We start from the raw sequence: 230686 nt of genomic DNA on the forward strand, positions 1-230686 counted from the left end.
TGGATCTGGAAAACGGCCGCATCGACGCTGTGATCGAAGATGTTGTTGTTCTGTCCGACTGGCTGGCAACCGACAACGGCGCTTGCTGTAAGGTTCTCAACACCTTGAAGTCTGATCCGGTTATCAACGGTGAAGGCGCTGGTATTGCGATCCGCAAGGGTGAAGGCGAATTGAAGGACATGTTCGACAATGCGATCAAAGCGATCCTTGCGAACGGTAAGTACAAAGAAATCAACGACAAGTACTTCTCCTTCGACGTTTACGGCGGTTAATTTGATCGTCTTATAAAAATGGAGCGTGGCGCGGTCACCGTGTCACGCTTTACTGTGAGTCCAATCTCACACGACGGCTGGCGGGGCAGCCGGACAAAGAAACAACAAAAACAGAAAGAAGCGCCGGCCGATGAATGAAGCTTTGACGCTGTTGTCCTTTGGGGATCAGGGCTGGGGAGACACGATCGCCTCAGGGGTGCTGATTACAATTTCCTTAGCATTGGCGACGCTGCCGTTCGGGCTTGTGCTCGGTTTTGTGATCGCGCTTGCCAAGAATTCTTCTGAGCCCAGCCTGAAACTTGCGGCCAACATTTACACCACGATTTTCCGCGGCCTTCCGGAACTTCTGACGCTGTTTCTGGTCTATTACGGTGCACAAATAGCCATTCAGGAAGGGCTCAAGCTCGCCGGTTTTGATGTCTATTTTGAGGTCAACTCCTTTGCGGCCGGCATGGTCGCCCTCGCACTCGTGTTTTCATCCTACGCGTCCGAAGCTTTCCTGGCGGCCTTCAACGGCATTCCGCAAGGCCAGTATGAAGGCGGTCATGCTTTAGGGTTGTCGCGCTTTCAAACCATGCGGCTGATCATCTTACCGCAACTGATCCGCCTTGCCCTACCCGCGCTTGGCAACCTGTGGCTCATACTCTTGAAAGAAACCTCACTGGTTTCGGTGATTGGGCTTGCCGATCTTGTGCGTGAAGCTGGCATTGCCGCCCGCGTCACCAAGGAACCTTTCCTATTCTTCGGGGTAGTTCTGCTGGTTTATTTGCTACTAGCCATGATCTCTTCGGCAGGACTGATGCGCATTGAACGCTGGTCCAAACGTGGGGAGGCCGCACGATGACCGCCGCAAACCCGACCACGGGGACACTCCGTCCGCCTGCCCCTCCGAAAAAGTGGACCAACACCCGGATTGTTGGTCACGTGCTGATGGCGCTATGGATCCTGTCCGGTGTCTATCTCGTCTATTTTTTGGGTTCCAACATCGCCAGTCCGTTTGTCCAAAAATACTGGCCGAAATATGTTGATGGGTTCATCCTAACCATCCAGATTGTTGGTGTGTCCCTCGTCCTAGGCGCACTGATATCCATCCCAATCGCAGCCGGGCGCGCCTCGCAGTGGAAACTGTTTTCCTGGCCCGCCTATGCCTATGTGAATTTCTTTCGCGGCACCCCGCTGCTCGCGCAGACCTTCATGGTCTACTATGGCTTTGGCGCCTTTAGCGCCGAACTGAAGTCGATCGGCCTGTGGTGGTTCTTCCGCGACGCTTGGTATTGCGTGATCTTCACCTTCTCTCTGAATACGGCCGCGTACCAGGCGGAAATTCTGCGTGGCGCAATTCAAAACGTCCCCAAGGGCCAATGGGAGGGCGCAGAAGCACTTGGTCTTTCCCAGCTGGTAACGTTCTTCAAAATCATCCTGCCGCAAGCGCTGATGGTTGCGTTGCGTCCATACGGCAATGAGATCATTTTGATGATCAAGGGATCGGCAATCGCATCCATCATCACGATCCTAGATCTGATGGGGGAAACCCGCCGGGCCTATTCCCGCTCCTATGACTTCCAGGCGTATATTTGGGCGGCTGTCGCGTATCTCTTGATCGTGGAAACACTGCGCCGGGTCTGGGACAAACTCGAAGCCCGCTTGACCCGCCATTTGAAACGGTGACACCAGTCACCGTTTCAGTGCTTTGGCACACTCTGACACGGTCCCTTTGCCCGGCCGCCTCCCCGCTGTCTTTGGAGAATTTCCATGTCCGCACACAAACCACCATTTCATGCTGACACGCTGCTTGCCCATGGCGGCGGTGGATTTGACCAGGCGACCGGAGCGGTCGTGCCACCGATCCCTGTGGCGACTACGTTTGTCCGCGATGAAGACTATGCGCTGGTCAGCGGCGATCATCTTTACAGCCGTGATGACAACGACCTCTTCCGGAAAACTGAATCGCTCCTGGCCACATTGGAAAACGGTGCAGACAGCCGCCTGTTTTCGTCCGGCATGGCAGCGATTGCCGCCGTCGCCCGGATAATCAAACCCGGCGGCACCTTGATGGCCCAATCAGGCATTTACTGGGGCACAACACTGTTCTTGCGCCAACATTGCGCCCGCAATGACATTGCCTTGGTCGAATGCGATGCCAGCGACATCGACACTTTCCGGGACGAACTTGCGATCACCAAACCGGACTTGGTCTGGCTGGAAGTCCCGAGCAATCCCTACTTGAAGGTTGCCGACATCGGCAAAGTCTCCGACCTGTGCAAATCCGCAGGCGCCTTGCTTGCCGTGGATGCAACAGCCGCAACGCCATTGATCATGAAGCCGCTCACACTGGGTGCGGATCTGGTGATGCATGCCGCCACCAAGGCTCTTAACGGGCATTCGGATCTTCTAGGCGGTGTCGTCACCACCAAAGATTCGTCCTCAGACGCCTGGGACTTCATCTGTACTGAACGCAGGATGGCCGGCGCCGTCATGGGGTCATTTGAGGCCTGGCTGCTGCTGCGTGGCCTCAGAACTCTAAGCCTGCGCGTGGAACGCATGAATGCCAATGCGATGGCGCTTGCCGAACATTTGGAGGCCCATCCCAAAATCGAAAAAGTTCTTTATCCCGGCCTTCCTAGCCACAAAGACTATGCGACTGCAAGAAATCAGATGACCGGTGGGTACGGGTCGCTGATGTCCGTACAAACACAGGGCGGCAAAGATGAAGCCTTGAAAGTCACGGGTGCGCTCAAGCTGTTCCAGCGCGCCACGTCTTTGGGCGGCACGGAGAGCCTGATTGAACACCGGCGGTCTATTGAAGGCGAAACCTCAGGCATTCCGGAAAATCTGCTGCGCCTATCCCTTGGCATTGAGCATATCGCTGATCTGATCGCGGATTTTGATCAAGCTCTCGCAAGAATTTAAGTGCCATCGGACTGTTCAGGCCGCAAAGACCGCATCCAGGAAACAAACGCCTTTAGCGCCGCGCGTTGAACGCCGGGCCGGGTGACGAGGTGGTAACCCGCGCCGGAATGGAACCGGTCCTCAAACAAAACCTGCAAATTGCCCGCTTCAATGTCCGGTTCGATAAAAGCCTTGGCTGTCGCAGAAATGCCGTCTCCCCGGCGCAGTCCTTCTAAAACCATGTAGCCAGGCAAATGAGTGACATTGAGCTTTGCCTGCGGAACCACACCTTGCCGTTCCAACCAGTGCGCCAATTCATTGGTCCCGTATTCCTGAAGCCAAGGGTAGTCCAGGATGTCTTCAGGATTCTCGATTTTGCGGTCACCAATGAGACATTTGGCGCCGACCACTACGAAATTCGTTTTCAAAAACGGTTCTGACTCAAGGCCGGGCCAAGTTCCGCGGCCAAACCGGACAGCAAGATCCGTCCCTCCGGGCGACAATTCCACAACTTCAGCGCTGGGATTTAACATCAATTCGATATCCGGGTGTTTGTGCCGGAAATCATTGATCCGCGGCATCAGCCAACTGACAGCAAAGGAAGGTGTCATGGTGATGTTCAGCGGACGGGCTGAAGCTTTCCGGCTGATCGCTTCGATGGCTTCCCCAATCGCATCGAACCCCTTGCGCAAACCTTCGTAGAGTTGCGCACCTTCTTCTGTCAGCTCAACGCCCCGCCCGGCCCGATTTGTAAGCTGCACGCCAAGGTGTTTTTCCAGTGCTCTCACCTGCTGGCTGATCGCGGCATGAGTCACATTCAAATCGCGCCCCGCTGCGGACAGACTTCTCGTTTCGGCAACGGCCGCAAATGCCCGTAGGCTGTTGAGTGACGGGATGGCGCGCCAGTCCATATGTAATTTTTCCTTACATTACAAAATTCTTCCTGACTCGCATTTAGAGGCAGAAACAAGCACATTATTCTCACACAACCAAGCATGAGGATGTAAGATCATGTTGAATATATATGCACAGAGCTTTATGGAAGCCAGCCGTTTTTCGTCAAACACCCGCCCCGACCCGCACACACATGCGGCTTTAGAAAAAATGACCGAACGCAAATCCTTCGCACCGTTTTTTTGGGCCAAGCGGACCCAGAAGCGCTAAGGAACAGGCCTGACAAGCGCAATAGAATGCCGTAGAACCTGATGCAGTTCGTTGATACCAAAGGCCCGGCCGCAGCCGGGCCTTCGTCTGCAGGGGAGCCTTAGTATGGCAAAGGTGGCATTTATCGGTCTTGGGGTTATGGGATATCCGATGGCAGGATACCTGAAGACCAAAGGCGGACACGACGTAACCGTCTACAATCGCACCACGGCCAAGGCCGAGAAATGGGCTGCTGAATATGGCGGCAGCTTTGCCAAGACCCCGCAAGAAGCCGCTGAAGGCTGTGATTTTGTTTTTGCCTGTGTCGGCAACGACGATGACCTGCGGTCCGTGACCACTGGACCAGACGGCGCGTTTCACGGCTTGAAAGAAGGCGCGATTGTTGTCGATAACACAACAGCGTCTGCGGAAGTTGCCCGGGAACTCTATTCAGCCGCCAAGGAAAAGGGCTGCGGCTTCATTGATGCGCCGGTGTCAGGCGGTCAAGCAGGAGCCGAAAACGGCGTTCTGACCGTCATGTGCGGCGGTGATCAGGATGTCTTCGACAAAGCCAAGCCGGTGATTGAGTGTTTTTCCAAGTTTGTCGGCCTGATGGGCGGCAGCGGCGCTGGTCAATTGACCAAGATGTGCAACCAGATCTGCATCGCCGGCCTGGTACAGGGTCTATCGGAGGCCATCCACTTTGCCGAAAAAGCCGACCTCGATGTCGAAGCCGTTATTTCAGCTATCCGCGGCGGCGCGGCCCAGTCCTGGCAGATGGAAAACCGCTGGGAGACTATGCGCGACGGTAAGTTTGACTATGGATTTGCCGTTGACTGGATGCGCAAGGATCTGGGTATTTGCCTGAAAACAGCCAATGACACCGGCGCCCGCCTGCCCGTCACCGCACTGGTCGATCAGTTTTATGCGGAAGTTCAAGCAATGGGCGGCAATCGCTGGGATACATCCAGCCTGATCGCTCGCCTGCGGAACGCTGACAAGGGCTAAAACACAATGAGCCGCAAACCTTCAGCTGATGATTGGCCACTCGTGGCAATTCTGGAGGCATTGAAGGAGCGTGGCTCAGAAGAAAACCGCGCCGGACTGGCGCGGTTTGGGATCGATGCATCCAATGCGTTTGGCGTTCCGATGGCTGTGCTGCGGCCCTTTGCGCGCCAGATTGGCCGGTCTGAGGACCGCGCATTGGAGTTATGGGCGAGCGGTTATCACGAAGCCCGCCTGCTTGCGATCCTGACGATCCCACCCAAGGCGCTCACAGACACTCAAGCCTGGGCCTGGCTGGCCGATATTCAATCCTGGGACTTGTGTGACCAGTTGACCAATATCCTGGCCAAACGCGCTGGTTCTGAGGCGATGGTCGGCCCGCTGGCTGAAGAAGAAGGCGAGTTTTTGCGCAGGGCGGCCTTTGCCCTGATTGCTTGGCGCGCCGTCCACGCCAAAACGTCACCGGATACCGAGTTTCTGGGTTATTTTCCGCTGATCAAATCAGGGGCAACCGACCCGCGCAATTTCGTCTGGAAAGCGGTTCATTGGGCGCTCCGGCAAATCGGCAAACGCTCCGCCAGCCTGCATGGACCCGCGTTGCAGTTGGCCAACGACCTTGTGTCCGCGCCAGATAAGCCCAGTCAACGCGTTGGACGCGAAGCCTTTCGCGAGTTGGACTCAGCAAAGGTCCGCGGGCGCCTCGGCCTTCCCGACGCGCCCTAACCTCAAGTTTGCCTATTCAGACACAGCTTCCTGCGCGATGGAGTCCAGAAGCGTGTTGACTTCGCCGATCGCAGCTTTTGAAGCTTCTGACCCGATTTCGCTCAACCGGCGGAACCCGACCGTGACACTGCCCTCGGCATCCGGTGTGTCATAAACAAAAAGCGTGTACGGGCAATAGGCGATGTTCGCCGGATTGGCTTCCATAGCCTTGCGGGAGAGGTCCGCCGAGCAAAAAAGCATGGCCTGGGCATTGGAAAAGATTTTCTTTGTTCCGCCGACATCTGCAGATGTCCGCTCCAGCATCTCGCCGATGTGCGACGTGTAATCGATCACCAGACCGCGATTGACGATCGCGTTTTCAAGGCCGAACCGCACATCCTCAAAGTCCGCCTGGACTGTGTAGGCAGTCACGCCTTCGGGTACAGATCCTTTTTCCGCTGCACTGGCTGACACAATTGGGGTGACCGCTGCAAATACTGCGGCCACGGTAATCGATTTCCAAAATTCTATCACGATGTCCTCCCGTAACTTGTTTCGGGAGGTTAGAGCACAATGGCGGTCACCGCCATTGACACATCTCAATTTTTGAATGTTTTCTCACCGACCGCCTCAGACCTCGACCTCCAGCGTGCCGATCGGGTTGGAACAACAAGCCAGGATGTAGCCGTTGTCCACATCCTCATCGCTGATACCGCCAGAGTGGACCATGTGAACGTCCCCTGCGACCTTCTTGACCTTACAGGTTCCGCAAACGCCAAAGGTACATCCGGACGGGATGTTCAGGCCCGCATCCTTTGCAACGGCCAGCACCGTATCGGTTTCCGAACACCAGGCCGAAACATTGGAGTTTGTGAAAACGATCTGTGCCTGGGTGTCTTCCTGCGGCACAACGTCGTCGAACTCCGTCAGTTCCTCTTTGGTTTCCGCTGGCGCCTGGAAACTCTCCTGATGATAGCGATCCATGTCGTAGCCGAGCGCGTTCAAGATCTCGCGCACCGATTCCATGAACCCCTCCGGCCCGCAGCAATAAACATCCCGGTCCAGATAATCGTTGCACATGAGACCCAGCATCAGCTGGTTGAAATGCCCCCTGTAGCCTGTCCACACTTCATAAGGATCGTTCTGATTAACGACAAAATGAAGCTGCAGTCCGTTGGTGCGGCACGCCATGTATTCCAGCCGTTTGCGGAAGATGAGATCCGCCGGACGGTTTGCGCACTGAATAAAGCAAATGTCCGGCTCTTCCCCGCGCTCAAACAATGTGGCCGCCATGGACATCATAGGTGTGACACCGGAGCCTGCGGAGATAAATAGGTATTTACCGTCAGGGCTCGTGGGCAAATGGAACAATCCAGCCGGTCCAAACGCCTTGATCTGCATCCCCTGCTCCAGGTGATCCAGCATCCAGCGTGTCCCGACACTGCCTTCCTGCGCCTTTACCGTGACCGACAGATAGGCTTGTGTCGCCGGAGACGATGAGATCGTGTAAGTCCGCTGCACATTGCCGCCCGGCACTGGCAGATCAAGCGTGATGAACTGGCCAGCCTTATAGACGAAGCGCTTGCCCGACGGCGGGCGGAACGTGAAGGTTTTCACATTCGGCGCTTCCGGCAGAACGTTCACGCATTCCAAAGGCTCGCTGTCACTCCAGACAGGCGTGTCCTTGTCCGGCATTGGAATCATGGCCATGACTTACTCCGCTGCTACGCGGAAACGGCCAATCAGACCGGCTTCCATTGTCCGTGTGTACCAGTCGATGAACTGGATCACGCCGCTCTCCTGCACGGGCGAATAGGGTCCGGGCTCATAGGCCGGCGAGTTGATACCGATTTGATTTTCTTCAACAATCTGACGATCTTCATCGTTGGTATGCTGCCAGACTTCCGTCAACCGCTTCAAATCATAGTCGACACCTTCTTCGGCATCCTTATGGACCAGCCAAGTGGTGCTGACCCGGGTTTCCTGCGGCCCCACCGGCAACACGCTGAACGTCAGAACGCTGTCAGACAGGAAATGGTTCCAGGTGTTCGGATAGTGGAAGAACAGGCAGGATCCGGCATTGTCGAACGGAACTGATCCGACACGGCGGGACACAGCGGCCTTGCCATCCATGGTGTAGCTGACCGCATCGCCAAGGAACGGGATGCGCACAAAGCGCCATTGTTCGCTGTCGTTGATAAAATACTTGGACGGCAGCCCGCCGTTCTCGCAGCGCGCGATATGCTCCTTACCAATATTGGATCCCGCAGCATCCGTGCCGCCAACGATATGCGGATCATCGGAAAACGTCCGGCAAAGCGAGGGGTGCGAACCGGAGCAGTGATAGCACTCGCGGTTGTTCTCCAGGACCAGTTTCCAGTTGCCTTTCTCAGTGATGGTCGACTGATGGGCAACTTTCAGGTTGGAAAGATCATGCGGGCCAAGATAGCGCGCCGCTTGTGCCTTAAGGTCCGAAATATCCGGCGCAACATCAGCTAAACAAATAAACACCATCCCGGAGATATCGGCGCAGTGAACCGGCTTCAAACCGTGGTTCTCCGGCTTGAAATCTTCCCCCATTTCGCGGGCCCAGAGCAGTTTGCCATCCAGCTCATAGGTCCATTGATGATAGGGGCAGACCAGCTTTGGAGAGCTGCCCTTGGATGCCGAGCAAATCCGGCTACCGCGGTGGCGGCAGGAGTTGTGGAAGCTCCGGATCTGGCCGTCTGCACCGCGCACGATAATGATCGAATAGGCGCCAATCTCCAGGGTCACATAGTTGCCGGTCTTGGGCAGCTCTGCAGCGGGAAGCGCGAAAACCCACTCTTTGTGCCAGATGTTTTTCATGTCTGCCTGAAAAACATCCTCATCAGTGTAGAACGCCTGCGGCAAGGAGTATCCGGGGCGGCGGGACATGAGTAGCGAAAGAATCTCTGCATCGCTGCGCATACTGCGTCATCCTTTGTGAGCCGAGTCTAACGGCCATTGATTTGGCAGAAAATTGCCGTGCCTTGCCGCATGGCCATAGCTCAAAACCGGCATCGGCTTATTCACAAAAGACGTGCCGCAAATTCGGTCAGCCCTGCCGCTTTTCTAGATATCCTTCACTATCCTCAAAGCGTCATAGATTGCCGCATGTGTGTTACGGGCAGAGACCGCATCACCAATCCGGTAGAGCGCAAAGGCCCCGCCGGGATTCGCGTCCATAGGCTGCGGGCGGCCGAAGATGAGCGCCTCCTGATTGACGCTGCCAAGGTTTTTGGATTTCGGCTTCAGGTCGAAATAGAGCTCATCCATCGGTACCGTGCCGTGATTGACGACGATCTGATCGAAGTCCCGCTCTTCAGTGAAGGCGGAATAGTCCGTGCCAATAACTGCCGACAGCATATTACCGGCCTTCCGGACCGCCTTCAGACGATACGTCACGGTAAAGCGAACGTCTTTGTCTTGCAGCGCCCTCATATAGGGCACCAGGTTCATGGCCATGACGTCCGGCGCAAACGACCGGTCGGGGGTCATGATTTCAACATGCGCGCCAGTGTTCGCAATTAACTCGGCTGCCTGCAACGCCGGATGGTCCCCGGCATCGTCATAGACCAGGACACGCTTGCCCGGCTTGACATCCCCGGCAATGATGTCCCAAGCGGAGACAACCAGGTCGTTGCCCTCGCTTAACACCTCCGTATGCGGCATCCCGCCCGTTGCGATAACAACAACGTCCGGACTTTCATTTTCAATATCATCAACTTCTGCAAATTTATTGAAGTGAAACTTCACTCCCTTTTTTGCGCATTGTTCCATGCGCCAATCAATAATGGAGATCATCTCCCGCCGCCGTTCCGACTGGGCAGTTAAGCGGATCTGTCCACCCGGGTCGGGAGCAGCTTCAAACACCGTGACATCGTGCCCCCGCACGCCCGCCACCCGGGCAGCTTCCATGCCCGCCGGCCCTGCCCCGACAACCACAATCTTCTTTTTCTCAGCAGCTTCTGGAATGTCATGCGGCATGGTCAATTCACGACCCGTTGCCGCATTGTGGATGCACAGCGCATCACCGGCCTGATAAATCCGGTCCAGGCAGTAGGTTGCCCCAACGCAGGGCCGAATGTCCTCTTCCCGTTTTTCGGCGATTTTGCGGACCAATTGCGGATCAGCCATATGGGCACGTGTCATCCCGACCATGTCGAGCAGCCCCTCTGCAATCGCATGGCGGGCCGTGGCCACATCCGGTATTTTCGCTGCGTGAAATGTCGGCAGACCGATTTCCTGTTTGATCCGACCGGCAAAGTCTAAGTGCGGCGCATTGCGCATGCCTTGCACAGGGATGACATCCGTCAATCCGGGGTCGGTGTCGATATGGCCACGGATCACATTGAGAAAATCGATATTTCCTGTTGCCTTCAAGCGCCGGGAGATTTCCAGCCCCTCATCTTCGGTGATCCCGCCCTCCAAATCCTCGTCGGCCGTGAACCGGATACCGAGAATGAAGTCCTCACCAACCCGCGCCCGTACCGCGTCGATCACTTCCGTGGAAAACCGCATGCGGTTTTCCAGCGATCCACCATAAGGACCTTCAAGCGTGTTGGTGACCGGAGACCAGAACTGATCCATTAAGTGGCCGTAGGCCTGGAGTTCAATGCCATCCATGCCGCCCGCTTTCATGCGTTCTGCGGCGTCGGCATAGTCCTGAACAATCCGTGCAATGTCCCAGTCTTCAACCTGTTTTGGAAACGCCCGGTGTGCAGCTTCGCGCTCATGGCATGAAGAGACGGCCGGCAGCCAATCACCCTTGTTCCAGTGCGTTCTCCGGCCCAGATGCGTCAGCTGGATCATCACGGCGCAGCCGTGGTCATGACAGGCATCTGTGAGCCGTTTAATCCACGGCACCACCTCGTCCTTATAAGCAAGGATATTGTTGAACACTGGAGGCGAATTGCGCGACACCGCCGCCGACCCGGCAGTCATGGTCAAGGCCACACCTGCCTTGGCGCGCGTCTCGTGATACGCCCGGTAGCGGTCTTTCGGCATGCCGTCTTCGGGATAGGCTGGCTCATGTGACGTGATCATGATCCGGTTTTTCAATGTCAAATGTTTCAGCTGATACGGCTGCAGCAACGGATCCTTAGACATGCCTCTCCCTCAATGCCTTTTCCTCACCTCATGAACGGAGATTTCAGAGTAAGAGCGATCCACCGGACTTGAAAAGCCGCAAAAACGACATTCATGTCGCTTTTGAAAACACATGTGTCAATTTTGCTTGTTTCCAGGGACCTGCGCTGCTACCGGACAAGAATGAAGAGCTCTTTGATCGACAAAACATCCGGATGGCGCGGATCGCGCGATGTCTGGGTACAAGCTGCTTATGAAGCCCTCATTGAAAGCGGAATAGACTCTGTAAAGGTCATGCCGCTGGCTGACCGGCTTGGCTTGTCCCGGACCAGCTTCTATGGCCATTTTTCAAGTAGGCAGGATCTACTGGATGCACTGATCACCCTGTGGCAGACCAAAAACACGGGCAACTTAGTCAAGCGGACAGAAGACTACGCCGAGACGGTCACAGAAGCGGTGTTGAACATTTTTGATCTCTGGCTGCTTCCCGACCAGTTCGACTCCCGCCTGGAATTTGCCGTTCGCAATTGGGCGCACACCGATCCGAAGCTGGCGCGATTGCTGGATGAGGCCGATCAGATCAGGGTCGAGGCCCTGGAAGCGATGTTCACCCGCTTTGGACATGAACAAGCTTTTGCCAACGTACGCGCCAATACGGTCTACCAAACCCAGATCGGCTATATCTCGATGAAAAAAGATGGCCCGTTTGAGCCGCTTGAGCCTCGATTGGCACGCATGCCGTTCTATGCCGAAATCTTCACCGGCCAGCCGGTCTCAGACGCAGAATTCGCCCGCTTCCGCGCCCGGCATCCTATCCCGGAATGACGCGTTTTGGGAACTTTGAGTATTTTTGAACACTACGGAGCCGCTTGATCCGCTTTTCGGGTCTGTTGACAAGGCGCGGCCGGTGCCGCGGCCCGGATGGCCACAAGCCGGGCGCACCTCAGTTCAACGGATTTGATCCATCAAGTGACTCTGTATTGTTCAAAAATACTCTAGACGTCTTTATTGGCCTTCGGTTTTTCCGCTGCGACATAGGCAAGAGGCAGAGCTGTGGTGTTTTTGATCTGCTCCATCGCAAATGTGGTCGAGACATCTGAAATATCGATCTTGGCGATCAGGCGCTTGTAGAACGAGTCATAGGCTTCAATGTCTGGAACAGCGACGCGCAACAGGTAATCCACTTGACCCGCCATCCGGTAGAACTCAACGACTTCCGGAAACTCCTGGATGACATCGGCGAATTTCTTCAGCCAATCTTCGGAGTGCTGGCTAGTGGTTATGGCAACAAAGGCTGTCACTTTCGCATTGACCTTTGCAGGGTCAAGCAGCGCCACCCGGCCGGTGATCACACCGTCTTCTTCCATCTTTTGAATGCGCCGCCAGCACGGTGTTGTCGACAGGCCAACACGCCGGCCGATTTCGGCAACCGGCACTGTGCAGTCTTCCTGCAGAATGGAAAGGATACGGCGGTCGATACGGTCAATCATCTGATTACCTGGAAAATCTTCGCGTTGAGATGCCTGTTAGCCGCCTTAGCAGCCAGGATTCGTTTTGCCCGTTGGGACCAGTTTCCGCAATATCGTCCTACGCGGCGGAAATGCAAGAGAAATTGAGATTTTTCTTCCAATTTTCAAGTCATTTTCCCTTGATAGAGACCAACCACGGTGCGATCTCAGGCAAAGAATAGAAAAAATTTCCGAAACCCTGCTCGGATTGGAGATGAAAATGTCCGGCCTGTCCCTCAGCCTCAAGACGCTCGCAGTCGTTGTTCTGGCCGCCCTGATCCAGTTGACAGGCCTGACAGGTGCGGCACGCGCTCTGGACGCTGCGCCTTTGGTCAATACCGGTTGGCTTCATGACAATTTGGAAGACGAAGACCTCCTTGTTCTGGACATTCGATCCCCGCTCGCCAAATCGGGCAAAGATGATTATCTCAAGGGCCACATTCCAGGCGCAGTGTGGAGTGAATACCCAGGCTACTGGCGGACATCCCGCGGCGACGTGACTGGTGTTTTGCCGTCCATTGAAAAACTTGAAGCCTCCCTGTCCGAACTCGGTGTCCATGAAGACCGGACCGTTATCTTGGTGCCAGCCGGCACGTCCGATCTCGATTTTGGTGCAGCAGCCCGTATCTACTGGACCTTCAAATATCTCGGACACGACAAGGTCACAATCCTGAATGGTGGCCATGCGGCATGGCTCGCGGCCGGACATGCCGTTGAAACAGGCGAGATTGTTCCCGAAGGCGATATGTTTGTCGCCGAACCACGGCCGGAACTGCTTGTTTCTACGGATGAGGTTGCATCCCTGGTCGGTGGGAATGCGCTGCTGCTCGACAGCCGCCCGCAAACTCAATTTAACGGTCTTGAAAAACATGACGATGCGACACGGTTCGGTCATCTTCCGGGCGCTACGCATTTCGATCAGGCCCAGTTTTACGACGGAGCCGCAAACACGCTAAAGCCATTGGATCAGTTGAAAACTCTCGCGGTCGAAGTTGCCGCTTCCTCGTCGGACCCGGTCATTGCTTACTGCAACACCGGCCATTGGGCGGCCACCAACTGGTTCGTGCTGACGGAACTACTCGGCTATGAAAATGTCGCGGTTTATGACGACAGCATGGTTGGCTGGAGCCGCCAAAGCGACCTTCCGATGATTTCTGCAAAGACGGCAACAAACTAGGCCGTTTGGACGAATTGGAGATGTCTTTCGCTGGGATTTGCTGCGTTTGGGATCAAGAAAATCTGCCGCAGGTGATGCTGGTGCATCATCAAGGCGGATTTGCACAGAGGATTGGGCGCAGCAGGCCCAGCCCTTAGGGTGAAAAAAGAGCAACAACCTGACGCGGACGCCCCCTTGACCGTATCAACCGATGCGCTCTGCAGGTCTTTCCACGTCATCTTTCGCCCTTTGTTTCACGAAAGGCGTCGCCAATTCGTCCACACGGCCTAGGAATACTCCCCTGGGGAACACGCTCACACGTGGGCGGGTCCCACGCCTTGCGCCCGGCCCAAAAGCCGGGCGATCTCTTTTTGCAGGACCGGCAGCAAGTCTGTTTCGAACCACGGATTTTTCCGAAGCCAGGCATTGTTGCGCCAAGACGGGTGCGGCAAGGGAATAACGCGTGGTTTGGCAGCAGTTCCGCTGTTTTCGAAATAGCTTTGCCAAGCCGCCACTGTGTTCGTCAGCGATCCCTTTCGAGCGTTACCTAAGTGATAGGCTTGCGCGTATTGGCCGATCACCAAGATCAATTCGATCTGCGGCATGGCTGCAAACACCCGGTCGTGCCAGGCCTTGCGGCACTCGCGCCGCGGCGGCAGGTCTCCGCCCTTGGTATCCAGCCCCGGAAAACAGAACCCCATCGGAACGATCGCAAGTTTGTCCGGGTCATAAAATACGTCTTCCCCAATCCCCATCCAGGTGCGTAACCGGTCTCCAGACGGATCAGTAAATGGCTTTCCGCTTTTATGGACACGAGTTCCGGGTGCCTGACCGCAAATACATATTCGCGCTTTTGACGATGTCTGCAGCACCGGTCTCGGCTGATGTGGCAGAGGCATTTTGTCCGGCGTCTCCACACAGATCCGGCAAGCCCGAATGTCATTAGACAGCGTTGCGATGCATTCCATTTTCCACATACCAATCAATGCTTTAATTTGATCAATCCGGTTAACTCTTTGCTTACCACAATTCTAGGCATGATCTTAAGGAATGGTGAGTCAGATTGAAGAAACAAGCATAATAGAAATAACCAATTGAACACCTTGGGCAGGCTAAATGGACACCGCCGCGTCACTCAAAGACGACGAAAGCCAGGCAATCGACCGCGAGCGCGCGCAACGCCGCCGGGAGATGGCGCGGTCGATCGGCACACCCCGCAGCCGGCTTGGCGCTCCTGACCGTCAGCATTCAACGTTTGAACTGGAACGCCAGCATCTTTTTGCCGACACCCGGATCAACGCCGCATTTGCGGTGCCCCTGCTTGTACTGATCGTCACTGCGATTTCTGTGATCTGGCTCAATCCGTTTTTCCTCGGTGCCTGGTTGGTCCTCACGCTGTGTACCCATCTGTTTATGGTGGTCACCAGCCACACCTATGAGCGTGCACCTTCAGATCAAAAAGCCCGGATTTATTGGCGGCGGCGGTTCACTCTAGGCGATCTGTTTTATGGCTGTTCCTGGGCATCGTTTTTCCTGTTGCCGCAATCGGAAAATGCCGGCGACGGCTTTGTGATTTTTCATTTCGCAACGCTGCTGATCGTCGTGGCCATGAACACGATGCAATCGGCAACCCTGCCCCGGTGCCTTTTGGTCAGCACATTGCCAATGACCTTGGTGGTTACGGCGACATTCCTGCAGCAAATCGACCCAATCCATTATACGTTGGCGGCGATGGCAATTGGCGCTCAAGGGTTCTTCTTTATTTTGGGCAATCAGCTCCTGAAAAACGCCAACACCATGCTGGAATACCGGGCGGAAAAAGATCATCTGATCGCGGAACTTGAAACCGCAAACGCCATGTCGGATGAAGCCCGGCGCCGCGCGGAAGCGGCCAATCTGGCCAAATCCCGATTCCTGGCCACCATGAGCCACGAGCTGCGCACCCCCCTCAACGCCATCCTCGGATTTTCCGAAATCATGAAGGATGAAGTTCTGGGAGAAATGAAGAACGACACCTACAAGAGTTATTCAGAGGACATTCACGGCTCGGGGCAGCATCTGCTCAATCTGATCAACGAAATCCTGGACCTATCGCGTATCGAGGCTGGCCGTCACGAACTGCAAGAAGAAGCGCTGTACCTTGATGACGTCGTGGAAGAATGCGGAACCATGATGAAGGTTCGCGCCAACGCCAAGGACATCATCCTGCATCACACGCATGAGCCGGATATGCCGCGGGTTTGGGCTGACGAGCGAGCCCTGCGCCAAGTGGTGCTGAACCTGATGTCCAATGCGGTCAAATTCACCCCTGTCGGCGGAGAAGTGCGCATCAAGGTCGGGCGGACCAGCGATGACGGCCAGTATGTGTCCATCACTGATACCGGTCCTGGCATTCCCGAAGACGAAATTCCGATAGTGCTGGAGGCCTTCGGCCAAGGCTCTCACGCCATCAAAAGCGCTGAGCCGGGCACCGGCCTCGGCCTATCCATTGTCCAGGCACTGGTGCATATGCACGACGGCAAATTTGTCATCAAATCAGAGCTTGGTGTTGGCACAGAGGCCATCATGACCTTGCCGCGCGCCCGGATAATGAATTACTCGCCAGACGTTGTCTGGGCAGATACGGAAAGCGGCACGTTCGACCTCGACAGCGCTCGCTCAGCCTAACTTCCAGGTAATTCTGCAGATTTCTAATCTGACTTTTCAGACACACCGGCATCGGCAAAGGTCGCCATGCCTGAATGGACTTCAGCGGCCGTCTTGACGATCCCGGCTGCGAGTGCGGCGCCAGATCCTTCACCAAGGCGCATTCCGAAATCAAACAGGGCTTCTTTGCCCATGTGGGTCAGCGCTTTGGCGTGCGCCTGCTCTGCGGAGACATGCGCAAAGAGGCAATGATCAAGCCCCTCCGGATCGAGCGCATAAACGACGGCCGCTGCCGCTGTTGCAACAAAACCATCCACGATCACCGGAACCCGCTGCAGCCGCGCTGCAATGATCAGGCCGGTCATGGCGGCAATTTCGCGCCCACCAGCCCTACGCAGCACTTCCAGCGGATCCTTTTCGCCCTTCAAACGGGCAACGGTTTGGTCAACTGCCTCGCGTTTGCGCGCAAGACCGCTGTCGTCAACACCCGTACCCCGGCCGACCCAATCAGCCGCGGTGCCGCCAAACAGGCCGTTCATGACGGCGGCTGCCACGGTTGTGTTGCCGATGCCCATTTCGCCAAGACAGATCAGATCTATGCCGCCAGCCAGAGCTTCCATGCCATAAGCCATGGTTGCCGCACAGTTGGCTTCATCGAGTGCATCTTCCTTAGTGATGCTCGGTGTCGGCATATCGACGGCGAGATCGAAAACCTTCAGGCCAATGTCGTTGACCCGGCAGATCTGATTGATGGCTGCGCCACCTGCTGCAAAGTTTTCGACCATCTGCCGGTTGACCGCGCTTGGGAACGCCGAAACACCTTCATCCGCAACGCCGTGGGCTGTTGCAAAAATCGCAACCATCGGCCGACTGACTTTTGGAGGGGCTTTGCCAGACCAGGCGGCCAGCCATTCGGCGATTTCTTCCAGACGCCCTAGAGACCCAGCCGGCTTTGTCAATTCCGCATCCCGCGCCTTGACCTTTTGCAACGCTTCTTCGTCGGGTCCCGGCATGGACTTTACAAGGTTGCGGATATCATCGAACGGCAGCGCGGTTTCGGACATGGACATGGTGTTCACGGTTCTGGTTGAGGAGCGGGAATTTTCACCTGCCCCTTGGTCTCATTCGGTTGCTGTTCTATAACCCGGTCTTGGCAAAACTCAAGTTCTGGACCGGTCACTATGCGGCCTGAAAACGACCAAAATACTGAAACTTCATCTAAATCAATGATGGAGTTTTCTTGGGATCAATCGAAGGTCTTCATCCCCTGGATGAGCGCGCTCTTCGCGGATATGGCCACATGTGTGCGATTCTTCTCCCGATTGCAGCTGCCTGCGGTCAATACAGTTGACACTCCGGCGGCACCGCCCGATTTTACCCGCATCTCCCGGGCCGCTCCTTTGGCTGGCGCATTTGTCGCACTGCCCGCAGCCGGTGCGGGCCTACTACTTGGCATGACGGACCTGCCGGCTTTGGTCATTGCAGTCGCAGTGGCTGCTGTCCTCACCATCGTCACCGGAGCCCTTCACGAAGATGGTTTGAGCGATGTTGCAGATGGCTTTTTCGGTGGAGCTACTGTCGAAAAACGTCTCGACATCATGAAAGACAGCCGGATCGGGGCCTTTGGCACCGTTGCGCTGGTCTTTGCTATCCTTCTGCGGGTCGCATTAATCGCGGCGCTGCTTGACCGTTTTTCTGTTGCCGATGCTGTTTTACTGGTTGTAACGGGCGAAGCCGTCAGCCGCTTTCTGCTGGTCTGGCAATGGAGCCGCCACCCGCTTGCCCGGCCCGATGGACTTGCCGCCCGGTTCGGGAAACCGGATAGAGACGCACTCCACCAAGCGCTGCTCGTTACTACGGTCCTGATCCTCCCGGCAGTTTTTTGCATATCGCTGACAGGTTTGGCGCTCGGCCTGATCACAGGGGCAATCGTCGCGCTGTTAGCGGGACAACTGGCCGTCAAAAAGATCAAGGGCACCACAGGGGATGTCCTTGGTGCAATTCAACAGTTAAGTGGACTTGGATTCCTGACCGGTTTGCTTATGGTGCCATAAAGCCACTGTTTGATCCTTCAACGTTCGGTCTGGCGGATTTTATGACTGTATTGAGTTCGTTTTCTAACCAGCTGCTGCGCCTTTCGACCTGTCTGATCCTACTTTGGGCAGTGGCGGCCTGCTCGTCCCGCCCGGAAACGGGTGCACTGACCGCCAATACGCAGCCAGCCAAAGGCGCTGAAGCGCACGATATTCTGATTGCCACAACCCGAGAACGCGACCCGAGGCCCGGCACTCTATTCAACGGCGAACGCTCTATTACATTGAATTTTGCCGAGGCCGTTGTATCGGTCCCGCCGTCACATAAGCCCGGAGCCGTTGAATGGCCTTCAGCAGCTCCTGGAAACCCAAAAACCGACTTTGTCACCCGCCGCGCAGACTACATTGATAGCGAACAGAAATTTGTCTCCGATCTCAACCGGAAACTGGCATCATTGCCCAAAGGCAAACGCGAAATTATGCTGTTCATCCATGGCTACAATACACATTTTGCTGAAGGGCTTTACCGTTATGTCCAGATCGTGCACGACGCCAATTCAACCACCGTTCCGGTCTTTTTCACCTGGGCTTCACGTGGCAAACTGCAAAACTATGTTTATGACTTAAACAGCGCAGCAATCGCCCGCGACGGTCTAGAAAAAACACTTATGCTGCTCGCCCGCAGCAACGCAGAAAAAATTTCAATCCTTGCTCACTCCATGGGCAACTATCTCTTGATGGAAACCGGACGCCAGATGTCTCGGGCCAGCCATAAGACACTAAACCGCAAACTCGACAGTGTTGTCATGGCAGCGCCGGATATTGATATCGACCTGTTCAAGGCAACCTTACGAAGGCTCGGCCGACCGCCAAAACCGTACATTGTTGTTGTCTCTCAAGACGACAGCGCGTTGCGGGCCTCCCGCGCGATAGCCGGCGGAATTGAACGGCTCGGCGCCTACTCTAACGATGAAGAACTTGCTGAACTCGGCGCGATCGTCTTCAACGTCACCGAACTAGAAACTGCCGAAACCTCCAATCACAGTAAATTTGCAGCTCTTGCTCAGTATTCAACCGAACTCCAGAAGGCGCTGCTCTCAAGCGGTCTTGCCGATGGATCAAGTATCAATGGCACCACGACTCTTGGTGACAATCTGGGAAGCCTTGTCGGAAACACGGCGCAATCGGCTGTAACATTGCCGATAAAGATCATCGCCGCCCCTTTCTCAGGCCAGCCCGCAGGCCTCTGATCCCTAATTATCTTTAACAAAGCTTGGCAAGACCGCAATTCAACGCCATATCGCACTCATGAAGTCACCCTGCATCAAAACCTGCCAGATTGATCACGCCAGCCAGCTCTGCATCGGCTGCTTTCGTACGCTGGACGAAATTGCCGGCTGGAGCGGGTTCTCAGATATCAAACGGCAGTCCGTTTTGGACGAACTCGACACCCGCCGGTCGAAGCTTGCCGTAAATACCGGGACAGGCCGATGAATGGCCGCAGTCAGATCCGCGGGTTTGTGCTCGTTGTCCTGATCACGGTCATAGCTGCTGCTCTGTTTTACTACATTTTCGGCGACCCAACCGATCCGGAAAACCTCAATTTTGATGACACCGGCCCCCGTGTTGTCGCCCTCTCCGCCCTCGCTTTTGTGTTTTTGGCAAGCTTCATCTTCGGTCAGCCAAAGGTGCGCGACATCCTTCAAGGCACGCTCTTTTGGGGCGGCCTCGGTCTCATTCTCGTGCTCGGCTACACCTACAAACATGATCTTGTGCAAGCCGGATATAGGGTTCTCGGCGCCCTGGCTCCCGGCATGGCCGTCACTCAACCAGACGGAACGATCTTGATTGTCCGCGATGCCGGCGGCCATTTTGTTGTTGATGGTGCAACCAATGGCAGCCGGACCCGGTTTCTGCTCGATACCGGGGCCAGTGCCGTTGTGCTGACCTACCGGGACGCTCAAAGGGCTGGGATCAAGGAACGGGACCTGTCTTTCTCCGTGCCCGTTTCAACCGCCAACGGCCGGACCTTGGTGGCCCCTGTTCGTATAGACACGCTCAGGATTGGCGATCACACCTTGCGCAACATCCGGGGTTTTGTCGCCCGTGACGGATCTTTGGATTCAAGCCTGCTCGGCATGACCGCGCTTGACCGCTTGAGAAGCTGGCGGATCGAAGGCGACCGCCTGGTCATGACGCCTTAGGATCTACAGCCCGGCTGACGAAAGTTGCGCGTTCCCGGACGACGCACCGCGAAGATCCGGGATCTTACCCGATAACAATCAACTTACGGATCAAGGTCACAAAAGTTGGTCCCGGATCAAGTCCGGGAGGGCACAATCGGCTGAAGGCTATTCTGCTGCATCCGCATCGAAATTGGCGGGACTAACGGCTGCCAAAGCCCGCTCGACAACTTCGAGCCCTGCGCCAGGTTTGATGGCTTCAACTGTCAGAATACGGCGCCAGGAGCGCGCACCAGGGCGGCCATGGAACAAACCCAGCATGTGCCGGGTCATATGGGCGAGTTTCACGCCCTTAGACAGCTGATCGTCCAGATAGGCCATATGACCGCGCACAGCCTCCCACGGCGAAACGTCATCGGTTTCAGCCCCATAGAGCCGCCGGTCAACTTCGCCCAAGATCTGCGGCGTGTGATAGGCTGCCCTACCGAACATCAAGCCGTCGAGCGTTTCCAGATACGGCTGTGCCTGGTCAAGTGTTTCGAGCCCACCATTCAGCCCAATGAATTTCTTCGGCAACCGCTGTTTCAAGCGGATCACACGATCATAGTCGAGGGGGGGAATATCCCGGTTTTCTTTCGGGCTCAGTCCTTTAAGCCAGGCTTTGCGGGCATGCACCCAGAGCGCGTCGGAACCGGCTGAAAAGGTTGCATCGGCCATAGCATCAAGGGCCGGTTCTGGGTCCTGATCATCGACACCGATCCGGCATTTGACAGTCACCGGGATATCAACGGCGTCTTTCATGGCGGCAACGCACTCGGCAACCAGTTGCGGTTCCTCCATCAGGCAGGCGCCAAAACGCCCGGATTGTACCCGGTCGGACGGACAGCCAACGTTGATATTGACCTCGTCATAACCAAAACCTGCCACGATTTTGGCCGCCTCCGCCATGGCTTTGGGGTCAGACCCACCAAGCTGACAGGCAATCGGGTGTTCCAGATCTGAAAAGCCGATGATGTGCTGCCGGTCGCCATGGATCACCGCACCCGTGGTGACCATTTCGGTATAGAGCAGCGCATGTTTTGACAGCTGCCGGTGAAAAGCCCGGCAATGGCGATCTGTCCACTCCATCATCGGCGCCACGGCGAAGCGAGGCTGATGGCTGGTGTAAAGGCGGTCATTGGTTGTCATGGCGCCTCCATATCATTTGGCACCCAAAGACGCAAAACCCGGATTTTTTGCAAGTCCAATGTGTGAACCTCCCGCCCGTTATCCTTCCCGGTGGAACTTAATGGCGGACAGACGAAAGCAAGATCGGAGGACACAATCCGGATCATCGTACTTGCCTCTCCCAAGTCTCAATGATTAATTGGCTCTCTTTTCGGAGTTTTCTTCCCTTGGCCCTGTCTTCTTCAAATGCCCCGTCCAATGCCCGGGCGGGTCTCTTCCTGATCTGTTTGGGCATCGGCAGCTTGTCGATCAGCGATGCGATCGCCAAAGAGCTCACAGGCGGGTATCCGGTCCTCGAAATCTTGTTTTTAAGAAACCTGATTGCCCTGCCGATCGTCGTTCTTTTGGTCTGGAAACTGGCTGGCCCATCGGCGCTGGTGTCCCGGCAACCGGTCGCTCACTTTTTGCGCGGAATTGTCTGGGTATTGGCCGCGACATGCTTTTTCACCGGCCTGAGATACCTCGGCCTCGCGGAAGCCACCACTTTGGTATTCATCGCGCCGGTGTTCATTACGGCCATCTCCGCTTTATTCTTAAAAGAACAGGTGGGCTGGCGGCGCTGGTCGGCCGTTCTGGCCGGGTTCATCGGCGTTGTTATTGTTGTGCGGCCAGGCGCTGGAACTTTTCAGACAGCCTCCGTACTGCCGCTTGTAACGGCCTTTCTTTATGCTGTTTTCATGTTGAGCGCCCGCTGGCTCGACAAGAGCGAAAGCGCCTGGACCTTGATGCTCTATCAGGTGATCACCGGCGGGGTTTTAACTGCGATCGCCATGCCCTTTGTCTGGGTGACACCAAACCTTGACGATATCGGCCTGTTCCTTGGAATTGCCGTCTTTGGAACTGCGGGCGTTACCATGATCACCCAAGCGTTCCGGCTGGCGCCAGCTGCAACAATCGCGCCCTTTGAATATACTGCGCTTCTTTGGGCCACACTGCTCGGCTGGCTGTTCTGGCGTGAAATTCCTGATATGGCGACTTACGCAGGTGCGGCGGTCATTGTCGCAAGCGGCATTTTCATCGTGTTGCGGGAAGGCAAAATCAAGGACGAATGAGCGGGTGCTGCGCTATTCAATCTGCAAAATATCCCCTCTTCCCTCAGGAGAGGGGTTACAAGCGGTCAAACCGCGTTTTTCTCCCCTCATCCGCCCTTCGGGTACCTTCTCCCAATGGGAGAAGGCACGCATACGTCGGCCAGATCTAAAGGCCAATCTTCCAGGAACCAGCTAAGCAATCAAACCCGCTGGGTGAAAGTCGTTTCCTTGACTAGGGACGCATAGTCCTTGGCGAGATCCAAAAATGCGTTGTAGCTTTTCTGGACTTCGGCAAAACGCGGGTTGGCTTCCGCATTTTCCGCCATGACTTCAGCAACAGCTGGTTTTAGCGCTGCAATCACATCGTCCGGGAACGCGCCGAACATAACGCCATCTTCCTTAAGGCTCTTCAGCGCAACGGCGTTGAAATAGTCGAACTGTGCAGTTGTCTCGACAGAGGCAGCGGCTGCAGCGTTTTCAATGACGGCCTGAAGATGTGCCGGAAGGCCGTCAAAGGCGTCTTTGTTGACGACAATTTCCAGAGCGGCAGATGGTTCATGGAAGGCCGGGACATAGCAGTGTTTAGCCACTTTTTGCAGGCCGAACGCCTGGTCCAGGAGCGGGCCAACCCATTCTGCAGCATCAATGGCGCCAGACTGGAAGGACGGGAAAATTTCCGGAGGCGGCAGCAGAACCGCATTGACGCCGAGCTTGCGCATGGCTTCGCCGCCGAGACCTGCGATCCGCATGTTCAAGCCAGCAAGATCTTGAAGGCTGTTGATCGGTTTTTTGAACCAGCCGGCCGCCTGAACACCGGAGTTGCCGGAATAAAACGGCTTCAAACCGCGTTCGGCATAGATTTCGTCCCAGAGCTTCTGGCCGCCGCCAAATTGGAGCCAGGCGGTCATTTCCACGGCGGTCATGCCGAAGGGAATGGCCGAGAAGAAATGCAAGGCAGAGTTCTTGGACGCAGCATAATACGGTGTTGAGTGGCCGATCTCGGCTGTGCCCTGTTCAACCGCATCTTCGACGCCAAACGGCGGCACCAACTCGCCGCCGGAAAAGACTTTCAGGGTCAACTGACCATCAGACATGGCGTTGACGCGCGCAGCAAAGGTGGTGGCATTGGTGCCGACGCCCGGCGCCTTGGCCGGAAACGATGTCGGCATTTTCCACTCGATCTTGCCCTGTGCAACGGCAGGCGCAGCGAGCATTGCCGCCGGTGCGGCAACGGCACCGGTTTTTAGAAAGTCGCGTCTTTTCATCGATAGTCTCCCTCGGATTTTATTTGAACAAGACGTCCGGCAGCCAAGTCGCCAACGCCGGAACGGCGGCAACAAGAGCCAGAGCGAACAATTGCAGGACCACAAACGGCAGAACCGAGACATAAATGTCCCGGGTCTTGATGGCATCCGGTGCAACCGATCTGAAATAGAACAAGGCAAAGCCAAACGGTGGCGTCAAGAAGGATGTCTGCAGGTTGAGTGCAATCAGGACGGCAAACCAGACCGGGCTGATGTCGCTTTGCAGAATGATTGGGCCGACAATCGGCACCACAATGAAGATGATTTCGACGAATTCCAGAATGAAGCCAAGCAGGAAGATCACCAGCATGGTTAGGAGCAGCATGCCGTAAGCACCGCCAGGCAGGGACTGCAGAAGTTCCGCAACATGTTCATCGCCGTTAAAACCGCGGAACACCAGCGACAGAATGCTTGCTGCAATGACAATGCCGAAGATCATCCCGGTGATGACGACCGTTTCACTCAGCGCGGAAACCAAAACCTCGCGGCGCGGCAGAGCCGCAATCACAGACACCAGCAATGCGCCAAGCAGGATGATCAACGTCAGCGAGATTACCGTTGCTCCCGTCCAGGCAATCTTTCCGCCGTCAAACTCCAGGCCGAAGATCCCGCTTTGACGCAGCCCCAGAAGAAGCACTGCCAAAACAGCGCACGCGGATGCGATTTGGGCTGCTTTCCGCCCCTGCGCGGCTGCTGCGATCACCAGGGCGCCGGCAACGCCAACACCTGCCGCTTCCGTCGGTGTTGCCACGCCGACCAGAATACTGCCAAGCACAGCAACGATCAGGCCGAGCGTCGGCGCAATGTTTTTGACAAGCTCCAGGATCGAAGCTTCTGATTTGGCCGGGGGGGCGTCGGTTTCAGAGGCCTTACCGCGCAGGCGCAAAAGCACATAACCTGCATAAAATGCAACCAGCAGAAATCCAGGAAGCAGAGCGCCGGCAAACAGATCGCCGACCGTCACCGGATCCGGCGCAAAATTGCCAGCCTCCTGCTGGGCTTCAAAATAGGCATTGGAGACCTGGTCACCGAGCAGGATCAAAACGATCGATGGCGGGATGATCTGGCCGAGTGTGCCGCTGGCGCAAATCAGGCCGCTGCTCATATGTTTGTTGATCCCGGCGTTCAAAAGTGCCGGAAACGTGATGGTGCCCAGCATAACAATGGTCGCACCGATGATGCCGGTGGAGGCCGCAATCAACGCACTGACCAGCACCACGGCCAATGCCAGGGCGGATTGATTTCCGCCGAGCGCCGCCGTCAGGCTTTTGAGCATCTTTTCGGCTTGCTGGGATTTTTCCAGCAGCAAACCCATGAGCACAAAAAGTGGCACGGCCAAAAGCAAGGGATTGCTCATCACGCCAAAGACACGCTGGGGGACGGCCTGAAAATACCCCATGTCGAATTGACCGGCACTTGCAGCAACCAACGCAACAAGCGTCGGAGCCCCTGCAATGGCCAGCATCACCGGTACACCCGACAAAATCCCGGCAAAAACGGCAAGCGCCAGAACAAAAAGCCACAAGATGTCAGGGGTCATGCAGAGCGTCCCCGCACAGCAGAGACCAGCCGTGTCAAAACCATGAGAACAATCAGCGCCGGCAGGATCACGAGACAGGTTTTGACAACAAAAAGCCCCGGCAGACCTCCAGTTTCGCGCGAGCCTTCCAGGATCACCCAAGAACTCTTCACAAGGGGAAAGGCGGTCCAGACCATCAGTCCGAAGACTGGCAAGGTCAATAGAAGATCCCCGGCCCAGTCAATTTTTTGGTTGATCCGGGAAGACCAATTTTGCCGGAAAACATCAACCCGCACATGGCGATCTGCGTCAAAGGTCACTGCAACGGACAAGGCGACAAGCGCCGCAAACGAGTAGCTGACGGCGTCTTGAAGTTCGACGAACCCGACACCGAGCAAATAACGCATCAGCACCATGGCCAGCTGGCACACGAAGACAATCGACGCGAGCCCGATGCATAACCAACGCACCGCAGACAAAACTTTCCGCATTCTTAATTCCGAAATCGATTATCCGATTAAACCGAACGGGTGTGCTCCGACACGCCGCCTGCACCTTAGTCAGCTCATTGATAGATGTACATATACTGCTGATTTATCCCGCCATTTTGAGCGCAGAAATTCAACCAGACAAAAAATCAACATCACATATTGCAAACGAACGTTCGTTCGCCGATATATCCATCGTGTGTTATGCGAAGGAGCTCAATTTGTCGCGCGGGAGATTTGCCCACGTTCAGGGATCACCCGTTGGCCAAAATCCAGCTCTTCTTCGAACACAGCCCAACTATTCAATTGTCAAAGGCAAAATTCATTATGGCATTCCCTCACCTTCCAGTTTGCAAAGCGCTGGCTGCTGTTGCGTTCCTGTTTTCCAGCGCATCAATAGCGGCGTCAGAAGCTCAGTTAAGATATGAAGTCCAGTTGGATGGAAAGCCGGTCGGAACGCTCGACCTTGACCAGCGAGCCAACGCCGACGGCGGCTATCGATACAAACTGACAACACGCATTCAGACCAAATTTTTCCTGAGCAAAATCGATATCCGCAGCAATCTGCAAGAAACCGTGACGAAGACAGGCCTTCTTCTGGAAGCTTCCAACAAGCTATCCGACGGCAAGAAAACCTATTGGACCAAAATTGAACATTCAGACGGAGAGTATCTTGCCTTTGCGGCACAAATGAAAAACCAACAGGAAATCGAAAACGAAGAGCTGATCGGCCTCGCCAAGGAAGTCGTTGCCTCCGTGGTACCGTACGCGGGAGAAACGATGGCAGTCGCTGAAATTCTTTTGTCTGATGAAAAGAACAATCCAAAGCACCAGCGATTGAAACCTGACCACTTCGATACAACCCTGATCAGCCTCCCTCTCTTTTGGCAACGGAACAACCGCCAGTTTCCATCATCGTTTCGTATACTCGACACGGAAAACATGTCGGTATTTGAGGCCAAAACGGAGTATTTGGGCGCAAAACACCTATCTTCCGGCGACCTCCAAATCCCAGTCCGTCATTATCGGTTACAGGCTGGGGACGGCAATCCTATGGACATCTGGTTCGCCACTGCGAACTCCGGCCTTGCCTATTTTGCCAAATTCAAAGGCAAAGAAGACGGCACTGCATTCAACATTCAAATTATTGGAAAAAACTAGTCAACTGATTGGATGCCAACGCCTCTTGGCTAGATGAATCAATTGCACTCAAAATCGTCTATGGCAATTTTCACCAATTGCAAAATTGACGCATTCTAGTTTGTAATCCTGTCTTGCCGCAACGCAGCAAATGCGCTAGGTCGGAGCCGGTTTTTTTCTTTCGGCCCGGTCCTGGCCAAATCCCTATTCCTCCACCTCAGGGCTTGTCAGCCTCCCGGCCGGCCGAAAGTCTGTTCCACGATCCGTATTGGAGATAAACAAATGCTCGGCAAAAAAGTTCCTTTTGTCACCTTCCGGACCCGCGTCCGCGACGAATCCATCGAAGGCCCGAATCCGTTCCGCTGGGAAGACAAAACCAGCGACGACTACTTCAAAGGCAAGAAGGTTGTTCTGTTCTCCTTACCGGGTGCATTCACACCAACTTGCTCCACATTCCAGCTGCCGGACTTTGAAAAGCTGTTCGATGAGTTCAAGGCTGAAGGTGTCGACGAGATCTACTGCATCTCCGTCAATGACGCCTTCGTCATGAACGCTTGGGCCAAAGCTCAGGGCGTCGACAAGGTCAAGGTCATTCCGGACGGCTCCGGCGAGTTCACCCGCAAGATGGGCATGCTGGTTGCCAAAGACAATCTGGGCTTCGGCATGCGCTCCTGGCGTTACGGCGCGATCGTCAATGACGGCACCGTGGACCAGTGGTTTGAAGAGGAAGGTTTCTCCGACAACTGCGAAACCGATCCGTATGGCGTCTCTTCCCCGCAAAACATCCTGGAGAAGCTGAAAGCTTCCAAGGTCGAAGCCGCCTAAGGTTTCTGCTTTTCCGTTTTAAAGCCCCGGGACGCCCGTTCCGGGGCTTTTGTTTTGCTGAAACTAAAGAACCTCAGCGCAACCGGAAACGCCATCAACTGGGTTAATTTCGATATCACCGTTGGCGAGTGCGGCAGTCACAGCGTCCACATCATCCACGATATCGGCAACAAGCTCCCGATTGTGGTCGTCTACTGCCCAGCCAATTCCATTGTCTTTTGCGGATAGAACTTTCAAACCGCCGGACCACGTGCCATCTGCAACAGACTTCCAACTGTCGTAGGCAGCCTCATTCACCCGTTTCAAAGCGCTGGTAAGAACTGTTCCTGGAATAAAGCCGTTCTGGTTGTCATCCACCATGATGACAAATGCACCCGCTGCTTTCGCAGCCTTTGCCACCCCTTCTGAGGCCAATCCGGCCGTTGCGAACACAACATCAGCGCCCTGGGCAAACATTTCTTTGCCAACCACCTTTCCCTGCTGAATATCGCGAAAAGATAAAATGTCTTGTCCGATGAATGCTGAAAGAACTTCCACATTGGAATCCGCATGTTTCGCACCAGCAGCAAACCCGCACATAAAACGCCGTACAGGCGGGATGTCCATTCCGCCGATTGTGCCAACGGTTCCGGTCTCAGTTTTGAGCCCGGCCACATAGCCGGCAAGAAATCCACTTTCATCATCTGCAAATAATACAGACCGCACATTGGGAAGGTCAGTAACGGCTGCATCAATGATCGTGAATTTGATCTCCGGATATTTCTGCGCCACGTCGCGAACAGCGTCGGAATTTTCAAAACCGAGGATCAAGACATGTGTCACGCCATCAGCCGCGAAGTTCAAGAGAACCTGGTGCGTTTCTTCTTTGCTTGTGCTGCTCCACTCGCGCAAGGAAAAACCGAATTCTCCGGCAGCCCGTTCAGACCCCTCGGCAGCCAGTTGATTAAAGGACCCATCGTTTTTGGTATTGGTGTAGATAACCACACCAACAGGTTCAGCAGGAGCGCTGTAAACGAATCCTGAGACAAGAAGAAAAAGCGCGAGCCCCGATGCCAGGTAAAACTGCTTCAGCATTCCGCACATCCAGCAGGTGGCGTTGACAATTTCAAAGCGCTTCGCCCACTCAGCTGCAACTGAGCAACAGAGAAACGTGCACTTAAGGCGTATTACCGAAACAATAAACAGCTACAATTCGGTAAATACGTCCAACACTGCAACACTAAAGCTGTTTGTTTTTGCTAGACAATTCGCAAATTTACCTAACATAAGCCGGTCTTTAGCTGCCATTTTCCATCCGGCGCTGTTCATCATCGGAACGCAACTCGAGCCACATGGCGTTCAAAATCGCCAGGCAGCACGCCAGTGGCATTCCAAGGACCCAGGCAAAATACCACATGGATGTCTCCTTTGTAGTGAGCCTCAATAGGCCGTGTGGTTGTCACGTTCGATGGTCTCTTCATCCACTTTGCCCCACAGCACCTTATAAACCCAGGCCGTGTAGAGGAGGATCATCGGCAGGAAGATGATGACGGCCACCAGCATGTTGAAGAGTGTGCGATGAGTAGACGATGCATCCCAGACGGTCAGGCTGGCTTCCGGTTGAACAGAAGACGGCAAGATGAAGGGGAACATCGACACACCGACAGTCGCAATGATGCCGAAAACAGCCATTTTGGAAAATACAAAGATCGGCATTTCAAGCCGGGTCTGTAGCAGGATCAAAGTGCCGGCCATGCCCACAAAACCGAAAACTGGCGCCAGCCAAAGAACCGGATGGGCGGCGTAGTTTCGGAGCCAGGCGCCCCCTTCGATCACCGCTTGTTTGGCAAGAGGGTTGGCCTGCATGTTTGGATCGACATCAGAAGTAATTCGGAACCCCTCAACGAAGCCGGTTGCAACCAGATAGCCGCCAACCCCGAACAGCAGAATGCCCAGCAAAGCGGCCAGTGTCCCGGTCCGGCGGGCCCGGACAGCAATTTCACCCGTAGTCCGCATCACCAGCCAGACCGCGCCATGCATCACGAGCATGGTGACGGATAACACACCGCACAGCAGCGGGAACGGTGTAAACAGCTCAAAAAACGCCCCCTCATAGGTCATGCGAAGGTCCGGATCGAGCCGGAACGGCACACCAAGCAAGACGTTGCCAACCGCCACTCCGAAAACCAGGGCCGGGACGAACGAGCCGGTAAAGAGCGCCCAGTCCCAGGCATTGCGCCAGCCAGGATCAGGCCGCTTGGAGCGGTATTTAAAAGCCACCGGCCTTAGAATCATTGCGGCGAGCACAATGAACATAGCGAGGTAAAACCCGGAAAAGCTGATCGCATAAAGCGGCGGCCAAGCGGCGAAAATCGCCCCACCCCCGAGAATAAACCAAACCTGATTGCCTTCCCATGTGGCGCCAATGGTGTTGATCACCACCCTGCGCTCAATGTCCGTTCCAGCAATGAAGGGCAGCAGCGTTCCGACCCCCATGTCGAAGCCGTCCGTGACAGCAAAACCTATCAGGAGAACACCTAGCAGCAGCCACCAAATCATTTTCAGGGTCGAATAATCGATGAATTCGTGAAGGATCATGACCGATTACTCCGCTGGTACTGGGGTTGCGTCTGACACAGCAGGCCGCACCGGTTTTTGGTGAGACGGGGCCGCCTCTCCATCGTCGGGACCAATTTTGATGTATTTGATCATGAGCGCGATTTCGATCACCAGAAGCACACTGTATAGCGCGATAAATCCGGCGAGCGTCAGCAGCACTTCGGTCACAGACAGGCTGGAAACCGCTGCCGAGGTGGGCAGCATGCTTTCGATGATCCAGGGCTGCCGGCCATATTCGGCGACGAACCAGCCCATTTCACAGGCAATCCAGGGCAGAGGGATTGACCAGACCGCGATATGCAGGATCCAGCGGCGCTTTTCTATCAACGTGTTGAGCCGGCCGGAGGAGGAGTAATAGAAAAACACCGCAGTCAGCAGGATGAAGAAGAAGCCACAGGCGACCATGATCCGGAATGCATAGAACATCGGCCAGACATTCGGCACAGTTGACCAGGCCGCAGCCTCAACCTGTTCGGTCGTCGCCTCCATCGGCGTGTCTGTAAATGGTAGCAGCAGATAGGCGTAGCCAAGCGAGTTGGCGTTTTGCTGGAATGTCTCCCGCAGATCCTCATCCGCCTCGGCCGGATTTGCCCGGATCTTTTGTAGGGCATCCCAGGCAACTGCCCCCTGCCGGATCCGGTCCTTGGACCGATCGACCAGCTCTTTGATCCCCGGAATGACCGTGTTCAGAGACCGTGTTGCGATCAGGCCCATGACATAAGGCACTTCGATGGCAAAAGCGTTTTCGCGTTTTTCCATATCCGGCCAGGCAACCACGTTGAACGCGGCAGGAGCCGGTTCGGTTTCCCACATCGCTTCAATGGTGGCGAGTTTCATCTTCTGGTTCAAATTGGCTTCGTAGCCGCTTTCATCACCCAGTACGACCACCGACAAGGCGGAAGCAAACCCAAAGGCCGAAGCAATCGCGACGGACCGCTTGGCGATCTGCATATGCCGGCCCTGAAGCAGGTACCAGGATGAGATCCCAATCACGAACATTGCTGCGGTGACATATCCGGCCGAAACCGTATGCACAAACTTGGCTTGCGCCACCGGGTTGAACAACACATCGAAAAAGCTCGTCACTTCCATCCGCATCGTGTCGGGATTGAACATCGCGCCGACCGGGTGTTGCATCCAGCCGTTGGCGATCAGGATCCAGAGTGCGGAGAAATTGGTGCCGAGCGCCACCGCCCAGGTGGCTGCCAAATGCTGGCGTTTCGACAACTTGTCCCAGCCAAAGAAGAATAGACCGACAAAGGTCGCCTCCATGAAGAAGGCCATCAGCCCTTCGATGGCGAGTGGCGCGCCAAAGACATCGCCGACATATTGGCTGAAATAAGCCCAGTTCATGCCGAACTGGAATTCCATGGTAAGCCCGGTCGCAACTCCGAGCACAAAATTGATGCCAAAGAGCGTGCCCCAGAATTTGACCATCCGCTTCCAGATCTCGCGGCCGGTCATGACATAGACCGTTTCCATCGTGGCCAGGAGGACAGACAGTCCAATGGTCAATGGCACAAACAAGAAGTGATAGAGAGCTGTCATGGCAAATTGCAGCCGCGACAGGTCGACGACACTGAGTTCCATCATTTCCCCCTTTTCAAGCCGGGACGGCCTGAGCACATAACGGGGATCGTGGCTTACGCTCGAGAAGAGGTCAATGCGGCAGTTTCGACGCAGGATTGCATAAGGTTACAAAAATGCAGGCGAATTTTATCCCAAAAGGGAAATAATAGCCGACTTATTCGGCCGCCAGATCCAGTTTGCGCTGGTTGAGGAACAATACACTGCCAGCCGATTCGAGCTCGATGCGCTTGTGGGCAATCATCAGGACGGCCGCCCGTCCGCGGAAGGAAAAAAACCGTTCCAGAACGTCAATTGTTGTGTCCGCGTCCAATCCTTCGGTCATCTCATCAAGGATGAACAAATCAGGACTGGTCAGGAAAGCGCGCGCCAAAGCAAGGCGCCTTTGCTCACCGCCCGACAGGCCGAGACCGCCCTCACCAAGCACCGTTTCCAGGCCGTCCGGGCTTTCTGAAATTCTCTGCGCAACGGCGGCTTGCGCCAATGCGATCCAAAGTTCCGTATCCGTTGCAGCCGGATTGGCGATACGCAGATTCGCTGCGACCGTATCATTGAAGAGATGCGGCCGCTGGCTGAGAACAGTCACTTTTGAGCGCAACTCTGTTTCTGGGATACCCGAAAGATCGCGGCCATTCAGCAGGATACGCCCCTGCCCGGCGCTGCGAAGCCGTGCCCCCAGCGCTGCCACCGTGCTTTTGCCACACCCGCTTCGTCCGGCAATCGCCAATGTTTCTTTTTCACCTATTTCGAACGACAGATTGTCCAAAACGTCCCGTTCTGCTCCGGGATAGCGGAATGAAACGGAATCGAATTTCAAAATCGCTTGGGACTGGTCGATTTCAGGTGCAAAACGCTCTTCAACCGGTGTCTTTCGTGGCGTCGCCACTGTGTCCTTCTCAAGAAGGTTGTTGGTCCGGTTTGCAGCCAACTCCATGCGCGGCAGTTTAATCAGGCCGGGAAGAATGGATCCAAAGACTTCGGGCACAGCGATGGCAGCAAGCACTAGACCGATGGCAAGGCCCGGAGAAAGGTCGGCGCTAGAAACGGCAGCAGCAACCGCGATCAACATAACGGCTACGAAGACTTGTCCGACCGCAGTGGAAAGACACGTCAGGCGAACAGACCGGCGCTCTTCAATGTCTTCAGCAGCGCCTTGCCGTGTGTCTGCGGTCACTATGGTCTCTGCCACGGGCGCCAATCCACCAAATACTGAAAGATCCCTGCGGCCGGAAACCATGTCTGTTGCGCGCAGCCGCATGGCTTCACTGGCAGCATCTGCGCGCCGGGCCGCTGTTACATCCGCAGTTCGCGCCGCAAAAACTGCAAGCCCGGCCCAGATTGCCAAGAACATCGTTCCGCTGATTGCAACGATCATCGGCATCGAAAGCCACACGGCAATCAACCCCACCGACACAACAGCAATCACCGCGAAGGGGACGACCAGCCGCAGATAGATCCCATCCAGGGCCGCAATATCGACGGTCAACCGGTTCAACAAAAGCCCGGAGCGTTGTCCCCTTGCGGACCGGTCAACCATCGCAGAGAACAGTTTGTTCCTCAGATCACTTAAGAAGCGGAAGGTCGCATCATGGGTCAGCAAGCGCTCGGCGTATCGGCCGGCTGTGCGGGAAATCGCCAACGCCCGGATCATGGCGCTCGGCACAAAGATATTCAAAAAGATGCCGGTCGCCCCGGCAATTCCGGCGACGGTGATAAACCAGCCAGCCACACCGAGGAGAAGCAGACCAGATATTGCCGGAATAAGTGCGGCCATGATGCCAAGGCAGAAGGATAGCCTGTTGTGCCGATATTGGCGGCAAATAAAGGTCCAGATGGCGGTCATATGACTACCTCCATCACCTTGGCCCCGGCATAGCGGGCCAAATCGATCTTTTGTCCAGGCAAAGCCAAAACCGCCGGATTGTGAGTGGCGATCACAGCTGTCCGGCCTTCGCAGAGTTTCTTCAAACCGGAAATAACATCCGCGGCAGTTTCATCATCAAGGCCGGCGGTTGGCTCATCTGCCAGTAACAGAGCAGCACTCTTGCGCACTGCTGCGCGGGCCAGCGCGATCCGGCGGATTTCCCCCACCGACAGACCGAAGCCATCTTCGCCAAGCGGTGTTGCCAAACCACGCGGCAATCCGCGGACAAGTGTTTCGGCCCCGGCCAAGTGCAATGCAGCCCAAAGGTCGTCGTCGCTGACCTTATTCTCCGGGTTGGCGCCCCGCAGCAAATTGGCTTTCAAAGAGCCGTGAAACAGCTTCGGTGCCTGACCGAGCCACATGGTGTTTTGGCGAAGCTGGTGGGCAAAATCTGGATCAAGTTTCTGACCGTTAATCCGAACCGCCCCACTGTTTGGTGCATGAAATCCGAGGATGCCATCGATCAACGTGGTTTTTCCGCTGCCGCTTGGACCAAACAAAAGCACCGTTTGGCCGGGCGCAATCTGAAGATCAAAGTCTTCATAAATCGGCCGCTCGCCATGGGAAATCGATACACTGTCAAAATGGATCGCTGGCGGTGACGAGTGGTCACCATCTTGTGTGGCAGAAGCATCCCCTGACGCCTGCCTCTCCGGCTGTGGCAAGTCTCGTGTCAGGGCCGTCAACTTTTCCTGTGCAGCCAGACCTGCCGCTCTGTCGTGATAGGCCGCAGCAAATCCGCGTAAGGGTGCAAAAAACTCAGGCGCCAGCAGCAACACAAACAAGCCGCCCCAATACGTTAGTGGTACGCCCCACGTTCCGAAGGAGATATCGCCGAGCAGCGAAAAGCCGATATAGACAGCGGCAAAGGCAATTCCGAGCGCTGAAAACAATTCCAAAACCGTCGAAGACAGAAAGGCGATTTTCAGTACATTCATCGTGCCCCGGCGAAAGCTGTCACCCGCTTTGCGCACGTTTTCTTGCGTGCGGTCCAAAGCACCAAACAACGTCAGGGTTTCCAAGCCGCGGATCCGATCCAGCAACGTACCGCTGAGCCGGGTCAATTCGTCCTGTTGATCCGCGCTCGCCTTTTTCGCCCGGATCCCAATCAGCGCCATGAACAACGGGATCAACGGGCCGCAGATCAATAGAATGATTGAGGCAATCCAGCTGATTGGCAGTACCGCCAGGACGATCACCAATGGCACGATTTTCACCCGCATCATCTGCGGCAGGTAGTTCCGGTAATAAGGCCCGAGCAGATCGACTTGTTCGGTCAAATGCGCGGCAAAGGCGCCAGAAGACGTGAACGGCGCCGATGGTGAGACTTTTGCAGCAGCGGCCAAAAGGCTGGTCCGGGCAACGCTTTGAACGGTGCGCGCGGCGCGGCGCGCCATATTCATAGCAAAAGACTGAAGACCAACGCGCAAAAGGGCGAGCATCACCACGCCAACCGCAGCTGCAAAAACAGGCATCAAAGCACCTGTTGAATCAAGCGGTTTGCTGCTGAGCAAAAATGGCTCAAGCATCGATGCAGCGGCATATGCGATCAGCGCGGCTTGTGGAATCCAAAAAAGATCCGCAATTGCCAGGAGCCGTCCGGCCCGGCGCAATTGAGATGCCTCGTCTGGCCCTGGAACTCCAATCGGCGCCTGCGCCCCCTCTTCCGGTCTATATTCAGCGCCGGACGCCGCGGTCCTTTTGGTATTACGTCGTTTCATCAAAAGCTAATTGCCGCGCTCCCACCGCGAAATTATTGAGGCGTTTTGTGTTCCGTCCTAGCCTCAATATCCGTCCACTTCAGTCTTACACCCGGTTTTTTTCGTTTTCCATCAACCACCGTTGTTTGCAACCGTTTTTTCAAAGGTGTTTCCGGTGAGTTCTACCCAAGAAAGACCGTCAAACTGGCTCCGATACGAAAACGGGAAAACCGTTAGAGTGTTTATCCAATCGATACGGACAAAAGAAAATGACCTTCGTCAATTCCCGGTCCGCGCCCAAAACAAATTTTGTTGGCTGTGTTGAAGGGCAAAATATTTCTCAAACACAAACGAAACGGGCGGACCAATCGGCCCGCCCGTTTAAAGTACTTTCCAGATGAAGGATTACTTCATCGTCGGAATGGAGAACTCCGCGCCCTGCCGGATGCCCGACGGCCAGCGCGACGTGACCGTTTTTGTCCGTGTGTAGAACTTGAACGCATCCGGGCCGTGCTGGTTCAGATCGCCGAAGCCGGATTTTTTCCAGCCGCCGAAGGTGTGATAGGCCAGCGGCACAGGGATCGGCACGTTGATGCCAACCATGCCGATGTTGATCCGGTTGGCAAAGTCACGTGCGGTATCACCGTCGCGGGTGAAGATCGCGGTGCCGTTGCCGTACTCGTGGTCCATGGCAAGGCCAATGGCTTCCTCGTAGGTCTTGGCGCGTACGGTTGAAAGAACCGGACCGAAAATCTCGGTCTTGTAGATGTCCATATCCTTGGTGACATGGTCAAACAGGTGCGGGCCAACGAAGAAACCGTTCTCATAACCCTGCAGTTTGAAGTCCCGGTTGTCGACAACCAGCTTCGCGCCCTGATCGACACCCGTGTTGATCAGGCGCAGGATGTTTTCTTGAGCCGCCTTGGTCACGACTGGGCCGAAGTCGACATCGTCGCCGGCAGTCCAAGGACCAACTTTGAGCGCTTCAACACGCGGAACCAGTTTTTCGACCAGGCGATCGGCAGTTTCTTCGCCAACCGGAACGGCAACGGAGATCGCCATGCAGCGCTCACCAGCTGCGCCGAAACCAGCGCCAACCAGCGCGTCTGCTGCCTGATCCAGGTCGGCATCCGGCATGATGATCATGTGGTTCTTCGCGCCGCCGAAGCACTGCGCCCGCTTCCCGTTCTCAGCAGCCCGGTGGTAGATGTAATGCGCGATCGGCGTGGAGCCGACAAAACCAACGGCCTGGATGGTGGGGTTGTCGAGGATCGCGTCGACGGATTCCTTGTCGCCGTTGACAACGTTCAGGACGCCGTCCGGCAGACCAGCTTCTTTCAAGAGTTCAGCCAGCATGAGCGGAACGGACGGATCACGCTCGGACGGTTTCATGATCATGGCGTTACCGGCAACAAGCGCCGGACCCATTTTCCAAAGCGGGATCATGGCCGGGAAGTTGAACGGCGTGATACCGGCAACAACACCAAGCGGCTGGCGCATGGAGTACATGTCGATGCCCGGGCCGGCACTGTCGGTGAATTCACCTTTGAGGAGATGCGGCGCACCAGTGCAAAATTCGATCACTTCCAGACCGCGCTGCACGTCGCCCTTGGCGTCAACAAAGGTCTTGCCGTGTTCGGACGACAGCTTTTCCGCCAGCTTGTCCATGTCGCGGTTGATGAGGTCGACGAACTTCATCATCACGCGGGCGCGCTTTTGCGGGTTCTGCGCAGCCCAGGCCGGCTGTGCGGCAGCAGCGTTTGCAACGGCAGCTTCCATCTCCGCAGTTGTTGCCAGTGCGACTTGCGCCTGCACTTCACCGGTGGCCGGGTTGAAGACGTCTGCGTAACGGCCGGAGGTGCCTTCGACACGCTTGCCGCCAATAAAATGACCGATCTTTTCCATTTGCGTTTCTCCCATGAAGTCCGATCGACTTGCCGCGCAGCTGAACGCCCCGCGTTGATCATGAACCTGTTGTCGCTTTTATTTTTGCAACATACAAGACGAGATAACCCGTATCCGTTGTGCGTTTTTTATAGTTATGTTACCCAATCCGACAACACATTATCATTTGTCATCCCGGACGCAGCAAAGCGAAGATCCGGGATCCAGTATGCCGCAGCCCCAGTCTACGTTCTGCAGACTCATTTGATTACTGGATCCCTGCATGCGCAGGGATGACAACAAACATGAGGTGGCGGAATTTGAATTGGGACGACATCCGCATCTTTCTAGCCATTGCTCGCACGGGACAGATCCTCGCTGCCGGCAAGAGGCTGGGATTGAACCATGCAACTGTTGCCCGGCGGTTGACAGCGCTTGAGGACAGCCTGGGCAAACGGCTGTTCGACCGCTCCACTTCCGGCTGCGTTTTGACCGATGCCGGCAGCCGGTTCTTCGAACGCGCGGAAGCAATCGAAGCTGAAGCGCTCGCTGCCGAAGCAGATCTTGGTGGCGACACCCCGGAAATCACTGGAACCGTGCGCATTGGTGCCCCAGACGGGTTTGGCGTTGCTTATCTCGCCCCCCGCCTTGGGCTTTTGACACACCAGCACCCAGGTTTGACGGCTCAGCTTGTGCCCGTCTCCCGCTCGTTTTCCCTCTCCCGGCGCGAAGCAGACATTGCAGTCACCATCGACCGGCCCGAAACCGGGCGGTTGATCGCGGGCAAACTGGTCGATTACGCGCTCGGTCTTTATGCGTCCAAGACCTACCTGACAGAGCGCGGCACGCCTAAAGTTCCAAGCGATTTAAGCGCGCACGACCTTATCGGCTATGTGGAAGACCTGCTCTATTCTGCATCCCTAAATTACGGAACGGAGTTTTTCAAAGGCTGGTCAGCCCGCTATGAGATTGCGTCGGCCCTTGGTCAAACTGAAGCCGTCCGGGCGGGAGCTGGGATCGGCATCCTGCACGATTTTATCGCGCGCGCGGACCCGAACCTGGTTCCCGTGTTGCCGGACATGAAATTGAAGCGAGCTTATTGGATGGTGACGCACGAAAGTTCCCGCCCCTTGCGGCACGTGGCTGCCGTTCAGGACTTTTTGCGTGATCAGGTTGCGCGAGACAGAGCAACTTTTGGGTAGGTCCGGTTTAAATTGATCTGAGCAGCGCCTGTGCCCGGAACACCAAATTATGATTCAGAAAGAGAACAGGAAATCCGGTAAGATTTGCCATTAACAGGGAGGAAGTATCATGCCGCTTGCCCGTTTATGCCGTGCTGTCATCCTTTGTTTGATCATGACCACAGCGCCCGCACTCGCGAGCGACCAATTGCCAGAGCCGGAACTCGGCGACAACGGACTGCACATTCAGCCCTGGTTTCACGAAGGTTTTCTGGAACTGGCCGATGACTTGGCTGAGGCGGCAGACAACGGAAAAGATCTTTTGATCCTCATCGAACAGGCAGGCTGCCCCTATTGCCGGGAGTTGCACGAAGTGAACCTGCGCATTCCGCGGATTACAGACTACTTGAATGAGAAGTTTCTGGTCGTCCAGCTCGATATGCGCGGCTCACGGGAAGTCGTCGATTTCGACGGAACAGCAATGGAAGAGCGGGCGCTGGTGCGCAAATGGGCCGTCAACTTCACCCCGACAATGATGTTCGTGCCGAAGGAAGCGCTGGACAGCACCGGAACCGCAAAAGACCGGACAGTGATGACGATGCCGGGCTATTTCAAGCCCTTCCACTTCGACACGATGTTGCATTTCATCGCATCCGATTCCTATGCCGGAGGCGATTTTCAGCGGTATCTGGATGAACGGGCACAGACACTCCGTGCAGCGGGGGAAAAGGTCGACATCTGGTAACCCCCGCTCCGTAATTTGACCTGAGTTACCGCCACGTCTCGGTCGCCGCGATCCACTCGCGTGTCCGGCCTTCCGGGTCAGCACTCAAGGTGATGTCGGTGACAACCGCGGCCATGTCAGCGCCATGCTCAAAGACGCCTGGAACGCGCTCCACATTCAGCCCGCCAATGGCAACCAGCGGCAGGTCGCCGACCTGTTTCTTCCAGCGTGTGATCTTCTCCAGCCCCTGCGGCCGCCATTTCATCTTCTTCAAAATGGTCGGATAGACCGGGCCCAGCGCGACATAATCAGGGTTCACCGAAAGCGCTGTGTCCAGTTCATCGCCGTCGTGGGTTGACACACCCAGTTTCAGCCCCGCCTTGCGGATTTCATTCACGTCGGCGTCCGCCAGATCTTCTTGCCCGAGGTGCACATAGTCACAGCCTTCGGAAATGGCGAGCTGCCAATAATCGTTCACGATCAATTGGCAGCCGTGTTTTTCACACACGGCCTTGGAGGCTTGGATCTGCCGGACAATGTCCGTCTCCGACTGATCCTTGATGCGCAGCTGCACCAGTTTCACGCCAACCGGCACCAGCCTTTCGATCCAATCTGAACTGTCAACGATGAGGTAAAAAGGGTCGAGCTTCATTCAAAAACCGCCATGCCTATGACTGGAGTGGAGGGAACCGCCATATCGCGCGGCGCTAAAGGTTGGGCCTTATAAGCTGTTCGCCCGGCAGAAACAGCCTCACCAAAGGCTTTTGCCATGGCCACCGGATCACCGGCCTTGGCAACGGCTGTGTTTAAAAGCACCGCGTCAAAGCCGTATTCCATGACCTCCATCGCATGCGACGGGCGCCCCAAACCAGCATCAACCACCAGCGGAACATCCGGGAAATGCGCCCTATACGCTTTCAGAGCTTCCGGATCGACAGGGCCGCGCGCAGAGCCAATCGGTGCGCACCAGGGCATCAGAACTTCACAGCCGGCGTCCAGCAACTTTTCTCCGACCATCAGATCCGCTGTTGTGTAGGGAAAGACCTTGAAACCATCTTCGCAGAGGATCTTTGCAGCTTCCACGAGCCCAAAGACATCCGGCTGCAGGCTGTCGTGATGACCGATCACTTCCAGCTTGACCCAATCGGTGCCGAACACTTCCCGGGCCATTTTTGCCGTGGTGACGGCTTCCTTGACCGTATGGCATCCGGCCGTATTCGGCAGTACTTTGACGTTCAATTCCCGGATCAGATCCCAGAACCCGCCCCTTCCAGCACCTGATGCCATTTCCCGCCGCAGAGAAACCGTCACGATCTCCGTGCCGGACGCTTTGACCGCGTCGGCAAGACATTGAGGAGATGGATATTGCGCAGTTCCCAAAAGAATCCGGGATTGCACTTCTTCGCCATAAAACGAAACCACCGGTCAGCCTCCTTGGCGCGGAGACAGGATCTCGATCTTGTCCCCCTCGTTTAAAACGCAGTCCGCCCGCTCTTCGGCCGGGACAAAATCGCTGTTGAGCGCTGTTGCCAAAAACTCCGGCTCAAAGCCAAGCTCGGCGAGCAGTGCATCCAGCGTTTTGGCGGAGACCGTCTGGTCTTCGCCGTTGACGGTGAGGTTCATGTCTTCGCCTCATTGCATGTTGAGAGAATTTGGTTTGCAGCCCTTTGAGCCATTGAAGGCGCCAGCAAAAAGCCATGCCGGTAAAAGCCATTGAGCGAAAGCCGGTTTCCGTCCTGCCGGACTTGCGGGAAATTGTCGGCATAGGCCGGGCGGACGCCCGTCCCGGTTTCGACAATTTGGGCTTCGGCAAAGGCCGGGTGAACGGCATAGGCGGCGTTCAAGAGCTCCATAAGCGAGCGGACTGTAACTGGCCCGCCCTGATCGCTTTCGATCATCGTCGCCCCGACCATAAAATGATGGTTGTCCCGCGGCACGATGTAAACGGGGATCCTTGGATGCAGCAGGCGGACCGGACGTGACAGGGTGACATCGGGGGCATGCAAAATCGCCATTTCGCCGCGCACACCGCGCAATCCCGTCTCCAAAGCTTTCATGCCCGTGCAATCAACTTCAATTTCCGCCCCAGCCTGCACCTCCGCCGGCGCCTGGCAAAACCGAACGCCTAGTTTTTCCAGTTTGCCCTTGAGCGCTGTCAGGGCCTTGCGCGGATCGAGATGGGCTTCATCCTTAAAAAACAGTGCCTTTGAAAACCGCCCGGCCAGATCTGGCTCCAACTCGCCAACGTCAGCGCCGTCAATCCAGTCATAGCAACTGGTGCGGCTGGCAAAGCGGGAGAGCTCCTGCCTGTCACGCGGAGGAGCAACAACCAGTGTGCCATTTGGGTGCACATGGCCCGGCAGTACAGTCTCCCACCAACTCACCGCCTCTTTGCCCAACAGAAGAACGTCTTCTGCAGCATTCTCCCGCTCACACCAGGGCGCCAGCATGCCGCCCGCATACCACGAGGCGCTTTTTGGGCCGGGTCCTGACGGATCCACAACGGTGACAGCCACACCCCGCGTTGCCAACTCATAAGTGAGTGCAAGTCCTGCGACACCTGCCCCTTTGATCACGACAGTTTTAGTGCCTGCACCCGTTTTGGCGCCGGTCTGATGCTCTGCTGTCTTTACAGGCGATACTGAAGACCGCATTGGAATATCCTCTTTCAAGCGGCTCTACCGCCTGCCAGGTTTTCCTGCTGAGAATGGGGGAGAAGGTGTCCAGCGATCCAGCCGGTTACAGCAAAGTCACTGACGCAGCCTGCACGACACAGACCGTCCCACCCTCCCTTCGCCAGCATGACCTGGATCAGGTTCATCGGGTCCCTGCGCTGCACGGATTATCCGTGCCCAGCAGCATCTCAGCCCCCTTTCGCGGAGGCACCCCGGGTGAAGCCCTGACATGCCTCTTCCGGGACCGGACTGTCAAGAGACGCTCTTAAAGCTCAAAACTCAAATTGCAGGTCCGTGGCACCGGTGACTTGGAAACGGACTGTTCAATAGACAAACACAAGCGGCTTCCCAATCTCTAGCTGCAATGCATAATTGGTTTTGGATGAGAGGTTTAAGGAGAGGTCTATGAGCTGGTTGAATGTTCCCGACCCCACGCCCGGAGATGCGGCAAGCTGCGATCCGATTGACACGATCATTGTCCCGCGCACGTCCGATCTCGGCGGGTTTTCCGTGCGCCGTGCCTTGCCGTCTGCCAGGCGGCGGATGGTCGGCCCGTTTATCTTCTTCGATCAGATGGGTCCTGCAGAGCTGCTGGTTGGCGGCGGTGTCGATGTCCGACCGCACCCGCATATCGGTCTTGCGACCGTCACCTATCTTTTTGAAGGCGAGATGTATCACCGCGACAGTTTGGGAACGGAAATCGCAATCTCACCAGGCGCTCTCAATTGGATGAATGCGGGTAAAGGCATCGTGCACTCCGAGCGCGAACGTCCCGAGCGCATGACCCAGACACGCCCGCTGTTCGGCCTGCAAAGCTGGGTGGCCTTGCCGAAAAATCTGGAGGAAAGCGACCCGACCTTCCAGCACTTTGGCACGGAGGAACAGCCGGAGTTCGCAGATCAAGGGGTCTCGGTGAAGCTAATTGCCGGATCGCTTTATGGCCACAATGCGCCGGTGAAAACGGCAACGGAGATGTTTTACGCCGATATTCATTTGGAGCCCGGCGCAAAGGTACCGCTCGACGCTGGCTGGGAAGAGCGCGGCATTTATACAATCGCCGGGCAAATCTCTATCGCTGGCCAGACTTTCGATCCGGCACAGCTTCTGGTCTTCAAGCCTGGCGATTCCCTGGTGGTTGAAAACACCTCGCCCTATCCGGCTCGCTTTGTTGTTTTGGGCGGCGAACCAATGGATGGACAACGTTATATCTGGTGGAACTTCGTCTCTTCGTCCAAGGAACGGATCGAACAGGCCAAGGAAGACTGGCGCCAGGGCCGGTTCGACATTGTTCCGGGCGACGAGGAGGAATTCATTCCCCTGCCCGACCGGCCCGGTCCTTGATCCGATCACTACAGCGAACAAAAGGCCGCTTCACAAATTTGGAGCGGCCTTTCTGCCGAAACCGGTGCGGAAACGGCTTTCGGCCACCATTGCCCTTGAAGGTCTGTCTTGCCCTTTATACAAGACAACGATGTTTCAAGGAGTTGTCATGCCCGCACAGCCACGTCCCATATTCCCAAAAGATACTCTCGCTCTGCGCTGGGAGATTATTGAGACGGCCCGTGCCTTGCCAAAACGCGGCCTGACCAAGGGCACCTCGGGCAATGTCAGCGCTCGAACAAAGGACGGCTTTCTGATCACACCGTCCGGAACGCCTTATGAGGAACTCACGGAAGCCAAGATCGTCGCGGTCGACCTCAACGGCTGTTACCGCGGAGACATCCTGCCGTCGTCGGAATGGCGCATGCACCTTGATTTTTATCTGGCGAAACCGTCCTGCGGTGCCGTCGTTCATTGCCATAGCCCGCGGGCAACGGCGCTCTCCTGCCATCGTAAGGGTATTCCGGCCTTCCACTATATGGTGGCGCTGGCTGGCGGTGACCGCATCGACTGCGCCCGCTATGAGAGCTTCGGCACCCGCGCCCTCTCTGAAGCCATGATCGAAGCCTTAGGCGACCGGAACGCCTGCCTTCTCGGCAACCACGGACAAATTGCCGGTGGCCCGACACTCAAGAAGGCACTCTCGGTCGCTGAAGGGGTCGAAGACTTGGCAGATCAGTATCTTTCATCCCTTGCGCTCGGCGAACCTGTCCTTCTCAATGAAGCCGAAATGGCGGACATCCTGCAAAAATTCAAAAGTTACGGCAAACAACCCGGCGAATTGGAAGGCGGCCAAGACGCTGCTTTTGAACTGCCGAAGAAGGTGGGCTGAACATGCGTCTGGGTATTGATTGGGGCGGAACCAAAATCGAAATCATCGCTCTTGGTGATGAAGGCGAGGAACTCTTCCGCCAACGCACAGCCACGCCAAAAGATGATTACAACGGCTGTCTTCAGGCCGTCAAAAGTCTCGTTGAAGCTGCGGAAAAAGCAACCGGCCAGACCGGGTCTCTCGGTCTCGGCATTCCAGGGTCTCTGTCGCCCAAAACCGGGCTGGTGAAAAACGCCAATTCCACTTGGATGAATGGCAAACCGCTCGACAAGGACCTGGAAACGCTGCTGAACCGGCCAGTCCGGATCCAGAATGATGCCAATTGCCTGGCCGTTTCTGAAGCCACCGACGGCGCGGGTGCAGGCGCACATATTGTTCACGCTGTGATCATCGGCACTGGGTCCGGATCCGGCATCGCCATCGATGGCCACGCCCATCTTGGCGCCAACGGCATCGGCGGCGAATGGGGCGGCATCGCCCTGCCCTGGATGACGGCTGAAGAATTTCCGGGCCCCAAAAGCTGGATCGGCCACAACGGTGTGATAGATCTGTGGTGCTCCGGCACCGGTTTTCAGCTGGACTACAAGGAAAAAACCGGCAACCCGCTCAAAGGTCACGAGATCATCGAGCTCAAGCGCTCAGGCGATCCTGTCGCCACAAAGGTCTACCGGGATTATGTCAGCCGTCTGGCCCGTGCGCTCGCGATGTCGGCCAATCTTTTGGACCCGGACGTCTTTGTCCTCGGCGGCGGCATGTCCAACATCGCCGAACTCTACGACGACCTTCCGGATGCCATGCTGCCGTTTGTGTTTTCCGACACGTTCGAAACACCTATCCGCAAAGCCAAACACGGCGACAGCTCCGGTGTGCGCGGCGCCGCCTGGCTGTGGAACGATTGATCTGAGTTTTCTTGTCTTCTGACTTTTCCGCCGTCCCGGATGCAGCGGAGCGGAAATCCGGGACCGAATGGTGATGGATAATGACTGGTCCCGGCGCTAGGCCGGGACGGCAATTTCAATATTCTGTCCGGCTAACAGGTACTAACCTCTATCCTTGCCCAGAGCGACAAAGACGATGCCGAGAGCAACGGCGGCGATGGCGCCGATTTTGGCTGCATTCGGGATTTCACTGAAAACCAGGTAGCCAAGACCGAGGCCTGCGACCGCTGCGACAGACCCGATTTGGCTCAGGTACACCGGTCCGGCGACCTGCTGAAGGCGGAAGTAGAGCCCGTACTGCACCGCGAAAGCTCCGATGTTTGCAATCAGCAGACTTGCTGCTGCCGATGTCCAATCGACCGGGATGACCGGGATTCCCATGGCCGCATTGAAGACAGCCAGCGCCAGAAACGCGGTCACCATCATGCCAAGGGCCAGCTCGATTGCGGTCGCCCCATCCGGCCACTTTAAGGTCCGGTAGATGTTGCCGGCTGCCAGAAAGACTGGGATCGCCAGCGTGACCACCGACCAGAACGAGGCTTCCGCCGACACGCCGGCTCCGCCGCCCGCCAGCAGAACACCGCCAACAACCCCGGCCAAGACACCAATGCTGCGCAGCATTTTGAACCGCTCCAGGCCGATCAAAACGGCAAAGGCATAGGTCAAGACCAGAGGAAAGGCGAACGTCAGCGAGACAAAACTGGCTCCCACTTTGGGCGCTGCCATCACTGCGATCATATTAGGGGCGATGAAAAGAAGCCCGGTGATTGAAATGTAGGTCAGCAGCCGGATCTTGGCGGACCTTTCCCTCCGGCTTTCCCGGCCGCTTTCAGCGCCTAAGAGTTTCGTCACGAAATACAAAAGCCCCGCGCCGCCAATAATAGACCATTGCAACAACCCGAGCGGATGCCACCCCACTATGGGCCCCGATTTGGCGAAGATCATCGACAGCGCCAGAAAACTGCCGACGATAAGCAGAAGAAATAGCGGTTGATCATAGAGCCGCGTTAAAAGAGACCCGCGATGAGGTGCAGCGGATAAGGCGCCCTCAACAGTGGTTTTTGCTGTCTCCGACATAGGAAAGTCCTTTATCAAATTGCTCACGAACCAGACAGTTGTGCTTGTCGAGAATGAACATAATCATTTTTATCTTTATATCAAGATACTTTTCCGCAAGCTTCTTGAAGTCGATTGACAAACAGACTTGATTGACGCAATTTCCAGCCAATCACTTCAAAGCTGACCGTCCCCGCTGTTCACCGTTTTCAGCGGCAAAGGCATGGCCAGCACCGGCGCGCCAGGAAACCAACCATGACGAAGCCCCCTTCTGAGAAAACCAAAAATCCTCAACACCTTTTTGGAGATCCCGAAGATCTGTTGATCGACCGGGCTGAGCGCGCCCAGCGCCAATGGCAGAAGGAAATTCCTGAGATCCGGAACCAGCTGACCCCGATGGTCGTCTTGGGCCGGCTCAACGAAGCCTCTCAGGTTATGAGCAATGATTTTTTGACCCCGGCCTATGCCAAAATCGGCTTGAAGATAGGCGAATTCGATGTACTGGCAACGCTGGTGCGCTCCGGTCCGCCATACAAATTGACACCCACCGAGCTTTACCGCACCACAATGATGAGTTCCGGCGGCATGACGGCCCGCCTCGACAAATTGGAAAAAGCCGGTCTGGTGGAACGCTGCCCGCATCCGGAAGACCGGCGCGCGCTCACGGTCTGTGTCACAGATAAGGGACTGGACCTGATCAAGGGCATGATGCCGGACTACGTTAAAGCCCAGGCAACCGCCGTGGAAGGTCTGACAACAGACGAACAGGACCAGCTCTCTGGTCTCTTAGAAAAACTCATCCGCTCGGCAAACGAGAAAAAGTCGGGTTAACACAAAGTCTTCACGTCTAGTCCAAGACAAAGCGCGCTGTTCCCCGGCTTACGGCTTTGCCATTTCGGACAAGCACCGCCTCTCCTTGATAGGTCCCGGCCGGCCAGCGCTTTTCCCGCAATTTTCGTCCGGAAAAGGCGACCCATTGCGCCTTGGATCGCGGCATCGGTTTACCGGTGGAAGCTGCAAACTCTCCCTCCGGCCCCTGCACCTTCAATACCAACCGGTCTCCCTTGCGCAAATTGATCGCCCTTGCAAAGAATACCAGAGCGCCGGAATCTGCCAACGGACTTGAGATGCTGCCGTTTTCAAGATCCACTGTCGACATCGGGCCATCCGCAAACCCGAGCTCGATCAAGCTGCCGGATGCATCTTTAAGCAGATCACCAACCCCGTTTTGCCATAGGGACGTTTCTTGAGACGGTTCAGATACTGTACAGGCCTTCAAAATATCCTTCGAAGGACTGCGGCCCCAAAAGGGGTCTACGACCGCACCGTCTTTGCGGACCGATAAATGCACATGGGCAAAGGCCGCCAAACCGGAATAACCGATCCGGCCGAGCTTCTGGCCGCGGGCGATTTTGTCTCCCGCTTTTACAGCAACGGACCCTTTTTGAAGGTGGCAGTACTGGGTTTCCCAGCCGTCTTCATGAACAAGAACCACGCCATTGCCACACTCCCGTCCCTTAACCCCGGCACGGTCTATCTCTGTCTGCACAAGCCGGTCGGCCATGTCATTACGGGCACCGCGGACAATCCCGGGTGCAGCTGCCAGAACATTCGCCGTTGCTTTGGTATTCAACACCCGGAAGTCTGTTCCCTTATGGCCATCGTATGCTGCCGAGCCGCAGATTGCATCCAGAACACCAGGCTCGGGATCGAGGTCGACGTAGTTTTGGACAAAACAGTCTTGGCCTAATTTGCAATCAACAGGCAGGCTAAGACGGAATGTCTCATTGGCCTGCACCGCTTCATGCAAAGGTACAAAAAAGCTCAGGGCGAAGACTGCCCTTGCAAACCATGAAACAGCCTGTGCACGCGTCACATCAGATCCCATCAAAATAGACATGCCCCCAGACACATAAACCGCCAAGATATTTCTAACGAGGCCTTTGTCGCTGTCAGCGCCATGGAATCCAAACAACTAGTTGCCGGACTTTATTGCAACAAATGCTGATTTAATCGTTTTCTTCAGGCATGTGCCTCTGTCAATTCGTCCTCTAATGTCTGCCATTGCTGGTTCGAAACCGCCTCTTTTGAGGCCAGGAGCCAATAGGTCTGGTGATGCGGCAAGGACTCTTCTGAAAGACGGATCAGGTCACCGGTGGCGAGCGCCGCTTGGCATAAGGGTAACGAGCCGAGCAAAACACCAAGGCCAGCCTTGGCCGCGGTCAAGGCCGAGGAAAACGTATCGAACCTATACTCAGGAAGTGGCACGGCGGGTGCGCCAAACTGCAAGATCCAATCGTTCCACCCCGGGCGCGGACCGGACACGGCAATGCGCGGCAGGTCCTGCCAATCCTTTTTGCTCTTAAGAAGTTTGGGCGCGGCCACCGGCGCCAAAATTTCCTTATAAAGCGGCACCTTATAGGCCACCGGCCAGGTGCCCGTGCCATAGCGCACCCGGATGATGTCGTCGTCCTGCAGCCCGTCTTCGGTAAGAACCATGGTCTTGAAGGAAAACTGCGCACCCGTCGCCTCAGAAAGCTTGTTCAATCGGGACATGATCCACAAATCGATGATCGAGGTGCTGGCTGACACCGTCAGCCGGTTGCGGCTGACCCCAAACAACCCTTCGGAACTGTCGCGCAACCGGTCAAAGGCCGAGCGCACATGCGGCAACCAAGCTTCACCTTCCACGGTTAAGGCGATGCTGCGTGGCTGACGCAGAAACAGCTGCGTTCCCAAGAGCTTTTCCAGTTTTCCGATCCGCTGGCTGATCGCCGATTGGGTCAGCCCGGTCTCTTCGGCAGCCCCGGTAAAACTGCCGCAACGCGCCGCCGCCTCAAAGGCCCGCACCCACTCTAGCGGGAGTTTGTCAAACTTCGGCTGAGCCATTACGAAATCACCATCTCAGACTGACAAATCATAATTTGAATTCATGCATAAACCACACGATCTTGAGCGCAACCCAATTAGGAGAGGCTTTGGGACATGATCGACGTTTCTATTCAAGATGGTGGCACTTATCTGACGCTTTCCGGCGGAGGCGCATCTAACCGCTTTCATGCCATCTGGTTGCGCGACAACGCGTGGGATTCCGAGACCCGCGCGCCTGGAAATGGTCAGCGGCTGATCGCCCTGCGCGATATCAGCCCGGATGTCTCCATCTCGGCCGCGGAAGTTCGCAGCGGTGCGCTGCATGTCACCTTCGCCCCGGAACAAAAGACCGTCGAATATGCGCTCGATTGGCTTTTCGAGAACAGCTACGACAAGGAGCATGACCCTGAACGCGGCTGGACGTCCGCATCAATTGAACATTGGGATGGCGCCCTAAACTCTGCCGTTCCGTCGGCAGATTTCTCCGCCGTTCAATCCAACCCTTCTGAAAAGCGTGCGTGGCTGGAACAGGTCGCAAGATACGGTTTCGGCAAACTGACCGGCGGCCCAACCGAAGATCAGGCTTTGATGAAAGTCGTCGACCTCTTCGGCTATGTCCGCGAAACCAACTATGGCCGCCACTTTGAGGTTCGCACAGAAGTCAATCCGACCAATCTGGCCTTTACTGGTCTTGGCCTGCAGGCGCACACCGACAATCCCTACCGCGACCCGGTTCCGACCGTTCAAGTGCTCTATTGCCTGGAAAGCTCGGCTGCGGGCGGCGAAAACATGGTCGTCGATGGGTTTCGGGCCGCCTTACGCCTGCGCGAGGAAAACCCGGCATGGTTTGATGTCCTGAGCCGCTATTGCGCCAAGTTCGAATATGCTGGCGAAGACGGCGTCATCCTGCGTTCCCGCCGGCCGATGATCGAGTTGACGCCTGACGGTGAACTGATCGCCGTGCGCTTCAACAACCGCTCCGCCGCCGCGATCACAGATGTGCCGTTTGACGACATGGCCACGTATTACGCAGCTTACCGGCGCCTTGGGGAAATCATTGACGATCCGGCAATGGAAGTGACCTTCCGCCTTGAGCCAGGCGAATGTTTCATCGTCGACAACACCCGCGTTCTGCATGCCCGCAAGGCCTATTCGGGCACTGGCACCCGCTGGCTGCAGGGCTGTTACGCCGACAAGGACAGCCTGTTGTCGACGCTGGCTTCCCTGCAATCAGAGCTGCCGGAGGCGGCGGAATGACGAAGCCGGATTTTTCCATCCTGACCCAGGATAACATCGTCGCGTTTCTCGGCGACATCTTTGAACGCTGCGGCGATGAGGAATATCTGGGTGAACCGGTCACCATGGCGCAGCACATGCTGCAAGGGGCGACAATCGCCGAAGAAAATGGCCTTGAGGAAGACATCATCGTCGGTGCCCTCCTCCATGACATCGGCCATTTCACGTCCGAATTCGGCACGTTTTCGATGAACGACACCGAAGACCGCTATCACGAAGAAGCCGGAGCAGAAGTGCTGTCAGCCTTTTTCCCATCGGTGATCACGGATTGTGTCCGCTATCACGTGGCGGCCAAGCGGTATCTCTGCGCCACCAAGCCGGACTATTTCGACCGCTTGTCGGACGCTTCTGTTCACTCCCTGAACCTGCAAGGCGGGCCTATGTCTGAGGAGGAAGTTGCAGAATTTGAAAAGAACCCGAACCTGAAAAAAATCATCCAGGTCCGCTATCTGGATGAAGCGGGTAAACGCGCAGACATGCAAACGCCAGACTTCTGGCATTTCGCTCCGATGGTCCAAAAGATCGTCGATGGGCACATGCAGGCCCCGGCAGCCGAACGCACTACCGATGCGGACACCGAACGGGAGGCCGGATAAATGGCAAATCCCGTATGCCTCATCATTATAGACGGCCTGCGTCATGATACGGCAATCGAAGAGTGCGGCTACTTGATGGCCGCCGTTGAAGCCAAACAAGCCCGGGCCTGGCAAATGCAGAGCTGCCTGCCGACGATCTCCGCCCCGCTCTATGAAACCATCCACACCGGACTCGCCCCGATCGAGCACGGGATCTTGAGCAATGAGGCCATCCGCCCGTCAAACAAACCGAATGTCTTTTCAACCTTGAAGACTGCAGGAAAAACCACCGGCGCGGTGGCGCATTCTTATTATCACACCCTCTACGGCGGCACCGCGTTCGACCCATTTGAGCACACGGAAATCAACGATCCGGATGCCCCGGTCCCCTATGCCCGCTACTATTCGATGGAAGGTTATTCAAAGGTCAATCCCGCCTTGCCGTCAGAGACAGATCTTTGCGCGCAGACTTGGATCCTCGCCCAGACCCATAAACCGGACTATCTGCTGCTGCATTCTTCCAGCTGCGATTCCCTCGGCCACTACTACACCAGCAGTTCGGCCGAATACCGCCATCAGGCTTGGCGTGTCGACAATGCGCTGTCAAGGCTCATTCCGAGACTCAGGGATGCGGGCTATGATGTGTTGGTGACAGCAGATCATGGCATGAACGAAGACGGCCATCATGCGGGCGATCAGCCCGGTTTGCGCGCCGTGCCGTTTTTTGTGTTTTCCGACCGGTTCAAGGCTCCGGAAAATGAGATTCTGGACCAGAAAGCGATCGCACCAACCATTCTGGCTCTTTTGGAAACGCCCATTCCGCAAAGCATGACTTCAAAAGCGCTCACATAGAGACTGCTGTGCGGCAATTCGCCCAAGGAACTTCAACGGGCCTTGATTTGCAATTCGTCAGGAGATGACCGACGTTCTGATCAACTTAATTTCCAGAGCTATTGGACATCGACATGATCAAATGGATCGCGAGCCTCATCACTGCTGTAATGCTTATTGTGCCCGCCGCGGCACAGGACGAATTGCAGATCAAGGACCTTCAAAAAGGCACGGGCGAAGAAGCAAATGTCGGCGAAACGGTGGTGGTTCACTACACCGGCTGGCTGATGGACGGGACCAAGTTTGATTCCAGTGTTGACCGCGGCACGCCCTTCTCCTTCACGCTCGGCGAGCGCCGGGTGATCCCCGGCTGGGAACAAGGCGTGGAAGGCATGCAGGTCGGCGGCAAGCGCGAGCTGATCATTCCCCCCCATCTGGCCTATGGCACGTCCGGCGCGGGCGGCGTCATCCCGCCCAACGCCACGCTGAAGTTTGAGATCGAGCTGCTCGAGGTCAAGGCCAAGAAATACTCCAAACTCGGCAATGACCAATTGAAAGCCAAGCTGGCCGCCGGCGCCACCGTGATCGACATCCGCCGTCCGGATGAATGGAAAGACACAGGCGTTATACCCGGCACCCATTTGGTGACTTTCTTCGATGCCTCCGGCAACACCAATCCGAATTTCGGCAAAGCCCTGCAGTCGTTGATTTCCGGGCCGAACGATGAAGTCATCTTTCTGTGCCGGACCGGCGCCCGCAGCAAAGCCTTGTCGGAATACCTCTCAGGTCAAGCCGGCTTCACCCAGGTCGCCAATGTCACCAACGGCATCACCAGCTGGATATCAGACGGCGGTGAAGTGACGGACGCCGCACAGCCGGAAAACTGCTGGCTGTGTTGACTTCTGCGACTTGGAGCTAAAACCGTTGCGGCTACACGCCCTCCGCCAGCTTCAGGCTCAGCCGGTTATGGGTTTCGATCACGGGCCCCATGTCCATGGTGGTGATCTGACCATCCTCGACAACCACCTTACCGTTGATCACTGTAGTGTTGACCGTTTGAGGTGCGCAGAAGACGACGGCTGCGACCGGGTCATGCAGTCCGCCTGCGAAATTGATTGTATTCAAGTCAAGTGTGAAGAAATCTGCGCACTTACCTGTTTCCAAAGATCCAATATCAGTCCTGCCTAGAACAGATCCGCCACCGAGCGTCGCCAATTCCAAAGCTTCGCGCGCGGTCATCCACTCTCCGGCGCGCAAGGGATGTGCCGGCGGCAGAAGCGCATATTTGCTTGGGCCTTCCGGCGGCTGAAGGCCGAGTTGCAAGCGTGCCAGAAGCATGGCCTGCCGGGCTTCCATCAGCATGTTGGAGCCATCGTTGCTCGCCGAGCCGTCCACCCCGAGACCGACCTTGACGCCAGCGGCCATATATTTCTTCACCGGCGCAATGCCCGACGCAAGCCGCATGTTGGAGCACGGGCAATGCGCCGCGCCGCAGCCGGTCTTGGCAAACAGGCGGATCTCATCATCATCCACATGAATGGCATGGGCGAACCAAACATCGTTTCCGGTCCAATCCAGCCCTTCCATCCATTCCACGGGCCGTTTGCCGAAGCGCTCCAGCGTGTAGCGCTCTTCATCCTGCGTCTCGCACAAATGGGTGTGCAGCATCACGCCTTTGTCTCGGGCGAGCGCCGCGCTTTCACGCAGGAGATCTTCAGAGACCGAAAATGGTGAACATGGCGCCACGACCACCCGGGTCATGGCATGGTCATTCCCGTCATGAAAACGGTCAATCACCCGGATGGTGTCTTTCAAAATGAAGTCTTCGTCCTCGACACATTCATCTGGTGGCAGTCCGCCTTTGCTTTCTCCGAGCGACATAGACCCGCGACTGGCGTGAAACCGCACGCCGAGGTCTTTTGCTGCTTCAATCTGGTAATCGACCTTATTGCCGCTTTGAAAGAGATAGGTGTGGTCGAACACCGTGGTGCAGCCGGAGAGTGCCAGTTCAGCCAAACCGATCAACGTGCTCGCACGTGAGGCTTCCGGATCAGTTTTTGCCCAGATGCGGTAATGGGCTTTGAGCCAGGGAAACAGATTGTTGTTTTGCGCCGCCGGCAAATTGCGCGTCAGTGTCTGATTGAGGTGATGGTGTGTGTTCACAAAACCGGGCAAGACGATCTGCCCAGTGGCATCAATGACCTTGTCCGCCGTTGTCGGCAGATCCTCCGTCGGCCCGACTTGCTTGATCACACCGTCAACGGCAAAAAGCCCCCCGCCCCGGATTTCCCGGCGCCCGCCATCCATAGTGACAAGCATATCGGCGTTTTTCAAAAGCAGGGTTTGGGACATCATAAATCTTTCAAAAAGGAAACGTTGCCGGCCACACTAACCGGTCGCTTTTATTCTGACCACGCTGAGCCCCCACGAAACTCTTTCAGGCCAAACCATAGAATATTGGATTTCTGGCGGCAGCTTCCCCTTAGAGGCAGCAGCGGCATACACGTACGTCGGCAAACGATGGTGTACCTCTGGCAGATACAGTCACCAGGAAAGCGTTTACTGACCGATTTAGAAAATTCTGTCCGTGGAACTGCAGACCATTGCCTCCCTCATCACTTTCCATTAAAGCTTGCTCCATGATTAGAAACCTGAAAGCAGCTTGGTGGTGGCGCGGCGCGAAATAGGCGGCCAGCGATCACTCATGCTCTGACAGGATCGAACATTTCACCAAGGCCGCCGCGGATACCGCTGGCGGCCTTGGTGCTTTTAAGGCCGCCATGACCTCCACAAAGGCCGGATAAAACGGGGACGTACCATGCCGCAATTGGCAGACCAGAGTTTTGTAACCGAGAGCGGGATCACAATCCTGCGCAGCTCACGCCCTTCCGATTATGAGACCGGAACATCCGACTGGATCGACCGGCTGGATTCTGAACGCGGCGCCGTGCTGGCCTCGTCTTACGAATATCCTGGCCGTTACACCCGTTGGGATATGGCCTTGGTGAACCCACCGCTGGTTATGGAAGCGGCTGACCGGAAAGTCGAAATCCGAGCGCTCAACGAACGTGGCAAGGTGATTTTGCCGGCAGTTGCTGCAACCCTGAAAACCCATGCCGATGTTGAAAGCTTCTCGGCATCTGATGATCGCATCGATCTGACGGTCAAAAAACCGGATCGGGATTTCCAGGAAGAAGAGCGTTCGCGTCAGCCCTCTACGTTCTCCATCGTTCGCGCTCTGAAAGAGCTTTTTGCCTGCAACGATGATCAACTTGGTCTCTACGGCACCTTCGGTTACGACGTCGCCTTCCAATTCGAGCCGATCGATCTGAAGCTGGAACGCCCGGACGATCAGCGCGATGTGGTTCTGTTCCTGCCGGACGAAATCTTGATCGTCGACCACCATGGCAAACGCGCCTATGTGCTGGAGTATGATTTTGTCGTCGATGGTGTCTCCACTAAGGGACTGGAGCGGACCGGAGAAAAGCAGCAATACACTCCTGCCAACCGCGATCCGGGCCGCGGCGACCATGAACCGGGCGAATACGCCAAGCTGGTCGATGAAGCCAAAAACTATTTCCGCCGGGGGGATTTGTTTGAGACCGTGCCAGGACAGGTGTTTTATGAATCCTGCCCGAACCCTCCGTCGGCCGTTTCCAGGCGCTTGGCCCAGATCAATCCATCCCCCTATTCCTTCTTCTTCAATCTCGGAAACAACGAATATCTGGTCGGTGCTTCACCGGAAATGTATGTCCGGGTAACCGGTGGCCGCCGGGTGGAGACTTGCCCGATTTCAGGCACCATCCGCCGCGGTAAGAACGCCATTGAAGACGAAGCCCAGATCCGCAAGCTCTTAAATTCAGCCAAGGACGAAGCGGAACTCACCATGTGTTCCGACGTCGACCGCAACGACAAGAGCCGGGTCTGTGTGCCGGGATCGGTCAAGGTGATCGGCCGGCGCCAGATTGAGATGTACTCCCGTTTGATCCACACCGTGGACCACATTGAAGGCACCTTGCGCGAGGACATGGACGCGCTAGACGCGTTTCTCTCCCACACTTGGGCGGTGACGGTGACGGGTGCACCGAAACGCTGGGCGATGCAATTCATCGAGGATCATGAGAAATCACCACGGGCCTGGTATGGCGGCGCCATCGGTGCGGTTCTCTTCAACGGTGACATGAACACCGGCCTGACCCTGCGCACCGTGCGCATCAAGGACGGCGTGGCCCAGATCCGGGCCGGAGCGACCCTACTGTATGACAGCATCCCGGAAGATGAAGAGGCCGAAACCGAACTCAAGGCCGAAGCCATGCGCGCGGCCGTGCGTGAGGCTGGACTTGCCATAAAATCGGCAGATTCCGGTGACGCGCACAAACCTGGAGAAGGTCTGAAAATCTTGCTGGTCGATCATGAAGACAGCTTTGTACACACGCTGGCGAACTATTTCCGCCAGACCGGCGCTGATGTTGTGACCTATCGGACCCCGGTTGCCGACCACGTCTTCCATGATGTCAATCCGGATCTTGTTGTCTTGTCCCCTGGTCCCGGCAATCCAAAAGATTTTGATTGCGCGGCAACGATTGGCCGGGCCCGCGCCCGCGCGCTGCCGATTTTCGGTGTTTGCCTCGGACTACAGGCCTTGTCGGAGTATTTCGGCGCTGAACTCGGCCAGCTGGATGTGCCAATGCATGGCAAACCGTCCCCTATCAGCGTTGAAGGCAATTCCCTGGTCTTTGACGGTTTGAATGCACCGGTGACCGTCGGCCGCTATCATTCTCTCTTTGCCAAACGGGACACACTGCCCGGCGACATCCGCGTTACGGCTCAAACCGAAGACGGCGTGGTTATGGCAATCGAACACCAGAAAGAAGCGATTGCCGCCGTTCAGTTCCACCCGGAATCGATCATGTCTCTCGACCAGGACGCCGGCCACAAGATTATAGAAAACGTTGTATCCCGGCTGGTTCAAGCAAAACCGCTGGCCGAAACGGGGTAAAATTTCCTGACCGGGTCTCCTTACGTCACGGATTTACCGCTTAAGAGCTGCAGGATACGATCCTGCAGCTCTTTTGTTTTGCAGCGATTTCGGGAGGATCCATGACCGAATACTCAGACCATCTGAACCTGTGGCTCAGCGGACTTGAAGGTGGGGATAAATTCAAGATCCTGAACAAGATTTTGGCAGATGACTGCGTGTTTTACAGCCCCGTCATGCACACACCGCAAAAGGGCAAACAGCTGACATTTCTTTATCTCGCCAGCGCGTTCACTGTTTTGCTGAAAGAAGGAAAGTTTCAGTACCGGCGGATCCTTGAACAAGGCAATGATGCTGTTCTGGAATTTGAAACAGAGATCGATGGGATCCTCATCAACGGTGTCGACATGATGACCTTCAACGACGATGGGCAGATCACCGAATTCAAGGTGATGCTGCGGCCGATGAAAGCCTTGGAAAAGGTCAAAGCGTTGATGATGGCTGAGCTTGAAGCGATGAAATCAGCTTAATCCAACTGATTTACTGCGCACCCACAACGCTTTCAAATTTCCCGTTGCGAGATGATCGAAAGTTGGCACTCGCAGCGTTAGCGCTTAGGTAACAACTTTTCCGATAGTCAAGAATTCAGCTCGCGACATATTTGAGGAAATCCTTATGGACTGGCAACATGCCGATCACCCCGATCCAGAAATTAGTTTAGAATGGAGCGAGGATTTCTGGCCGCCGGAAGAATGGTATTTTATGCCGGACTGGGCATGGGGAAACACAGACCCACTGTGGAAGTTTGACAATCCCGAATCCGCAAAAGCTGTTGCCGCAAAAATGACCAAAGAGCAGCTTTATCTTTTTGCGGTCATGCAAGTGGTTGGAGACATATGCAACGGCGGATTCTCTCAGGCTTTTTACAACTCCTACAGTGAATTAGCAGAAGAAGCGGTCCTAGGCCTCGAGATGTTCGGATTACCGCGCCACGCTGAAATTCTTGACGAAGGTTTCACTCTTTTTGGCATTCGCCCAATTCCACGTGACCGCAACGTTCGGATCGCCAAGCTAGAAGCTCTTTCCACAACCGAAAAGGACAGATTTGGTGTGTTTGGCTTTTTGGGTTTTGGGAAGCCAGCCATCAACCCAGCTGGAGATGTCGTAGAACGTTGGGAACTATTGCAAAGCGAGTTATTTAAGTTACTCCAAGCAGATACACATGGAGATGGATATGATGCGGCCTTTTACCGGCCAATAGCGGAGTGGATATACGAGCGTAAAGACCGTTTCTTCATACTCTAGTGTCTCTTGCCAACGAATACGGGTCACACTTGGTTCATCAGCCGACCTTGGTTGCGGTTGCGAGAAACTCGCGCATGTCCTCGCGCAGCGACCGCATCTGGGCTTCCTGTGTGCTCAAGGTCTCTGCCTCGACCAGCACCCGATCGCTGATCTGTTTGCTCTCCATGGTCGCCGCTTGCACATTTGCGATGCTGCTGCTGACCTCGGCTGCGCCAGCCGCAACTTCGTCGATGTTGTGCGCGATCTCTCCGGTTGCCGCTGCTTGCTGTTCAACAGCAGAGGCAATCGCAGTCGAGACTTTACTCACCTGATCAATCGCCTCACCGATTTCACCGCTGGCGTTCACAGCGTTCTTGGTTGCGGACTGCAGGCCAGAAATCTGACCGTTGATCGTTTGTGTCGCGTCTGCGGTCTGCCCGGCCAGTGCTTTCACTTCCTGGGCAACAATTGCAAATCCGCGGCCATGTTCACCGGCGCGCGCCGCTTCAATCGTGGCATTCAAGGCCAAAAGATTGGTTTGTGCGGCGATATCCGTAATTAGCTGAACCACATCACCAATTTCGGCCGACATCTTCGCCAGGCTGCCGATTTCCTGGTTCATGGTCTCCGACTTAGATACGGCGCCTGATGCAATGTCTGCAGCAGATAAGACTTGCCGGTTGATTTCTGTGACCGAGCTGGACAGCTCTTCGGTCGAAGCAGACACACTTTGCATGTTGGCTGAGGTTTGCTCGGCCGCCGATGCTACCAGTGTGGATTGCTCATTCACGGTATGGCTGGCCTCGGCGACACCGGCAGACACCGTATTCAACTCCTGCACTGAATGAGTAACGGTATCAACGACGTCCTTGAGCCGCGCCTCAAACTGTTCGGCCAGCGCACAAAAGGCGTCATGCTTTTCTTTAATAGCGATTGTGGCCTGATTGATGCTGCTGGCGGCACTGGCGAAACCTCCAACCATTCCGGTTTCCGATATCAATCGGAAATGCTGGTTGCGGCCGACATAATCCAGACATGCCTTGGACTCGCGCAAATAGGCGTCCGTCCGGTCTATGAGCAAATTGATCGAATGCATCAGCTCAGCGGCTTCACCTTTCTCCGTGATACCAATGATGCGTGCTTCGAAGTCACCGGCTGCGACAGCCTTGCACACCTTGGTCGCCTTCTTCAGAGAAGATCTGCTCAATCCGGTCATCATGTGTCTCTTCCCATACTCAAGCTGAAGCGAAGTCCCGTTCGTCACCAGCCGTCAGGCAGCCGCGCGCAGGTTTGCGAGGAACTCGTCATAGCCAATCCCATTTTCCGCTAGCAGGTTCAGCACCATCTGCTCTGCTGCGAGCATGCCTTCTTTACGGCTGGCATGACGTTTCTCCTCTTCCAGAAGAGCGCTGTAGAGGGGAATAATATGCTGATTGATCACTGCTTTTTCCGGAACCCGCCGGTTGGAGTGATAACTGATTATCTTCCCGCTTGAATCAAAGCTCGGCGTTACGTGAGCATAGACCCAATAATGGTCGCCGTTTTTGCAGCGGTTGACGACATAGGCGAAGATTTCATTCCCCGCCTCCAACGTCGCCCATAGCAGCTTGAAAACGCATCGAGGCATATCCGGGTGACGGATAATGCTGTGCGGCTGCCCCAGGATTTCTTTTTCGGTAAAGCCCGCCACTTCGAGAAAAACCCGGTTGGCGTAGGTGATCCGGCCCTTCAGGTCGGTCTTGCTCACTATAACATCATCGGGCGCGAAGGTTCTTTCGTGTCCAGTTAACGTAACTGCCTTAGGCACCCCAACACTCCCGGTAAGTTGCTGCGAAAAACTCAGCACACCTCTTAAATCTCCCTCAAAGTATTCGATGAAGTGATTTAAATTTTGCTAAACACAACAATACGTACAATTACAATTATATTTCCAACATTGTCAAAGTTATCACTATATCTTTATACTATTTCTTTCAACAACTAGAAAACGAAATTAATTCACAAAATCTCGGACCAAAATCTAATAATCAGGCAAATATGTTCGAGATTTCGACAATCTCCATTTAGGTAAGGCAATGAAATATACGCATATATTGCCGCCCAAGGTTTTAACGACGTAAAAATCAGGCTAATCTTCAGGTGGACCTTCTCGCCGCAACACCTGCTCGGTGGGCAGATGAAGTTCGGTTGTAACCGTGGCAAGGATCAGCGGTGACGATTATAAAACAATTCCGACGCCGTCTTTTTGCACTGCCGCTAGCATCGTGTTTGCTTGTGTCCACTGCGTTACTGCTGCCGATCCCAATACCGGCAAGCGCCCAGACACCGCTGATTGAAAACACTTTGCTGGGTATTGGCATTTGCCCGCCTTGGCACCCGCAATCCGTAGAGGTTTGCCGCAACAGTGTCGAAACCGTTTTGGATGCTTTTTCTACCCGCCTTGACATATCGGCAGCCGGAATACGGATGATGCTCAATGAAGGGGCATCTGCGGCCAGTTTGAAAAAAACCGTGATGGAGCTTGCCAATACACTGGGTCCGTCCGACCGGCTGATCATTTACGCCAACTTGCCGTCAACCAGCACCAGCCAAACGGACGCTGGCGAGAACAGCCGCCAAATCCTTCAACTGTGGGCTGATCACGAGCCGGAAACCATACAAACAGCTATTGAAACCGGCACATGGGTCTCAGCGCCGGCCTTTGCCGCCATGTTGCATACCGTGCCTGCCGGCGAGGTTATCTTGATTTTGGACACAAGCAATTCGGACACGATCGACGCCGAACTCTTGGAAAAACATGCGACCAATTTGGACGAACGGCCGGAAGCGCTCGTGACATCCGCAGGCGCAGGACAAAAGGCCAATTTTTCCGCAGACCGGACGATAGCGCTGTTCGCGAAACACCTAGCGGCAGCCCTGGAAGTGGTCGACGGAACACTGGCTGATGTGATCAAAACCGCTTCTGCAGGAACACGGCAGGCAGCCATCCCTATTTGTATTTCTCTCAAGGAAAACCGGTCGGATGGCCCGAAGGAAGAAAAAAACTGCACGCAGGTCCCGGAAATTCATGATCCGGCAGGTATCCTGGGAACAGTCGCCATGCCAGTGATCATAGCCGCTACAGAAGGCAATTGATTGCAATTCTTGGCATTGTCCCGGCGGCAGATCCCAATACCAGATCAGCCGGCAAGCTCCTTTGCCTCAAACGGTTCTTCCCCAAGCTCACAAGCAAAACGCAGCTGATCAAGCGCCGATCTCACATCTGCAGGCGCTTCACGGATAAGATGATCTACCGGAGCCGGCTTGCCAATCAAGAACCCCTGAGCTTCATGACACCCACGGTCTGCCAGAAGGCATAACTTCTCCGTATCTTCCACCCCCTCGGCAACAATCCGCATGTTCAATGCTTTGCCGAGCCGAACCACAGTTTCAACAATTGCCAGCGAGTTATAGTTCCGCGAGGCTTCTTGAACGAATGACCGGTCGATCTTGATGCAATCAAACGGGAATCGGCTCAGATAGCTGAGCGACGAATAGCCAACACCAAAATCGTCGAGCGCGATTTTAACCCCTACGGCCTTCAACTTCGTCAGGATCGACAGGGCCCTGGCATCGTCTTCAATCAGCGTGTTCTCGGTGATCTCCAGCTCAATCCGATGCGCCGGGATACCAGATGCATCGATCGCGCTTTCGACATCCTCCAGAAAGTCCTTGTCGCGGAATTGGACCGGACTGACATTCAAACTAATGTTTGCAGACGGGATATCCCGCGCCGCCACCACGAGCGCTCTTTGCAAAACGAATTTGCCAATACCAATGATTTGGCCCGAGCCCTCAGCGACAGGGATAAACTCGCCTGGACTGATGAGCCCTCGTTCCGGGTGATGCCACCGGATCAATGCCTCATAAGACACGATTTGTCCGGTCGACAAATTTAGCCGCGGCTGAAAATAGAGTTCAAACTCGTTGTTTGAGAGAGCCGAGTTCAGGTCCTTCTCCATAGCCCTGCGTTTGCGGACCTCAGCCCCCATACCCTGGCGGAACAGACAGTAGGTTTGCCGCCCCCGGCTTTTGGCGTTGTAAAGAGCAATATCGGCATTTGAAATGACCTGTTCTTCGCTGTCAGCCGATGTAATCAACGCCACTCCGACACTTGCACTTGGTTTGACGACCAGCCCGTGACCGCAGTTTATCGGCTCCGACAAAAGCGAGACCAACCGGTGCGCCATATCCTCAGCCTGATTGGCAAAAGCAATCGACGTCTGAATGATTGCAAACTCATCCCCGCCAAGCCGGGCAACCGTATCACTTCCCCGGCAAGCGGACATAAGCCGTTCAGCGGTTACCCGGATGACCTTATCGCCCGCGGGGTGCCCATGCAGATCATTGATGTCTTTGAACTTATCCAAGTCGACCAACAACAGGGCCGCCCCCTGCCCAGCCTTCTGACAACGCGCGAGTGTGTGTTTCAGCTCCGCATTGAAAACGGCCCTATTGGGCAAATCTGTCAAGGGATCGTGCTGCGCCAAATGCAGAATTTGCGCCTCAGCTTTCTTCCGCTCCCGTAAGTCAACCAGTGCTGAGACCCGGGTCGGTGTCCCGCGGTAAGAAATGACACGTGTCCGGATTTCGACCGGCACCCGCTCGCCGGAGCGGTTGATGAAGGTAACTTCACGCGGTTCTTTTTCCGCTTTGACCAAATGCTCTTCCAAGGTTCCGGCTAAATCGGTCTCGACAAACTCATAAAGTCCGCGCATCTCCAGATCTTCTATGGAGTGGCCGACCAGCTCCTCAAAGGTTTTGTTGCCGTCTATAATGCGGCCATCGACCGAAATTACGATGGCATCAAAGGTCGCGTTGGCCAGCGCCGACAGGCGCTCAGATTCTTCCTGTGTCCTCTTCGCATCGGCAACACGTGAATACGCCTGTTCCTGGCTTTGAACGGTTTCCATCAAGGCATTGAAGAGACGGGTGAGCCGTTCTGAATCTTCGCCCTTAGACACTTTAAGCCGCATCGACAAGTCGGCCTTGCCGGCAATCAAGCTATCAAGTGCATCTTCTACATGGCCAATGCCGAGCCGGGTGCCATGCTCGGCTTCATTCAGGCCAATATCCTCATCGTGACGGGACAGGCGGAGCGGCCGAAGCTTGTTGAGAAGCCCAAGTACGAGGAAACTAACGCCAAAGCACCAGGCGAAATTCGTCAAAACACCTTGAAGCTGGATCAGCAACTGCGGGATCCGCGCCCCAAGCGGCAATGTTTCTACTGGCGCCAGTAGAGCTAAGGCGAGCGTCCCGGCAACGCCGGCAAATCCATGCACACTGATTGCGCCTACCGGATCATCCAGCTTGAACTTGCGCTCCAGGAACACTGCTCCCAACAGAGCAACGGCGCCACCAAGCGCTCCCACAGCCAAGGCTGCTGGCGGGGTCAGAATATGGCAGCCGGCGGTCACCGCGACCAAGCCGCCCAAGAGGCCGGAAATAGAGTTTTCCGGCAGCACCACACCGTCCCGGTATTTTCCTAGCAGATAGCCTGCCGCTGTTCCGGCTGCAGCAGCCAGAACCGTATTTGCGAAAATCCCTGGTACGTCCGGACTTGCTGATAGGGTCGATCCACCGTTGAAGCCAAGCCAGCCGACAAATAATGCAAGCGCTCCTGCGGTCGCCAAAACCGAGCTGTGGCCTTGGATCCGACAAGGGCGCCCATCGTTGTCAAAGCGCCCGACCCGCGGCCCTAGGAAGATACAGGCCGCCAGCGCTATCCAGGCTCCTGTTGCATGCACCACGGTGGACCCGGCAAAATCGACAAATCCCTTGTCGGCAAGAAAGGCCTCGGCATCCGGAAACAGAACACCGCCCCAGGCCCAGCGGGCAAAAACCGGATAAATCAGTCCTGCGGTCAGTACGGTGCACCAGATGTAAGCTTGAAGCCGCATGCGTTCCGCGACCGCCCCTGAAATGATGGTCGCTGCAGTCCCGCAAAACATCACTTGAAAGGCAAAAACGGTCAAAATCCAAGGCGTAACGTCACCAAGGGCAATCAGCCGCGGATCAACTCCGGCGAACCAGCCGCCGCCAGCGCCGAATGCTAGGCTGAAGCCGAACACGGCGAAGATGATCACACAGATAGCAAGGTCAAGCAGGTTTTTCTGTGCCACATTGATGGAATTCTTGGACCGGACCAGGCCCGCCTCCAACAGCATGAAACCGACCTGCATCAGCAGTACGAGCCCAGCGGCCACCAGCAGCCAGACCATATCCAATGTTCTTTGCAAGCCTTCGGCCGCTGCAGCCGCAGGTGATGCCAGAAATGGCAAACAAAAAACTCCAGGCAGCAACCCGAATCCAAATAGAGCCCGCATCATGTGTAATCGATTTACCTGCTTGTCCGACCAAGCGGCATGATTTAAGCGCAATTCTTAATTATGCATTGCCAAAAATATCAATGCTTACAACTTCAGCAACTTGCGCAATTTTGCAGCACTTTAAATTGATCCATCAATTCACAGCTACGAACTCTTCAAATTCACAAAGACAGCCCAATGATTGCCTGAAATTGCTTCATTTTCTGCTGCCCCATCAAACCTCACAGCAAGCAGAGAGCCTGCTCCAACTATTGCGATTTATAGTTGATATTTATTGAACGATTGATCAATCTAAATCAGCTCATAAGGGGATATTGGAAGAAACGATGGCAACTCGATCTGCAACAAGCCGCAGGATTGACGGCTTACTGACCGAATATGGCGAAAGCCACCAAAACGCGACCAACAAATTCATTCACTGGATTTGTGTACCGGTGATTGTCTGGACGGTCACAGCGCTGCTTTGGAGCTTGCCTGTCCCAGCAATCTTTGAAACCGTCCCTTATCTTAATTGGGCTACCGTCGTGATTGCTCTGGCGACGGTTTATTACCTAACCCTCTCGATCCCGCTGGCTTTCGGCATGGCTTTTATCGGGATTGTTTGCAGCATAATCAATGCGGCCTATGACCTCCCCTTGCCGTTGTGGCAAACGGCACTCGCTGTTTTTGTTGTTGCCTGGATCGGCCAATTCATCGGCCACAAAATCGAAGGCAAAAAACCGTCCTTTTTCAAAGACATCCAGTTCCTGTTGATTGGACCCGCATGGCTTTTGCACTTTCTGTACCGAAAGGCCGGGATTAAGTACTGAACGGTATTGGTGTCTTACACCAGTAACGGCGGCACGCCCGCATGAATGCCCCTTAGGCCACACAACTCAATGTGCCTAGACAGACAGGCCGATGGCCTGATTGATGTGCCAACCAGTATTTGCTGCATGATAAATTGGGAACGGCGTCCGGGCAGAAACAATAATATCGCGCTTCAACCAGTCCTGATCTTCCAGGATTGAAAGTGCCTGCGATAAAGCACGGTCTGTCACCGGTGCCAGCCCGGACCTGATATTCGAAAAGCGCTGCGGTGTTCCTGTCACAGCCAGTATCGGGACAACCCAACTCCGGCGAAGGAGATGAACGGCTGCGTCATCTGGGACGGCCTCCAGAATTCTATGCGCCATGGCAGCAGCCTCAATCCCCTTCTTCGTTAAACGGAATTCTGGCCGCAAAGGATGACCGTGACCTGGATTTTTCTCAAGAAGGCCCAATTGACCCAGATGTGCCAGACTTGAAGCAAAGGATGTCCGGCTGGCCCCTGTTGCGGCGATCAATGCAGCTTGCCGCCCTGGCACACCTGAATGCAACAGAGATAGGATTTTTAAAGACCACGCCTTTGACGTGAGCTTGACAAGAAGCTCAATTTCCATGATTTATAGTTACTATATTTTCGATACATAAGGAAGCAGATATGTCGATTGTTTCATTGGACAACACCATCACCCTGGCTCTTTCCGTGCGGGACCGGCATGCCAGCGCCGAATGGTATGAAAAGACACTCGGCTTCAAGCTCCGTATGCATATTGACGAAGCTGGCTGGAGCGAACTGCAAACAAACACAGATGGCGTCACCCTGGGATTGGGTGAACAAACGGAACCGCAACCCGGCAACAGTGTTCCGGTGTTTGGTGTCGCCGACATTGCGAGCGCACGGTCAGCCTTGGAAGAAGCCGATGTGAAGTTTGACGGGGAAACCGAGACCATTGATGGCATGGTCAGCATCGCGACTTTTTACGATCCGGACGGCAATGCCTTGATGCTGGCTCAAGACCTGTCCTCGTGACTTTTCGAGCACGCCGCAATTAATTGGGTCGTGCTCTAGCAGGCCCGTTCTACCGGCTTATCGGCTTGCTGGTGTCTATCCGGGACTTCAGCTGCCCGGATAGCCGGGCGCCCCATAAGGCGCTCACCCAGCCACTGGAAGTCTTCATCGCTGACGCGGCGCTGCGATAGGTCACGTTCCGGCGCCATTGGCACAATGCCAGCATCTGTCTGTTCGCCGATGGCAAAACGGAACGCGTAGCCTGGGGTCAGCCCCATACGCAGGTCAGACATGACCACCTTTCCGTCCAGCAACTCTGCCCGGTTAAATCCCCGGCTGAACCACTCCAGCTTTTGGTAAGCTGCCGAGCTTTCAAGGCAGGCGACCAATTCCGGGCGACGCGGATGTGCATAGATCTCTGGTGATTGCGCCCCATCGAACAAAGAGAAATACAGGTTCTGATACCGGTCTTTGTCTAGGCCGATCACTTTCCAAAGCGCAATGTTGAAGGGCGCCGCAATGGCATAAATCTTGTCCGGAACAGGTCCTGATTTTGCAAAAATCTGCTGCGCGCGATGTTCGACATAACTTTGAATGCCAAGAGAGGCCACCATATAGGTCGTGGTAATGGTCAAAACACCCCTTATCCAGCCGCCGAAACGCTGCGACCAGTCCTTTTTGAAAAACGCCCAGACCACAATAGCCAGCAGCGGCAGGGTGTAAAAAGGGTCGATGATGAAAACCGACCCTGCCCCAACGGGGTCGGGATAAAAAGGCCAGAATATCCGGGTGCCATAAACGGTCATGGCATCGATGATCGCGTGCGTTGCAAAACACAGATAAACGGTTAGATAGGTCAGCCAGCGGTGGTCCTTCAATCCTTTGACCAGACGGACCAACAACTCTCCGAACAAAGGCGCGGCGAGCGCATGCACAAAGATCGAATGGGTCCACCCGCGATGATAGACAAAACTGTCGACCGGGTCGTCAAAGGGAAGAAAGACGTCCAGATCCGGAACTGTCCCCAACAAGCCTCCCAAAAGCGCAGCCTTACGCAGTCCGATTGTTTTGCCAAGGCAAACCGTTGACACCGCCGCGCCGAGAACAAATTGAGTAAGTGAATCCATGGATAGGTCCGGTAAGGTTTTTCGCCGACTTACAATCGACTTTTAAGTGGGTCAACGCTCTTAGGATGCAAGCCTGACGAGCCGAGAATCTGTCAATGGTGAAGTTCAACTCTTAGTATGACTACAACCTGTTGATTTCCAGCCATTCCCAGCTGATTCCAGAGGCCCGCCCTTCATCACGATTGAAGCCTCTGTCAAAAAAAACAGGGTGCCCAATGAACCAAAACTCATCTGTGAGGCACTTATATCCTGGAACCGACGAAAAACGGGAACTTGGATGACTGACAACCGGCTGCAGAAAGTCAGGGCATTGGAAGCTCTGCTGGTGCTCGACGCCAAGGCAGGGAACAAAAAGGCTCTTGAACAACTCGTGGCTCTGCGCGGCGACCGTCTTTATGCGCATGCTGCACGGTTGGCCGGAGATCGGGAGGCTGCTCGCGACATAGTCCAGGAGGCCTGGGTGCAGATCCTGCGCAGCTTGCCAGGGCTCACAGATGAAACGTCGTTTCTGCCCTGGGCGCTCTGCATTGTCTCGCGCCGGGTTGCGGCCTTTATCCAGACTCGGCAGAAGGACCGTAGGCTGGCCGAAGACTTTGCTCCAGAAGCACCACAGGTGTTCACACTGGATACGGACCAGATACTCGATGCGCCGAAAGTCCGCGAGATTTTGCACCAGCTCCCACCAGTTCACCACGCCACAATCGCTCTTTTTTATCTGGAAGATATGAGCGTCGCTGAGGTCGCAAAGGCCCTAGACGTGCCCATCGGAACAGTCAAGACCCGGCTGATGACGGCGCGGGCAATTCTAAGAAATTACCTTGAAGGAGACCAAAATGGACAAGCTCGACAAGCTGATCGAAGATGCCATGAAGGGTGAAGACCGTGTTCTTTTTGAAGATACCAAAGAACTTGGATATTTCGCCCTTGGACTGAAGCAGTTCCGCGGCAAGCTCGGCTGGGTCACTTGGGTGATCATGGTCACTCAGAGCCTGATGTTTTTGGCTGGGATCTGGTGCCTCTATGAGCTTTACATCGCATCTGACGCACTGCTGGCCGTCAAGTGGGGTGTGACAGCAGCGACTTTAATCCTGATCGCCACCAACCTGAAACTCAGCATTTGGCCGCAAATGCAGGCGGACAGGATCTTGCGCGAACTGAAAAGGGTTGAACTGATGCTGCTCAACCGAAACTGAGCGGAACAATTGCAAAAACGGGCCGCATGGCCCGTTTTTCTCAGGATCCAAGCAGCCGAGGAACTTGGGTTCTATTTCGACGTTGTAAAACCAACGACTTTGGGATCTTCCGGCGAGTGTTTAGCTCCATGCTTATGAGCTAGTGCCAAGGACGGATCAACGGTCCGGACAATGCTGTCGAGAGGGGCCGGCATACCGATGTAATAGCCCTGCACTTCGTCACAACCGCAATTCGCCAACAGCAGCAGTTTGTCTAGATCTTCCACGCCTTCTGCCACAATCCGCATGTTCAGCAAGTTGCCCAAACGAACGACTGTTTCAATGATTGCCATTGAATTGGCGTTCTCTTCGGTGTCCTCAACGAACGACCGGTCGATCTTGATGTAGTCAAACGGAAACCGGCTCAAACATGACAACGAGGAATAACCAACACCAAAGTCATCCAGGGCCACTTTGGCACCAAGGTCCTTTATCGCTGTGAGGATTGCCAGTGCGCGGCTGTCATCCTCAATCAGCGTGGTTTCTGTAATTTCCAACTCCAGCCGATTTGCGGATACGCCGGATGCTGTAATTGCCGCTTCAACGTCACTGACAAAGTCCACATCGCGGAACTGAACAGGCGATACATTGACACTGATCTTGGCATCTGGAACCGCTTTGGCAGCCTCCAGGGCTTCCCGCAAAACCCATTTGCCGATTTGATCAATTTTTCCGCTGCTTTCTGCAATTGGAATAAACTCTGCTGGACTTACAACGCCGCGTTCCGGGTGGTTCCAACGGATCAAAGCCTCATATCCGGATATCTTCTGATTTCCGATGTCATAGCGCGGTTGGAAGAAAAGCCGGAATTCATCGTTGACGATGCCTTCCGCAAGATCCTGTTCAAGAATACGGCGCTGACGGACTTCGTCGCCCATACCGTCTTGGAAGAGGCAGAACGTGTTGCGGCCTTTGCTCTTGGCCTTATAGAGCGCCACATCCGCATCGTTGATTGTCTTGTCAGCCGAGTTTTGAGCCATGATCATGGTCACACCGATACTGACACTCGGCTGGACCACCAGCCCATCGTCGCATTCGATTGGATCGGACAACCGGTTCACCAGCCGGAGCGCCATATCTTCGCTCACTTCTGCAGTTTCGATTCCCTTCAATATTACCGCAAATTCGTCACCTCCAAGCCGGGCGACCGTATCCCCTCCGCGGGTAATTGACTTCAGCCGTTCCGCCGTTTGTTTGATCACGGTGTCGCCGACCGGGTGACCGTGGGTGTCGTTGATCTCCTTGAACCGGTCGAGGTCAAGCAACAACAAGGCGCCCTTGATATCGGTAATTGTTTCCAGCCCGATCAACTTTTCTAGGTTCCGATTGAACACCGTCCGGTTAGACAAATCAGTCAGCGGATCGTGTTGCGCCAGATGCAAAATCTGCGCTTCAGCAACTTTTCGGTCGCTCAAGTCGACCAATGCAGACACGCGGGTCGGTTTGCCGCGATAGGAAATCTCCCGCGTGCGGATTTCGACCGGAACTTCAAGCCCATCACGGTTCAGGATGATAAACTCGCGCGCTTGCTCGCCAGCTTCGGCCAGGTGTTTTTCAAGTTCCTCAACACCTTCATGATGGAAAAACTCCTGAAAGCTGCGCATTTCAAGATCTTTGATCGAGTAGCCAAGCAAACCGGCCAGGGCCGCGTTGCCATCAAGGATCTGGCCGTCAACCGTAATCACGATCGCATCGAAAGTCGCATTTGCCAAAGCGGATAACCGTTCAGCCTCCTCGCGGGTGCGTTTGACATCCTTTGCCCGGGTGATCGCCTGCTCTTCGTTCTGGATCGAATCCATCAGCAAATTAAACAGGCGGGTCATGCGCTCTGCTTCATCGCCTCTGGAAACCTCCAGGCGAAGGGACAGATCTGCTTTGCCACCGATCAACCGGTCAAGCGCATCTTCGACATGGCCAATGCCAAGACGTGTGCCGTGTTCCGCTTCATTGAGACCTCGATCTTCGCTTTCGTAATCAACACGCAGGGCAAAGAACCGGTTGACAGTTCCAAGTACCAGGCATGCTGTGCCGAAACACCAAATGAAGTTGACCCAAACACCCTGCAGCTGAACCCAAAATTGCGGCAAATAGCTTCCCAAAGGCAGGTTTTCCGCTGGCACCAGGAAAATGAAACCCAATGTGCCGCAGCCACCCGCAAAACCATGAATGCTAATTGCAGAAACAGGGTCATCAATCTTGAAAACCCGTTCAAGTATCAAGGCTCCGGTTACAGCAACAGCCCCGCCCGCAAACCCAATTACAAATGCTCCGGCTGGCGTTAGAATATGGCAGCCGGCTGTAACCGCGACCAACCCGCCCAAGAGCCCGCAAATCGAGTTTTCCGGCAGCAATAGACGGTCTCTTACAAAACCGAAGCAAAATCCCGCGATAACGCCGGCCGAAGATGCCAGTACCGTGTTGATAATGATCCCAGCGACATCCCAGGACACTCCCAAAAGAGCACCGCCATTGAAACCAATCCAACCCACTGCCAGAACCATCGCTCCTGCAGTGGCGATAACAGCACTGTAGCCATTGATCCGAACCGGCCTGCCCTTCTCATCAAAGCGGCCAAGTCTGGGGCCGATAATGATACAGGCGGCCAGCGCAACCCAGGCCCCGGTGCCGTGAACCACTGTAGCACCGGCAAAATCGACAAAACCTTTGTCCGCCAGCAAGGCCTGGCCACTCTCAAACAGCACCCGCCCCCACACCCAGTGGGCAAAAATTGGATAGAGGATACCAGCGGTTAGAACAGTACAAATGATATACGCAAAGAGGCGCATACGCTCGGCAACCGCGCCCGAAACAATCGTTGCCGCAGTCCCGCAGAACATCACCTGGAAGGTAAAAACCGTGAAAGTCCAAGGATCCAGGTCACTGAGCATGAACAGCCTGGAATCAATTCCGGCAAACCAGTTCCCGCCACTTCCCAGGACCAGCATGTAACCAAAGAAGGAGAAGACGGCGACGGAAATCGCAAAGTCCAATAGGTTCTTTTGAACCACATTGATGGAATTCTTGGACCGGACAGCCCCGGCTTCCAGCAACATGAAGCCGACTTGCATAAAAAACACGAACCCGGCCGCGACCAGAACCCAGACCATATCGAGCAGGGTTTTGTCTGCCGTTGCCAACCCCGTCACGCTCCCGAATGCCTGCGATTCGGAAGAAAAGGTCAGAACCAGGACTGCCGGTAATGCCAACCGATATGGACATCGAATCCGCAAAAACAACGACCTCCACAACCAGTGATTTTTGCACGACCTTGATGAAATACCGGTCGCATTTCAACAAATACAATCTCTCAAAGGCTATTTAACATATATTGAATAGTCTATACTTCCTCACTCAAATATTACTAGTTTCACAAACCATGAAGTATATAGAGATTTCTTGCAATATTCGCTGACTATATTTTCGTTTTTTCCTGGTTATTAATGCCGCTATTACTAACATGCCGCAACTCACAACAACTTGGAAGCGAAACTCGTTTCTCAGATTCAACAAAAAAACCCCGCAATCAAGATTGCGGGGTTTGACAGCTCTTTGTTTCTGAAAGTTGATCAATCCACCTGACGGAATGCTCCTTTTGAAGCAGATGTCGTCATCTTGGCATAAGCGCGCAGCGCCGTAGAAACCTTGCGAGTGCGTTTCTCCAGAGGCTTCCAACCGTCAGCGCCTTTAGCATCCATGGCAGCACGGCGCTCAGCCAGCACTTCATCGGAAAGATCGACTTTCAACACCCGGTTCGGGATGTCGATGACAATGATGTCGCCCTCTTCCACCAGACCAATGGCGCCGCCTTCCGCCGCTTCCGGTGAAATGTGGCCGATGGACAGTCCCGAAGATCCGCCGGAGAAACGGCCGTCTGTGATCAGCGCACAGGCTTTGCCAAGTCCCTTGGACTTCAGATAGGAGGTCGGATAGAGCATCTCCTGCATGCCCGGACCGCCGCGCGGGCCTTCATAGCGGATCAGCACCACATCGCCTTCCTTGACCTTGTTGGTCAGGATCGCGGAAACGGCACTGTCCTGGCTCTCAAAGATCCGGGCTGGTCCGGTGAAGGTCAAAATGCTCTCATCCACACCGGCGGTTTTCACCACGCAGCCATCTTCGGCAATATTGCCATAAAGAACCGCCAGACCACCGTCCTTGGAATAAGCATGCTCGGCATCGCGGATCACACCAGCGCTGCGGTCGGTGTCAAGATCATCCCAGCGCCGGTCCTGGCTGAACGCAACCTGTGTCGGCACACCGCCGGGCGCTGCCTTATAGAACTGGTGCACGCTATCGGAATTGGTCTGAACGACATCCCAACGCGCCAAGGCTTCCTTCATGGAAGCGGAGTGAACGGTTGGATTATCCGAATGGAGCAGCCCTGCCCGGTCGAGTTCACCCAAAATTCCCATGATGCCGCCAGCGCGGTGAACATCTTCCATGTGGATGTTTTCAACCGCCGGAGCGACCTTACACAACACAGGAACCTTTTTTGACAACCGGTCGATGTCATCCATGGTGAAGCCGATATCGCCTTCATAAGACGCGGCCAGCAAGTGCAGGATCGTATTGGTCGAGCCGCCCATGGAAATGTCGAGGCTCATGGCATTTTCGAAGGCTTTGAAATTGGCGATGTTGCGCGGCAAAACGCTTTCATCGTCCTGCTCGTAGTAGCGTTTGGCCAGATCAACAATCAGGTGCCCTGCTTCCACAAACAGGCGCTCGCGGTCTGCATGGGTCGCAAGTGTCGAACCGTTGCCCGGCAACGCCAGCCCCAGAGCTTCGGTCAAGCAGTTCATGGAGTTGGCCGTAAACATACCTGAACACGAGCCGCAGGTCGGGCAGGCATTTTGTTCCATTTGAAGAACATCGGCATCCGACATGCTGTCGTCAGCTGCTGCGATCATGGCATCGATCAGATCGATGGATTTGGCTTCACCGTTTTCAAAAACAACCTTGCCGGCTTCCATCGGCCCGCCGGAGACAAACACCACCGGAATGTTCAGCCGCATGGCGGCATTGAGCATGCCCGGGGTGATCTTGTCGCAATTGGAAATACAAACCAGCGCATCCGCGCAGTGGCCGTTGACCATATATTCCACAGCGTCAGAAATGACTTCCCGGCTGGGCAGTGAATACAGCATGCCGTCATGGCCCATAGCGATGCCGTCATCCACCGCGATGGTGTTGAATTCCTTGGCAACACCGCCTGCCTTTTCCACTTCCCGTGCCACCAGCTGGCCGAGATCCTTCAGGTGCACATGGCCCGGCACAAACTGGGTGAAGGAGTTGGAAATCGCGATGATCGGTTTGCCAAAATCATCATCCTTCATACCTGTTGCGCGCCAGAGGCCGCGGGCACCGGCCATGTTCCGGCCATGGGTGGATGTTCTTGAACGATATGGAGGCATATCGGGTCTCCCTGGAGAATTCTTGTCCGGCCAAAGCACGGCATGCTTGAGCCGATGCACCGGCCTTTGTCGCGTCAGCCGATGCTGTCTTAACTAGCGGTGTGACAGGTTTTGAAAACATTGAAAAGGGCTGTTCCGTCCAAAACCGTACGCTCCGGTACGATTTTAGTTCGTTCGGTGACTTTCACAGCCACATCGCTCCCCACAAATTGATTGGATATTGGATATTCAACTCATAATCTTTGAATATTTTTTATCTTCATTTCCAGATACTTCCATCGAAAGCCGATGCTCTGCACCACCTATCCCGCAACTATATCAGGGACACAAAGGGCGAATTGTTGTATACATTTTCAACTTTCCGATTCCGTCACTTTCCGTCTTGAAGATCACATATTTTATGAATCTGGACGTCAAAACCCTCTTTATGGTGGTCACTCAAGGGTACTTTACTGGTGCCCTCATCCTTGGTGTCCTTGCAGTTACAGTCCGGTCAATTCCCAAAACAATTCGGGCCGGATGGGGACTGTGGTCGCTGTGCCTGCTGTTATCCGGGCTAGGTGCATTGTTGATCGGGCAGCGCGGTGCCATTCCCGATTATCTGAGCATTGTTGCCGCAAATGCGTTTTTAACAATCAGCTTTGGACTGACACCAAATGCAACGGCGTTGTTGAACAACAAGAAGATGCCGTACCTCTCCTTGCCAGTACTAGGAACAGTCGGTTGGTTTGCGCTGTATAGCTTTGATTTTTTTCGCGAAGATACGTTTCTCCGGGTGATTTATGTAAATGTGTTTTGTCTAATCGGCATATTGCTGTGTCTGCGTGAAAGTCTGCAATTAGACCGCCAACAGATCAGCAGCTGGTTTTTAACGGTGGCTTTTGTTCTTGATGCTGTTGTCCGTGTGAGTTTTATCGTTCCACACCTACAACAACAGTACCCTTCATTGCTGGTTTCCTATGAAACGATGCACCTGCAAATCTGCATGCTCGTGTTGATCGGAACGATTGTGATCAAGGTTGTCGGGATCAGCGTTTCGATTTTCGAGATACAACGGCAGCAATTTCGAGAAGAATCCGAAAAGGACGCTTTGACCGGCCTTCTCAATCAACGGGGCTTTCTCAGAACAGCATCAGTTCAGACTGAAAAGCACAGCTTACCAATCACGAATTATGCCCTTGTCCTGATGGAAATCGACGATCTGAGGTCTATCGAAAAGCGCTACGGCGCATCCATGATGGACGCTCTATTGAAATTGTTTGCCCAGATTTCCCGTTTTTCAACTCCTCAGGACGTCATTGCCGGTGTAGATCGAAATGGACAAATTGCGCTTTACCTTCCGCAATCGGATCAAACCGGGGCGAATTCCTATGCCCGCCGGATTTCAAAAACACTGATCACAAAAAGCCGCTCGGCATCCGGTTCGCAGGTTTCAACCACAATGAGCGCCGGCATTTTTGCCGGATCAAACGAAACACCGCTTCAAAGGGCATTGGAAATTGCAGGAAATTGTCTGCATCAGGCCCGCAAAAACGGTGGCAACAAAATCATAACCCATGAACCCGGCAATAGGGGTCAGCTGAAACACACAGACGCCGACATTCCTTTTGCCCGCCGGCTCAAAACCCCTGTTCAGAATCCCAGCTCTTAGCCCAAGCCTTATACTGTCATATTTGACAGGCATCAAAGACAAGTCCGCAGAAAATCCTAGTGTATTGAAAATTGTAATCCTGTGAAAAAAGGAGAGCGCAATGCCGGACTTCAAAGTGGTGACCACCCAAGAAATCCCCTATTTCTACATACAGGAAACCTGCAGCATGGACCCGAAAGACATCGGCGCTGCGATGGGACGAGCTTTTCAGACGGTCTGGGAGTTTTTGCAATCAAACGGTGTTGCGACAACCGGTAAGGCGCTGGCGGTCTATCACACCTATGATCCGGAGCAGATGACATTTCAGGCCGGATTTTCCGTCGCTCCTGATGCGGCCGCCAAAGCATCCGACCCGGTCAAGTTCGACCAAACGCCGACCGGAGAAGTGCTCTATTTTCAGCACAAGGGCGCCTATTCGAAACTGCGCGACAGCTATGGCCTGATGATGGCTTATGCGGAGCAGAATGGTTTAATCATTGGCGCACCGGCTTGGGAAATCTATGTGAACGATCCCGCAACCACCCCGGAAGACGAACTGTTAACCGACGTTTTTGTGATGCTTGGATAAAAAAACCGGCGCAGGATCTCCCCTGCACCGGCTTCTTTCGGGCCGCCCTGGATTTGTGGATGTCAGGCGGCCTGAAATTCAGAATTTGTTATTCCGCAGCAACAGCGCTTTCGGCCAGTGTCGGGTAGTCGAGATATCCCTTTTCGCCGCCACCATAGAGCGTTTCCGGGTCGAGCGGATTGAGCGGTGCATCCTTTTCCAGCCGATCAACCAGATCGGGATTTGAAATAAACGGACGGCCGATCGCAACCAGATCCAAACCACCATCGTCGATAGCATCCAACGCCATCTGCCGGTCATACCCGTTGTTGCCCATCTTCGCGCCGTCAAACAGGGCATAGAGCTTTGCCAGATCACCGCCTTCTGGGATCTCACGTGGGCCGCCTGTCTGGCCTTCGACAAGATGGAGATACGCCAGGCCGTATCCATTGAGCAGCTTTATCACGTGGGTGAAGACCGCCTGCGGATCGCTCTCAGTAATGTTATTAGCATTGGAGAATGGACTTAGCCGGATCCCGACACGGTCCGCGCTCCAGGCACCGGTCACAGTATCGACAACCTCTTTCAAGAACCGGGTCCGGTTATCGATCGAGCCGCCGTATTCATCCGTCCGTTGGTTCGCACCATCCTTCAGGAACTGATCGATCAGATATCCGTTGGCCGCGTGAATCTCGACACCATCGAAACCGGCGGCCTTGGCGTTCAAAGTGGCTTTGCGATAGTCCTCAACAATGCCAGCAATCTCGCCGGTCTCAAGCGCTCGCGGCGTTGTGGTTTCAATGAAGCTCTGCCCATCAAAAGTCTTTGCTTCCGCTGAAATCGCAGATGGCGCCACCGGATCTGCCCCGCCCGGCTGAAGAACCGGATGAGAAATCCGGCCGACATGCCACAGCTGAATGACGATTTTGCCGCCTTTGGCGTGAACCGCATCTGTAACCTTCTTCCAACCCTCGATTTGAGCGTCGGAATAGATGCCAGGGGTCCAGGCATACCCTTTCCCTTGCGGGGAAATCTGCGAGGCCTCGGTGATGATCAAGCCCGCGCTAGCACGCTGCTCGTAATACTTGGCTTGCAATTCAAACGGCGCATCGTCTTCGGCCCGAGCTCGGTTCCGGGTGAGCGGTGCCATGACTATTCTGTTTTTCAGATCTATGGCTCCGGCACTAGCCGGAGAAAACAACGTTGTGTCGGACATCATGTTTCCTTTTAAGATTTCAATGCAGTGAACTTTATTTTTGGACTTTTCAGTCCATATTTAGGCCATCAACATCATTCTCGAGATGCTGGCGGCAAACTTGTGTTTCCTTATGTGGACACGACCGATTTCGCCTGAGCGAGTGTCTTGGCAATCCTCTCAGCCGGAAAACCGGCTTTGCGCAATGCCAAGGTTCCGATTGCGAGCGAGGCGTAGGCGCTGGCGCTATCGCGGGCAGCCTCCGGATGTTCCGGATCTATGGACTTCGCCAAGATTTCCTCAATGGATTCCAGATGCTGCCGGCCAATGCGGGCAACTTCTTCGTCATGCGGCGCCAATTCTGTGATGCAATTGATCAGCATGCAGCCGCGGGAGCCGCCCTGAGGATTGGCGAGTGCTTCGACCATCGCCCCTACAGGATCTTCTCCGGAGGTATCGGCGACAGCCTGCAGGTTGTTCAGAGCATTGCGCGAATAATGCGCCAATGCCCGCTGAAACAGCGCCTGTTTGCTGCCGAAGGTCCCGTAGAAGCTTGACCGGCTCAGCCCCATTGCCTTGGTGAGGTCTTCAAGAGACGCGGCTTCAAAGCCTTTTTGCCAAAACACATTCAACGCCACTTCGAGCGCTTTCGCTTCGTCGAATTCCCGCGGCCGGCCAGGTCCCTGCCCGCGGGTGGTGGTCTTTTGTATGTCGGCTGTCTCGCTCATGAAATGGGATATGGACCGGCCATTCCGCAATTACAAGGCTTGGTCGGAATTTTTCGGACCGGTCAGTCCGAAACAGATAATTTAATGCTGAATACGCCCAACGCCTATGCAATGCCGCGCTGGCAGTTTGAAAACAAAAAGAACTACATCCGGCAGGATCCGGAATAGGCATCCCCGACATCGTCGAACACCCGGGCAGTCGCCTCCATTTCATAGAGCTTGCTTGTCCGGCGCACGCCTTCCACCAGATAAAAGTCCTGGATCGGGAACTGATTGTCGTTGAAGCGGAAATCACCGCGCACACTTTCAAAGGGCGCAGCGTTCATCGCCGAAATCAGCGTTTCGGTGTCTTTGAGACCTCCGGTCAGCTCCAGCGAGAAATGCAAAAACTTCGCCGCATCATAACCTTGTGCGGCATAGACAGACGGCTGATAGCCGTACGCCCGGTAGAACTCACGCATGAAGCGTTTGTTGGCGGGATTGTCCAAATTGGGGGCCCAAGGCGACGCCGACATCAACCCCTCCGCGGTTTCCGCGAGATATGGCAGAGACACACCATCGATGGTGCGGGCCGACAAAAATGGGATGAGCCCTTTTAAGCCGGATGTGTGAAACTGACGCACAAGGGCGACCCCCATACCTGACGGCATGAAGGCATATATGGCATCCGGACCAATCTCCTCGATTTGGGCGAACTCACTGGAAAACTCAGTTTGCCCCAGTTTCGGGTAGAGTTCCCGTGCGATCTGTCCTTTGAAGTGCCGCTGGAAGGCCGCGATCGCATCACGGGCAGCTTCATAGTCCGGAGCTATGGTGACAACCCGCTGGTACCCTTTCAGGCTGGCATAGCGGCCCATGGTTTCATGAACCTGATCGTCCTGCGAGGCGGTCGAATAAAAATACCGGTTGCAGGCACGCCCGGCGATCGGGGCCGGACCGGAACTCGTACCAATAAACAAGGTCCGCGACCGAACGACGGGATCATGAACCGCCAGCATGACCTTTGAAAAATTCACTCCGACCAAAACATCAATGCCGTTGACCTCAATCAGCTGCATGGCCTTGTCGGCGGCATAATCCGGATCAAGCTTGTCATCTGTAATAAGAACATTGGTTTCCAGTCCGCCCAGGGCGCCATTGGACTGTTTGACCGCCAGCATGAAGCCGTCCCGCATATGTTCGCCATAAATGGCAGCAGGCCCAGATAGGGTCGCCATTAGCCCTACGGTCAGTTTTGGTGTTTCTTGGGCCTGAGTTGACGCGGCGCTGATAAGAAGGCTGCCCAAAACCGCTCCGGCCATTTTCTTCAACCGCGCGTGCAATTGCATCATCGTGTTTTGCCCAAGTTAGATCTGTCTTTGTGCCGCCCAAGGTAAGAAGTTTTTCGCCTGCGCCGCACGTCACCTTTGCTGACAGTTTGGCACCCACAAGTTAGGCATTTGCAAACAAACGGCAGGTTTGCCCCAATCTCTCATCGCCGAAAATGCCCAAAAACTCCCCAGAGCCGCCGCATTCCGGCCCGCATGCAGGCGCATTGCGCGGGCTTATTGCACAAGTCTTAAAACGGTAAACGCTCCGCGCGTGCCACACCGCAACCAATGGAGGGCTTTTATGAAAGCTGTATCCGCCCAAACTCATGTTTGCGATCCTCATACCGAGGGCACACCGGACAATGCAAAAGAACAGTCTTTCTCAATCCAGGCAGACCTAACAAAAGACCTTGGTGAGGAGACAGAAACACCCATTGATCGCCTACATGCTGGATCTGATGAGCACGATCCCAGTGAGCTGGCCGCCCGAATTTTGCAGCTGCATGCGGCAAATGATGCCGCTCTTCCCCAGCGCACAAAACGGCCGGAACTGCGTTGGGAAGATGATGATCTGCTGCAAATGCCGGTTGTCTTTGCCTCAGATTCAGCTAGCGAATGGCATTCAAAAGACCACCAACAGACTTTTCGCCCATCCCAACCGACGCGTTATGGCCCTTCGTTTAGAGCCCTTCTTGCCAGTACGGTTCTTCTGGCAGCCGCGGGCAGCGGAGCCATTGCATTGGGACTACCAGATATGGTGGGCAATGCAGACACAAAGGTGTTGGAGGTTCAGACTACGAACATTTCCGCTGCCCCAAAAGAAGACCGGTTCGCAGGTGTTTCCACGTCTCTGAGTTCGTCATCCCCCAACTCAGCCAAACCGAAACAAATTGAAAAGGCGAAGGATCGCATCCGGCAGGCGTTTGTAGATACATCTCCAAAATCTCGGAACCAGTCGACCGATATTTCCGGGCGCACTGCTCCCCAATCGACCATTCCATCTTCAAGCACAACGGCCGATGTCCCGTCCCTTCCCCTCGCGCCGCCACCCGAAGCCTTGGCAGCGATCCCCAAAACAGGCTCGATCCCTCCTGCTGTATTGAAAGAACCAGCGAAAGCAACGCTTGAGCCGACCCTTTCTGACACCTCCTTGCCGGACAAAAGTGATGGCGGGAAAAGGCCGGAACTCCCTCAGCAAGAGGTCCAGAAGGAGCACCACTCAGAAGCCCCCTCCAAAACAACAGCCGGCAAGGATGCAGGTCCGTCGAACTCAGGCATTGTGACGGCCTCTGTCAACCTCCGGCAAACGGACAAGAAAAACGGCAAGATCATCGGCACAGTCCCGGAAGGCACCGAAATCCAATATGAGACTTGCGGCAAATGGTGGTGCGAAATTGTCTATGAGGGCAAGACTGGTTTTGTCGGCCAGAAATTCGTCCAGCGATAAGTGCACAAGACCGGGCAGCGGCCAACTTGTAGAGGCTTGTTAAGGCCCTGCCCCTATTCTTTTATCCTGGTACCAACCACAAGAGACGCAATCATGGATGGAAAAACCCTGAAGTACTGTGCCTTTGCTGCCTTTCTGCTGATGCCGGTTCAGGCACTCGCCGGCGGCACCGATTGCGTCGTCTATGCCACCGATTATGCCAATGCCCACGTTGGCAGCGGCGATATGGTCGGTGATGCGGTCTCCGGTGGCATGGCCGGAGCTGTCGCAGGTGGTCAGTGGAATCCTCTGACGGGCGGTGCCGAGCGCGGTGCAAGGGCTGGCGGTGCGCTTGGTGTTCTCAACAACCTCGGCTCCATCCCGCAAGGCTGGCAGGCGCTGTACGACATGGCCTACCAGATCTGCCGCCAGCAAACCTCCGGCGCATCTGCAGCGCCCAACCCATCCGGCCCGGGGACTGGCTGCCGGTCTTCTGTCGGGGTCAACAAACCGATGGAAGTCACCCCAGATGGCGGCCTAATGGCCGGTTCCGGTGGCCGGAACTGCCGCTAACCCGAACAAAACGTTGCGTCTATCGTGGATGAGTGCACCTCGCGCTCTGGAAACGGTTGACCTTTAAAACGAACCACCTTCAACTGAGCATCGATTTATTCCGGCCCAATCGGGTCACAAGATGCTCTTTGACGACAGGACAGGTTCATGACCGGCCGTATTTTGCCCAGTAAACTCTTTGCCGCAGCCGCACTGGCGAGTTTTACGCTTGCCGCTTCACCGGCGGCAGCCCAGCAATGCGGCGGCGACTTCCGGCAGTTTCTGGCGGGTGTGAAACAGGAAGCCGTTTCAAAAGGCCTGTCCGCCAGAGCCGCCGATCAGACACTGTCAGGCGCCCAGATCGACCGCAAGGTTCTGTCCCGCGACCGGGCGCAAGGCGTCTTCAAGATGACATTCCTGGATTTTTCCAAGCGGGTGATCTCCGGTTACCGGATGAAAAACGGCGCCGCCAACATGAAAAAATATTCCAGCGTTTTTGACCGCACAGAACGCGAATATGGCGTCCCGGCACCTGTGATCACCGCCTTCTGGGCATTGGAGACCGATTTTGGCGCTGTCCAGGGTGACTTCAACACAGTCAACGCTCTGGCAACACTGGCTCATGACTGCCGCCGTCCGGAACTCTTCCGTCCCCAGCTGATCGCCGCCATCGAAATGGTTCAACATGGTGATCTCGATCCGCGCCGCACCACCGGCGCCTGGGCCGGGGAAATCGGCATGGTTCAGATGCTGCCCGAAGACATCATCAAGTTCGGCAAGGACGGTGATGGTGACGGCCATGTGCGCCTTAAGAAAAGTGCACCGGATGCGATCCTGACGGCGGGCGCCTTCATCAACCATCTCGGCTGGACGGCAGGCCAGCCGTGGCTGCAGGAAGTCACTGTGCCCAAAAACCTCAATTGGGCGGAGACCGGCCTGGGCAAAACAAAGTCCGGCAGCGATTGGGCCGCGCTCGGTGTGCAGCCACGCTGGGGCCAGATATCCGGCAATCTGCCGGCCTCACTGCTGCTGCCGCAGGGCCGCAAGGGACCGGCTTTCCTCGCCTATCCGAACTACAACATCTATCTGGAATGGAATCAGTCGTTCATCTACACGACATCGGCTGCCTATTTCGCAACCCGGCTGGCCGGTGCACCACGCTACAACGCTGGAAATCCGGATCAAGGCCTGAACGATGCGCAGATGAAACAGCTGCAAACCAAATTGCGGAACATGGGCTATGATGTCGGCAAGATCGACGGCATTTTGGGCTCCGGCACCCGCGGCGCCGTTCAGGCCGTGCAGCAAAAACTCGGCATGCCGGCCGATGCCTGGCCGACGCCAGCATTGTTGAACAAACTCTGATGCAGGCGGTTACACTCAGCACCTACTTGTTTTTGGGGGCTGCTATTGTCGCGGAGGTGATTGCGACCTCCGCTCTTGCAAGGGCTGAGAATTTCACCAAGCTGCTGCCGACGGTCATCACGATTGCCGGCTATGCGCTGTCATTTTGGCTGCTGTCGTTTCCGATCCGTGTGCTGCCGACGGGCATCGTCTATGCGGTCTGGTCCGGAGCAGGCATCGTTCTGATCACAATGGTCGCCTGGTTTCTTTTTGATCAGAAACTGGATGTCCCCGCCCTCCTCGGCCTTGGCCTGATCATCGCCGGGGTCATTGTGATCAACGTCTTTTCCAAGTCGGTGGGGCATTAGTTCACACGAAACAAACTTTTGGCACGTTCAATTGTCGTCCCAGCGCAGGCTGGGACCCAGTATCCTGCATCGTCAGTGTTGGGACACCTACATTTTCAAAAGTTTACTGGATCCCTGCCTTCGCAGGGATGACAAGATGATGGAGAAGTTTTCCGCACTCTCCGCACTACCCAAAGCTAATCTATCCCCCCCTACTCAGCGGCTGTCACCTTCCCGGCAACGTCCGGGGCGCCGTGGGTTTTCGGAATAGCCTCTTTGAAAACCTGGATCAGCTCCATTTCGTTCTCTTCCGCCTCGGTGGTGGGTGTGAGCGCCAGGTCCATGTAGTTCCGGCGGTTTTCATCGGCCAGAACGCGCTTCATCGCCGGACGGAATTTCAGGAACAAAGCCGCCCAGCGCAAGCCGACCCACAGCGCTTCTGCATACCGCTTGGGATAAAAGATCAGCGGGTTTTCCAGTTTCATGCCGGACCGGCGCTGGTCGCGATGTTTGCGGCGAACGATGCCGCATTCAAGCGGATGCACCTTTTCGATCAGGATCGCGCCCAAAAAATGGATCATCGAGGAATAGAGCGCTTTGGTCCGGGCGCCGCGCGCCGCATCCCGCCGCAAAACCGTCTCGACATGCTCGGTCGTATAAAACTGCTTCCAGCTGTCGTAGTAGACCTTCTCCCACTCCTGATCTGACATAATCGGATGATGCGTGACCCGGTGGTTGAGATCGTATTTGTTAAAGTCCGGATCCATCCAGACATTCTTTGAGGCCAGAACCTTGTGATCTTCGGATCCCGGTAGCGGGGTTAAGAAGAAAAACTCAATGAGGTCGAGCGGCAGCTCTTTCTTGATGATCTCGATATTGCGGGCAATTTTCTCTGGCGTGTCATCCGGAAAGCCGAGAATGTAACCAGCGTAAGTGATGACACCTGCGTCTTTCCACGCTTGCAGCATCTTGCGGTATTCCCAGATCTTGTTCTGCTTCTTCTTCGCAGACGACAAGGCATCCGGATCGATGTTTTCCAGACCGATAAACACCCGTGCACAGCCGGCCCGCGCCGCCTTCTCAATGAAGCCCGGCAGGCGGTAACACAACGTGTCGACCTGCAACGTTAGCTTGAATTTGAGACCCGCCTCTTCGCGCAGCCAGATCAGGCGATCAAGAATGGCTTCCCAATTCTTGTTTCGGGCAAAATCATCATCGGTGATGAAAAAGCGATGGATGTTCTGCGCATCATTGGCGCGGATAATAGCTTCAATATCATCGGGCGTGCGGAAGCGGGATTTGCGGCCCTGGACATTGATGATCGTGCAAAACGAGCACTGGAACGGGCAACCGCGCCCGGCGTCAAAACTCGTGTAAGCGCCAGCCATTTTTCGCACCGCATCCGCAGGCAAGATCGGTTGAACGGCATTTTCCAGGCTCGGCAAATCCTTCATGAAATTGTAGAGCGGTTTCCGGTCGCCTTCCCAGGCATCTTGCAAAAGCGCATCCATGCGCCCTTCCGCTTCACCGGCATAGATGGTCAGTCCCAACTCCTGCGCCGCTGTGATTTCCGGCGGCACCTCGGGCAGCATTGCAATACTGCCAGCTGCATGAAATCCACCGGCCGCGATTTGGATACCCGACGCAATAAATTCCCTGGCAATATCGACCGCCCGCGGAAACTGATTGGTCTGCACACCGACCAGCCCCACGAGGCAGCCATCGGCCTGCTTCAATTTCGGGATGAGTTTTTTGACTTCAACCTTGGTGTTGGTTTCGTCGATCACCTCGATTTCGATGTCGACGTCATCTCCCAGCACCCTTCTGTCGCGGCAGTCCTGGATCAGACCGTAGACGGACGCCAGGGAATTGGATGGGATCGGTGCCCGCAGCCACTGGATAACATAGCCTTCGTCGTCATAGTGCGACGGTTTAATCAAAAGCACTGAAAAGCGTTTGCGCATGAAATTCGATGCTCCGTTCAGCTAAAACCAAACCGGGATCGTAGGTATTTCCCCCATGGCTCATACTGACGGCGCATTTCCCCTTCCGCAAGGGAAATCTCTGATCTGTTTCCAATCACAAATCTAATAAAGGTGCCGGCAACCGCCCACGCCACAGCCAGCCAAGCTTTTGCGCGGCTAAAGGAAACTGTCAGGGCTAAGCGGTTTTACTCGATCTTGGTTTTATTCCAGCCGCCCGGCGCCGCTTCCAGCACCGTCGCATTGCCATCGTCACCCAAAAGGAACACAGCCAAGATCCGCACCGGACCGTCTCCAGTGTTTACACCGCGATGGGTGACATTCATGGCTTCCAGCAGCCCCTCACCTTTCCGGTAGATCTTTTTGCCGATCCCCTCATAGGTCACGGTTATCTCGCCTTCCAGTATGTAGGCAAAAAGCGGCGCATGGTGTTGATGCCAATCGGTTGCCTCGCCCGGCGCCATGGTGACAACAAGGGAGCGCACCGATGGGTTTTCCTGCGGAAACCGGACAGTCTCGCCAGCGACCGTTTTATCTCCAGAAAAGACGTCCCGAACCTTGTCGTACGGCGTTTTCGTTGTTTCTTCAGCAGCTTTAGCCGCTTCGGATCCGGGTTTGGCAGCTGGTTGCGAGGGCGCAGGCTTTCCGTCAGGCGTAATCGCCTTGTCCGCGGCAAGGCTCGAGGACAGACCCAAGTTTAAGGCAAGTCCAAGACTTGCAATCCAGACGACCGGCCGCATGCGTTCTCCTGCGTTTCGTTTTTCAAGTTCAAGAAACCTGCAGATCAGGACATTTCACAACCCTGCCCCGCCATTTCTAGACCTTTCAAACGGCCTATTCTGCGCCTAAATCTCGATCGATGCGCCTGGTGAAACAGCGGCAACTTTCGAGCTGTCCTCGCCCATGGCACTCAAGAACGTGTCCGTGTTCTGGTCCAGAATCGGGAACGTGCCATAGTGGCAGGGCACAATTGTGTCGAACTTGAAAAAGCGCTGGCAGGCCATGGCGGCTGTCTTTCCGCCCATTGTGAAGCGGTCACCGATCGGCACCAGACCGATGTTCGGCCGGTAAATCTCATTGATGAGCGCCATGTCGGAAAAAATATCCGTATCGCCCATGTGATAAATCACCTTTTGGCCCGGCGTTTCAACAATCACGCCATGGGGATTGCCGAGATAAATCGCCTCGCCGTCGGTCTGTTTGGAGGACGAATGATCCGCGCGGACCATACCGACCCGGAACGAGCCAGTGTCGACCATGCCACCGGAGTTCATGGGATTGATGTTTTCAATGCCCTGCCGCGTCGCCCACATGCAGATCTCAAAGTTCGCCGTCAGCAACGCCCCGGTTGATTTCAAGATCTCAATGCTATCGCCGATGTGATCGTCATGGCCATGAGTGAGAATGACGTGTGTTACCCCGTCCGCCACCTGTTCGACGCTCAAATCAGCCGGGAACATGGGGTTGCCGGTTAAGAACGGATCGATCAGGATCGAGGCTTCACCAGTTTCGATCTTAAAGGCCGAATGACCATACCAAGTGAGTTTCATGGGCTTACTTCATCCCTACTAATAAAATTAACCGACTTCACAGCGCACCACCTGCAAAATGACAGTGTTGTGTTTTCCTATGTTATCATAAAGACGTTTTTGCTACGGTGATGCAACATTAGACTTTTGCAACCAGAGCGCATTTAGACGGAAGACGAAGCACAGACTCAAAAGACAACAAATAAGAAACCAACCTGTTTCCTGTGGCTGTGTCCCATTCGGCGATAAAAAGGGTGTCAGAAATGAAAATCCGAAGCTATGTGGTTTTCTGTTTTTTGCTGGCTGCCTTGCTGCCCACCGTCGTTTTCAGCACCTGGTCGTACCGCGAAACCGTATCGCGGGAATTTTCCGAGGTTAAAGACAGACATCTCCTGCTGGCGCAAAAGGCCGCTGCGACACTGGACCACTATCACCACAATCTGGTTGCCGCAGTTGAGGCAGTCGGCACAAGTTTGATGAAATCCAACGGTGCAAGTGAATATGCAAAGCTATTTGATCAGCTCAAAATCAAAGGTGTGATCATTTCTTATAAGACCGGTGGTCAGGTCATCTACACAGCCGGAGAAAGTTCCGTCGACACGGTCACGATTCCAAAGTCGGTCCTAACCAGCCTGATTGAAACAGCCGAGCCCGGAAAACCGAGTTACTCGGACATCATGTCCACTGCAGCCGGTGAGAACCTGATCTATCTCACCCTGGAAAAAAGCGACCGCTTTCTGATCGGATTGATCGCGCCGGACTACATAGTCGCTCAGGGCAAAAGTATCGTTTTTGGCGAAAAAGGCCACGCCGCAATTGTCGACCGCTCCGGAAACGTCATTGCGCATCCACGAGATCAGTGGATGAAAACCCGAAAGAACCTCGCCAGCCTCTCAATCGTCGCGAAAATGATGAATGGCGAATCCGGCATAGAAGAATTCTATTCGCCAGCAGTCGAACGCACTATGATTGCCGGATTCACAACCGTTCAAGGCCCAGGCTGGGGCGTTATGGTGCCACAGCCAATTTCCGAAATATATTCCAAGGCTGACCAGGTTCACGCCTCCCTGATCCCAACGATAGCCATCGCCCTGGTATTGATTTTCGCAATCGGTTTGTTTCTTGCCCGGTCTTTGTCCCGGCCAATTGAAGAGTTGGCAGGCGCCATGCACAAGGGCGCCCTTGATCAGAAATTGTCACCGCTGCACATGCCCAGAAGTCTGGTTCAATTTCACGAAAACAAGGAGGTGTGCGAAAGCTACAACAGATTGGTCCAACGCATGACGCTAGCCAATGATCAGATAGAAAAGCTGGCGTTTTGCGACCATGTAACAGGGTTGCCGAATAGGAAGCATTTACAACTCCGGGCCAGCGCTATCCTGAAAGAGGCCAACGAACCCAAGCGCGGCGGGATAATCCTCCTCGTAGATCTCGATAATTTTAAAGAAATCAATGATCTTCATGGCCACCACACTGGCGATCAGCATCTGAAAAATTGTGCCCAAATCCTGTCAAAAGTGGCGGGTGATGTCGCCTCAGCACTTCAAGGCTCAAAACCCTATGCCTCACCCATCGTGGCAAGGATCGGCGGTGACGAATTCATTGTAATGATCCAGGGTCTGATGGGCGATCAAGCGATCGGTGCGTTTCTGAATACAGTTCAGGCAGCCCTCTCTAAACCTGTTCCAGAACTTAACATCACGCCTGGAGCCAGCATCGGCTGCGCGCAGTTTCCGAGTGACGGCGTGGAACTGAAGGAGCTGCTGAAGCGCGCGGACATCGCCATGTACCATGCCAAACGGTCAGGCAAAAACCGGACCCAGGTTTACTCTCCTCTTATCGGCACAAAGTCGATCGGCGAGATACGGCGGGAACTGACGGCAGCCATCGAGACCGGAGGACTGTTCTTAGAATACCAGCCAAAGATCTGTACCAAGCGGCGCACAGTCATCAGTGTTGAAGCGCTCGCCCGCTGGAATCATCCGGAGCTTGGCCTGTTTCTGCCCAAATTCTGGGTTCCGACATTGATGGGGTCGCACACAATGTCCCGGCTTGGCGAGTGGGTCGTGGCGACGGCGATGCGGGATTTGGCGGCTATCCGCGCGGAAGGCCATGATCTTTGGATGTCGGTGAACATCGGGTCTGATCATTTTGTTACCGGCGATTTCGCGGACAAGATTGAAGCGATCCGGAGCGACCAGAAATTCAGTGCTGAGCACCTGGAATTCGAGGTGACCGAAGACACACTTTTCAACTCAGAAGAAAGGGCGGTTCAAGCGTTCAATCGGCTTCACAGCCTCGGATATAAAATCTCCATAGACGATTTTGGCATCGGATATTCAAACATTACCCGGCTGGCAAATCTGCCGGTCGACTTTCTGAAAATCGACCAATCCATTATCGCCGGAGCCAGCGAAGACCCGCGAATCCGGACAATTCTGGCGTCCACGATAGCCATGGCCAAAGACCTCGACTGCGCCACCGTGGCAGAAGGGATCGAAACGAATTTCCAAGCTGAGTTCGCAACTCAATTGGGCGCAAATTGTCTGCAAGGCTATTATTTTACCGGCAGCCTACCGCTGGATAAATTGTTGGTCTGGCTCGACGAGCAGCCCGGCCCGACAGGGCACCCCTACCTTCGCGAAACGGATGATAAAGTTGCGTGAGCTTGGCCTTGTCGTGAACGTATCCGGACGTGAATCTGAAATTCATTTCACCTCTGAAAGGACATGCAAAGGGCTACTAATTCGAGTATCGCCCAAATCGGCTGACAAGCTGACATATGAAGGTTTCTTCCCACCCTTCTGGCAAATTGCCCAAATACGTTCTTGAAAATTCTCCTGCAGCTGGAAATAGAATTTCAACCGCTTCATGAGAGGTTCTTAAAGCACCACATGTTTGTTATTTGACCAAGCGAAATCCCAGAGAGCGGCCAATTTCCGGGCTATAGGACCTATGCCGAGTATTACTTCAGAGGAAATTTTTCAAATCCTGCTCGGAACTGAGCACTCAGGAAACTCGGCGACCGTTTATCGGGTTTCTTTTGCAGTCCCCAATTCGCTTCTAGGTCAATCACACGGCGGCAATAACGCCGGATTTTCATTTGGAATTGTTCAGCTTGACGCCGGCAGCAACAGTTTTGCCCAGTCGGCCCTGTCGCAAATTCTTCAGAGGGCACGTGACACCGGCGCAATAGACAACACCCAGTATGTGCGATTGAGCCAATATGTTGGTGCGAGCCGGCCAGACCTGGACCCAGTTCTTGCATCAACTTACGCCGCTGACAGATCCTTCCTGAACGACACAGTTTTAGGTCAGCAATATGCAAACGACATCGTCGATCTCTACAGCGAGCAATATATTGCCAGTTCGCTGCTCCCAACTCTGCAAACCTTTCTAACGGTCATCGAAGAGAAATGGGGAACCGGGACAGCCTTTAACATCAGCCATCCGGATTACGCGTCGGCGCTCGCCATGATTACGTCAATCGCAAACCGCTTTGGCTCAATCAATGAAACAACTGCGTATTTTCTGGCGACCGAACCGTCCAGCCTTGCTGTCGTAAAAGCAAGGTTCGATCAACTCGCAACCACAACCGTCGTCAATCCGCAGGATTGGGATCTCATTCTGATCGGCGCGGATCTCTGGCAGAGCCGTTTTGGCGACACTGGCGGTGACGATATTCTCAACGGCACATCAGGAAGTGACAGCTTTTTCGGTGGAGCTGGAAACGACATCGTAACTGGCGGTGGCGGCAATGATGTTGCTGACGGAGGCGACGGCCTCGACACCGCGATTTTTTCCGGTTCCCGGGACCAATACGCCATCTTCACAAGCAGTGACGGCAAACTCATCGTCAGCGATGCGGTCTCTGGCCGCGATGGAACCGACACGGTTGAGAATTTCGAAAGTTTGCAATTTTCCGGCAGCACACTGGATATCAGCACATCCCTGATCGAGCCATCTGACACAGACAACAGCGCCCATCAGATTTACCGCTTTTTCAATTCCAACACAGGTGCGCATTTCTTCACTTCAAACATTGAAGAACGAAACACTGTCATCGAAACGCTGCCCAGTTTTGTTTACGAAGGCAACAGTTACGACAGCAACGCCCTGGCAAACACCGGAAACGCTGTCTACCGGTTTTTAAACGCTGATACCGGAATTCACTTTTATACGGCCTCCGAAGCAGAACGGGACTCTGTACTGGGTCAGCTGCCAAACTATGTTCTGGAAGGTATTAGTTATTACGCTTCATCGGATGGCAGCGCGGACGGACAGGCCCTTTATAGATTTTACAACACCGCCAACGGAACCCATTTCTATACGGTTTCAGAAGCAGAGCGGGACACGATCATCGAAACCCTCGGGCAGTATTCCTATGAAGGTATTGCGTATTATGTCGATCTCGCCTGATTGAAGCCGAGCTGGGCGTTTTCATCTCTGAACGGAAATCACCTATTGCCCTGTCGGAGGTAGAAAATTGCTGTCCTCCGCCGATTTTCGCAACGACGGGCTGGATCGGCCATCGCCGTGCTGATACATGCGGGGCCATGGCAAACGACCCCACCCTATCGCTTGACGACTTTTTGGCAGCTGTCCCGGAGCGGACACGCCTGATCGGACTGGACCTCGGCACCAAAACCATTGGCCTTGCCCTCTCCGATCTTGGCCGCGGTATTGCGAGCCCGATGGAGACCATCCGGCGCAAAAAGTTTACACAAGACGCAGAACAGCTCTTGAAGATCTGTGCTGATCAAGAGGTCGGCGGGATCGTTCTGGGATTGCCGCTCAACATGGATGGTTCCGAAGGCCCGAGAGCCCAGGCAACGCGGGCCTTTACCCGCAATCTTGCGCAAAAAACAGAGCTGCCGATCACCTTGTGGGATGAACGCCTATCAACAGCGGCCGTCACCCGGACACTGCTGGAAGCTGATTCAAGCCGCGCAAAACGGGCCGAAGTGGTCGACAAGATGGCCGCTGCTTACATTCTTCAAGGGTTCCTGGACCGCCTCGGCCATATGGGCCTCGGATCCTAACTTGTGTTTTGGGCCTGTTATTCCAACAGGTTCACCATCCGCATGACACTCAGATTTTGTTGAAAGCGCATCAATGCAGATGATTTTCTTTGCCCTTGCGCCAGTCATTCTGGTCATTGCATCTGGGTACTTGCTCGCACGTGCCAATCTGATCAGCGGTGAGCAGTGGGTTGGGGTTGAGCGCCTCGCCTATTTTGTCCTCTTCCCGGCCGTTCTCTTCCGGACCATTGCGCTGGCCGACTTTTCCAGTGTCCCGACCCTCGACATGGGTGCCGCACTGCTGTCAGCGATCGTGACTCTGGCCGTTGCCTTGCTCGCGGCTCGAACACTGATTGAACGGATCTGGGGCATTCCTGCGGTCCGCTTCACATCCATTTTTCAGGGAACATTGCGCTGGAACGCCATGATCGCGCTGGCGATTGCCGCCAACATCGGCGGAGAAACCGGACTTGCCATGCTGGCCGTCGCCATGGTGTTCATGATCCCGATCTTGAACGGGGCCAGCATTGTTGTGCTGTCGCGCTACGCCAGCGGCACCCAACCGAATTTCGTCAAGATCCTCAAAGACCTCTTCACCAATCCCTTCATCCTGTCGATCTTTGCCGGCGTCTTGATGAACCTCAGCGGTTTGAGCCTGCCTACGATCCTGGACGATACGCTGGAGATATTTGCCCGCGCGGCTCTGCCCATTGGTATCATCTGTGTCGGTGCTGGGCTCGACCTCAGCTCCCTGCGCCGCCCCGGCCCGGCGCTGACCATGGGAACTTTCCTGCGCCCGGTGTTCATGCCGCTGCTGGCGTTTCTTTTTGCCCAACTTTACGGCGTCACCGGTCCGGCACTGTCCGTCGTCATCATCGCATCGGCTGTGCCCTGCGCCAGCAACTCTTATCTGCTCGCACGTCAATTGGGCGGCGATGCCAAGCTGATGGCTGAGATCATCACACTACAAACCTTGGCCGCGACTGTGACTATTCCTGCAGCGCTGTTGCTGTTCACCTAAGGCGTTTCAGAATTCTTTAATCACGTCACCGCCGATCGCCTAAAAAGCTTTGATTTCATGCAGCGTTAGGCGTTCAAGTTTTACCGGCAACGCCTTTAGGCTGCTGCCGGACAAAGGCTCTCAACAATTTCCGCGGCATCGATGCCAACCGGCAGCATGCCGTAGGTCGTTCGCCAGCCGCCGGAAAGCCGGGTTTTGGCGAAGGCGTCCGCGACATCATCCAGCGCCAGTTCTTTGAGCGCAGCCGCAGCACCGGTCAGTGCCAGCCGTTCGGTCAGTATCCGCGCCTGACCGTTGTCGGAAATTGCTTGCGCAGCCAGGCGTTGGAGGTCAGTGCAGGCAGTTACGATGGATGGATCGCCGCTGGACGACAGTTCTTCCAGAACCAAACCTGGCGCTTCCGGATGACGGCCCAGCGCCCTGAGCACATCCAGCGCCATCACATTGCCTGACCCTTCCCAGATCGGATTGACCGGTGCATCCCGATAAATCCGTGCCATATCGAAGTCTTCGACATAACCATTACCGCCCAGGCATTCGAGCGCCTCATAGGTCAGCGCAGGCCCGGTCTTGCAGATCCAGTATTTGATCGCCGGGGTCATCAGCCTTGCGTAAGCAGCTTCCACCGGATCGCTATCTGCCCTGGCTGCGGCCCGCACCAGTCGCATGGCCAGTGCGGTCGCCGCCGCCACATCCAGCGCCATGTCAGCGAGGACCTGGGTCATCAGCGGTTGATCGATCAGATAGGCACCAAAGACCTTACGGTGGCGGCAATGATGCACGGCCCGGCTAAGCGCCGCCCGCATTTGCCCGGCAGACCCCAGCGCGCAGTCGATCCGGGTCGGGGTCACCATATCGATGATGGTTGCGATCCCCCGCCCCTCGTCTCCAAGCAGATACCCCTCCGCACGGTGGAACTCAACTTCGGACGAGGCATTGGACTTGTTGCCAAGTTTGTCTTTCAGGCGTTGAAAGCGCAGGTCGTTGACCCGGCCATCCGGCAAAATGCGCGGGATCAGGAAACAACTTGGCCCGGTCGTGGTTTTTGCCAGTACGAGGAATGCATCGCACATCGGCGCAGAAAAGAACCACTTGTGCCCGGTAATGGCATAGCGCCCTTGATTGCCGGCCTCTGCCGTCGATGAAATGGCCCGGAGATCGGTTCCGCCTTGCTTTTCGGTCATGCCCATGCCGATGGTGATGCCGTTCTTTTCCGATATGAGAAGGAAGCGCGGATCGTAGGTCCGGGTTTGCATCTTTGGCAGATAATCCGCACAGACCTCCGGATACTTTGCCAGGACAGAAACCGCCGCATTGGTCATTGTGATCGGGCAAGTGTGCCCCGTTTCAGCTTGAGACGTGAGGAAAAACTTGGCCGCCCGACTGATCTGAGTTGAAACACCGCCATCGAGCAGTGCGCTGTGCAGTCCTCCGGCAAAAGAATGGCGCATCAGGTCATGATAAGCGGGATGAAACTCCACCTGGTCCGATCGGCGGCCGCGGCGGTCGTGGGTCTTTAGAACCGGCAATTGGGTGTTGGCCAGACGTCCGAGCTCCAAAAATTCATGGGATCCAGTCTCGGCTCCCTGTGCTTCGACATCGGCCAACACGCCATCATCTAAATGTCCTGCCAGACAGGCCCGCAAGATTGGATCTCCCGTTGCCAGATTGATCCCACCATATTCAGGTGCCTGATTAATCACATCATGGGTTGCAAACGCTTCAATTCCAGTGTCATCGGCGTCTTCAATTCTGGTGTCCAACTGACCAGCCATGCGATTATCTCCTCCCACCCGGCGCTTTTACTCACTCCGTTTACGTAAACGTAATATAAAAAATCATCTGGTGGCAACAACCGGATTTGATGCAATGCGATATGCGAAGCGGATCAACATCCGCATTGTACAAAGTGCCAAACTTATAAATTTGTCCGTTTGATCAAAGTTTTAGACTGCATGTGGACAGCGGGCAGAGACCTAAATCTTGCCTTGTGCATACGTCCGATTTCGCCTAAAGGAATGGTCTCGATGAGCGAGCAAGAATCCTATCGAGACAACCCTTTCCCCCATCGTCATTTGCTGGGCATTGAGGGTCTTCACCCCCACGAAATACTGGGCCTTCTGGACCGTGCCGAAGAGGCCGTGGAGATTTCCCGGCAGGTGCACAAGCGCAAGCAGGTGCTTGAAGGGCGGACCCAGATCAATCTGTTCTTTGAGGCGTCCACCCGGACCCAAAGTTCGTTTGAACTGGCAGGCAAGCGGCTGGGGGCCGATGTCATGAACATGGCGGTCTCCCAATCCTCGGTGAAAAAAGGCGAGACGCTGATCGATACTGCGGCGACGCTCAATGCCATGCACCCGGATTTGCTGGTCGTGCGCCATCATGCGGCCGGTGCGGTCCACCTGCTCGCCCGGAAAGTCGGTTGCGCAGTGGTCAACGCCGGTGACGGCCCGCATGAGCACCCGACTCAAGCCCTGCTGGATGCACTCACCATCCGCCGTCACAAGGGCAAGATCGCCCGGTTGACGGTGGCGATCTGCGGCGACATTGCCCATTCCCGTGTTGCCCGCTCCAATATCATTCTTTTGAACGCGCTTGGCGCCCGGGTCCGGGTGATTGCCCCCTCCACGCTCCTGCCATCCGGCATTGCCCAGATGGGCGCCGAAGTTTTTCAGGACATGCGTGAGGGGCTGAAAGGTGCAGACATCGTCATGATGCTGCGCCTCCAGCGCGAGCGCATGAACGGCGCCTTCATTCCGTCCGTCCGGGAATACTACCGCTACTACGGGCTGGACGCAGAAAAACTGTCCCACGCCAAGGATGACGCGCTCGTGATGCATCCTGGCCCGATGAACCGGGGTGTTGAGATCGATCCAGCCATTGCCGACGGACCACAGAGCCTCATCCGCGAGCAGGTGGAAATGGGTGTGGCCGTCAGAATGGCCGTGCTCGAAGCCCTCGCTGCCAACCTGCCAACATCATAAGTCAACCAGAGGACAATTATCGTGGCACTCGACACACCCAAACCTCTGGTTCTCTCCAACGCCAGAGTGATTGACCCGGCGCGCGATCTGGACGCGCCTGGCTCGATCATCATCGCCGACGGCACGATCCTGGCCGCTGGCCCGGAAGCGGCCAACCAGGGCGCGCCTTATGGCGCAGACGTCATCGACTGCAAGGGCGCCATCGCCTGCCCCGGGCTCATCGACATGTGCGTCTCGGTTGGGGAACCGGGCGCAGAACACCGCGAAACGCTCGCGAGCGCTTCGGAAGCAGCAGCCGCTGGCGGAATCACAACCATCTGCACCATGCCGGACACAGATCCCGTGATCGACGATCCGGCCCTGGTCGACTTCATCCACCGGCGCGCCCGCGACACAGCGAGCGTCAACGTTCTTCCGCTTGCCGCCCTCACGAAAGGACTTGAGGGCACAGAGATGACCGAGATCGGCCTTTTAAAGGAAGCCGGAGCGGTCGCCTTCAGCAATGGCCACAAGTCGGTAAAGAACCCGCAAATTCTGCGACGCATGATGACCTATGCCCGTGATTTCGATGCGTTGATCATCCACCATACCGAAGATCCGGATCTGGCTGGCGGTGTGATGAATGCCGGCTTGAATGCCAGCTGGAAAGGCCTTTCCGGCGTGCCGCGGGAAGCGGAAATCATCATGCTGGAGCGTGATCTGCGCCTTGTCGGCATGTCGAAGGGCAAGTACCACGCGAACCTGATCTCGACCTCCGACAGCGCCGATGTCATCCGCACCGGCAAGGACCGGGGCCTCAACATCACCGCCGGCATCTCGATCAATCACCTGACGCACAACGAAAACGACATTGGCGCCTACCGCACCTTCTTCAAAATGTCGCCACCCTTACGCGATGAAGACGACCGGCAAGCCATGATCGCCGCCATTGCCGATGGCACCATCGACATCATCTGCTCCAATCACGACCCGCAGGACGTGGAAACCAAACGCCATCCATGGGCAGAAGCCGAAGATGGCGCAATTGGCCTCGAAACCCTGCTCGCAGCCGCCCTCAGGCTCTATCATTCAGAGCAAGTGGATCTGAAGATCTTGCTGGCAAGCATGACTGTCAATCCGGCCAACCGCCTGGGACTGGAAACCGGCCGCCTTTCAAAAGGTGCCCCGGCCGATGTCACCGTCTTTGACCCCGAACGCCCCTGGGTTCTGGAAAAGAGCGCCATCCGCTCGCGCTCCAAAAACTCCCCGTTCGAAGACGCTCGTTTCTCAGGCCGAGTGATGCGAACCGTGGTCGGCGGCAAGACGGTTTTTGCACATGGGTGAGTAACCTTCCGATCGATGTCAGGCCTGGTTGTCTTCCAGCCACGCCATGACATCGGCAGCGTTCCGGTCGGGTGGAAACACCGGATAAAAGGCCTTTATTACGATGCCGTCCCTCACAATCAGGGTTATACGCTTCAAAAGCGTCTGGCCTTCGACCTCGAAGGACGGCAGATCGAGAGCCTTGGCAAAGACACGATCCTCATCCGATAGCAGTGGAAACGGCAGGTGCAATCGTTCGACAGCCTCCGACTGGTAGGCTGTTGATTGGGTTGATAGGCCGAAGATGTGTTCTGCCCCAAGCGCCGACAGCTCTTTGAAGTGATCCCGGAAGGCGCAGGATTGCGGCGTGCAGCCCCGGGCGCCGGGGATCATGTCCCAGCCATCTGGCAACGGAGTGTCCGGTTGCCCGGTTTTTGGGTAGATGTAGATCACAGTGATCCCTGAGAGATCCGTCAGATCGACTCGGCCGCCATCCGTAGCCGTTAGTTCTGTCGACGGCAGTCTCGCCCCCTCGACATGCGCCGCCGTGCCGTCATCTTCCGGCGCCGGCAATCGCGACCAGTCTACATCTGTCAGGTTCAAGGATTTTCTCCAGTTTTCATTTGTGGCTTGCATGAATTCCAAATCTGGAATTGCCCTGCAAGATGGCAAGGTTATAAGTTGTACCGAAAGGCCGCTATCACGTTTTTCGAAAGCGGCAAGGTCTTGTAGTTGGGAAGAAACACCAAAAAATGCCTGATCCGATCAGCTGGGAATTTGCCTGGCCTTATTATCTGGCCGCCCTCGCCTTTGGCTATCTGCTTGGCTCCATTCCGTTCGGACTGATCTTCGCCAAGCTTGGCGGGCATGGCGACATCCGTAAGATCGGCTCCGGCAACATCGGCACCACAAATGTGCTCAGAACCGGCAGCAAGAAGCTGGCAGCCGCAACCCTTTTGGGCGACGCCTTGAAAGGCACGGTTGCCGTTCTGGTTGCTGCGCAGTTCGGACCGGACACGGCATTGATTGCTGGTTTTGGCGCTTTTCTTGGCCACCTCTTCCCGGTCTGGCTGAAATTCAAGGGCGGCAAGGGTGTTGCGACGTTTCTCGGTATTTTGCTGGGTCTTTACTGGCCGATGTTCCTGATCGCGGCACTGACCTGGGTCGGAATGGCTTTCCTGTTCCGCTATTCATCGCTTTCTGCGCTGACGGCAACAGCCGCCACACCGGTCATTTTGTATTTTGTCTTCAATCAGGTGCAACTGGCTGAGATGTTTCTTGTGCTCACGCTCTTGCTCTGGGCCAAACATCACGAGAATATTGGGCGTCTTCTCAAAGGTCAGGAGAGCAAGATCGGCAAAAAATCCAAGCTCGCGACAGAACCGCCGTCTGAACCGGCGCCGGGAGACGGGTGACCCGCCCGGCCACCGATAAAACACCTTGCCTCTCCGAGGCCCAGCGTCTTGCTTGGCTCCGCTTAATACGGTCCGAAAATGTCGGCCCGACCACTTTCCGCGATCTCTTGAACCACACAGGATCAGCCGAACAGGCCCTTCAGCTGCTGCCCGAACTCTCCCGGCGCGGCGGCAAGAAGAGCTATCGCCTTTGCTCAACAGAAGACGCGGAAGCCGAACTTGACGCGCATCACCGAATGGGCGCCCGGCTGATAGCCCTAGGCGAACCAGAGTATCCGCCGCATCTACGTCATATCGATGGCCCGCCGCCGCTTTTGTCCGTAAAAGGCGGATCACTGACCGCCCGCCCCAAGACACTGGCAATTGTCGGCGCGCGCAATGCGTCCTTTTCGGGCCGCAAATTGTCCGGCTTGTTCGCCCGTGACCTGGGCGCGGCCGACTTCGTCATTGCATCTGGCTTGGCGCGCGGGATTGATGCGGCCGCCCATGAAGCGGCACTCCCAACCGGCACTCTCGCCGTCTTTGCCGGTGGGATCGATGTGCTTTATCCAAACGACCATGACCGCTTACTTGCCGCCATTCTGCATCACGGCGGGGCAGCAATCAGCGAAATGCCATTTGGCTGGAAGCCGCGCGGCCGGGATTTTCCGAGACGCAACCGGCTCATTTCCGGGGTATCCCTTGGAGTGATCGTCATTGAAGCTGCCAAGAAATCCGGGTCCCTGCACACTGCCCGCTTTGCGCTCGAACAGAACCGGGACATCTTTGCCGTCCCTGGTTCACCGCTGGACCCGCGCTCTGAGGGCGCCAATGGCCTCATCCGCCAGGGCGCGGCCTTGGTCCGTAATGCAGAGGATGTCTTGGAGGGACTGGGCGGCCGGATCGAACCGGTTCTGCCGTTTGATCACGACTTCTCCGAGCCCGAAAAAGACCTCTTTTCCAGCGCGCAGGAACCCGATGACACGCTGCGCACCAAAATCATCTCGGCGCTCGGACCAACGCCGGTCGATCTGGATGAATTGATCCGGTTTTCAGGCGCCCCGCCACGCATGATACACATCATATTATTGGAACTTGAACTCGCCGGACGGTTAGAACGCCACCGCGGAAACAAAATCTCGCTCCTTCTTTGAGCTTAGTCCAAGAAGAATAGCCTCCACCTTCGGCCACGACATTTAATTGCATCATGAATTTTATCAAGCTATGGTCGCAAACGTTAGGCGTGCACCATGGACTGAATACTAATATTTGGAGAATAAGATGGGGCCACTGATTATTACCTTCGAAAACAACTCGGATCAAGATTTCACGCTATCGAGCAGCTACACTACGGGCGAGGACGTGTTTGGCTTCTCATCTTTTTCGACGTATCCAGACGAAATCTTAAAAGCTCAGACTGGCTTTGAAACGCTCGAGCTTGATGAAAACTTCATGTCCAATCTCATCAATTCGAGTTTCAATTATCTGAGTCTCGGCTGGAAGCACCATAAACACAATTTACATTTTGGAATAAAGATCAGCGTTCCGACCCAAGTCTTGGGTATCGGCGATCGGCCCTATTACTCCTATGCCTACGGTAACGAGGGAAGCCCGGAATGGCACAAGGCGCATTCGGACCCAGACAAACCGTACACTTTCCCGCCAGAAGATGTCGGATTCGACATCCATTGCGATACAAAATCGACGCACACGTCACTGAAAGTCAGCGCGATAATAAAAAACCTCTGATTTTGAGACGAAAGGGAAAAAATGCCTACAGGAATTGCTAAGCTCGAAAACAATGGAGAAAAAGCCATGTATATTTATCAGGGCAACTCTAATAACATGTTCAAGTTTATTGGAGACTCCATTGACGATCAAATGCAAAGTGTCAACCTTCTTGCCGCCACCATGTCAGAAGGTCAGAATGACGTTTTGTTTACTATAATGGACGCTGTTGAGATTCCAACTGGATATACAACTGATGATGTTTGCACTCAGTTGTTTCAAACAACAACTGTCCTAGAATATGCCGATGAAGAGATATTTACTACTGAAGCATCGGATTTGTGGGCAGATATCGAAGCAGCTGGCGAAGCACTTCTAGCGGCCATATAGCAGCATGTCCGCTCTTCCAGCGGTCTCAGTTGACCGCTCATCTATAGTTACAAAATGCTCATTGCTAATGTATTCAAGTGCTTCTGTCTTTGCAGGAAGCCTTGTTTCGCTTGGGGCCATAAAAATTCTGGGTTTGAAACTCGCCGGACGCCTCGAACGGCATGGCGGAAACAAAATCTCACTCCTCCTTTGACAAAGGATTTCCCCATATATGTCAGTGGATAACCCATCGGCGAAACGGACAGCTTGACCAGAAAGCCACAAAGGTCCATTTGACAGGCGGCGCGCGATCCGTGATCGTCTGCGCCTTCAATTCGCTTCTCTTCCGGACGGACCTCCCGATTCCGGCACAAATTTTTTGGGTAAGAATGAACGTCGTTATTGTGGAATCGCCGGCGAAAGCCAAGACGATCAACAAATATCTAGGCTCCGATTACACGGTGCTGGCCTCTTACGGCCACGTCCGCGATCTGCCGGCCAAAGATGGTTCGGTCAAACCCGACGAAGACTTTGCCATGAGCTGGCAGGTCGACAGCAAGTCGCAAAAGCGCCTGAGTGAGATCGCCAGTGCGGTGAAGGAGGCTGACCGCCTCATTCTCGCAACCGACCCCGACCGCGAAGGGGAAGCGATTTCGTGGCACGTTCTGGAAGTCTTGCAGAAGAAGCGGGTTCTGAAAGACAAGCAGATAGAACGGGTGGTGTTCAACGCCATCACCAAGAAGGCCATCCTGGAAGCGATGGACAACCCGCGGGAGCTGGATACGCCGCTGGTGGATGCCTATCTTGCCCGCCGCGCCCTTGATTATCTCGTCGGCTTCACCCTCTCCCCGGTTTTGTGGCGTAAATTGCCTGGCGCCCGGTCTGCGGGACGTGTGCAGTCGGTCGCTTTGCGCCTCATCTGCGACCGGGAAATGGAAATCGAAACATTCCAGCCGCAAGAATACTGGTCGATCTTCGCTGGCATGAAAACGCCGGGCGGGGATTTGTTTCAAGCTGGCGTCACCGGCTTCGACGGCAAAAAAATTGGCCGTCTCGACATTAAGACAGGCGACGAAGCCGCAACCATCAAAACGATGTTGGAAAGCGCCAGCTTCTCCGTCGACAGCGTCGCGTCAAAACCCGCCAAACGCAATCCGGCCGCGCCGTTCACCACCTCTACCCTGCAGCAGGAAGCCTCGCGCAAACTGGGTTTTGCCGCTTCGCGCACCATGCAGGTCGCCCAAAAACTTTATGAAGGTATTTCTATTGGCGGTGAGACCTCTGGTCTGATCACCTATATGCGTACCGACGGTGTCTCGATCGCCGGGGAAGCCATTGCTGCCGCGCGGTCCGTCATTACCGAAGATTTTGGCGGCAAATATGTGCCGGAAAAACCGCGCGCTTATTCCTCCAAGGCCAAGAATGCCCAGGAAGCGCACGAAGCGATCCGCCCGACAGACCTTTCCCGCCGCCCTAAGGATGTCGCACCGTTCCTCGATCAGGATCAGGCCAAGCTCTACGAGCTGATCTGGAAGCGCACCATGGCCTCCCAGATGGAATCGGCCGTTCTGGAGCGCACGACCATCGAAATCGTCGCCGACGGCTCTGGCAAACGTGCCAACCTGCGCGCCACTGGCTCAGTCGTCCGCTTTGATGGCTTCCTGGCCCTCTATCAGGAAGGCCGGGACGATGACGAAGATGAAAACTCCAAGCGCCTGCCGGCGGTCGATCAGGGTGCTGCGCTGACTGCAGCCTCTATCGATGGCAAAGCCGAGCCTATTGAATCATCCCAGCACTTCACCACCCCGCCGCCGCGCTACACCGAGGCGAGCCTGGTGAAGAAGATGGAAGAGCTGGGCATCGGCCGCCCGTCGACCTATGCGTCCACGCTGCAGACATTGCGCGACCGCGAATATGTCGAACTGGAAAAGAAACAGCTCGTTCCACAAGACAAGGGCCGGATCGTCACCGCTTTCCTGGAAAGCTTCTTCCAGCGCTATGTGGAGTTCGATTTTACCGCGAGCCTCGAAGAACAGCTCGATAAGATTTCGGCCGGTGAACTTTCCTGGCTGGATGTCTTGAAGGATTTCTGGACCGCATTCTCCGGTTCTGTTGATGAGATCAAGGACCTGCGCGTTGCGGAAGTCATCGACGCGCTGAATGAACTGCTAGGCCCGCACATCTTCCCGGAAAAGGAAGACGGCACAGACGCCCGAAAATGCCCGTCCTGTGACACCGGCAAGCTCTCCTTGAAAGTCAGCCGCTGGGGCGCCTTCATTGGCTGCGAAAACTATCCGGAATGCGGCTACACCCGCCAGCTCGGCAAGCCGAACGGCGACGAAGGCGAAGCAGACGACGGCCCGAAGGTTTTTGGCGAAGACCCTGAAACCGGCCTGGAAGTGTCGCTGCGCACCGGCCGGTTCGGCCCCTATGTACAGCTCGGCAACGAAGCCAAGCCGAAGCGTTCGTCGCTGCCAAAGGGCTGGTCAGCTGCGGACATGGATCTTGAAAAAGCCCTGCAGCTGCTGTCTCTGCCGCGCGACGTTGGCGAACACCCGGAAGACGGCAAGATGATCACGGCTGGCATCGGCCGCTATGGCCCGTTTGTCCTGCACGATGGCACCTATGCCAACCTTTCAACACCCGACGAGGTCTTCTCGGTAGGAATCAACCGCGCCGTTGACGCCCTGGCTGAGAAACGCGCCAAGGGCGGCGGACGCCGGGGCGCGGCCGCCACGCCGCTGAAGGAACTGGGTGAGCACCCCTCAGAAGGCGGACCGGTCAACGTTTATGACGGCCGCTATGGCCCTTATGTCAAACACGGCAAGATCAACGCGACTTTGCCGAAAGACAGCGACCCGCAGACCGTCACGATGGAACAGGCGGTAGAGCTGATTGCGGCCAAGGCCGCCAAGGGCGGCACCAAGAAGAAAGCGGCTGCGAAGAAAACAACCGCGAAAAAGACAACAACCAAGAAGGCAGCGGCCAAGGACGGTGACGAAAAAAGCACCGCCAAGAAGCCTGCAGCCAAGAAAACGGCAGCCAAAAAGACCCCTGCGAAATCGGCGGCCAAGGCCAAGGTGGATGCAACGTCTGAAGAGGTGCCCTGGGACGACGCCACTTGAGCGCAAAACGCATTAACACGCGCAAACACACCAAACGGGCCCATGCCAAAGTACCGGGCGAAATGCCGTCCCGCGAGGATATTCTGGCCTTTGTCGCCGATAATCCCGCGCGGGCTGGCAAACGGGAAATCGCCCGCCATTTCGGCATCATCGGCGGCGCGCGCATTCACCTGAAAAAAATGCTGAAGGATCTGGCCGAAGACGGCCTGATCGAAAAGCGCAACAAACGCATGATCCGGCCGGGCGACCTGCCGCCGGTATTTGTCGCCACCCTGATTGCGCGAGATGCCGACGGCGATCTGTTGGGCACACCGGTCGATTGGGACGAAGAGGCCGGCAAACCGCCGAACATCTTGATCCTGCCGGGCAAAACAAAAAACACCCAACCGGGCCTTGGTGACCGGGCGCTCATCCGCCTCACCGAAGCCGACAGCGGACCTGAAGCGGAACACACGGCTCGAGTTATCCGCGTTCTTGAAAAGCGTCAGGGTGCAATACTTGGCATTCTCAGGAAGCGCGATGGCAACCGCCCGCCCTATCTGGAACCAATTGACCGCAAACAGCGCGAGCTCGATGTCGACCCGGCGGAAATGAAAGAAGCCGACGACGGCGATTTGGTGAGCGTGCAAATTTCGCGCTCCGGCCGCTATGGCCATCCGCGGGCCTCCATCGTTGAGCGCTTCGGCTCGATGAATTCGGAAAAAGCCGTTTCGGAGATTGCCCTGCATTCCCATGGCATTCCACACGTCTTCCCGAATGCCGTTGAAGCGCAAGCCGAAAGTGCCAAGCCGGTCGAGAAACTCGGCAAACGTGAGGATTGGCGGCAGATCCCGCTGATCACCATCGATCCACCGGACGCCAAAGACCATGACGACGCGGTCTATGCGGAAGCCGATGAAGACCCGGACAACGAAGGCGGTTACATCGCCTATGTAGCGATTGCCGATGTCGCGCACTATGTGACGCCGGGCTCGCCGATGGACCGGGAAGCGAATCTCCGCGGCAATTCGGTTTATTTCCCGGATCGGGTGATCCCAATGCTGCCGGAGCGGATCTCCAACCAGCTGTGTTCCTTGCGCGAAAAGGAAGACAAGCCGGCGATGGGCGTGCGCATGGTCTTTGACAAGACCGGCCGCAAGCTCAGCCACACTTTCCACCGCGTGCAAATGCGTTCCGCTGCCAAACTGTCCTATATCCAGGCTCAGAAGGCGATTGACGGCGTTCTGGATGAGAAGACCGAAACGCTGCTGGACGGCATCCTGAGGCCTCTCTGGGCCGCTTATGACGTCCTCCAAAAGGGCCGCGACGCCCGCGAGCCGCTGGAACTGGATCTTCCCGAGCGCAAGATCAAGCTGAAGGACGATGGCACCGTCGATCATGTCTATGTGCCCGAGCGCCTCGATGCGCACAAGCTCATCGAAGAATTCATGATCCAGGCGAACGTTGCCGCGGCCGAAACTCTGGAAAAGAAGAAGACGTCCCTCCTCTACCGGGTGCATGATGCGTCGACGCCGGAGAAACTGGAAAACCTCAAGGAGTTCCTCTCCACTATCGACATGAAGCTGCCGTCCACTGGCGGCCTGCGACCATCTGTGTTCAACGGCATCTTGAAGAAGGTTAAGGACACACCGCAGGCACACTTGGTCAATGAAATTGTCCTGCGCAGCCAGGCCCAAGCGGAATACACACCGCAGAACATCGGCCACTTCGGCCTGAACCTGCGCCGCTATGCCCATTTCACCTCACCGATCCGCCGGTACGCCGATCTCATCGTCCACCGTGGGCTGATTTCCGCGCTTGGGCTGGGCGATGACGGTCTGCCGGACGGTATTGAAAGCAAGCTGGAAGCCATCGGCGGCGAGATTTCGGGCGCGGAACGGCGGGCAATGCTGGCCGAGCGCGACACGATCGACCGGCTAATTGCTCTTTGGATGAGCGATCAAGTCGGCGCGACCTTCCAGGGCCGGATTGCCGGTGTTGTGAAGTCCGGCATGTTCATCCGCCTGGAAGAGACAGGGGCAGATGGCTTCGTGCCAGCGTCAACGATAGGTCTCGACTACTACCGCTATGACGATGCAGCGCACGCCTTGATCGGTGACAAAACCGGAGAAACCTATCAGCTTGGAGATCAGGTTGAAGTCCGGCTGGTGGAAGCAGCTCCTTTTGCCGGAGCCTTGACGTTTGAAGTGGTCAGCCATGGCCGGATTGCCGGCAAGGCGATCCGCAAGGCCATGCCAAAGGCCCGGCGCGGCCCGCCCAAGGGTGGCAACCGGGGTCCCAAAAGCAAGACAAAGGGCGCCAAGGGCAAATCCTCTACGCGGAAAGGCCGGAGGAAACCGTAATGACGGTCCGATACGAAATGAACGGTGTTGAGGAGACGATTGACGCGGCTCCGGAAAAGCCCAAACGACCTTTGATGCGTGCCTTGCGCCGCGGCGCGATGAACACCTGCCCCGCATGCGGCAAAGGCAAGCTGTTCGCCGGCTTTTTGACAACACGTCACGCCTGCAATCAATGCGGCGAGGAGTTTCATCACCACCGCGCCGACGATGCTCCGCCTTATTTTACCATCACGATTGTCGGCCATATTGTCATTCCCGGCTTGCTAATCGTGGAAATGGCCTGGCGGCCGGAACTGTGGATCCATATGGCAATCTGGATCCCGCTGACGCTGTTTCTGTCTTTAGCCCTTATGAGACCTATCAAGGGGGCTTTGGTGGGGCTACAGTGGGCGCTCTACATGCACGGATTTGATCCGGATGCAGACGACGACTTCCCCGAAGCATCCGCCCACCTTGAAAGCTAGAGATGAGCGATTCCCTAAAAGAGAAATTTGACAAGGACGAACAGGCCGGAAACCATCCTTATATCCGCCCCAAAGACGCCGCCACACTGTTGATCCTGGACCGGACAGGCTCTGGTGACGTCAAGCTGCTGATGGGCCGGCGCCACATGCGGCACACCTTCATGCCTGGAAAATTTGTCTTTCCAGGTGGCCGTGTTGATCCAGGCGACTCGCGGATATCCAACGTTCTGCCGTATCACCCGCAAGTGGAAGCCAAGCTTTCCGAAGGCTTGAAAAACTCCAAGTCGGCCGCCCGTGTGCGTGCTTTTGCGCTTGCAGCCGTTCGCGAGACCTATGAGGAAGCCGGCATTTTCATCGGGCGCAAGTCGGACAGCGGCCTGCGCCTGGGAACTGGCTTTGAAGAGTTTTCTGCCCGGCAGATCCAGCCGGACCTCGGCGGCATGCGCATGATTGCAAGGGCGATTACCCCGCCGCAGCGGCCGCGCCGTTTCGACACCAGATTTCTGGCCATCTGGGCCGATTCGATTGCAGACCAACTTCCTGGCGGACATGGACCTTCAGGCGAACTCGAAGATTGTGCCTGGCTCACTTTCGAGGAAGCGCGCCAGAAAGAACTGCCGCTCATCACCACAAAGATCCTGACCGATCTGGAAGACCGTTTGAACGCAGATCCAGAACTGTCGCCGGAGACACCGGTTCCCTATTACTTCTTCAAAAAAGGGCGTTTTGAACGGGAATTGATCTGAGATCAGTTGACCTTAGTTGGTTGATCATTGATCCTGAAATCTCTGGTTCGCAGTTCCATCCAGTGCGAAGGAGACCTGCAGATGACGATCCGTTCGATTGTTCCCAAGGAACTGGACTACTACTATTCCAACTGGCAGATGTCGCCGGGCTTGGCCTGCGGCGACTTCATTTACATGACCGGCTTTACCGGATCCGACAGAAACGGTGATGTTCCTGCCGACCCCGAAACACAGTTCCGCAGCGCCTTCCGCAAGATCGGGCTGGTTCTGGCGGAGGCCGGACTGACTTACAATTCGCTTGTGGAAATGACGTCTTACCACGTCGGTCTGCGCGATCATCTGGAGCTCTTCAAGAAGGTCCGCAGCGAATTTGTCGTTGAGCCCTACCCGGCCTGGACAGCGATTGAGGTGGCTGGATTTGTTGCCGAGAAAGCAGTTGTTGAGATCAAAGCTGTGGCACGGCGACAGTCGCATTCATGGTAGTTTTGCAGAACTGATAACCGCAGCAATGATGTGTGAGCCGCCCTTGTCGCCATCTACTGAGAAAATCGGCGGCCGTTCTAAGAGTTCTGCGGGTATTTTGCCCCTCTTCGATCATGGAACCCCTTGACTTTCCCGCCGCTATGAGTAGTTTGCGCGCTGATTTCAGACATTGGGGCAGATTCACCGCCAGCCATCTGGCCATCCGAACCCTTTGCCCGACAACCGAGAACAGGATCCAAGGCCATGGCCAAGGCGACAACAATCAAAATCAAGCTTCTGTCCACGGCGGACACCGGTTTCTTCTATGTCACCAAGAAGAACTCCCGCACCATGACCGAGAAAATGGTCAAGCGGAAGTACGATCCGGTTGCTAAAAAGCACGTTGAATTCAAGGAAGCCAAGATCAAGTAATCTGGGCCGACCCTGAGTTTAAAAAAACCCGCCGTATCCGGCGGGTTTTTTTGTTTGCATCAATTGATTTCCTGGTTAGACGGCCGCAACATTTTGCAGGAAAGTTTCCACTTCCGTTTTTAGCTCATCTGTCCGCTGTGACAGATGCCCGGACGCCGTCAGAACGTTTTGAGCAGACCCGGAAGTTTCATTAACAGCTTCGGACAAACCACCCATGCTTGTTGAAACAAAAGTCGTTCCATCAGCTGCTTTTTGCGCGTTGTGGGTGATTTCACTGGTGGCCGCACCCTGCTCCTGCACTGCTGTTGCTATGGTGCTGGTGTAAGCGTTCACTTCATCCATAATTGCCGTAATTTCAGAGATCGCTTTGACTGAATCGTCGGTTGCGTCCTGAATTGCTGTGATTTGAGAACTGATTTCCTCGGTCGCTTTGGATGTCTGTGTCGCCAGTTCCTTTACTTCGGCAGCAACAACAGCAAAACCCTTGCCCGCCTCGCCGGCACGTGCGGCCTCAATGGTGGCGTTCAAAGCCAGCAGGTTGGTTTGCTCCGCAATCGCCTGGATCAGGGTAACAACCTCGCCGATCTTTGTTGCTGAAGCAGCGAGGCCTTCAACCTTTTCATTGGTCACCCGAGTACCATCGGTTGCGCGGCCGACGACCTCCGTTGTCTGTGCAACCTGCCGTGAAATCTCGGAAATGGAGGCCGACAGTTCTTCAGCGGCGCTTGCAACAGTCTGAACGTTTGCTGTTGTTTCTCCGGAGGAGGATTGTGTTTCATCAGCCCTCTGCGAGCTCACCTGGGACAGGCGGGAGAGATTTTCCGCTGTTTCATCCAGCTGGCCGGTTGTATCGCCAACAGAATCAAGCAGTTGGGAAATGTTGGCCCGGAACTGATCAATGAGCTGTTCCATTCGCTGCTGACGGCCTTCGGCAGCGGCCTCTGTTTCACGCTGTTGATCGCTTAATTCGTTCCTCTCATGAGCCCTAGATTTAAGAGTTGCCAGCGCTTTTGCCAGAATACCGATCTGGTCTTCCCGATCGCTATAAGGAACGTCAACCGCAAGATCATCATTTGCGATCTGGTCAGTGACGGCAGCCAGACGAGTGACAGGACGGAGTTGCCGTTGAATGGAAAAAACAAGCAGAGCAATCGACACGATCACAACCGGCAGCGCGAGCATCATGAACCGCGACATCAGCTCGTTCACATTTGCCTGGACGGCTGCTTTTTCAACACCTGCATAAAGGATACCGATGACTTTACTGTCAGGCGTGAAAATCGGCTGATAGACGGTATAGTAGTCTTTACCCAAGATGGTCGCCTGACCATGGAAGGTCTCCCCCTTGGTCACGACTGGATAGACAGCACCGTTTTTGCCCAGCGGCGTTCCAACTGCCCGCTTTCCATCACCTTTGATGATGTTGGTTGATTTACGCCAAAAATCCTTGTTTTCCGGATCCCAGGCAAACACCGTTGCTGTTTCTCCGGTCATCCTGCCAATCGAGTCAATCATCTTGTGGTCGGAAAACTCCGGGATCTCCGGAAGCTCAATCCGCTTCACATCACCGTTTGAGGCCCAGGAAATCTTCGACCCCTCAACCTCTTTGTCAAAGATTGTGGCTGCGACCCTCAAGTTGGCATCTTGTTTGGCTGCCGCAGATGAATGCGCCTGCCCGGCGGCGACTTGATAGACAATCGCACCAACAACGATCATGGATCCGGTCAAAAGAACCGCACCAACCAACGCAACTGAGGTGGTGACACTTAAGGATGATAATATACGTTTCATGGCAGGCCCCGCTGGCTGGCTATTCAATAGCCACGCAACGTAACGTCATGCCGTATAATAAATGGTATACACCGTTAATACTGAATAATCGCTTCAGCAATTCCTTGGAAGACCAATTGGAAGTTCACACAACACCGGAAAATTGAAAATATAAATATTTTTCAACTGACCAGACAAAAACACGCAAGATCTATCCGGAAAATTAGTGGTCGGCGGGAACACGGTATTCGAGGAGGCCACTCTTCGACCGGTTCCCTGCCGACCTGCCCCACGGACCCAGGAGTTGCGGCGGACCTGAGCACTCCGAGGGGAAACTCTTGTATCTATTCCCAGTGACAAAAATCACAGGCCGATAGAACGGTCAGGCGAGGCCTAACCGACAGGTACACTAACTCATTGTTGTGCAATTGCAATAAATTCCCGGAACCGCACACAGAAAGATGAAAATTTTAATTAATACGTAACCTTAACGTAATTACGAGCACATCAAACGGCGATCAATTTTCACTGTGTTTCTTGATTGTCTTTTTGCGGCTTCCGTAGGGGCATATCGCCTGTCGAGACGTCAATTCCCGCTTTCCTTCGCCCGCTTAGGGCTCCCCCAGAAAACCTTTGACCGTCTCTAGAAATTTGGAAACCGAAATCGGTTTGGAAATGTAGGCTTCGCAGCCCCCTTGCCGGATGCGTTCTTCATCACCTTTCATTGCGAAAGCCGTGACGGCAACGACCGGGATTGACGCAATCTCTTCGTCTTCCTTGATCCACTTCGTGACTTCAAGGCCCGAGACTTCCGGCAACTGAATATCCATCAGAATCAAATCGGGACGGTGTTCGCGCGCCAATTTTAACGCCTCGATACCGGTTCTCGTTTGCAGCGTACCAAACCCGTGGGCCTCGAGCAGATCATGAAACAATTTCATGTTTAGCTCGTTGTCCTCCACGATCAACACGGTTTTTGCCATATATATCAGGCCCTTCGCCGACTTTCGCCGGTCCCAATTTTTTTATGACGTATTCACGTCTTATCCGTTGTGGAACCCATCCCCGGTTCGCATTACATCTTTTCTAACCCGGAATCGTTTCAGAAAGGCAAAAAAACACAATGAAAAATATACAAGGAAAGTCATTGTCTGTTGAAGAGGCTCAGGGAATTGCGACGCAAGCCCTGGTACAGTTGAGCCAGGACCCGGAACAGGTCGGCAGGTTCTTGGCATTTTCCGGGATCGGCCCCGATCAGATTCGGGATGCGGCCAGTGAACCCGGCTTTTTGGCCGGTGTTCTTGAGTTTTATATGATGGATGAGGCTCTGCTGCTCGCCTTTTGTGAAAACGCAGGATTGCGCCCGACCATGATGGCCGCCGCCCGCTTCGCGCTTGCTGGAGGTCAAGACTACGATGCCTGAACCAATACCTGTGCTTCCGGAAGTGCTTGCGCAAATTCGCGCGCTGCCACCGTCCAGCCGCCCCTTGATCATCTGCGACGTCGATGAAGTCATCCTCCATATGATCGCCCACCTGGAAGAGTATCTTCAGGAAAACGGGATGCGGTTCCTCAACCACACTTACCGGTTGACGGGAAACATCGCCCGTCATGACAGCGACGCCCCCTTACCTGGCGACCAAGTCAAAACCCATCTCATCAAGTTCTTCGACGAAGTCAGCCCTCATCAAACCATGGTTCCGGAAGCTGATACGATGCTGTCGGCTTTGTCGGAGCAATGGGACATCGTCCTTCTGACCAACCTACCCGGTACTCATAACAAGCCAGCCCGGGAAACTTTGCTCGGCGGCCTGGGCATCCCTTATCCGGTGCTGACCAATTCCGGCCCCAAAGGCGGAGCTGTTGCAGCGCTTTCTGGCGGCCGGTCTCATCCCGTGGTTTTCATTGACGACAGCCCAACCAATCACCGCTCGGTTCAAGCGTCCCTGCCCTCCGCCGTCCAAATTCAATTCATCGCTGATCAACGGTTTCTTAGATCTGTAGAGCCAGAGGCCCATATTGATCTTCTAACAGGTGACTGGCGCGAGACATGCCGCTTTATCGAGGCTATCTTATAGCTTTGCTGCAACGGCCGGATCTTCGCCTTTGTATGACCGCGTGAGCCAATGACAAAAGAGCTGAAAGCGCTGTGCCGGGATTGTGGGACCCGGCTGCCCGGTCAGGCCGCCCGGTGTCCGCGTTGTGGCAGCCCGCGCCTGTTGAACCATCCTGAACTCGATCAGCTATCGATCGCTCACATCGACTGTGACGCGTTTTACGCATCCGTCGAAAAGCGGGACAATCCGGATCTGCAGGACAAGCCCGTCATTGTCGGCGGTGGCCAGCGCGGTGTTGTCTCGACCTGCTGTTACATCGCCCGCATTTCCGGTGTGCGCTCTGCTATGCCTATGTTCAAGGCGATGGAGGCATGCCCGGACGCGGTCGTGATCAAGCCGAACATGGAAAAATACTCCAAGGTGGGCAAGGAAATCCGTCAACGCATGCAGGCTCTGACACCGCTCGTTGAACCGATCTCCATTGATGAGGCCTTTCTTGATCTGACCGGTACAGAACGCCTGCATCACGCAACTGTTGCCGAAACTTTGGCGAAATTTGTCCGTGATATTGAAAATGACATCGGCATTTCCGCAAGCGTTGGCTTGGCGCCGAACAAATTCCTCGCCAAGCTGGCGTCGGACTTGGAAAAGCCACGTGGATTTTCGGTCATCGGCGCGGCAGAAGCCAAAGACCGTCTGGCTCCGATGCCAGTCGGCAAAATCTGGGGCGTCGGCAAGGTGTTTCAAAAGAAACTGGAACGGGACGGCATCCGCACCATCGGGCAACTGCAAGTGATGGAAGCCAATACGCTCGCTCGGAAATATGGTTCTATCGGCCTGAGGCTGGCAAAGCTGTCGCACGGTGACGACAGCCGGGATGTCACCCCGTCGCGCGGAGCCAAGAGCGTCTCGACCGAAACCACCTTTCGAACAGACATATCCGACTTTGAGGTTTTGAAACCAATTCTGCGGGATCTGTCAGAAAAAGTGTCGTTCCGGCTCAAAAAAGCGGACCTCGCTGGCCGGGGCATCACGCTGAAATTGAAGACAGCGGAATTCAAGACAATCACCCGCGCGCGCCACCTCACCGACCCAACTCAGCTGGCCGACAAGATTTTCGACGCTGGAATTGCACTTCTGGATGCCGAAACCGACGGCAGGCGCTTCCGGCTGATCGGAATCGGCGTCAGCGACTTGTCTGACGCTTCCCAGGCCGATCCGGAGGACCTGCTCGATGCCACCGCTGGGCGGCGGAAAAAAGCAGAACTTGCCATCGACAAGTTGCGCGGCAAATTCGGAAAATCCGCTGTCGAACTTGGCCTTACCCACGCTGCAAAACAAGCGCGGAAAGCTGCTGAAGATAACTAGAGCGCCGGGCGTAAACGTGGAACCGTTTGATGGCTTTGGCCGGTCTATCCGGTAAGGCGCAGCACGCAGCGCGATGCGGGGCATCGGGCAAGATATGCAACGCAGCCGGTGGGCCGGCCAAAGTCACCCAAAGGGCCTCGTCTCATGAGTCCGCTGGCCTACGTTGGCCCGCCCTTATGGTGCCAGCACCACTGCGGGCGCCCCGCCTTGCCAGCAAACCAATGAGACGGGTCAAACGCTTCCACGTTTTCGCCCGGTGCTCTAAACTTCAGTTACCGCAATTCGATTGACTGGTGTGATCGTGCAGCTCCAGCGCCGTCATAGTGCCGGCGAGTTTGAAATCGCCATAATCGAGAACCAGCTTGTCGCTGATCCCGTTTTCAAACAGGCGGAAGGACAATTGATAGACCGGTGTCTGCTCGCCATTGCCCTCGTCTTGGGAGGGGTCGAAGTAGGCAACCGTGACCGGCCAGGATGCGATAGCATCTAATGTCTCCTCGCGTTTGCCGTCGATTTCCGGCACTTCTCCGACCGCCTTCGCGCCAATGACTGCCGTTGTTGCAAATACCTTATCGCCGGTCTCGGCACCGTCATAAATGTCACTGGCCGTAAAATGGCCGCCGGTCCGGGCAGCATTGAGAATGCTCATAAGATGTTCGGTCGGAAACTGAACGTCCTTTCCGATTTCAAGCGTCTTTTCCGTTGGTTCTTTTAGATCAATAGCTTTCAACCCCGATTCAAGACGTGCTGCCCCCCGGCTGGATTCAACCAGTTTTTGGTCCACATAAGTCTTGGACAGGAATTGATAGTTTTCTGCACCGGCATCTTCAAACGAGGTGGTCTGCAAGTCGGTCACTTGTAAGCCACCGTTGACATCTTGGAATTGGGTTACAAACCGGAAGTTGACGCTGTAACCGTCGCAGGCATCGCCGGAAAACTCATAGACCATCCGGCCGCTGAGGCCGGCAATGCCGGATTGCTGCAGTGAATCAGCAAGCTTCATATCATAGACGGCGCGATGCTGGGCCAATGGTACACCGGCAATCTGCGCCGCGGCTTGGTTCACCGTGCCAAAAGAAAAGACAGTGGAGATGGGAGCGCCAATAACCAGAAGACCGCCAAGAAAAGCCCTGTTTCGAAAAAGACGCTGCATCATCAAACCTCATGACCGCCGTTCGGCGAGATATTCCAAGTTTCTACTCTTGTATTCGGGATCCGGCAGATCCGCCAGCCGGGATTGCCGCTTGATGCCAATAAACCGCAAATTGATCTCCGCAGAACCAGCCGATCCGTATCTTCTGAATTGGGCAAAGGAGTTTTCCACCAACAGGCGCCGGAATTGCGCTTGTCAGCCCCATTAATTTACGCCAAGAGACAGCCATTCACTTCCCTGATTGAGGATCGTCATGACCAGCAAAATTGAAGCCCGTTTGTCCGAGTTGGGAATCACCTTGCCGGATGCCGCAGCACCAGCGGCCAATTATGTGCCTTTCGTGAAAACCGGCAATCAGCTGTTCATTTCCGGTCAGCTGCCGATGGAAGCAGGCGCAATTGCCGTTTCCGGCAAACTGGGGGCAGATCTGGATATTGATGCAGGTCAGCTGGCCGCAAAACTTTGCGCCATCAATCTGCTGGCCCAGGCAAAAGCTGCAACGGGTGACCTCGACAAGGTTGTGCGCCTGGTCAAAATCGTCGGTTTTGTGAATTCCACCGGCGATTTCACCGATCAGCCGAAGGTCGTCAACGGCGCGTCCGACTTCCTGGTCGAGGCGATGGGCGACAGTGGCCGCCATGCTCGCTCCGCAGTCAGCGCAGCCTCGCTACCCTTTGGGGCAGGTGTTGAAATCGAAGCCATTTTTGAAGTCGCCGAATAGATCTACCAGCGGTCCGCTCGGGTCCTGACCCGAGCGGACCGCTTTATTGAACGGAATGTGATGTCTCCCGATTTAGAAGCCATCTTTGCCCGCCCGGTCGCGCACCGGGGATATCATGACGCCAGCAACGGCATCATTGAAAACACTCCGACGGCGATTCAAAAAGCCATCGACAAAGGGTTTGGCATTGAAGTTGATGTGCAGCAGACCAGTGACGGCGAAGCCCTGGTGTTTCACGACAACGATCTCGACCGCTTGGCAGATGCCGGCGGGCCGGTCGCTGGGCGGACATCCGCAGATCTTGTTAAGCTCCAAATGCTCACCGGTTCAGACCATTTGTGGCTGTTGCAAGACCTTTATGATCTCGTCGATGGCCGTGTTCCGCTGGTTGTCGAAATAAAATCCCTTCTGCGCCGAGATGCCCAGGCCGATTTTGTCCGCCGTGTTGTTGATCAAACAGCGGCATACAAAGGACCGGCCTGTATCAAGACGTTCGATCCGGACATGCTGGCCATCGCAAAAGCTCACAACAGCCAAGTCTTGCGCGGCATTGTCGCCGATGCGGCCCGGCCCGGACCGGATTACACGCGGCACAGCCGCATGGACCGGTTTATCATGCGTCACCTCTTGCACTTCCCGCGCACCAGCCCGCATTTCATCTCCTACAGTGTCAATGATTTGCCGAGCCTTGGCCCGAGTGTGATGAAGACCCTGCTCAAAACACCGATCATGACCTGGACGGTCCGCACGCCCGGACAATGGGAAGTCGCCGAACGGTTCGCGGATCAGATTGTTTTTGAAGGGTTTGATCCGGAAAAGACCTAAACCTATAGGGCAACGCCAACACGCGGCTCTTGCGGTGCACCACAGATGCTCTAAATGGAAAGAAGGGATTGTAATTGCGGCGAGCCGGCACTGAAACATGACGTCATCACCTTCACCGGATAAGGAAAAACCTCATAGCTCAGGTTCCGGTGATGATGGACAGACTTTGTCACTGCGCATCCTATCGTCGCTGGCTGATGTTCCGGCAGACAAATGGGACCAGGTCGCCAACCCTGGATGGCAGCTTACGAGCACGGGCGGATTAACGCCCACGCCAAACTGCACGAATTCCATTGATCTGACTGCAGCGCTCTCTCCAGAAACGGATAATCAATCCAGCAACACCGCCTTCAATCCGTTTCTATCCCACGCTTTTTTGCAGGCGTTGGAAGCCGCTGGTTGCGCCACCCGCCAGACCGGCTGGGTGCCCCGGCACATAATCCTGGAAGATGCGTCTGGGGCCGTTTTTGGCGCGGTTCCGGCCTATCTTAAAAGTCATTCGCAGGGGGAATATGTCTTTGACCACGGCTGGGCGGATGCGTTTTACCGGGCGGGTGGCGACTATTATCCCAAGCTGCAGATCTCTGTGCCGTTTACTCCAGCGACTGGCCGGCGGTTCCTGACCAGTCCGGACATCAACCGAGAGGCCGGTATCCAGGCGCTCGCGGCGGGCCTGGTTCAAGTGTGCCAGCGCACCGGCGCCTCGTCGGTCCACGCAACGTTCCTGACAAAACCGGAATGGGGCACACTCGGAGAACTCGGTTATTTGCAACGCACCGACCAGCAATTTCATTGGGATAACCATGGTTACGAGGACTTTGATCAGTTTTTGAGTGATCTGGCTTCGCGCAAACGCAAGGCGATCAAGAAGGAACGCCGCGAAGCGCAAAGCGTCGACGGCCTTGAAATTGAGTGGGTAACCGGCAGCGGCCTTACAGAAGCGCACTGGGACGCGTTTTACCGCTTTTACATGGACACCGGGTCGCGAAAGTGGGGCAGTCCCTATCTCAACCGGGAGTTCTTTTCACTGATCAACGAGCGGCTGGCTGAACGCATCTTGCTGGTGCTGGCCAAACGGCACGGCCGTTACATTGCTGGCGCCTTGAACTTCATTGGCTCTGAAACACTTTTCGGCCGCCACTGGGGCTGCAATGAACACCACCCCTTTCTGCACTTTGAGCTTTGTTATTACCAGGCCATCGATTTTGCCATCGCGAAGGGCCTCAAACGCGTTGAAGCAGGCGCACAAGGCGCGCACAAGCTGGCTCGCGGATATTTGCCGCAGACCACCTATTCCGCCCACTGGATAGCTCATGAGGGGCTCCATCAGGCCGTTGCAGATTATCTGGAACATGAGCGGCTGGCGGTGGAACGGGAAAACCAGGCATTGGCGGAACAGGCGCCGTTCAGGAAGGAACCGTAACTGTGTTGTCGGGGTTTTCCTTGGGGGCCCCCAAATTTTACTCCAGTCACAACAATGACATTTGCCCGATCAGGGCTTGCCGGATCGGTTTTCTTCGATTACCTAGATTGCCATCATCAAGAGTTGGGACAGATGCCCCACGCCAACCTGCCGATCCGGGCAAGGTGGTTCTTCGAAGAGAAGATGCGGCCCGAGAGCGATCTTAGCGGCAACAAATCGGATCTCAAGAAGGCATCTGTCTCTGGTTACGGGACGTGCAAATGCCGATAAAAATACCAAACAATCTTCCTGGCCGCCCAATTCTGGAATCTGAAGGCGTGATGATCATCCGCGAAGCGGATGCGATCCGGCAGGATATCCGGCCGATTAACATCGGTCTGCTCAACCTGATGCCGAACAAGATCAAAACCGAGACTCAGTTTGCCCGTCTTCTCGGCTCCACGCCCCTGCAGATCGATCTTACTTTGGTGCGCATGACCAACCACGTGGCGCGCAACACGTCGCAAGAGCATTTGTCTGCCTTTTATCAGCCCTGGGAAGAGGTGAAGACCCAAAAATTTGACGGCTTCATCATCACCGGCGCCCCGGTTGAAAAACTGCCCTTTGAGGAAGTCGGCTATTGGCAGGAAATGTGTGACGTTCTGGATTGGACCCAGACCCATGTGCATCGGACCATGACGATTTGCTGGGCAGCTCAAGCAGCCGCCTATCACTTTTATAAGATGCCGAAGTACGCCCGCGATACCAAGGCGACCGGGGTTTACCGCCAGCGGACCCTGGTGCCCGCCTCGCCTTATTTGCGCGGGTTTTCGGACGACTTCTGCCTGCCGGTCTCCCGCTGGACCGAAACCCGGAAAGCCGACATTCCGGCGGAAAGCAATCTTGCAGTGCTGGCCGAGGATGATGAGACCGGCATGTGTCTGCTGGATGACCCGGACCACCGCAGCCTGCACATGTTCAACCACATTGAATATGACACCACGTCGCTAGCGGACGAGTTTGAACGGGACAGCCAGGTGTCGGAGACCCCGATCCGGCCGCAGAACTATTTCCCGGGTGACGACGCAACGCTCGATCCGGTGAACCGCTGGCGGGCTCATGCCCACCTTCTGTTTGGCAACTGGATCAACGAGATGTATCAGACGACTCCGTTCGATCTGGAAAAGATCGGCGAGTAGATTTCTTGGAGCGCCTTTAAGGGCGCTCCATCTTTCGTTCATCCGACGATCTCTGCCTTGGCCTTGGCAATGGCCGCGATCAGCCGGTCGATGTCCTCGTCATTGGTCGCCCAGTTGGAGACGCTGATCCGGAAACCCGTTTTTCCTTGCCAGGTGGCTGGCCCGAACCAGGCTTCGCCGCTGTTTTGAACATGCTCGGTGATCCGGGCACAGGCGTCTTCGTTTTTGGGCAACGTGACAAACACCTGATTGAAATGCACATCGTGCGGTACGGTAAACCCGAGGGCCGATAGATCGCCGGCAATGCGTTTTGCATGACCATGAAACCGGTCGACCATCTCGACAACCCCTGCCCGGCCAAGCGACAGCAGGGCTGCCCAGGTTTCCGCTCCGCGTGCCGAGCGGCTGAATTCCGGAGCACGGTCGGCCGGGTTCGGATCTGCGGCCGGAAGGTAAGACGCGCCGATAGCCATCGACGCCTGCATATCTTCCGGGTGCCTGCACAGCGCAAGACCGGAGTCGTAGGGTGTGTTCAATGTCTTGTGGGAATCGACCACCCAGCTGTCCGCGCCGTCCAATTTCTTCAGTTTGAAACCGGCCTCTTCGGACACCTTTGCCCAAAGACCGAAAGCCCCATCCACATGGAGCCACGCATTGGCAGCCCGGCATTTCTCCGCAAGGCCCTCGAATGGATCAAACGCGCCGGTACAGACGTTGCCTGCTTGCGCCAGTACCAACGTGCGTTCGTCGAGTTCGGGTACTTCATCCAGTTTCATCTGGCCCTGATCGTCTACGTCGACCCACTCTATGTCCTGTGTGCCTAGACCTGCCATGCGAAGGGATTTCAGGACGGTCGCATGGATTTCGCGGCCCGCCACAATGCGCAAACGCGGAGCGCCGATGAGGCCAGCGCCGCGTTCATGTCCTTGCCGCGACAGCAGCACATCGCGCGCGGTGACAATCAAAGCCATATTGGCCATGGTCGCGCCGCTGGTGAAGGCGCCATTGGTTCCTTCCGGCAGCCCCAACAACTCAACGATCCAGGAAATCGCTGTTTCTTCCATCTGAACGACGGACGGGCCCGTCAGGCTGTCCGCGATCTGATCCCAGGCGGAGAGCAGGCTTCTGGCGGCGGACGCTGCCGGAAGAGCCCCGCCGATGACATAACCGAAGTACCGCCCGGCGGCCGACGCCACCGTCCCCTCCCCGCCAATTCCGGCCATCGTGTCGAGGATATTTTGGAGGGGCAGACCAGCCTCGGGCAACGATCTGTCGAGCTGCTGCAAACGGCTCAATTCCGGTTGAACCTGACGGTCAGAGAGCTGCTCCAGATAGCGCACACCGCGCTTCGCGCCTTCCAGATAGGCTTCAGACTGGACAATGAGCGGGGTCTTTTGCATGATCGGCGCACCTTAACAATATAGAAGAATTTCTATATAGATGAATATCAATATAGATACAACAACAAGCTCTGCCATGTTGGCCGCATTGGCCAGTCCTGCCCGGCTACAAATCATGATTTGGCTTCTGGATCCCAGGCCGCATTTCCCGGAACAGCGCGATGGCGACCTTGTGGACGATGGCGTCTGCGTCGGCTTTATCACCGACAAGATTGGTCTCACCCAACCAACCGTCAGCTCTCACATGAAAAAGCTCGCTGACGCTGGTCTGGTAACGGGCAAAAAGCTCGGCAATTGGATGTTTTACAAACCCGACCGCAGCAAACTGGAAGCCCTTGGGCTTGCTCTATCGGATGCTGCCAGGAAAGATCCGAGCCCCAGGCTCTGACCGGTTGCTGGTTGCTGCAGTCTGATCCAAATGCCCCCTTGCCGCCGGTAATCGACTGGCATTAGGGTTGCCACAACTCACCCAGAAAATGCTTCACGCTTCAAATTCAGAAAGTTCTTCAAATGACCGCACCTGTCTATGACGATCAAAATGTCTTTGCAAAAATCATGCGCGGCGAAATCCCAAGCCACACGGTTTACGAAGACGAAAAAACCCTTGTGATCATGGATATCATGCCGCGTGGCGACGGCCATATTCTGGTGATCCCGAAGGCGCCTTCGCGCAACATATTCGATATTGCAGCGGAAGATCTCAATGCGGTTATGGCCACTGTTCAGAAAATGGCACATGCCGTGATCAAGGCATTCGATGCCAATGGCACCACTATTCAGCAGTTTTCAGAGCCTGCCGGCGGCCAGGTGGTGTTCCACACACATGTGCATGTCATCCCGCGCTTTGATGGAGTCAAACTACGCCCGCACACCGGTGAAATGGCGGATAACGAGGTTTTGGCAGCCAATGCCGAAAAAATCCGTGCTGCGTTGGCGTAACAAAGGATCCGTTTACTGGAAGGCGGTGAACTCAAACCCGCTCAACGAAGAACCAACTTTCCAGAGCTTATATCAGCCGCACCTCTTTTTATGATCCGGCCCGATTGTTAAGAGTGCTCCAGACGCCAACCCTGGAGCACTTTTTGTTTTCTGTCCTTAGCAACAGGCCCTACCGGCATTTGTTCTTTGCGCAGGTCATTGCGCTGTTCGGCACCGGGCTGATGACCGTGGCACTGGCCCTGCTTGCTTATGATTTGGCAGGAGGAAACGCCGGGGTCGTGCTCGGCACTGCACTGACAATCAAAATGGTTGTCTATGTGACCTTGAGCCCGGTTGCGGCCGGGTTTGCAGCCCGCTTTCCCAGACGCGGTTTTCTGGTCTTTCTTGATCTGGTGCGCGCAGGAACTGCTCTGGCCTTACCCTTTGTCGATGCGGTCTGGCAAATCTATGTGCTGATCGCGATCCTGCAATCAGCATCAGCTGCCTTCACACCAACCTTTCAAGCCACCATTCCCGATATTCTGACCGATGAGGATGACTATACCAACGCCTTGTCGCTGTCGCGCATGGCCTATGATTTTGAGAACTTGCTCAGTCCCATAGCCGCCGCCCTTCTGGTCAGCCTGATCGGTTTTCACTGGTTGTTTGCCGGAACCGCCGCTGGTTTTCTTCTATCTGCCGTCCTGGTCATAACGGCAGCTGTGCCAGCATCCCAAGCAATTTCAAACACCGCACCGCTTGAGCGCATTAAGCGGGGGTTGGCGATTTACCTAAAAACTCCGCGCCTGAAAGGGTTACTGGCGCTGAACCTCACCGTAGCGGCGGCCGGGTCCATGGTTATCGTCAACAGTGTGGTGGTCGTCAAAGCCCAGTTGGGCCTCAGCGATGCTCACCTGGCGCTCTCCATGGCAGCTTATGGCGGCGGCTCAATGCTGGCCGCGCTGGTCATGCCGAAGGTCTTGAAGCAATTGCCCGAGCGGTCCGTTATGATCTCCGCTGCGGCCGCATTGCCCCTTGCACTGTTTGTCTTCGCCATCCTTACGGTGAGTTTGCCAGAATCGGCAATTTGGCCCGCCCTTCTTGTGATCTGGGTCTGGATGGGAGCCTGCATGTCTGGCGTTCTCGTCCCAACCGGCCGCCTCTTGCGCAATTCTGCTCACTCAGAAGACCGGCCACAGGTGTTTGCTGCTCAGTTTGCGCTTTCCCATGCCTGCTGGCTAGTCGCTTATCCGCTTGCCGGCTGGCTCGGCAGCACAATGCCTCTTTCCCAAACTGTACTGGTCTTGGGCGCAATTTCAGTTCCAGGCGTCCTTGTAGCGGTCCGCCTCTGGCCCCGAAAGGATCCAAGTTTTCTGGTTCACGACCATCCGGACCTACCACCGGATCATCCGCATTTGCAGGAAATTGACGACAAACGCCATGGACATGACTTTGTCATCGACAGCCTTCACCCCAACTGGCCGGACCGCCACCACTAGAGCGCCGGGCGAAAACGTGAAAACGTTTGATAGTTTTGGGCGATTTATCCGGATAGGCGCGGCACGCAGCGCGATGCGGGGCATCGGGCAAGAGGTGCAACGCAGTCGGTGGATCGCCCAAAGCCACCCGGAGGGCCTCGTCTCATTGGCCTGCTGACGTGCATTGGCCCGCCCTTATGGTGCCAGCACCACTACGGGCGTCCCGCCTTGCCTGCACACAAATGAGACGGGTCAAACGCTTCCACGATTTCGCCCGGCGCTCTAATTTCCGAAACCGGAACTTCGCCTGTAGACTGCTCCACTAAAGTTCCGCTGGTCGCACACCGTCTATGGATCTACGGTTTGTGAGTTGGAAGATTTAGAGGCTTTTGCTTGTTCCTGATACAAGTTCGATTTTGGATTGTTGTTTTGACCGCGCTGTGTTCTCCAATCAGCGTGAGTGCCGACACTGTGACACTCTACACCGCAGAACTTCCGGGACTTCACCAATCCGACGGATCTGGCAAATATGATGTTTTTCTGAACAAAGCTGCCGCGGTTGCCGGTGTTGACTTGAAGATTATTTATTGGCCGGTGGCGCGGGCGATCACGGCCTTCCAGAATTGCGAGAACTGTTGCGCGAACCCTTGCACCCAGGCGCCCGGAATTGATTATTGCGAAGGCGCAAACCTCTCCAAGCCTCTGTCCGTGTCCCGGCTCTATGTTTTTACCGGATCCAGCAAGGACCCCATCAGCGATCTAGCGACGTTGAAGGGAAAAACTGTCGGAAAGCTTCAGGGTATGCAAATCGGCGAAGCGGTTCCTGCCGCTGGCTCCAATTTGATCGAAATTGCAGACATCGCTTCCGCCTTGCAGATGCTGGACCTGGGCCGGCTTGACGCCTTTGCTGCCTGGACGCCGGATATCTTCAACTACCTTTCCCAAAACAATCTCCCGCCGCTCTCTTATGTGGCCGAAGCGCCCGTTTTGACGGTCAGTGAGCACCTCGGCTGCAAAGGACTTACGGGCCAAAAACTGATCGATGCGGCCAACGCGTTACGTTTCCGTTTGCTCAACTGATTTTGTAATAGTCAATTTCCCTCGCTGGGCCATGAATGACATTAGACAGTGGGCTAACAGTCGACGGCCTGAAGAAGCGGGTGCCACTGGCCTCTCACTTCGTGGTCTTTGGTGTCGTGTTGATCGAAGACCGCAGTTCCGGCCGCCGCGTGGCGGGCATAAAGCACCCGGTCTGAAATCCGGCAGAGCACCGGATACCCCTTCTTTGAAAGCGTGTGTTCCAAATCGGCCACTTGATTCGAGCGTTTGTTGATGCGGTTGGCGACAACATGAATGTCCGCCTTGCCCTTGCGCACCCGTTTGATGTCCGAGATGTCATCGAGAAACTTCAAGGTGGCGTTCCAGTCAAAAGCGGAGGCCAGCACTGGCACCACGATATCGGACGCTTCGGCAATCAAGGTCTTGGCGAGTTCAGAACGCAAGCCACCCGGACCATCGATTACGATCGCGTCTAGCCCTTTGCCCTTATCACCGATGGCATTTTCCTTGCTCCAATTCAGGCTTTCGATCGCCACCAGGTTTTTCGGACGGCGTTTGGTCCAGGACAAGCTCGATTTCTGCCGGTCTGCGTCTGCCAGGGCGACATCCTCACCGCGCGCAGCAAGCGCCACCGCCAAATTCGTTGCGAGTGTTGTTTTGCCGCATCCGCCCTTTGAATTGACCACCAGGATCTTGCGCATTCCGGTCCTCCACCTCTTTTTGTTATCCGCTACCCCACAGCACCATAGGCGCACTCATTGCACCCTTACAAGACTTGCCGCAGCAATTGCCGCCATTTCGTGGCGACAAGGCGGCAGAACTCGGGTATAGCTTTCGATCACCATGGAAGTGATTACAAAAACAAAAGACCTTGCCGCTGCCTGTCAGCAGCTTGCTACCAACGACTTCGTCACTGTCGACACGGAGTTCCTCCGCGAAACCACCTTCTGGCCCAAGCTGTGCGTCATCCAGATGGCAGGGCCGGATATGGCGTTTATCGTTGATGCGCTGGCGGAAGGCCTTGATCTCGCCCCCTTTTTCGACCTTATGCGCGACGAGAATGTGACAAAGGTGTTTCATGCCGCGCGTCAGGACATTGAGATCATCTACCATCTCGGCGGATTGATCCCGGCGCCTCTGTTCGATTCTCAGGTGGCCGCGATGGTCTGCGGCTTTGGCGATTCCATTTCCTATGATCAGCTTGTCTACAAAGTCACCGGCGCCCGGATCGACAAGTCTTCGCGCTTTACCGATTGGGCCCGGCGGCCATTGACCGCCAAACAACTCGATTACGCGCTGGCCGACGTCACCCATTTGCGCGAAGCCTATCAGTTCCTAAAAGCCAATCTGGCTGAACAGAACCGGACCCATTGGGTGCAGGACGAGATGAAGGTGCTGACATCGGTTGGCACCTACCGAACAGATCCGGACCAAGCGTGGAAACGGCTCAAGCTGCGGGTGCGCAAGCCCATTGAACTTGCTGTGATGATGGAAGTCGCTGCCTGGCGAGAAACCGAAGCTCAGACCCGCAATGTGCCGCGCAGCCGGGTGATCAAGGACGACGCAATCTATGAACTTGCCGCCCAGCAGCCGGCAAACCCAGAAGCCTTAGGGCGTCTCAGAACCATCCCACGCGGATTTGAGCGGTCCCGCAGCGCTGACGACATTCTGAAGGCCGTCCGACGCGCTTTGGACATTCCAAAATCAGACCTGCCGAAATTGCCAAAAGGCCGTCAAGCGCCGGATGGATCTGCAGCAGCGGTTGATCTTCTGAAGGTCTTGCTGAAGCTGATCAGCGAAGCCCAAGGTGTTGCCGCCAAGGTCATTGCGACCGTCGATGATCTGGAAAAAATTGCAGCCGACGACAATGCCGATGTGGCCGCGTTAAAAGGTTGGCGCCGGGAGCTGTTTGGGGAAACCGCGCTGAAACTCAAACGCGGAGAAGTTGCTTTGGCCTTCCAGAACCGTCAGATCACCATTCTGGAACAAACGCAGGCTAAGGCCGACGCGACCGAGGCGGCGGAGTAACCGCCGCCCCGCGAATACGACAGACAACGTAGGATCTTGCCTTAGATCCCGCCTCTGACAGTGATCGGAACTTCGATCACCTTGGACAACTGCGCAATCCGCTTGCGCAGCCGTTCGCCGTCAAGATCGGCCAGATCTGGGCCAAGATCGAGGATCAGTTTGTCGTCTTCCTTGTAGATCCCGACTTTCGGCAGCATTCCGCTCATCGATGCACTTAAGAGTGAGGCGACCCGCAAAGTTGCTCCAAGCACTTTGCCTCGGATCCGCAAACGGTCGGTGAACAGTTTCCGGATCAAGGATGACAATGCCCCTTCGCGAAGGCCCTGATGACGGTAGAACACGGCCGCTGCAAGATACGCCCGGCTGGCATGATCCAGGCCGACAAAGGACGCGTTGGAGATTATGTTAAGGCTCTGCTCGCCCCGGTAGTCCGGATGCGCCCGCCAGCCGATGTCCGACAAAAGACAGGCCGCATGCCGCAGCCGCATTTCGTTGGCGGTCTCTTCGATGGAAAGCACCTTGAACAGGGTATCTGACCAGGCAATCAGCTCTTCAGCGTGCTGCGGCGAGCGGGCACGCAATTCGCAAAGTTCCCGGGCAGCCTCAATCACCGGATCCTGTGCCTGCATGTCTGGCGGTAGTTGCGCGTGCAGCAGACCTTCACGAACTCCTGTCGCGGAGAATATCAGCCGTTCGGCCTTCATCGCCGACAAAACCTGTTCAAGCACAACAGCGCCGATCGGAACCAATGGCCGGCGCTGTTTCGAAACAACTTCGGCCCGTTCAATTCCTTCAAGGTCTGGAACCGCAATCTTCCGGCAGAACGCGATCGCTTCTTCCGCACTGATTTCGTAGTTGTGCATCACATGCAGCGGGTATTTGTTTTGCATCAGATGCAAACGGCCAAGCGACCGCCACGTTCCGCCAACCGCATAAAACGTCCGTTCGCCAGGCGGCAACTCGGGCCAATTGAAATCTTTCAATGCGTTTTCCGTGATGTCACGGGCTGCGGCAATGCTGCCGCCCGCCATCTCCGATAGGCGTAGACCACCGAGCGGGAACGTCATGCCAATGCCCGGCCCGTTCCCATCAATTTCAACAAGCTCCAGACTGCCGCCACCCATATCACCGACAAGGCCGCGCGGCTGCCAGAAACCGGCCGTAACACCGAGTGCAGAAAAATAAGCTTCTTCGTTGCCGTCGAGAATCCGGACCGGCGCGCCCAAAATGGCCTCGACGTCTTCTACAAAGTCCGGCCCGTTTTCAGCGTCCCGGGTTGCGGCTGTGGCAACGATATAGATCTCTTGGCAGCCCGTATGCTGGATAAGCGCCCGGAACCGGACGAGTTCGGCAAGAGCAATCTTTACCGAACCGTCGGCAAGCTGTCCGGTGGCAGCAACACCGCGTCCGAGACCAGCCAAGAGCTTTTCGTTGAACAGCATCGTTGGCGTGCGGGCTTTGCGCTCGTATATGACCAGGCGTACAGAGTTGGACCCGATATCGACCACAGCAATCGGGCCGGTGCCGTTGAGCCGACCGCGTGCCGGCTGATGGTTGGATGACATCCTAAAGCAATCCTCGGCCTTGTCGCTTCATTAGAGCCCTTAAGGTCTGACCTTTGCTGCCAAACAGTTTCCTGTTCTGGCCATTGAAACCCTGGGAACATTCACCCTCTTGCAGCTGGCGATCATTCCCAGCCCGACCTGCTATTCTCTTCATACTCACACGCGGTTAAAAAAGGAGGAAAATCTGCTTTGTGCGCCAACCCGCCGCACAGCCAGAGAGTGTGACGGTGCAGACACGAACGTCTGCCGGTGTTTTTTCAAGCACTTGAGCTGGACCTAACCTCTTTTTTTCCGCTTCACAAAAGGTTTTGGCCGGTCACTCTTGAGCGATTTGCCCCGGCCAGACAGCGACGGGTTTGTCATGAAATACCGGTGCGCATTGAACGGCTCTTCCGTTGCGCCCGGTTCAATCCTCTCATGACCGCCATCAGAAAGAATCCGCCAACTTTGCTGATTGTCCTTCAAGTTGGCGACCATGATCTGGTCGAGCACTTGCTCATGAACCGTTGGCGTCTTCAACGGCACCAGAACCTCTACGCGCCGGTCGATATTGCGCGGCATCAAGTCGGCCGAACCAATGTAGACATGCGCTTGCGGCGACGGCAGGCCATACCCATTGCCGAAACAGAATATGCGGGAATGCTCCAGAAACCGGCCGACAATCGACTTCACGCGGATGTTTTCCGACAGGCCCTCAATGCCTGGCCGCAAACAACAGATGCCGCGAATGACCAGATCAACCTGAACACCCGCTTGGCTTGCCCGATAGAGGGAATCGATCACCTCCGGATCGACCAGGCTGTTCATCTTCATCCAGATCTGCGCCGGCCGGCCCGCTCGGGCATGGTCGATTTCGGCCTCGGTCATCTCCAGCATGCGGCTGCGCAGATTGACCGGCGACACGGCCAGATGATTGAGTTCGGCTGGTTCGGCGTAGCCTGTGATGTAATTGAACACCCGGGCCGCATCTTCAGCCAATTCCGGATCGTCGGTAAAGAACGACAAGTCCTCGTAAATCCGCGCTGTGATCGGATGGTAGTTGCCGGTGCCAATATGGCAGTAGGTCTTCAGCTGACCATGCTCACGGCGGATTACCATGGACAATTTGGAGTGAGTTTTCAGCTCGATAAAGCCGAACACCACCTGCACCCCGGCACGCTCCAGATCGCGGGCCCACTTGATGTTGGCTTCTTCGTCAAACCGCGCTTTCAATTCAACAAGCGCAGTGACGGATTTTCCCGCCTCAGCCGCCTCCGCCAGCGCCTTGACAATCGGCGAGTTGTTGGAAGTACGGTAGAGCGTTTGTTTGATCGCAACGACATCCGGATCGCGCGCCGCTTGCCGCAAATACTGGACCACCACATCGAAGGATTCATACGGATGATGAACGATGATGTCCTTCTGGTGGATCGCTGCCATACAGTTGCCGCCGTGCTCACGGATCCGCTCCGGAAAGCGGGCTGTATAGGGGTCAAACTTCAGGTCCGGACGTTCCAGATCAACAACCTGGCTGAGATTGTGGAGCGCCAGCAGACCTTTGGCGAGGAAGATTTCCTCATCCTCCACGTCCAAAGCTTCGGCAACAAACTCTCTTAAGGCCGGAGGTGTTGTGTCCTGGATTTCCAGACGGATAGCGGATCCCCGGCGGCGGCGCTTCAGCGCGCTTTCAAAGAGGCGCACGAGATCTTCCGCTTCTTCTTCGATTTCCAAGTCGCTGTCACGGATGACCCGGAACGCGCCTTTGCCCCGGATTTCGTAGCCCGGGAACAAACGGCCAATGAAGAGCGAAATCACCTTTTCGACCGCGATAAAGCGCGCAGCACCATCCCTGGAATTCGGCATTTGAACAAAACGGGCAACCTGGCTTGGAACACGCATGAGAGCAATCATGCCCTCCCCGCCAGAAGACGGCACCAATTCAAAAACGATAGAAAAACCCAGATTCGGAATAAATGGGAACGGATGGGCCGGATCAATCGCCAGCGGCGTCAGAACCGGAAAAATATAAGAGAGAAAATACTCTTCGAGCCAATTCCGCTCGTCGGCTTCCAACGTCTCCGCGCGAAGGATTTCAATACCTTCTTCGGCAATTTCACCCTGCAGTTCTCCCCAGATCTGCTGCTGAGACGCCTGCAGCTGATGGACCGCTTCCCCGATCTTGTCGAGCTGTTCGGTTGGCGTGAGGCCGTCATCTGACAGGTTGGTAACATCGGCCCGCTGCTGCCCGCGCAGCCCGGCCACACGGACCATGAAAAACTCATCAAGATTGTTGGCGGAAATCGACAGAAACCGCACCCGCTCCAAAAGCGGGTGGTTGCGGTTCATGGCTTCTTCCAGAACCCTTAAGTTGAACTGCAGCCAGGACAGCTCCCGGTTCATGAAACGGGCCGGTGATTTCAGGAGATCGTCCGTCGTATCACGTCCAAATTTTACAACTGGACGACCGGCTACGTCTGGCACTGCGGCAACGGTGTCTTGCACATCGACAGTCTCAGTCATGAAGCCTTCCTTCGATCCGAAACGATCTGTTTTTCCTTTTGGGCTTTCAGATACCTAACGGTCATATCATTCGCGATTGATATCGCCTAGCCGGTTGTTGGTCCGTAGTCGGGACTTGTAACAGTTTCAAGAACCCGTCCGGCGAGTGGTTTTGTGATCTTCACCCGTCCGGCCAGCGCTTCCCTGTCGATGGCATCGACGGCGCGCATGGCGACTTCCAGTGAGCGCTCCATGCGCACCACAAGATAGTCGACCACACCGATATCAACGGCGATCTGACGGTCGGCAAAGAGTTTGACCAAGACCCGGCGCAAGAGATCATCGTCCGGCTCCAAAACTTCCACCGGCGTTGCGGCCCTCAAGCGGGACATCAGATCCGGCAACGCGACTTTCCAGGACGCGGGCCAGGTGCGACTGGTGATCAGAACCGTTTTTCCGGCCTGGCGGGCCGCATTTAACAAATGAAACAGCGCCGTATCGTTCACACCACGGTGCGCGTCCTCAATCACACAGGCAGGTGCCGCAACCAGCTCCGACACTTTGTCTTCGCTCAAGTCGTTTGCCTGAATAACGATTGCGCCGGTTTCATCCCGGAATGCTTCGACCAGATGGGTTTTGCCCGATCCGACCGGTCCGGCCAGGATCACCACCGGCGACGGCCACTCGGGCCAGCGCTCCAGCAATTCAAAGGCTGCCTGGTTCGATCGGCCGACAAGATAGTCGTCACGTCCGAGGGCCGCATCATGCGGCAAGTCCAGGGGCAGCTGGCGCGGTGTCTCCGCCATTGTTACTCAATCTACTCTTTAGGCCCCGCGTCTGGGGCGGTCTCATCAGGCACAGCCGCGCGCAATGGGCGGGTTCCTGTATATACTGGGCTCGCTAGGTACTGCTTCAATGCGAAGCGCGCAAGCACGCCAATCATGGCCGCGGCCGGAACAGCAATCAACATCCCCACAAATCCAAAGAGATATCCAAAGGCAAACAACGCAAACATCAGCGTCACCGGATGAAGGCCCGTGCTGGTTCCAACCAGTTTCGGCTGCAGGATATTCCCTTCCAGGAACTGACCGGCCGCAAAAATTCCGCCGATTATCAGGATCATCGGCCAATCCGGCCAGAATTGGACCAGACCGACACCGATGGAGACGACAAGTCCGAGACCGGCGCCAACAAATGGAATGAAACTGACGAGCCCGGCGCCCATGCCGATCAGCAGGCCAAAATTCAAGCCCGCAATCCCCAGCGCAACGGCATAGAAGGTTCCCAGCAGCAAGCACACTGAGAGCTGGCCGCGCACAAATCCGGCGACAGCGCCATCCATCTCCCGCGCCAACTCACGGATTTCAAAAAGATGATCGCGCGGCAGCCAGGCATCGATCTTTTCGACCATATGGTCCCAGTCGAGCAGAAGATAAAAGGCGACGACAGGCGTGATGACAAACAGCGACAAGATCGACAAGAGCGCCTGACCACCGCTCCAGATCGACTGCGCCAATTTGCCGACAAAGGCAGCGCCCTGCCCGACAAGATCGGACATGCTGGACTGAAGATCCGCCAGTTTAATCCCCGCAACTGTTGTCAGCCGTTCTCCAACTTGATCATTGATGAGCGTCTGGAGCTGGCGCACCAGATCCGGGAAATATTTCAGGAACAACGCCAGCTGATTGCCCAGGACGGGCAGCAGCAAAATGAAGAAAAGGATCAGCAGGAAGACAAAGCCGAATAGGATAGTGAGCGTCGCCCAAAGCCGGCCCATGCCGAGCTTTTCCAGCCGGTCGCACACCGGGTCCAGCAGATAGGCAACGGCTGCACCGGCGACAAACGGCAGCAAAACCCCTGAAAAAACAAACAAAAAGACGCAGAAAATGCCCAGAGAAATCAGCCAGAACTGGATCTGACGGCGCAATGTCATGAAACGAATTCCTTTGCAGTCCGGCACAGCCACACACGTTTCAACGCAACGGCTGTTTCCAAAGCTCCCCCTGCCGGTGAGTTAGGATGCTGGACAACATCAGGTCAAGTGCCGAGGCACCAGACGTGGATCTCAGACGAATTTGGCAGGGGTCGGAGCCGCCCAGCTCTTGTTTTCTGAAGCCTCACACTGTAAGCGCGTCAGGCAAAGCCAACCGCCTAAAGCTTTGGAGCGCCCCATGAGCCAATCCCCGTCCTCCGGTTCCAATGGTCTGACCTATGCCGATGCCGGCGTTGACATTGATGCGGGCAACGCACTGGTCGACCGGATCAAGCCGCTGGTCAAGGCGACCTCCCGTCCGGGTGCGGACAGCGACATTGGCGGTTTTGGCGGCCTTTTCGACCTCAAAGGCGCCGGTTTCAAGGATCCGGTTCTGGTTGCCGCGAACGACGGTGTTGGCACCAAACTGAAAATCGCCATTGAAACCGGTCAGCATCGCACGGTCGGCATCGACCTTGTCGCTATGTGCGTCAACGACCTGATCGTTCAGGGCGCCGAACCGCTGTTTTTCCTCGATTATTTCGCAACCGGCGCGCTGGATGTCGAAACCGCCACCGATGTGGTTGCCGGTATCGCGGATGGCTGCAAGATGGCTGGCGCAGCGCTGATCGGCGGCGAAACGGCCGAAATGCCGGGCATGTATGCTGAAGGCGATTATGACCTTGCCGGCTTTTCCGTTGGCGGCGTAGAGCGCGGCGAGATCCTGCCGCGCAAGGATGTTGCAGAAGGCGATGTGCTGCTCGGCCTGGCTTCTTCCGGCGTCCATTCCAACGGCTATTCGATGGTGCGCAAGATCATCGAACTGTCCGGCCTGGATTGGTCTGCCCAAGCTCCGTTCGACAGCACAAAGACATTGGGCGAAGCCTTGATGGAGCCGACAAAAATCTATGTCAAACCGCTACTGGCCGCATTGAAGGCAACCAGCGGCATCAAGGCGCTGGCGCATATCACCGGCGGCGGCCTGCCGGAAAACCTGCCGCGCGTCCTGCCGGACGGCAGCTCGGCCCGCATTGATCTTTCCAAGATCACCGTTCCGCCGGTCTTCTCTTGGCTTGGAGAAAAAGGCGGCGTGGCAGAAGCTGAAATGCTGCGCACCTTCAATTGCGGCATCGGCATGGTGGTTGTGGTTGATGCAGCCGAAGCAGCGTCCGTCCAGAAGGTTCTGGAAGACGCTGGTGAAACCGTTGCTGAAATCGGCCGGATCGAAGCGGCCGGCAGCGCACCGGTCCTCTTTGACGGCTCTCTGGGCCTTGTTTCATGAGCCGGAAAAAGATCGCCATCCTGATTTCCGGGCGCGGCTCCAACATGGGCGCGCTGATTTCAGCCGCGATGGATCCGAGTTTTCCAGCGGAGATTTCCCTGGTCCTTTCTAACCGGCCGGATGCCAAGGGTTTGCAGCGCGCACAGGACTTCGGCATTCCGACAGCGGTTGTGGATCACAAGGACTTTGGCGGCGACCGCGAAGCCTTTGAAAAATCCGTCGACGAGATTTTGAAAGCCAACAAGATCGACATCGTTGTCCTTGCCGGCTTCATGCGCATCTTGTCGCCCTATCTGGTGAATGCCTGGGCGGGCCGGATGATCAACATCCACCCGGCTCTGCTGCCCTCCTTCAAGGGCCTGGCGACCCACGAGCGGGCCCTCGAAGAAGGTGTCAAACTGCACGGCGCGACAGTCCATTTTGTGTCTGCCGAAATGGATGATGGCCCGATCATCATACAAGGAGCGGTGCCCGTGCTCGACCACGATACACCGGATAGCCTCGCCGCTCGTGTGCTGGGTGTGGAACACAAGATCTATCCCAAAGCCCTGGAGCTGGTCGCCTCCGGCAAGGCCAAGGTCAAAGGCGGCACCAAGGTCACGACTGGCGATACGGCCGAGGCTACCGCGCCGCTGATTTGGCCGTAAATTTCTATATATTTTTCGGCGTAAAGGCCGCCCAACCGAATGTTTTGTTCCGCGAAAATGGATCGAACGCTATGCCTTCCAACTCAAAACAACTTCTAGCTGAACTTGCCGTCGAGATTGCGCGTCGATTGAGGGAAATATTTGCAAACGATGCTCCCTCAAATGCTTTACCGGGTTACTTCTACCATCTTCATACTGGCGACTTTGAACGCGCTTGCAATTTTTTATGGCAATTAGATTGCGCGGTCGCCGGTTACGGAACTTCCAGCAAACACAACGAAATTGTGTTTGCTGATGCTAAAAAAACAAGACCTCAACATAGCGCTTGGCCTCCCTTCTTTCGGGTGTTTTCTTCCGAAGAAATTAGACAACAAATCGCCCAAACTTCAGACGTTAAATTAAATTTGCATATAGAGGACTCTCTCTGCTCGTATCTTGCCATGGCAGGAGACTATGGACCAGAAGAGCAACTTCTATCGCTAGACCGTAAACCGTTCGTACCGCCTGAGCCTTATGAGCAAGGGTTACATCTGCTCGCTGAGCATGGATACGCTGGGAAAATCGGAAAGTACTATATCTGGACAGATAAAATCGCTCCGGCGATGCACACGGTTTATGCTTGGACCGAAGATGGACAGCCCTGGGGTGAAGTTGAAGACGCCCGCCTTGAAAACGAGGCTCGTGCCGCTTGGGAGACAATGCCACTCACAATAAAGAAGGCACTTTTCCAGCATCCGCATTACAACCTAATGGACACAATAGATGTTCTCATGAAGTTCTGGAAAGATGGAACTTGGAGCCAAAAGCCAGAGGATGAAACCCAAAATCTCGGCGGCGAACTTCACCTCGCCCGCCGCTTGATCGAAATCGCAAAAGCCGAGACACAGCCTTAGACGCGGCTGACCGCCGAACCTTTCACTTTCCTCAGGTAGGAACCAGCGATCGGAACTGACCCGCCGTTGCTCTTTCAAGCCGTTTTTTTGTTGACCGTACCGGCATGGATTGCCGGATCAACTCTACTGCTGTCCGGCTTAATCTACGCCACATATCGCTAGCCGCTATTACGTTTGGTGAAGTCTCCCGAACGCCTTAGTGCAGACGTGGGCCTTGTTTATGGCACAGACCAATTCTCCCCCTTGAGTGGGAGATGTCGGCGACCGCGGACAGAGGGGGGGGGTGAACGGCTGTAGACAAAACAAAAAAGCGCGTTTTTGAGGAAAGGTTTCCCCCCCCTCTGCCTCCTGCCGGAGGCATATCCCCCTCAAGGGTGGAGACGGGAACAAGCGGTGGCGGTTGTTTCATGTCTGAAGAATCGGACATCCGAAAAAGCACAGCACTTCAAAAAGAAACATAAGATCTGCTCAGCTTAGCCGGACAGCAGTGGGCTTGACCCGAGATCCATGCCGTTCCAGGTCGGCTCGGTCAGCTGTGAAAGGCTGCACACAGAGAGACCGTCTGGCCGTAATCTCCCCCTCACCGCGTTCCGATCTGCTCCATGGAAATCGTCCGACCAAAAACCCGTTCGGCGTTTTTGTAGGCGAGTTTTTCGGCGATTGGTCTGGGGAATTGGGACAGCCACATCCGGTTCATGTCCATGATCGCCGAATAGTTTTCCCACTGGCTATTGACCCAAGTATCGCTGCCGATCATCAGCCGGTCCTGGAAATCCAGAATAATTTCCACCCAATCCGGGCTAAGTTTGTCTCCGGGTCCGGCAATGTCCCACTCCCGCAATGACGTATCGGCCAGAAGCGCCGGAAACTCTTCCATCAGCCCATAGACCTCCTGGGCAGATGTTGAAAGGCCGGCATGGGCCCATATGATTTTGACGTCGGGGTCGAGCCCATAAAGCCAACGGATGGGTTCGGCGCCCGAATGAACATGAAGATAGATATCCCGATCCTTCGCCATCTTGATGATCTTTCGAAACAGCGGCGCGTCGGAGGTATCCAGCTGGTGGATGTGGAATTCGCCAATCCCTTCATGGGGATAGGTTTCCAAGCGGCCATGAAGGTAATCCTCCATGCCCTCCATTTTGGTCCAGTTCGACGACCCGGCGCTGCCATGATAGGGGCGCAACTCCGGCACGATCCGGTCCGGGGCGTATTCGAGAAGCATGATGGTGCCCGAATCGGGCGTTGACGAGACGAGCGCCATGGCAACCCCGTTCCGGTCCATCAGTTCGACGACCGTTTCGACCGGATATCTCTGCCAAGCCGGCTCCTTGTAATGCATATGGGCGTCAAACAGCGGCAAATCCTTCACCGCAGCCCCAATCGGCGGCGCTTTTTCATCAGCAAGGCTGCCGCCGGTCACCGCCCCCAACGCTAGAACAGCCAAGGCCATACTTTTGATCGTCATGTTTTTGTCTCATCGTTGTCCGCCGTCCGGCCGATTATAGAGCGGACGGCTGATCCGGATAGCTGCAGATCGTTCGGAACTTTTCTCCATCCGTCTGGCTTTTTTGCAGCAGGTGACAAAATGGATCGAACCGTATATACGGTCATTATACAGTCAATTTACTGGAATGACCTTAGATGACCGACTGGCGCCCCGACCTTACCCGAAGCAATGCTCCCCGGTATCTCGCACTGGCCGACCAGATCGAACAAGATATCGCCGCTGGCCGCCTCAAAGCCGGTGACCGGCTACCGGCACAGCGGCGCCTCGCCGCCCAACTGGGTCTCGATTTCACAACGGTCGCCCGCGGGTATACCGAAGCCCAACGGCGCGGTGTGATTTCATCCCAGGTTGGCAGCGGCACCTTTGTCTCTGAAACATACCAACCAGCTCCGAACCGCGCTGCGACCTCTTCGTCCCGCCACCCCTGCCCAGCAGACACATCCATGAACCTCCCGCCGGAACCAGATGATCCGGCTTTGAAATCCAAAATGCGGGACTGTCTGACCGCTCTCTCCGCGGACCTGATCCCGCTGATGCGCTATCAGACCTTTGACGGCTGTGAGCCGGCTCTCGAAGCTGCAATCACATGGCTGCAGCGGTCCGGCCTGACAGCTGACCCGGAGAGAATCCAGATAGCCCCGGGAGCCCAGGCGGCACTGGCAGCCATCTTAAGCGGACTGACACAGCCGGGCGATATGATCGCGTGCGAGAGGATCACGTACCCGGGGCTTCGCTCGCTTGGTGCCCAAATGGGTCTCAAGCTGATTGGCCTGCCGATGGATGCTGACGGGATCGAACCGGATGCACTGGAAACCGCCTGCCAAACGAACGAGTTAAAGGCGCTTTACCTCAATCCAACGCTGCAAAACCCCACCACCCGAACCGTTCCTCTGGGCCGGCGGCAGGCCTTGGTGGAAATCGCGGCGCGCTACAATATCCCGATCCTGGAAGACGATCCCTATAGTCCCCTTTTGCCGGTTGCCCCGCTTCCCTTTGCAGCATTAGCACCGCAGAACACTTGGTATATCGGCTCCTTGTCGAAGTCACTGGGTGCAGGCTTGCGGATTGCTTATGTACAAGCGCCGAACAAAAAAGCAGCTTGGCAGATGTCGCGGGCGCTGCGCGCATCGCACGTCATGCCACCCCCCTTGATGGTGGCGCTGGCCAGCCAATGGGTGCTGGACGGGACAGCCGCTGAAATCTGCTCAACCATTGCTGTTGAAAGCGCCGAGCGGCAGAAGCTCGCGGCAAAAAGGCTGCAAAGCCGGGACTACCTTGCCAACTCAAACGGGTTTCATCTGTGGCTTGCCCTAAAAAACAGTTGGACCCGCGCCGCTTTTGCCAGCCAGGTGCGCGGTCTCGGCCTTGGCATTACAGAAAGCGACGCCTTTACGGTTCAAGGCACCCCGGCAGAGGCTGTTCGCCTGTGCCTTGGCGGACCGGTCTCCCGAAGCACCTTGGACAGTGCCTTGGAGAGCATTGCCAACCTTTTGGAAACGTCGCCTGAACAAGCCTCGGCCTATTTCTGAGTGCTTACGCCAAACCGGAACAAGACAATAGGAACCAAAATGCCGCAACCCGGGGGCTTGCAGCTTGCGCACAATCAGGTATTTTTGACTGCAGACAAAATGAAGTTATTTCTCCAATTGACTGCAAATGACCGCATAGACACCCCTGCGGTTTCAAGCGCAGGCATGTGAACATCTGAAAGGCTCCATGGATGAGCACACAGCACAGCTGGCCGAAGCTGCCGCCATTTCAAACCGGCATCAAGGGCCGCTGCCCGCGCTGCGGTGAGGGTAAGATTTTCGATGGCTTCCTGACCATGGCCAAGGGCTGCAAACATTGCGGTCTGGATTACAGCTTTGCCGATCCGGCAGATGGCCCGGCGTTCTTTGTAATCTGTTTTGGCTGCGTTCCGGCGGTGACGTTTGGCATTTGGCTGGAGATCGCGTTCCAGGCCCCCTACTGGGTCCATTTGTTCACCACTTTGCCGCTGATCCTGCTGACCTGCATTCCAATGCTGCGCCCTTTAAAGGGCTGGCTAGTGGCGAGTCAGTATTTTTATAAGGCCCAGGAAGGCCAGCTGGTGACAGCGGAAGACGCTCAATCTGACACGGCACCGGGGTAACTCCAGCGGGACGCTGTTTTTTCAAGGCGCAGCCCTGCCGTGGATCCGAGCCTTGGTTTCGCGTCTTTGCTTTTGGATCAGCTCCTTAAAGCGACAAAACAGAAATTCGGGAACGCTGTTTGCCGTTCATCCTTGGGACGGCACTCCAGCGGAACCGGCGGCCCGGCCCCCGCCCCATCCCTCAATCCCGAGGGAGGGGGCCGGAGTTTTTCATCGCATTGGTCTATTTGCGCACCAGTCTCATTGTCACGGCCTATTTTGACGATTTTGGTTTAGCGCTGCAGAGCCCTACATTTTTCGTCAATTAGTGACCGCCACCGGCAAGCCCGACGCCAGAGACCAGAGCAATCCACACCTTGATGCGAAGGCCCCAGGCCTTAATAATCCCAAGACCGCCCAAAACGTGTCCCATCAATCCATGACCGAGATTTCGGTCGTAGGTCTGGACAATACAGCCGCTGCCGTTGATCAGCTTCTGTTCGTGTTCGGGATAGACCATCTCAAGCAGAACTGTCACTTCACCGCGCGCCGAGAACTGTGAAGGTTCCAGCAATCGGCCTGTCGCTGTTATCTGACCGGCCGCGATTTCTGGCTGGATACCGACGATGCGTGCCGGAAGAACCGCATCCACCATGGCAATGTTGAAATTTGTGTCGCAGGCGACCTCGGCGGGCATACCAACGTAGAGGATTGAGCGGGCAACTTGCGAGAACCCTGCAAGAACCCGTTTGGGATGCTCAGGATCCCGGTCGGGGATAATCAACATCGCAGGACTGGTCGCGATTTGTGAGGCGCGCGCACCAACATGCAAGGTCAGCTGATCAATCACCCCATCGACCTGAGATCGAACGACCGTTTTTTCCAATTCCACATTTGCTTGTTTAAGTGCGGAATTGGCACTTTCCCGTTGGGCAGGAAGAACTTCGTCCAATTGAAGATTGGCCTCATCAAGCGCCGCTTGCGCTTGCGATACCTTTGCTTCAGCCGCATCCATATCAGCAACGGCTGCTTCATAACGGCTTGCGGTATAGGCTGCCGACTTGCGGAGACGCAGCTCTTCCTGATCTTCAAAAACTTCAGAAGCTTGTTGCAGGATCGCCTTTTCCCTGTCCACAGAAGCTTCAGCCGAACGGACTTGAGCTTGCGCCAGAGCAAAGGACTTCTCGATTTCGACCAGCTTCAACTCAGCTGTCCGCACGGCAGCCTGCTCTGTTTCATCACTGACTGCAAACAGGATTTGGCCGGGCTCTACTCTCGACCCGTTGTCTACCTCAATGCGCGTCACGGTGCCGCCATTCTCACTGACGACAGGGACAGTCCGAAACGGCACAAAGCCCGTGTAAGACTTTGGGTAGTAGTAGAAAACGGTAAAGAACACCGCAAAGGCCAACGCCAGCCATGCAAACAGAGCGATATGCACGTTGTAGAGCGTGATCGGAATTCCGCGCCAGCGCAGATAGAGGATCCGCAAAACGAACGGGATCGACGTTACGGTCAACTCAATCATTGTCGGTCACTCCCGCAAATTTCGGCGATGCTTTTTGTGTTAGTGCGGGCGGTGGGCCGCTTGCCTCCGAGCCGGGGTCGACAGTCTGAGCCGCTGAATTGCCGGGTCCGTTTTCCTGTGAGGGCCGCACTCGATTGCCATACCGGTCATGTTCACCCAAGTGCTCATGCTGCAACTCTTCAAGCATGAGGCCTTCCAGCTCTCCTTTGAGGGTGTGTTCCTTCATCGGCTCAAACCAAAGCATCAAATCGCGCGCAAGGGCTGTCGCGATCAAGGATAACGGCAGAAGAATGCTGAAATGACTTAAGGGCGGAAAAATCTCATAGGCAAACGCGACCATCAACAACGTTGGAATGGTGGTCTGAAGCGGCGTCCCCTCGTTATGCCGCTCGGCAAATCGGTCGAACCGCGCATAGAGGTGGAAGACAGCGAAGACCAAGAGAAAGAGCAGGATGAGCGCCGAAAAGGCCGTGGTATCCGTTTCTCCCGGCGGCGCCCACCAAGGAACTGTTTGCGTCATTTTCTCTGCTGTTGACGCCGGGGCCGGAGTTGAGAACACCCCCAATGGGGCAAGCCAAAGACAAAGGGATTTCAATTGGCTTGGTTTCATTACGTCTAACTCCGTTAAGTATTTCATGTGGCACGGAGGAGTTCGACCAGCCAATCGAAAAAACCACCGCCCAAAAAATCATTCCGATGCACAATCTATAAGGTCCGCTTTGCGGAAACTTCCAGAAACTGACCAAACGATATCCAAATACTCAAATCAATAATACGTTTATCGGATTCGCTGATTCAGTTTCATTATTTTGAATTTGTCAGCAAATTCAATCGACAGGATAAAATTCCACTGCGGAAAAGCCGCGAGTTTCCTGATCGGACAGGCCCTACTCCGACAAACGTTTGTCATCGCAGAATCTAGACTGTCCGTAACCACACCGCTGTGTCGTGATAGGCAGCGCCGCCATACGGCGCGACGGGATCTGCGCCGGTGAGCGTATTAATGCCGCGACCGTCCTCAAATGCCTCATTCGGCCAGATGCCTTCAGAAATTACTGTGCCGGGCGCAACTGTATCCACCAGACGGGCATGTAAAATGATAGAGCCGCGGCGGTTGCCCATTTTGACTTTCACACCGTCCTCAATCCCGAACCGGGCCGCATCTTCCGGACGCAGCCAGGCTTCCGGCCGGCCTTCTTTCTTGCGCGATCCGTCTGTTTCATTGAAGCTGGAATTTAGGAACGAGCGTGCCGGAGCCGTCACCAGGCGCAGCGGATGGTCTTCGCTCGCTGCTTCAATCGCCTCCCATTGATCCGGCAATTCCGGCATCTGCTGCCACGGGCCAAAGGGCTCGCCCGCCGGTTTGTTTGGTGCGGCCGACCGGCCCCAGTCCGGCTTGAAGTGGAACTTGCCATCAGCATGGCCAAAGCCATTTAGATAATGCGCGTCATCAAACTCCGGCTGTAGGTCGATCCACTTGGATGCTTCCAACTCTTCCAAAGAGCCATAGCCGGAGTTTTCCAGCATCCAGCCGATATGATCGCGCGCGCTCATTTCAAAACCTTGATGAGATTTTGAGTCAACGCGGGCTGCGATCTCATTCAAAACAAAAAGATTTTCCTTCGGACCTTCCGGCGGCTCAACCACCTTTGGTCCTAAAAGGATATATTGGTGGCCACCACCTTTATAGATGTCGTCATGCTCCAGAAACTGCGTTGCCGGCAGGACGATATCGGCCATCTCTGCCGTTTCTGTCATGAACTGCTCATGGACGACGGTGAAAAGATCTTCGCGTTGAAACCCTTGCCGGACCAACTCTTGTTCTGGAGCAACCGACATCGGGTTGGTGTTCTGGATCAGCATCGCCTTCACCGGCGGACCATCCAGAAGCGCCTCTTCATCACCGGTCAGAATGCGGCCGACCAGGCTCTGATCGAGGGCTCGCACCGACGGATCAGCTAAACTGCCCGCCTCGATCATTTCCTTATTCAGATGATAGATGGCGCCATTGTTGTGGAACGCGCCGCCACCTTCATATTGCCAACAGCCGGTGACAGCGGCGATCGAGGCAGCGGCGTGCATGGCAACCGCCCCATTGCGCGCCCGCGTGAACCCGTAGCCCAGCCGGAAGAAGGTCTTTTTGACCTCGCCGATCATCCGGGCGACGTCTTCGATTTGTTGAACATCCAGGCCGGTAATCCCGGCCGCCCACTCCGGGGTGCGCTCTTTAAGATGTGAGTCCAGTTCTCTTGGGAAGTCAGTGTATTTGTTGAGATAATCCCAATCGGCAAAACCGTCGCGAAAGAGCACATGCATGATCGCGCAGGCAAGCGCTGCATCAGTTCCCGGTTTCAAAACCAGGCCAATATCCGCCTGTTTCATCGTCTCGGTCTTATAGACATCGATGACAATGATCTTCGCGCCGCGTTTCTTGCGGGCGGCAATCGCGTGGGTCATGACGTTGACCTGGGTCGCGACTGGGTTGGTTCCCCAGATGACAATCTGATCAGAGAGTGCCATTTCGCGCGGGTCCGGCCCTGCAAGTTTGCCGGTTCCGGCGACGTAACCCGTCCAGGCCATATTGGTGCAGAAACTGTCGAATTGACGCGAATAACCCTTGGCGTGGCGCAGACGATGGATACTGTCACGCTGCACCAGCCCCATCGTTCCGGCATAGTGATAGGGCCAGACGCTCTCAGCGCCGAAGTCCGCTTCCGCTGCCAAAAACTTCTGCGCGATCAGATCGAGCGCTGCGTCCCAAGAAATCTCCTCGAACCGGCCCTCCCCCTTTTTGCCGGTACGGCGGAGAGGTTTCAGCAACCTTTCGGGGTGATAAAGACGCTCCGCATAGCGCGCGACCTTGGCGCAGACGACACCAGCCGTATAAGCGTTGTCCTTGGCCCCATTCAACCGCTTGATCTTGCCCTGGTCATCAAAACTGACATCCAGCGCACAGGTGGACGGACAGTCATGGGGACAGGCAGAAAAGGCTGATTTTGGCGGCTGCTGCGTCATGGATCATTCCGGTCTTTGAACACGAACGATCCTTATCCCTTCAACGCGGCACACCCGTCAAGCACCGCATTGTTTGGGTGACATTTCTGTTTTTCCGCCTACCCGCCACGCAGTCTGATGCGGGCGTCGCGGTCGTGCCACTTGGTTTGAAATTCCTCGATTGTTACGACGCCATCGTTGTTGCCGTCCATCATGTCGACCCAGCTGCCGGAATTCGACATGAACTCACCGGCAGACACCTTGCCGTCACCATTGATGTCGTTCAGGTCCAGACCTCTTAAGATGGTTGTATTTGCCGGTTCTGACTGCTCCTGGCCCGCTGCTGAAAATTCGTTGCTGTCCAGATAACCGTCCTTGTTGGCATCCAATTTAGCAAAGAGAGCCTGTCTGCGCTTTTCGGCTTCTTCGACAGAAACCTCTCCGTCGTTGTTGATGTCCCATCGTTCCATGAAACTGGCGCCAGCTTCGTCTGCTGCCCATGCATGTGGTGCAGCCAGCACCCCAACAACGAACGCCAGCAAGATTTTCCGTTTCATCAATTTGCCCCTAATCCCCAAAGTATTGGACGCAGGCACATTCCAAGAATGGAAAAGAGTGCGTGCCGCCACGCACTCTTGTTGCTTTATTCAGCTGCCACTGCAAGGCCCGCGGCCGCCCTGGCGGCGTTGCCCTTGACGGGGCCCAGCGCCTGGCGGCGGTGGACGGTGACCGCCTTGAAGGAACCGGGGCCTGTGCCCGCCCTGCGCCTGAATGAGCGTCAACGCGGTGTCGCTGTTGTCAGAAAAGGCAGTAAAGTCGATGGTTTGCGCGGACGTGTCCGTTTCCTCTGCCAAGGCCGCAAATTGGGCTTCGGCCTCACCGGCATCTACATCCGCCCGGCGCTTCAGCCGCTTAAAACTGCTGTCCGGCGAGCCCATCCAGCAGCGCGGAATATAGGGAAACTGATCTGTCAGCACATAATGATAGGTGCCTTTGGGGTATTCCGGAGTAACAGCAAAGCGGCCGTTGCACTGGTCCAAATCCCCGGCGCCGCGCACATAGGCCCAGTCCTGGGTGAATTTGCCGTTGTAGCGTCCGCCCGGCCCGCTCGGCCGTGTTCCTGACTTGATCCGGTAGCTGCTTTTCAGCTTTTTGATGCCGGATTTCTTTTGCGGATTGGAATAGCCATAGGGGCCGTAAATTGGAAACCCGTCGGCGGCATAACCAATCAGCGCCGGTACGGACCGTCCACCTTCCGAGGCCAAAACACCGGTCGGAATGCCGTGATAATGATAGGTGCCATCGGGCTGAACATGGGCATTGTATTTGTCCAAACCCAATTTGCAGGCCCCGCCCATGGCCTCATAGTTCCAGCCGGACCGCCGGTTGTTTTGCCAGTATTCGGCGGTTCCCGGATCCATAACAACGCCGTTGAGAGCAATGCCGAAGACAGACCCTTGGGCGTTGGTTGCACGACCGTTTTTGCGTGGGGCCAGCGGCACTTTCAAATTGTAGTTCTTTTTGGAGATGCGATGCGGATTGTTGCGGTTCGGAAAACTGCCCGGCGACTTGATCGGATAGCCATTGGCGCGGATCCGCCGCTTGTTGCCGTCTACCGTGATGTTAGCGGACGCCTCTGCTTCGGGTACCAGCAGGTGCAGAATATCTTCGCCGAAATGACTGTGTTCCAGGTCTTCTTCACCGGAAATCGGTGACGCGCTGTCATGTGCACCGGCGGGCGTTACCGCCAATGCGCAAATGAGAAATGCCGTTGTGCGCATTTCAGTTCTCCCATGTCTTTCGCCCAAGACATGTCTTATATGGCCGCCCTGTCAAAGGAATGCTGTCGCCAAGGCGTCTTAAAATGTTTCTGCGTGTAACAAACGGTAGCAGCCTGCGAAAATACCCACGGAAAACAAAGTACTGCCGCTCCGTGCTCCAGCGAACTCTGGAAGTCATCCCCGCCAACGTGCGGGGATCCACTCATTTCCAGCGTCTAGGGATTGGAACTCATTCATTGCAGCTCGGCTTGACCCCGAAAAACGCTTTCGGCGCGGTGAAACGTGGAATGGATCCCCGGCTCAAGTCCGGGGCAAGCTCCCGCACATTTCCGCTGCGCGGGGCGGGATGACTTCAGTGTACGGACCAAGCGCATCCGTGTCCCTGCGCTCTCAGTACCGTCCCGGCCTTGAGCCGGGACCACAAACGAAACAGGCACCGGATCAGGTCCGGGGCGGCACGGGGCAACATGGACAGGTGATTTTGGCCGAGTGGTACATTTCTGTCCGCTGCCGTTGCACCGAACTCAAGTATCACCCCGGCCAACCGCAGCGCCGAGCAGGTGCCTGCTCGCCGCATTATTCGCCAAAGCTCTGCTTTCTATCCTTCGGCTCTGGAAATGAGTGGGCCCCGGGTTTCCGCTCCGCTGCACCCGGGGTGACATCCGGGGCTAGAGTTGCACAAACGGTCATCGACGGTAACAGGAGCGCCAAACGCAAAAAGGGCCAGCACCTTTTCAGGTGCCAGCCCTTCTCAAAAAACTCAGCTAAAGAAAATTAGCCGACCAGCTCGGTGCCGGAGAACCAGAAGGCGATTTCTTCTGCAGCGGTTTCCGGAGCGTCGGAGCCGTGAACGGAGTTTTCGCCGATGGACAGGGCGAATTCCTTACGGATGGTGCCTTCGTCAGCGTCGGCCGGGTTGGTGGCGCCCATGACTTCACGGTTTTTCGCAATCGCGTTTTCACCTTCCAGAACCTGAACAACGGTCGGGCCGGAGGACATGAATTCGGTCAGTTCGCCGAAGAACGGACGCTCTTTGTGAACGGCATAGAAGGCTTCCGCTTCACGGATGGACATCCATACGCGCTTGGAGGCTACGACGCGCAGGCCGGCATCTTCGAATTTTTTGATGATGGCACCGGTCAGGTTCCGCTTGGTGGCGTCCGGCTTGATCATGGAAAACGTGCGTTCAATCGCCATTTCATCGTCTTTCTTGAACTAGAGGGTGGGACCGGCCAAGTCCGCCGTGTCCTATGGTCTTTTTGAGAAATTTCGCGGCCTTAATAACGGGGCCTTGCCCTGCCTGCAAGGGGGGCGGGCCATGACATTTTCATGTCGATGGCAGAAGGACGGATGACTTCGCCGCTGGCAATGACCCGAATTGCCGCCTAATCTGGTTTTTGAACTGTACGTGAACTTGTAAACAAGGCTTGTTGAATGCGCCTCCCTTCGCCCAATTTTGCCAACCAGCTCCGCAACTTGCTCGCCTTTGTTTGCCTTGGATTTTTCGCAACCACTTTTCCCTTTGCCGCGATGGCGGACGGAAAAGCCGATCACAGACTTTCCATGGATGAGCGCCTGGCTGAACTTTCTTCAGAAGAACTGGAAAACTTGCTTGTCTTTGTCGGTGGCAATGCGCTTTTCGCCACGTACCACGAAGCCGGACATATGCTGATTTCCGAATTCCGCATTCCGGTTTTGGGTCAGGAAGAAGACGCGGTCGACAATCTGGCAACCATCGTCATGCTATCCGATGAAACGGACGACCGGGACCTTTTGTTGATCAATGCCATGATCGGCTGGTTTCTCGTCTCCTCAGATGAAGAAAACGATCTGGTCTTTTATGGCGAACACGATCTTGATGAACAGCGCGGGTACCGGATCCTGTGCCTGATGGTCGGCGCCGACGAAGAAACCTTCGCAGATATTGCCCGCGATCTTGAAATGCCGGATGAGCGGATCGAGAGCTGTGCTTACGACTATGCACAGACATCCGATTCCTGGCGGGAAGTGACAGATCCGCACACGAGTGACAGCGACGAGCCAGGAGGCAAGGTTACGGTTTCTCATGAACCAGCTTCTGAAGGCCTTGAGAGTGTCGTCTTGTTTATGAAAGAAGCTGAGATCCTGGAACAGGTGGCCGAAGACCTGGATACATACTTCAAGCTGCCGGAACAGATCACATTCCGGACAACGTCCTGCGGCGGGTCAAACGCCTATTGGGATGCAAACGATCGCTCTGTCACACTGTGCCATGAATTGCTCGGTGCCTTTGCTGAACTTTATTTGGACGAAATCGCAAACGCGGACTAGGCCGCAGCTTGGTGCTTCTTCCGGTAAGCGCCCGGGGAAAGCTCATACCGCTTTTGAAATTCCTTATAGAAGTTCGAGCGGGTTAAAAAACCAGCAGCTTCGAGCACGTGAGTGACAGGATCATCTGTTTCGCGTAGCAGCCTTGCCGCTTCCTCCAACCGGAACTGGTTGACGAACTGGCTCACGCTCATCCCAGCTTCCAGATTGATCGCCCGGGACAACTCCCGGTCGGGCACGCCAACCCGTCGGGCCAATCTGGATGCGGTGAGCGTATCATCCCGGAACAACTCCTGATCAGCCAATATGGCCTTTGCTGCAGCCACGACTGTTGCCAACTCTTCCGAAGAAGTGCCCTGTTGCCTCTCATCAGATGCTTTTCGGTCTGCCCGTCCGATCCAAAGAACCAAGCCTGCCGCGCCTGCCAATCCGGCAAGCGTCGCCAGAGACAGAAGCCGGGCCGCTGCTTCGACCTCGGCCCAGAAAAACAAGAGGGCAATGCCGCAATCAATCACAAGCGTTGCGAACATCGCGCCAGCAGCGCCGGCTTCTATCCTGCTCCAGCGGCCCGTCGCACCTGTCGGAATTTGCGACAAGGCGTCAGCGCCGCGCCGCCAATGCTGAACCAGCAAAACCGTGTAGACGCCGAAACTTACAGCGACAACACCATCAATCAGCGTGAAGATCGGAACAGGCAGCAGCAACACGCCGGAGGCTGTCAGTGCGATTGCGCCATGCAATACCATCAGCCGCCGCAAACGTTCGGCCGGCTCGGATAGTGCCAGAAAGCTTAGGTATGTGAGCGGTGAAATCCAGATCGCCAGCGTCCTTTGAACGATCACAAACTGATCGAATCCGAACGCGAACCGCATACCAACAAGGACCGCTTCGATCATAAGGACTGTCAGCAGCACGAGAAAACAAAACCGCGCTCGCCTAGGAATGGAGCGGCTAAAAAGAACGGACACCCACAGCAGCAAAAACACCGTTGCAAGCAAAAAAGAGACGGGAATGCTGATCATGGTGATCCGGTTAGTGGGAGAAATTCCTTGGCGGCTGTCCTTTATCACGTTTGAGGACAGGACACAGGGCGTCCGGCGCTTGTCAACATGACGTTTCCGGCCACACCTCAAAGGGACCGTAGATCGACTTTGGAGCTTTCATGTCTCTTTCCGCTTCTTATTTGCGCCCTACCCTTGCCCTGTTCGCAAGCCTTACATTCCTGGCTCACGCCGCCTTTGCCTCATCACCAGAAAAGCCCGGCGGTGCGGATTTTGGGCCGGGAGTTCAGGAACTCGTCATTGACGACAGCCGGACAGACCGCCCGTTGTCAGGACACATCTGGTACCCCACCCCGACGCCAGAGCGCTCGCCGCAAGCAGATAAAAGCCGTGTCTGGCAAATGGCCCCCGCAGATCCAGGCGCCCCGATGGTGGACGCACGCTTTCCACTGCTTATTGTCTCGCACGGCATGTATGGCAACACCTTCAATCAAGCCTGGCTTGGGTCGGCGCTGGCGCGCCGGGGTTACATTGTTGCCATGGTCAATCATCCTGGAACCAGTTCCTTCCTGCGGGATCCCGATCACGCACGCCAATTGTGGGAGCGCCCAAAGGACCTCACACGGCTGATCAGCTTTTTGACGGGAAACAGCGACTGGAGTGACCGGATCGATCCGAAGAGGATTTACGCTGCCGGCCATTCGCTTGGCGGCTTTACGGTCATGCTTGCAGGCGGGGTCCGGTTTGACACCACTCTCTATGATGAGGGCTGCTTTGGCGATGTCCGAATCCCAGTTGTTTGCGACATCCTGCGGGGGTGGTCCGTTGCCGAAACGCCTGCAGACCGGCGGGCAATGTCACAAATCCTTCGAGACAGCCGCCTCCAAAAGATCATCAGCCTGGACCTGGGCGGCACACCGGTTCTGTCGCGATCAAGCCTTTCATCGGTGGCGATCCCGGTTCTCGTTCTTGGCGCCGGACGCGCCGATATGCTGGACCAGGATTTGGAGTCCCGCGCGCTTGCCAAGGCGCTCCCGACTGAGCTGGTACAGCATATCGAGCTTGAAAGCGCAGGGCACTTCGACTTCATGGGCGTCTGCAAACCGGAGGGCTATGCCATCTTGAAAGAACATGAGCCAGGCGATGAAATCGTCTGCCTCAAAGGAACGGACAAACGGGAAGCGCAACACAGATTGATCTTGAATGAGATCCTGTCGTTTTTGGAGAACTAACAGATATAACCTGTGGCAAGGCCTTGCAGCTTTGCCACAGGTGAGACCTGAAAACACACCAGCAGTGCTTTGGTCTTGAAAGTTATGAAAAGCTCGGCCATTGATCCGCCCCATGTTGCAGATATCGGAATTATCCTACCGGATCGGGGACCGTCTCCTGATCGACAAAGCCAGTGTAACCCTGCCGGCCAAGGCCAAGACCGGCCTTGTCGGCCGCAATGGCGCGGGCAAATCGACTTTGTTCAAGATCATCACCGGCGATCTATCGTCGGAAACGGGCTCGGTGCAGATCCCCAAGCGCGCGCGCATCGGCCAGGTGGCTCAGGAAGCGCCGGGCACGGAAGACACACTGATGGAGGTGGTTCTGGCCGCCGACACCGAGCGCACCAGACTTCTGGCCGATGCTGAAACAGAGACCGATCCGGACAAAATCGCCGAGATCCACACCCGCCTCGCGGATATTGGTGCGCATACGGCCGAAGCGCGTGCTGGTGCCATTCTGTCCGGTCTCGGATTTGATGCCGCGGCTCAGCAACGGCCCTGTTCGGCTTTCTCTGGCGGCTGGCGGATGCGCGTCGCGCTCGCAGCCGTGCTCTTTTCCGAACCCGATCTCCTGCTGCTGGACGAGCCGACCAACTATCTCGACCTGGAAGGCACGCTCTGGCTGGAGAACTATGTTGCGCGTTATCCGCACCAGGTCCTTCTGATCTCCCACGACCGGGACCTTTTGAACAAGGCAGTCGACAGCATTGTGCATCTCGACCGGGGCAAGATGACCTATTACTCCGGCGGTTATGACAGTTTCGACCGGCAGCGGCGCGAAGCCATGATCCTGGCTGAAAAGGCCAAGGAGAAGCAGGACGCGCAACGCAAACACATGCAGGCATTCGTCGACCGCTTCCGCTATAAAGCCTCCAAAGCCCGTCAAGCGCAGGCCCGGCTGAAAATGCTGGAGAAGATGGAGCCGATCGCAGCGCTCACCGAAGAAAGCTCCAAACCAATCCACTTCCCGGATCCGGACGGCCGTCTCGCCCCGCCGATCATCAAGCTGGAGGGCGTGTCGACGGGTTATGGCGACACCAAAATCCTGTCGCGTCTGACACTCAACATCGACACCGACGACCGGATTGCTTTGCTCGGGGCCAACGGCAACGGCAAGTCGACCTTCGCCAAGCTGATTTCCAACCGCTTGGCGGCCATGGACGGCGACATCACCAAGGCGTCGAAACTGAAGATCGCGTTTTTTGCCCAGCACCAGCTTGATGAACTTCGGCCTGCGGAAAGCGCCGTCTCTCATGTCCGAGCGCTGATGCCCGATGCCCCGGAGGCCAAGGTCCGCGCCCGCGTTGCCCGTTTTGGTCTGCCGACAGACCGCCAGGAAACGCCGGCCAAGGATCTTTCTGGCGGCGAAAAAGCGCGACTTTTGCTTGGTCTGGCAACCTTTGACGGCCCGCATCTTCTGATCCTCGATGAGCCGACCAACCACCTGGATATCGACAGCCGCGAAGCGCTGGTGATGGCGCTGAACGAATATCAAGGCGCTGTTGTCCTGATCAGCCACGATCGCCACCTGGTGGAGGCCTGCGCCGATCGTCTGTGGCTTGTGGCTGGTGGCAAGGTCGAGCCGTATGACGGCGATATGGAAGATTACAAGCGGTTGATCCTACAAGGCCCGGAAGCGGCCCGGAAAGCGCGCGACAAAGCTACAGCAGCGGAAACCGAAGCGGCTTCCTCCCAGGAAAAACGCCGGGAAGCGGCCCAAAAGCGCAGCCAGCTGAAACCGCTGAAACAGAAGATCGACGCAGCGGAAAAGGAAATGGCGCGTCTTCAGGAAAAGATCGCCAAGATCGACGACATGCTGGCCGATCCGGAGTTTTTCCAAACCGACCCTGACCGCGCCACCAAATTCGCCAAGGAACGCGCCTTTTGCGAGAAAAAGCTGGTCAAAACGGAAGAAGACTGGCTGGAACTCTCGGCAGAGTTTGAAGAGGCGGGGTGAGGTCTTCAAATTCTCAACTGGTGTCACCCCGGACTTGATCCGGGGTCTACGCGTTTGCAGAGCCGTTTGGAAAAGGTACGAAATAGACGGGCGACAGATAGGCTCGCAAGCTTCTGGCCGATGACGCTCTGTAGATTGGACCCCGGATCAAGTCCGGGGTGACACGTAGCGGGAAGTTTCGCTATCGAATTTCGGCTCTTCGTGTCATCCCTAACACTTCCTTACCAAATCCCGTCAAATGCCACTTCACAGGCACACCTGATTTTGACTCTGCCGAAGTAGTCTTCTGACACCTTCAGGGATAGACCGCGACGACGCGGTGTTTCAGGGCGATACGGGACGACTGTGACTACAAAGATCACCACACTTGGTTTTGATGCCGACGACACGCTTTGGCACAACGAGCATTTGTTCCGCCTGACCGAAGAGCGTTTTGCAGAGCTCTTGGCGGAGTACACGGATGCCGCGGGTCTGAAAGAGCATCTTTTGGAAGCGGAAAAACGCAACATTCTGCACTACGGCTACGGCATCAAGAGTTTTACCCTGTCGATGATCGAGACCGCCATTGAGGTGACCGACCGCCAGGTGCCAGCTGATGTTATTTCGCAAATCCTGGACGCAGGCCGGGAGATATTGGCTGAACCGGCAGCCCCCCTGCCCCACGTCATCGAGACGCTGAAAACGGTCAAACAAAATGACTATAAAATCGTCATGATCACCAAGGGCGATCTCTTTGATCAGGAACGCAAGGCCGTTGGTTCCGGACTGGACCGGTATTTCGATGCCATTGAGATTGTTTCGGAAAAGACGCCGGAAACTTACGAAACCCTGTTCCGCCGCCATGGGACAGGTGCCCAGGAAGCCATGATGATCGGCAATTCGTTGAAATCGGATGTTCTGCCGGCACTTGAAGCTGGGTCATACGGCACGCATGTGCCGTTCAGCCGGACCCGGGCGCTCGAAGAAGCGGACACGCCGAAAACCACGGACAGGTTTTTCCAGATCGATCACATCGGCCAAGTGCCGGACCTGTTGGCCGCGCTCGCTGCCTGAGGGACTGCGTTTTTTGAAAAGTCCGTGCCACATTCTCTGCGGTCATCCCCGATTCATTCGGGGATCCATTAGCTCATGTGCCCGTGGGAGCGAGTACAAACCCAGTGGCAACTCTTTATCCGGATAAAAAAATCGGTAGGCGCAGAGCTGTGGATTGGATCCCCGCATAAAACGGGGATGACCTCAGAAGGTTTTTGCCACCTCGTGCCCAACCTCATTCGCCGAGAGACCAAGTCTCCGGCGCGGAAGATAACAAGTTCGCTTTAGCTCAGTCGTCCTTTTCGATCGGACCGCCCTGTTTCACCCAGTCAGCAAACCCATCGGTGATGTGAGCGGCCTCAAACCCCATGGACTTAAGGGTCGCAACAGTCAGCGCAGAGCGCCAGCCGGCGGCACAGTGAAAGACGAACTTCTTGTCTTCGCCAAAAACCTCTTTGAAATAAGGGCTTTCCGGATCGATCCAGAATTCCGTCATGCCGCGTGGACAATGGAAACTGCCGGGAATATAGCCAGAGTGTTTGCGCTCGCGGATATCACGAAGGTCGACAAACTGAACCCTTGGGTCTTCCACCAATGCAATGGCGTCTTTGGCATCAATCTCCTCAATCTGAGACCGCGCTTGCGCCACCAGTTCTTTGGATGAGATTTTGAGTTTGGTCGCCATGCTGTTTTTTAAACCTCTTTGAAAAACTCCGCCCTGACATGCGGGATGACCCGGCCGGGGCGTTCGATGTCGTAAAATTCTTCGTGGATGAGTTTCAGGCCATAGTCCTCAAACCGACGCCATTCCGATGGCTTCATTGGCCAAGGCGGACCTTTGGCATCGCCGTCCTCATTCTGGCTGCGGTTGATCATCAGCAGCATGCCGCCTGGAGCCACCAGTCCGGAAATCACTTCAATCGCCTTCGCTCTGAGATCTCCATCCAGCGCTTGAATGGTGTAACACTCTTGGACCAGATCGAAGGCGCCTTGCCATTCGCCCGGAAGGTTGAAGAGATCCGCAGCGAGGTAGGAAACGGAGCTGTCCGGAAACCGTTTTTTGGCCCAGGTGATCGCGTCTTCCGACAGGTCAAAGGCCTCGGTCCTGTATCCGGCGGCGGCCAGGGCCTCGGCGTTGTCGCCAAGACCACAGCCGATATCGATGGCCCGTCTGCCCTCACCGGGATTCTTTGCCAGCCACTCGACAATGGCGTCTTTGGGCGCAAGGTCGGCCCAGGGAATGGCAGCGGGATCACCGCCCGCTTCCTTATAAACCGTGTGAAACCAGGCAAGCCGGTCGTCGGTGTTGCCGCCCTTGGCACCGGTCAGCTCATCGATGCGCTCACGTGCTGCGTCCCGGCGCGCCATGAACTCCCGATCTGAATGGACAGTCTCATTGCTCATGCCTTGCGCTCCCATCCACCAGCCTCGGTCTGTTGCCAATAGGCAATTTGAAACCCGTCCGCCTTGGCTTCTTTCCAGCGGACCCGCGCTTCTTCGACTGCGTTCTGGTCGTTGCCGTCGAACATATAGATCGCCCGCTTGTAATCATTGAGCGCTGGCGGTGCGGCCCGGTCGACCAGAAACCGGACATCGGCCGCATTCGGATTGTCTTTTTCATTGGTCAGATAGATCGGCTGCTGTTCGGCGTATCCATCTGCCTTGGTGCCATGCGGCAGAAAACTGTCATCCCGATAAGTCCACAGATGCGCGTCCAGCGCATTGCAGCGCTCTTGGCTCCCGGTCTGCACGACCACTTTCCAATCCCGGTCCAGGCATTTTTGCAACAATTCCGGCAAGGCGAGCTCCAGCGGCTTGTGCAGGAGATGGTAAAAGACAACTTCAACAGTCATTTGGTTTCAACGGTCATTTGCTTCAAGGTTTTGAGATGCAGGCCCAGCCTCAAGATCTATCATTGCGGGTTTGCTATAGTGATGCAGCACGGCCACAGGGCAGTGAACAAATTCACCTTGGGGAAAACCAGCCGTGGACACCATAGCCGACTCGTTGCATTAACCTTCCGAAAATATCGACCCCTTACTCTTTCGATCCGGGGACGATCATTGTTGATCATGCGTTGCGGCTGGGGAGCGGCTTCCCGACCTGGCCAACTTGGGGATTTTGTATGCTTGCACGAGTATTTGTGTTTTGCGCTTTGGTGGCAGGTGTTGCCGGCGCCACCATCGGCATGGGTTTTCTGGTTGAACCGGCGACCGCCTGTCAGGCCTATAAGACCTGCTAAAAGCTTCCGGACTTACTGTTCATTTGAAAAACCCGCCGTTTTGGCGGGTTTTTCTTTGCCGAATTGTCCCGGCCAAACATCACTTCTCGTAATGGTCGGCCACCAGCTGATTAAGCAGCCGGACGCCATAACCAGAGGCCCAGCTCTGACAGATGTCGTCCTTCGGCGCACCAAAGGCGGTACCGGCGATATCCAGATGCGCCCACGGCACATCGTTGGCAAAACGTTGCAGGAACTGGGCGGCTGTGATGGATCCCGCCCACCGGCCGCCGGTGTTTTTCACATCCGCATTCGGTGTGTCGATGATCTTGTCGTAGTCCTTGGAAAGCGGCAGGCGCCATAGCGGCTCGCCGCTGGCCTTGGCTGACGCCAGCAATTTATCCGCCAGATCATCGTTGTTGGAGAAGAGCCCGGCGTTCAGATTACCGAGAGCCACTAACACAGCACCGGTGAGTGTTGCCAAGTCGATCATGATCGACGGCTTGTATTTGTCTTGCGTGTACCACATGGCATCGGCCAGAACGAGCCGGCCTTCAGCATCGGTATTCAGGATTTCGATGGTTGTTCCGGACATGGCCGTCACGATGTCACCCGGGCGTTGCGCATTGCCGTCCGGCATGTTTTCAACAAGGCCAATGACGCCAATCACATTGGCCTTGGCTTTGCGGGCGGCAATTGCGTGCATGGCGCCAGTAACAGCCGCTGCCCCGCCCATATCGCCTTTCATTTCTTCCATGCCGCCGGCCGGCTTGATCGAAATACCGCCTGTATCGAACACAACACCTTTGCCGACGAGAGCAACAGGCGCGTCCGCCTTCTTGCCGCCGTTCCAACGCATGACAACCAGGCGCGGCGGGCGCACGGAGCCTTGAGCAACCCCAAGAAGCGCGGCCATTTTCAGCTTCTTCATTTCCTTTTCGCCGAGGATCTCCACCTCAACACCAAGCTTTTCCAGCGCGGACGCCTTGGCGGCAAATTCGACCGGGCCAAGGACATTGGCCGGTTCGTTCACAAGATTCCGGGCAAGGATGACACCGTCGGCAATGGCGTCCGCAGTGTTCCAAGCCTTCCGCGCTGTTTTCGGATCGGCCACCTGAAGGGTCAGTTTTAGGCTCTTCTTCGCCTCATCGCCCTCTTTCTTGGTTTTATAAGCGTCAAACTCATACGCCCGGAGTTTCGCGCCCATGGCAAATTCGGCAGCCTCTTCGGCGCCCAATTCGACACCTTCCGGCGCATCGAGCAGAACGGTTGCCGTTTCGGTTTTTGTTTTCTTCAAGCTGGCGTAAACCGCGCCACCAAAGTTGCGCCAATCGTCGCGTGTCAGCTCGCCCGGCACGCCAATTCCGAAGACGATCAGCCGGTCGAGGTCGAGGCCGGAAGGTGCGACAAGGTCGAGGCTTGTTTTTGCCTTTCCAGAAAACCCACCGATTTCAGATACCCGTGCCAAACCGCCTGTCAGGCCTGAAACAAGACCCGTTGTGATTTCACCGGTGCCGAGCCCTTGTGCTGCCAGCCCTACAACCACACCTTTGGCCGGTGTCCCGATCTTTGCAAAAGAGATCTTGTTCAGTCGTGTCATGTTTTGTCCTTGATGTTGTTGTTCTTGCGGGAACCCGCAGGCCAGTCAGAGTTGAGGTGGCAGAAAAGGAGTGTTGCAGATTGCCTAAATCATGGCGTTCTAAAGCGTTTTCGGCAAGATCTTCAGCAAATTAATGTATATTAACCATCTTCTTTCATGGGCCGTTCACCACATTCCATGTTATTCAATATGAAGAGAATTTTATGAGATTTGTAAGGAGTTTCCCGCAGCTGCCATGAACACGCTGGAACGCTACATCATCCGGCGGACGGCCTATGCGTTCACCCTCACCCTCGCGGCTATGACCGGCGTGGTCTGGGCGACGCAGGCGCTTCGGCAATTGGACCTTGTGACCTCCAAGGGGCAAACGATCGTCCAGTTTATCGGAATCACCATGCTTGCGCTGCCGTTCTTAATTGTGACGGTGGCGCCGTTCGCTCTGATGATCGGTTTGATCCTGGTCCTCAACGCCTTGTCCGGCGACAGTGAGCTGATTGTGATCGATGCCAGTGGCGGCTCCAGATTTTTGGTGCTCAAGCCGGTCATGATCTTCGCAACCATCATCATGCTGATTGTGGCCAGTTTTTCTCTTTATGTGGCACCGGCCGGCTTGGCTCAGCTCCGGACAGAAATCACAAGGGTACGCGCAGACCTGGTGGCGAACATTGTCAAACCGGGCAAGTTCATCAATGTCGAAGAGGGTTTGACATTCCATATCCGCAACCGGTCCGGCAACGGCACGCTTGACGGACTATTGATGCACGATACGCGCGATACCGACACCGCCTTCACCTATCAGGCCGACAGCGGCAACATCGTGGAGGCGGCGGGACGGACACTGCTGGTTATGCAAAACGGCACAATTCAGAGACGCCCGAAACAACAGGGCGACATCTCTATTGTCCGGTTCCAGTCCTATGCCTTCGACTTGTCCAACCTCATTCCGGAAGCCGGTGAACCGGTTTACAAGGCAAGCGAACGTAGTACGAAAACACTGTTCCAGCCGCCCGGGAATGACTTCTATTCGCTGCGCTATCCAGAACGTTTGCGTGCCGAAGTGCATGAACGCTTCAGCTTACCGCTCTACTGCCTGTCCTTTGCGCTGATCGTCTTTGCGTTCCTCGGCATCGCCCGGACGACACGCCAAGGCCGTGGCGTTGCAATTGTCGGTGCCATTCTCGGCTGTGTTCTTTTACGAACGACCGGTTTTGGCGTCACCGCGATTTCAAATGACAGCCTTGCCTTATACACCATGCGCTACGTGGTCCCGGTTGTGGGCGGAGGGCTGGCTCTGATGTCTATCCTGCGCGGGCACCAAGGCAAACAATCACAGAGCCTGCAGCGCCTGCAGTTGAAAATCGGAGATTGGATCGAAGCGATTTCGAACCGCCTGAACAAGAACCGCGCCGGGAGCACCACATGATCCTCGGGCGCACACTTTCCCTTTATTTCTCCGGCCGGTTCCTTAAGGCAATTTTGGGCCTCTTTCTTTTTGCGGCCGTGCTGCTGTTCCTGTTCGACGTTCTTGAACTCGTGCGCCGTGGCAGTGACCGGGAAGGCTTCACTGTGATGCGGGTGGCCTATATCTCCCTCCTCCGGGTGCCGCTGCTTTTAGAACAGGTGATCCCCTTCACTGTTCTTTTTGGCGCAATCGCTGCTTTTGTCACGCTTAGCCGCGCACTGGAACTTGTTGTAACCCGGGCTGCCGGTATTTCCGCCTGGCAGTTTTCAACACCGGCGGTCGCTGTCGGCCTGGTTCTCGGGATTTTTTCGATCACGGTCTACAATCCTGCTGCCGTCTATCTTCAGGAAAAATCGGAAGAAGCCGCGGCTGGCCTGTTCGGCGCAGACCAGACGTTCCTGTTGCAAAGTTCTGGCGAAGTCTGGGTCCGGCAAGATGGCCTTGATGGCGAATCTGTTCTGCGGGCCGAACAGCTTTTAGACCAGGGAACCCGCCTTTTGTCTGTCACCGTTTTCACTTTTGACGAAGACGGCACTTTCCGGGAGCGGATTGAGGCACAACAAGCCCGGCTCGGCGACAAGACCTGGCATCTGGATGATGCAATCGTTTATACGACTGAAGATGATCCACAGACTTACAGCCTCTATCAAATCAGCACTTTTTTGACTGCGACAGAAGTTCGCGAAAGCATCGGCTCACCCGAATCGATCTCGTTCTGGAACCTGCCGCGGTTTATCGAATTGGCCAGAAATGCCGGATTACCGGCGTATCGGTATAATCTTCAATACCAATCCTTGCTCGCTCGACCACTTTTATTAATCGCAATGATTCTGATCGCAGCGGCGGTTTCCCTTAAAGTTTCACGCTTTGGAGGGCTTGGACGTATGATTCTGGGTGGAATCCTGTCCGGGTTCGTGCTTTACGTTCTAACCGAACTGGCGAAAGATTTCGGAGGAGCGGGTATTGTGCCTCCGTTGGTAGCTGCGTGGGCGCCAGGAATATTTGGAGTACTCATGGGTTTGACAATTCTCTTGCATCAGGAAGACGGCTAAAGCTCATGACTTTTCCGTATTTTCTGAAGACAGAGACTTGGGCCAGACGAGCCTGTTTGTTGGCAGCAGTAAGCACGCTTACTGTGACCGCTGGGCTATTGACGCATGCTCCTAGTGTTTCCGCGCAAGACTCCGCGAACTTCCTATCCGGACAAACGGTTTCAGAAGACGCCGAGCTTCTCTTGGAAGCCAATGACCTGACCTATGATTTCGACCGTGACATCATCACAGCGCGCGGTGATGTGCAGGTGTACTACGACGGCAACACCGTTCAAGCCGCCGAAATTATTTTCAACCGGGCGAGTCAGCAGCTCTTTGCCAAGGGCAACGTTATCTTCCTGGACACCGAAGGAAATGTCCTTCGGACCGAAGAATTGCAAATGTCCGAGGACTTCGCGGAAGCCTTCGCGCGGTCCTTGCAAATTGATATGCCGAACCGGACCCGGTTCATTGCTGAGCAAGCGCGGCGCAAAGACGGCAATGTGACGACCATCGAAAATGGCGTCTACACGGTCTATACAAATCCGTCTCGGCCTGCCGGAAAAGCACCGCTGTGGCGCATCCGGTCCAAGACGATTGTTCATGACAAGCAGGAAAAGGTAATCCGCTTCGAGCACGCTTCGCTTGAATTGTTCGGAAAACCGATAATCTACGCGCCCTACTTATCGATGCCCGATCCGACCGTGAAACGGCATTCCGGTTTCTTGATCCCGAATTGGGTTATTGCAGACAAATTGGGTTTTGGTGTCAATGTTCCCTACTATTGGGCTCTGAGCCCGCACCGGGATTTGACAACGACCTTTACGCCGCTGACGAAGCAGGGCCTCTTCGCGGACTTCGAGTTCCGGCAACGGTTCCAGAAGGGAAAATTTACACTAGCAGCCGGCGGGATTTATCAGCTCGATCCGGATCAGTTTAATACCCAAAGGGCCGACAGCGACACCCGCGGAGCGTTCCGGACTACCGGTGAATTCAACGTCAGCGGCGCATGGAACCTTGGCTGGGACGTAACCTACAAAAGTGACCGGGCGTTTTTTGAAGACTATTCGTTTACGAGCTGGGGCGGAAATGAGACCTCCCGCGTGTATTTCGAAGGGCTCACTGAACGAAACGGGCTGAGTGTGAATGCATACGCCTTCCAAATCGCCCAGGCGGATTACATCTCAAGCAATTTCAATGCAAACGGCTTCTCGCCTGTCGGAAGCTCCTTGCAGAGTAAGCAGCCGTTCGTTCTCCCGGTCGCTGATTATGATTTTGTCTTCGCAGATCCGGTTTTAGACGGCGAATTGGCCCTGACCGCGAATTTCACATCCCTGACGCGTGAAGAGACTGACGCGTTTTCGATTGACGGCGGCACGACGGCCAGATTCCGGGGCGTTGACGGCACTTTCTCCCGTTTTTCAATGGATGGGACATGGCGGCGGACATTCATAGATCCGCTTGGACAGAGCTTCACGCCGTTTGCCTATATGAAAGGCGATCTGTTTTTCCTGGCATCCCCGGATTCAGACGTCACGGCGCTCGCCAACGAAAGCTTCGTCGGACGGGCAATGCCTGCGGTCGGTCTGGAATACAGCTATCCCATTATTGCGTCCTTTGATGGCGGCAATCAGATTTTTGAACCGATTGCGCAGATTATAGCGCGCCCGAATGAACAGCGGATCGGTGAACTTCCGAACGATGATGCGCAAAGTATCGTTTTCGATACAACGACGCTGTTTGATACCGACAAGTTTTCCGGCTTTGACCGGGCCGAAGGCGGCACACGCCTGAACGTTGGTTTGAACTACAAACTGCAACTGGACAGCGGCCATTACCTGACCGGACTGTTCGGCAGATCGTATCATTTGGCTGGGAACAACTCTTACAAGATACCGGACATCTTGGGTGCGACTCAGGATTCTGGTCTTGAAACGGATTTGTCCGACTACGTCGGCAGCCTTTATCTGGATACAAAATACGGCATCAAGCTCGGTACCCAGGCGCGCTTCGACAAAGATGATTTTTCGGTCAACCGTCTGCAAGCGCAGGCAAGTGCGATCTACGGGCCTCTGGTATCCTCTGTCGCCTACGCATTCCTTGATGCCCAGCCGAATGTCGGCATTGTCGACCGTCGAGAAGAGCTCTTAGGATCGGCCAGCCTGCGCCTGCAAGACAATTGGCGCGTGTTCGGCTCCATGCGGTATGACCTTCAGAACAGCAACATCGTGCAAGATGGCATTGGTGTCGGTTACGACGATGAAGGCTTTTCGCTCTCTATGTCCTATTCTGAAGACCGCAGCCGGAATGATGGCGACACCACCAACAAAGTTCTGTTCTTCCGGGTTGGCCTGAGAACGCTTGGCAACACGCAGTTCCAGAGCAATTCTATGAATTCCAATTAGGGATCGCTGCGGTAGCAATCGAGATCGTATTTGCGTGCCACTTTACCGCCCTAAACGGGCGCATATATTGCGCAATCATCCAGTTTGGCATTTCAATATGCCAAGCTCTTTGTTATCCGGTAGAATACCCGCATCAATCTGGCCAGCACTTACGAGAATTCCATGCGCAACCGCTTCGTCATCTTGTCAGCACTTTTGGCTCTCTTATTGGCTGCGCCGATCGCACCAACGGCTGAAGCTGCGATCAAGGTCATCGTAAACGACGTCCCAATCACGGACTATGACATCACGCAGCGGGCCAGGCTGATCACCCTGACACAGCGTAAAAAAGCGTCAGTGGCGCGCCGGGAAGCGCTGCAGGAACTGGTCGACGATCAGGTCAAACTGTCCGAGGCGAAGCGGATGGGTGTCAGCGTTAGCGATCAGGAAGTCAACAACGCCTATGGCAATATTGCGCGCAATGTCAAAATGAACCCGTCGCAACTGACAAGAGCCCTTGGCCAGGGCGGTGTGAAGGCTGACACGCTGAAAGCACGTTTGAAAGCTCAGCTCGCCTGGAGCAAATTGGTTCGGCGGCGTTTCAGCGGCGGTGTTGATGTCGATGAGTCGGACATTATCGCGGCCCTCCGCAAGACCGACGAGGAAGACCGCAAGACGTCGGTTGAATATGACCTGAAACGCGTGATTGTCGTCGTACCGAAGAAATCATCCAACAGCTTCAAGGCAAAACGCAAACGCGAAATCAACCAGATCCGCAAGGCACTTTCAAGCTGCGAGGAGATGGGGACAGTCTTAGGCCAATACAGCGAAGTGGTTGTTCAGCCAATCGGTCGGCGGCTTGAGACAGAAATCCCAGCGAACTTAATTGAACAAGTTAAAACCCTAGGAATTGGCAAACTCACCAAACCAAGTCCGACACCTGTCGGGTTTGAGATGATCGCTATCTGCGGCATGCGTGAGATTGCTTCGGACATCGCCATGCGAACCAAACTGGAAAATGAGCTGCGTGCGAAGGAGGGCGAAAGCCAGGCCCGCCGCTTATTGATGGATGCCAAACGGCGCTCGACGATCATTTACCGTTGATGTCCAATGGCCAAACTTGAGAAACCAGTTGCTATCACGCTCGGAGAGCCAGCCGGGATCGGGCCGGATCTTACTCTGCAAGCCTGGTATAATCGCAAGAAACTCGGTCTCCCCCCCTTCTATATCCGCGGCGACACAAGCCTGATTAGCCAACGTGCTGAAAAGCTTGAAATGAATGTCACGTTGGAGAGCTGCACACCAGAAGACGCTGCCGCGTGTTTTTCCCACGCTCTGCCTGTCGTTCAAACAGGTCCGGCACTCTCAGACACTCCGGGAGTTGAAAACCCAGAAACGGCGGCATCGGTGCTGGCCTCTATTGAACATTGCGTCGAAGACGTCCTGCAGGATAGGGCTATCGCTGTTGTGACCAACCCGATCAACAAGGCGGCTCTCTATAAGGCCGGGTTCACCCATCCCGGTCATACGGAATTTTTGGGCCAGCTTGCTCAAAAACATTGGCCTGACCTACCCTCCAAACCGGTAATGATGATAGCCGGGCCTGACCTTATGGTCGTCCCAGTGACAATTCATATTCCTTTTCGCGAAGTTCCACTGGCCCTAACGGAAGATCTCATCGTTGAGACTGCGCAAATCGTGGCTTCGGATCTGAATACTAGGTTCGGATTTTCTGCGCCTAGGCTTGCGCTCTGTGGTCTCAATCCACATGCTGGTGAAAACGGTGCGATGGGAACGGAAGACCTGGATGTTATCCAACCCGCTGTTGAACGGCTCAAGGCGGCGGGAATCCATGCTTCTGGCCCGCACCCCGCAGATACGCTGTTTCATCCTGACGCTAGATTGAAATACGATTGCGCACTCGGCATGTATCATGATCAGGTATTGATCCCGGCCAAGACAATCGGTTTTGACGACAGCGTGAATGTAACGCTTGGCCTGCCCTTCATCCGCACCTCTCCAGATCATGGCACTGCTTACACTCTGGCAGGAACCGGCATGGCTCGGATTGACAGTTTCTCTGCTTCAATCCGCATGGCCCATGCGCTGGCGCACCCTGAAAACTTTCGGATCCGGGCCTAACTAAATGGCACAAATCGACGACCTGCCTCCCCTGCGCGAGGTGATTGCCACGCATGGCCTCAACGCCAAAAAGTCTCTTGGCCAGAATTTTCTGCTGGATCTCAATCTGACATCCCGGATCGCGCGCTCTGCGGGCAGCCTGGACGATGTAACCGTCTTGGAAATCGGGCCGGGACCCGGCGGTCTCACGCGGGCGCTTCTGGCAGCTGGCGCAAAAAAAGTTGTTGCGATCGAAAAGGACAGCCGCTGTCTTCCGGCCTTGGCAGAGATTTCAGACCACTATCCAGGGCGCCTTGAAGTGATCGAGGGGGATGCGCTGGACATCGATCCGGTGGCGCTTACAGGCGGCGGTAAAGTCCGGATCGCCGCAAACCTTCCTTATAATGTCGGCACCCAACTGCTGATCAACTGGATCACCACGCCTGAGTGGCCGCCGTTTTGGTCGTCGCTCACCTTGATGTTTCAAAAGGAAGTCGGCGAACGTATCGCCGCGACACCTGGGTCCAAAAACTACGGCAGGCTTGGTGTGCTCGCCGGCTGGCGCTGTAAGGGCGGTATCTTGTTTGACATCAGCCCCAAAGCGTTTACACCGCCGCCAAAGGTGACCTCCGCTGTAGTCCACCTGACACCAAACATGTCGCCCCTACCCTGCGATCTTAACAGCCTTGAGAAGCTGACAGCAGCAGCGTTTGGGCAACGGCGGAAGATGCTGCGCGCCAGCTTGAAAGCACTGTCTCCAGATGCTGAAATGCTGATTGAAGACGCCGGATTGAAGCCAACAGCGCGCGCAGAAGAAATCGATATTGCCGGGTTTGTTGATTTAGCGAATACCTTCAAGGCATCCGGCGCCCTCTAAGCCAGGCCGCTCACAAATCCCGGCACACAAAACAAAGCGCGGCGTTTTCGCGTCAGCCCTTGGGAGCCAGCTCGTTTTCCAGATCACCGACCATGCCTTGGATCAATCCGCCGATCTTGGGCGAACGGGATTGCTTGAGCCGTTCAGCTCTTAAAATGGCGCGGACATTGTCATAGGCCCGTTCCAGATCGTCGTTGACGACAACATAGTCGTATTCAGACCAATGGCGCATTTCACCGACTGCGGTTTTCATACGTTTCGCGATGACTTCATCGGCATCTTCGGCGCGGCGGTGCAGCCGGGATTTCATTTCAGCGATGGATGGCGGCAAGATGAAAACGGACACCACATCCGCGCGCATCTTCTCATACAGCTGAAAGGTACCCTGAATGTCGATGTCGAAGAGGATATCCCGTCCACTCTCAATCGCATTTTCCACCGGGCCACGTGGCGTGGCGTAGTAGTTTCCGTGAACCTCGGCCCATTCCAGGAGCTCATCGTGTTCACGCATCTGTTCAAAACGCCCAGGCTCCAGGAAGTGATAATGGACGCCATCCACTTCGCTCGACCGGCGCGGCCGGGTCGTCACGGAAATAGAAAGCTCCAGATTATCTTCTTTTTCCAGAAGCAGTCGGGCAATGGTCGACTTGCCCGCCCCGGACGGCGATGACAGCACAAGCATCAAGCCTCGGCGCTGCTGCTCGGCTTCATCTGCGCTTACCGTTGTTCCAACCGCTGCGTCCGTCATGACCGCTTCACTCCAGGTTTTGTATCTGCTCGCGCATTTGATCGATGACGGCTTTCAAGTCCAGCCCGATTGCCGTTAGATCCACATCATTGGACTTGGAGCATAGGGTATTGGCTTCCCGGTTAAATTCTTGTGCAAGAAAATCAAGCCGCCGGCCGATGGCTCCGCCAGTATCCAAAAGCTCGCGCACCGCACTGACATGTGCGTGCAGCCGATCCAGCTCTTCACGGATGTCGGCCTTCGTTGCCAGGAACACAGCTTCCTGATGCAGCCGCTGAGGATCGAGCTGCGCATCAGTGGCATCCAAAAGCTCAGACACCATCTTTTTCAAGCGTTCTTTGATCGCTTCCGGCTGGCGGGCAGGAAGGTCCTCGGCAGATTGAGTCAGATTCGCAATCGTATCGACTTGCTGATGAACCACCTTGCCGATCGCAGCACCTTCCGTGTGGCGCATGTCGACCAAATCGATCAGAGCAACGTCCAAAGTGGTCAGCAACGCATTGTGAAGCGCTTGCTGGACGGCCTCGTCTTCGTCCTGCTCTTTCAGTTCAAAGACGCCCTTTTGCGCCAGAATGCCGTCCAATGTCGGCGGCGCCACGTTGGGGATGCGGGCCTCTAGGAGTTTGATCGCAGAGAGCACAGACTCAAGTGCTGCTTCATTGACCTGTAGCTGATTTTCCGCCTGATCGCGCTGCATGGCAAGACCAATCGAAACATTGCCTCGACGCAGAACCTTGCTGCAGCGTTCGCGGATTTTGGGTTCCAGCGTCTCAAGACCTGTTGGGATCCGGATCCTTAAGTCGAGCGACTTGCCGTTGACCGATCGTAACTCCCACGTCCACCGGACGGCGCCAGACTCGCCAAGTGCGCGTGCAAAACCTGTCATGCTGGCAAGTGCCATGTGCCTCTCCGGGGTTGGAACCGGTTTGTCCGCCCGTTACCGACCGGAGCCCTATCAAGTCACCCGACAGATCAGATCAGTTCTGCTCCGACTGACGGCGTTCCCGTTCGATCTTGCGCCATTTGCGGACATTAGCTTGATGCTGCTCATAGGTTTCCGCAAAAATATGTCCACCCGTTCCATCTGCCACAAAGAACAAGTCCTTGGTCCGGGATGGATTGGCCACCGCTTCCATGGCAGCACGGCCTGGATTGCCAATCGGTCCTGGCGGCAGGCCATCAATCTGGTAGGTGTTGTATTTGTTTTCAGCCTTCAATTCAGACTGTTTGATCGCGGAGCGGTCCTTCAGCCAGGCTTCTCCGCCATAAAGGCCATAAAGAATGGTAGGATCGGACTGCAGACGCATCTTCTTGTTCAGGCGATTGACGAAAACGCCGGCAACCCGCGGCCGTTCATCGGCAAGCGCGGTTTCCTTCTCGACAATCGAAGCCAACACGACCAGCTCCTCTGGCGAGGAAACCGGAAGATCGTCAATGCGGCGCTCCCAAATCTCTCCCAGGAGTTTTTCCTGAGCTACTTTCATCTGCTCAAGAACTTCTTGCCGGGACGTCCCACGAGCAAATGAATAAGTCTCCGGCAGCAACGCGCCTTCTTGTGGGATATCTGTGATTTCACCAACCAAGATCGGATGTGCCCGGACCCGCTCCAGGATTTGTGCCGTCGTCCACCCTTCTGGGATGGTTACTGAATGCGTGACCGCTTTACCGTCCACCAAGTCCGCCATGACGTCTTTCATTGAGACGCCGGGCGCAAATGCATATTCGCCGGCTTTGAGTTTTGTGGCGTTTTTATAAAACCGGGTGCCGAGCTGGAAGACCCACTCATCCAGCATTGTATCTTCGATGACACCTTTTGCAGCCAGCCGGTCAGTAATGCCGGTCAATCCGGAACCGGAAGAGATCACAATTGTGGTGTCTTCCTTGAGTGGTCCAGCTTGTTCGAACTTATGTTTGCCGAAATACAGCGCACCACCGACTGCCGCCAATCCGAAGACTGCCAGTGTGATGACCATATTGATCAGGATAACAATTGGGTTGCGTACATGCCGGGAGCGCTGCGGGGGCGCTGGCGCTTGCTCCGGTTGAAGCGCTTCGCGCGGACTTTTCGGCTTAATGCCCATGGTCTATCGCACCTCCTGACAAGAACGCTGCGGCTCAGTCAACTTGCATACACGTTTATCAAAACCGGGCCAAACCGGAGAATCGGTTCAGAGCCCGGTATAAAGTGAATGCGTTATGCGGCAACTTTGCGGAAGACCAATGAGGCATTTGTGCCGCCGAAACCGAAGGAGTTCGACAAGGCGACGTCAATGTTCATGGACTTTGCTTTATGCGGCACCAGATCAATCTCGGTTTCGACAGACGGATTGTCGAGGTTGATCGTTGGCGGTGCCATGCTGTCACGAATTGCCAAAACGGAGAAAATCGCTTCAACAGCGCCAGCTGCACCAAGCAGGTGGCCAATTGAAGACTTGGTCGAGGACATGGTCAGTTGGGACGCATTCTCGCCTGCAAGCCGTGTCACAGCCCCCAACTCGATCTCGTCGCCGAGCGGCGTAGAGGTACCATGCGCGTTGACGTAATCAACGTTGGCCGCAGTAATGCCGGCGCGGTTTAGCGCCGCTTCCATGCAACGGTAAGCGCCATCACCATCTTCGGACGGTGCCGTGATGTGATACGCATCGCCGGACATGCCGTAGCCGATCACCTCCGCATAGATTTTCGCACCGCGTTTCACCGCGTGCTCATATTCTTCCAGAATGACAACACCGGCGCCCTCGCCCATGACGAAGCCATCACGGTCTTTATCATATGGCCGGGAGCCTTTTTCAGGCGCATCATTGAAACCGGTCGAGAGTGCCCGGCACGCAGCAAAGCCTGCAAGCGCCAAACGGCCGACCGGGGATTCCGTACCACCGGCAACCATCACATCAGCATCACCAAAGGCGATCAGACGCGAGGCATCCCCGATAGCGTGTGCACCGGTGGAGCAAGCCGTCACCACTGCGTGGTTCGGGCCTTTCAGGCCATGACGGATAGAGACATAACCACCCGCCAGGTTGATCAGACGGCCCGGAATAAAGAACGGGCTAACCCGGCGAGGGCCCTTGTCGGCCAGAAGATGCGCACCTTTTTCGATGCCCTGAAGACCACCGATTCCGGAGCCAATCAGAACGCCGGAGCGGATCTGCTGTTCGTAGGTTTCAGCCTTGAAGCCGGAATCGGCAATCGCCTGGTCGGCAGCCGCCATCGCATAGACGATGAAATCATCGACCTTGCGCTGTTCCTTGACGTCCATCCAGTCATCCGGATTGAACGCGCCTTCTTCGGCCGGATCGCGCGGGATTTGACAAGCAATCTGGCAGGCCAGATCGTCCACTTTGAAGTTTGTGACCTGATTGGCCCCGCTCTTCCCTTCCAGGATTTTCTTCCAAGTGACATCGGCACTACCGCCCAGCGGCGTCACCATGCCCAATCCTGTTACGACTACTCGCCTCATACACCCGCACTTACGTTAGAAGGGCCGGGCGGGATGATTTACCCCGCCGGCCCGATCTTCAAATAAAGCTCAAGTTAAGGGAAACTGCCCTTACTTGTTAGCTTCCAGGAACTTAACAGCATCGCCAACGGTCAGGATGGTTTCAGCTGCAGTGTCCGGGATTTCAACGCCGAATTCTTCTTCAAATGCCATGACCAGCTCAACGGTGTCGAGGCTGTCTGCGCCCAGATCGTCAATGAAGCTCGCGCCTTCAACAACCTTCTCTGCATCAACGCCGAGGTGCTCGACAACGATTTTCTTTACTCGATCCGCGATATCGCTCATCTTTTACTTCCTTGGTTTTCGTCTGTTCATCCTGCGGCACGATCCCAAACCGATTAGCTTCCAACCGTCGGCTCGCGCGCGCTGTCTTCAAGATGTCTCGGCACAGTCAGGTCAGGAACGGACCGGGCTGCGCAATTCGTAACAATCGGCGGGGTGGTAACACACTTTCTTGACCATTACCAGCCGGACCTAACCGCTTCTTTGCGGTCGGGATTATTTTTGCCAACTCGGCAAATCGTCCTTTTAAATCATTGCCATACCGCCATTGACGTGCAGCGTTTGTCCCGTGACATACGCCGCTTCGCCGCTGGCAAGGTAAGTTACTGCAGATGCAATCTCATTCGCAGTGCCCAAACGGCCTGCCGGCACGCTGGTCAAAATCGATTCTTTCTGCTTGTCATTGAGGGCATCGGTCATTGCGGTTTCAATGAAACCCGGCGCGATGCAGTTCACCGTGATGTTGCGGCTGGCAACTTCGCGGGCCAAAGATTTGTACATGCCGATCATCCCGGATTTGGCAGCCGCATAGTTGACCTGCCCCGGATTACCGGTGACACCAACAACGGACGTGATGCCGATGATGCGGCCATTGCGGCGCTTCATCATGCCCTTGATCGCTGCACGGCACAGCAAGAAACCGGACGTCAAGTTGACTTCCAATACCTGATCCCACTCTTCATCCTTCATCCGCATGAAGATGTTGTCGCGGGTAATGCCTGCGTTGTTCACCAGGATATCGACGGAACCCATCTTCTCTTCGGCGGCCGGAAGAAGGCCCATCACCGCTTCGCGGTCAGACAGGTTGGCCGGAGTGACGAACGCGCGCTCCCCAAGATCTGCCGCAAGGGCCTCAAGCTTTTCCGCCCGAGTTCCGGACAGGGAGACAGTCGCGCCTTGAGCGTGCAGAGCCCGGGCGATGGATTCACCGATCCCGCCGGTCGCACCTGTCACAAGTGCATTTTTGCCTTCCAAGCTGAACATATGGCGTCCTTCCTTGCGTTTCGCGCCGTTTGGCACAGGCCTTGTGTCAGGCCGAATTGAATTGGGTCTATTTGAAAATTAGCTGGAGAGTTTTTCGATCACGGCGTCAATATCATCCGGTGAATTGACGGCCATGCCGGTCGCTTCTTTGGTGATGCGCTTGACCATGCCGGTCAGGACTTTGCCGGTACCAACCTCAACGAAAGTGGTGACACCCTCACCCGCCAGCCATGAAATGCTTTCCCGCCAGCGCACGGTTCCTGTCACCTGCTCAATGAGGCGATCGCGGATGTCTTCCGGATCTGTGATTGGGGCCGCCAGAACATTGGCGACCAGCGGTACGCTTGGCGCTTTGATGTCAGCATTGGCTAGTGCTTCTGCCATAGCGTCTGCCGCAGGCCCCATCAAAGAACAATGGAACGGTGCGCTGACCGGCAAAAGTACAGCACGGCGGGCTCCCCGGGCTTTGGCGATTTCGACGGCGCGCTCGACAGCAGCAACATGGCCGGAAACCACCACCTGGCCCGGCGCATTATCGTTGGCGGCCTGGCAGACTTCGCCTTGAGCGGCGTCATTGGCGATTTCCACTGCAGCGTCGAAGTCCAGACCCAGCAAAGCAGCCATGGCGCCCTGCCCGACCGGCACGGCGTTCTGCATGGCATCGCCGCGCACACGAAGGAGCTTTGCAGCCGTTGCCACATCCAGGCTGCCGGCAGCCGCCAGCGCGGAGTATTCGCCGAGTGAATGTCCGGCGACAAAGGAGACGGAAGATTTCAGATCCAGGCCCTTGGCTTCCAGAACCCGCATGGTGGCGAGGCTCACTGCCATCAGCGCTGGCTGGGCATTGGCGGTGAGCGTCAGATCGCTTTCCGAACCATTCCACATGATGTCGGAGAGTTTCTGATCCAGTGCGTTGTCCACCTCATCGAAAACGACTTTGGCTTCCGGAAACGTATCAGCGAGAAGCTTGCCCATACCAACAGCCTGGCTGCCCTGGCCCGGGAATGTAAATGCGGTGGTCATCTGGAATAGTCTCCGAATTGGCTGCGCTTGCGGGTCTTTTGTTTTTTGGCCCTATGTCAACGCGGCAAAGAAGAGAGTGTTAAGGCAGCCTCTTGACAAAAGGCCGCATGTCTTGGCGGCAGGCTATGAAACGGACCGGGGCAAAGTGTCAAGAGCTGAGGGTGAAGTTTCCGGAAATTCCAGGCCCATTCACACTGAGTGTTATCTGCCTAAACATCCGCCAGCAGCTCACTAGTACTATTGAACCAATCTGCAGAGGGCGGAATAGCCAATACCTTTGTCAAACGATCAATGCACTACATCACCTTGCAGCGATATCCGCACGAAGCGCGGCATCTTTTTCGAGACGCTTGGTATCGAACCAGATGTTTTTGCTCTCATAATAAGTCGTTATCGACGCCACGAGTTTTTGGAACTCGGCTTCGGTGCCACGCTTCTTTTTGTCCCGCTGAGGATTGATGTCTTCCATCGAGACATAGCGGATCGCCAGGGCCGGGATAACTGGATCCTTCAAGCTTTCCAGCATGTAATCCCGGATCTGACGCTGCTCATGTGCACTGAAGTCTGGCCGCGACACCGCATCAAAGGCTTTCGGTTTGTTGACGTAGACGGTTTTGCCAATGTGTTTGCCGCCGATGAATTTTTCAGTCGTGATCGGATCCTTGGAATTGAGCACCCGGAAACCCGCTGGAGTTTGCGTGTCTGAGAGACGTGCCAGAATGGTTGGGTCGGTGACCTTAATCGCATTGCGGTCAACAGGATTGAATGCTGTCGCAAACTGCTCGGACTGCAGTTTTTTGACGGTAAGCGCCGTTGCGAAATCCTGATCACCCGTCCGCGGCGCGCCATACGTCAGAAGTTTCAGGTTTTGCCATGGCCAGTTTTTTAGCGCACTGGGCATAGCTGGTCCGCTTCCGTCGGGACCATAGCGGTTTCCGAGCAAGATTGCCGCTGAGAAGTGCTGAGCCAGTGCTCCACCCAGACTGTGTCCGGTGACAAAGATGTTTTCAGGTGCCTTGCCCTTTTTGAGCGCGGCCGCCTTTTGAAGACAGCGTGTCAGTTGCGGAAGTATGGATTGCATACTCCGCGCAAACCCCCGGTGGACGTGCCCTGTTGTACTAATGAGAGCGCCTCCTTGGCCCGCCGACAATTTGTTATAGCCGAGATCGGTTATCCAGTCGGGATTGCCCTTTGCGTCGCCGTCGCTGAAGGACTGGACTGCGGCCCGGGCGGCGGATCCGCTGCGGCTGCCGCGAAAGGCAATATGTGCATCGTAATCGCCGCTGTCTTTCTGGCGCAACAGGATAAAGCCCATCAGGCTTTGCGAGTGTGGCTGCCCCTCTTCGCCCTTGTCTCCAGTTCCGCCTTCGAATGCGAGCAGAATATCGGAGCCATCCCGGTTCCGTCGGGCATGTTTGCGGCTTATCTCTGCCATGGCAGAGGCTGTTTCCGGTTTGCCGGCTGGCCGGTAACAGATGTAACCGCGACTGATGCGACCGGTTATTTCTTTTGGCGTCAGATATTCGGTCCAGGTGCCAGCTGCATTGGTGATCGTGTCGGACCACGGATGCACGAGGCCATAATCGTAGATGATCGGGTCGTGGGTCGGATTGTCGGCATAGCCGTTCAGCGCCCCCGGTCCACGATAGCCCTTATGTCCTTTGCTGCGCGCCGTTTGGGACGCCCCCTGGTCCTTCGCCCAGGCATGCACCTTGCCCATCATTGCCGTGCGCTCGGCCTTATCGGCAGCCAGCTCCTCGTAATAAGGATCAAAGGGCCAAACCAGGCTCTGCCCATAGAGATGATAAGCAAGGATCGACAGGTCGAGGTGATAGACAAGCGGATGATACGGCATATCCGTTGTCTGTGCTGATATTGGGCCCGGATCTTGGTTGTACTCCGAACCTGTCGATACACACGCGGAGAGAACCGATAAAGTGAGTGTCAGGACGCCATAAAACCTGATCCCAAAAACAATCCGTCTCAAGACTGGCCGCATCGCTTCGCCCCCTCACGCTCCACGCCCTATTGTCAATTGAGCAGTCTTCTCGTCAGATCCCCTCGTGTCAAACCCCACTTACCTAGACCGCTAGGTCCTGCCCCTCAAAAGAGAGAAAGAACCAGGAAGTTTCAGCGCAGTGTTTTGACGGCAGAGTTGACCACCGCTTTATCCATTCCCGGAATTGAAACGAGGAGGTGGCCGGTCATGCAGATCAGCCAATAACACTCAGAACGGATAAACTAGGTGGCCTCATAAATGCACAACGAGCTAAACACTAAACACATAGCCCGCGCCCAAAATCAGCAACCCGCTGATACACACAACACCAACAGCTAAAAAGAAAAACGCTTGCTTTACCCGCTCTTGATTGGACATGTGACACCTTGCACAACGGACTGACGAGAAATCCTTATCGGAGGGTTGTTGCATCATTGCGGGGCCGCGCTGGAAATTCTATTCGACTAAATACATAGCCAAATTTGCCGTTGTTCTTACCCCCGCTTGCATTTTGCCGAAAAAAGAGTATAAGCCGCGCTTCATCCGGGTTTGGCCGGGGGCTGAACGGAAGGGCGTTTGCCAGGATATCTTAAAGATCATCCGACTTCCCGTGTTCCCACTCCCGTAAGATTTCTCGTTGCCTTTCCGGGTTTACGAGGAGGCTTTGCGCCGAACCCGTGTTGTCAACCGAAGGAAAGGCTTTTCCATGCCTCTTTATGAGCACATCTTCCTGGCCCGCCAGGACGTTTCGGCCCAGCAGGTCGAAGCTCTCGTCGAACAGTACAAGGGCCTGATCGAAGGCGCTGGCGGCACTGTCGGCAAGGTGGAAAACTGGGGTCTGCGCACCCTGGCATACCGCATCAAGAAAAACCGTAAGGCTCACTACACTCTGATGAACCTGACCGCACCGCATGCCGCGGTTGCCGAGATGGAACGCCAGATGGGCCTCAACGAAGACGTTCTGCGTTTCATGACCTTCAAGGTCGATGAGCTGGACGAAGAGCCGTCTGCAATGATGCAGAAGCGCGACCGTGACGACCGTGGTGGTCGTGGTGGCCGTTTCGGCGACCGCGGTGGTGACCGTGGCGGCCGTGGTGGCGATCGTGGTGACCGCGGCGGCGACCGTGCACCGCGCAAGGCTGAAGGGGAGTAAGATATAATGGTTGATATTTCACAGACCCCAAGCCGCCGTCCGTTCTTCCGCCGCCGGAAGACCTGCCCGTTCTCCGGTGCTAACGCTCCGAAGATCGACTACAAGGACATCCGTCTGCTGCAGCGCTACATCTCTGAGCGCGGCAAGATCGTTCCGAGCCGCATCACCGCGGTGTCCGCGAAGAAGCAGCGTGAACTGGCCCGTGCGATCAAGCGTGCCCGCTTGCTCGGCCTGCTGCCGTTCGTGATCAGCTAAGCACCTCCTCCTATGGGAGATGCCCATCTGCCGGGTCCGCCCGGCAGACCCGTATTGGGACCGCGGGCAAACGGTCTCTAACCGCCACTAATAAAGGTGGCGGGACAGTAGGAGAAAATCCATGCAAATTATTCTTCTTGAGCGTATTGCCAAGCTTGGCCAGATGGGCGACACCGTAAAAGTGCGCGACGGTTACGCACGTAACTTCCTTCTGCCGCAAGGCAAGGCGCTGCGCGCCAACAAGGCGAACCTGGAGCGTTTCGAAAACGAACGTGCCCAGCTGGAAGCCCGGAACCTTGAGCGCAAGTCCGAAGCTGAAGCTGTTGCCGGCAAAATGGACGGCGAAGCACTGGTCATGATCCGCTCTGCTGGTGAAACCGGTCAGCTCTACGGTTCAGTGTCCACCCGCGACATTGCTGAAGGCCTGACAGCAGCTGGCTTCTCCGTCACCCGTGGACAGGTTGAACTGCGCAGCCCGATCAAAACCATAGGCCTGCATTCAGTTCTCGTGCAGCTGCACCCGGAAGTCGAAGTTGGCATCTCTGTCAACGTCGCACGTTCTGAAGACGAAGCAGCCCGCCAGGCAGCTGGTGAAGATCTGACCGCACCGGAACAGGACGTCTTCGAATTTGAAGAAGACGACGAAGAAGAAGGTGAAGGCGAAGAAGCAGAAGCAACCGAAGAAGCGGTTGCCGAAGACGAAGCCTAATCGGCTCTGTACGCTTCAAAAAAACACAATCTGAAAACGGCGTCCTTCAGGGCGCCGTTTTTGTTTGCCGGCTCGTATTTTTTATCAATCCTGCAAAGCAAGCTTCAACTGCAAGGTTCACATCCCACCACAAGGCATTGATAGCATTTACACTTTGTTAACTTTTTGCACCATTTCCCAAAAAATATGTTTATTATCAATAACTAACCAGCAAGCCGTTGAGTCTTCTATGACCTTCAGAGTCAAGCAGGTTTTGAATTTTTCCCCGCTGACCTGTGGACGCCAGTGGGAATCGTGGCTCACCGTTTTTGCTGCTTGAGCCCCTCCGGATCTGCCGCTATTTCCAGTACACCAAGTTGATCGGGGGCGGGTAATGAAGGGCACACTACAGAAGGTCGAGACAGAAGAAGACGTCCAGCGTCTGGCACCGCATAATGCGGAGGCCGAACGTCAATTGCTGGGTGCGATTCTGGTCAACAACGAGACCTTCTACCGCGTCTCGGACTTTCTCGAGCCGCACCATTTTTTCGTGCCCCCTCATCAGGACATCTATGAAAAGATCAGCCATTTGATCCGGGCCGGCAAAACCGCCTCTCCGATCACGCTGAAAACCTTTTATCCAGCCGATGCCAAGATCGCCGACCTTTCGGCGACCCAGTTCCTGCTGCGTCTTGCCGGTGATGCCGCCTCCGTCATCAATGCCGAAGACTACGGCCGCTCGATCTATGACCTCGCCATCCGCCGGAACCTCATCCGTATCGGCGAAGACATGGTCAACATTGCCTTTGATGCGCCGATTGATGTACCGCCGGAGCAGCAGATCGACGACGCCGAACGGCGCCTGTTTGAACTGGCCGAGACCGGCCGTAGCGAAGGCGGATTTGTTTCCTTTGGCGATGCACTGACAGAAACCATCGAGATGGCCCACGCCGCCTGGAATCGTGAAGGTGCTCTCTCCGGTATTTCAACCGGCTTGCGCGAGTTGGACCGGCTCATGGGCGGTCTGCAGCATTCGGATTTGATCGTTCTGGCCGGACGCCCGGCGATGGGTAAAACATCGCTCGCCACCAACATCGCCTATAACATCGCGCAGAGTTTTCAGGCGGAAGAGCAGCCGGACGGCTCTATGAAGACCGTCAACGGCGGTGTGGTCGGTTTCTTCTCTCTCGAAATGTCGGCCGAGCAGCTCGCTACCCGTATCATTTCCGAGCAAGCGGAAATCTCATCGTCGAAAATCCGCCGTGGCGACATTTCCGAAGCAGAGTTTGAAAAGCTCGCAGCTTGCGCTCAATCCATGCAAGTGGTGCCGCTGCATGTTGACCAAACAGGTGGAATTTCCATCGCGTCGCTAGTGGCCAAAGCGCGCCGCCTTAAACGCCAGCGCGGCCTTGATCTTCTGGTGGTGGACTATATCCAGCTGCTCTCCGGTTCCGCCAAGAACCAAGGCAACCGGGTTCAGGAAATCACCGAAATCACCACTGGCTTGAAGGCGCTTGCAAAGGAACTTCATGTTCCGATCATCGCGCTCTCCCAGCTTTCCCGCCAGGTGGAATCGCGCGATGACAAACGGCCAATGATGTCGGACTTGCGTGAATCGGGTTCCATCGAGCAGGACGCCGACGTTATCATGTTTGTGTTCCGTGAAGAGTATTACCTCTCCAAGACCGAGCCGGACGAAGGCTCACCGGAGTATGAGATCTGGCGCGACAACATGGAGCGCCTCAAAGGCAAGGCGGAAGTCATTGTCGCCAAGCAGCGTCACGGTCCGACCGGCACCGCGAACCTGCACTTTGAAGGTCAATACACCCGTTTCTCCGATCTGGCGGAAGAAGATCACATGCCGGAACGCTACGAGTAATCGCAACCGCCTTCGCCTTGTCGCTGCATTATTCGGCTCTACCAATCAGTCCGCGGCCTTGATCAACCTTTGTTTTCCAAGGCCTGCCATTGCGCGCGCGTGATCCGGAACCCTGGAACATCATTGCAATAGGCCCGGCGCATGCCTTCCGGGCGCAATCCGCATTTTTGCAGAACCTTTTGGGAAACAAGATTGTCAGAGTGTGTCACGGCGGCGATCTCGCCCAAACTTGTTTCTTCAAAACCGAATTTCAGCAGCCGGCGGCAGGCCTCTGTGGCGATCCCACGCCCCCAGGCTGAACGCAACAGAGTATATCCAACCTCGACTTCAGCGCTCGGATAGGCATCAGTGGCAACTTGCGAAGGATCGGCCTCGTAAGCCTCTAGGGGAAGCGGCAACAAAATCGCAGTCCCGAGTTTTTCAGCGCTGCGACGGTCTTCAATACACCAGACACCGATCCGACCGCCTGCGCCCCTTCGAACCGACGTTTCAAGCCTCTCGGAGACAGCTTCTTCCGGAACAGGCCCACCAATATACTGCATGACTTCCGGATCGGTCTGCAGTGCCGCTATCAAGCCATGATCCTCTAAAGAAAGTGGCCGCAGCCTCAACCGCTCCGTCTCCAGAACCAAACGAGATTCGCTTAACGGAAAGGCTGATGAAGCGCACATGGCTCACGGTTCTTTCAACAAAGGAAAGGTTTGTAATTATTTGAAATTCTATAGGTGCCTAGCTAGGGCCGCTACAACACTTATACGATAAAGAGCTCCCTATTGCCCGTCAAACATTCACTTCACGGCAAACATATTCTCAATTGGCGTCCGATCTTGGATTTGCGATAAATTGCTCCAGAGCTTTTTGAAAAAGCGATTCTTGAGTGGAGCCCTACCGCAACGTGCAAGACACCAGTCCCAATCCCTTTCCAGCGGACCTTTATGGCGGCCGTTTAACCATCGATACGGATGCGATCGCAGCGAACTGGTCTTCGCTGAAATCAAAGCTGACGGGTGGTGCAGAATGCGCAGCGACCATCAAGGCCAATGCGTATGGCACCGGTCAGACAGAAACTGCATTGCGGCTCCACCAAGAGGGATGCCGGACGTTTTTTGTCGCCGTACCAACGGAAGCCGTGTCCTTACGGCAAACCTTGCCAAATGCCACGATCTACGCGCTCGACGGCCTGTTCCCCGGCACAGCAGATCTGCTTATCCAGCACAACATCCGTCCGGTTCTCGGCTCATTGGAGGAATTGAAAGAATGGGCAGCAACCTGCACAGCGGCCGGACGAAGTTTTGACGCGGCTGTGCATGTTGATACCGGTATTCACCGGCTTGGGCTTTCAGGGGAAGAATTTTTGTCAGCCCTTGCCGACCCAAGCTTGATGGGGGCGTTTCAGCCGAACCTTCTGATGTCGCATCTCGCATGCGGATCCACCCCCGATCATCCGATGAACCGGACCCAGTTGCAAACCTTCAAGACCCTTACAGATCCCTTCAAAGGTATCTCACGCTCGCTCGCCAACTCCGCCGGTGTTCTGTTGGGAGAAGATTACCATTTCGATCTTGTCCGGCCCGGCATATCGCTGTTTGGCGGCCGGGCCTTCGATCACGGCGAAAATCCAATGCGGCCTGTTGCCAAAGTGGAGGTCCGGATCATGATTGTCCGCAACGTCCCCGCAGGAGATACCATCGGCTACAGCGCGGCAGAGACCGCCAAACGGCCCTTGCGCAACGCTGTTGTGGCTGCCGGTTATGCGGACGGACTGCTCCGGCGTGCCGGATCATCCGACGACCGACCCGGCGGTTTTGCCATGATTGGCGATCATAAGGTGCCTATTTTGGGCCGGATTTCCATGGATATGATCACACTTGATGTTACGGATATTCCCGAACATCTGGTCAAGCGCGGCGCGTTTGTGGAAATGCTGGGGCCAAATGTTGCAGCGGCCGATCTGGCAGCTTATGCGGAGACCATCGACTACGAATATTTGACAAGCCTCGGACGGCGGTTTGAACGCGTCTACGGTCCGCTGGCTTGATAGGAGCTGCCTGAATGGCCCGCCGGTCTACATCCTTTGTCTGCCAGTCCTGTGGCGCCGTGACCGCCAAGTGGGTCGGCCGCTGCGAATCCTGCGGTGAATGGAACACCATTGTTGAGGAACAAACCGGCGGCGGTATTGGCGGCGGCCCCAGCCGGGCCTCCAAGTCCAAGGGCCGTGTGGTTCCGCTTGTCGGTCTCTCCGGCGACACCAAAGAAGCGCCGCGCATTCAAACCAACGTGGCCGAACTCGACCGGGTGACTGGCGGCGGGTTTGTTCGTGGCTCTGCCCTGCTGGTCGGCGGGGACCCCGGCATCGGCAAATCGACGCTTTTGATCCAGGCTGCCGCTCAGCTCGCGAGCCTCGGCCACAAGACTGTCTATATCTCCGGCGAGGAAGCCATTGGCCAAGTGCGTCTGCGCGCCGAGCGGCTCGGCCTGGCCGACGCTCCGGTCGCTTTAGCTGCCGAAACCAGTGTGGAAGACATTCTGGCCACGCTGGAAGCGGACACAGCGCCCGCAATGCTCATTTTGGATTCGGTGCAGACCCTTTGGACCGATCAAGTGGATTCGCCGCCCGGCACCGTCACCCAGGTGCGCGCCTCTGCCCAAGCCATGGTGCGCTACGCCAAGAAAAACGGCACCACCCTGGTTCTGGTCGGCCATGTCACCAAGGACGGCCAGATCGCCGGTCCGCGCGTGGTCGAGCACATGGTGGATGCGGTGCTTTATTTCGAAGGAGATGGTGCGCATCAATACCGTATCCTGCGGTCGGTCAAAAACCGTTTTGGCGCGACCGACGAAATCGGTGTCTTTGAGATGACCGGCAAGGGGCTGGTGGAAGTTTCCAACCCCTCGGCACTGTTTCTTGGCGACAGAACCACCTCCGCCCCAGGATCTGCCGTGTTCGCCGGGCTTGAAGGCTCGCGGCCGCTGCTGATCGAAATTCAGGCGCTGGTGGCCCAGTCCTCACTCGGCACACCGCGGCGCGCGGTCATTGGCTGGGATACCGCACGTCTTTCTATGATCCTTGCTGTGCTGGAAGCGCGCTGCGGTGTACGGTTTTCACAGCATGATGTCTATTTGAACGTGGCTGGCGGATTAAAGGTCAATGAACCGGGCGCGGACCTGGCAGTGGCCGCCGCCCTCGTCTCTTCACTCAGCGGGCTTGCCCTTCCGGCCAATTGCGTCTATTTCGGCGAGGTCAGCCTGTCGGGGGCAATCCGGCCCGTGGCACAGGCCCAATCCAGGCTCAAGGAAGCTGAAAAACTCGGCTTCGATCAGGCCTATTGTCCGGAGGGCAACCTCAAGGACGGTGCTGCTTCCGCCTTCAAGGCGGTGGGATTGCCGGAACTTGGGGACTTTATTGCCAAAATGACGGTAGAGGCTGGCGCACAAGGGGCTTCCTGACGCATGATCAGGGTGGTCTGAGACTTTAGTTTTGCGCCTTGGAGCGCCAGATAGAGGATTTTTCAGAAACATGCCGATTACGCTGCTGGACGGACTGCTTCTGGTCATCATGCTCATCTCGGCGGTTCTGGCGATGATCCGCGGCTTTGTCCGCGAAGTTCTGTCGATTGTCTCCTGGGTCGCTGCCGCCATTGCCGCCTTTTTGCTCTATGAGCGCGTGCTGCCCTACGCCAAGCAATATATTGCGCAAGACCTGGTCGCGATGGGCGCTTCAGCTGCCGCGGTCTTCTTGGTGACCCTGATCGTCGTCAGCTACATCACAATGCGCATCTCCGACTTCATTCTCGACAGCCGCATCGGCGCGCTCGATCGCACTCTCGGGTTTGTCTTTGGTGCCGTGCGCGGCTTGCTTCTGGTCGTCGTGGCCATGATGTTCTTCAACTGGTTCGTTCAGCCGGAACAACAGCCAGGCTGGGTCCAGAATGCTAAATCCCTACCGATCCTGTTATCAGTCGGTGAACGGCTTGTCGCTATCTTGCCCGAAGACCCGGAAAAAGCGATTCTGGACAAGATCCGGGAAAATGAGCTAACAGGCAGCCAACGCTCGAGCGTTCCGGCTGAGGAGCCGGCTTACAGCGACTCTGAACGCCAGGGCCTGGAGCAGCTGACATCGGACAGCAACTGACGCCGCATGGCGGCGCCTGAACAGATTACTTAGAAATCCGGACCGGCCCTTGACCGGCCAGAATGAAGGAGAGGTCGCCATGACTGGCGCAACCGATTTCCACGAGCCGTTCGACATCAATGGTGATACCTTGCGTGAAGAATGCGGGGTTTTCGGCATTCTCGGCCATGAGGACGCCAGCGCGCTGACAGCGCTCGGCCTGCATGCGTTGCAGCACCGCGGCCAGGAAGCTGCTGGGATCGTTACCTTCGACAATGATCAATTCCGGGCTGAACGCCATCTCGGCCTCGTCGGTGATCACTTCTCTGATGCCGACACCATCGGCCGCCTTACCGGCCGCGCGGCCATTGGTCATGTGCGCTATTCCACGACCGGTGAAACCATCTTGCGCAACGTGCAGCCGCTGTTCGCTGAGCTGGAAGGCGGCGGCATCGCCATCTGCCACAACGGCAACTTCACCAACGCACTCACCCTGCGCCAGCAACTGATCCGCGATGGCGCAATCTGCCAATCCACCTCAGATTCAGAAGTCGTTCTCCAGCTGGTCGCCCGGTCCCGGGAACAGAAGATCGTCGATCGTTTCGTCGAAGCCATCACCCAGATGGAGGGCGCTTACGCACTGGTGGCGTTGACGTCAAAGAAACTCATCGGTGCCCGCGACCCGCTCGGGATCCGGCCTTTGGTTCTTGGCGACCTCAACGGCGCACCAATCCTTGCCTCGGAAACCTGCGCGCTTGATATCATTGGCGCAAAGTTCATCCGTGAAGTGGAAAACGGCGAAGTCATTGTCTGTACGTCTACCGGCATTGAGTCCTTTTTCCCGTTCGGCAAGCGCCCTGCCCGCCCGGACATCTTCGAATACGTCTATTTCTCGCGTCCTGACTCCATCGTCGGCGGACGCAGTGTTTATGATGTGCGCCGGGACATGGGCCGGGAACTTGCGCGTGAATCCCATGTGGGTGCTGATGTGATTGTTCCGGTACCGGACAGCGGCGTTCCGGCGGCGATCGGCTATAGCCAGGAAAGCGGCATTCCGTTTGAACTCGGCATTATCCGAAATCACTATGTTGGCCGCACCTTCATTGAACCGACCCAGCAGATCCGTGCACTTGGCGTGAAAATGAAACACTCCGCCAATCGCTCGCAAATCGAAGGCAAGCGCGTCGTGCTTGTCGACGACAGTTTGGTGCGCGGCACGACATCGGTGAAGATCGTGCAAATGATCCGGGATGCCGGTGCCAAGGAAGTCCATTTCCGCCTTGCCAGCCCGCCGATCAAACATTCTGACTACTACGGCATCGACACACCGGTCCGGGAGAAGCTGCTGGCTGCAAAGTACGGGCTTGAAGAGATGTGCAACTACATCGGAGCCGACAGCCTTGCGTTCCTCTCGGTTGACGGGATTTACCGTGCGGCCGGATATGAGGGCCGTGACAACGACAATCCACAGTTTACCGACCATTGTTTTACCGGCGACTATCCAACGCCGCTGACTGACCTCTCTGAAGATCAGGATTTTGTCAGTGCACCACGCCTGGTCGAGGTCGGCTAAGGACATTTTGAGACTCTAATGACTAAAGATTTTGAAGGCCGTGTTGCGCTTGTTACAGGCGCCTCACGCGGTATTGGCTATCAGCTGGCCAAACAGCTCGCATCCCGCGGCGCCCATGTGATTGCGATTGCCCGCACTGTGGGCGGTTTGGAAGACTTGGACGACGAGATCCAGGCCGCTGGCGGTCAAGCGACCTTGGTTCCAGTAGATTTGATGGACTATGACGCACTCGACCGTTTGGGCGCGGCGATCTTTGAACGCTGGAAGAAACTCGACATTATGATCGGCAATGCCGGCATGCTCGGCGTCTTGTCGCCGCTTGGCCATATCAGCCCGAAAGACTTTGAAAAGGTTATGGCGATCAATGTGACCGCCAATTGGCGTCTGATCCGCTCGCTCGATCCGCTGCTGCGCCAGTCCGATGCCGGGCGGGCCCTGTTCCTAACCGCAGTCCAAGCCAACACCTGCACCGCCTTTTGGGGCCTTCAGTCGACCTCAAAAGCCGCAGTTGAAGCCTTAGCTCGGACCTGGGCCAACGAAAGCCTTCAGACCAAAATGAAGATCAATCTGGCTGACCCTGGTCCGACCCGCACGGGCCTGCGCGCCAAGGCCATGCCCGGTGAGCCGACAGAAAACCTGCCCGAACCTTCCCTGGTCGCCAGCGAGCTCTTGGAGTTGGTCAAGCCGGAGGTTCTGGAAACCGGCAAACTCTATGACCGCGTCAGCCGGGAATGGGTTTCGTTTTAGACGGCCCGGACGGGGCCGATGTGGAGAATTCAATCATGTCGCCCCTTTCCACCAACAGATTGACACTCAGACAATTTGAGATCGCAGACACCGAAGCCTTTGCAGCCCTGAATGCAGACCCGGAAGTTATGGCTGACCTCGGACGTCCACTCTCGCGACCTGAAAGTGACGCCAAGCTGGACCGGTATATTGCCGCATATGAACAAACCGGCTTTAGCCGTTATGTGGTTGAAAACAAGCAGGGCTCCTTCCTAGGCTATACCGGACTTATGCTCCGCAACTTTGCCCCTCTCGGTCTTCATTACGATCTAGGCTGGCGCTTGAACCGTGCCGCTTGGGGACAAGGCTATGTCACCGAAGCAGCAACTGCCGTTATCAAGAGTGCATTGTCGCACCCGGCGGTTCCAGAAATCCTGGCCTACACAGGGCCAGATAATGTGCGTTCGCAAAACGTCATGCGCCGGCTGAAACTTAAGCGCCGTCCCGAACTCGATTTTTCAATGAACCTTGAGACGATGACCATGCCTTGGTATGGCTTTGTCTGGTCTGCAGCCGCAAACGATAGTTTGATCTAGTACACCCTTGTAAGCTGTAACCATATGCTGCTTTGATGCGTTTTTGGCCTCAAATTTGAGAAAGGCGAAAACATGCAACTCGGAGCCTTTTCCATCAGCTTGACTGTTAAAGACATTCAAAAATCAATTGCGTTTTATGAGGGTCTTGGCTTTTCAACCCTTGGCGGATCGGGCAGTGACAACTGGGCCATCCTGAAGAACGGTGAAACAGTTATCGGCCTGTTTCAGGGCCTGTTTGAGAAAAACATGCTGACGTTCAATCCGGGCTGGGATCAAAGCGCCCAGGCGCTGGAAACTTATACGGACATCCGAGACCTGCAGAAGTCCCTCAAAGACAAGGGTTATGCTTTTGTTCAGGAGGTGGACGAGACATCCAATGGACCGGGAAGCCTCATGCTGCTCGACCCGGACGGCAATCCAATTCTGATCGATCAGCATGTTTGATGTCTTTCGGGCTATCCTGCGTTGAGAAAACTTCAAGCACGGTGTGTTCCCTCTCCCTGTGGGAGAAGGCAAGGGTGAGGGAGCAATCCTCTCAAGGAATAAACATCTATCCCCTCACCCGGCGCTTACGCGCCGACCTCTCCCCCTCCGGGAGAGGTGATTTTTGGCGATCTCAATAAACCCGCCGCCTACTCCGCCGCTTGTAGCGGGGCGAAGGAACTTTCGGCAATTTCCGTAAGCTCGCCAAAGACACCTGGCGCTCCGGTGACGACTCTGGTGCCGTGGTAAAGCGCGTGATTGATATCCTGCTCTTGCACTTGCCCGCCCGCTTCCTGGATGAGCAGCATGCCGGCCAGGCAGTCCCAGGCGTTCATGTGGGACTCGATGTAGCCGATCAGACGCCCTGCGCCCGTATAGGCGAGCATCAGGCCACCGGACGCATTGCGGAAGAAAACGCCGCCTTTGGAGACCAACGCTCCAACCGCATTGACCGCGTCAGTCACTGACGTACGGCCATTGAAGCCCACGCCAACCGAACCAACCGAAACGCTGTCGCTGTCCGACACTTTAATAGGTTTGCCATTCAAAAAGGCGCCGCCGCCAGCGAGCGCTGAGAAAGTTTCACCGGCAACCGGATCATGAATGACACCGAGCAGTGTCTGGCCCTGTTGTACGCAGGCAATAATGACGCACCACTGCGGTATTCCGGTGACGAAGTTGGCCGTTCCATCAATTGGATCAATGACCCAAGTGTAGCCACTCTCGCCTTCCTCCATGCCATGTTCTTCACCGAGGATCCCATCGTCTGGATACGTTTTTGCAAGTTCTTCCCGGATTAGGGTTTCAACATTCCGGTCTGCTTCACTCACAAGATCCTGATGGCCCTTTTGCGTGATTGTCAGCGTGTCGAGTTTCTTGAAATAGTCGAGCGCAACAACGCCGGCCTTCTGTGCAAGAGCTTCGGTAAAAGCGAGCCGTTCCGATGGCATAAAGGATCTCCTTGAAACGAAGGATAGAACAATGTGTCCCGGCAGAGAGCGCCGGGACTAGAAATCACAGCAAACACTGTGCGGGTTATTGAATTTTCCGTTTTTTCTTCGGTGCGTAGGGATTGTCACCCTTGCGGTAGGACAGCCGGATCGGCGTTCCCTGTATGTCGAACTTCTCACGCAAGGAATTAACGAGATACCGCGTATAGCTTTCCGGCAACTGCTCGGGCCGCGAGCTAAAGGCCACAAAATGCGGCGGCCTGGTTTTGGGCTGCGTCATGTAACGGATGCGTACCCTGCGGCCGGCAACGGCGGGCGGCGGGTGGCTGGTGGTTGCCCGCTCAAGCCAGCGGTTGAGGCCGGCGGTCGAAACACGGGCATTCCAGGCGTCATAGGCGGCAAAAACACCTTCAACCAGCTTGTCGATCCCCTGCCCCTGAATACCTGAGAGTGTCACAATGCGAACACCACGGATCTGATTGAAATAACGCTCGTTGGCATCCCTGATTTTTTTCCAGGCCGCTTCCCGGTCCTCAATGAGATCCCATTTGTTGATCGCGATCACCAGCGCCCGGCCTTCGCGGGCCACAAGGTCGATGATCTGCAGATCCTGTTTTTCAAACGACATGGTCGCATCCAGCGTGACGACGACAACCTCGGCAAACTTGATCGCCCGTAGGGCGTCAGCGACAGAGAGTTTTTCCAGCTTCTCCTGGACCCGTGCCTTCTTCCGGATGCCAGCGGTATCAAACAGTTTGATGTGCCGGTCGTGCCAGGTCCAATCGACGGAAATGGAATCCCGGGTAATGCCGGCTTCCGGTCCGGTCAGCATCCGGTCCTCGCCCAGCATCCGGTTGATCAAAGTGGATTTACCGGCATTTGGCCGGCCCACAATGGCAACACGGAGAGGCCGTTCTTTTGTTCCGACCGGATCTTCGTCATCGACGATTTCACCGTCTTCATCAACGTCAACGTTGGTGACGGCTTCCTCACGGCGGGCGTCTTCTTCTTCCGTGACCCGGTCAACATGCGGCTTCAGCGCATCATAGAGATCGGCCAGGCCCTCGCCGTGTTCGGCAGAAATTGCGATCGGCTCTCCAAGGCCAAGGGAATAAGATTCATAAAGGCCACTTTCACCAGCGCGCCCCTCAGCCTTGTTGGCCAGAAGGATCACCGGACGGGTGGTCTTGCGGGCAACATCGGCGAAATGCGCATCCAGCGGTGTCACACCCGCACGCGCATCAATCACAAACAGAACCGCATCGGCTGTTTCAATGGCCTCTTCTGTCTGGCGGCGCATGCGACCTTCCAGCGAAGTTTTGTCCGCATCTTCCAGACCGGCGGTGTCGATGATGGTAAAGCGCAGATCGCCCAACCTGGCCTCGCCCGGACGGCGGTCACGCGTTACACCCGGTGTGTCGTCAACCAGCGCCAGGCGTTTGCCGACAAGGCGATTGAACAAAGTGGACTTACCGACATTCGGCCGTCCGACGATGGCGACAGTAGCGCCCACGGCAGTTACTCCTGACAGGCGGACATTTCGTAAGTCCGGCCTTTGAACAAAACTCAGAACACCTTACCCCTGCCCGTCCGGACAAGGATAAGGTGCTCAGATACACTAGATAGATCAGCTTTTAAATGCCTGGCCATTGGAGCCAAGCGCCCGTGATCTAGTTGAAAGCGGCCACACCGTCTTTACCGGTCAGCACAACAACACGCCCACCGGCAGCAATCGGTGTGACGAACACATCCGTATTGGTCCGTTGGGTGGTCATGATCTGACCGGACGCTGCATCCACCATGGCAATCTGACCATCGCTGGCAAAGGCAACCAGCGCACCATTTGCCAGTACCGGTCCTGCCCAATTGCGGCGGCGCTTTTTCTTTTCCGGCTTGGGCAATTGCGTCGCCCACATGGTCTCGCCGCTGTCCTTGTCCAAAGCGACCATCCGGTCGTCCAGATCAACCATGAAAAGTGCGTTGCCCGACACAACTGGCGTATGCACACTGCCAAGATTTTGATCCCAGCGGCGCTGGCCGGTACGTGCATCTACGGCAACCGTTCTGCCAGCCACGCCGGTTGCATAGACCAGTTTTCCTGAAACAACCGGACTTGCCGACACATCAGCCAATCCGGACAGAGCAAGTGTCCGGAAACCACGGGCCACCCCATCAATCCACTCTGGCTCACCCGACTTGATGTTGATCGCCATGATTTCTCCAGAGGAGAAAGGCACGATCACACGGCCACCAGAAATTGCCGGATTGGCAGCGGATAGAACTCCCGCAGTTTCCTCGATCCCGGCAAAAGTCCAGGCCACGCTGCCATCTTCCTGAGAAAATGCATAAACTTCGTTGGATTGGCTCACAACAAAGACGTGCCCATTTCCGGCCGACGGTGCGCCCCGCGCGGGGGTGTCCATTTCAGCGGTCCAAATCACCCGGCCGGACCCGGCCTCCAGAGCAGCAACCTGGCGATAACCGGTGGCTGCGTAAACAACACCGCCATCGACAACCACGCCGCCACCTGGCCCAACATCACGCTCGCCTTCCGGACGCAAATTCTGCGTCCACTGGCGGCCACCTGCCGTCGACAAAGCGACGACTTCACCGTTGGGCTTATAAACATAAATCCGGCTGCCATCACTGACCGGGCGTGATGAAATCCGCAATGCGGAGGACGTCAATCCACGGCCGGATGTTCCGACATTGGCCTGCCAGGCCCGGCTGCCGGAGACAGACACCGCCACATTGCCCGGGTCATTGGTTTGCCCGCCACCGGCACTTGTCCAAGTTTGACCACCACTTGCCGGGCCAATCTTCGCAGCCTTGCCCAGTGTTTGGGCTGCCGGGTCAACACCATCAAACACCGCTTGGCGTTCGCCAGGGAGGATTTTCTCCCGGCTAAAGGGATTGATCGAGCCGCTGAATTCGCTGACTGCGCCGCAACCGGTCAGAAACACCGACAGCGCCAGGGTCCCAAGAACGGGGCCCTTGACCGATTGTTTGATCATATCAATCACTGCGAAGTACCCTCACCCGCCTCAGATTGTGCGCCGGTTTGTCCCCGGATAAGGCTCGCCAAAAGCGTTACACGCTGGCTGATGCCCTGTGGGGTTTCGGTGTCATCTTCCAATGCGGAAATCCATTTAAGCGCTGTCTCGGCATCACCGCTTTTCCAAGCGCTCACAGCAAGCAGCTCGCGGGCCGCCGCGCGGAACGCGCCGGTGTCACCGGTCAAGCCCTCGATCCGGTCGGCAATCGCGGTATAGTCTTCCAGATCCACCGCGATATAGGCACCGCGCAAGGATGCGATATCCCGCAGGGATGGTGCTAGGCTGTTATCGCGTGCCAACGCATCGAACTCCGCCAGCGCTGCCGACGCATCGCCGGAGTTTGCCAGATCGGATGCCCGGCGCATTTGTGCCAGTGCCGGATATCCACCGATGGCTCCATCCAGCTCGCCATAGAGCGCGGCTGCTTCCGTGTATTGCCCTGCTTCTGACAAGCTGACTGCTTCTAAAAAAGTATCGCCTGCGGTTTGCGACTGAGTTTCCTGCCAGTAGAGCCAGCCGCGGTATCCGCCCGTGCCAACTACAATCAGGACAGCAACGCCGATGATCCAGGCCCCGAAACGGGTCCATAGCCGACGGTACTTCTCATGGCGGATGTCCTCATCGACCTCACGAAAAATATCAGACATGCGTGTCTTGTTCCTGCATTCACTCTACTGCGCCGGTCCGGTTCTCCGGATTGGCTACCTCACCAAGGAGCGCACATTATCCATTTGATCCGGCTCGGGCAATTCCCCGACCGGGCTTTAAGCTGCCCTTCGTGGCGCAAGTGGGGCAACTGCCCACAAAAAGGTGTTTTTTGCGAAGTTCGCTGTGGGCCGAAAGCGCCTCAGAGCGCTTTACCCCACCGGAACACCAATTAAAAGCACATGAAGTTTCCAAGAGAACAGACCATAGATCACCAACCCAGCAAGAATGACGCCGATATCGGAGTACCGGCCGGGCTGAGCTACCGCCTCAGCGGCACCGCTAGGCGCTCTACGCTTGACCGAGATTCGGTCGACGACGGCCCAGACCAAAAAACTGCCAAACAATAAAACAGACGCCAGATCGCCATTGGCCAGCAAATGCGAGAATGCCCAGAGTTTCACAGCAACCAGCATCGGATGCTTCAGTGCATTTTTTATCCGGCAGGGAACATAGGCAGCCACTAGAAAAATGAACACTGGCACCATGAATAGCATGGTGACGTGGCGCAGCCAGAACGGCGGATCGTAAACAATGAAAGGTCCTTCGGCCCGGGCGGCACCATAGCCATAGATGATCAGACCAAAACCAATCGCAGAAATAAGCGAAAATAAGCCGCGGTATCCATTCGGTCCGAGTTTATCTTCCAATGCGGCCTTTCTAGCTGGAAACACCGGCAGAAAATGGCATCCTAAAAACAGAATCAGTCCGGCAATCAACAGCAGCATGCCCGATCTCCCTCAATGCTCGTGCGATGGACCGGAAATTGTTCGCGCCAGTCCACGCGAGGACCATAAAAGCGGCCTAACGGACCTGCAACTGGAATTCCCATTGCATTTTAGAGAGTTGTATTACCGCATCAGGTCTTCGGCTTCGACGGCGGACAGTGGCGCCGGGCGGGTCGCAGAATGCGTAATATCTACGGTCTGACCGGTCGCACCTGCATTACGGATTGCTTCAATCACTTCAACCGAATGTAACGCCCGCTCTATGGTGCAGCGAAATTCTCCGCCGATTTGCAGCGCGCTCACCATATCCGCCAAACCTGCGGCACGATAGCTTGCCCGTTCACGGCCACGGCTGGTGAGGTTGGGACGGCTGAACGGGTGACTTTCTGTATCGAGGACTTTGCGCTCACCACTCTTGGTCACGCATACAACATCACCTCCGAAGAAAACCGGATCTGGCAGAAAAAGCGTACCTTCAGTTCCATAAAGTTCAATTGGCGTGTGGGCGTGGGCTTCAACATCCCAACTGGCCAGGAACGATATCAATGCTCCAGTTTCAAACATCATCGAAGCATGGACAGTGGTCGGCACTTCAACATCAATCGATGTACCTTTGCGCGAACCGAACCCGATTTTTCGCGAAGTCTGCGGCATGCTGTGCATGGCGCATACCCTTCGGACCGGGCCGATCAGATTGACAAGAGCGGCAAGATAATATGGGCCAAAATCCAAAACAGGGCCGCCGCCAGCTTTGTAGAAAGTCTCCGGGCTTGGGTGCCAGGTCTCGATACCACCCGTCATCGCGTGGCATGTGCCTCCGATGACTTGACCAATCAAACCATCGTCGATGGCCTTTCGTGCCGATTGCCAGGCCCCGCCCATAAAGGTGTCGGGTGCACAGCCCACCTGAAGGTTCTGTTGGCGCGCAAGATCCATCACCGCTTCGCCTTCGCTCAATGTCGGCACAAGAGGTTTTTCGGAATAGACGTGTTTACCGTGTGTGAGTATTTCGCGAATGACCATGCCATGTGCATCAGGAGTGGTCAGATTGACAATCAGATCTACGTCCTCAGCCATCAAGAGATCGTGCACCGTCTCCAGACGGATGCCGTTTTCTGAAGCGCGGACTTGTGCGGCATCCCGGTTCAGATCGGCGCAGGCCCGTATTTTCAGCCCTTGAAACGCTGGAATCAGATCAAAATATGGTTTGGAGGTTTTGCCACACCCCAAGATGCCAATTCCCACCTCTTCCACCATTGAGCCTTCTCCGGTGCAACCCGAAATCTTGCTGTTCAATTAGACACCACTGAGGGTGTTTCTATCAATCCAGGTAAATTCCACGAGGCAAAGACTGCGATCATCAGAGCGATGGAAACCAAGCATCCGCTTGGGCCCTTTGAAGCACGTAACAACCAAAACGCGAATTGGCGTTTGCACCTACGGATCCCACCCGGCATAATAGCGCCAACATTTCCGTGTTGTGGGCATAACGGTTCAACCATTCGGCTTCGCCGAAAAGGTGTAATTATGCCAAAAAACCTAAACCTTACCTCTGAACAGATCATCTATCCCGATAGGATACCATTTACGGTCGGTTTTCTGACTGGATTAGGCCTTGTTCCGTTCGCCGCACTTGCTTTGGGGGCTGTATTTCTGCCACCGGACAGCCAGCAATCCGCACTCCATGCGCAGCAGTTATATGGGGCTGTGATATTATCATTTCTTGGCGGTATTTATTGGGGCTGGGAGTTGGCCGTCGCCTATGTGCAAACCAGGCCAGTCTCTTCAACCCGGCTTATTATCGGCGTCCTGCCATCAGTCTTTGGCTGGTTCGCCCTCTTGCTCCCAGGGGTCTATCCTGCGCTTGCGCTTTCCGCCTGTTTCTGCGGATGCCTTGCATATGATTTATGGAGAACGAACCGGCATCTCGCCCCCAGATGGTATCCGGCGCTCCGAATCCCTGTCACGGTCGCTGTTTTGGTCGCACTGATTACACCTGTATTTCCGGCTTAGAGTTCAATCTCATTTATGGGTCTGAACCCTAACTGGCCGCTTTGTCAGAAGCTGAACAATAGCTGCAAGTGCCGCGCAATTCGATCGTGGTGCGTGACAACTGAAACTCCTGACTCTCCGTCCAGCTAAGAAGATGCTCCATGGCCTGATCGGGCGCAAACTCCAGAACGTTGCCGCAAAGGTCACAAATCGCAAAAGCAGCGGTCTTGTGGTCCGAACACCCCTTGTGCCGGCACGCCACAAAGGCATTCAAGCTTTCCAACCGGTGTACGAGGCCGTAATCGACCAATTTATCCAGAGCCCGGTAGACTTGAAGCGGCGCCCGGAACCCATTGTCGCGCAATTCATCCAAAATCGCATAGGCGGTCAGCGGACCACTTGCGTCCGATAATCTGCCGAACACGAGCGCCTGGTTTTTTGTCAAATCAGGATGGGCATGCGCCATGTTCAGGTTTCTCCCCGGTTTCCTGCTGTCAGTTTTTGTATCAGTTGCCGAATCGGGACCAGGCTGAGCACAAAAAGCAGCATAGCTGCAACCACAATCGACGGTCCGGATGGCGTGTCATAGTGAAGCGAGCCATACAACCCGACTACAACGGCGATCACCCCTGCAAGACCGGCAAGCAGCGCCATTTGTTCAGGCGAACCTGCCCAGCGGCGCGCAGCTGCAGCCGGCAGGATCAATAGAGCGGTGATCAACAATGCCCCAATAATCTTCAAAGCGATGGCAATGACAATAGCGGTCAGAAGCATGAACACGAGTTCAGCGCGTTCCGGGCGCAACCCCTCCCCGTCGGCCAGGTCTGGACTGACAGTTGCTGCAAAGAGACTCCGCCAGATCAGGATCAATCCGGCCAAGACCACGGCTCCGCCACCATATATCATCGCGATATCGAGCCGGGTGACCGACAAGATATCGCCGAACAATAACCCCAAAAGATCAACTCGAACCCAGGTCATAAAGGCAAGACAAACCAGGCCAATGGCCAGCGCAGAGTGGGATAACAACCCAAGTAGGGCGTCAGACGGCAAGGTATCCCCCTGCCTTAAGGCCAAAAGCATTAAAGCCAAGACAATGGAGACCGCCGCCACGGCTAGGGTTGTGTTGACATCCAAAAGCAATGCCAGAGCCACCCCCAACAGGGCCGCATGAGATAAAGTATCCCCGAAATAAGACATCCGCCGCCAAACCACAAAGCAGCCAAGCGGACCTGCCACCGCGGCCACGCCAACCCCTGCAATCAGAGCCCGTGTGAAAAAATCATCTAACATTGCTCAGGCTACCTGCAGCCGTTCTTTCTGTTTTGCTGTCTGATGCAATCACAGTGTCATCTGCCGCCTCAGAACCGTGCTCACCTGGGCAATGATCGCAGACCGTTCCGTCTGAATGGCGCACCGTGCCATCCGGCAAATGTTCATGGTCATGATGATGCTCATACATTGCAATGGAACCACCTGCCCGTGTGCCAAAAAGCTGGTGGTAGTTGTGGTCTTTGCTGACGTCTGAAGGTGTTCCGCGGCAGCAGACATGACCATTCAGGCAGATCACCTGATCGGCGGCTGCCATGACCACATGAAGATCATGAGAGATCATCAGAATCCCGCAACCAAGGGTCTTTCTGATTTCTGAAATCAGGTCGTAAATGGCGATCTCGCCTGCATAATCGACTCCCTGCACGGGCTCATCCAGAACCAAGAGATCGGGCGCCCTGGCGATGGCGCGTGCCAACATGACCCGTTGCAGCTCCCCACCAGACAACGTGCGCATCTCCTCATCGAGCAGTCGGGCAGCACCTGTATTCTCAAGAGCTGTGAGACATTCCGAATCGGTCAGCGGATTGGTCAGGCGCATAAACCGGCGCACTGTTAGAGGCAAAGTCCAGTCGATGGAAAGTTTTTGCGGCACGTAGCCAACCACAAGCCCGCGGCGGCGGGTGGCCGTGCCCTCCGTCGGCTTATGAATGCCGAGTGCCATCTTTGCTGTTGTTGATTTGCCGGAGCCGTTCGGCCCGATCAACGTCACGATTTCGCCTGAGGACACAGTCAAATCCACGCCCCGGACCAGCCAGGAACTGCTCTTCCGAATACCAGCGCGCTTGAGCTGCACCAGCGTGTCGGCTACGTCATTCATCAATCACCGCCTTTTGGGTGACCGGAAGCCACCTATGTAATATTATTACATATGTATCTATTCGGCCGGAAAGTTGCAACCTGCCGTCCCCTCGTTAAGACTTCACTGTAAGCTGTTCGCTTATATACTGAAACAGCCGTTTCTTTCATCAGGACAACCCGTCATGATTTTTCCCTGTATCTTATCCGGTGGTATTGGTTCCCGTCTGTGGCCCCTGTCTCGAAAGGACCGGCCCAAACAATTCCTGCCGCTGTTTGACGGGGAAAGCCTGTTTCAAAAAACTTGCAAGCGTGTGTCTGCCGAAGACTTTGCCAATCCGATCATCATTGGAGGCAATACACACCGATTTTTGATGGGCGAGCAAATGGCGGAAATCGGTGTCGAAGCCGACACGATCCTGCTGGAACCAGTCGGCCGCAACACCGCACCTCCGGCCCTCATGGCGGCCTTGATTGCCTTTGAAAAGGATCCAGATGCCCTAATCCTTCTGCTGCCCTCTGATCATCTAATCGGTAAAGAAGAAGTCTTTTTGAGTGCGGTGGGCAACGCACAGGACGCAGCCCAAAACGGCCAGATTGTGACTTTCGGCATTACGCCAACCACCCCCAACACCGGTTATGGCTATATCCAATTGGAGCCTGGCGATGAGGCGGTGCGCAAGGTCAGCGCTTTTGTGGAAAAGCCGGATCTTGCAAGAGCACAAGAGTTTTTAAAAGGGGGCGCCCATGTCTGGAACGCCGGGATTTTTCTGTTTTCCGCCCAAACGATGATCGAAGCTTTCAAGCTTCACCAGCCAGCGCTTTTTGAAAACATTTCAGCGCTCATGGCGACACGGCACAGCGATCTGGATTTTACCCGGCTGGACGAAGACAAATTTGCGCAGCTTGAGAGCATCTCGATCGATTACGCGATCATGGAAAAAGCTAATAATGTTGTCTGTGCTCCCATGGCCCCGGACTGGGATGATCTTGGCTCCTGGTCGGCAATCTGGAGTGTTCTGGACAAAGACAGGGAAGGCAACTCCGCCCTAGGTGACGCCCGTTTCCTAAACTGTAAGGAATGCTTGGCGTATGCAGATCGAAGGCTGGTGTCTGTCATCGGCCTGGAAAACGTCATGGTGATCGCAACCACCGACAGCGTTCTGGTTGCCCACAAGGACCAAGCGCAGGACGTGAAAAAGGTTGTAGAGCAACTTGAGGCGGAAGGCCGCAGCGAAACTGAACGCCACCCGCGTTCCTACAGGCCTTGGGGGTATTCTGAACGCATCAACTCTGGCGACCGATTTGCGGTTCAATCCATGATGATCAAGCCCGGCAAACGCCTCAGTCTGCAAAGCCATCTGCACCGGGCTGAACACTGGGTTGTTGTTTCCGGAACCTTGGAAATAACGATCAATGATGAAGTCAGTCTTCTGACCGAAAACCAATCCGCCTATGTGCCGCTTGGGGCGCAGCACACATTGCACAATCCTGGACGGATACCGGTGCGGATGATCGAAGTTCAGTCCGGCACCTATCTTCAAGAAGATGATATCGTCCGCCACTCGTAAAACGGCGGACCATCGATGTTGTCCAGTGGGTCTGTTCTAATGGATCGCTATGCTTTGCGGAGATTGAAGACCCTTCAGGATCGAAAGCACTTGCTGTCCGTTTAACTTCTTTTCCGGTCCAGATGTGCTCCCCGCACCCGCCGCTTGCAATCTATCATTGACCTCTCCCAGCCGGACTTCCAGCCGTTCGAGCATCATGCTCGGCATGCGCAACGCGGTGATATAAAGCGTTTTCGCCTCTTCTGCTGAAGCTCGCCAGTTGATGGACTCTACGCTTCTATAGACGGCCGAAGCCATGTCCTGAAGCTCAACGGCGTCTTCAACGACCGGTTCCATCAGGGCGACTGTGCGCTCCGGGTTGCTCCCAACCCAAACCGCTACTGCCATAGAAACGAATGCAAAAACAATAATATGGAAATTTCTTAGAAAATATCCCACCTGCAACCCCTGCGATAGGTTAACGATTTGTTAACTTGCAATCACAGGTAAACCGAAGTGGTGCGCACTGCAATATCTACTCTTGTTTGCCCGGTGGTATTTTCAATGTTTTGGTTAATTCCGTTCGGGCAACAGCCACACAAACTATCGACATCGGCACCACTCACTCGTGAAAAATGCTGATCGCTAAAATTTTATTGGAAGAATTACCGTAGTTTTACGGGAGCGCAGGTTAGAAAGGCATCAATCTAAGAGGAGTTCCACATGTTCGACCGGAGCGGCGAAATGAAACTTTCGTCCCTAGGGCTGCTGCTCATCCTAACGGCATGTCTGATGACGTTGTTCGCGCAACCGTCTTCAGAACGCGTGCCGGCCGGCAAAATATCGATCGGTCACTATGGATTTGCCAAATAGGCCGCTTATCGGACCTTTGCGCCCTTGGGCGATCAGAAAGGTCTAGATCCCCTCTAACGCGACGAGAAGCGGGAATGGCGCGCGCTTTGTGCCCTCACTGGAACAGGTACTGGAGCGGGTTCAAGAGAAAACATTGAAGGTAACTTTGACCCTGGTTTCCCGTTCCCGCCATTTGCTCCCAACAACATGATTGCCGAGCCAACAACCACAGACCCAAGTGTGATCACCAATCCGGTCGCGAGCATAAGGATAGGCACCAACGGGCTCTCATCGCCCTGAACCAGAACTGTCAGATTACCAATATTGGAATAGAAAATCCCTCCAAGAACCAGCCCGGAAATCCCAAGGCCAGCTAGTCCATTTATGGCGAGCAGCCGGAAAAACGGATCCCGAGGCAGAAGGCGCTTGCCAAGATTTCCTATGAGTTTATACATCGCCATAGCCTCCGCCAAATTACCCTGCAGTCAATAGAGTAGTGCCATTCTCTGGGGTCTCAACCTGCCATTTTTGCGCAGTCCCCGGTTTTCCGGCAGAAATTCGTTAACTGTCCGCTCGGCTTTTTTCGCAGTTGCCCTTGCGAAATAGCGGGCTGATATATATTTACTCGATATATCGATCCGGCATATGGCAATTTTACGAGGGATAAATCTCGTCAAACTGGCAGTTTTTGCTTCTGCCAGCGTCGCCGGATATCGGAGGAATTGATTATGAGCGTTCGTGGCCTATGCCTTGCTATTCTGTCGTTCGGCGACGCGACCGGTTATGAAATCCGGAAAGAATCGACCGAAGGCCGGTTCAGCTATTTTGATGACGCCAGCTTTGGCTCGATCTATCCGGCCCTGGCGCGTCTCGAAGCCGACGGCATGGTGACCGTGCGCGAAGAACCGCAGGCCGGCAAACCCTCTCGAAAAGTCTATTCCATCACAGAGGCAGGACGCCAAGAATTCATCACCTCCTTGTGCGAACCTCAGGCTCCCGACACTTTCAAATCCCCTTTCCTTTTGATTGCCCTGAATGCCGCTAAGTTGCCGCCGGAAGTGCTGCGACGTGCACTCGACCGGCGCAAAGCACAAGTGGAGGACGAGCTCCGGTTGCTGTCTGGGTGCAGCGAAGCGGACTCAGAATGTTCACATGCAGGGTCCGACTGGACTCGTGACTACGGTATCGCCTGCATGAATTTCACACTTCGCTATCTCGAAGAGCATGGCAATGCCCTGATCAAAATTGCTGAAGACGCAGCCGAACCCGTTCAGACGGCCGCTGAGTAAGCCTGTACTTGGAGTACCTTAGAATGCCTATCAAGTTTTCCTATATCCTGGCAGCCGGACTGGCCGCAGGCATCGGAATATGGATGTCTGGTGGATCTGTCGTGGTTGGGGGCGTTGGAGATGGCGAAAACGCAACCCCTGCCCCGGCCGTTCGTGTGGCCGAACAGTCCGAAGGCACGTTCCGTGTCGAGGTTCGCAAGCTGTTTGCGCAGGACCGGCAAGCCGTACTGGAAGTGCGCGGCCGGACTGAAGCAGAAGCCAAAGTCGCCGTCCGTTCTCATGTGACAGACGATGTGATCGACCGCCCTGCCCGCGAAGGCGCTTACGTTGCGGCTGGCGACATCCTATGTATCCTTGACCGCGGCACCCGAGAATCGCGGATTTTGGAAGCCAAAGCGGCTGTCGCGGAAGCTGAAATGCTGCAAAAGGCTGCCAAACAGCTGAGCAGCAAGGGCTTTACCGCCGAAACCCGTGTCATGACCGTACAGGCTCAGTTGGACGCTGCAAATGCCCGGTTGGAAGAAGCCGAACGGGAACTGCGGCGGACAGTCATCCGCTCTCCAATCAATGGCGTCATTGAAAGCCCAATGGCCGAAATTGGTGCCCAACTCGATAAGGGCAGTGTCTGCGCAACGGTCGTCAATTCTGATCCGATGATAGCGATCGGCGAGGTCAGCGAACTGAACATTGGTCAGATTTCGGAAAACATGACTGCCGAAGTCGAATTGGTTACTGGCGACACTTTCGAGGGCCGCGTCCGTTACATCGCGCCGGCAGCCAATCCGGACACGCGCACCTTCCGTGTCGAAGTGGAAATACCGAATTCCGAAGGAAAGGCCCGTGACGGGGTAACGGCTGTGACCCGTTTGCCGCTGCCGGTCGAAAAGGCGCACAAGATTTCTCCGGCGATCCTGACGTTGAACGACAACGGCAAAGTTGGCGTCCGCGCAGTGGATCAAGAGAACAAGACAATGTTCTACCCAGTCAAAGTCTTGGGCGGCGAACAGGATGGTCTCTGGGTCGGCGGATTGCCGGACGAAGTGATCGTGATTGTGGTGGGTCAGGAATATGTGGCTGACGGCCAAGTCGTCGAACCTGTGATCAAGACTGCGGAGGTCACTCAATGATAAACATGCTCGAAGGTGTCCTCCGGCGCCCGAAAACAGTTTTTGTCTTGATGATCGCGCTGCTTGTTGCAGGCATCTTCAGCTATATCAACATTCCCAAGGAAGACAGCCCGGACATTGATGTCCCGGTATTCTACGTTTCGATTTCTCAACAAGGCATTTCACCTGAGGACGCCGAGCGCCTGCTTATCCGTCCGATGGAAACCGAGCTGCGTGGTCTAGATGGACTGAAGGAAATTACCGCGATCGCTTCTGAAGGTCACGCGGGGATCGTTCTGGAGTTTGATATCTCCTTTGACAAGGACGAGGCCATGGCCGACGTCCGGGACAAAGTGGATACAGCCAAGGGCGAACTTCCGGCAGACGCTGAAGAGCCAACGATTTCGGAAACCAACTTCGCGCTGGTACCGACAATTACGATTGCGCTGTCCGGGAATGTTCCAGAACGCACACTTTACCAGCATGCCCGTCGCCTGAAGGATCAGGTGGAGGCAATCGACACGGTTCGGTCTGCAGACCTTAAGGGGCACCGGGAAGAACTTCTGGAAGTGCTGATCGATTCCGAAAAACTGGAATCTTATGCCATCACGCAGCAAGAGCTGCTGACTTCACTCGCCCAAAACAACCAGCTCGTTCCGGCGGGCTACATTGATGGCGGTCAAGGCCGTTTCAATGTCAAGGTACCTGGGCTCGTTGAAACAGCCCTGGATGTTTATTCCCTCCCAATCAAACAATCCGGCGAAGGCGTGGTTACCTTGAGCGATGTCGCGGAAATCCGCCGCACGTTCAAGGATGCCGATTCCTACACCCGCGTGAATGGCAAACCTGCAATTGCACTGGATGTCACCAAGCGGATCGGCACCAACATCATCGAGAACAACATCGCCATCCGCGCTGTTGTGGATGAAGCCTCCAAAGATTGGCCGGAAACGGTTCAAGTCGACTACATGCTCGACATGTCGTCGAACATTTTTGAGGTTTTGGGCTCACTTCAGTCGTCGATCATGACGGCGATCTTCCTCGTCATGATCCTGGTTCTGGCGGCGTTGGGCCTGCGCTCTGCCCTGCTTGTCGGCCTTGCAATCCCGACGTCCTTCATGGTCGGCTTCCTGATCCTTTCCGGGCTCGGCTACACGGTCAACATCATGGTGATGTTCGGCCTCGTGCTGACGGTCGGGATGCTGGTTGATGGCGCCATCGTCATGGTGGAATACGCTGACCGGAAAGTTCATGAAGGCATGGAAGACCGGGAAGCCTACATCCGCGCCGCGAAGCTGATGTTCTGGCCGATCGTCTCCTCGACAGCGACAACTCTTGTCGCGTTCCTGCCGATGCTGCTGTGGCCAGGTGTTGCCGGTGAGTTCATGAGCTACCTGCCGATCATGGTCATCATCGTCCTGACCGCAGCGTTGTTAACGGCAATGGTGTTCCTGCCGGTCACCGGTGGCATCTTTGCCGTTCTCACCCACTGGATCGAACGGCATGCTGCCGGGCTTCTGGCGGTTATGTTTGCTGTTATCGGCGCTGTTATGGCACTGGCATTCTCCGGTGTTCTGCCTGGCTCACCCGACTTTTCTGCACAGCTTGCAGCAGCTCCGTTTGCGCCTGTGATCGCCCTGGCAACTTTTGTTGTGGTCGGTTATCTGTCGTTCCGCATTCTGCGTCCGTTTGTACAAAAGCGCCGTGAGAAAGCTGCCCTTCAGCTTGAAGAAGAAAACCTGAAACCGTCAAAACAGTTCCGGCCGGTGACTTTCGTGTCGCTTGCCTTTGAAGCTGTTGCTGTCGTGTTCGCGGCTTACTTCGCCTACTTCCTCGCAACCAATCGTCCAGACATCATTACGGGCACCATCGAAACCGTCATGACCGCGCTTTCCGGCCTTGCCCAGCCATTGGCTGTTCTGGCCAACCCGATCGCGCTTGACGCGGTTTTCTACCTCGTCGTGTTTGGGTTTGCGATCATTGCAATTTGGGCCGGTTACAAAACGATTTCGCCTCTGGTTCATCTTCTGGAAGCTGTCTTTGCTGCGGTTGGCCGGAAGCTGGGATTTGTCAAAAAAATCGAGGCGGACGCCGCAGAGGAAACAGACGATTCCCTCCGGTTCGACACCGGGACGGTACGTGGCCTCACCGGCCTCTATGTCCGGCATCTGAAGCTGCTTGCCGGCAACCCAATCGGCAACATTCTTACAATCGTTGTAATTTTGGGCGCCGGCGCCTTGATCTTCACAACGTTTGCTTCCAACCCGACTGGCGTTGAGTTCTTCGTTGATGAAGAGCCGGATCAGGCAGTCGTCATGGTGTCGGCGCGCGGCAATATGTCAGCCGCTGAGTCCCTTGAGATCGTCAAGAAGGTTGAAACGGAAGTTCTGCAAACCGCGGGCATTCAAAATGTCATCACAAACGCCTTTCCTCCAGGGGGGGGCAGTGGCCCGCAATTCATCGGCGGCGTTCAGGACAAACCGGCTGACGTGATCGGTGAGATGTCGCTGGAGCTGGCGAAATACTGCTGCCGCCGGAAAGCCGTCGATATTTTTGCCGAAATCCGGGACCGGACCGCCGATATTCCGGGTATCAAGGTGGAAACCCGCAAGATCGAAGGTGGTCCGCCAACCGGCAAGGACATCCAGCTTGAGGTCAAGTCCACCGATTATGACACCATGGTGGAGCAGGTTGCCTTCATTCGAGCCAAACTGGACGAGATGGAACACCTGCTAGATCAGGAAGATGGCCGGCCACTTCCGGGCATTGAATGGCAGATCACCATCGACCGGGAACAGGCAGGCCGCTACCAGGCAGGCATCGCTTCGGTTGGCAACATGGTGCAACTCGTCACGAACGGGGTTCTGATCGGCAAATACCGGCCGACGGACTCTGAAGATGAAGTCGACATCCGTGTCCGTCTTCCAGCCAAAGAGCGTACACTCGACCGGTTTGACCAGCTGCGCCTGCAGACCACTCTTGGACTGGTGCCGATTGCCAACTTCATTGACCGGGCACCGGAACAGAAGGTGTCGTCAATCACCCGGCGCGATGGCCTCTATTCAATGATGCTGAAGGCAACAGTTGACAAAGCAGCCGTGGACGCCGAGGGCAAACCGATCACCGTTGATGCCAAGGTGCAGGAGCTGACGGCTTGGCTGGACACACAGACCTTCCCGGACAATGTCTTCCTGCAATTCCGCGGAGCCGATGAAGATCAAAAGGAATCGGGCGAGTTCCTCATGAAGGCGATGGTCGCATCGCTGTTCCTGATGTTCCTGATCCTTTTGACCCAGTTCAACTCGTTCTACCAAACCTTCCTGACCCTCTCTACGGTGGTCATGTCGGTGATGGGCGTGCTGCTGGGCATGCTGCTGACAGGCCAGAAGTTCTCGATCATCATGACGGGAACCGGGGTCGTGGCATTGGCCGGGATCGTGGTGAACAACGCAATCGTTCTGATCGACACCTACAACCGGTTCCGTCATGACGGTTTTGAGCCGCTTGATGCGATCTTGAAGACGTCCAGCCAGCGCCTGCGTCCGATCTTGCTGACAACGGTCACAACCATCGTCGGCCTGATCCCAATGGCAACCGCTGTCAATTTCGACTTCTTCACCAAGACGATCGCAGTTGGCGGCATCACGGCGATCTGGTGGATCCAGCTGTCGACAGCGGTCATCTCCGGCCTCGCCTTCTCGACCGTCCTGACGCTCGTCATGATCCCGGTCATGATCGCGCTGCCGAGCACGTGGGTACGGACCTTCTGGTCTGTCGTGGATTGGTTCCGGTCCCTTGGTTCTGTCTTCAAACGGACACCGGCAAAGACCGCAGAAGATGCAGATCTGGAAGGTGAAACCATCGAGCCTGCCAATGAGGACGTTGAAGACCTGCCGGAAGAAGAAAAACGGCCGGCGGCCAAGGTGGTGTCCATGCCAAAACCAGCACCGCCAAAAATTCCGCCGCAGGAAGAGCTACCGCACGCGGCAGAGTAGACCTCCAGTACGCCGCATAGTGCAGAAAGGCCGCCGGATTCCGGCGGCCTTTTTGTTTGCCCTTGCAAAGCCTGATACGTGCCCCTATATAGTTGCTTAATACAACTATTTAAGGCGATACAATGACCGCTCTTGCCCCTCACCTCGTCGAAGACATCCGCGCTTCCTCCAGAAAGCTTGTCCGGGAATTCGGTTTTCTGGATAAAACCATTGCCGGCACAAACCTTTCCGGCTCCGGTGTCCACGCCGTTATGGAGATCGGCCTGACACCGGGTATCACGGCCAAGGAATTGACTGCCCGTTTGAAGCTGGAGAAGTCCACTGTCAGCCGACTTTTGAAGTCGCTCGAGGCTCGCGGCGATATTCTCCAAACCAAATCGCAAACCGACGGCCGCGCCTATGGACTGAGTTTAACTGAGGCCGGCAAGGAGACCTGGTTCGCCATCAACCGTTTTGGTGACACTCAGGCGCGGACCGCCCTTGCCCAAATATCCAACTTGGACGTGGCAACGATTGCAAACGCGCTTTCGACCTACGCTGATGCACTCGGTAACCGATACAACGGGGCAAAAGCTGCTGAGTCAGAGTTTGAAATTGAGGAAGGCTATCAAACCGGCATGATCGGCGATGTCGCCGCCCTTCATGCGCGGACACATGGCGCGATCGTCGGCATGGGGCCGGCGTTTGAAAGCGTTGTTTCCCAAGCCATGGCAGAATTCATGCCGCGTGTTGACCGCCCAATGAACAACAGTTGGAGTGTGCTGGAGGGCGGTGAAGTGATTGGATCGATCACGATTGACGGCGAAGATCTCGGCAACAACATCGCGCATCTGCGCTGGTTTATCCTATCGGAAAAACTTCGTGGCAAGGGATTGGGCCGGGTTCTCCTTCAAAAGGCGCTGGACCACTGCGACAGTCTCGGATTTGACGAGATCCATCTGTGGACCCTCAAAGGTCTCGATGCAGCACGAGCGCTTTATGAAAAAAATAGATTTTTCCTGGCAGACGAGTACCTGGGCGATCAATGGGGCAAAGAAGTCGCAGAGCAAAAATTCATCCGGAAACGGCCCGCGTAAGACGGGCCGCTTGCGGTAGTTAGGTTTTCGAAATCGAGTTTCCGCCATCGCACAGCATGGCCGTGCCTGTCACAAAAGATCCGGCATCCGACAACAAAAACAAGGCCGCTTTTGCAATCTCTTCGGGTTCAGCCATCCGCTTCAAGGCGTGCATCCCTTTGACAAATTCCAGAAACTCCGGATCGTTGCCGGCCATTTCAGTCTTTGTGCCTCCAGGAAGCAAGGCATTGACCCGGATGTTGTCCTGACCACATTCCGCCGCCAAGCACTGCGTCAAACCGATCAGTCCGGCTTTTGATGCGCCATAGGCTGCCATGCCGGGCATGCCGACGGTGTGACCGACGAAGGTGGAGGTAAAAACAATCGCGCCGCCGCCTTGCTTTTTCAGGGCTGGGATCTGGTGTTTGGCGGCAAGAAAGCAGCTGGTAAGATTGGTTTGAATAACCGTATTCCAAGCTTCTTGGCGCATTTCCGGCACGGGTCCCAGATCCCCTAAAATGCCGGCATTGTTGAACGCCCCATCCAACCCGCCGAAATGGTTTTGAGCCGCATCAACGACCGCTTTTGCGCTGTCTGGATCATTGACGTCGCCAGTGACTATCAGGACTCTGTCCCGGGCACCGTTGAGCTCCGCCTTCACGGCCTCAAGCCGGTCTTTGCGCCGGGCAGTGATCACCAGATTGGCGCCGGCATCGGCAAAAAGTTTGACGGCAGCAGCACCGATGCCGCTGCTGGCACCGGTGATCAAAATCGTTTTATCTTGCAACATTTTTTGGGTTCCTCGTTGGAATTGAGGAATCCTAAGTGAACCAGATTCCCGCCTCTAGAAACCCGATTTGCGAGCCGTGTCTTTGATGTTTTATGAAGAGCATCTGGTCAGCAGGTGCGCCCCTACGCCGACCACAACGCCGGATCCATCCAGACTGGAGGAAGGTTGAGCGAACCGGACGCAACACGTAACGCCGGCCCCAGGGATACAGACTGCCACGCCTGTGCCCACTCCTCTGGCAAAGGATAGGGCGTCTGTATATCGTTTTCCTGAGAAAATCCGAAGCGGCTGTAATAGGCCGGATCCCCCAACACCAAAACTTTCTCAACAGACTGGGCTTTCAGGCGGTCAAATCCCTCTTTGACAAGCGCTGACCCAAGTCCCTGTTTGTGATGATTGGGCGCCACACACAAGGGCGCAAGCATGGCAAGCGGCGTTTCCGATTGCCCCGCAGTACAGAAGGTGAAGGCGGCATGTCCGAGAACTTCACCATCATTCACGGCAACCAAGGACAACACTCTGGGTTCATTGGTCTCCAGGGACCGCACCAATGGTAAGAGGTCTTCGTCCGGAAATGCTGCAGGATAGATCGCCTCAAGTGCAGCCAGGTCCTCAGGTGTGCTTTGACGGATAATCACCAGATCCTCCTGCAAATACGTCAGCCCCAATACCGTTAACCGCCGTGATCTTTATCCCTGTCAGCGATGTTGTCGAGATCGGTGTCGCACTCATCTTCATCGCCATCGACAACCCGGCCGCGGTCGGTTTGGACAAGCTTGCGATGGGCCCGCCAGGAAAACGGAATGCTCAAGAGATAAAGCACAGATCCGGCAGCAAGGATACGGAACGGAAAACTGGCGGTCAGCGCGACAAACAGGACAGCGAATACAAAGAGCGGCAGCACATAGTCCCGGCGCACCCGAGTACCGACATTCTTGCCGGAGAAAGTCGGCAACCGGCTAATCAGGAGAAAAGCGATCCCAATGGTATAGACCGCAACAACGGCGCTGTCGGCAAACCAGTGCGGAAACAGGCCCAGGAACTCAAAATAGAGCGGCAGCAGCACTGTCAACGCCCCGGCCGGAGCCGGTACGCCGGTAAAGAACCGTGACGCCCAGGCCGGTTTGTCCGGGTCCTCCAGCGCAACGTTGAACCGGGCAAGCCGCAAAGCCATGGAAATCGCAAAAATCAGCGCTGCGATCCAACCGATCGACCCCGCATCTTTCAAGATCCAGATGTACAGCATCAATGCCGGAACAACGCCGAAATTGACAAAATCAGCCAGCGAATCCAGTTCGGCACCAAATTTTGAGGTGCCTTTCATCAATCGCGCAACCCGGCCGTCGAGCCCGTCCAGCACAGCCGCTAAAATGACGGCCCCAACTGCGAATTCCCAGCGCCCTTCATACGCCATCCGCACTGCGGTCAGGCCAGAACACAAGGCCAGCAAAGTGACCATGTTCGGAACAATCAGCCGGAGCGGCACGCGCCGGAAGCGTGGCGTTGCGGTATCGGTTTCGGCGTTTTTTGGGGCGCTGCTCACGGTTCTTCTCAGCTCACCCGGGTCAGGGGCTGTGCCGGTGCCTGCGGTTGGGTGAGGTCCGCCAAGATCGTCTCCCCTGCGATCATCGTCTGACCAAGCGCGACTTTCGGTACGGTGCCTGCCGGGAAATAAACATCCAGTCGGGAGCCGAACCGGATCAGACCAAACCGGTCTCCCGCTGACAGATTCTCGCCTTCCCGGACGAAACAAATAATGCGGCGCGCGACCAATCCAGCAATCTGGACGACACCGATGTGGGTGCCATTGTGGTCGATCACCAGTCCATTGCGTTCGTTATCGTCGCTGGCCTTATCCAGCTCTGCGTTCAGGAATTTCCCTGCCCGGTAAGCCACACGAACGATCTTGCCGCCAACCGGTGCCCGGTTCACATGGCAGTTAAACACATTCATGAAGATCGAAACCCGCACCAGCGGTTCAGAGCCGAGCTGCAGTTCTTCCGGCGGACGCACCGGACCGACATGGCTGACAACCCCATCGGCTGGGGAAATGACCAAACCATCGCCAACGGGTGTTACCCGCTGAGGATCACGAAAAAAGTAACACACCCAACCGGTCAGAAAGAGGCCAATCCAGAAGAGCGGATCGATGAACCAGCCGACAACCAGCGTTGCGACCAGTGCAATGGCAACAAACGGCCAACCTTCGCGGTGGATTGGAACCATTGACTTGGTGACGGAATCGACAATCGACATGTTTTTCTTTCAGCATCCAGATGCGGAGGACAAAACCCATCTAACTCCGCGCGGCGATCTTGCAAGCGGTCCAAAACGCAATCCTTGCGCAGTGTCCGTTGCCAAGCTTCTAGAAGTTTTTTTAAAGGTTGAGAACCGGTTTTCCAGGTCTTCAAGCGCTTTTTGCCGCAAATGCGGCCTGTTGTTTCTCCGCCGCTTCCCGGTAGTCCTCCTCCCAATAGGGCGGCCGGCCGTATTTGGAAATCAGGAAATCAACAAAGGCAGATATCTTTGGCGGCACAAACTTGGCCGGTGGATAGACCGCATAGATATTGCCAGTCCGGGCGACCGGGTAGTCGGTCATCACCTCCACGAGACGTCCGTCGCGCAAATCCTCCCAGACATGGGCCGTGGATTTGACCGTCAGCCCCAGGCCATAAATTGCCGCATCATAAGCAAAGTCACCACTATCGCCGGACACCACCGCGTCTGTCGGCTGAAACGCAACCTCGCCATTCGGCCCGTTGAAATACCAGACCCGCATTGGATCAAACCCAATGCAGTCGTGATTGCGCAGATCTTCCGGAGTTTCCGGAAAACCTTTTCGCGCCAGATACTCGGGACTGGCGCACAATACCCTCGGATTGCCGCCAAGCTTGCGGGCCATCAGGCTGCTGTCCGGTAAAGGAGCCCCCCGGATAGCCATGTCATACCCCTCCCCGACCAGATCAACCAAACGGTCGGTCATGTCGATCTCAAGGCGCAAATCCGGGTAAAGCTGCCTAAATTCAGCCAGATACGGCAGGATGTGCTTTCGGCCAAAAAACACATTGGATGAAATCCGCAGGACGCCGCGAGGCGCTTCCTCTGCGGCGCTGATTTGTGCCTTGGCCTGGTTCATCTCCTGAAGTGCTGCGCTGGCATGGCGCAAAAACACTTCGCCGGCTTCCGTTAGAGCGGTCCGCCGTGTGGTCCGCACCACCAGTTGCGTGCCCAGTTCTTTTTCAAGATTACTGAGCCGGGTGCTCGAGGCAGACGGCGACAAGCCAAACTCCCGGCCTGCCGCGGACAGGCTTCCGAGCGCGGCCACCCGTTCAAAGAACTTCAAATCATCCAGACGCATTATTCGAAACTTTCGAAAGATATCTTCAAATCTACCCCAATTCTTCGAAGAAGCGCAATATGAGACAACTCCTTCCAGAAACTTGAAGGAGACCCAAATGATGCATACCGGAGATCACTACGAAGCTCGTGCCCGCGCAGAACGCCATTACGAATTGCGCCGTTTGACCAAGGCCTTGTCAGGCTTTCTGTTTGGCTCAACAGCCGAGCCGCATTCCAACCGTCGCCATCGGCAAGCAGCCAACGACCACTCAGCAAACACCTCCCGCGCGGCCTAAGCGCGGGAGTTTTCTAAGCGACCGGCCTCGTCATCGGTAACCAGGTCGAACAAGTTATTTCACCGGCACATAGTCCGCCGGTTGCCCTCGGGTGATAACACCCAGATCATCGTTTTCCCGGGCGGCCCGCAGGCGTTCCTCCGCCTCATCAGCTTCACGCTGACGGGCCCACATGGACGCATACAGACCGTTGTTGGCCAGCAGCTCTGTATGCGTCCCTCGCTCAGCGATTTCCCCCGCCTCCAGAACGATAATCTGGTCCGCATTGACGACCGTCGAAAGCCGGTGCGCAATGACCAGCGATGTCCTGTTCTTCGAAACCTGATCGAGCGCTGACTGGATTTCCCGTTCCGTGTGCGTATCAAGCGCAGAGGTCGCCTCATCCAGGATCAGGATCGGCGGTGCTTTCAAGATCGTGCGGGCAATCGCAACACGTTGTTTCTCACCGCCGGAAAGCTTCAAACCGCGTTCGCCGACCTCCGACTGATACCCCTGCGGCAAATTCTCGATGAAGTCATGGATCTGCGCCATGCGCGCTGCTTCCCGAACTTCCTCGTCCGTAGCATCCGGGCGGCCATAACGGATGTTGTAAGCAATCGTGTCGTTAAAGAGCACGGTGTCTTGGGGCACCATGCCGATGGCATGGCGGACGCTTTCCTGAGTGACATCGCGCACGTCTTGGCCGTCAATTTCGACCGCACCGCCCGTCACATCGTAAAAGCGGAACAACAGCCTGGAGATGGTCGACTTGCCAGCACCGGAAGGCCCGACGATCGCAACCGTCTTGCCAGCCGGAACATCGAAATCGACTCCCTTCAAAATCGGCCGGTCGGCATCGTAGTGGAAACGAACATCCCTGAAATGAAGCGCGCCCTCAACGGCCTTGAGTGGAGCAGCCCCAGGTTTGTCCTGGATTTCAGCCGGCACCAGCAGCAGATCAAACATGGATTCAATGTCAGCCAGGCCCTGTCGGATTTCCCGGTATAAAAACCCGATAAAATTGAGCGGCATAGAGATCTGCATCAAGAGCGCGTTGATCAGAACAAAATCGCCAATATTCTGTTCTCCGGCCATGATTGCTCTTGCGGATAGCGCCATACAGGCCGCCATGCCGAGCCCCAGAATGACCGCCTGACCAAAGTTGAGCCAAGCCAAAGACGTCCAGGTTCTTGTTGCGGCTTTCTCATACTTGGCCATGGACACATCAAACCGTTCGGCTTCCATTTTTTCATTGCCGAAGTATTTGACGGTTTCAAAGTTCAACAGGCTGTCGATGGCCTTGGAATTGGCGTCTGTATCGCTGTCATTCATCTCCCTACGGATATTGATCCGCCAGTTCGAGGTTTTGATGGTGAACCAGACATAGGTGACAATCATCACCGCAACGATGACGACGTAATAAAAACCAAACTGATACCAGATGACGGCGGCCATCAAGGCGAACTCAAGAACCGTCGGAATGCCGTTCAAGATCGTGAACCGGACAATCGATTCAATGCCTTTGACACCCCGCTCAATGACGCGGCTCAAGCCGCCTGTACGCCGGGCCAGATGAAACCGCAAGGACAGTTGATGCAAGTGGCGGAACGTCAGCTTGGCGAGCTGGCGAACCGCATGCTGCCCAACCCGGGCAAACAGGGCATCGCGCATCTGATTAAAGGCGACCGCCAGAACACGAGCGGCGTTATAAGCCAGTACCAGCATCACTGGTGCAACAAGAAAGGCTGGCAGCCCGACCTCTTCACCGGCCAATGCATCGGTCGCCCAGGCAAAAAAGTACGGCGACAGCACTGTGACGCATTTGGCGACCACAAGCGCAGCAATCGCCAGCAAAACCCGTTTTTTCAGGTCCGGCCGATTCGCTGGCCAGATATACGGCCACAAATTGGCAAGGGTTGTCAGCGTGTTGCCTTCATCGGCGCTCACAGCCTTTTGGGGTGCAGCAGGCTTCGGCGCCTGGCCAGCTTCAGTCGCCGCCGCTGACGTATTCATTGACTGGGTCAAATGTCCTCTCCCGTCGGCCTAGTGGCCGCCTCGGTTATTTGTCTTGTGCGTCCGTTAGTCCGGCCATTGCTTTGCCTGGATTTTCCTGACCATCCGCTTTGGCAGCGTTTAAAACTTTCCAGAAGGCGGCCGATGCGTCTTCGGCCTGCTGGAGGCGCGCCCAATTCAGATGGTAGTGGCAATTGCGTCCGCGGGTATCGCAGGTAAGGAGGCCCGCTTCCTTTAAAACCTGCAGATGTTGAGACACGGTGGATTGAGCGAGCGGCAATGCATCGACGATCTGTCCGCAACACGCCTCCTGCTCACCTGCGAGCCGGCGGAGAATTGCGATCCGCGCAGGATGACCAAGCGCCCGGAACATCGCCGCCAGATCCTCACATGCCGAAAGGCAGGGCAAATCGGTATCCGCAATAATCAGCGGGCCGTCTGTTTCGTTCATGCAGAACCTCCAGAAGGATCACAAAAATATGATCGTAAATATGCGATCAATCTTCAGAAAGACAAGAGCCAGAAACAATTAAGGCGGGCCCCATTTCTGGCGCCCGCCCGGTTTTGTGCAATTTGTTCTTACAAAAATCAGCCGTTGCGGCCGTTGTCCGCGTCCGGTTTCGGCCAGTTGAGATCACCCTCCGGTGTCAGGAAAACCTGACCAGGATAAATCAGATCCGGATTTCGGATTTGTCCCTGATTGGCCTGATAAATTGTGGTGTAGCGGATGCCCTCTCCGTAAAGGCGGCGGGAAATCCTCCACAGGTTATCGCCTTTGCGGATGATCACCACAGGCAGGGCTTTCTGGACCTCCGCACCTTGCGCATCCGGTGAACTGCCAGAACCGCTGACGACAACTTTGGTCAGGACGATCTGTTGATCCTGCTCTTTTTCAAACACCACTGCGGCACGCGCATCAACGGAGCTGCCGTCGTCGCCGATCATGTCGGCCCGGACTTCCACATTGCCTTCCGCAACATTCTTGTTGCCTTCAACAAGCCATTTGCCGCTGGAATTCACCTTCGCTTCGCCTTGGTAGTCGTCGCCGACATAAACCCGGACAGACGAGCCTGGGTCCCCTGTTCCAGCCACATAGACCTTGTCTTTTTCGGATTCGACAGCTTCCACTGTTACCGACGGCGTCGGGTCGTTGGTCTGGCTTGTTGCGCCAGCAGCAGTACTGTCATTCGTAGGCGCCGGTGTTTCTGATGAACTTGGAGGCTGAGACGGCGGTGCGGCGGCAAGTTGCTGATCACTGCTCGATGTTTCTGTTGCGCTCGGTGCACTCGCCGTTTCTTCGGAAGCAGATGCGCCTGAAGATGCAGATTTGGTTGCAGAAGGAGCGTCGTTCTGCGCCGCGTCGGTAGCCAATGCAACTTGCTGCGAACCTTCGGATACCTCTTGAGAGGCGCTCTCTGTAGCAGCATCCGCGGTCTCAGTTTCTTCACCGGCAGTGACGTCGCCTTCAGAACTTTGAACCGCCCCGGCTTGACCGGTCTCGGTTGTTGCCGGTTTCTCAGAAGCCGCAGCAACTTCCGTGGAAGCCGTTGGCGTTTGCTCTTCAGCCGGCTGTTTTTCCGGCGTATTAGCTGCGGTTTCACTGTCTTCCGCAGCTGTCTTCTCTTCAGCTATACCTGTATCAGCCGAAGCAGCTATACCGGTATCAGCCGCGGCTGTCTCGGCCGGCTTATCAACTGCAGCCTCGCTGTTTTGATCATCTGTGCCCGGCGCTGCAGCGACAACGGTTTCTTTGGCTTTTGGTGTATCATCAGGGCTACTGGCAGGTGCTTCCGCAACAGCGCTGGGTGCGGCTGTCTCAGGTTTCTGCAAAATATCCGACGGTCCATCCGGTGAATTGAGCACTACAAGCGGCTGTTCCTTGCCCCCTTGCGCAATCGACACCGCAACGCGTTCTTCGGAACCAGAAATCACTTCACCGTTTTGGTCATGGGTTTCCAGTCCGACATCATAATCACCCGGTTTCAGCGGTTCATTGAGAATGATGGTCCATTCTCCGACTTCATTTGCGATGCTCTTGCCAACAACTTCGCCATTGGCTGTCAGGGCAACAATTGCCCCCGCTTCGGAGCGGCCGGCAACCACAGTTTCACCGGTAGGCTCTACACCAACGACATCAAAGCTTGGTTTGGCGGGATCAGCCGTAACTGCCACTTGCGCGTCTGGAGATGCCGGCGTTTCAGCCACCTCCTCAGATGGCGATGTCTCGGCTGCAGGTGTGGCGGCTTTGTCAGGCGCTGCAGCAACATTTGGTGTCGTCTCACCTGCGGTTGTCGCTTGCGGCGCAGAGACTTCGCTTTCGTTTTGAAATGGAAGATCTCCGGTCTCGCGATAAATGTAGCCGGTCACCAATGCTGCAATGCCCACCGGCACCGCAATGATCAATGTCCAGATCAAGGTCTGTTTGTTCATTGTTCATCCCATCGAAAGCCTTCGGGCCCTGCCGCCCAGCACTTTCGTCTATTCCCTTTACGTGCCGCAGCTTAGGCATGCCAGCACATGGATAATCTTACCCATGCATAACGGCCTTTTTGTGCCGCGGCAAGAAAACCAGCTGTTTGCACTGGTTGTTTCGAACAGAATGCTTGACCTCTTGCATGGCGCAATGCCACATCATGGACTTATGACGACAAAATCTCCAAAACACCTGACAAGCGTTTGTGTTTACTGCGGCTCCAGTTTCGGCTCCGATCCGGCCCACGAGGCTGCCGCGGCCCGGCTTGGCCAGCTGATCGCCGAATCCGGTTTGCGGCTCGTTTACGGCGGCGGTGCCGTCGGTTTGATGGGAACTGTTGCCCGCGCAGCTATGGAATGCGGCGGTGCGGTCACCGGCATCATCCCACGGTTTCTTGAAAAACGCGAAGTGATGCTGGAAACGCTTGAAGATCTGGTGATCACTCAGACCATGCATGAGCGAAAGCAGCTGATGTTCCAAAAATCAGATGCCTTCATCGCCCTGCCCGGCGGCATTGGCACTTTGGAAGAAGCCGTGGAAATGATGACATGGGCACAGCTCGGTCAGCACCGCAAACCGGTGGTCCTTGCAAATATCAATGGGTTCTGGTCACCACTTCTGGAACTGCTCGACCATATGCGGGCTCAAGGCTATATCCGACCGGACACCGAAGTGCCGTACCTGATTGCCAAACAGGTTGGCGAGATCATTCCAATGCTGGAACAAACTGTCGCACGTGGTCCTTCCATTGGCGGTGAAGGCGTTGCTTCAACAGAAGAACTTTAGTCAGAAAAACAAAAAGCTGAACTATCTCAGCCCCTAAGGGGTAAAACGTCGCAAATCTGCCTCAAAACAACTTGCTTACCGATACCAAATATTAAGACCTTGGAAGCTTCTTTGACCCAGGTTTTGAGCAGAAAAAGACTCGGACGGACACGGTCCCATGCGCACAACGCTGCTGGTTGAAGATGCTTCCTTTTTTGAGAAGGCGATTGTTGATCGCCTTCAAAAAGTTGGCCGTCACCAGATTATGGTTGCCCGCAACTACGAAGAGGCGGAAAAATGCCTCGATATGCCAATTTGTGATCCAGATCTGGCATTGGTCGATCTTACTCTGCCGGATGCCCCCAATGGTGAGATCGTTGACTTGTGCCGTGACAGAGGCATTCCGACGATCATTTTCACTAGTAGGTTCGACACAGACATCCGGGAAAAGGCGCTGGCAAAAGGGGTTATCGACTATATCCTGAAGGACACGCCCGCTAGCCTCGACTACGTAGCTGAGCTTCTCAAACGGCTGTCCAACAATCCTAAAACCGGCATCCTGATCCTTGATGACTCTGCTGTTGGCCGGCAGAAAATCGCGGAAATCACGTCGCAGCACCTTTATCAAGTCTTTGAGGCGAGCACCTGCGCCGAAGCACTTTCTGTTCTTGAAGAAACGCCACAGATCAAACTGGTCCTGGCTGACTATTATATGCCGGGCGAGGACGGGTTTGCCTTCCTGAAAACCGTGCGTCGGAAATACAGCCGTGAACGCCTCAGCGTCATCGGCATGTCCTCGCGGGCCAGCTCGGAAAACAGAATCCGTTTTTTAAAATATGGCGCGGCAGATTTCATTGCGAAGGACTATTCGCCGGAGGAAATCCTACTGCGCATTTCTCTCAATCTGGACATGATGGAGAGGATTTCGGAGCTGAACACGCTCGCCATGCACGATGCTTTAACCGGTGTCCACAACCGGCACTATTTGTTTGGCGAAGGCGCCAAAATCATCGAGTCCTGGGCTCACCGTGACGGCAGGGCCGCATGGACAGCGGTCTTCGACCTCGACTCATTCAAGAAAATCAATGACGAACTCGGTCATGACATTGGCGATACCGTCCTTTTAAATTTTGCGCGCCAATTGAAAGCGCTGGCCGGACCAGAAGACATCATTGTACGTCTTGGTGGTGACGAATTTTGCGCCGTTTTCCGGTCTGAAACACGCGACAGTGTTAACCTGAAGTTGGCCGGATTTATGAAGAGTTTGAATTCTCACCCGATCAGGCACGCCGGGCCGGATTTATTGTGCCAAACCAGTGTCGGCGTCGCACGGATCACTGAGGGTGATCTTCTTGAATCACTCAGAAAAGCGGACAAGAATCTTTATTCGGCCAAGCGCACTGGCAGCGGTCTCATGACCGCTGCGGAGTAGTACTTTTATTTTTCCCCTTAGGAAGTCACCGACTTGCGCGCGTTCCGCCAACTGTCGAGCGTAAACACCACCAAGGCCAGCCAAATTAGAGAAAATCCAGCTAATTTGGCCTGATCCAAAGGTTCGCCCCAGACATAGACGGCCATCAAAAAATGGATTGATGGCGCAATATATTGCATCAACCCGAGCATGAAGAGCGGTAAACGGCGCGCAGCAGAGCTGAAGAAGATCAACGGAAGTGCAGTTACTATGCCGGTCCCGGCAAGCGCAGCCAGCACAGGCAGATCGTTCAGGATGAGCGCGTCCACGCCCCAGGACAGGTTCAGCAGCAAGTAACCAGCAGCCATCGGGAACAACAGCACGGTCTCGACAAACAGACCCGGCGTCGCCTTGACCGGTGTCACCTTGCGCACATATCCATAGCCTGCGAAGGAAAATGCTAGCACGAGTGAAACCCAAGGCAATCCGCCAGCCAGAACAGCCTGCAGCACAACAGCAAATCCGGCAAGCGCACAGGCAATGTATTGCCCCCGCGACATGCGTTCGCGCAGGACAATCAACCCAACCAAGATGCTCACCAGCGGATTGATGAAATAGCCCAAAGACACATCCAGAACCTGCTCATTGGCGATTGCCCAGACAAACACCAACCAGTTGACCGAAATGAATCCGGCCGAAATGGCGAGTTTTTTCAAAATCGCTGCATCGGCAAACACATCGAGCACTTCTTGCCAGCGCCCGCGCATGTAAAGAAATCCGCCGACGAACAGGACGGACCACGCGATCCGATGTGCCACGACCAGATCGGCGGGCACGGTGTCGGTCAGCTTGTAATAGGCGGGAAAAAAGCCCCACATGCCATAGGCCGCCAGCCCGAAGAGAATACCCCGGCGGAATTCGTCCTCGGTCTCAGAGGGAACCGCAGACTGAGACATGCCCGTGCCTTTCTGGCGCTGTAAGGAAAGCCCTAATGAGCTTTCAGAAGCGCGAATGTGATGGAGTCGACCAATGCCTGGAAGGATGCGTCAACGATGTTGGATGAGACACCAATCGTGAACCAGCGCCGCTGGGTCTTGGCATCATGACTTTCGATCAAAACGCGTGTGACCGCATCCGTCCCGCCATTCAAGATACGCACCTTATAATCGATCAGTTCAAGCCCTTCAATCGCCGCCTGATACTTTCCAAGATCCTTGCGCAAGGCCATATCAAGCGCGTTGACCGGACCATTTCCTTCGGCGACGGACATACGGGTTTCTCCGTCGACATCCACTTTGACAACAGCTTCCGAGACCGTGATCAGATCCCCAATGGCGTTGAACCGGCGCTCGACCATCACCTTAAATGAATCGACCTTGAAGAACTCTGGCACTTCGCCCAGCGCCCGGCGCGCCAGCAATTCGAAAGACGCATCGGCCGCCTCATAAGCATACCCCAACGCCTCGCGTTCCTTGACCTTGGCCAGCAGCCGGTCAAGGCGCGGATCTGCCTTGTCGACCTCGATCCCCACGCGGGCAAGCTCCCCCAAGAGGTTGCTTTTGCCCGCCTGGTCTGACACCAGAACCCGGCGCTGATTGCCCACCGTTTCCGGCGCGACATGCTCATAGGTCTGCGGATCTTTTAAGATCGCAGAGGCGTGAATCCCGGCTTTGGTGGCAAAGGCCGTTTCGCCAACATACGGCGCATGCCGGTTGGGCGACCGGTTCAAGATCTCATCGAAGGCATGGGAAACCGCGGTGATGTCCTGAAGCTGATCATCGCTGATACCGATTTCAAGACGATCCGCGTACTGCGGTTTCAGTTTCAAGGTCGGGATCAGCGTGATTAAATTGGCATTGCCGCAGCGCTCCCCAAGACCGTTTAGAGTACCCTGGATTTGACGCACACCGGCATCAACCGCCGCCAGCGAATTGGCGACCGCATGGCCAGTGTCGTCATGGGTGTGGATGCCCAGGTGGGAACCAGGCACCACGTCCTGCACCTGTGTCACGATTGAATGGATTTCATCTGGCAATGTACCGCCATTGGTATCGCACAAGACAACCCAACGGGCGCCAGCCTGATACGCGGTACGGGCACAATCGAGGGCATAGTCCGGATTGGCCTTAAAACCATCGAAGAAATGCTCGCAGTCGATCATGGCTTCTTTGCCAGCAGCCACCGCAGCCATCACGGTGTCTTCGATCGACTCCAGGTTATCTTCGTTGGTGCAGCCGAGTGCGACCTCGACATGATAGTCCCAGGCCTTGGCAACAAAACAACAGGCGTCCGCCTTGCTCGCCAGGACTTGTTGAAGCCCTGGGTCGTTCGCCGCTGAGCGCCCTGCCCGCTTGGTCATGCCGAAGGCCGTGAAAGTCGCCTTTTCGGTCCGTTTTTCGGCAAAGAACTCAGTATCGGCCGGGTTAGCACCCGGATAACCGCCTTCCACATAATCCACGCCAAGGCGTTCCAGCAACTCCGCAATCACGATCTTTTCGTGGACGGAAAAGTCGATGCCGCTAGTCTGAGCCCCATCGCGCAGCGTGGTATCAAATAGGTAGATCCGGTCTTTCGTCATATCGCGTCCTGCTTGCCGCATTCTTCGGCTGGCCATTCAGTAAAAACGTTTCGGTTCAAGTATCGTGATCGGGATGCTGGTGGTTCTGGATCTTGGCAAAGACCTCCTGAGCGGCGGCTTCCGCGTCGCCTGTCCGGGTCGGCAAATCTATTAACCCCTCACACCACGGCAAGCGGCTTTCCAGCCCAAGCTGAACCTCCGGGGCGACCGAGCCAGGCTCATCAAGGCTCGCGATCGTTATGTCGATGTGTGAGGCCTCGAACTCATAGGTCAGCGGAGTTCCACAATCCCGGCAGAACCCGCGGCGAACCAAATTGGAACTTTGGAAGTAAGCCGGCTCTCCACGCGTCCAGCTCAAATTCTCAACAACAACCAGCGCTGCAAATGGCCCGCCAACTGCCTTCTGGCACATGCGGCAATGACAGATCGACGGGCGTTTAAACCCTTCCGCACAATAGCGAATGGCCCCACACTGGCAGCCGCCGGATTTGATGTCTGTATCTTCCGTCATGCTGTTGCATTCCTTATCATCACCGCCCGAGTACCAAACTCACCGCTTCACTTCCCAAGTTGTGATACGAGCACCGGTTTCGGAGTCTTTTGAATCCTTTAGGAGGATTCCCTGAGATGTCAGGTCAGCGCGGATCTGATCCGCTTCCGCCCAATTCTTGGCATTGAGGGCGTTGAGACGGGCATCAATGGCTGCCTGAATGGCGGTCTCATCAATGCCGGACAGATCCGCCTGGACGGGGTGCACACCAAGAAGTGCTGCCGATGCTGAATAGACAGCTAGTTTAGCCGGATCCTTGCCCGCTTCTCCGGCCAAGCTGTGTAGTGCCTGGATCGCCGCAGCGGTGTTCAGGTCGTCGTTGAGCGCGTCCAGAACTTCGGCCGCAGGCGGGACATCGGTCTCAATCGGATCCGGCCATTTGCCCAGAAGGTTTTCCGCCTCTTCCAGCTTGCGGACGGAGAAGTCGATCGGCTCCTTGTAATGGGTCATCAGCATGGCAAGGCGCAGAACTTCGCCCGGCCACTTACGGCCGCCAAAGTTCTCTGTCTCCAGCAGTTCGCGGATGGTGAAGAAGTTGCCCTCCGATTTGGACATCTTCTTGCCTTCAATCTGCACAAAGCCGTTGTGGACCCAATAATTGGACATTGTTTTTGTGCCATGGGCGCAGCGGGATTGGGCAATTTCGTTTTCATGGTGCGGGAAGATCAGATCAAGCCCGCCTCCATGAATATCAAACACCTTGCCCAGGTGATGCTCACTCATCACCGAGCATTCGATGTGCCAGCCCGGACGGCCCCGGCCCCAGGGGCTGTCCCAGCCGGGCTCTTCCGGTGACGATAGCTTCCAGAGCACAAAGTCGCCCGGGTTTTTCTTGTGATTGTCGACCGCGATCCGGGCGCCAGCGATCTGCTCATCGAGCTTGCGCTTGGAAAGCCCGCCATAGTCCGGCATCGAGACAGTATCGAACAGCACTTCGCCGCCATCCGCTGTATCCGCAACATAGGCGTGACCTTTGGCAACCAGGTCTTCGATCATCTGGATCATGCCGGTAATGTGCTCGGTCGCCCGCGGCTCGTGGCTTGGTTCCAAGGTCCCTAAAGCAGCGACATCCTTGTGGTATTGATCCGCGGTTTTCTTGGTTACCTTGGCGATCGCTTCATTGAGCTCCATGTCCGGAAAGTCGCGCAAGGCCCGTGCGTTGATCTTGTCATCAACGTCGGTGATGTTGCGCGCATAGGTGACATGGTCCACGCCATAAAGATGGCGCAGCAACCGGTACAAAACGTCAAAAACAATCGCGGGCCGCGCATTGCCGATGTGGGCAAAGTCATAAACCGTCGGTCCGCAGACATAGAGACGCACGTTGCTGTCATCGATCGCCTGAAAGTTTTCCTTCTGGCGTGTCAATGTGTTGGTGAGCTTCAAGCCCTTGTAGGTGCCGGATTTCGCTGGTTCAGCGGCGCTCATGTCAAACGGTCTCCTGGCCGGCTGGCCGGGCGGTCCGTCTACAAGGAATTTTGCCAAGAGGGAACGGCCACAGCCAGCGGTGTCGCTAGCTGCAAATAATTGTGATCGTAATGATGGTACGTTTGGCCGTCATCATGGCTGAGGTTATGGACCGGAACAGACGGGCCGGTCAAGGTCACTTTTTCATGGAGAAGCTCTGCCCGGCCGGTTCTGCCATTGGCCCCTGCGCCGCCCTCCTCTAATCTGCCGTTACGGGAATCAGAGAGGGGCTGTCCCATGCGGGAGACAAACATTGGTAAACGGCGGTTACGCCAGATTGTTATAGCTGCGCTTGCCACAATCGGCCTAGTCGCAGGCTCGGCACCTGGACTGGCGCAATCGGGGCCTGCGCCAACGCCCAAACCGCAAGCCGCATCAGTTCCGGCCCCAACCTTTCTCGAACCACAAACGCCCATTGCACGCGCTCTTCAAGCAGCCCTCTCTCCGGACGTGTCCGAACGAGCGATACGATTTTACGGGGAACGGGCATTTGCGCCAATCTGGTTCACTGAGGACGGCATCACGGAAAATGCTCACCTTGTGGTGGCGGCAATGGCTGCGGCCAATGACCATGCGTTAAATCCGGATAACTATGGTCCCCTGCGACTGGTCGATCAGGCCGCTGCGGCACAGTCTCCAGATGAATGGGCTGCTTTTGAGCTGGAACTGACCAAACAATACATCCGCTATGCGACGCATCTCTCCTCCGGCCGGGTCCAACCCAATAAGGTCAACAAGGCGCTCAATCTCTTTCCGGACCGCCCAGACCCAGAGATGTTGTTGGAACAAGCGGTTGATGCGGTCGACTTCAGCACGTTTTTAGAGGCACTTGCCCCGCGCTCAGACAATTACGCGCGGCTGAAACGGCGCTTGGCACAATACCGCGAAAAGGCCGCAGCTGGAGGTTTCACAGCCGTTCCTGAGGGTGAAGTACTAAAGCCAGGTATGAGTGACCCGCGCGTTGCAGCGCTCCGCCAGCGTCTTGTCGAAGAAGATATTCAGATAGCGGCACACCACAGCGGTGAAACTTATGACCACGGCCTTGTAGAGGCGGTGAAGATCTTTCAGAACTTGCACGGTCTGGCTGACGACGGGGTCATCGGCAAGGAAACCTTTGCCAGGCTGAACATCCCCTTGCAGGAAAAACTGATCCAGATGGAGCTCAACATGGAGCGCCGCCGCTGGATGCGCGACGATCTGGGCAGCTTCTATGTCTTTGTCAATCTGGCTGATCAGGAACTGAAGGTGGTCAAGGAGGGCAAAACGATCCACACAGCTCCTGTGGTGGTCGGCAAACCCTATCATGCAACGCCGGTGTTTTCAGATCAGCTTGACTATGTGGAGATTAACCCCTTTTGGAATGTGCCCTATTCCATTGCAACGGCGGAGTATTTGCCAAAGCTGAAAAAGAATGCCGGCGCGCTTTCGGGCAAAAACATCCGCGTGTTTCGGGACGGCAGTGAAGTGGCCGCAACACAAATTGCCTGGAACAACTATTCCCGTGGAAACTTTCCTTTCCGGCTGCGCCAGGATCCGGGCAACAGCAATGCGCTGGGCCGTATCAAATTCATGTTCCCGAACAAATTTAACATCTACATCCACGACACACCGTCAAAATCGCTCTTTTCACGAGCCGAACGGGCTTTCAGCCACGGCTGTATCCGGGTGTCTGATCCCTTTGCACTTGCGGATGTTCTCCTTTCACATAAATCGGCGTCTCCAGGACATTGGGAAAACATTCGGGACACCGATAAACGGACCGTTGTTAAACCGGGTATCCCGATTGAAGTTCACCTCACCTATCTGACGGCCTGGATGAACAAAGACGGCGCGACCCATTTCCGCAAAGATATTTATGGCCGCGACGAGAAATTGCTGGATGCACTCCGAAAGGCCATGACTGAAAATCTGTGAAATTTCATAGAGATAATACGTGTTTAGAAAGCTGAACGCCAGCTGAACGCGGCGCTCAGCATGAGTTCAAGGCCGGAAATCTAATCTCCAGGGCAATCGCACGGCGTTGCCTTTTGGAGATAAAAAAATGTTGAACCGGCTTTTTGTGATCATCTTTCTTCTCATCGTTCTGGGCGGACCGTTTATCGCACTGATCGCCATCACGGATGGCACCAAGGCCTTCGGCAGCGAACTTCAACAAAAAAGTCTGTGTTTAATGACCGGAACCGGCTGTGGAGATGGAAACTTGGTTGTCACCGTCGCCAGCCGCCTATAATAGTCTTTAAAGCTGAGAATTATTCTCAAGCTTGCGCAGAGTAAGAGAGTTTGGCAAGGTCTGTAGATGGACTTTAAATCGCTTGAAAACAAAGCGGAGACAGCCGCGGAGTTTCTGAAACTGATGGCATCAGCGCCTCGGCTGCTGCTTTTGTGCCTTGTTTTGGAAGAAGAACGCAGCGTTGGCGAACTGGCTGAAAAGACCGGCATGCGTATGCCGACCGTGTCACAACAACTGGCTCTTTTAAGAGCTCAAGGCCTTGTGACAACCCGGCGCGAAGGCACCACTATCTACTATAGCCTGGCGAGTGAACCGGTCAGAGACATGATGGCGATGCTGTACAAGCACTTTTGTGCCGACCCGGAGATGCCTGTTGCCGCCCGTTTGCAAACGCTCGACGGTGAAAATTCGCGCCGGTAAGAATTGGCGGACTGTTTCTAATCCGTAAGGTAGTCACCACACCGCGGCGGCTCGGCGGTTCCCCATGGCATCAAAGGCACTGTCGACGTGGAGTTTTTCGGACTGCCTTCGATCAGCTTGTCCGAATAGACCATATAGACCAGCACATTCCGTTTGATGTCGCAGCCGCGCACGATCCGCATTTTTTTGAACATGAATGAGCGACCCTGGCGGAACATCTCTTCGCCTTGCTCAAAATTCTCTTTGATCTCCACCGGGCCAACCTGGCGGCATGCAAGAGAAATGTCTGAGACTTCTTCGGCAACACCCAACCAGCCTGACACTCCGCCTTTTTCCGGCACTGTAAAATGGCAGGCGACACCGGCGACAATCGGATCATCGATGGCATAAGTTGCCAGTTTGTGATCTGGTGTCAGGAACTTCCAGACCGTAGATTTCTTGAAAATCAAATCCGGCTCGTCACTGGCATAAACTGGCCCGACCACCTGAAGACATAGGGCTAGAATAAAAACAGCTGCAGCACGTAACCGCATTCGAAATCCTCCGGTTCTTAAAACTCATTTTCATGTGGGGTGCCGCTTCAACGTATCAACCACCCGCCCCCTTAGAAAGACAACCACCCGCGCGACAGAATCGCACGGGTGGCTGGAATTATCGTCTTTTAAAGAGGCTAGAGCGCCGGTCGTAAACGTGAAAACGTTTGATGGCTTTGGGCGGCACATCCGGATAGGCGCGGCACGCAGCGCGATGCGGGCCATCGGGCAAGAGGTGCAACGCAGCCGGTGGATCGCCAAAAGCCACCCGGAGGGCCTCGTCTCATTGGCCTGCTGACGTGCGTTGGCCCACCCTTATGGTGCCAGCACCACTGCGGGCGGACCACCTTGCCAGCAATCAAATGAGACGGGTCAAACGCTTCTATGTTTTCGCCCGGCGCTCTAGACCTGAGCTTTCTCCAGGACTTTTTCTTCCGTCTCAATTTCGTTTTCCAGCAAGAGCGCGTCGTCGTCATCCGCCCCTTGCTCAGTGAGGCTTGCCATCAAAGATGCGGCGAACTCACTATCAGAGACCAATTCCGCCGCTTCTTCGCCGCCGCTTTCAGCTTCGGCTGCCTCATCCGTTTGCTCAACAGTTTCACGTTCTTCCAGATGGATCACATTGAGAGCCTCCGGTTCACTGGCTGGCTCGTCCGGTGAAGCAGGCTGATCTTCAACGATCTCCAAAACTGTTTCAGCGAGCTCGGGCTCTTCTGCAACCGGCACAGATTGCGTCAAGGCATCCTCAAGGTCAGCACAGCGTTCCCGGGTCCAGACTTGCGGCTGATCCAGACCTTGGGCTTCATCATAGGCCCGGGCAACGTTGAAGGGCAGATGAGCGTCAAAACCGGACGCAGAGCCAAACCTTGGCTGCAAGGCATCGCTGATCGATTGATAGGTATCCCGCAATCCCATTTTGCTTTCGGTGCAGGCCGTCGCCGCATCACGAAGCGTGATGACATAATCCCGGGTGGTTTCAATAGCAGTCGCCACCTCGGAATTCCCGACAACAGGCGTTCCGTGTCCCGGCATCAGAGCATTCGGGCGGAAAGCCATCAGCCGGTCCAGAGCTCTCGGCCAGTCGGTCAGATGCGCATCACCGCAATAAGGTGCGGTTCTGGACTGCACAAGATCGCCGGCAAACAGCACCCCGCTGTCAGCAACCCAGACGACCAGATCGCCCATGGTATGGCCGCGACCAAGATGCATCAGCCGCACTTCTTTGCCGCCAAGATCCACGGACATCGACGAGGCAATCGTCATTGATGGAATGGCAAGCGGCGGCAGTGGCTGGCCAGCCGGATAGATCTCAGGGAAACGGGATTTCAACACATCCCGGTCATCCAAACCCCGGGTTTCCATCATGCGCTTGGTCAGATCCGAAGCGATCACCTCACCGGCGTCAAAGGCAGCTGCTCCGGCCGTGCTGTCGCCGTGGAAATGGGTAAGCAACAAAACCTTGATTGGCTTGTCGGAGATTTCGCGGATTTTATTCAGAACCTTCTGCCCAAGCGCTTCTGTTGGCTGAGCGTCGACCACAAGCAGGCCACGGTCTCCGACAATCACGCCCGTGTTCGGACATCCCTCAGCACTAATGGCATAACAGCCGGGCCCGAGTTCATGGATCTTTGCTTCATCTCCGGGGGCAGTATCAGACTTCGTGTCTGCTTTGTTCATGACAGCCTCGCTTTCCCGTCAACAGGTTCGGTGATATTTCACCGTGTCCAGGATGTGAATAGTTTGTATTTGCCCTAGACTCACTGCTTTCAGGGTCGATTCGCAAATTTTGACGCACTCTTTCCTTAACTGTTCCTTTCTTATCAACAGATAGGTCTAGTAATTCGGCAAAAGAGGGGTTTTTCTAAGGCATCTCAAGGGTCGGAACTAAGCAAAGACTCGGTAAATTTTCAAATCGACCGGCGAGTGCTTTCCTGTCTGTTTTGTCAGGCTATAGTATTGCTTAAAGTCATCATCGGGATCCGTTCGATTGATTGTCAAAGCCCCTCATACCCGCCGCTTCAACATCGCCAGGCGAGCTGCCATGCTCTGGTCCTGCAAATCCACAACGCGCGATCTTTTTTTAAAATGACCAAGTCCAATCGAGACACACATGGAAAATCAGGAACCCCGGTTCTTAAACTTAACCGGTTCCTACCCTACCGGCTGAACAATCTGGCAGAAGCCGTCAGCCGGTCGTTCTCAAAAATATATGCGGACGAGTTCGGGATCGGCATCCCGGAGTGGCGGGTGGTCGCAACCCTTGGCGAACATGCCGCGATGACCGCCCGCGATATTGGCCAGGCGACTTCGATGCATAAAACCAAGGTCAGCCGGGCCGTTGCTGCCTTGGAGAAAAAGGGTTTTTTGGAACGGGGGCCCAGTCTGCATGATCAGCGCGAACAGCTCCTGAAGCTCAGCACTGAAGGCCGGGCCATGTATGAGGCATTGATCCCCAAAGCGCTGGCTTATTCAAACGGCCTTGAATCTGCGCTCACAGAGGAGCAGCGGGCGGTGTTGGATCAAATCTTCGAGAGGCTTCACGCAGCGGCAGAAGAATAGTCCCAGACCTGTATCAAATTAACCGAACATGAGAGCTTTCCTTGCTATGGATAGGCTTCAAGGGGATACTGATTTGGCTGTTTGAACGGCCCGGCGCGGGGATTTGAGCGCCGATGGGGATTTGCAATGAAGCTTCGCTGTCATGTCGCGTCTTGGGCGATGTCATGCGCGCTGGCCATTTTGCCGGCGATGCTGGTCCATGCTGGCCCGGCGATAGCGGCCAGCTGCAAAAGCCTCAGCTCCGAACTCTCCCGCCTTCAGTCGACTGCTGGTAGATCATCTTCAGGTTCCCAAAAGTGGCAATCAGCAAAACGTCAGCAGCAAAAAGCCCTGACTGCCGCAGAACGGGACCTTGGATATCTCGGGTGTTCCACAGCCTCCAACGCGCAGTGCAAGGCCTTGACGAAAAAGGTCAAACGGATGCGGTCCAATCTTGCTGCGATTGACAGGCAACTGACCAAATCTGGTGGTGCACCGGCCGGGACGAAAAAACGGATCCGGCAGATCCAGGCAGCTCTCAAACGACAAGGCTGCGGTGCAAAACCGGCAACCCGCAAGGCGTCGGTAAAACCAGATACCGGCGATGCCCCACGGTCGTTTCTGGCCCGGCTGTTCAATCCGCAACAAGCAAACAAAAAGCGGGAGACCGCTGCAGAAGTTACGGCAAGAAGCAACAGTGGTTCCGGTAGAAAGCGGCTGCGGCTGCCCTCCGGTGGAACTTTCCGGACCTTATGTGTGCGCACCTGTGACGGGTACTTTTTCCCGGTCAGTTTCTCGACCGGAAAACGGCAATTTGCCAATGATGCAGCTCGCTGCACGGAGATTTGTCCTGCCTCTGAAACCGAGCTCTATGTTTACAAGAACCCGGGCGGCGATTCGACCAAGATGATGTCGCTGGCAGGAACGCTTTATACCGATCAGCCCTTCGCATACCGCTACAAGACTGAATTTGTTGAAGGCTGCAGTTGCCGCCAGGCCGGTCAATCCAAATCCCGGTCCGCGTGGACGGAACTGAAAGCAGGCACACACTCAAAGAGCCGGATCTTTTTTGCAGATATCAGCAGCGGAATGCCGTCCGCTTCCACCAGCACAACCGTCCGTGCATTCGATGGTGCCGTCTCTGACCTGCCCTCGCCCTTGGCCCGCATTCCGCTGACCAAAGATCAGCTGCCATTTTATGAAGACCCCGACACGCTCGCCAATATGGAAAAGGGCTTTGATGTGACCGCAAGCCTTAGCAAGGTCTTCAAAAGACTGGAAAAATCGGTCGCAAGCAATTCACAATCCACGCCTACCGGCGAGCTGCCCTTGTTGCGCAGCCAAAGGGCAGCAGGAGACGGCGGCCTTGAGACCGCGTCAATCCCGCCAGTTTTCAAACCCGACGACCCGGGTTTCCGCCCGGCGCCGGACCGGGACGTCCCGGTTAGGGTAGTCGGTCCAGAATTTTTTGTCGCCCAATAAGCGGCAGCATATCCTTCATGTCTGGGCCGTGGTCGAGGCCTGTCAGAGCCCGGCGCAGCGGCATGAACAAGCCGCGTCCCTTGCGGCCGGTTTCCGCTTTCAAGGCAGATGTCCAGGCGCCCCAGGTGTCGGATGTGATGTCACCGTCCGGCAACATTTCTTTTGCCTTGGCGATGAAGTCCTGATCTTCGTCTTCAATTCGGCTTTCGACCGGACCACCGACAATTTGCCAGTAGCCCTTGGCGTCGGCAACGGTTTCGCAGTTGCCACGGATTGTCAGCCAGAAGGCTTCTCCGCCGCCAATGTCCAGGCCATCCAAACGGTTTTTGACCTGAGCGTAGGACATGTCATGGACGAGACGGGAATTGAGGCCCTTCAGGTCTTCCGGATCAAATTTCGCTGACGAGCGCGACACGCTGGTCAAATCGAATTTCTCCACCAATGCGTCCATGGTCGCGACGGCTTCAACGGCCTGGCTCGTTCCAGTCAGGACCGCAAGCGAACAGACGGACATGGCCTCAAAACCGGATTCGCGGAGAGAGCCGATTGACAGTGCGCCTTTGCGTTTGGACAGGCCTTCGCCATCTCGCGTGGTCAGAAGATTGTGATGACCAAAAATCGGAGCGGTTGCGCCCAAGGCTTCGAAAATCGCGATCTGAACACCGGTGTTCGAGACATGATCTTCGCCGCGAATGATATGGGTTACGCCCATATCGATGTCGTCGACGATCGATGGCAGCGTATAGAGATAGCTGCCATCGGCTCGGATCAGAACTGGATCGGACATGGAGGCCAGATCGACGGTTTGTTCGCCGCGGCACAGATCCGTCCAGGTGACGTCCGTCCGTTTGGTCTGAAACGGATTGCCATCATGGTTCGGCAGCACAAAACGCCAGTGCGCTTTGCGCCCCTCCGCTTCAAAAGCCGCCCGTTCTTCTTCGGTCTGCTTCAAGCCTGCGCGGTCATAGACCGGCGGCCGTCCAAGCGCACGCTGGCGTGAGCGGCGGCGTTCCAGCTCGTCCGGTGTTTCATAGCAAGGATAAAGAAGGCCGGCGTCTTTCAGCTTCTGCGCAGCTGCATCATAACTTTCAACGCGCGCCGATTGCCGCTCGATCACATCCGGATCAATGCCGAGCCAGCGCAGATCCACCTCGATGGAGTTGGCATACTCCTGACGCGAGCGTTCCAGGTCCGTGTCGTCAAACCGCAGGATGAACCGCCCGCCCATCTTCTTGGCATAGAGCCAGTTGTAGAGTGCAGGACGGCTGTTGCCGATGTGAATGTGGCCGGTCGGAGACGGCGCAAAGCGTACAGTTACAGTCATGCGCTTCAGGTACCTGCGTCCTTTGTGCTCTGCAAGCCCCAATAGCGATTTTACCCCGCCGGAGCCGCCGGTATTTTTGAAATTATCCTTGTCAGGCAGCTATCGTTCGCGAAGCTTGCGTCCTGCCGCCGTAAGTACAGCTGTCATCAGCGCACAGTATCCGGCCATGGCCAGGAGCTGATGATCAAAATTGATCTCTGCATCAATCAAGACACCAACCAGACCCGGCCCGGCAGCAGAGGCAAACACCATCAAGGCAAAAGACACGGAGCGGATCGCGCCAATATGGCGGCTGCCATACAGCTCCGGCCACAACGACCCCATCAAAGCTGCGGTAAAGCCACTGCTGATCCCAAGCAAAGTCATGAAGACAAAGGCAATCGGGGCAGCGGGGGCAAGCGCCAGGACAAGACACCCTGTGCACAGAGGCACCAACATCACCGGAACCAGGCTTTTGGCAGAATACCGGTCGATCAACGGCCCAAGCGTGAGGGATGTCACGATGGCCGCAGCCGCCATCGCCACAAAGGCGGAGGCAAAGAGTTCCAGCGGCCAACCGCGTAATTCGGTCAGGTAGACCTGATTGAAAAGGATCGCTGTCCCAATGAACGGCGGTGCCAATACGCCGGCCACAATGACCCAGAACATTGGATCCCGGAGAGCCTCGCCCCGCGTCCATTGACGCCCTTCGGCATGTCCATTGGCCACCTCATCTGACTGCGGCGTGCGTTCACGCGCAAAAAGCAGGCCTATCACCGGCAGCGCGGCAAACACCATTATCGCAGCGGCAACCGCCCAACTGGTCCGCCAGCCGACGGCAGACGACAGAACAACGAAACTTGCCGGCAACAAGCTTTCGGCCACCGGAAACCCCATCTGCGAGACAGAGACTGCCCGTCCTCGCTGCGCCGAGTACCAACGGCCCATGGCGGTCATGGAGACATGCGTCATCATCCCCTGCCCGGATAACCTGAGGCCGAAGATGACAACAAACAGCATGAAAACCGAATTCACCACGGACATAGACAGGCAGAAGATGCCAAGCGACAGGCAAGTAGCAACTGCGACCAAGCGGACCGGAAACACATCGACGCTGCGCCCGACCCACGGCAGCGACAGCGCACTGCCAAGGGTTGCCAGCATATAAAGCAGGCCAAAGTCACCGTGGCTCAGGCCAAATTCTTGGCGCAGATGGCCGGACGACAGCGAAATGTAAAACGTTTGCCCGAAACCGGAAAAGCCAGTCAGCAGAAAGCCGCCCGCCAGCCAGCGGGAGTTGGCCCGCAGAAACGTCAAATAAGTCATGTGTCTCCGCAGGTTTGAAAAGAATTAGGACCGGTCCCGGAAGCGGTTGGTGATCGGATAGCGGCGGTCACGGCCGAAATTGCGCTCAGTGATTTTGACACCTGGAGGCGCCTGTCTGCGTTTATATTCAGCAATATAGAGCAGATGCTCAATGCGATGGATGAGCGCCCGGTCATGGCCGCGTGCCTCAATGTCACTGACAGCCATTTCCCGTTCGACCAGGCATGAGAGGATGTCATCCAAAACATCGTAGGGCGGTAGAGAATCCTGGTCGGTCTGATTTTCCCGAAGCTCAGCTGTCGGCACCTTGGTGATGATGTTGGACGGGATCACCTCACCTTCCGGCCCAAGCAGACCGGACGGCTTATTGGCATTGCGCCAAGCCGCCAGGTGGTAAACTTGTGTCTTATACAGGTCCTTTATCGGGTTGTAGCCGCCGTTCATGTCGCCATAGAGGGTAGCGTATCCGACCGACATCTCCGACTTGTTGCCCGTAGTCATCACCATGTGGCCGAACTTGTTGGACACCGCCATCAAAATGACGCCGCGAGCCCGGGATTGAAGGTTTTCTTCGGTGACGCCTGATTCCGTGCCTTCAAACAGCCCGCTCAGCGCAGCTGAAAATCCTTCGACCGGATCAGCAATCGGCACCGTGTCGTAGCGCAAACCAAGCGCGTTCGCGCATTCGGCCGCATCCTTGATGCTTTCCTCTGCCGTATAACGATAGGGCAGCATAATGCTGTGTACCTTATCGGCGCCCAGAGCATCTACGGCCATGGCAGCACAGATCGCTGAATCAATCCCGCCGGATAGCCCCAGCACGACCCCCGGAAACCCGTTTTTGGTCACATAGTCGCCGAGCCCCATGACACAGGCGCGCCAGTTGGCTTCATCAAGATCCGGCAGTTTGGCGACCGGTCCGCCGGTACAGACCCAGGTTTCCCCTTCGCGCTTCCAGTCAGATATTCCAAGTGCCGTCTCGAATTGCGGCATCTGGAAAGCCAGGCTGCGATCTGCCTGAAGCGCGAAGGAGCCACCATCAAACACCAGCTCATCCTGCCCGCCCAGCTGATTACAATAGACCAGCGGCAAACCGGTCTGAACAACTCGGGAAACAACCACCTGCAGCCGTTCCTCGGCCCGGTTTTCCCAGTAAGGCGACCCATTGGGCACCAGAAGGATTTCCGCCCCGGTTTCCTCCAGGCACTCGCAAACTTCGTCGTTCCAAATGTCCTCACAGATCGGGATCCCGATCCTGACGCCTCTGAAATCCACTGGTCCCGGCAAGGGCCCCGCCTTGAAAACCCGTTTTTCGTCAAAGACGCCGTAATTGGGCAGATCGCTTTTGTAGCGCACGGCTTTGACATTGCCGCCATCCAGCAGCAGCAGAGCGTTGTGGAGATCACCGGCATCCGATAGCCAAGGTGTTCCAAGGAGAACCGCAGGGCCACCGTCGGCTGTCTCTTCTGCGAGCACCTTAGCCGTTTCCATGCATTCCCGCACAAAGGCTGGTTTCAGTACCAAGTCTTCGGGAGGATAACCTGCCAGCATCAGCTCGGATGCCAGCAACAAGTCCGCGTTTTGGGCTGCGGCCTCGGCACGGGCCTCACGAACGAGCGCTGCATTGCCCTTAACGTCACCGACAGTTGGATTAAGCTGGGCAACGGCAAGACGGAAAGAATCGATGGTCATGAATCTCGAACCGGAAAATGAAGAGGCTCGAGATGTACCTGCATGGTTTAAGCCTTGCAATCATGCAATTGCCGAAACCAGTTCACATTACTGGGCTTTAAAGAAGTGCGAGCGAAGCTTCTTCGCGATCAGGTTCCAGCTCCGGAGTCATTTTGGTCAGGTCCACCTTGTCTCCGGTCGACCGTATTGGCTCGCCTTGCAAGGAGATCCCTTTGCAGCGGCCCTGCATTTCCTGACGTTGCA

The 230686-nt window shown here is 55.6% G+C and carries 210 protein-coding genes, 1 pseudogene and 2 riboswitches (2 of these 213 only partly in view); of the genes and pseudogenes, 110 read left to right on the plus strand and 101 right to left on the minus strand.

Features of this window, described 5'->3' with window-relative positions; all coding sequences use genetic code 11:
• The 4 genes from FJ695_RS19725 to FJ695_RS19740 form a co-directional block, all read left to right on the plus strand.
• Window positions 1–272 carry the final stretch of an ABC transporter substrate-binding protein gene (locus tag FJ695_RS19725; protein ID WP_168206431.1) on the plus strand. Its footprint begins 505 nt before the window's first position, so only the last 272 of its 777 coding nucleotides appear in the window; its start codon lies off the left edge, out of view; the stop codon is at window positions 270–272.
• 130 nt (window positions 273–402) lie between these two features.
• Window positions 403–1116, plus strand: coding sequence for an ABC transporter permease (locus FJ695_RS19730; protein ID WP_141187032.1), 714 nt, complete (start codon window positions 403–405; stop codon window positions 1114–1116).
• On the plus strand, window positions 1113–1940 hold the full coding sequence (locus FJ695_RS19735; protein WP_141187033.1) for an ABC transporter permease: 828 nt from the start codon (window positions 1113–1115) through the stop codon (window positions 1938–1940). Before FJ695_RS19730 ends, FJ695_RS19735 begins: the two co-directional genes overlap by 4 nt.
• 84 nt (window positions 1941–2024) lie before the next feature.
• The gene (locus FJ695_RS19740) at window positions 2025–3182 is read left to right on the plus strand and encodes a PLP-dependent aspartate aminotransferase family protein (protein WP_141187034.1); all 1158 of its coding nucleotides are present in this window, start codon (window positions 2025–2027) and stop codon (window positions 3180–3182) included.
• On the opposite strand, the gene FJ695_RS19745 is transcribed toward FJ695_RS19740, so the two are convergent.
• A complete protein-coding gene (locus FJ695_RS19745; protein ID WP_141187035.1) occupies window positions 3179–4072 on the minus strand; it encodes a LysR substrate-binding domain-containing protein in 894 nt (297 codons plus the stop codon). The two genes, FJ695_RS19740 and FJ695_RS19745, sit on opposite strands and share 4 nt — an antisense overlap.
• Before the next feature lie 100 nt (window positions 4073–4172).
• Here FJ695_RS19745 and FJ695_RS28065 point away from each other — a divergent pair, with 100 nt between their 5' ends.
• From FJ695_RS28065 to FJ695_RS19755, 3 genes are all read left to right on the plus strand, one after another.
• The gene (locus FJ695_RS28065; RefSeq protein ID WP_168206432.1) at window positions 4173–4325 is read left to right on the plus strand and encodes a hypothetical protein; all 153 of its coding nucleotides are present in this window, start codon (window positions 4173–4175) and stop codon (window positions 4323–4325) included.
• Between the two features lie 105 nt (window positions 4326–4430).
• Window positions 4431–5312, plus strand: coding sequence for an NAD(P)-dependent oxidoreductase (locus tag FJ695_RS19750; protein WP_141187036.1), 882 nt, complete (start codon window positions 4431–4433; stop codon window positions 5310–5312).
• A 6-nt stretch (window positions 5313–5318) separates the two neighbouring features.
• Window positions 5319–6032, plus strand: coding sequence for a DNA alkylation repair protein (locus FJ695_RS19755; protein WP_141187037.1), 714 nt, complete (start codon window positions 5319–5321; stop codon window positions 6030–6032).
• 12 nt (window positions 6033–6044) lie between these two features.
• Here the strand turns inward: FJ695_RS19755 and FJ695_RS19760 are convergent, their stop codons facing one another.
• The 4 genes from FJ695_RS19760 to FJ695_RS19775 all read right to left on the minus strand — a co-directional run bounded on the left by FJ695_RS19760 (window position 6045) and on the right by FJ695_RS19775 (window position 11141).
• Window positions 6045–6545 carry a DUF302 domain-containing protein gene (locus FJ695_RS19760; protein ID WP_209010738.1) on the minus strand — a complete coding sequence of 167 codons (501 nt, stop codon included), beginning with the start codon at window positions 6543–6545 and terminating at the stop codon, window positions 6045–6047.
• 96 nt (window positions 6546–6641) lie between these two features.
• Window positions 6642–7721, minus strand: coding sequence for a hybrid-cluster NAD(P)-dependent oxidoreductase (locus tag FJ695_RS19765; protein WP_141187038.1), 1080 nt, complete (start codon window positions 7719–7721; stop codon window positions 6642–6644).
• 3 nt (window positions 7722–7724) lie between these two features.
• Window positions 7725–8960 carry an aromatic ring-hydroxylating dioxygenase subunit alpha gene (locus FJ695_RS19770; protein ID WP_141187039.1) on the minus strand — a complete coding sequence of 412 codons (1236 nt, stop codon included), beginning with the start codon at window positions 8958–8960 and terminating at the stop codon, window positions 7725–7727.
• 144 nt (window positions 8961–9104) lie between these two features.
• On the minus strand, window positions 9105–11141 hold the full coding sequence (locus FJ695_RS19775) for an NADH:flavin oxidoreductase (protein ID WP_141187040.1): 2037 nt from the start codon (window positions 11139–11141) through the stop codon (window positions 9105–9107).
• 162 nt (window positions 11142–11303) lie between these two features.
• Between FJ695_RS19775 and FJ695_RS19780 the strand changes: the two genes are divergently transcribed.
• Complete coding sequence (locus FJ695_RS19780; RefSeq protein WP_141187041.1) at window positions 11304–11945, plus strand: TetR/AcrR family transcriptional regulator; 642 nt, start codon at window positions 11304–11306, stop codon at window positions 11943–11945.
• Window positions 11946–12115: 170 nt separating this feature from the next.
• Here FJ695_RS19780 and FJ695_RS19785 read toward each other — a convergent pair whose 3' ends face one another.
• Window positions 12116–12607 (minus strand): Lrp/AsnC family transcriptional regulator, encoded by a 492-nt coding sequence (locus FJ695_RS19785; RefSeq protein WP_209011180.1) that lies wholly within the window; start codon window positions 12605–12607, stop codon window positions 12116–12118.
• A gap of 241 nt (window positions 12608–12848) precedes the next feature.
• Between FJ695_RS19785 and FJ695_RS19790 the strand changes: the two genes are divergently transcribed.
• Window positions 12849–13805, plus strand: coding sequence for a sulfurtransferase (locus FJ695_RS19790; protein ID WP_141187043.1), 957 nt, complete (start codon window positions 12849–12851; stop codon window positions 13803–13805).
• 293 nt (window positions 13806–14098) lie between these two features.
• Here FJ695_RS19790 and FJ695_RS19795 read toward each other — a convergent pair whose 3' ends face one another.
• Window positions 14099–14683, minus strand: a complete 585-nt coding sequence (locus FJ695_RS19795) for a uracil-DNA glycosylase family protein (protein WP_371708794.1) — start codon at window positions 14681–14683, stop codon at window positions 14099–14101.
• Between the two features lie 217 nt (window positions 14684–14900).
• Here FJ695_RS19795 and FJ695_RS19800 point away from each other — a divergent pair, with 217 nt between their 5' ends.
• Window positions 14901–16451, plus strand: coding sequence for a HAMP domain-containing sensor histidine kinase (locus tag FJ695_RS19800; protein WP_141187044.1), 1551 nt, complete (start codon window positions 14901–14903; stop codon window positions 16449–16451).
• 23 nt (window positions 16452–16474) lie between these two features.
• On the opposite strand, the gene cobT is transcribed toward FJ695_RS19800, so the two are convergent.
• Entirely contained in the window at window positions 16475–17500 is a 1026-nt protein-coding gene (gene cobT / locus FJ695_RS19805) for a nicotinate-nucleotide--dimethylbenzimidazole phosphoribosyltransferase (RefSeq protein ID WP_141187045.1), read from the minus strand.
• Between the two features lie 156 nt (window positions 17501–17656).
• Between cobT and FJ695_RS19810 the strand changes: the two genes are divergently transcribed.
• Genes FJ695_RS19810 through FJ695_RS19825 form a run of 4 tightly spaced genes read left to right on the plus strand, consistent with a single transcriptional unit; the run spans window position 17657 to window position 20667 of the window.
• Window positions 17657–18484, plus strand: a complete 828-nt coding sequence (locus FJ695_RS19810) for an adenosylcobinamide-GDP ribazoletransferase (RefSeq protein WP_209010740.1) — start codon at window positions 17657–17659, stop codon at window positions 18482–18484.
• Window positions 18485–18525: 41 nt separating this feature from the next.
• Window positions 18526–19713, plus strand: a complete 1188-nt coding sequence (locus FJ695_RS19815) for an alpha/beta hydrolase (RefSeq protein WP_141187047.1) — start codon at window positions 18526–18528, stop codon at window positions 19711–19713.
• A gap of 58 nt (window positions 19714–19771) precedes the next feature.
• A complete protein-coding gene (locus FJ695_RS19820) occupies window positions 19772–19957 on the plus strand; it encodes a DUF1289 domain-containing protein (RefSeq protein ID WP_247653687.1) in 186 nt (61 codons plus the stop codon).
• Window positions 19954–20667 (plus strand): TIGR02281 family clan AA aspartic protease, encoded by a 714-nt coding sequence (locus FJ695_RS19825; RefSeq protein ID WP_141187049.1) that lies wholly within the window; start codon window positions 19954–19956, stop codon window positions 20665–20667. Before FJ695_RS19820 ends, FJ695_RS19825 begins: the two co-directional genes overlap by 4 nt.
• A gap of 147 nt (window positions 20668–20814) precedes the next feature.
• Here FJ695_RS19825 and dusA read toward each other — a convergent pair whose 3' ends face one another.
• Complete coding sequence (gene dusA / locus FJ695_RS19830; protein ID WP_141187050.1) at window positions 20815–21834, minus strand: tRNA dihydrouridine(20/20a) synthase DusA; 1020 nt, start codon at window positions 21832–21834, stop codon at window positions 20815–20817.
• A 206-nt stretch (window positions 21835–22040) separates the two neighbouring features.
• On the opposite strand from dusA, the gene FJ695_RS19835 reads away from it, so the two are divergent.
• A complete protein-coding gene (locus tag FJ695_RS19835; RefSeq protein ID WP_247653688.1) occupies window positions 22041–22925 on the plus strand; it encodes a DMT family transporter in 885 nt (294 codons plus the stop codon).
• A gap of 179 nt (window positions 22926–23104) precedes the next feature.
• On the opposite strand, the gene FJ695_RS19840 is transcribed toward FJ695_RS19835, so the two are convergent.
• The 3 genes from FJ695_RS19840 to FJ695_RS19850 are packed head-to-tail and all read right to left on the minus strand — an operon-like array spanning window position 23105 to window position 26218.
• Complete coding sequence (locus tag FJ695_RS19840; RefSeq protein ID WP_141187052.1) at window positions 23105–24169, minus strand: TRAP transporter substrate-binding protein; 1065 nt, start codon at window positions 24167–24169, stop codon at window positions 23105–23107.
• A 19-nt stretch (window positions 24170–24188) separates the two neighbouring features.
• Window positions 24189–25748, minus strand: a complete 1560-nt coding sequence (locus FJ695_RS19845) for a TRAP transporter large permease subunit (protein ID WP_141187053.1) — start codon at window positions 25746–25748, stop codon at window positions 24189–24191.
• Complete coding sequence (locus tag FJ695_RS19850; RefSeq protein ID WP_141187054.1) at window positions 25745–26218, minus strand: TRAP transporter small permease subunit; 474 nt, start codon at window positions 26216–26218, stop codon at window positions 25745–25747. The genes FJ695_RS19845 and FJ695_RS19850 overlap by 4 nt, the downstream gene beginning before the upstream one ends.
• Window positions 26219–26542: 324 nt before the next feature.
• Between FJ695_RS19850 and FJ695_RS19855 the strand changes: the two genes are divergently transcribed.
• Entirely contained in the window at window positions 26543–27376 is an 834-nt protein-coding gene (locus tag FJ695_RS19855) for a DUF6134 family protein (RefSeq protein ID WP_141187055.1), read from the plus strand.
• A gap of 261 nt (window positions 27377–27637) precedes the next feature.
• Window positions 27638–28180, plus strand: a complete 543-nt coding sequence (locus tag FJ695_RS19860) for a peroxiredoxin (RefSeq protein WP_141187056.1) — start codon at window positions 27638–27640, stop codon at window positions 28178–28180.
• A gap of 63 nt (window positions 28181–28243) precedes the next feature.
• On the opposite strand, the gene FJ695_RS19865 is transcribed toward FJ695_RS19860, so the two are convergent.
• The 7 genes from FJ695_RS19865 to FJ695_RS19895 all read right to left on the minus strand — a co-directional run bounded on the left by FJ695_RS19865 (window position 28244) and on the right by FJ695_RS19895 (window position 37894).
• Complete coding sequence (locus tag FJ695_RS19865) at window positions 28244–29254, minus strand: BMP family protein (protein WP_168206433.1); 1011 nt, start codon at window positions 29252–29254, stop codon at window positions 28244–28246.
• Between the two features lie 202 nt (window positions 29255–29456).
• Window positions 29457–29576 (minus strand): cytochrome bd-I oxidase subunit CydX, encoded by a 120-nt coding sequence (cydX, locus tag FJ695_RS19870; RefSeq protein WP_141187058.1) that lies wholly within the window; start codon window positions 29574–29576, stop codon window positions 29457–29459.
• 23 nt (window positions 29577–29599) lie between these two features.
• The gene (gene cydB / locus FJ695_RS19875; RefSeq protein ID WP_141187059.1) at window positions 29600–30757 is read right to left on the minus strand and encodes a cytochrome d ubiquinol oxidase subunit II; all 1158 of its coding nucleotides are present in this window, start codon (window positions 30755–30757) and stop codon (window positions 29600–29602) included.
• 6 nt (window positions 30758–30763) lie between these two features.
• On the minus strand, window positions 30764–32368 hold the full coding sequence (locus tag FJ695_RS19880) for a cytochrome ubiquinol oxidase subunit I (RefSeq protein ID WP_141188834.1): 1605 nt from the start codon (window positions 32366–32368) through the stop codon (window positions 30764–30766).
• 154 nt (window positions 32369–32522) lie between these two features.
• On the minus strand, window positions 32523–34208 hold the full coding sequence (cydC, locus tag FJ695_RS19885) for a thiol reductant ABC exporter subunit CydC (protein WP_141187060.1): 1686 nt from the start codon (window positions 34206–34208) through the stop codon (window positions 32523–32525).
• Window positions 34205–36010 carry a thiol reductant ABC exporter subunit CydD gene (gene cydD / locus FJ695_RS19890; RefSeq protein ID WP_141187061.1) on the minus strand — a complete coding sequence of 602 codons (1806 nt, stop codon included), beginning with the start codon at window positions 36008–36010 and terminating at the stop codon, window positions 34205–34207. The genes cydC and cydD overlap by 4 nt, the downstream gene beginning before the upstream one ends.
• Window positions 36011–36394: 384 nt before the next feature.
• A complete protein-coding gene (locus FJ695_RS19895; protein ID WP_141187062.1) occupies window positions 36395–37894 on the minus strand; it encodes a CoA-acylating methylmalonate-semialdehyde dehydrogenase in 1500 nt (499 codons plus the stop codon).
• Between the two features lie 299 nt (window positions 37895–38193).
• Here FJ695_RS19895 and FJ695_RS19900 point away from each other — a divergent pair, with 299 nt between their 5' ends.
• Window positions 38194–39075: a LysR family transcriptional regulator gene (locus FJ695_RS19900; RefSeq protein WP_141188835.1), complete on the plus strand. Its 882-nt coding sequence runs from the start codon at window positions 38194–38196 to the stop codon at window positions 39073–39075.
• 109 nt (window positions 39076–39184) lie between these two features.
• Window positions 39185–39799 carry a thioredoxin family protein gene (locus FJ695_RS19905; protein ID WP_141187063.1) on the plus strand — a complete coding sequence of 205 codons (615 nt, stop codon included), beginning with the start codon at window positions 39185–39187 and terminating at the stop codon, window positions 39797–39799.
• Window positions 39800–39824: 25 nt separating this feature from the next.
• Here the strand turns inward: FJ695_RS19905 and FJ695_RS19910 are convergent, their stop codons facing one another.
• The 4 genes from FJ695_RS19910 to thiO are packed head-to-tail and all read right to left on the minus strand — an operon-like array spanning window position 39825 to window position 42432.
• Window positions 39825–40430, minus strand: a complete 606-nt coding sequence (locus tag FJ695_RS19910; RefSeq protein WP_141187064.1) for a thiamine phosphate synthase — start codon at window positions 40428–40430, stop codon at window positions 39825–39827.
• Window positions 40427–41200 carry a thiazole synthase gene (locus FJ695_RS19915; protein ID WP_141187065.1) on the minus strand — a complete coding sequence of 258 codons (774 nt, stop codon included), beginning with the start codon at window positions 41198–41200 and terminating at the stop codon, window positions 40427–40429. Before FJ695_RS19915 ends, FJ695_RS19910 begins: the two co-directional genes overlap by 4 nt.
• A 3-nt stretch (window positions 41201–41203) precedes the next feature.
• Entirely contained in the window at window positions 41204–41401 is a 198-nt protein-coding gene (gene thiS, locus FJ695_RS19920; protein WP_141187066.1) for a sulfur carrier protein ThiS, read from the minus strand.
• Entirely contained in the window at window positions 41398–42432 is a 1035-nt protein-coding gene (gene thiO / locus FJ695_RS19925) for a glycine oxidase ThiO (RefSeq protein ID WP_141187067.1), read from the minus strand. Before thiO ends, thiS begins: the two co-directional genes overlap by 4 nt.
• A gap of 116 nt (window positions 42433–42548) precedes the next feature.
• Window positions 42549–42678, minus strand: a riboswitch (TPP riboswitch).
• A 180-nt stretch (window positions 42679–42858) separates the two neighbouring features.
• On the opposite strand from thiO, the gene FJ695_RS19930 reads away from it, so the two are divergent.
• The 3 genes from FJ695_RS19930 to FJ695_RS19940 all read left to right on the plus strand — a co-directional run bounded on the left by FJ695_RS19930 (window position 42859) and on the right by FJ695_RS19940 (window position 45564).
• Window positions 42859–43794, plus strand: coding sequence for a pirin family protein (locus FJ695_RS19930; RefSeq protein ID WP_141187068.1), 936 nt, complete (start codon window positions 42859–42861; stop codon window positions 43792–43794).
• 148 nt (window positions 43795–43942) lie between these two features.
• On the plus strand, window positions 43943–44665 hold the full coding sequence (locus tag FJ695_RS19935) for a class II aldolase/adducin family protein (RefSeq protein WP_141187069.1): 723 nt from the start codon (window positions 43943–43945) through the stop codon (window positions 44663–44665).
• A gap of 2 nt (window positions 44666–44667) precedes the next feature.
• Entirely contained in the window at window positions 44668–45564 is an 897-nt protein-coding gene (locus FJ695_RS19940) for an ROK family protein (protein ID WP_141187070.1), read from the plus strand.
• 141 nt (window positions 45565–45705) lie between these two features.
• On the opposite strand, the gene FJ695_RS19945 is transcribed toward FJ695_RS19940, so the two are convergent.
• A complete protein-coding gene (locus FJ695_RS19945; RefSeq protein ID WP_141187071.1) occupies window positions 45706–46680 on the minus strand; it encodes a DMT family transporter in 975 nt (324 codons plus the stop codon).
• A 234-nt stretch (window positions 46681–46914) separates the two neighbouring features.
• Between FJ695_RS19945 and FJ695_RS19950 the strand changes: the two genes are divergently transcribed.
• Window positions 46915–47490, plus strand: coding sequence for a MarR family winged helix-turn-helix transcriptional regulator (locus tag FJ695_RS19950; protein ID WP_141187072.1), 576 nt, complete (start codon window positions 46915–46917; stop codon window positions 47488–47490).
• Between the two features lie 16 nt (window positions 47491–47506).
• Here FJ695_RS19950 and FJ695_RS19955 read toward each other — a convergent pair whose 3' ends face one another.
• Window positions 47507–48559 (minus strand): M23 family metallopeptidase, encoded by a 1053-nt coding sequence (locus FJ695_RS19955; RefSeq protein ID WP_209010741.1) that lies wholly within the window; start codon window positions 48557–48559, stop codon window positions 47507–47509.
• A 122-nt stretch (window positions 48560–48681) separates the two neighbouring features.
• Window positions 48682–49548 (minus strand): LysR family transcriptional regulator, encoded by an 867-nt coding sequence (locus tag FJ695_RS19960; RefSeq protein WP_141187073.1) that lies wholly within the window; start codon window positions 49546–49548, stop codon window positions 48682–48684.
• A 96-nt stretch (window positions 49549–49644) separates the two neighbouring features.
• Between FJ695_RS19960 and FJ695_RS19965 the strand changes: the two genes are divergently transcribed.
• From FJ695_RS19965 to FJ695_RS19980, 4 genes are all read left to right on the plus strand, one after another.
• Window positions 49645–50787: a TauD/TfdA family dioxygenase gene (locus FJ695_RS19965; protein WP_141187074.1), complete on the plus strand. Its 1143-nt coding sequence runs from the start codon at window positions 49645–49647 to the stop codon at window positions 50785–50787.
• Entirely contained in the window at window positions 50784–51422 is a 639-nt protein-coding gene (locus FJ695_RS19970) for an HD domain-containing protein (RefSeq protein WP_141187075.1), read from the plus strand. The genes FJ695_RS19965 and FJ695_RS19970 overlap by 4 nt, the downstream gene beginning before the upstream one ends.
• Window positions 51423–52253 (plus strand): alkaline phosphatase family protein, encoded by an 831-nt coding sequence (locus tag FJ695_RS19975; RefSeq protein WP_141187076.1) that lies wholly within the window; start codon window positions 51423–51425, stop codon window positions 52251–52253.
• A gap of 113 nt (window positions 52254–52366) precedes the next feature.
• Window positions 52367–53131, plus strand: a complete 765-nt coding sequence (locus FJ695_RS19980; RefSeq protein ID WP_141187077.1) for an FKBP-type peptidyl-prolyl cis-trans isomerase — start codon at window positions 52367–52369, stop codon at window positions 53129–53131.
• A 31-nt stretch (window positions 53132–53162) separates the two neighbouring features.
• Here the strand turns inward: FJ695_RS19980 and FJ695_RS19985 are convergent, their stop codons facing one another.
• Complete coding sequence (locus tag FJ695_RS19985; RefSeq protein ID WP_141188837.1) at window positions 53163–54584, minus strand: 8-oxoguanine deaminase; 1422 nt, start codon at window positions 54582–54584, stop codon at window positions 53163–53165.
• 466 nt (window positions 54585–55050) lie between these two features.
• Between FJ695_RS19985 and FJ695_RS19990 the strand changes: the two genes are divergently transcribed.
• The 3 genes from FJ695_RS19990 to FJ695_RS20000 all read left to right on the plus strand — a co-directional run bounded on the left by FJ695_RS19990 (window position 55051) and on the right by FJ695_RS20000 (window position 58515).
• Window positions 55051–57231: an anthranilate synthase component I gene (locus FJ695_RS19990; RefSeq protein ID WP_141187078.1), complete on the plus strand. Its 2181-nt coding sequence runs from the start codon at window positions 55051–55053 to the stop codon at window positions 57229–57231.
• A gap of 101 nt (window positions 57232–57332) precedes the next feature.
• Window positions 57333–57740, plus strand: a complete 408-nt coding sequence (locus FJ695_RS19995; RefSeq protein ID WP_141187079.1) for a nuclear transport factor 2 family protein — start codon at window positions 57333–57335, stop codon at window positions 57738–57740.
• A gap of 145 nt (window positions 57741–57885) precedes the next feature.
• Window positions 57886–58515 (plus strand): DUF4375 domain-containing protein, encoded by a 630-nt coding sequence (locus FJ695_RS20000; protein WP_141187080.1) that lies wholly within the window; start codon window positions 57886–57888, stop codon window positions 58513–58515.
• Window positions 58516–58675: 160 nt separating this feature from the next.
• Here FJ695_RS20000 and FJ695_RS20005 read toward each other — a convergent pair.
• Both FJ695_RS20005 and FJ695_RS20010 read right to left on the minus strand, forming a co-directional pair.
• Window positions 58676–59713 (minus strand): annotated as a pseudogene (locus FJ695_RS20005) (methyl-accepting chemotaxis protein); the annotation flags it as partial.
• Window positions 59714–59764: 51 nt separating this feature from the next.
• On the minus strand, window positions 59765–60301 hold the full coding sequence (locus FJ695_RS20010; protein ID WP_141188838.1) for a PAS domain-containing protein: 537 nt from the start codon (window positions 60299–60301) through the stop codon (window positions 59765–59767).
• A 404-nt stretch (window positions 60302–60705) separates the two neighbouring features.
• On the opposite strand from FJ695_RS20010, the gene FJ695_RS20015 reads away from it, so the two are divergent.
• Window positions 60706–61629 (plus strand): hypothetical protein, encoded by a 924-nt coding sequence (locus FJ695_RS20015; protein ID WP_209010742.1) that lies wholly within the window; start codon window positions 60706–60708, stop codon window positions 61627–61629.
• A gap of 44 nt (window positions 61630–61673) precedes the next feature.
• Here the strand turns inward: FJ695_RS20015 and amt are convergent, their stop codons facing one another.
• Window positions 61674–64814 carry an ammonium transporter gene (gene amt / locus FJ695_RS20020; protein ID WP_209010743.1) on the minus strand — a complete coding sequence of 1047 codons (3141 nt, stop codon included), beginning with the start codon at window positions 64812–64814 and terminating at the stop codon, window positions 61674–61676.
• Window positions 64815–65188: 374 nt separating this feature from the next.
• Here amt and FJ695_RS20025 point away from each other — a divergent pair, with 374 nt between their 5' ends.
• Window positions 65189–65671, plus strand: a complete 483-nt coding sequence (locus FJ695_RS20025; RefSeq protein WP_141187082.1) for a DUF962 domain-containing protein — start codon at window positions 65189–65191, stop codon at window positions 65669–65671.
• A 75-nt stretch (window positions 65672–65746) separates the two neighbouring features.
• On the opposite strand, the gene FJ695_RS20030 is transcribed toward FJ695_RS20025, so the two are convergent.
• A complete protein-coding gene (locus FJ695_RS20030; RefSeq protein WP_141187083.1) occupies window positions 65747–66283 on the minus strand; it encodes a transcriptional regulator in 537 nt (178 codons plus the stop codon).
• 41 nt (window positions 66284–66324) lie between these two features.
• On the opposite strand from FJ695_RS20030, the gene FJ695_RS20035 reads away from it, so the two are divergent.
• Window positions 66325–66696, plus strand: coding sequence for a VOC family protein (locus FJ695_RS20035; protein ID WP_141187084.1), 372 nt, complete (start codon window positions 66325–66327; stop codon window positions 66694–66696).
• 35 nt (window positions 66697–66731) lie between these two features.
• On the opposite strand, the gene FJ695_RS20040 is transcribed toward FJ695_RS20035, so the two are convergent.
• Window positions 66732–67802, minus strand: a complete 1071-nt coding sequence (locus tag FJ695_RS20040; protein WP_141187085.1) for a metal-dependent hydrolase — start codon at window positions 67800–67802, stop codon at window positions 66732–66734.
• Between the two features lie 277 nt (window positions 67803–68079).
• Between FJ695_RS20040 and FJ695_RS20045 the strand changes: the two genes are divergently transcribed.
• Both FJ695_RS20045 and FJ695_RS20050 read left to right on the plus strand, forming a co-directional pair.
• Window positions 68080–68679 carry an RNA polymerase sigma factor gene (locus FJ695_RS20045; RefSeq protein ID WP_141187086.1) on the plus strand — a complete coding sequence of 200 codons (600 nt, stop codon included), beginning with the start codon at window positions 68080–68082 and terminating at the stop codon, window positions 68677–68679.
• Window positions 68636–68995, plus strand: a complete 360-nt coding sequence (locus FJ695_RS20050) for a DUF6768 family protein (protein WP_141187087.1) — start codon at window positions 68636–68638, stop codon at window positions 68993–68995. Before FJ695_RS20045 ends, FJ695_RS20050 begins: the two co-directional genes overlap by 44 nt.
• Window positions 68996–69066: 71 nt before the next feature.
• On the opposite strand, the gene FJ695_RS20055 is transcribed toward FJ695_RS20050, so the two are convergent.
• Both FJ695_RS20055 and ilvD read right to left on the minus strand, forming a co-directional pair.
• Entirely contained in the window at window positions 69067–72180 is a 3114-nt protein-coding gene (locus tag FJ695_RS20055; RefSeq protein ID WP_371708795.1) for an EAL domain-containing protein, read from the minus strand.
• Between the two features lie 420 nt (window positions 72181–72600).
• The gene (gene ilvD, locus FJ695_RS20060) at window positions 72601–74445 is read right to left on the minus strand and encodes a dihydroxy-acid dehydratase (RefSeq protein ID WP_141187088.1); all 1845 of its coding nucleotides are present in this window, start codon (window positions 74443–74445) and stop codon (window positions 72601–72603) included.
• A gap of 220 nt (window positions 74446–74665) precedes the next feature.
• Here ilvD and FJ695_RS20065 point away from each other — a divergent pair, with 220 nt between their 5' ends.
• Window positions 74666–76096, plus strand: coding sequence for a GGDEF domain-containing protein (locus FJ695_RS20065; RefSeq protein ID WP_141187089.1), 1431 nt, complete (start codon window positions 74666–74668; stop codon window positions 76094–76096).
• 100 nt (window positions 76097–76196) lie between these two features.
• Window positions 76197–76664 carry a GyrI-like domain-containing protein gene (locus FJ695_RS20070; RefSeq protein ID WP_141187090.1) on the plus strand — a complete coding sequence of 156 codons (468 nt, stop codon included), beginning with the start codon at window positions 76197–76199 and terminating at the stop codon, window positions 76662–76664.
• An 88-nt stretch (window positions 76665–76752) separates the two neighbouring features.
• On the opposite strand, the gene FJ695_RS20075 is transcribed toward FJ695_RS20070, so the two are convergent.
• The 3 genes from FJ695_RS20075 to FJ695_RS20085 form a co-directional block, all read right to left on the minus strand.
• A complete protein-coding gene (locus FJ695_RS20075) occupies window positions 76753–77859 on the minus strand; it encodes an alkene reductase (RefSeq protein ID WP_141188842.1) in 1107 nt (368 codons plus the stop codon).
• A gap of 110 nt (window positions 77860–77969) precedes the next feature.
• Window positions 77970–78566 (minus strand): TetR/AcrR family transcriptional regulator, encoded by a 597-nt coding sequence (locus FJ695_RS20080; protein ID WP_141187091.1) that lies wholly within the window; start codon window positions 78564–78566, stop codon window positions 77970–77972.
• A gap of 143 nt (window positions 78567–78709) precedes the next feature.
• A complete protein-coding gene (locus tag FJ695_RS20085; RefSeq protein ID WP_141187092.1) occupies window positions 78710–79897 on the minus strand; it encodes an ABC transporter substrate-binding protein in 1188 nt (395 codons plus the stop codon).
• Window positions 79898–80177: 280 nt separating this feature from the next.
• Between FJ695_RS20085 and FJ695_RS20090 the strand changes: the two genes are divergently transcribed.
• From FJ695_RS20090 to FJ695_RS20105, 4 genes are all read left to right on the plus strand, one after another.
• Entirely contained in the window at window positions 80178–81323 is a 1146-nt protein-coding gene (locus FJ695_RS20090) for an SH3 domain-containing protein (RefSeq protein ID WP_141187093.1), read from the plus strand.
• A gap of 93 nt (window positions 81324–81416) precedes the next feature.
• The gene (locus FJ695_RS20095; protein WP_209010745.1) at window positions 81417–81875 is read left to right on the plus strand and encodes a hypothetical protein; all 459 of its coding nucleotides are present in this window, start codon (window positions 81417–81419) and stop codon (window positions 81873–81875) included.
• Window positions 81876–82022: 147 nt separating this feature from the next.
• Window positions 82023–83219 carry a lytic murein transglycosylase gene (locus FJ695_RS20100; RefSeq protein ID WP_141187094.1) on the plus strand — a complete coding sequence of 399 codons (1197 nt, stop codon included), beginning with the start codon at window positions 82023–82025 and terminating at the stop codon, window positions 83217–83219.
• Complete coding sequence (locus FJ695_RS20105; RefSeq protein WP_141187095.1) at window positions 83219–83566, plus strand: SMR family transporter; 348 nt, start codon at window positions 83219–83221, stop codon at window positions 83564–83566. The genes FJ695_RS20100 and FJ695_RS20105 overlap by 1 nt, the downstream gene beginning before the upstream one ends.
• Before the next feature lie 191 nt (window positions 83567–83757).
• Here FJ695_RS20105 and FJ695_RS20110 read toward each other — a convergent pair whose 3' ends face one another.
• The 3 genes from FJ695_RS20110 to FJ695_RS20120 all read right to left on the minus strand — a co-directional run bounded on the left by FJ695_RS20110 (window position 83758) and on the right by FJ695_RS20120 (window position 87077).
• Window positions 83758–85509, minus strand: coding sequence for a radical SAM protein (locus tag FJ695_RS20110; RefSeq protein WP_141187096.1), 1752 nt, complete (start codon window positions 85507–85509; stop codon window positions 83758–83760).
• Between the two features lie 206 nt (window positions 85510–85715).
• On the minus strand, window positions 85716–86267 hold the full coding sequence (locus tag FJ695_RS20115) for a cupin domain-containing protein (RefSeq protein WP_141187097.1): 552 nt from the start codon (window positions 86265–86267) through the stop codon (window positions 85716–85718).
• A 105-nt stretch (window positions 86268–86372) separates the two neighbouring features.
• Window positions 86373–87077 (minus strand): metal-dependent hydrolase, encoded by a 705-nt coding sequence (locus FJ695_RS20120; RefSeq protein ID WP_141187098.1) that lies wholly within the window; start codon window positions 87075–87077, stop codon window positions 86373–86375.
• Between the two features lie 242 nt (window positions 87078–87319).
• Here FJ695_RS20120 and FJ695_RS20125 point away from each other — a divergent pair, with 242 nt between their 5' ends.
• The 4 genes from FJ695_RS20125 (at window position 87320) to FJ695_RS20140 (ending at window position 93098) form a co-directional block, all read left to right on the plus strand.
• Window positions 87320–89722: an EAL domain-containing protein gene (locus FJ695_RS20125; protein WP_141187099.1), complete on the plus strand. Its 2403-nt coding sequence runs from the start codon at window positions 87320–87322 to the stop codon at window positions 89720–89722.
• Between the two features lie 289 nt (window positions 89723–90011).
• On the plus strand, window positions 90012–91475 hold the full coding sequence (locus FJ695_RS20130) for a hypothetical protein (protein WP_141187100.1): 1464 nt from the start codon (window positions 90012–90014) through the stop codon (window positions 91473–91475).
• Window positions 91476–91612: 137 nt separating this feature from the next.
• Window positions 91613–92098, plus strand: a complete 486-nt coding sequence (ruvX, locus tag FJ695_RS20135) for a Holliday junction resolvase RuvX (RefSeq protein ID WP_141187101.1) — start codon at window positions 91613–91615, stop codon at window positions 92096–92098.
• A 73-nt stretch (window positions 92099–92171) separates the two neighbouring features.
• Window positions 92172–93098, plus strand: coding sequence for an AEC family transporter (locus FJ695_RS20140; protein WP_141187102.1), 927 nt, complete (start codon window positions 92172–92174; stop codon window positions 93096–93098).
• 95 nt (window positions 93099–93193) lie between these two features.
• On the opposite strand, the gene FJ695_RS20145 is transcribed toward FJ695_RS20140, so the two are convergent.
• Window positions 93194–94873, minus strand: coding sequence for an acyl-CoA dehydrogenase family protein (locus FJ695_RS20145; RefSeq protein ID WP_141187103.1), 1680 nt, complete (start codon window positions 94871–94873; stop codon window positions 93194–93196).
• A 252-nt stretch (window positions 94874–95125) separates the two neighbouring features.
• Here FJ695_RS20145 and FJ695_RS20150 point away from each other — a divergent pair, with 252 nt between their 5' ends.
• Together FJ695_RS20150 and FJ695_RS20155 are read left to right on the plus strand one after the other, a co-directional pair.
• Entirely contained in the window at window positions 95126–96082 is a 957-nt protein-coding gene (locus tag FJ695_RS20150; RefSeq protein ID WP_141187104.1) for an aspartate carbamoyltransferase catalytic subunit, read from the plus strand.
• A gap of 21 nt (window positions 96083–96103) precedes the next feature.
• On the plus strand, window positions 96104–97405 hold the full coding sequence (locus FJ695_RS20155) for a dihydroorotase (RefSeq protein WP_141187105.1): 1302 nt from the start codon (window positions 96104–96106) through the stop codon (window positions 97403–97405).
• Between the two features lie 18 nt (window positions 97406–97423).
• On the opposite strand, the gene FJ695_RS20160 is transcribed toward FJ695_RS20155, so the two are convergent.
• Window positions 97424–97987 (minus strand): peroxiredoxin, encoded by a 564-nt coding sequence (locus FJ695_RS20160; protein ID WP_247653690.1) that lies wholly within the window; start codon window positions 97985–97987, stop codon window positions 97424–97426.
• Between the two features lie 149 nt (window positions 97988–98136).
• Between FJ695_RS20160 and plsY the strand changes: the two genes are divergently transcribed.
• From plsY to rpmG, 10 genes are all read left to right on the plus strand, one after another.
• Window positions 98137–98799, plus strand: a complete 663-nt coding sequence (plsY, locus tag FJ695_RS20165; protein WP_141187107.1) for a glycerol-3-phosphate 1-O-acyltransferase PlsY — start codon at window positions 98137–98139, stop codon at window positions 98797–98799.
• On the plus strand, window positions 98796–99932 hold the full coding sequence (gene dprA / locus FJ695_RS20170; protein WP_141187108.1) for a DNA-processing protein DprA: 1137 nt from the start codon (window positions 98796–98798) through the stop codon (window positions 99930–99932). The genes plsY and dprA overlap by 4 nt, the downstream gene beginning before the upstream one ends.
• Window positions 99933–100059: 127 nt before the next feature.
• Window positions 100060–100527 (plus strand): hypothetical protein, encoded by a 468-nt coding sequence (locus FJ695_RS20175; protein WP_141187109.1) that lies wholly within the window; start codon window positions 100060–100062, stop codon window positions 100525–100527.
• Between the two features lie 21 nt (window positions 100528–100548).
• On the plus strand, window positions 100549–100896 hold the full coding sequence (locus FJ695_RS20180; protein ID WP_141187110.1) for a hypothetical protein: 348 nt from the start codon (window positions 100549–100551) through the stop codon (window positions 100894–100896).
• Between the two features lie 368 nt (window positions 100897–101264).
• Complete coding sequence (topA, locus tag FJ695_RS20185) at window positions 101265–104000, plus strand: type I DNA topoisomerase (protein ID WP_141187111.1); 2736 nt, start codon at window positions 101265–101267, stop codon at window positions 103998–104000.
• A 62-nt stretch (window positions 104001–104062) separates the two neighbouring features.
• Window positions 104063–106342: a ribonuclease R gene (gene rnr, locus FJ695_RS20190; RefSeq protein ID WP_209011183.1), complete on the plus strand. Its 2280-nt coding sequence runs from the start codon at window positions 104063–104065 to the stop codon at window positions 106340–106342.
• On the plus strand, window positions 106342–106806 hold the full coding sequence (locus FJ695_RS20195) for a DUF983 domain-containing protein (protein WP_168206434.1): 465 nt from the start codon (window positions 106342–106344) through the stop codon (window positions 106804–106806). The genes rnr and FJ695_RS20195 overlap by 1 nt, the downstream gene beginning before the upstream one ends.
• 2 nt (window positions 106807–106808) lie before the next feature.
• Window positions 106809–107552 carry an NUDIX hydrolase gene (locus FJ695_RS20200; RefSeq protein ID WP_141187113.1) on the plus strand — a complete coding sequence of 248 codons (744 nt, stop codon included), beginning with the start codon at window positions 106809–106811 and terminating at the stop codon, window positions 107550–107552.
• Window positions 107553–107633: 81 nt separating this feature from the next.
• On the plus strand, window positions 107634–108035 hold the full coding sequence (locus tag FJ695_RS20205; RefSeq protein WP_141187114.1) for a RidA family protein: 402 nt from the start codon (window positions 107634–107636) through the stop codon (window positions 108033–108035).
• A 243-nt stretch (window positions 108036–108278) separates the two neighbouring features.
• Window positions 108279–108446 carry a 50S ribosomal protein L33 gene (rpmG, locus tag FJ695_RS20210; protein ID WP_008192710.1) on the plus strand — a complete coding sequence of 56 codons (168 nt, stop codon included), beginning with the start codon at window positions 108279–108281 and terminating at the stop codon, window positions 108444–108446.
• 75 nt (window positions 108447–108521) lie between these two features.
• On the opposite strand, the gene FJ695_RS20215 is transcribed toward rpmG, so the two are convergent.
• A complete protein-coding gene (locus FJ695_RS20215; RefSeq protein ID WP_141187115.1) occupies window positions 108522–110237 on the minus strand; it encodes a methyl-accepting chemotaxis protein in 1716 nt (571 codons plus the stop codon).
• A 590-nt stretch (window positions 110238–110827) separates the two neighbouring features.
• Complete coding sequence (locus FJ695_RS20220) at window positions 110828–111199, minus strand: response regulator (RefSeq protein WP_141187116.1); 372 nt, start codon at window positions 111197–111199, stop codon at window positions 110828–110830.
• 140 nt (window positions 111200–111339) lie between these two features.
• On the opposite strand from FJ695_RS20220, the gene FJ695_RS20225 reads away from it, so the two are divergent.
• Genes FJ695_RS20225 through FJ695_RS20235 form a run of 3 tightly spaced genes read left to right on the plus strand, consistent with a single transcriptional unit; the run spans window position 111340 to window position 113641 of the window.
• On the plus strand, window positions 111340–111639 hold the full coding sequence (locus FJ695_RS20225; protein ID WP_141187117.1) for a DUF3572 domain-containing protein: 300 nt from the start codon (window positions 111340–111342) through the stop codon (window positions 111637–111639).
• On the plus strand, window positions 111632–112294 hold the full coding sequence (locus FJ695_RS20230) for a hypothetical protein (protein ID WP_168206435.1): 663 nt from the start codon (window positions 111632–111634) through the stop codon (window positions 112292–112294). The genes FJ695_RS20225 and FJ695_RS20230 overlap by 8 nt, the downstream gene beginning before the upstream one ends.
• Window positions 112295–112342: 48 nt before the next feature.
• On the plus strand, window positions 112343–113641 hold the full coding sequence (locus tag FJ695_RS20235) for a DNA polymerase IV (protein WP_141187118.1): 1299 nt from the start codon (window positions 112343–112345) through the stop codon (window positions 113639–113641).
• Window positions 113642–113909: 268 nt separating this feature from the next.
• Here the strand turns inward: FJ695_RS20235 and FJ695_RS20240 are convergent, their stop codons facing one another.
• Complete coding sequence (locus FJ695_RS20240) at window positions 113910–114797, minus strand: cell envelope integrity EipB family protein (RefSeq protein ID WP_209010746.1); 888 nt, start codon at window positions 114795–114797, stop codon at window positions 113910–113912.
• A 250-nt stretch (window positions 114798–115047) separates the two neighbouring features.
• Between FJ695_RS20240 and FJ695_RS20245 the strand changes: the two genes are divergently transcribed.
• The 4 genes from FJ695_RS20245 to metA all read left to right on the plus strand — a co-directional run bounded on the left by FJ695_RS20245 (window position 115048) and on the right by metA (window position 118941).
• On the plus strand, window positions 115048–115515 hold the full coding sequence (locus FJ695_RS20245; protein WP_141187119.1) for a RidA family protein: 468 nt from the start codon (window positions 115048–115050) through the stop codon (window positions 115513–115515).
• Window positions 115516–115575: 60 nt separating this feature from the next.
• Window positions 115576–116340 carry a glycerophosphodiester phosphodiesterase family protein gene (locus tag FJ695_RS20250; RefSeq protein ID WP_141187120.1) on the plus strand — a complete coding sequence of 255 codons (765 nt, stop codon included), beginning with the start codon at window positions 115576–115578 and terminating at the stop codon, window positions 116338–116340.
• A 97-nt stretch (window positions 116341–116437) separates the two neighbouring features.
• Window positions 116438–117763, plus strand: a complete 1326-nt coding sequence (locus tag FJ695_RS20255; protein WP_141187121.1) for a GNAT family N-acetyltransferase — start codon at window positions 116438–116440, stop codon at window positions 117761–117763.
• A 108-nt stretch (window positions 117764–117871) separates the two neighbouring features.
• A riboswitch (SAM-I-IV-variant riboswitch) is annotated at window positions 117872–117989 on the plus strand.
• 34 nt (window positions 117990–118023) lie between these two features.
• Entirely contained in the window at window positions 118024–118941 is a 918-nt protein-coding gene (metA, locus tag FJ695_RS20260; protein ID WP_141187122.1) for a homoserine O-succinyltransferase, read from the plus strand.
• A gap of 38 nt (window positions 118942–118979) precedes the next feature.
• Here metA and FJ695_RS20265 read toward each other — a convergent pair whose 3' ends face one another.
• The gene (locus FJ695_RS20265; protein ID WP_141187123.1) at window positions 118980–120341 is read right to left on the minus strand and encodes an aminotransferase class V-fold PLP-dependent enzyme; all 1362 of its coding nucleotides are present in this window, start codon (window positions 120339–120341) and stop codon (window positions 118980–118982) included.
• A gap of 40 nt (window positions 120342–120381) precedes the next feature.
• Between FJ695_RS20265 and FJ695_RS20270 the strand changes: the two genes are divergently transcribed.
• From FJ695_RS20270 to FJ695_RS20285, 4 genes are all read left to right on the plus strand, one after another.
• A complete protein-coding gene (locus FJ695_RS20270; protein ID WP_141187124.1) occupies window positions 120382–120729 on the plus strand; it encodes a helix-turn-helix transcriptional regulator in 348 nt (115 codons plus the stop codon).
• 122 nt (window positions 120730–120851) lie between these two features.
• Window positions 120852–121280, plus strand: coding sequence for an HIT family protein (locus FJ695_RS20275; RefSeq protein ID WP_141187125.1), 429 nt, complete (start codon window positions 120852–120854; stop codon window positions 121278–121280).
• 143 nt (window positions 121281–121423) lie between these two features.
• On the plus strand, window positions 121424–122758 hold the full coding sequence (locus FJ695_RS20280) for an MFS transporter (RefSeq protein ID WP_141187126.1): 1335 nt from the start codon (window positions 121424–121426) through the stop codon (window positions 122756–122758).
• A gap of 450 nt (window positions 122759–123208) precedes the next feature.
• Entirely contained in the window at window positions 123209–123817 is a 609-nt protein-coding gene (locus tag FJ695_RS20285; RefSeq protein ID WP_168206436.1) for an ABC transporter substrate-binding protein, read from the plus strand.
• Window positions 123818–123870: 53 nt separating this feature from the next.
• Here FJ695_RS20285 and FJ695_RS20290 read toward each other — a convergent pair whose 3' ends face one another.
• Window positions 123871–124497, minus strand: a complete 627-nt coding sequence (locus tag FJ695_RS20290) for a ParA family protein (protein ID WP_141187128.1) — start codon at window positions 124495–124497, stop codon at window positions 123871–123873.
• 142 nt (window positions 124498–124639) lie between these two features.
• Between FJ695_RS20290 and rnd the strand changes: the two genes are divergently transcribed.
• On the plus strand, window positions 124640–125824 hold the full coding sequence (rnd, locus tag FJ695_RS20295; protein ID WP_141187129.1) for a ribonuclease D: 1185 nt from the start codon (window positions 124640–124642) through the stop codon (window positions 125822–125824).
• A gap of 41 nt (window positions 125825–125865) precedes the next feature.
• On the opposite strand, the gene FJ695_RS20300 is transcribed toward rnd, so the two are convergent.
• The 4 genes from FJ695_RS20300 to FJ695_RS28340 form a co-directional block, all read right to left on the minus strand.
• Window positions 125866–127389: a Ppx/GppA phosphatase family protein gene (locus FJ695_RS20300; protein ID WP_141187130.1), complete on the minus strand. Its 1524-nt coding sequence runs from the start codon at window positions 127387–127389 to the stop codon at window positions 125866–125868.
• Window positions 127390–127665: 276 nt separating this feature from the next.
• A complete protein-coding gene (locus FJ695_RS20305; RefSeq protein ID WP_141187131.1) occupies window positions 127666–129888 on the minus strand; it encodes an RNA degradosome polyphosphate kinase in 2223 nt (740 codons plus the stop codon).
• Between the two features lie 86 nt (window positions 129889–129974).
• Window positions 129975–130673: an AAA family ATPase gene (locus FJ695_RS28335; protein ID WP_141187132.1), complete on the minus strand. Its 699-nt coding sequence runs from the start codon at window positions 130671–130673 to the stop codon at window positions 129975–129977.
• Window positions 130674–130684: 11 nt separating this feature from the next.
• On the minus strand, window positions 130685–131800 hold the full coding sequence (locus FJ695_RS28340) for an AI-2E family transporter (protein WP_141187133.1): 1116 nt from the start codon (window positions 131798–131800) through the stop codon (window positions 130685–130687).
• 238 nt (window positions 131801–132038) lie between these two features.
• Here FJ695_RS28340 and purM point away from each other — a divergent pair, with 238 nt between their 5' ends.
• From purM to FJ695_RS20330, 3 genes are read left to right on the plus strand one after another with little or no spacing between them, the layout of a single operon-like run.
• Window positions 132039–133121, plus strand: a complete 1083-nt coding sequence (gene purM / locus FJ695_RS20320) for a phosphoribosylformylglycinamidine cyclo-ligase (RefSeq protein WP_141187134.1) — start codon at window positions 132039–132041, stop codon at window positions 133119–133121.
• Window positions 133118–133768, plus strand: coding sequence for a phosphoribosylglycinamide formyltransferase (gene purN, locus FJ695_RS20325; protein WP_141187135.1), 651 nt, complete (start codon window positions 133118–133120; stop codon window positions 133766–133768). The genes purM and purN overlap by 4 nt, the downstream gene beginning before the upstream one ends.
• The gene (locus FJ695_RS20330) at window positions 133759–134661 is read left to right on the plus strand and encodes a hypothetical protein (RefSeq protein ID WP_141187136.1); all 903 of its coding nucleotides are present in this window, start codon (window positions 133759–133761) and stop codon (window positions 134659–134661) included. Before purN ends, FJ695_RS20330 begins: the two co-directional genes overlap by 10 nt.
• A gap of 580 nt (window positions 134662–135241) precedes the next feature.
• On the opposite strand, the gene FJ695_RS20335 is transcribed toward FJ695_RS20330, so the two are convergent.
• Window positions 135242–136129, minus strand: coding sequence for an amidohydrolase family protein (locus tag FJ695_RS20335; protein ID WP_141187137.1), 888 nt, complete (start codon window positions 136127–136129; stop codon window positions 135242–135244).
• A 176-nt stretch (window positions 136130–136305) separates the two neighbouring features.
• Between FJ695_RS20335 and FJ695_RS20340 the strand changes: the two genes are divergently transcribed.
• Together FJ695_RS20340 and FJ695_RS20345 are read left to right on the plus strand one after the other, a co-directional pair.
• Window positions 136306–137700, plus strand: a complete 1395-nt coding sequence (locus FJ695_RS20340) for a PLP-dependent aminotransferase family protein (RefSeq protein WP_141187138.1) — start codon at window positions 136306–136308, stop codon at window positions 137698–137700.
• Window positions 137701–137891: 191 nt separating this feature from the next.
• Window positions 137892–138302 (plus strand): DUF983 domain-containing protein, encoded by a 411-nt coding sequence (locus tag FJ695_RS20345; protein WP_141187139.1) that lies wholly within the window; start codon window positions 137892–137894, stop codon window positions 138300–138302.
• 304 nt (window positions 138303–138606) lie between these two features.
• Here FJ695_RS20345 and FJ695_RS20350 read toward each other — a convergent pair whose 3' ends face one another.
• From FJ695_RS20350 to ndk, 6 genes are all read right to left on the minus strand, one after another.
• Window positions 138607–139809 (minus strand): HlyD family secretion protein, encoded by a 1203-nt coding sequence (locus FJ695_RS20350; protein ID WP_141187140.1) that lies wholly within the window; start codon window positions 139807–139809, stop codon window positions 138607–138609.
• Window positions 139802–140329, minus strand: coding sequence for a hypothetical protein (locus FJ695_RS20355; protein ID WP_141187141.1), 528 nt, complete (start codon window positions 140327–140329; stop codon window positions 139802–139804). The genes FJ695_RS20350 and FJ695_RS20355 overlap by 8 nt, the downstream gene beginning before the upstream one ends.
• 398 nt (window positions 140330–140727) lie before the next feature.
• Complete coding sequence (locus tag FJ695_RS20360; protein WP_141187142.1) at window positions 140728–142824, minus strand: molybdopterin-dependent oxidoreductase; 2097 nt, start codon at window positions 142822–142824, stop codon at window positions 140728–140730.
• 98 nt (window positions 142825–142922) lie between these two features.
• Window positions 142923–143360, minus strand: coding sequence for an EF-hand domain-containing protein (locus FJ695_RS20365; RefSeq protein WP_141187143.1), 438 nt, complete (start codon window positions 143358–143360; stop codon window positions 142923–142925).
• 90 nt (window positions 143361–143450) lie between these two features.
• Window positions 143451–144584, minus strand: coding sequence for a YHYH protein (locus tag FJ695_RS20370; RefSeq protein ID WP_141187144.1), 1134 nt, complete (start codon window positions 144582–144584; stop codon window positions 143451–143453).
• 774 nt (window positions 144585–145358) lie between these two features.
• Window positions 145359–145781 (minus strand): nucleoside-diphosphate kinase, encoded by a 423-nt coding sequence (gene ndk, locus FJ695_RS20375; RefSeq protein ID WP_133950293.1) that lies wholly within the window; start codon window positions 145779–145781, stop codon window positions 145359–145361.
• A 237-nt stretch (window positions 145782–146018) separates the two neighbouring features.
• On the opposite strand from ndk, the gene FJ695_RS20380 reads away from it, so the two are divergent.
• Complete coding sequence (locus FJ695_RS20380; RefSeq protein ID WP_141187145.1) at window positions 146019–146894, plus strand: DUF4344 domain-containing metallopeptidase; 876 nt, start codon at window positions 146019–146021, stop codon at window positions 146892–146894.
• Here FJ695_RS20380 and FJ695_RS20385 read toward each other — a convergent pair.
• A complete protein-coding gene (locus tag FJ695_RS20385; RefSeq protein ID WP_168206437.1) occupies window positions 146891–147787 on the minus strand; it encodes an AraC family transcriptional regulator in 897 nt (298 codons plus the stop codon). The two genes, FJ695_RS20380 and FJ695_RS20385, sit on opposite strands and share 4 nt — an antisense overlap.
• Window positions 147788–148053: 266 nt before the next feature.
• On the opposite strand from FJ695_RS20385, the gene FJ695_RS20390 reads away from it, so the two are divergent.
• The 3 genes from FJ695_RS20390 to FJ695_RS20400 all read left to right on the plus strand — a co-directional run bounded on the left by FJ695_RS20390 (window position 148054) and on the right by FJ695_RS20400 (window position 152176).
• The gene (locus FJ695_RS20390) at window positions 148054–149124 is read left to right on the plus strand and encodes an alpha/beta fold hydrolase (protein ID WP_141187147.1); all 1071 of its coding nucleotides are present in this window, start codon (window positions 148054–148056) and stop codon (window positions 149122–149124) included.
• A 112-nt stretch (window positions 149125–149236) separates the two neighbouring features.
• On the plus strand, window positions 149237–151123 hold the full coding sequence (locus tag FJ695_RS20395) for an ABC-F family ATP-binding cassette domain-containing protein (protein WP_141187148.1): 1887 nt from the start codon (window positions 149237–149239) through the stop codon (window positions 151121–151123).
• A 345-nt stretch (window positions 151124–151468) separates the two neighbouring features.
• Window positions 151469–152176 carry an HAD family hydrolase gene (locus FJ695_RS20400; protein WP_141187149.1) on the plus strand — a complete coding sequence of 236 codons (708 nt, stop codon included), beginning with the start codon at window positions 151469–151471 and terminating at the stop codon, window positions 152174–152176.
• 268 nt (window positions 152177–152444) lie between these two features.
• Here FJ695_RS20400 and FJ695_RS20405 read toward each other — a convergent pair whose 3' ends face one another.
• From FJ695_RS20405 to FJ695_RS20420, 4 genes are all read right to left on the minus strand, one after another.
• Window positions 152445–152840 (minus strand): rhodanese-like domain-containing protein, encoded by a 396-nt coding sequence (locus FJ695_RS20405; RefSeq protein ID WP_141187150.1) that lies wholly within the window; start codon window positions 152838–152840, stop codon window positions 152445–152447.
• 8 nt (window positions 152841–152848) lie between these two features.
• Entirely contained in the window at window positions 152849–153559 is a 711-nt protein-coding gene (locus FJ695_RS20410; protein WP_141187151.1) for a bifunctional 2-polyprenyl-6-hydroxyphenol methylase/3-demethylubiquinol 3-O-methyltransferase UbiG, read from the minus strand.
• On the minus strand, window positions 153556–154008 hold the full coding sequence (locus tag FJ695_RS20415) for a DNA polymerase III subunit chi (protein WP_141187152.1): 453 nt from the start codon (window positions 154006–154008) through the stop codon (window positions 153556–153558). Before FJ695_RS20415 ends, FJ695_RS20410 begins: the two co-directional genes overlap by 4 nt.
• A 468-nt stretch (window positions 154009–154476) precedes the next feature.
• The gene (locus tag FJ695_RS20420; protein WP_141187153.1) at window positions 154477–155976 is read right to left on the minus strand and encodes a leucyl aminopeptidase; all 1500 of its coding nucleotides are present in this window, start codon (window positions 155974–155976) and stop codon (window positions 154477–154479) included.
• A gap of 235 nt (window positions 155977–156211) precedes the next feature.
• Between FJ695_RS20420 and lptF the strand changes: the two genes are divergently transcribed.
• From lptF to rsmA, 6 genes are all read left to right on the plus strand, one after another.
• The gene (lptF, locus tag FJ695_RS20425) at window positions 156212–157399 is read left to right on the plus strand and encodes an LPS export ABC transporter permease LptF (RefSeq protein ID WP_141187154.1); all 1188 of its coding nucleotides are present in this window, start codon (window positions 156212–156214) and stop codon (window positions 157397–157399) included.
• Window positions 157396–158490, plus strand: coding sequence for an LPS export ABC transporter permease LptG (gene lptG / locus FJ695_RS20430; protein ID WP_141187155.1), 1095 nt, complete (start codon window positions 157396–157398; stop codon window positions 158488–158490). The genes lptF and lptG overlap by 4 nt, the downstream gene beginning before the upstream one ends.
• A gap of 59 nt (window positions 158491–158549) precedes the next feature.
• On the plus strand, window positions 158550–160874 hold the full coding sequence (locus FJ695_RS20435) for an LPS-assembly protein LptD (protein ID WP_209010747.1): 2325 nt from the start codon (window positions 158550–158552) through the stop codon (window positions 160872–160874).
• A gap of 162 nt (window positions 160875–161036) precedes the next feature.
• Window positions 161037–161957 carry a SurA N-terminal domain-containing protein gene (locus FJ695_RS20440; RefSeq protein WP_209010748.1) on the plus strand — a complete coding sequence of 307 codons (921 nt, stop codon included), beginning with the start codon at window positions 161037–161039 and terminating at the stop codon, window positions 161955–161957.
• A 6-nt stretch (window positions 161958–161963) separates the two neighbouring features.
• Window positions 161964–162995, plus strand: a complete 1032-nt coding sequence (pdxA, locus tag FJ695_RS20445; protein WP_141187158.1) for a 4-hydroxythreonine-4-phosphate dehydrogenase PdxA — start codon at window positions 161964–161966, stop codon at window positions 162993–162995.
• Window positions 162996–162999: 4 nt separating this feature from the next.
• On the plus strand, window positions 163000–163851 hold the full coding sequence (rsmA, locus tag FJ695_RS20450) for a 16S rRNA (adenine(1518)-N(6)/adenine(1519)-N(6))-dimethyltransferase RsmA (protein WP_141187159.1): 852 nt from the start codon (window positions 163000–163002) through the stop codon (window positions 163849–163851).
• A 52-nt stretch (window positions 163852–163903) separates the two neighbouring features.
• Here rsmA and gmk read toward each other — a convergent pair whose 3' ends face one another.
• The 8 genes from gmk to FJ695_RS20490 all read right to left on the minus strand — a co-directional run bounded on the left by gmk (window position 163904) and on the right by FJ695_RS20490 (window position 172242).
• Entirely contained in the window at window positions 163904–164599 is a 696-nt protein-coding gene (gene gmk, locus FJ695_RS20455; RefSeq protein WP_141187160.1) for a guanylate kinase, read from the minus strand.
• Between the two features lie 7 nt (window positions 164600–164606).
• Window positions 164607–165500, minus strand: a complete 894-nt coding sequence (locus FJ695_RS20460; protein ID WP_141187161.1) for a YicC/YloC family endoribonuclease — start codon at window positions 165498–165500, stop codon at window positions 164607–164609.
• 76 nt (window positions 165501–165576) lie between these two features.
• Window positions 165577–166680, minus strand: a complete 1104-nt coding sequence (gene mltG / locus FJ695_RS20465; protein WP_141187162.1) for an endolytic transglycosylase MltG — start codon at window positions 166678–166680, stop codon at window positions 165577–165579.
• 113 nt (window positions 166681–166793) lie between these two features.
• The gene (fabF, locus tag FJ695_RS20470; RefSeq protein ID WP_141187163.1) at window positions 166794–168059 is read right to left on the minus strand and encodes a beta-ketoacyl-ACP synthase II; all 1266 of its coding nucleotides are present in this window, start codon (window positions 168057–168059) and stop codon (window positions 166794–166796) included.
• Between the two features lie 90 nt (window positions 168060–168149).
• Complete coding sequence (locus FJ695_RS20475; RefSeq protein ID WP_008194310.1) at window positions 168150–168383, minus strand: acyl carrier protein; 234 nt, start codon at window positions 168381–168383, stop codon at window positions 168150–168152.
• A gap of 243 nt (window positions 168384–168626) precedes the next feature.
• A complete protein-coding gene (fabG, locus tag FJ695_RS20480) occupies window positions 168627–169364 on the minus strand; it encodes a 3-oxoacyl-[acyl-carrier-protein] reductase (protein WP_141187164.1) in 738 nt (245 codons plus the stop codon).
• A gap of 78 nt (window positions 169365–169442) precedes the next feature.
• On the minus strand, window positions 169443–170387 hold the full coding sequence (fabD, locus tag FJ695_RS20485; protein ID WP_141187165.1) for an ACP S-malonyltransferase: 945 nt from the start codon (window positions 170385–170387) through the stop codon (window positions 169443–169445).
• Between the two features lie 301 nt (window positions 170388–170688).
• Complete coding sequence (locus FJ695_RS20490) at window positions 170689–172242, minus strand: lipase family protein (protein WP_168206438.1); 1554 nt, start codon at window positions 172240–172242, stop codon at window positions 170689–170691.
• 850 nt (window positions 172243–173092) lie between these two features.
• Here FJ695_RS20490 and rpsF point away from each other — a divergent pair.
• The 4 genes from rpsF to FJ695_RS20510 all read left to right on the plus strand — a co-directional run bounded on the left by rpsF (window position 173093) and on the right by FJ695_RS20510 (window position 176361).
• The gene (rpsF, locus tag FJ695_RS20495) at window positions 173093–173539 is read left to right on the plus strand and encodes a 30S ribosomal protein S6 (RefSeq protein ID WP_141187167.1); all 447 of its coding nucleotides are present in this window, start codon (window positions 173093–173095) and stop codon (window positions 173537–173539) included.
• A gap of 6 nt (window positions 173540–173545) precedes the next feature.
• Window positions 173546–173794 carry a 30S ribosomal protein S18 gene (rpsR, locus tag FJ695_RS20500; RefSeq protein WP_133950346.1) on the plus strand — a complete coding sequence of 83 codons (249 nt, stop codon included), beginning with the start codon at window positions 173546–173548 and terminating at the stop codon, window positions 173792–173794.
• Window positions 173795–173915: 121 nt separating this feature from the next.
• Entirely contained in the window at window positions 173916–174503 is a 588-nt protein-coding gene (gene rplI / locus FJ695_RS20505; RefSeq protein WP_141187168.1) for a 50S ribosomal protein L9, read from the plus strand.
• 373 nt (window positions 174504–174876) lie between these two features.
• Window positions 174877–176361, plus strand: a complete 1485-nt coding sequence (locus FJ695_RS20510) for a replicative DNA helicase (RefSeq protein WP_141187169.1) — start codon at window positions 174877–174879, stop codon at window positions 176359–176361.
• A gap of 62 nt (window positions 176362–176423) precedes the next feature.
• On the opposite strand, the gene FJ695_RS20515 is transcribed toward FJ695_RS20510, so the two are convergent.
• Entirely contained in the window at window positions 176424–177032 is a 609-nt protein-coding gene (locus FJ695_RS20515) for a GNAT family N-acetyltransferase (RefSeq protein ID WP_141187170.1), read from the minus strand.
• Window positions 177033–177256: 224 nt separating this feature from the next.
• Here FJ695_RS20515 and alr point away from each other — a divergent pair, with 224 nt between their 5' ends.
• The 7 genes from alr (at window position 177257) to FJ695_RS20550 (ending at window position 183811) form a co-directional block, all read left to right on the plus strand.
• On the plus strand, window positions 177257–178399 hold the full coding sequence (gene alr, locus FJ695_RS20520; protein WP_141187171.1) for an alanine racemase: 1143 nt from the start codon (window positions 177257–177259) through the stop codon (window positions 178397–178399).
• A 14-nt stretch (window positions 178400–178413) separates the two neighbouring features.
• Window positions 178414–179808: a DNA repair protein RadA gene (gene radA, locus FJ695_RS20525; protein ID WP_141187172.1), complete on the plus strand. Its 1395-nt coding sequence runs from the start codon at window positions 178414–178416 to the stop codon at window positions 179806–179808.
• Window positions 179809–179878: 70 nt separating this feature from the next.
• Window positions 179879–180493 carry a CvpA family protein gene (locus FJ695_RS20530; protein WP_141187173.1) on the plus strand — a complete coding sequence of 205 codons (615 nt, stop codon included), beginning with the start codon at window positions 179879–179881 and terminating at the stop codon, window positions 180491–180493.
• Between the two features lie 79 nt (window positions 180494–180572).
• On the plus strand, window positions 180573–182045 hold the full coding sequence (purF, locus tag FJ695_RS20535; protein ID WP_141187174.1) for an amidophosphoribosyltransferase: 1473 nt from the start codon (window positions 180573–180575) through the stop codon (window positions 182043–182045).
• A gap of 18 nt (window positions 182046–182063) precedes the next feature.
• The gene (locus FJ695_RS20540) at window positions 182064–182792 is read left to right on the plus strand and encodes an SDR family NAD(P)-dependent oxidoreductase (protein WP_141187175.1); all 729 of its coding nucleotides are present in this window, start codon (window positions 182064–182066) and stop codon (window positions 182790–182792) included.
• 35 nt (window positions 182793–182827) lie between these two features.
• Window positions 182828–183367, plus strand: a complete 540-nt coding sequence (locus FJ695_RS20545; RefSeq protein ID WP_168206440.1) for a GNAT family N-acetyltransferase — start codon at window positions 182828–182830, stop codon at window positions 183365–183367.
• Window positions 183368–183439: 72 nt separating this feature from the next.
• Complete coding sequence (locus tag FJ695_RS20550; protein ID WP_141187177.1) at window positions 183440–183811, plus strand: VOC family protein; 372 nt, start codon at window positions 183440–183442, stop codon at window positions 183809–183811.
• A gap of 188 nt (window positions 183812–183999) precedes the next feature.
• Here the strand turns inward: FJ695_RS20550 and FJ695_RS20555 are convergent, their stop codons facing one another.
• The 6 genes from FJ695_RS20555 to FJ695_RS20580 form a co-directional block, all read right to left on the minus strand.
• Complete coding sequence (locus FJ695_RS20555; RefSeq protein ID WP_141187178.1) at window positions 184000–184800, minus strand: inositol monophosphatase family protein; 801 nt, start codon at window positions 184798–184800, stop codon at window positions 184000–184002.
• A gap of 85 nt (window positions 184801–184885) precedes the next feature.
• On the minus strand, window positions 184886–186313 hold the full coding sequence (gene der / locus FJ695_RS20560) for a ribosome biogenesis GTPase Der (protein ID WP_141187179.1): 1428 nt from the start codon (window positions 186311–186313) through the stop codon (window positions 184886–184888).
• Between the two features lie 157 nt (window positions 186314–186470).
• A complete protein-coding gene (locus FJ695_RS20565; RefSeq protein ID WP_141188847.1) occupies window positions 186471–187814 on the minus strand; it encodes a PQQ-binding-like beta-propeller repeat protein in 1344 nt (447 codons plus the stop codon).
• Window positions 187815–187819: 5 nt separating this feature from the next.
• Window positions 187820–188503, minus strand: a complete 684-nt coding sequence (locus FJ695_RS20570; protein WP_141187180.1) for a tetratricopeptide repeat protein — start codon at window positions 188501–188503, stop codon at window positions 187820–187822.
• A gap of 210 nt (window positions 188504–188713) precedes the next feature.
• A complete protein-coding gene (locus FJ695_RS20575; protein WP_141187181.1) occupies window positions 188714–189289 on the minus strand; it encodes an NnrU family protein in 576 nt (191 codons plus the stop codon).
• 123 nt (window positions 189290–189412) lie between these two features.
• On the minus strand, window positions 189413–190546 hold the full coding sequence (locus FJ695_RS20580) for a Gfo/Idh/MocA family protein (protein ID WP_141187182.1): 1134 nt from the start codon (window positions 190544–190546) through the stop codon (window positions 189413–189415).
• A gap of 270 nt (window positions 190547–190816) precedes the next feature.
• Between FJ695_RS20580 and FJ695_RS28510 the strand changes: the two genes are divergently transcribed.
• Window positions 190817–191302, plus strand: a complete 486-nt coding sequence (locus FJ695_RS28510) for a DUF3429 domain-containing protein (RefSeq protein ID WP_168206441.1) — start codon at window positions 190817–190819, stop codon at window positions 191300–191302.
• A 28-nt stretch (window positions 191303–191330) separates the two neighbouring features.
• Here FJ695_RS28510 and FJ695_RS20590 read toward each other — a convergent pair whose 3' ends face one another.
• From FJ695_RS20590 to FJ695_RS20600, 3 genes are read right to left on the minus strand one after another with little or no spacing between them, the layout of a single operon-like run.
• Window positions 191331–191747: a Fur family transcriptional regulator gene (locus FJ695_RS20590; RefSeq protein WP_141187184.1), complete on the minus strand. Its 417-nt coding sequence runs from the start codon at window positions 191745–191747 to the stop codon at window positions 191331–191333.
• Between the two features lie 2 nt (window positions 191748–191749).
• The gene (locus FJ695_RS20595; RefSeq protein WP_141187185.1) at window positions 191750–192574 is read right to left on the minus strand and encodes a metal ABC transporter permease; all 825 of its coding nucleotides are present in this window, start codon (window positions 192572–192574) and stop codon (window positions 191750–191752) included.
• Window positions 192564–193433: a metal ABC transporter ATP-binding protein gene (locus FJ695_RS20600; protein WP_141187186.1), complete on the minus strand. Its 870-nt coding sequence runs from the start codon at window positions 193431–193433 to the stop codon at window positions 192564–192566. The genes FJ695_RS20595 and FJ695_RS20600 overlap by 11 nt, the downstream gene beginning before the upstream one ends.
• Window positions 193434–193596: 163 nt before the next feature.
• Between FJ695_RS20600 and FJ695_RS20605 the strand changes: the two genes are divergently transcribed.
• Entirely contained in the window at window positions 193597–194982 is a 1386-nt protein-coding gene (locus tag FJ695_RS20605) for a mannose-1-phosphate guanylyltransferase/mannose-6-phosphate isomerase (protein WP_141187187.1), read from the plus strand.
• 36 nt (window positions 194983–195018) lie between these two features.
• Here FJ695_RS20605 and FJ695_RS20610 read toward each other — a convergent pair whose 3' ends face one another.
• Window positions 195019–195369, minus strand: a complete 351-nt coding sequence (locus FJ695_RS20610) for a hypothetical protein (protein ID WP_141187188.1) — start codon at window positions 195367–195369, stop codon at window positions 195019–195021.
• Between the two features lie 315 nt (window positions 195370–195684).
• On the opposite strand from FJ695_RS20610, the gene FJ695_RS28070 reads away from it, so the two are divergent.
• Window positions 195685–195834 (plus strand): hypothetical protein, encoded by a 150-nt coding sequence (locus FJ695_RS28070; protein WP_168206442.1) that lies wholly within the window; start codon window positions 195685–195687, stop codon window positions 195832–195834.
• 53 nt (window positions 195835–195887) lie between these two features.
• Here FJ695_RS28070 and FJ695_RS20615 read toward each other — a convergent pair whose 3' ends face one another.
• Window positions 195888–196268 carry a hypothetical protein gene (locus FJ695_RS20615; RefSeq protein WP_141187189.1) on the minus strand — a complete coding sequence of 127 codons (381 nt, stop codon included), beginning with the start codon at window positions 196266–196268 and terminating at the stop codon, window positions 195888–195890.
• Window positions 196269–196541: 273 nt separating this feature from the next.
• Here FJ695_RS20615 and FJ695_RS20620 point away from each other — a divergent pair, with 273 nt between their 5' ends.
• From FJ695_RS20620 to FJ695_RS20635, 4 genes are all read left to right on the plus strand, one after another.
• Window positions 196542–197102 (plus strand): PadR family transcriptional regulator, encoded by a 561-nt coding sequence (locus FJ695_RS20620; RefSeq protein WP_141187190.1) that lies wholly within the window; start codon window positions 196542–196544, stop codon window positions 197100–197102.
• A gap of 23 nt (window positions 197103–197125) precedes the next feature.
• Window positions 197126–198229, plus strand: coding sequence for an efflux RND transporter periplasmic adaptor subunit (locus tag FJ695_RS20625; RefSeq protein ID WP_141187191.1), 1104 nt, complete (start codon window positions 197126–197128; stop codon window positions 198227–198229).
• Window positions 198226–202203: an efflux RND transporter permease subunit gene (locus FJ695_RS20630; RefSeq protein ID WP_141187192.1), complete on the plus strand. Its 3978-nt coding sequence runs from the start codon at window positions 198226–198228 to the stop codon at window positions 202201–202203. Before FJ695_RS20625 ends, FJ695_RS20630 begins: the two co-directional genes overlap by 4 nt.
• Before the next feature lie 122 nt (window positions 202204–202325).
• Window positions 202326–203279 carry a helix-turn-helix domain-containing GNAT family N-acetyltransferase gene (locus FJ695_RS20635; RefSeq protein ID WP_141187193.1) on the plus strand — a complete coding sequence of 318 codons (954 nt, stop codon included), beginning with the start codon at window positions 202326–202328 and terminating at the stop codon, window positions 203277–203279.
• Window positions 203280–203298: 19 nt separating this feature from the next.
• Here the strand turns inward: FJ695_RS20635 and FJ695_RS20640 are convergent, their stop codons facing one another.
• The 5 genes from FJ695_RS20640 to FJ695_RS20660 form a co-directional block, all read right to left on the minus strand.
• Window positions 203299–204048, minus strand: a complete 750-nt coding sequence (locus FJ695_RS20640; RefSeq protein WP_141187194.1) for an SDR family oxidoreductase — start codon at window positions 204046–204048, stop codon at window positions 203299–203301.
• 122 nt (window positions 204049–204170) lie between these two features.
• Entirely contained in the window at window positions 204171–204686 is a 516-nt protein-coding gene (locus FJ695_RS20645; RefSeq protein ID WP_168206443.1) for a GNAT family N-acetyltransferase, read from the minus strand.
• 35 nt (window positions 204687–204721) lie between these two features.
• Window positions 204722–205534, minus strand: a complete 813-nt coding sequence (locus FJ695_RS20650) for a phosphatidylcholine/phosphatidylserine synthase (protein ID WP_141188848.1) — start codon at window positions 205532–205534, stop codon at window positions 204722–204724.
• Between the two features lie 65 nt (window positions 205535–205599).
• Window positions 205600–206304, minus strand: a complete 705-nt coding sequence (locus FJ695_RS20655; protein WP_141187196.1) for a phosphatidylserine decarboxylase — start codon at window positions 206302–206304, stop codon at window positions 205600–205602.
• A 151-nt stretch (window positions 206305–206455) separates the two neighbouring features.
• The gene (locus FJ695_RS20660; protein WP_141187197.1) at window positions 206456–207406 is read right to left on the minus strand and encodes a LysR family transcriptional regulator; all 951 of its coding nucleotides are present in this window, start codon (window positions 207404–207406) and stop codon (window positions 206456–206458) included.
• Between the two features lie 97 nt (window positions 207407–207503).
• Between FJ695_RS20660 and FJ695_RS20665 the strand changes: the two genes are divergently transcribed.
• A complete protein-coding gene (locus FJ695_RS20665; RefSeq protein ID WP_141187198.1) occupies window positions 207504–207683 on the plus strand; it encodes a hypothetical protein in 180 nt (59 codons plus the stop codon).
• 54 nt (window positions 207684–207737) lie between these two features.
• Here the strand turns inward: FJ695_RS20665 and FJ695_RS20670 are convergent, their stop codons facing one another.
• From FJ695_RS20670 to FJ695_RS20680, 3 genes are all read right to left on the minus strand, one after another.
• Window positions 207738–209675 carry an ABC transporter ATP-binding protein/permease gene (locus tag FJ695_RS20670; protein ID WP_141188849.1) on the minus strand — a complete coding sequence of 646 codons (1938 nt, stop codon included), beginning with the start codon at window positions 209673–209675 and terminating at the stop codon, window positions 207738–207740.
• 46 nt (window positions 209676–209721) lie between these two features.
• Window positions 209722–210126, minus strand: a complete 405-nt coding sequence (locus FJ695_RS20675) for a helix-turn-helix transcriptional regulator (protein ID WP_141187199.1) — start codon at window positions 210124–210126, stop codon at window positions 209722–209724.
• A 137-nt stretch (window positions 210127–210263) separates the two neighbouring features.
• Window positions 210264–212105 (minus strand): LysM peptidoglycan-binding domain-containing protein, encoded by a 1842-nt coding sequence (locus FJ695_RS20680; protein ID WP_141187200.1) that lies wholly within the window; start codon window positions 212103–212105, stop codon window positions 210264–210266.
• Between the two features lie 211 nt (window positions 212106–212316).
• Between FJ695_RS20680 and FJ695_RS20685 the strand changes: the two genes are divergently transcribed.
• Both FJ695_RS20685 and FJ695_RS20690 read left to right on the plus strand, forming a co-directional pair.
• Window positions 212317–212934 carry a TIGR00730 family Rossman fold protein gene (locus FJ695_RS20685; protein WP_141188850.1) on the plus strand — a complete coding sequence of 206 codons (618 nt, stop codon included), beginning with the start codon at window positions 212317–212319 and terminating at the stop codon, window positions 212932–212934.
• Window positions 212935–213091: 157 nt separating this feature from the next.
• Window positions 213092–214345 (plus strand): diguanylate cyclase, encoded by a 1254-nt coding sequence (locus FJ695_RS20690; RefSeq protein ID WP_141187201.1) that lies wholly within the window; start codon window positions 213092–213094, stop codon window positions 214343–214345.
• A gap of 17 nt (window positions 214346–214362) precedes the next feature.
• Here the strand turns inward: FJ695_RS20690 and rarD are convergent, their stop codons facing one another.
• The 4 genes from rarD to cysS are packed head-to-tail and all read right to left on the minus strand — an operon-like array spanning window position 214363 to window position 218880.
• A complete protein-coding gene (gene rarD / locus FJ695_RS20695; protein WP_141187202.1) occupies window positions 214363–215280 on the minus strand; it encodes an EamA family transporter RarD in 918 nt (305 codons plus the stop codon).
• Between the two features lie 32 nt (window positions 215281–215312).
• Entirely contained in the window at window positions 215313–216902 is a 1590-nt protein-coding gene (cimA, locus tag FJ695_RS20700; RefSeq protein WP_141187203.1) for a citramalate synthase, read from the minus strand.
• A 55-nt stretch (window positions 216903–216957) separates the two neighbouring features.
• Entirely contained in the window at window positions 216958–217413 is a 456-nt protein-coding gene (locus tag FJ695_RS20705) for a GFA family protein (protein WP_141187204.1), read from the minus strand.
• Window positions 217414–217452: 39 nt separating this feature from the next.
• On the minus strand, window positions 217453–218880 hold the full coding sequence (cysS, locus tag FJ695_RS20710) for a cysteine--tRNA ligase (RefSeq protein ID WP_141187205.1): 1428 nt from the start codon (window positions 218878–218880) through the stop codon (window positions 217453–217455).
• Between the two features lie 276 nt (window positions 218881–219156).
• On the opposite strand from cysS, the gene FJ695_RS20715 reads away from it, so the two are divergent.
• The 3 genes from FJ695_RS20715 to FJ695_RS20725 all read left to right on the plus strand — a co-directional run bounded on the left by FJ695_RS20715 (window position 219157) and on the right by FJ695_RS20725 (window position 221569).
• The gene (locus FJ695_RS20715) at window positions 219157–220833 is read left to right on the plus strand and encodes a murein L,D-transpeptidase (protein WP_141187206.1); all 1677 of its coding nucleotides are present in this window, start codon (window positions 219157–219159) and stop codon (window positions 220831–220833) included.
• A 127-nt stretch (window positions 220834–220960) separates the two neighbouring features.
• Window positions 220961–221149: a sugar transporter gene (locus FJ695_RS20720; protein WP_141187207.1), complete on the plus strand. Its 189-nt coding sequence runs from the start codon at window positions 220961–220963 to the stop codon at window positions 221147–221149.
• Between the two features lie 66 nt (window positions 221150–221215).
• Entirely contained in the window at window positions 221216–221569 is a 354-nt protein-coding gene (locus FJ695_RS20725) for a metalloregulator ArsR/SmtB family transcription factor (RefSeq protein ID WP_141187208.1), read from the plus strand.
• Window positions 221570–221586: 17 nt separating this feature from the next.
• On the opposite strand, the gene FJ695_RS20730 is transcribed toward FJ695_RS20725, so the two are convergent.
• Together FJ695_RS20730 and FJ695_RS20735 are read right to left on the minus strand one after the other, a co-directional pair.
• Complete coding sequence (locus FJ695_RS20730; protein WP_141187209.1) at window positions 221587–222102, minus strand: CreA family protein; 516 nt, start codon at window positions 222100–222102, stop codon at window positions 221587–221589.
• Between the two features lie 402 nt (window positions 222103–222504).
• On the minus strand, window positions 222505–223779 hold the full coding sequence (locus tag FJ695_RS20735; protein ID WP_141187210.1) for an MBL fold metallo-hydrolase: 1275 nt from the start codon (window positions 223777–223779) through the stop codon (window positions 222505–222507).
• Window positions 223780–224187: 408 nt separating this feature from the next.
• On the opposite strand from FJ695_RS20735, the gene FJ695_RS20740 reads away from it, so the two are divergent.
• Both FJ695_RS20740 and FJ695_RS20745 read left to right on the plus strand, forming a co-directional pair.
• Window positions 224188–224661 carry a MarR family winged helix-turn-helix transcriptional regulator gene (locus tag FJ695_RS20740; protein ID WP_141187211.1) on the plus strand — a complete coding sequence of 158 codons (474 nt, stop codon included), beginning with the start codon at window positions 224188–224190 and terminating at the stop codon, window positions 224659–224661.
• Between the two features lie 126 nt (window positions 224662–224787).
• Window positions 224788–226122 carry a DUF2865 domain-containing protein gene (locus FJ695_RS20745; protein ID WP_209010750.1) on the plus strand — a complete coding sequence of 445 codons (1335 nt, stop codon included), beginning with the start codon at window positions 224788–224790 and terminating at the stop codon, window positions 226120–226122.
• On the opposite strand, the gene gltX is transcribed toward FJ695_RS20745, so the two are convergent.
• From gltX to FJ695_RS20765, 4 genes are all read right to left on the minus strand, one after another.
• A complete protein-coding gene (gltX, locus tag FJ695_RS20750; protein ID WP_141187212.1) occupies window positions 226085–227446 on the minus strand; it encodes a glutamate--tRNA ligase in 1362 nt (453 codons plus the stop codon). The two genes, FJ695_RS20745 and gltX, sit on opposite strands and share 38 nt — an antisense overlap.
• 99 nt (window positions 227447–227545) lie before the next feature.
• Window positions 227546–228751 carry an MFS transporter gene (locus tag FJ695_RS20755; protein WP_141187213.1) on the minus strand — a complete coding sequence of 402 codons (1206 nt, stop codon included), beginning with the start codon at window positions 228749–228751 and terminating at the stop codon, window positions 227546–227548.
• Window positions 228752–228775: 24 nt separating this feature from the next.
• A complete protein-coding gene (locus FJ695_RS20760) occupies window positions 228776–230443 on the minus strand; it encodes an NAD+ synthase (protein WP_141187214.1) in 1668 nt (555 codons plus the stop codon).
• Window positions 230444–230540: 97 nt separating this feature from the next.
• A protein-coding gene (locus FJ695_RS20765; protein ID WP_141187215.1) for a response regulator crosses the window boundary here: on the minus strand, window positions 230541–230686 show its 3' portion. 397 nt of this gene lie beyond the right edge of the window; only the last 146 of its 543 coding nucleotides appear in the window; the start codon falls outside the window, past its right edge; the stop codon is at window positions 230541–230543.

The organism is Labrenzia sp. PHM005 (assembly GCF_006517275.1).
In the GTDB taxonomy this organism is placed as follows: Bacteria; Pseudomonadota; Alphaproteobacteria; order Rhizobiales; family Stappiaceae; genus Roseibium.

Bases quoted from the DNA above. Each gene is read 5' to 3' on its own strand.
- FJ695_RS19730 (WP_141187032.1), top strand. From the start codon at position 403: ATGAATGAAGCTTTGACGCTGTTGTCCTTTGGGGATCAGGGCTGGGGA.
- FJ695_RS19735 (WP_141187033.1), top strand. From the start codon at position 1,113: ATGACCGCCGCAAACCCGACCACGGGGACACTCCGTCCGCCTGCCCCT.
- FJ695_RS19740 (WP_141187034.1), top strand. From the start codon at position 2,025: ATGTCCGCACACAAACCACCATTTCATGCTGACACGCTGCTTGCCCAT.
- FJ695_RS19745 (WP_141187035.1), bottom strand. From the start codon at position 4,072: ATGGACTGGCGCGCCATCCCGTCACTCAACAGCCTACGGGCATTTGCG.
- FJ695_RS28065 (WP_168206432.1), top strand. From the start codon at position 4,173: ATGTTGAATATATATGCACAGAGCTTTATGGAAGCCAGCCGTTTTTCG.
- FJ695_RS19750 (WP_141187036.1), top strand. From the start codon at position 4,431: ATGGCAAAGGTGGCATTTATCGGTCTTGGGGTTATGGGATATCCGATG.
- FJ695_RS19755 (WP_141187037.1), top strand. From the start codon at position 5,319: ATGAGCCGCAAACCTTCAGCTGATGATTGGCCACTCGTGGCAATTCTG.
- FJ695_RS19765 (WP_141187038.1), bottom strand. From the start codon at position 7,721: ATGGCCATGATTCCAATGCCGGACAAGGACACGCCTGTCTGGAGTGAC.
- FJ695_RS19770 (WP_141187039.1), bottom strand. From the start codon at position 8,960: ATGCGCAGCGATGCAGAGATTCTTTCGCTACTCATGTCCCGCCGCCCC.
- FJ695_RS19775 (WP_141187040.1), bottom strand. From the start codon at position 11,141: ATGTCTAAGGATCCGTTGCTGCAGCCGTATCAGCTGAAACATTTGACA.
- FJ695_RS19780 (WP_141187041.1), top strand. From the start codon at position 11,304: ATGAAGAGCTCTTTGATCGACAAAACATCCGGATGGCGCGGATCGCGC.
- FJ695_RS19790 (WP_141187043.1), top strand. From the start codon at position 12,849: ATGTCCGGCCTGTCCCTCAGCCTCAAGACGCTCGCAGTCGTTGTTCTG.
- FJ695_RS19795 (WP_371708794.1), bottom strand. From the start codon at position 14,683: ATGCCTCTGCCACATCAGCCGAGACCGGTGCTGCAGACATCGTCAAAA.
- FJ695_RS19800 (WP_141187044.1), top strand. From the start codon at position 14,901: ATGGACACCGCCGCGTCACTCAAAGACGACGAAAGCCAGGCAATCGAC.
- cobT (WP_141187045.1), bottom strand. From the start codon at position 17,500: ATGTCCATGTCCGAAACCGCGCTGCCGTTCGATGATATCCGCAACCTT.
- FJ695_RS19810 (WP_209010740.1), top strand. From the start codon at position 17,657: ATGATGGAGTTTTCTTGGGATCAATCGAAGGTCTTCATCCCCTGGATG.
- FJ695_RS19815 (WP_141187047.1), top strand. From the start codon at position 18,526: ATGACTGTATTGAGTTCGTTTTCTAACCAGCTGCTGCGCCTTTCGACC.
- FJ695_RS19820 (WP_247653687.1), top strand. From the start codon at position 19,772: ATGAAGTCACCCTGCATCAAAACCTGCCAGATTGATCACGCCAGCCAG.
- FJ695_RS19825 (WP_141187049.1), top strand. From the start codon at position 19,954: ATGAATGGCCGCAGTCAGATCCGCGGGTTTGTGCTCGTTGTCCTGATC.
- dusA (WP_141187050.1), bottom strand. From the start codon at position 21,834: ATGACAACCAATGACCGCCTTTACACCAGCCATCAGCCTCGCTTCGCC.
- FJ695_RS19840 (WP_141187052.1), bottom strand. From the start codon at position 24,169: ATGAAAAGACGCGACTTTCTAAAAACCGGTGCCGTTGCCGCACCGGCG.
- FJ695_RS19845 (WP_141187053.1), bottom strand. From the start codon at position 25,748: ATGACCCCTGACATCTTGTGGCTTTTTGTTCTGGCGCTTGCCGTTTTT.
- FJ695_RS19850 (WP_141187054.1), bottom strand. From the start codon at position 26,218: ATGCGGAAAGTTTTGTCTGCGGTGCGTTGGTTATGCATCGGGCTCGCG.
- FJ695_RS19855 (WP_141187055.1), top strand. From the start codon at position 26,543: ATGGCATTCCCTCACCTTCCAGTTTGCAAAGCGCTGGCTGCTGTTGCG.
- FJ695_RS19860 (WP_141187056.1), top strand. From the start codon at position 27,638: ATGCTCGGCAAAAAAGTTCCTTTTGTCACCTTCCGGACCCGCGTCCGC.
- FJ695_RS19865 (WP_168206433.1), bottom strand. From the start codon at position 29,254: ATGCTGAAGCAGTTTTACCTGGCATCGGGGCTCGCGCTTTTTCTTCTT.
- cydX (WP_141187058.1), bottom strand. From the start codon at position 29,576: ATGTGGTATTTTGCCTGGGTCCTTGGAATGCCACTGGCGTGCTGCCTG.
- cydB (WP_141187059.1), bottom strand. From the start codon at position 30,757: ATGATCCTTCACGAATTCATCGATTATTCGACCCTGAAAATGATTTGG.
- FJ695_RS19880 (WP_141188834.1), bottom strand. From the start codon at position 32,368: ATGGAACTCAGTGTCGTCGACCTGTCGCGGCTGCAATTTGCCATGACA.
- cydC (WP_141187060.1), bottom strand. From the start codon at position 34,208: ATGACCGCCATCTGGACCTTTATTTGCCGCCAATATCGGCACAACAGG.
- cydD (WP_141187061.1), bottom strand. From the start codon at position 36,010: ATGAAACGACGTAATACCAAAAGGACCGCGGCGTCCGGCGCTGAATAT.
- FJ695_RS19895 (WP_141187062.1), bottom strand. From the start codon at position 37,894: ATGGAAAAGATCGGTCATTTTATTGGCGGCAAGCGTGTCGAAGGCACC.
- FJ695_RS19905 (WP_141187063.1), top strand. From the start codon at position 39,185: ATGCCGCTTGCCCGTTTATGCCGTGCTGTCATCCTTTGTTTGATCATG.
- FJ695_RS19910 (WP_141187064.1), bottom strand. From the start codon at position 40,430: ATGAAGCTCGACCCTTTTTACCTCATCGTTGACAGTTCAGATTGGATC.
- thiS (WP_141187066.1), bottom strand. From the start codon at position 41,401: ATGAACCTCACCGTCAACGGCGAAGACCAGACGGTCTCCGCCAAAACG.
- thiO (WP_141187067.1), bottom strand. From the start codon at position 42,432: ATGCGGTCTTCAGTATCGCCTGTAAAGACAGCAGAGCATCAGACCGGC.
- FJ695_RS19930 (WP_141187068.1), top strand. From the start codon at position 42,859: ATGAGCTGGTTGAATGTTCCCGACCCCACGCCCGGAGATGCGGCAAGC.
- FJ695_RS19935 (WP_141187069.1), top strand. From the start codon at position 43,943: ATGCCCGCACAGCCACGTCCCATATTCCCAAAAGATACTCTCGCTCTG.
- FJ695_RS19940 (WP_141187070.1), top strand. From the start codon at position 44,668: ATGCGTCTGGGTATTGATTGGGGCGGAACCAAAATCGAAATCATCGCT.
- FJ695_RS19945 (WP_141187071.1), bottom strand. From the start codon at position 46,680: ATGTCGGAGACAGCAAAAACCACTGTTGAGGGCGCCTTATCCGCTGCA.
- FJ695_RS19950 (WP_141187072.1), top strand. From the start codon at position 46,915: ATGACGAAGCCCCCTTCTGAGAAAACCAAAAATCCTCAACACCTTTTT.
- FJ695_RS19955 (WP_209010741.1), bottom strand. From the start codon at position 48,559: ATGTCTATTTTGATGGGATCTGATGTGACGCGTGCACAGGCTGTTTCA.
- FJ695_RS19960 (WP_141187073.1), bottom strand. From the start codon at position 49,548: ATGGCTCAGCCGAAGTTTGACAAACTCCCGCTAGAGTGGGTGCGGGCC.
- FJ695_RS19965 (WP_141187074.1), top strand. From the start codon at position 49,645: ATGATCGACGTTTCTATTCAAGATGGTGGCACTTATCTGACGCTTTCC.
- FJ695_RS19970 (WP_141187075.1), top strand. From the start codon at position 50,784: ATGACGAAGCCGGATTTTTCCATCCTGACCCAGGATAACATCGTCGCG.
- FJ695_RS19975 (WP_141187076.1), top strand. From the start codon at position 51,423: ATGGCAAATCCCGTATGCCTCATCATTATAGACGGCCTGCGTCATGAT.
- FJ695_RS19980 (WP_141187077.1), top strand. From the start codon at position 52,367: ATGATCAAATGGATCGCGAGCCTCATCACTGCTGTAATGCTTATTGTG.
- FJ695_RS19985 (WP_141188837.1), bottom strand. From the start codon at position 54,584: ATGTCCCAAACCCTGCTTTTGAAAAACGCCGATATGCTTGTCACTATG.
- FJ695_RS19990 (WP_141187078.1), top strand. From the start codon at position 55,051: ATGCCGCAATTGGCAGACCAGAGTTTTGTAACCGAGAGCGGGATCACA.
- FJ695_RS19995 (WP_141187079.1), top strand. From the start codon at position 57,333: ATGACCGAATACTCAGACCATCTGAACCTGTGGCTCAGCGGACTTGAA.
- FJ695_RS20000 (WP_141187080.1), top strand. From the start codon at position 57,886: ATGGACTGGCAACATGCCGATCACCCCGATCCAGAAATTAGTTTAGAA.
- FJ695_RS20025 (WP_141187082.1), top strand. From the start codon at position 65,189: ATGGCAACTCGATCTGCAACAAGCCGCAGGATTGACGGCTTACTGACC.
- FJ695_RS20030 (WP_141187083.1), bottom strand. From the start codon at position 66,283: ATGGAAATTGAGCTTCTTGTCAAGCTCACGTCAAAGGCGTGGTCTTTA.
- FJ695_RS20035 (WP_141187084.1), top strand. From the start codon at position 66,325: ATGTCGATTGTTTCATTGGACAACACCATCACCCTGGCTCTTTCCGTG.
- FJ695_RS20040 (WP_141187085.1), bottom strand. From the start codon at position 67,802: ATGGATTCACTTACTCAATTTGTTCTCGGCGCGGCGGTGTCAACGGTT.
- FJ695_RS20045 (WP_141187086.1), top strand. From the start codon at position 68,080: ATGACTGACAACCGGCTGCAGAAAGTCAGGGCATTGGAAGCTCTGCTG.
- FJ695_RS20050 (WP_141187087.1), top strand. From the start codon at position 68,636: ATGGACAAGCTCGACAAGCTGATCGAAGATGCCATGAAGGGTGAAGAC.
- ilvD (WP_141187088.1), bottom strand. From the start codon at position 74,445: ATGCCTCCATATCGTTCAAGAACATCCACCCATGGCCGGAACATGGCC.
- FJ695_RS20070 (WP_141187090.1), top strand. From the start codon at position 76,197: ATGCCGGACTTCAAAGTGGTGACCACCCAAGAAATCCCCTATTTCTAC.
- FJ695_RS20075 (WP_141188842.1), bottom strand. From the start codon at position 77,859: ATGTCCGACACAACGTTGTTTTCTCCGGCTAGTGCCGGAGCCATAGAT.
- FJ695_RS20080 (WP_141187091.1), bottom strand. From the start codon at position 78,566: ATGAGCGAGACAGCCGACATACAAAAGACCACCACCCGCGGGCAGGGA.
- FJ695_RS20085 (WP_141187092.1), bottom strand. From the start codon at position 79,897: ATGATGCAATTGCACGCGCGGTTGAAGAAAATGGCCGGAGCGGTTTTG.
- FJ695_RS20090 (WP_141187093.1), top strand. From the start codon at position 80,178: ATGAAAGCTGTATCCGCCCAAACTCATGTTTGCGATCCTCATACCGAG.
- FJ695_RS20095 (WP_209010745.1), top strand. From the start codon at position 81,417: ATGGATGGAAAAACCCTGAAGTACTGTGCCTTTGCTGCCTTTCTGCTG.
- FJ695_RS20100 (WP_141187094.1), top strand. From the start codon at position 82,023: ATGACCGGCCGTATTTTGCCCAGTAAACTCTTTGCCGCAGCCGCACTG.
- FJ695_RS20105 (WP_141187095.1), top strand. From the start codon at position 83,219: ATGCAGGCGGTTACACTCAGCACCTACTTGTTTTTGGGGGCTGCTATT.
- FJ695_RS20110 (WP_141187096.1), bottom strand. From the start codon at position 85,509: ATGCGCAAACGCTTTTCAGTGCTTTTGATTAAACCGTCGCACTATGAC.
- FJ695_RS20115 (WP_141187097.1), bottom strand. From the start codon at position 86,267: ATGCGGCCGGTCGTCTGGATTGCAAGTCTTGGACTTGCCTTAAACTTG.
- FJ695_RS20120 (WP_141187098.1), bottom strand. From the start codon at position 87,077: ATGAAACTCACTTGGTATGGTCATTCGGCCTTTAAGATCGAAACTGGT.
- FJ695_RS20125 (WP_141187099.1), top strand. From the start codon at position 87,320: ATGAAAATCCGAAGCTATGTGGTTTTCTGTTTTTTGCTGGCTGCCTTG.
- FJ695_RS20130 (WP_141187100.1), top strand. From the start codon at position 90,012: ATGCCGAGTATTACTTCAGAGGAAATTTTTCAAATCCTGCTCGGAACT.
- ruvX (WP_141187101.1), top strand. From the start codon at position 91,613: ATGGCAAACGACCCCACCCTATCGCTTGACGACTTTTTGGCAGCTGTC.
- FJ695_RS20140 (WP_141187102.1), top strand. From the start codon at position 92,172: ATGCAGATGATTTTCTTTGCCCTTGCGCCAGTCATTCTGGTCATTGCA.
- FJ695_RS20145 (WP_141187103.1), bottom strand. From the start codon at position 94,873: ATGGCTGGTCAGTTGGACACCAGAATTGAAGACGCCGATGACACTGGA.
- FJ695_RS20150 (WP_141187104.1), top strand. From the start codon at position 95,126: ATGAGCGAGCAAGAATCCTATCGAGACAACCCTTTCCCCCATCGTCAT.
- plsY (WP_141187107.1), top strand. From the start codon at position 98,137: ATGCCTGATCCGATCAGCTGGGAATTTGCCTGGCCTTATTATCTGGCC.
- FJ695_RS20175 (WP_141187109.1), top strand. From the start codon at position 100,060: ATGGGGCCACTGATTATTACCTTCGAAAACAACTCGGATCAAGATTTC.
- FJ695_RS20180 (WP_141187110.1), top strand. From the start codon at position 100,549: ATGCCTACAGGAATTGCTAAGCTCGAAAACAATGGAGAAAAAGCCATG.
- topA (WP_141187111.1), top strand. From the start codon at position 101,265: ATGAACGTCGTTATTGTGGAATCGCCGGCGAAAGCCAAGACGATCAAC.
- rnr (WP_209011183.1), top strand. From the start codon at position 104,063: ATGCCGTCCCGCGAGGATATTCTGGCCTTTGTCGCCGATAATCCCGCG.
- FJ695_RS20195 (WP_168206434.1), top strand. From the start codon at position 106,342: ATGACGGTCCGATACGAAATGAACGGTGTTGAGGAGACGATTGACGCG.
- FJ695_RS20200 (WP_141187113.1), top strand. From the start codon at position 106,809: ATGAGCGATTCCCTAAAAGAGAAATTTGACAAGGACGAACAGGCCGGA.
- FJ695_RS20205 (WP_141187114.1), top strand. From the start codon at position 107,634: ATGACGATCCGTTCGATTGTTCCCAAGGAACTGGACTACTACTATTCC.
- rpmG (WP_008192710.1), top strand. From the start codon at position 108,279: ATGGCCAAGGCGACAACAATCAAAATCAAGCTTCTGTCCACGGCGGAC.
- FJ695_RS20215 (WP_141187115.1), bottom strand. From the start codon at position 110,237: ATGAAACGTATATTATCATCCTTAAGTGTCACCACCTCAGTTGCGTTG.
- FJ695_RS20220 (WP_141187116.1), bottom strand. From the start codon at position 111,199: ATGGCAAAAACCGTGTTGATCGTGGAGGACAACGAGCTAAACATGAAA.
- FJ695_RS20225 (WP_141187117.1), top strand. From the start codon at position 111,340: ATGAAAAATATACAAGGAAAGTCATTGTCTGTTGAAGAGGCTCAGGGA.
- FJ695_RS20230 (WP_168206435.1), top strand. From the start codon at position 111,632: ATGCCTGAACCAATACCTGTGCTTCCGGAAGTGCTTGCGCAAATTCGC.
- FJ695_RS20235 (WP_141187118.1), top strand. From the start codon at position 112,343: ATGACAAAAGAGCTGAAAGCGCTGTGCCGGGATTGTGGGACCCGGCTG.
- FJ695_RS20240 (WP_209010746.1), bottom strand. From the start codon at position 114,797: ATGATGCAGCGTCTTTTTCGAAACAGGGCTTTTCTTGGCGGTCTTCTG.
- FJ695_RS20245 (WP_141187119.1), top strand. From the start codon at position 115,048: ATGACCAGCAAAATTGAAGCCCGTTTGTCCGAGTTGGGAATCACCTTG.
- FJ695_RS20250 (WP_141187120.1), top strand. From the start codon at position 115,576: ATGTCTCCCGATTTAGAAGCCATCTTTGCCCGCCCGGTCGCGCACCGG.
- FJ695_RS20255 (WP_141187121.1), top strand. From the start codon at position 116,438: ATGACGTCATCACCTTCACCGGATAAGGAAAAACCTCATAGCTCAGGT.
- metA (WP_141187122.1), top strand. From the start codon at position 118,024: ATGCCGATAAAAATACCAAACAATCTTCCTGGCCGCCCAATTCTGGAA.
- FJ695_RS20265 (WP_141187123.1), bottom strand. From the start codon at position 120,341: ATGCAAAAGACCCCGCTCATTGTCCAGTCTGAAGCCTATCTGGAAGGC.
- FJ695_RS20270 (WP_141187124.1), top strand. From the start codon at position 120,382: ATGAATATCAATATAGATACAACAACAAGCTCTGCCATGTTGGCCGCA.
- FJ695_RS20275 (WP_141187125.1), top strand. From the start codon at position 120,852: ATGACCGCACCTGTCTATGACGATCAAAATGTCTTTGCAAAAATCATG.
- FJ695_RS20290 (WP_141187128.1), bottom strand. From the start codon at position 124,497: ATGCGCAAGATCCTGGTGGTCAATTCAAAGGGCGGATGCGGCAAAACA.
- rnd (WP_141187129.1), top strand. From the start codon at position 124,640: ATGGAAGTGATTACAAAAACAAAAGACCTTGCCGCTGCCTGTCAGCAG.
- FJ695_RS20300 (WP_141187130.1), bottom strand. From the start codon at position 127,389: ATGTCATCCAACCATCAGCCGGCACGCGGTCGGCTCAACGGCACCGGC.
- FJ695_RS20305 (WP_141187131.1), bottom strand. From the start codon at position 129,888: ATGACTGAGACTGTCGATGTGCAAGACACCGTTGCCGCAGTGCCAGAC.
- FJ695_RS28335 (WP_141187132.1), bottom strand. From the start codon at position 130,673: ATGGCGGAGACACCGCGCCAGCTGCCCCTGGACTTGCCGCATGATGCG.
- FJ695_RS28340 (WP_141187133.1), bottom strand. From the start codon at position 131,800: ATGACATTGCGCCGTCAGATCCAGTTCTGGCTGATTTCTCTGGGCATT.
- purM (WP_141187134.1), top strand. From the start codon at position 132,039: ATGAGCCAATCCCCGTCCTCCGGTTCCAATGGTCTGACCTATGCCGAT.
- purN (WP_141187135.1), top strand. From the start codon at position 133,118: ATGAGCCGGAAAAAGATCGCCATCCTGATTTCCGGGCGCGGCTCCAAC.
- FJ695_RS20335 (WP_141187137.1), bottom strand. From the start codon at position 136,129: ATGACGATCAAAAGTATGGCCTTGGCTGTTCTAGCGTTGGGGGCGGTG.
- FJ695_RS20340 (WP_141187138.1), top strand. From the start codon at position 136,306: ATGACCGACTGGCGCCCCGACCTTACCCGAAGCAATGCTCCCCGGTAT.
- FJ695_RS20345 (WP_141187139.1), top strand. From the start codon at position 137,892: ATGAGCACACAGCACAGCTGGCCGAAGCTGCCGCCATTTCAAACCGGC.
- FJ695_RS20350 (WP_141187140.1), bottom strand. From the start codon at position 139,809: ATGATTGAGTTGACCGTAACGTCGATCCCGTTCGTTTTGCGGATCCTC.
- FJ695_RS20355 (WP_141187141.1), bottom strand. From the start codon at position 140,329: ATGACGCAAACAGTTCCTTGGTGGGCGCCGCCGGGAGAAACGGATACC.
- FJ695_RS20360 (WP_141187142.1), bottom strand. From the start codon at position 142,824: ATGACGCAGCAGCCGCCAAAATCAGCCTTTTCTGCCTGTCCCCATGAC.
- FJ695_RS20365 (WP_141187143.1), bottom strand. From the start codon at position 143,360: ATGAAACGGAAAATCTTGCTGGCGTTCGTTGTTGGGGTGCTGGCTGCA.
- FJ695_RS20370 (WP_141187144.1), bottom strand. From the start codon at position 144,584: ATGCGCACAACGGCATTTCTCATTTGCGCATTGGCGGTAACGCCCGCC.
- ndk (WP_133950293.1), bottom strand. From the start codon at position 145,781: ATGGCGATTGAACGCACGTTTTCCATGATCAAGCCGGACGCCACCAAG.
- FJ695_RS20380 (WP_141187145.1), top strand. From the start codon at position 146,019: ATGCGCCTCCCTTCGCCCAATTTTGCCAACCAGCTCCGCAACTTGCTC.
- FJ695_RS20385 (WP_168206437.1), bottom strand. From the start codon at position 147,787: ATGATCGAAGCGGTCCTTGTTGGTATGCGGTTCGCGTTCGGATTCGAT.
- FJ695_RS20390 (WP_141187147.1), top strand. From the start codon at position 148,054: ATGTCTCTTTCCGCTTCTTATTTGCGCCCTACCCTTGCCCTGTTCGCA.
- FJ695_RS20395 (WP_141187148.1), top strand. From the start codon at position 149,237: ATGTTGCAGATATCGGAATTATCCTACCGGATCGGGGACCGTCTCCTG.
- FJ695_RS20405 (WP_141187150.1), bottom strand. From the start codon at position 152,840: ATGGCGACCAAACTCAAAATCTCATCCAAAGAACTGGTGGCGCAAGCG.
- FJ695_RS20410 (WP_141187151.1), bottom strand. From the start codon at position 153,559: ATGAGCAATGAGACTGTCCATTCAGATCGGGAGTTCATGGCGCGCCGG.
- FJ695_RS20415 (WP_141187152.1), bottom strand. From the start codon at position 154,008: ATGACTGTTGAAGTTGTCTTTTACCATCTCCTGCACAAGCCGCTGGAG.
- FJ695_RS20420 (WP_141187153.1), bottom strand. From the start codon at position 155,976: ATGACACGACTGAACAAGATCTCTTTTGCAAAGATCGGGACACCGGCC.
- lptF (WP_141187154.1), top strand. From the start codon at position 156,212: ATGAACACGCTGGAACGCTACATCATCCGGCGGACGGCCTATGCGTTC.
- lptG (WP_141187155.1), top strand. From the start codon at position 157,396: ATGATCCTCGGGCGCACACTTTCCCTTTATTTCTCCGGCCGGTTCCTT.
- FJ695_RS20440 (WP_209010748.1), top strand. From the start codon at position 161,037: ATGCGCAACCGCTTCGTCATCTTGTCAGCACTTTTGGCTCTCTTATTG.
- pdxA (WP_141187158.1), top strand. From the start codon at position 161,964: ATGGCCAAACTTGAGAAACCAGTTGCTATCACGCTCGGAGAGCCAGCC.
- rsmA (WP_141187159.1), top strand. From the start codon at position 163,000: ATGGCACAAATCGACGACCTGCCTCCCCTGCGCGAGGTGATTGCCACG.
- gmk (WP_141187160.1), bottom strand. From the start codon at position 164,599: ATGACGGACGCAGCGGTTGGAACAACGGTAAGCGCAGATGAAGCCGAG.
- FJ695_RS20460 (WP_141187161.1), bottom strand. From the start codon at position 165,500: ATGGCACTTGCCAGCATGACAGGTTTTGCACGCGCACTTGGCGAGTCT.
- mltG (WP_141187162.1), bottom strand. From the start codon at position 166,680: ATGGGCATTAAGCCGAAAAGTCCGCGCGAAGCGCTTCAACCGGAGCAA.
- fabF (WP_141187163.1), bottom strand. From the start codon at position 168,059: ATGAGGCGAGTAGTCGTAACAGGATTGGGCATGGTGACGCCGCTGGGC.
- FJ695_RS20475 (WP_008194310.1), bottom strand. From the start codon at position 168,383: ATGAGCGATATCGCGGATCGAGTAAAGAAAATCGTTGTCGAGCACCTC.
- fabG (WP_141187164.1), bottom strand. From the start codon at position 169,364: ATGTTCAGCTTGGAAGGCAAAAATGCACTTGTGACAGGTGCGACCGGC.
- fabD (WP_141187165.1), bottom strand. From the start codon at position 170,387: ATGACCACCGCATTTACATTCCCGGGCCAGGGCAGCCAGGCTGTTGGT.
- FJ695_RS20490 (WP_168206438.1), bottom strand. From the start codon at position 172,242: ATGCCGTATCATCCGCTTGTCTATCACCTCGACCTGTCGATCCTTGCT.
- rpsF (WP_141187167.1), top strand. From the start codon at position 173,093: ATGCCTCTTTATGAGCACATCTTCCTGGCCCGCCAGGACGTTTCGGCC.
- rpsR (WP_133950346.1), top strand. From the start codon at position 173,546: ATGGTTGATATTTCACAGACCCCAAGCCGCCGTCCGTTCTTCCGCCGC.
- rplI (WP_141187168.1), top strand. From the start codon at position 173,916: ATGCAAATTATTCTTCTTGAGCGTATTGCCAAGCTTGGCCAGATGGGC.
- FJ695_RS20510 (WP_141187169.1), top strand. From the start codon at position 174,877: ATGAAGGGCACACTACAGAAGGTCGAGACAGAAGAAGACGTCCAGCGT.
- FJ695_RS20515 (WP_141187170.1), bottom strand. From the start codon at position 177,032: ATGTGCGCTTCATCAGCCTTTCCGTTAAGCGAATCTCGTTTGGTTCTG.
- radA (WP_141187172.1), top strand. From the start codon at position 178,414: ATGGCCCGCCGGTCTACATCCTTTGTCTGCCAGTCCTGTGGCGCCGTG.
- FJ695_RS20530 (WP_141187173.1), top strand. From the start codon at position 179,879: ATGCCGATTACGCTGCTGGACGGACTGCTTCTGGTCATCATGCTCATC.
- purF (WP_141187174.1), top strand. From the start codon at position 180,573: ATGACTGGCGCAACCGATTTCCACGAGCCGTTCGACATCAATGGTGAT.
- FJ695_RS20540 (WP_141187175.1), top strand. From the start codon at position 182,064: ATGACTAAAGATTTTGAAGGCCGTGTTGCGCTTGTTACAGGCGCCTCA.
- FJ695_RS20545 (WP_168206440.1), top strand. From the start codon at position 182,828: ATGTCGCCCCTTTCCACCAACAGATTGACACTCAGACAATTTGAGATC.
- FJ695_RS20550 (WP_141187177.1), top strand. From the start codon at position 183,440: ATGCAACTCGGAGCCTTTTCCATCAGCTTGACTGTTAAAGACATTCAA.
- FJ695_RS20555 (WP_141187178.1), bottom strand. From the start codon at position 184,800: ATGCCATCGGAACGGCTCGCTTTTACCGAAGCTCTTGCACAGAAGGCC.
- FJ695_RS20565 (WP_141188847.1), bottom strand. From the start codon at position 187,814: ATGATCAAACAATCGGTCAAGGGCCCCGTTCTTGGGACCCTGGCGCTG.
- FJ695_RS20570 (WP_141187180.1), bottom strand. From the start codon at position 188,503: ATGTCTGATATTTTTCGTGAGGTCGATGAGGACATCCGCCATGAGAAG.
- FJ695_RS20575 (WP_141187181.1), bottom strand. From the start codon at position 189,289: ATGCTGCTGTTGATTGCCGGACTGATTCTGTTTTTAGGATGCCATTTT.
- FJ695_RS20580 (WP_141187182.1), bottom strand. From the start codon at position 190,546: ATGGTGGAAGAGGTGGGAATTGGCATCTTGGGGTGTGGCAAAACCTCC.
- FJ695_RS28510 (WP_168206441.1), top strand. From the start codon at position 190,817: ATGCCAAAAAACCTAAACCTTACCTCTGAACAGATCATCTATCCCGAT.
- FJ695_RS20590 (WP_141187184.1), bottom strand. From the start codon at position 191,747: ATGGCGCATGCCCATCCTGATTTGACAAAAAACCAGGCGCTCGTGTTC.
- FJ695_RS20595 (WP_141187185.1), bottom strand. From the start codon at position 192,574: ATGTTAGATGATTTTTTCACACGGGCTCTGATTGCAGGGGTTGGCGTG.
- FJ695_RS20600 (WP_141187186.1), bottom strand. From the start codon at position 193,433: ATGAATGACGTAGCCGACACGCTGGTGCAGCTCAAGCGCGCTGGTATT.
- FJ695_RS20605 (WP_141187187.1), top strand. From the start codon at position 193,597: ATGATTTTTCCCTGTATCTTATCCGGTGGTATTGGTTCCCGTCTGTGG.
- FJ695_RS20610 (WP_141187188.1), bottom strand. From the start codon at position 195,369: ATGGCAGTAGCGGTTTGGGTTGGGAGCAACCCGGAGCGCACAGTCGCC.
- FJ695_RS28070 (WP_168206442.1), top strand. From the start codon at position 195,685: ATGTTCGACCGGAGCGGCGAAATGAAACTTTCGTCCCTAGGGCTGCTG.
- FJ695_RS20615 (WP_141187189.1), bottom strand. From the start codon at position 196,268: ATGTATAAACTCATAGGAAATCTTGGCAAGCGCCTTCTGCCTCGGGAT.
- FJ695_RS20620 (WP_141187190.1), top strand. From the start codon at position 196,542: ATGAGCGTTCGTGGCCTATGCCTTGCTATTCTGTCGTTCGGCGACGCG.
- FJ695_RS20625 (WP_141187191.1), top strand. From the start codon at position 197,126: ATGCCTATCAAGTTTTCCTATATCCTGGCAGCCGGACTGGCCGCAGGC.
- FJ695_RS20630 (WP_141187192.1), top strand. From the start codon at position 198,226: ATGATAAACATGCTCGAAGGTGTCCTCCGGCGCCCGAAAACAGTTTTT.
- FJ695_RS20635 (WP_141187193.1), top strand. From the start codon at position 202,326: ATGACCGCTCTTGCCCCTCACCTCGTCGAAGACATCCGCGCTTCCTCC.
- FJ695_RS20640 (WP_141187194.1), bottom strand. From the start codon at position 204,048: ATGTTGCAAGATAAAACGATTTTGATCACCGGTGCCAGCAGCGGCATC.
- FJ695_RS20655 (WP_141187196.1), bottom strand. From the start codon at position 206,304: ATGTCGATTGTCGATTCCGTCACCAAGTCAATGGTTCCAATCCACCGC.
- FJ695_RS20660 (WP_141187197.1), bottom strand. From the start codon at position 207,406: ATGCGTCTGGATGATTTGAAGTTCTTTGAACGGGTGGCCGCGCTCGGA.
- FJ695_RS20665 (WP_141187198.1), top strand. From the start codon at position 207,504: ATGATGCATACCGGAGATCACTACGAAGCTCGTGCCCGCGCAGAACGC.
- FJ695_RS20670 (WP_141188849.1), bottom strand. From the start codon at position 209,675: ATGAATACGTCAGCGGCGGCGACTGAAGCTGGCCAGGCGCCGAAGCCT.
- FJ695_RS20675 (WP_141187199.1), bottom strand. From the start codon at position 210,126: ATGAACGAAACAGACGGCCCGCTGATTATTGCGGATACCGATTTGCCC.
- FJ695_RS20680 (WP_141187200.1), bottom strand. From the start codon at position 212,105: ATGAACAAACAGACCTTGATCTGGACATTGATCATTGCGGTGCCGGTG.
- FJ695_RS20685 (WP_141188850.1), top strand. From the start codon at position 212,317: ATGACGACAAAATCTCCAAAACACCTGACAAGCGTTTGTGTTTACTGC.
- FJ695_RS20690 (WP_141187201.1), top strand. From the start codon at position 213,092: ATGCGCACAACGCTGCTGGTTGAAGATGCTTCCTTTTTTGAGAAGGCG.
- rarD (WP_141187202.1), bottom strand. From the start codon at position 215,280: ATGTCTCAGTCTGCGGTTCCCTCTGAGACCGAGGACGAATTCCGCCGG.
- cimA (WP_141187203.1), bottom strand. From the start codon at position 216,902: ATGACGAAAGACCGGATCTACCTATTTGATACCACGCTGCGCGATGGG.
- FJ695_RS20705 (WP_141187204.1), bottom strand. From the start codon at position 217,413: ATGACGGAAGATACAGACATCAAATCCGGCGGCTGCCAGTGTGGGGCC.
- cysS (WP_141187205.1), bottom strand. From the start codon at position 218,880: ATGAGCGCCGCTGAACCAGCGAAATCCGGCACCTACAAGGGCTTGAAG.
- FJ695_RS20715 (WP_141187206.1), top strand. From the start codon at position 219,157: ATGCGGGAGACAAACATTGGTAAACGGCGGTTACGCCAGATTGTTATA.
- FJ695_RS20720 (WP_141187207.1), top strand. From the start codon at position 220,961: ATGTTGAACCGGCTTTTTGTGATCATCTTTCTTCTCATCGTTCTGGGC.
- FJ695_RS20725 (WP_141187208.1), top strand. From the start codon at position 221,216: ATGGACTTTAAATCGCTTGAAAACAAAGCGGAGACAGCCGCGGAGTTT.
- FJ695_RS20730 (WP_141187209.1), bottom strand. From the start codon at position 222,102: ATGCGGTTACGTGCTGCAGCTGTTTTTATTCTAGCCCTATGTCTTCAG.
- FJ695_RS20735 (WP_141187210.1), bottom strand. From the start codon at position 223,779: ATGAACAAAGCAGACACGAAGTCTGATACTGCCCCCGGAGATGAAGCA.
- FJ695_RS20740 (WP_141187211.1), top strand. From the start codon at position 224,188: ATGACCAAGTCCAATCGAGACACACATGGAAAATCAGGAACCCCGGTT.
- FJ695_RS20745 (WP_209010750.1), top strand. From the start codon at position 224,788: ATGAAGCTTCGCTGTCATGTCGCGTCTTGGGCGATGTCATGCGCGCTG.
- gltX (WP_141187212.1), bottom strand. From the start codon at position 227,446: ATGACTGTAACTGTACGCTTTGCGCCGTCTCCGACCGGCCACATTCAC.
- FJ695_RS20755 (WP_141187213.1), bottom strand. From the start codon at position 228,751: ATGACTTATTTGACGTTTCTGCGGGCCAACTCCCGCTGGCTGGCGGGC.
- FJ695_RS20760 (WP_141187214.1), bottom strand. From the start codon at position 230,443: ATGACCATCGATTCTTTCCGTCTTGCCGTTGCCCAGCTTAATCCAACT.